A 228,732-nucleotide genomic window follows, 5' to 3' on the forward strand; every position below is an offset into this window, starting at 1 on the left:
CAATATGCCGAGGCCCGCCTCGATGCCGCCGCCATCGTCGATACCGTGCTCACCGCGCTGCGCCATAACAGCACGGCGATCAGCGAGGGTGCCCGCGCGTGAAGGGCTGGCCTGCGGTGATCGTGATCGTCGGGCTGGCGGTGGTGATGCTCGTCGGCCTCAACGTCGGCATGTACCGGCGAATGAGGGCGGCGAGCGCCGCCGGGCATGCGCGCCGCGAGGCCGATGGCGAGACGCCGTCCGGTCACCCGGACAACTGATTTCGTCAGTGGCGCGGCTGACAGCCGCCGCGCTCGGGGGTTGGTAGGCCCAGAAACGAGCGGGCGTCGCCGGGTGAGCGGACATGGCCGTGGCCGTCGCCGCTCGCGGCGATGACCCGCTCGAGCAACTCCTGGCCTTCTGCCCACCAGCCGATGCCGCTGGCAGCGTTGAGATGGCCCTGCGGCCCGACATCGACGAAGTGACTGCCCCAGTTGGCTGCCATGCTGTGCGCCCGATCGATGCTCGCCCAGGGATCATCGCTCGATGCCACCAGGATCGACGGGAAGGGGAGCGGCAGCCGCGGCGCCGGCGCGAAGCTGCGGATCTCGCCGGGTGCGCCCTCCCAATCGACATCCGCCGGCGCAACCAGGAGGGCCCCGGCTACCGGCCAGCCATAGGGTTGCGGCGACAATTGCGCCCACCAGGCGACGGCGAGGCAGCCGAGGCTGTGCGCGGCGAGGATCACCGGCGCCTGCGCCTGGCGAATCGCTTCGTCGAGCTTGGTCACCCAGGCGTTGCGGTGCGGCGTGTTCCACATGCCGAGTTCGACCCGGACCACGTCGGGCCGGCTGCTTTCCCACAGCGTCTGCCAGTGCGACGGCCCGGAGCCGCCGAGCCCGGGCACCGTGAGGATCGTGGGCAGCACCCCGTGGGACGGTGCGAAATGACTCATGTCGCCTCTCCTTGCTCGCGCCATGAGCCGGATGCCGACTCATGGCGAGGGACGTGACAATCGACGCTCTAGGGCGACGCCGATCGGCCACGCCCCCCGACAGCAGAGATAAACCTAGTGGATTGGGGGACAATAGCGCTGCGCCCAATCGAAGGCCGGTTGCGACCGGCGGAAGCGGGGTGACGTGGGCGGCGAATCGCCTATGAGGCGCGGCATGGCCAAACAGCGTGTGGACCAGATGCTCGTGGATCGCGGCCTCGCCGAATCGCGCACCCGTGCCCAGGCGCTGATCATGGCCGGGCTGGTGTTCGCAGGGACCCGCAAGATCGACAAGCCGGGGCAGACGATCGCGCCCGAGGTCGCGCTCGAGGTGCGTGGCCGCGATCATCCTTGGGTATCGCGCGGCGGGATCAAGCTGGCGCACGGCCTTGATCAGGCCGGCTGGGACGTGACGGGCGCGGTCGCGATCGACGTCGGCTCATCGACCGGCGGCTTCACCGACGTGCTGCTCAGCCGCGGCGCCGCGCGCGTCTATGCGGTCGACAGCGGCACCAACCAACTGGCCTGGAAGCTGCGCCAGGATCCGCGCGTGATCGTCCACGAGCAGACCAGCGCGCGGCTGCTCACCGAGTCGCACATTCCCGAGCCGGTCGATCTGATCGTCTGCGACGCGAGCTTCATCGGCGTGGCCAAGGTGCTGGAGCGGCCGCTCAGCTTCGCGCGACCGGGCGCGCGGCTGATGGCGTTGATCAAGCCACAGTTTGAGGCAGGGCGCGAGGAAGTCGGCAAGGGCGGGGTGGTGCGCGATCCTGCCGTGCACCAGCGGGTGTGCGACGCGGTCGTCGCCTGGCTGGAGGGCAGCGGCTGGGCGGTCGCCAGCGTGGTCGCGAGCCCGATCACCGGGCCTGAAGGTAATGTGGAATTTCTGGTCGCTGCAACGCGCAATTGAACCATTTTTGGATCGATCCGCATAACGGATGCTTTACGATCCGTTCACGACACGGCAGAGCGCCCGTATGTGACGGTGAAAAGGGCTTATATGGGTGGGATCGCGTCCAAGGGTCAGTTGCAAATGTCGTTCCTCCGCTGGGCGGCGGTAACGGTACCGTTGGTGTTGCTGCTCGGATTCGCCTCGGGCCGCGCCGTGCCGGCGGGCGACGACAACCCCTGGTATGCCGCGCTCGCCAAACCGGCGCTGACCCCGCCGGGCTGGGCCTTCCCGGTTGCCTGGAGCGCGATCTACATCCTCTCCGGCCTCGCGCTGGCGATGGTGCTCAACGCCCGCGGCGCGAATCGGCGCTGGCTGGGGGCGGCGTTGTTTGCCGCGCAGTTCGTGCTCGCCTTGCTGTGGATGCCGCTGTTCTTCGGCGAGCATCAGGTCGCCGCCTCGTTGCTGGTGATTGCGGGCATGCTGCTCGGCGGCATCGCCACCACGGTGGTGTTCGGTGGCGTGCGCACCGCGGCGGCATGGTTGATGGTGCCCTATCTGGTGTGGATCAGCTTCGCCGGCGTGCTGACCTGGCGGATCGGCCAGCTCAATCCGGACGCGGAAACCCTTGTGCCGGCGGCGCACACCTCCCAAATGCTCTGATACGCACGCACGGCGGCTGGGAAAGATTTACACAATGCAGTCCGACAACCGGATTTTCGACGATCTCGTCAAATTCATGAACGGTGCCGTCGGCACCCTCGCCGGTGCTGGCCGCGAAGCCGAGCAGGGCGCCCGCGCCCGCGCCCGCGAGTGGATCGGTGGGCTCGATTTCGTCAGCCGCGACGAGTTCGAGGTGGTCAAGGCGATGGCCGTTGCCGCACGCGACGAGAATGACGCGCTCAAGGCGCGACTCGATGCGCTGGAAGCGCGCGGCGCCGATTCGGTGCCCACCGCCTGATTTTTCCACAGCTTTCGCGGCTGATCCGTCGACGGACCTGTCCAACGGGGTTGCCGGGGCGTTTTTGCCTCGGCAACCTTGTCGTGCGATAAGGACGTTCCGATGCTCGATCACGCCGATCACGACCAGGAGGCTGCGGCTCCCATCGACATGCTCGAGGCATATTATGCCGCGCATGGCTGGGAACACGAGCGCCACGAAGACGAGATCGTCGTCACCGTCAAAGGCAGCTGGACCACCTACGAGCTGCGCGCCTTGTGGCGCGAGGACGACAGCGTGCTGCAGTTCCTTGCGTTTCCCGATATCAAGGTCACCGACGACCGCCGCGCCGGCGTCTACGAGACAATCGGTCTGGTCAACGAACAGCTGTGGATCGGTCATTTCGAGCTCTGGTCGTCGTCGGGCGTGCTGTTGTACCGGCATGCCGCCATGATCGACGGCGACGAGGAGGGCACGATGTCGCTGGGTGCGGCCGAATTGCTGGTCGAATCGGCGATCGAGGAGTGCGAGCGCTTCTATCCGGTGTTCCAATTCGTGCTGTGGGGCGGGAAGAGCCCCAAGGAGGCGCTGGCGGCAGCGCTGATCGAGACTCAGGGCGAGGCGTAAAAGAGCAGTGACAATGATGGCAGATGGCCCGCTGTGGCTGATCGGCTGCGGCAACATGGGCGGCGCGATGCTGCGCGGCTGGATCGCCGACGGCATGCCGCCTGAGCGCGTCACCGTGATCACCCGCAGCCCCGCGACGCTGCCGCCCGGCGTGCGTAATCTCCATGCCGTACCCGAAGGCGAGCGACCCGAGACGCTGATCCTCGCGGTCAAGCCGCAACAGCTCGATGTGGTCGCGCCGGGGCTCGCCGCGCTGCGGCCGACGCTGCTGGTATCGATCCTCGCTGGCGTTGAGGAAGCGGCGCTGGCGCGGCGCATCCCCGCCGACCATATCGTCCGCGCAATGCCCAATCTGCCCGTCGCGATCGGCAAGGGCGTGACGACGCTGTTCACCAGCAGCCAGGACTCCGCCGCCCGTGCCGCGGTCGAGACGTTGGCGCGCCCGCTCGGGCTGATCGAGTGGATCGAGGCGGAGGCGCAATTCGATGCGGTTACCGCGCTCGCCGGATGCGGACCCGGCTTCGTGTTCCGCTTCATCGATGCGCTCGCCCAGGCGGGTGCGGCGCTGGGGCTGCCCGCCGACCAGGCGGCCCGGCTGGCACGGGCCACCGTCGAGGGCTCGGCGCTGATGGCGGCGGCGGCGGATGTCAGCCCGGCGGTGCTCGCCGATCGCGTCGCCAGCCCCGGCGGGTCGACCCGCGAAGGATTGAACGTGCTCGATCACGATCACGCGCTGGTGCGGCTGCTGGAGGCGACGCTCGCCGCGTCGGCGGCGCGCAACGCCGAAATGGCGCACGCCGCGCGCTAGGCGCGCCGCAGCTACTCAGGCGGCAGCAGGCAGGGACGGGATGGCCGACCCGGCCTGTTGCTCGAGGCCGACCGGCGGCACCTCGAAATAGCCGCGTGCCGCATAGCGCGTGCCGGTCGAGATGCTGGCCGTCCATGTTGCCATCAGCGGAGCGAGCAACAGGCCGAGGGTGACGGGCGTCAGCCACAGACCGGTGACCGGCACCAGCGGCGACAGCACCAGCAGCACGACCCCGGCGACGATATGCCAGCGATAGCGCGGCATCGCCTCCGCGAGCGTCAGCCCGTCGCGGTCGCGGTTCTGCGGATTCCAGCCGGACGGCGCGCCGCGGAAGATGTTGATGAGATCGATCGTCTGGGTGAGCGCGATCGCGGGGGCGACGATGATCGACAGCGGCACCTCCAGCGCCACCGAGCGCAGGATCGCCCGCGCTCCCCCGAAGCCGCGGCGGACGGGGGCGTTGCTCAACGCCCAGATCACGCTCAGCAGCTTGGGCCCGAACAGCAACAGCAGCGTCACTTCCAGCACCTGCATCGAGGTGACGCTGTTCACAGCGTTGAGTTCGCCGCCGAGCGCCTGGATCATGCCGGTGGCGATCAGCACCAGCCACGCCGGCGAGGTCAGGAAGGCTGACGCGCCGATGAACAACTGCATCCTGCTGACCCAGTGGAAGCCCGACGAGCCGAGCAGGCGGAGATGCTGGATATTGCCCTGCGCCCAGCGACGATCGCGCACCGCGAGATCGATCAGCGTCGGGGGATATTCCTCGTAGCTGTCATCGAGCATGATCATGTGCACCGCCCAACCGCGCCGGCGCAGCAGCGCCGCCTCTACCATGTCGTGGCTCATGATCGCGCCGCCGAACGGTGGCGGGCCGGACAGCGCCGGCAGCCCGCACGCCTCGGCGAAGGCGCGGGTGCGGACCAGGGCGTTGTGGCCCCAGAAGGTCGCCTCCGAGCCCGCCCACCAGACCAGCCCGGCGGTGGAGATCGGCCCGTACAGGCGGCTTGCGAACTGCTGCCAGCGCTGGAACAGCGTCGCGCCGCCGATGATCGACGGCACCGTCTGCAGCAGCCCGACCGAGGGATTCTCCTCCATCACCTGCGCGAGCCCGACCATGGTCTCGCCGCCCATCAGGCTGTCGGCATCGAGCATCAGCATGAAATCATAGGCGCCGCCGAACCGTCGGATCCACTCGGCGATGTTGCCGGGCTTGCGCGCGACATTGTCGGTGCGACGGCGATAATAGATCGGCGCGGCGGCACGGGGTGCGAGCGTCGCCCAGGCGGCTTCCTCGGCAGCCCCGGCAGCGGCACCCGAGTCGCTGAGGATGAAGAAGTCGAACTGCTGCGCCGCGCCGGCGTCGGCGATCGCCTGCGCCATCCGCTCGACCCGGCCGTAGACCGCGTCGACATCCTCGTTATGGACGGGAACGAGCACCGCAGTGCGCGAGCCGTGCGCCGTGCGCCGGCTGGGCGCGGGGACGAAGCCGGGGTGAAGCCGCGTCATCAGCAGCACGAAGCCGATCGCAGCGTTGACGAAGCCGAACGCAATCCAGCCGAACAGCGGGAAGAACAGCAGCAACAGGAACACGTCCCAGCCGCCCAGCCCGTCCTGCAGCAGCGAATCCTCCACCGCCGCCGCCGCCGCGGTGGCGAGCAGGCCGGTCAACACCACCAGCAACAGCCGGCGGGCGAGGATGTCGCCCGGCGCGGTCTCGGCGCCCCAGGCGGCGGCGGGAACGGCGAGCGGCGGCGGCCGGCCGTCGAACCGCTGCGCCGGCATCGCCAGCGGCGCTTCCGGAGGGAGCTGCGCCGGCAGGGTCACGCGAAAACCTGGGTCAGCACCGTCTCGCTGAGCGCGGTGGTGCCGCGCTGGAGCACGAGGCGGACATCCGCGGGCGCGGCGCCGCCGCTCGGCGCGATATCCGCCGTGATCCGCCAGCGATTGGGCTGGCCGACCACCGGATAGGCGGCGCTGGCGAGCAGCTTGCCCTGGCCGACGGTGATCTGCGCGGTCACGCCGCTCGAGCGGTCGAGCCCGGCCAGCCCGCTGCCGACGAAGTCGACCACCAGCTTGCGCGCGCCCTTGATCGGCGCCGCACCGGGCGCGCCGGCGGTGCCCTGCCAGCAATCCACCGCATGCGCGCTCGCCGCTACAGACGGATCGGGCGATCCCCATGTCAGCCGATAGTCGTAGGCGAGCCGCTGGCCGGCCTTGGCCGGTGCGGCCGGGTTCCAGAACGCAACGACATTGTCGACCGTCTCGGTCGCAGTGGGAAAGGCATAGAGCATCACCGCGCCTTTGCCCCATTGGCCCTGCGGCTCGACCCACAGGTTGGGGCGGCGATCGTAGAAGGCGCCGTCGTCATGATAGTGATCGAAGGTGCGGTCGCGCTGGAGCAGCCCGAAGCCGCGCGGGTTGTCATCCGAGAAGCTGTCGAGCGTTTCGTGCGGCGGATTGCCGAGCGGGCGCCAGATCCGCTCGCCGCTGCCGGTGAGCAGCGCAAGGCCGTCCGAATCGTGGATTTCCGGCCGCCAGTCCGCCGCTGCCTGGCGGTTGCCCTCGCCATACCAGAACATGCTGGTTGCTGGCGCGATGCCGAGCCGTGCGACGTCGCGGCGCAGGAACAGTACCGACGACACGTCCTGGACGGCGCCCGATGGCCCCAGCCGCGACTGGAAGCGATAGGCGCCGGTAACGCTGGAACCGTCGAGCAGCGCGTAGATGGTATAGGCCTGGTCGCCCGCGCGCTCGATCCAGAATTCGGTGAAGCTTGGAAACTCCTCCTTGTCCGGCACGCCGGTGTCGATCGCGATGCCGCGGGCGGACAGGCCATATTGGTCCTGCGAGCCGGACGAGCGGAAGTAGGAGGCGCCCATATAGGCCAGCCAGTCGCTGGTGCCGCTCGCGCTCATCGCGCGGAAGCCGGCGATCCCCAGCGCCGGTGCATGACCCTTGCTGGTGCGGAACAGATCGGCCGAGAAATCGACAGGCTTGGCCGTGCCGCCGTCCACGACGTTGATCGCCACCGGCATCGGCGCATAGCGGCCGAGCGGGAACAGCCTGATGCCGCCCGCGATCGCGCGGTCGGCACGGTAGGTGATCGCGCCCACCGCGTCATAGTCGATAGCGGCTGCGGCGGCGACCTTGGCGGGCTCGCGATAGGGCTGGCGCGCCAGCTCCTGCGCGCGCCGCTGGACCATGTCCCAGGAGAAGGGCGACGCCTTGGCGCCGCGCTGCGCCAAAGCTGCGCCGGGCATGGCGGCCAGAGCCGAAAACGCCCAGGCTATGTCGCGACGGCTAGGATCGATCATGAGCTCTCACATCGTTGCTGCGACGCAACAATATGCCGGACGACCGAAATGTTCCATCCGCCGCGACGGGGCGACGACGCTGCCCGATAACAGGTGTGCTTGCCATCGCCTGGCACCCGCGGCTAGGCGCTCCGCCACCAGACAGGAGACCAGCATGCGGGCGTTCATCTTTCCCGGCCAGGGAAGCCAGTCGGTCGGCATGGGCAAGGCGCTCGCCGACGCGAGTCCGGTGGCGCGCGAAACCTTTGGCGAGGTGGACGAGGCGCTGGGCCAGCATCTGCTGCGACTGATGGTCGACGGCCCTGCCGACGACCTTACCCTCACCGAGAATGCCCAGCCGGCGATCATGGCCAACGCGATCGCGACGCTGCGCGTGCTCGAGCGCGAGGGCGGGGTGCGGCTCGCCGACAAGTGCGACTATGTCGCCGGCCATTCGCTCGGCGAATATAGCGCACTGTGCGCGGCTGGCGCGTTCGATCTCGCCACCACCGCGCGGCTGCTCAAGCGCCGCGGCCAGGCGATGCAGGCGGCGGTGCCGGTCGGTGAGGGCGCCATGGCGGCGCTGCTCGGTGCCGATCTCGAGAAAGCCCAGACCATCGCCGGTGCCGCGGTCGATTCGATCCTCGCCGAAGGCGGGCCCGAGCTGGTCTGCACGGTCGCCAACGACAATGATCCGAGCCAGGTGGTGATCTCCGGGCACCGGCAGGCGATCGAGCGCGCAATCGACATCGCCAAGTCGCTCGGCGCCAAGCGTGCGGTGCTGCTCCCGGTCTCGGCGCCATTCCACTGCCCGCTGATGCAGGATGCGGCGGATGCGATGGAGACTGCGCTCGCCGACGCGACCGTTGCCGCGCCGCTGGTGCCGGTCTACGCCAACGTCGATGCAGCGCCGATCGCCGACCCCGGCGCGATCCGCGTCGCGCTGGTGCGCCAGGTGACGGGCATGGTCCGCTGGCGGGAATCGGTGCTGGCGATGGCCGAGGCGGGTGTGACCGAGTTCGTGGAGTTCGGCGGCAAGGTGCTCAGCCCCATGGTCAAGCGCATCGTGCCCGACGCGCAGGCGGTGAGCGTGGTGACGATGGACGACATCGAGGATTTGTTGAAGAAGATGTGATGTTCACGCGAAGGCGCGGAGGATGTCGCGCAGAGGCGCGGAGAACGCAGAGGAAGAAGGACCCTTGCGCGATATCGATGTGATCAGCGGTGATGTTGTCGATGTTGCGCTGCGACTGCACCGTGACCTAGGGCCGGGTTTACTTGAGAGCGTCTATGAAGCCGTGCTTGCGGCCCGACTCGTCAACATGGGGTATGCTGTTTCACGGCAACGGTCGGTTGACATCGATTTCGAAGGGGTTCGCGTCGCTGGAGCCTTCAAGATGGATCTTCTTGTCGACGAGAGGCTGGTTGTCGAGATCAAATCTGTAGAGCGCCTGCAGTCCGTTCATGCCAAGCAGTTGCTCACGTATCTTCGGTTGACCAAACAGCCGGTCGGCCTGCTCATCAATTTCGGTGGGGCGACGCTCAAGGAGGGCGTGCGTCGCCTCGTCAACAACCATCAGCCCTCTGCGTCCTCTGCGCCTCTGCGCGAACCGTGATCTTGATTGGAGTTACAATGTTCGATCTCACTGGCATGACCGCCCTCGTTACCGGCGCATCGGGCGGGCTGGGGTCTGCGATTGCGCAGGCGTTGGCGGGGCAGGGCGCGCGGTTGGCGGTGTCCGGGTCCAATGCCGACAAACTGGAAGCCTTTCGCGCCAGCCTCGGCGGCGATCACGTCGCGTTGCCGTGCGACCTGTCGGACGGCGCGGCGGTGGATGCGCTGGTGCCGCAGGCGGTGGCGGCGCTGGGCGGCAAGCTCGACATCCTCGTCAACAACGCCGGCGTCACCCGCGACAATCTTGCGATGCGGATGAAGGACGACGAGTGGGATCAGGTGATCCGCGTCAACCTTGAGGCCGCCTTCCGCCTGATCCGCGCCGCCGCCAAGCCGATGATGAAAGCGCGGTTCGGTCGGGTGATCTCTATCACCTCGGTGGTGGGCCAGACCGGCAACCCGGGACAGGCCAATTATGCCGCCTCCAAGGCAGGCCTGGTCGGCATGTCAAAGGCGCTGGCGCAGGAACTCGCCAGCCGCAACATCACCGTCAATTGCGTCGCCCCGGGCTTCATGCGCTCAGCGATGACCGACGTGCTGCCGGAAGCGCAGAAGGCCGCGCTGCTCACCCGCATTCCGGCGGGCGATCTCGGCAAGGGGGAAGACATCGGTGCTGCCGTCGTCTATCTCGCGAGCAAGGAAGCGGGCTATGTCACCGGCCAGACGCTGCACGTCAACGGCGGCATGGCGATGGTCTGAATCGCGGTTGCGATCGGCTGCGGCGTGCATCACGGCAGGTAAACACCCGCTTGCCACGAAACGGACCCCGTTCTACGGGCGTTCAGGAACCAACGAACACCCCCAACGTGAAGAGGGAATGAAGACATGAGCGAGACCGCCGACCGCGTAAAGAAGATCGTCGTCGAGCATCTCGGCGTCGAAGCCGACAAGGTGACCGAGGACGCGAGCTTCATCGACGACCTGGGTGCCGACAGCCTCGACATCGTCGAGCTCGTCATGGCATTTGAGGAAGAGTTCGGTGTCGAGATTCCCGATGATGCCGCCGAGAAGATCACGACCGTCAAGGACGCGATCACCTATATCGACGAGCACAAGGCTTAAGTTCTGAGGCCCGGCTTGACGCCTGGTCGTGCCCGCTGAGGGCAGGAATTGAACGGCTCCCCGTCCCCGGGCTAAGAGGGCGGGGAGCCGTTTTTCGTCTGGCCGCTGGTGGCCGATCGCTTGATTGGATGGAGTGAAGGGTATGCGGCGCGTTGTCGTAACCGGATTGGGCCTGGTGACCCCGCTTGGCGCGGACGTCGAGACGGCCTGGGCGAACATCATCGCCGCAAAGTCGGGCGCCGGCCCGATCACGCGCTTCGATGCGTCGGACCAGAAGTGCCGGATCGCCTGCGAAGTGAAGCCCGCGGGCCACGCCTATGGCTTCGATCCCAACCTGCGCGTCGACCACAAGGTACAGCGCCAGGTGGATCCCTTCATCGTCTATGGCATCGATGCTGCCGGCCAGGCGATCGAGGATGCCGGCCTGCTCGACATGACCGAGGAACAGCGCTTCCGCGCCGGTTGCTCGATCGGCTCGGGGATCGGCGGGCTGCCCGGTATCGCCAGCGAATCGCTGGTGTGCGAGAACAAGGGTCCGAGCCGCGTCTCGCCGCACTTCGTTCACGGCCGGCTGATCAACCTGATCTCGGGTCAGGTCTCGATCAAATACGGGCTGATGGGCCCGAACCACGCGGTCGTCACCGCCTGCTCGACCGGCGCGCATTCGATCGGCGATGCCGCGCGAATGATTGCAATGGACGATGCCGACGTGATGCTGGCGGGCGGCGCCGAGGGTGCGATCTGCCCGCTGGGTATCGCCGGCTTCGCCCAGGCACGCGCGCTCAGCACCAATTTCAACGACACGCCGGAGAAGGGCAGCCGCCCGTACGACCGCGATCGCGATGGCTTCGTGATGGGCGAGGGCGCTGGCGTCGTGGTGCTCGAGGAATATGAGCATGCCAAGGCACGCGGCGCCAAGATCTATGCCGAGGTGATCGGCTATGGCCTGTCGGGCGACGCCTATCACGTCACCGCGCCGCACCCCGAAGGCTCGGGCGCGTTCCGCTCGATGCAGATGGCGATGAAGAAGTCCGGTCTCGCGCTGGAGGACATCGATTACATCAACGCCCATGGCACCTCGACGCCGCTCGGCGACGAGCTCGAGCTTGGCGCGGTGCGGCGGTTGTTCGGCAGCGCGATCGGCGATCTGTCGATGTCGTCGACCAAGTCGGCGATCGGCCATCTGCTCGGCGGCGCCGGCGCGGTAGAGAGCATCTTCTGCATCCTCGCGCTGCGCGACCAGATCGTGCCGCCGACGCTCAACCTCGACAACCCGAGCGAGAATTGCGCCGGCGTCGATCTGGTGCCGCATGTCGCCAAGAAGCGGCCGGTGCGGGCCATCCTCAACAACAGCTTCGGCTTCGGCGGCACCAACGCCTCGCTGGTGATGAAGTCGGTCTGAGCATCGTCACGACGGGTCATCGGCGCAGACCGAAGGCCCGTCGAATCCAGCTATCGGAACATGCGAACCGCGGGCCCTGCCGGGCCACGGCGTTCGCCGGGGAACAATGATGCGCAAGATCGGCTGTTTCGGTCTCATCCTCGGCCTCGGCGTGGCCGTCGCGCTGTTTCTCGTCGTGCAAGGCTGGAGCGGCGCAGGGCCTGCGCCGCGCACGCTGACGGTGCAGGTGGCCGAGGGCAGCAGCCTCGCCGGCGCGGCACGAGAACTTGAGGCGGCCGGCGCGGTTCGCTCGGCGACTCGCTTCCGCCTGCTCGCGCGGGTGTTCGGCTCAGGCGCGGCGATCAAGGCCGGCGAATATCGCATCCCCGCGCATCTCAGCCAGGCCGACATCCTCAAGATGCTGCAGGGCGGCAAGGTGTTCCAGCGGCTGGTGGTGGTGCCCGAGGGCTATCCGTCGGTGCTGGTCCATGACGCGCTGGCCAAGGCCGACGGACTGACCGGCACGGTGCCGGTGCCCGCCGAAGGATCGATCCTGCCGGACAGCTACGCCTTCCAGCGTGGCGACACCCGCGCCTCGGTAGTCACGCGGATGCAGAAGGCGATGCGCGACTATCTCGCGGCCGCCTGGGCCAAGCGCAAGCCAAGCATCGCGGTGTCGACCCCCGCCCAGGCAATCGTGCTCGCCTCGATCGTCGAAAAGGAAACCGGCAAGCCTTCCGAGCGGCGGATGGTGGCGGCGGTCTATGGTAATCGCCTGCGCATGGGGATGCGGCTGCAGGCCGATCCGACGGTGATCTACCCCATCACCAGGGGCCGTCCGCTCGGCCGCCGCATCCTACGCTCGGAGCTGGAGGCGAAGAGCGGGTACAATACCTATGCGGAAAATGGCCTGCCGGTGGGGCCGATCGCCAACCCGGGACGAGCCTCGATCGACGCGGTGCTCGATCCTGCCAAGTCGTCGGCGCTGTATTTCGTCGCCGACGGCACCGGCGGCCATGTGTTCGCCGACACGCTTGCCGAGCATAATGCCAATGTGCGCAAATGGTATGCGATCAGGCACGCGCGCGGCGAGATGTGACGGCCGCCACCCCAGCTTGCGCTGCGGTGACGGTTGCCAGTGACCCTCGACTTCAGCCCCGCAGCGCGCTCGCCGCGCGGGCCTTGGCCTCCACCTCGGCCATCGTGCCGCCGGTCACCCAGCTGCCGCCGACGCACAGCACCGGCTTGAACGCCAGCCAGTCGGGCGCCGAGGCCTCGGTGATGCCGCCGGTGGGGCAGAAGCGGCACTGGTAAAAGGGCGCGGCGAGCGCCTTCAGCGCCTTCAGTCCGCCCGACGTCTCCGCGGGGAAGAACTTAAAATGGGTGAGGCCGAGATCGAGCCCGCGCATGATGTCGCCCGCAGTGGCGGTGCCGGGAAGATAGGCGACGCCTGCATCGAGGATCGGCCGGGCGAGTCGCTCTGTCAGGCCGGGCGAGACGATGAACTCGACGCCCGCGTCGATCACGTCGCGGGCCTGCGTCTCGTTGACCACGGTGCCGGCGCCGACGATCGCGCCCGGCACCTTCTTCATCTCGGCGATGGCCTCCATCGCGGCGCCGGTGCGCAGCGTCACCTCGAGCACCTTCAGCCCGCCGGCGACCAGCGCCTCGGCAAGCGGCCGCGCGGTGGCGGCATCGTCGATTACCAGCACCGGAATGACGGCGCTGGTCTGCATGATCTGGTCGATTGGGGTCATCGCGAATGCTCCTGGGCAAAGGCGGCCGCGGCGCCGTAGAGGCCGGGCTGCTCATAGGTAATGATCTTGACGGGGATGGTCGTCATCAGGCTCTGGAACCGGCCCTTGGCGACGAAGCGCTGACCAAAGCCCGACTGAACCAGTTTGTCCTTGAGGCGCAGGCCGAGGCCACCGGCGATCACCACCGCAGTGGGGCCATGGACAAGCGCCAAATCGCCCGCGACCGCGCCGAGCGTCAGGCAGAAACGCTCGAGCGCGGCGGTGGCGAGCGGGTTGGTGCCGGACAGCGCCAATTCCCACAGCTTCTTGTCGTCGAGATGGACCACCGGGCGGCCCTCCATCTGCGCGAGCGTCTCGTAGATGTTGACGAGACCAGGCCCGGCGCAGATCCGCTCGGCGGAGACGCGGGTATAGGTCGGACGCAGGCGGCGGATGATCGCATCGTCGATCTCGTCGAGCGGGGCGAAGTCCATGTGCCCGCCCTCGGTGGGGATGACATGGTAATTGCCATGCTCGCGCAGCACCTGGGCGACGCCGAGCCCGGTGCCTGGCCCACAGACGGTGATCGCGCCATGGTCGGGCAGCGGCACGTCGGGGCCGCAGAGATGGACATAGGCCTCTTCGCCGAGCTGGCCGACGGCATGGCCGATCGCACCAAAATCGTTGATCAGCGAGTAGGTGTCGACGTCCAGCCGCTCCTTGATCAGCGGCGGCCGGATGATCCACGGATTATTGGTGAACTTGATAAGCTGGTCGTTGATCGGCGAGGCGACGGCGATGCCGACGCCGCGCGGCAGCGGCCGGCCGGCCTGTTCGCCGAACGCCGACCAGGCGAGCGGGAAGGTGGCATGTTCGGCGACCTTGAGCGTGATCGGCTCGCCAAGCCCAAGCACGCGGCCGCCCTCCACCTCGGCGATCGCGAAGCGTGCGTGGGTGCCGCCGATGTCTACCGCAACGATTTCCATGAACTCTCCTGCTATCGTCTGTGTCGGGCTGCCAGCACCGGCGGCCTAGAGGCCGGCCGCGGCCAGCATGCCAGAGGCGCCCTTTTCGGCTTCGTCGGCGAGCCCCCGGAACATGCCGAACAATTCCCGGCCCATGCCGCTCGCCGGCGCCGGCGTCGGCGCGAGCGGGCGCGCGGCCCATTCGGCCTCGTCAACCAACGCGGTGAGCGTGCCGGCGACCGCATCGACCCGGATCAGATCGCCGTCGCGGATCTTGCCGATCGCACCGCCGCCGAGCGCCTCGGGCGAGCAATGGATCGCGCACGGCACCTTGCCGCTGGCGCCCGACATGCGCCCGTCTGTGACCAGCGCCACCTTGAAGCCGCGATTCTGCAGCACGCCGAGCGGCGGGGTAAGCTTGTGCAGTTCGGGCATGCCGTTGGCGCGCGGGCCCTGGAAGCGGACCACGACGACGACATCGCGCTCGAGCTCGCCCGCCTTGAACGCCTCGATCACGTCGAGCTGGTCGGCAAACACTCGGGCCGGCGCCTCGACCACCCACCGCTCGCGCTCCACCGCGGACACCTTGATGCAGGCGCGGCCGATGTTGCCGGCGAGGATGCGCATGCCGCCGTCCGGCGAGAACGGGGCGGCAGCCGGGCGCAGGATGGTCTCGTCGCCACTGTCGCCGACCGGGCTCCAGCCGAGCGTGTCATTCTCGATGGTCGGCTTGAACGCATAGGCCGAGAGGTCACCGCCGGCGACCGTCGGGATATCGCCGTGGAGCAGGCCCTCGCCGAGCAGCTCGCGGATCACATAGGGCATGCCGCCCGCTGCCTCGAATGCGTTCACGTCGGCCGAGCCGTTGGGGTAGACACGCGCGATCAGCGGCACCGCGCGGCTAAGGCGGTCAAAATCCTCCCAGTCGATGACGATCCCGGCGGCGCGGGCGATGGCGGGGACGTGGAGTAGGTGATTGGTCGAGCCGCCGGTCGCGAGCAGGCCGACCGCGGCGTTGACGATCGCCTTCTCGTCGACGCAATGCCCCAGCGGTCGATAGTCATCGCCGCGCCAGCCGATCCGCGCCAGCCGGTGAACCGCGGCGCGGGTGAGCTCCTGGCGCAGCTTGGTGCCGGGATTGACGAAGGCGGCGCCGGGCATGTGCAGGCCCATCACCTCCATCATCATCTGGTTGGTGTTGGCGGTGCCGTAGAAGGTGCAGGTGCCCTTGGAATGATAGGCCTGGATCTCGGCGTCGAGCAGTTCCTCGCGGTCCGCCTCGCCAACCGCGAAGCGCTCGCGCACCGCGGCCTTGGCCTTGTTGGGAAGGCCGGTGGGCATCGGCCCGCCGGGGATCAGCACCATCGGCAGATGGCCGAAGCGCAGCGCGCCCATCAGCAGGCCGGGAACGATCTTGTCGCAAATGCCGAGCAATGCGGCACCCTCGAAGGTGCCGTGGCTGAGCGCGATCGCGGTGCTGAGCGCGATGGTGTCGCGGCTGAACAGCGACAGCTCCATGCCGGCATAGCCCTGGGTGACGCCGTCGCACATCGCCGGGACGCCGCCCGCGACCTGCGCGGTGGCGCCGACCTCGCGGGCCCAGACCTTCATCAGCTCGGGGTAGCGATAGTAGACGGCATGCGCCGAGAGCATGTCGTTATACGCGGTGACGATGCCGATGTTCATGCCGCCATCGGCCTTCATCGCCTCGCGGTCCTCCTCGGTGCCGGCATATGCATGGGCGAGGTTGGCGCAGCCGAGCTGCGGGCGCCGCGCGCCCTGATCGCGCTCGCGCTCGATCAGCGCCAGATAGGCGGCACGCGAGGCGCGCGAGCGCTCGATGATGCGATCGGTGACGGCAGAGACCTCGGGGTTCATCGAACAGCTTCCATTCGCCCGCGCCAGCGGCGGACCCATCCTTCATCTACCGAGCGGATCCGATCGCAACAGGGCTCGTGCAATCCTCCCCCGGTGCTGGATACGTATTCACGACCCGAAATGGGTCACGGCGCCCAGTGAATATCCACCGGCAGCTCGGCATCGGCAAGCACCCGGCCGATCGGATAGCTCGACGCCGGGCCCTGCTTGATCGCCGCCTCGATCACGTCGCGCTTGCCCTGGCCGGTGACGGCGATCATCAGCGCGCGCGCGGTGACGATGCCCTCGCGGCTCAGCGTGACGCGCGCGACCGGTGCCTCGGGCGGCAGCGGATCGGGCATCACGCCGAGCGCGCGGCGCTCCTTGGGGCCGCTCAGCGCCTCGTCGAAATCGGGACCGGGGAAGATCGAGGCGGTGTGGCCGTCGCCGCCGACGCCGAGCAGGCACAGGTCGAGCGGCCAATGCAGTTCCTGCATCAGCGCATCCGCCGAGCGGCCGGCGGCCTTATAGTCGGCGGTCGCCTGCGGCACGATCGGCATCACCCGCGCGCCCTTGGGCAGGAAGGTCTTGGCGATCATCGTCACGTTGGAGAGCGCGTCGCCGAGCGGCACGATCCGCTCGTCGGTGGGCACGATGGTGACGCGCTTCCAGTCGAGCTTGGCCTTGGCTAGGATGTCGTAGATGGGGATCGGCGTCTTGCCACCCGACAGCGCGATCACCGCCGCGCCGCGCGCGTCGATCGCCGACTCGATGATGAACTGGATGTCGCCGGCGACAGCCGCGGCCATCTCCGCGGCATCGTCATAGTCCCACCATTCGATCTCTTCGCTCATCTCTTGCTCTTTCGTGTCGGGGCATCGCCCCATGCGCGGCACCGGCAGCGCCGCAGCGCGCGCCGGTCACCGCCTCATTGTCCTGCCGTTCCTGCCTAAGCAGGAACACGGAGACGTCAATCGTCCTGCCAGGTCACCCCGTCGCGCTCGGTGAGCGCGATCGCGCTGGACGGACCCCAGCTGCCCGACGGATAGCTCTTGGGCTTGGTGTTGTTGGCGGTCCAGCCCTCGCGGATCGCGTCGATCCAGGTCCATTGCGCCTCCACCTCGTCGCGCCGCACGAACAGCGTCTGGTCGCCCTCGATCAGGTCGAGCAGCAGGCGCTCATAGGCGATACGGCGGCGGCTGCCGGCGAATTCGGCATCCATGCTGAGGTTGAGCGGCACCTCGCGCAGGCGCACGCCCTCGCGATCAAGGCCCGGCTCCTTGGCCATCACCAGCAGCTGGACATATTCCTCGGGCTGCAGGCGGATCACCAGCGTGTTGGGCTGGAGCATCCCGCCGCGCCCGGCGAACATCGAGTGCGGCACCGCCTTGAACTGGATGGCGATCTCCGATCGGCGGGTCGCCATGCGCTTGCCGGTGCGCAGGTAGAAGGGCACGCCCTGCCAGCGCCAATTGTCGATGTGCGCCTTGATCGCGACAAAGGTCTCGGTGGTCGATGGCTTGCCGAGCTCGTCGGTGTAGCTCTTGACGATCTCGCCCTTGACCGCGCCGTCGCCATATTGGCCGGTGACGGTATTGTGCTGCGATTCCTCGGGGGTGATCAGGCGCAGGCTACGGAATACCTTGGCCTTTTCGTCGCGGATCGCGGTGCCGTCGAAACGGGCCGGCGGCTCCATCGCGATCAATGCCGCGAGCTGGAGCATGTGGTTGGCGACCATGTCGCGCAGCGCGCCCGCCGTCTCGTAATAGCCGGCGCGATCCTCGAGGCCGACCGTCTCAGCAATCGTGATCTGGACGTTGTCGATGCCGCGTGCGTTCCATACCGGCTCGAAGAACGAGTTGCCGAAGCGGAGCGCGAGAATGTTCTGGACGGTTTCCTTGCCCAGATAGTGATCGATGCGAAAGGTGCGGTCCTCGGGAAAGGCGACCGCGACTGCGTCGTTGATCTCGCGGCTCGAGGCGAGATCATAGCCGAGCGGCTTTTCAAGGCCGATGCGGACCGTCTCGCCGGCCAGGCCGACCGATTCAAGCCCGGCGATCGCCGCCTCGAACAGCGACGGCGCGGTGGATAGATAGATGGCGAGGCCGCCGGCGACGTCACCGACCTTCTCGGCGAGCGCCGGGAAGGTGTCGCGGTTCGACAGGTCGACCGGCTGGTAGAACACCCGCGCGAGGAAGCCCTCCATCGCGCTCTCGTCCTTGCGGTCGGCAGGGAGGAACTCGTCAAGCGCCTTCTTGGTAAAGTCGCGATAGGCCGCATCGTCGAGGTCCGAGCGCGCCGAGCCGAAGATGGTCAGCCCATCGGGCAGCAATCCGTCGGCATGCAGGCCATAGAGCGAGGGCAGCAGCATGCGCTGCGCGAGATCGCCGGTCGCTCCGAACAGGAGCAGCTTGGCTACCGGGTTACGCTGCATGCGGACTCCTTACAGATTGAGGCCGGCGAGCGGATCGAGCCCGGCCATGAGATTGAGGTTCTGCACAGCGGCGCCACCGGCGCCCTTGCCGAGATTGTCGAGCGTGGCGATCAGCCGCACATGCCCCGTGGTCTCGTTGCCGCAGACGCGCAAGGTCATCCGGTCGGTGCCGGCATTTTCCTCGATCGCGATCACCGACAGGTCACCAGCCGCCACCGTGATCAACGGGCTGTCGGCATAGGCCTCGCGCAACACCGCCTCGAGCGCCGCGGGCGACGGCTTGCCCGGCAGCAGCGCCAGCGGCAGCGGCACCTCGCCGAGCATGCCGCGGTTGGTCCGCGTCACCGATGGCGCGAAAATCGGCGGATGGGCAAGCCCGGCGTGGCCCTGCATCTCCGCGACATGCTTGTGGGCAAGGCCGAGCCCGTACACGCGAAACGCAGTGTCGGCGCCGCCCTCCTCGAACTCGGCGATCATCGCCTTGCCGCCACCCGAATAGCCGGAGGTGGCATTGAAGCTGACCGGCCAGTCGGTCGGAAGCAACCCGGCGACGATCAGCGGGCGGACCAGCGCGAGGAAGGCGGTGGGATAGCAGCCGGGATTGGAGACGCGGGAGGCGGCGGCGATTCGCGCGGCCTGGTCGCGGCCGAGCTCGGGAAAACCATAGATCCAGCCATCGTTGACGCGGTGAGCGGTGGAGGCGTCGATCACCCGTGCACGGTCGTTGTCGATCAGCGCCACTGCCTCGCGCGCCGCGTCGTCGGGCAGGCACAGGATGGCGATGTCACAGTCGTTGAGCGCCTCGCGGCGGGCGGCGGCGTCCTTGCGGCGGTCGTCGGCCAGCGTCACCAGGCTTAGGTCGTCCCGGCCGGCCAGCCGCTCACCGATATCGAGCCCGGTGGTGCCGACCGCGCCGTCGATGAAGACGCTGACGCTCATGCCGCCCGATCCAGCGCGGTGCGGTCGACATAGCCGACCAGCCCCGAGGCCGGGGCGACTCCCCAGGCGTGGTCGCCTGCCAGCTCGAGCACCTCGAAGGCGTCGCCGGGTGCGAGCTGCACCAGCGGCTCGACCTGGCCTCGCGCCGCGAACAGGGTCGTCGCGGTGGAGGCGGTCGCGAGCATCGGCGCTGCATAATGCGGCGCGAACACATGTTCGGCGAGGCGCACGTCCGCTAGGTCGCCGCGAACGGCATGGGTGCGCGGGTCGAGCACCATCGATCGACCGGTCAGCGCGAACGCCTTACGCGACGGCTCTGCTAAGGGCGGGGGCGCCGCCTTCGCCGATGAACTGCCCGAACTCTTCAAGAAACACTGCCCCTTCGGATGTACGCGCGACGAAGATATTGCGCTTGTCGCTGTCGTCGCGCTGGCGGCGCAGATAGCCGAGCGCCCCCAGCCTGTTCAAGGCGCGAGTGACCACCGGTTTCGAGACGTTGAGCGCCCGCGCGAGTCCACGCACGGTGTGCGGGCCGGGGTTAAGATAAACCAAGAGCAACAACGCCATCTGCCTGTTGGTGAGGTCGGGCTCGCCCGACCGCACGTAATCGACCAGCGCCGTCATCCACGTTGAAAGCGATTGAGCGGCTGTTCCCACGTTAAACTTTCCGTTCCTCGTCCTTGATCGGACGCGCGTTATGGGTGTCGTTTCGCTGTCATAACGCCCTGATCACGCGCTGGTTTCGCCAGACATTTAGATATTAACTATCGGATCGCATCACCCTGGCGCCGGGCGTCGCGAGCGGGGCGCTGTTGATCCCCATCGGGGTTGCGCCTATGTGCCCGGCGTCGGGGCATCGGGCGCCGGACAACCGGGATCATCAATGTTCACCTTCCTTCTCGTCGTACATGCCATCATCGCCGCGGCGCTCGTGACGGTGATCCTGATGCAACGGTCGGAAGGCGGCGGGCTTGGCATGGGCGGCAGCCCGTCGGGGCTGATGTCGGCGCGCGGCGCGGCGGATTTCCTCACCCGGGCCACCGGGGTGCTCGCCACCCTGTTCGTGCTGTTCTCGATCGCGCTCGCAGTGCTGGCGGCGACTCACCGCACCCAGGCGATCGACACGTCGCTCGCCCGTAGGGCACCGGCCACGCCGACGCAGGATGCGGTGCCCACTCAGCCGGTCGATGCGCCGGCGACGGTCAACGGCGTGGCCCCGGCCACGGCACCGGCCGACAATTCGGCGGTCCCGCTCGCCCACTGATTACCCTGCGGTTTACCGTATAAATCGCGCGTCGTCTCGACGCGCGCCCTTGTCGTTTGCCCCTTCAACACGCTAGGCGATTCTTCCCATGGCGCGGTATATCTTCATCACCGGCGGCGTGGTCTCGTCGCTCGGTAAAGGCCTCATGGCGGCCTCTCTCGCAGCTCTCCTCCAGGCGCGTGGCTATCGCGTCCGGATCAGGAAGTTCGATCCCTATCTCAACGTCGATCCGGGCACGATGAGCCCGTATCAGCACGGCGAGGTCTATGTGACCGACGACGGCGCCGAGACTGATCTCGACCTTGGCCATTACGAGCGCTTCACCGGCGTCGCCTCGCGACAGTCAGACAACGTCACCTCCGGCCGGATTTACAAGACGATCATCGAGCGCGAACGGCGTGGCGATTACCTCGGCGCGACGGTGCAGGTGATCCCGCACGTCACCGATGCGATCAAGGCCTTCGCCCGCGCCGAGACCGACGACCTCGATTTCGTGCTGTGCGAGATCGGCGGCACCGTCGGCGACATCGAATCGCTGCCGTTCATCGAGGCGATCCGCCAGCTCAAGAACGAGGTCGGCCGCGGCAACGCGATCAGCATCCACGTCACGCTGGTGCCGTACATCGCCGCCGCCGGCGAGCTGAAGACCAAGCCCACCCAGCATTCGGTGCGCGAGCTCGCCGCCTTGGGTGTCCAGCCGGACGTGCTCGTCTGCCGCTGCGAGCACCCGCTGCCGCCGTCGGAGCGCGCCAAGATCGCGTTGTTCTGCAACGTCCCCGAATCGGCGGTGATCCCGGCGCTCGATGCCAAGAGCATCTATGCGGTGCCGATGCAGTATCACGAGGAAGGCCTCGATTCCGAGGTGCTGCGTGCCTTCGGCATCACGCCGTCGTCACCGCCCGATCTCAGCCGCTGGAGCGAGATCACCGATCGCCTGTTCAACCCCGAGGGCGAGGTCACCGTCGGCGTCGTCGGCAAATATGTTGGCCTGCAGGATGCCTACAAGTCGCTCAACGAGGCGCTGGTCCATGGCGGCATCGCCAACCGGGTGAAGGTCAACATCCGCTGGATCGACGCCGAACTGTTCGAGAATGACGACAGCGAGATCGTCGGTCAGCTCGAGCCATGCGACGCGATCCTTGTCCCCGGTGCGTTCGGCGAGCGTGGCGCGGAGGGCAAGATCAAGTCGGTGCGCTTCGCCCGCGAGCGCGAGATTCCCTATTTCGGCATCTGCTTCGGCATGCAGATGGCCTGCGTCGAGGGCGCGCGCGACCTCGCCGGCATCGCTGCCGCGTCATCGACTGAATTCGGCCCGACCGACGAGCCGGTGGTCGGGCTGATCACCGAATGGATGGGCCGCGACGGCCTCGAGCAGCGCGAGGCGCAGGGCGACCTTGGCGGCACCATGCGATTGGGCGCCTATGAGGCCAAGCTCGACGGCAACAGCGTGGTCTCGTCGATCTACGGCGGCACCACCATCCACGAGCGGCATCGTCACCGCTACGAGGTCAACACCCATTACCAAGAAGCGCTCGAGCAGGGCGGCCTGGTGTTTTCCGGCATGTCGCCCGACGGCACCTTGCCCGAGATCGTCGAGCGGCCGGACCACCCGTGGTTCGTCGGCGTCCAGTTCCACCCGGAACTGAAGAGCAAACCGTTCGACCCGCATCCGCTGTTCGCGAGCTTTATCGAAGCCGCGGTGAAGCAGAGCCGGCTGGTCTAGACGATCATCCGTCATCCCGGTGAAGGCTGGGATCTCCTCGTGGCGAGGATCGGACAGGGGCCATACGAGACCCCGGCCTTCGCTGGGGTGACGGATAGAACGGTCGGTTGCCATTGCGCCGCCGCGCCCCGTGCGATACCGCCGATCCCGACGCCGCGTCCGCGCGGGGTCGCACGATCGCGTCGGTGCTCCGCGAGGAGCTTCAAGGGAATGCGGTGCGGGTGGCTTGCCGCCCCAAGCCGCGGCTGTCCCTGCAACTGTAAGCGGTGAGTGCGATGCGCAGCGTGCCCTTCCCCAGCGTGAAGGGTGCAGCCACTGGGCCGGACGCCGAATCGGGCGAGGCCTGGGAAGGCCGTGCCTCGCGCGATGACCCGTGAGCCAGGAGACCTGCCGGCGTTCGGTCGCTCTTGCCCTGGCCCAGGGGGTGGCCGCGGCACGGATCCGTCCGTCTGAGCGACGTTGGAAGCGGCGGGAGCCGCATCGGGGTCGCAAGGGCCGGGCGCACGGGCGTCCGCCGGGTCGAGCACCCTGACCGCCAGCCCATGGCGGCACGCTCCCGCACGACGTTGCTCGATGCCGATGGAGTCGTTCCCCTCATGGCCAATCGCCGCGCGCGGCCGATCACGCGCAAGCTCATCCCCCTCTACGTCTTCCTGATCCTCGCCAATATCGGCGCGTGGATCTGGGCGGCGGCGCTGTTCCACGCCCAGCCGCTGATGCTCGGCACCGCCTTGCTCGCCTGGGGCCTTGGCCTGCGCCACGCGGTCGATGCCGATCACATCGCCGCGATCGACAATGTCACCCGCAAGCTGATGAACGACGGCCAGCGGCCGACCACCGTCGGCTTCTGGTTCGCGCTCGGGCATAGCGCGGTGATCCTGATCGCCTCGGCCGCGATCGCCTTCACCGCCTCGGCACTGTCGGGGTTCGAGGCGCTCAAGGCGAGCGGCGGCATCATCGCGACGATCGTCTCGGCGGTGTTCCTGTTCGCGATCGCGGCGATGAACCTAATCATCCTGCGCTCGGTGTGGCGGACCTTCCACCATGTCCGGCGCGGCGGCGACTATGTCGAGGAGGATCTGGATCTGCTGCTCGGCAACCGCGGCCTGCTCGCTCGACTGTTCCGGCCAATGTTCCGGCTGGTGTCGCGCAGCTGGCACATGGCGCCATTGGGCTTCCTGTTCGGGCTGGGCTTCGACACCGCGACCGAGGTCGCCATTCTCGGCCTGTCGGCGAGCCAGGCGGCGGGCGGCTTCGCGATCGCACCGGTGCTCGTCTTCCCGGCGCTGTTCGCCGCCGGCATGGCGCTGGTCGACACCACCGACGGCATCCTGATGCTCGGCGCCTATCAATGGGCGTTCGTGCATCCGATCCGCAAACTCTATTACAACATCGTCATCACCGCGGTATCGGCGCTGGTCGCGATCCTGATCGGCGGGATCGAGACGCTGGCGCTGGTGGCCGACAAGCTCGGGCTGCACGGCGGTCTGTGGTCGGCCGTGGCCGAGCTCGGCGGCAGCTTCAATCTGATCGGCTTTGCGATCATCGGCCTGTTCGCGCTGTGCTGGGGGCTGAGCTGGGCGGTGTTCCGCTGGAAGCGCTTCGACGAGATCGAGGTCCGCACCGCCGACGTCGTCGCCTGATTACCATTCGATTTCAAGGAGACCCATCGTGGCCCGTATCCCCACTACCGTGATCACCGGCTTCCTCGGCGCCGGCAAGACGACGCTGATCCGCCACCTGCTCCAGAATGCGCAAGGGCGCCGGCTGGCGCTGATCATCAACGAGTTCGGCGACATCGGCGTCGACGCCGATCTGGTGCGCGGCTGCAACGATGCCGCGTGCCCAGAGGAGGACATCGTCGAGCTCGCCAACGGCTGCATCTGCTGCACCGTCGCCGACGATTTCCTGCCGACCATGCAGGCGCTGCTCGACCGGCCCAACCCGCCCGAGCATATCATCATCGAAACCTCGGGCCTGGCATTGCCCAAGCCGCTGGTGAAGGCGTTCGGCTGGCCGGACATCCGCACCCGCGCGACGGTGGACGGCGTGATCGCGCTGATCGATGCCGATGCGGTCGCCGCCGGCCGGTTCGCGCCCGACGAGGCGGCGCTGGCCGCCGCGCGCGCCGCCGACCCGTCGCTCGATCACGACAGCCCGCTCGAGGAATTGTTCGAGGACCAGCTCGCCTGCGCCGACATGGTGGTGCTCAACAAAGCCGATCTGGTCGATGCGGCGACGCTGGCTAGCGTCGAGGCGCGGATCAAGCAGGAGACCCGCGCGGGGGTGAAGATCGTTCACGCCAGCCATGGCGCGGTCGATGTCGGCGCGCTGCTCGGCATCACTGCCGGCGCCGAGGACGATCTCGACGCGCGCCCCTCGCACCACGACAGCGACGAGGAGCATGACCATGACGATTTCGACAGCTTCGTCGTTGAAGGCGGCGACGTCGCCGATGTCGCGGCGCTGGTCACGACGCTGGAGACGGTGATCACGGCGCATGACGTGCTGCGGATCAAGGGCAATGTCGCCGTCGAGGGCCGCCCGGCGCGGCTGGTGATCCAGGCGGTCGGCCCGCGGGTGCAGCAATATTACGACCGGCCGTGGAGCGCATCGACGCGCCGCTCGCAATTGGTGGTGATCGGCCAGAAGGGACTCGACGAGACCGCGATCCGCACCGCCCTCGCGGCAATCCTGGCGCCGGCGCTGGTCGCGGCGCGCTGATGCACCTGCTGTCCGCCACCCCCGGCACGATCGCCAACGGTGACGAGGCGATCGACCTCGCCCAGTCGCCGGGCGACATCGTGCTGCTCACGGTGGCGGACAGCGATCTGGCGTGCTTCGCCCATGCCGCCGAGCAGATCGGCGATGCGGGGCCGAGCGTCCGCATCGCCAATCTGCTCCAGCTCAAGCATCCTTATTCGGTCGATCTCTATGTCGATCGGGTGATCGGCCGCGCTCGCTTCGTCTGCGTCACGCTGATCGGCGGCAAGGGCTATTGGCCTTATGGGATCGACGAGATTGCCCGGGTGGCGCGCGAGCGCGGCATCGCCTTTGCGGCGCTGTCCGACGGCTGCGAGGAAGACCCCGAGCTCGATCGTGCCTCAACCGTAGCGGAGGCTGATCGCAAGCGGCTGAAAGCCTATCTGCGCCAGGGCGGGGTGGGCAATGCCGCCGCTTTCCTGCGCACCGCTGCGCGGCTGATCGGCGAGGACGCAGGGACGCCCGATGAGCCGGTGCCGGTGCCCGATGCCGGGCTGCATGTGACGGGGGTCGAGCAGCCCTCGCTCGACGACGCCCAAGCACGCTGGGTGAGCGGCCGGCCGACCGTGCTGTTCGTTTTCTATCGCGCGCTGCTGATCGCCGGCACGCTCGAGGCGGTGGACGCCGTGATCGCGGCGCTCGACGGGCAGGGGCTCAACGTCGTCGCCGTCCACGTCCGCAGCCTGCGCGAGCCGTTCGCGGTCGAGTGGCTCGGCGGGATGATCGAGGCGATCCAGCCGGACGTGATCGTCAACGCCACCGCCTTTGCCGCCTCGTCGCCCGGCGAGCCGCGCCAACCCGGCGTGCTCGAGCGTGCCGACTGCCCGATCCTGCAGACCATGTTTGCCGGCGTCGAGCAGGCCGCCTGGGAGGCTAGCCCGCGCGGTTTAGGGCCCCGCGATCTCGCCATGCATGTAGCGCTGCCCGAAGTCGACGGCCGGCTGTTTACCCGTGCCATTGCGTTCAAGGCGGCGGCGCGGTTCGATCCGCGCACCGAATGCAGTATCGTCGTGCCGCGGGTCGCACACGGTCGGCTGCACTTCGTCGCCGCGCTCGCCGGCCGCTGGGCCCGGCTGCGGCGCAAGGCGCCGGCCGCGCGGTCGGTGGCGCTGGTGCTCGCCAATTACCCCAACCGCGATGGCCGGATCGGCAACGGCGTCGGTCTCGATACGCCGGCGAGCGCCGCGGCAATCCTCGCCGCACTTGGCGAGGCCGGCTACGATCTGCCCGGCGCGCCTGCCGACGGCGCCGCGCTGATGGCGGTGATGCTCGGCGGCGTCACCAACGCCACAGGCGCAGCGGGCCGCCCGGCGGAAGCCATGCTGTCGCTCGCCGATTATGCCGGCTTCTTCGCCGCGCTGCCGGCCGGCGTCCGCGCCGCGGTGGACGAACGCTGGGGCGCGCCCGGCGACGATCCGTTCGTCCGCGACGGCGCCTTCCGGCTTGCGGTCCATCGCTGGGGCGCAATCGCGGTCGCGGTGCAGCCGGCGCGCGGCTACAATATCGATGCCAAGGCAAGCTATCATGATCCGGCGCTGCCGCCGCCGCATGGCTATCTCGCCTTTCATTTCTGGCTCAACCACGTCTTCGCCGCCGACGCGGTCGTCCATGTCGGCAAGCACGGCAATCTCGAATGGCTGCCGGGCAAGGCGCTGTCGCTGAGCGAGGCGTGCTTCCCCGAGATCTGCGCGGGGCCGGTACCGCAACTCTATCCGTTCATCGTCAACGATCCGGGCGAGGGCACCCAGGCCAAGCGCCGGATTGGGGCGACGATCATCGATCATCTTACCCCGCCGATGACTCGCGCCGAAACCTACGGCCCGCTTAAAGAGCTGGAGGCGCTGGTCGACGAATATTATCTCGCCGCCGGGATGGATCCGCGACGGCTGGAGCATCTGCGCCGCGAGATCCTCCATCTCGCGCGCGGCGCCGGGTTAGACCAGGACGCCGGCATGGTCGGCGACGGCGACGACGCGCTCGGCGCGCTCGACAATTACCTGTGCGAGCTCAAGGAAATGCAGATCCGCGACGGGCTGCACGTGTTCACCCGCTCGCCCGAAGGACGGCTGCGCACCGACCTGCTGGTTGCGCTGGCGCGGACGCCGCGTGGCTATGACCATCCTGGGCAGGGCTCGCTGCTGCGCGCGATGGCCGACGATCTCGCACTGGGCTTCGATCCGCTCGATTGCGTGATGGGCGCGGTATGGGCCGGGCCGCGGCCGGCAGTGTTGGTGGGAGTTTCGGACGAGGTCTGGCGCACGACCGGCGATACGGTCGAGCGGCTCGAACTGCTCGCGGTTGCTCTCCTAACCCGTCATCCCAGCGGAAGCTGGAATCTCCCGGAGGCGGGCGAAACGTGCCGCCCAGCCGCAGGAGACCCCAGCGTCCGCTGGGGTGACGCAGAAGGTGTGGGTGACAGGACTGACGCCGTCCTCCACGCGATCACGACGGACCTCGCCCCCCGGATCGACGCCTGCGGCGACGCCGAGCGTACCGCGTTGCTCGCCGGGCTCGATGGCCGCTTCGTGACCCCTGGCCCCTCGGGGGCGCCGACCCGCGGCCGGCCCGATGTGCTGCCGACCGGGCGCAACTTCTATTCGGTCGACACCCGCGCCGTGCCGACCGCGACCGCCTGGGATCTCGGCTTTCGCTCGGCGCAGTTGCTGGTCGAGGATTATTTCCAGCGCGAGGGCGATTACCCTGCGGCGATGGCGCTGTCTGCCTGGGGCACCGCCAACATGCGCACCGGCGGTGACGACATCGCCCAGGCGCTGGCGCTGATGGGCGCGCGGCCACGGTGGGACTGGGCGTCCGGGCGGGTGATCGGCTTCGAGGTGATGACCGTTACCGAGCTTGGCCGCCCGCGCGTCGACGTCACCTTCCGCGTCTCGGGCTTTTTCCGTGATGCCTTCCCCGAGCAGATCGACCTGATCGATTCCGCGACCCGCGCGATCATGGCGCTCGACGAGGATGCCGCGGAAAATCCTGCGGCGGCGCGCCACCGCACCGAGACCGCGACGCTGATCGATCGGGGCGCCGATCCGGTTCAGGCCGCGCGCCGCGCCGGCGCGCGGGTGTTCGGCTCCAAGCCAGGGGCCTATGGTGCCGGACTGCAGGCGATGATCGACGAGAAACTGTGGCACGATCGCGCCGATCTCGCCGAAGTGTACCTTGATTGGGGCGGCTATGCCTATGGCGCCGGGATCGAGGGCGATGCCGAACGCGATCTGTTCGCGGCGCGGCTTGGCCAGGTCGATGCGGTGGTCCAGAACCAGGACAACCGCGAGCACGACCTGCTCGACAGCGACGATTATTATCAGTTCGAGGGCGGCATCGCCGCGGCGATCGAGCATCTCAAGGGCGCCGCGCCGATCAGCTATCACAACGACCACAGCCGCCCCGAACGGCCGGTGATCCGCACGCTCGACGACGAGATCGGTCGCGTCGTCCGCGCCCGCGTCGTCAATCCCAAATGGATCGCCGGCGTGATGCGCCACGGCTATAAGGGCGCGTTCGAGATCGCCGCGACGGTCGATTATCTGTTCGCCTTCGCCGCCACCACCCATGCGGTCCGCGACCATCATTTCGACGCCGTCCACGCCGCCTTCATCGAGGATGACGTGGTCCGCGCGTTCATGGCCGAGGTCAATCCGGCGGCGCTGCGAGACACCGCCGCGCGCCTCGCCGAAGCGCTGGAGCGCGGCCTGTGGAAACCGACATCGAACAGTGCGGGCATGATGCTCGCCGAACTTCAGGAGCATGCCCCATGTCCATGAGCGACGATACTCCACAACCCGAGGTCCTCACCGGCGATGCCCGGCATGCCGAGAAGATGAAGAAGAAGCAGGCGGCGCATGACAAGATCATGGCCAACAAGACCCAGGAGAAGGGCCTGCTGATCGTCCACACCGGCAAGGGCAAGGGCAAGACCTCCGCCGCACTCGGCATGGTCACCCGCGCGATCGGCCATGGCATGAAGGTGGGCGTCGTCCAGTTCGTCAAGGGCGCCTGGGCGACCGGCGAGAAGGTGGTGTTCGATGCCTTTCCCGATCAAATCGAGTTCAAGGCGATGGGCGAGGGCTTCACCTGGGACACCCAGGATCGCGCCCGCGACATTGCAGTCGCCCGCGAGGCCTGGGAAGAGGTCAAGCGGATGATAGCCGATCCTGCGTACAAGATGGTGCTCGCCGACGAGCTCAACATCGTGCTGCGCTACGATTATCTGCCGCTCGACGAGGTCATGGCGGTCCTGCTCGCCAAGCCGGCGGACAAGCACGTCATCGTAACAGGCCGCAACGCGCCCGAGGCGCTGATCGAAGCGGCGGACCTAGTCACCGAGATGACGCTGATCAAGCATCCGTTCCGCTCGGGCGTGAAGGCGCAGGCGGGCATCGAATATTGAGCCATCCGCCGGTCTTCGATGAGCCGTTCCAGGCGCAGCTGGCGACGCTGTTCGCCTGGCGCCGCGACGTGCGCCACTTCAGGCGCGATCCGCTGCCGGCGGGCGTGATCGATCGGCTGCTGGCGACCGCGGCGCTCGCGCCGTCGGTCGGCAATGCCCAGCCGTGGCGGCTGGTGCGGGTCACCACCCCGGCGCTGCGCGATGCGCTGGCGGCGGCGGTGGACGCGGCGAGCGCGCGCGCGGCGGCGGGCTATGACGCGGAACGGGCGGCCGCCTATCGCGCGCTCAAGCTCCACGGGCTGCGCGAGGCGCCGGAGATCGTCGCGGTGTTCACCGACGAGGCGCCGGCGGCGGGTCATGGCCTCGGCATCGCGACCATGCCCGAAATGCTGCGTTATTCGACCGTAATGGCCATCCATACCCTGTGGTTGGCGGCACGCGCCCAGGGCATCGGCATTGGCTGGGTATCGATCGTCGATCCCACCGCCGTTACTGCGCTGCTCACTGTGCCCGAATGCTGGCGGTTGGTGGCGCTGCTATGCATCGGTTATCCCGACAATTTATCAGAAACGCCCGAGCTTCACCGCCGCGGCTGGCAAGCGCGCGAGGCGCTCGATGTCGTCGAGCGCTAAGGGGCTGCTGATCGCCGCGCCGCGGTCGGGCAGCGGCAAGACGGTGGTAACGATCGCGCTGCAGCGAGCGCTGCGGCGGCGCGGGTTGGTCGTCGCCGGGGCCAAGACCGGACCGGACTATATCGATCCGGCGTTTCACGGTGCCGCCACCAGTCGGCCTTCGGTGAACCTCGATGCCTATGCGATGGAGCCGTCGCTGCTCGCTGCGCTGGCGGCGGGCGCCGGGCAGGGCGCCGACCTGATCGTTGCCGAGGGCGCGATGGGCCTGTTCGACGGTGTCGCGCGCGGGGGCGCCACCGGCGCCAGTGCCGAGGTGGCGCGCGCGCTCGGCTGGCCGGTGGTGCTGGTGCTCGATGCAGCGGGGGCCGCGCAATCGCTTGCTGCGACCGCGCACGGCTTCGCCACCTACCCGGGTGCGCCGCCGATCGCCGGGGTGATCGCCAATCGGGTCGCCAGCCCGCGCCACGGTCGGATGATCGCGGCAGGCTTTGCGGCAATTGGCGTGCCGCTGCTCGGAATGATCCCGACCGATCCGTGCATGGTGCTGCCCTCGCGCCACCTGGGGTTGGTCCAGGCGGTGGAAACCCCGGCGCTCGACGGCGCGATCGAGGCGATGGCGACGCTGGTTGCCACGCATTGCGATCTCGACGCGATCCTTGCGGCCGCACGGCCGACGCAGGTCGCCGCCGGCAGCGCGATCCGCTGGCGGCCCCCCGGTCAGCGGATCGCGATCGCCCGCGACGACGCCTTTACCTTCGTCTACCCGCACCTGCTCGAAGGCTGGCGCGCCGCCGGCGCGAGTGTCGACTTCTTCTCGCCGCTCGCCGACGAGTTGCCACCCGAGGCGTGCGACAGCTGCTGGCTGCCAGGCGGCTATCCCGAGCTGAACGCCGGCCGCCTCGCGGGCAATCGCGGCTTCCTCGATGGCCTGCGCCGCTTCGCCGCGACCCGCCCGGTTCACGGCGAATGCGGTGGCTATATGGTGCTGGGACAAACGCTCACCGATGCCGCGGGTGAGCCCCATGCGATGGCCGGGCTGCTGCCGGTGGAAACCAGCTTCGCGGTGCGCAAGCTCCACCTCGGCTACCGCCAGGCGACGTGGCGCAGCGCCATGCCGTTCGCCGCGGTCGGCAGCACCAGCGTCGGCCATGAATATCATCATGCGACGATCGTCCGCATCGACGGCGAACCGCTGGCCGATGTAGTCGATGGCGAGGGCCAGCCGCTGCCACCCGCGGGCAGCCGGGCAGGGCAGGTCACCGGCACCTTCTTTCACCTGATCCGCTGATGGGGGACTATGGCGTTAACCCAGCTGCTTCGCTGACCCGCTTTCACGGTCGGCAGGCGAAGCGCCGATCAATATGTTTGGGAATGATATGATGAACGACGAGCCGATTTCCGCCGGCCCGGCCTGTCCGGTCCAATCCGCGCAGGACGCCGGATCATGCTGAAGCCCGTCGATGCGGGACCCGCGGTGGTCGCCTGCAACACCTGCCGCTTTACCGCTGATGCGCGCGACGATGCCGAGGGCCGGCGCGGCGGCGCGCGGCTGGTAGCGGCACTCCGTGCGGTGCAGGCGTCCGATCCCGCCTATGGCGCAGTCGCGGTGCAGGAGATGCCATGCCTGTTCGCCTGCGCCGACTTTTGCACGGTCCATCTGCGCGCGCCCGACAAGGTCGGCTACGTGATGGGCCGGTTCGCCCCCGACGAGGACTCGGCGCGCGCGATCCTCGATTATGCGTTGCTCTATGCCGGCAGCGAGATGGGGCAGGTGCCGTTCAAACAATGGCCGGCCGGGGTGAAGGGACATTTCATCACCCGAACGCCGCCGCCAGGGTTCGTGGTCGAATGATCCGCTTCGACAGCCCGGCGGCGGTCGAGGCGGCGCTGGCCGCGCTCTCCGGCATCGACGAAGGCGCACGCGCCGCCGCGGCAGCCCGGCAGGCCGAGCTGACCAAGCCGCCGGGGTCGCTTGGCCGGCTGGAAGACCTTGCTTTGTTCATGGCCGGCTGGCAGCGCCGCGCGCGGCCGCAGCTCGACCGCGGCCGTGCGGTGATCTTCGCCGGCAACCACGGCGTCGCCGCACGCGGGGTGAGCGCCTTCCCGCCGGCGGTCACGGCGGAGATGGTGCGCAATTTCGAGCGCGGCGGGGCTGCGATCAACGCGCTCGCCGGCGCGGCCGGGCTGGAGCTGCGCGTGGTCGCGCTCGAGCTCGATCGGCCGACCGCCGATTTAACGCTCGCGCCGGCGATGACCGAGGCGGAATGCCTCGCCGCGATCAACGCCGGCGCGGAAATGGTCGAGCCGGGGCTCGACCTGCTCGTGCTCGGCGAGATGGGGATCGGCAATTCGACGCCCGCCGCGGCGCTGTGCGCGGCGAGCTTCGGCGGCAACGCGCGTGATTGGGCTGGTCCCGGCACCGGCGTCGTGGGTAATGCCTTCGCCAACAAGGTCGCGGTGATCGACGCGGGACTGGCGCTGCACCATGGCGTGGCCAAGGGCGCGTTCGATACGCTGCGCCGCCTCGGCGGTCGCGAGATCGCCGCGATTGCCGGGGCGGTGCTCGCCGCCCGCCAGGCTGGCGTGCCGGTGATCCTCGACGGCTTCATCTGCTGCTCGGCGGTAGCACCGCTTGCCGCCTCGTCGCCCGCCATCGTGGACCATTGCCTCGCCGGCCATTGCTCGGCCGAGCCCGGTCACCGCCGGCTGCTCGATCGGCTTGGGCTGGCGCCGCTGCTGAGCTTCGACATGCGGCTCGGCGAGGGCAGCGGCGCCGCGCTCGCGGCCGGGATCGTCCGCGCCGCACTCGCAGCGCACAACGGCATGGCGACCTTTGCCGAGGCGGGCGTCTCGACCGCGTGACCGAGCCGGTGACGATCCACCTGATGCGCCACGGGACGCCGGCGCTGACCGGGCGGCTGCTCGGCCATACCGATTGCGGCGTCACCGCTGACGGTATCGCGGAATGCCGGGCGGCGGCCGGCGTGGTCGGTATCGCGGGGATCATCAGCTCCGATCTCCAGCGCGCGGCCGACTGCGCCCGGGCGATCGGCGACGACCGGCAGCTGCCGCACCGGCTTGACCCGCGCTGGCGCGAACTCGATTTCGGGGCCTGGGACGGCCACCGCGCCAGCGAGGTCAACCAGGCCGCGCTGGGCGCCTTCTGGGCCGATCCCGATCGCGACCCGCCCCCCGGCGGCGAGCGCTGGTCGGCGCTCACCACGCGGGTCGGCGCCGCGCTGGCGGCGACCGCGGACGGTACCTTGGTCGTCACCCACGCCGGGGCGATCCGTGCGGCGCTGGCGGTGAGTTGCGGCTTCACACGTGATCAATTGTGGGCGTTTGACCTACCATATGGCTGCCTGGTCTCGCTCCGCCTGTGGCGCGGCGAGGCGCCGGCCGCGCAGATCGTGGCGTTGAGGCCGTGAAGCGGCTGGTCGTCGCGCTGGGCTTCCTCACCCGTTTGCCGCTGCCGCAGGTCGCCGCCGACACCGACGACTTCGCCGCGGCGATCCGCTTCTATCCCCTGGTCGGCCTGGTCATCGGCGTGATCATCGCCGGGGCTGCCTGGCTCGGCGCGTTGATAGATCCCTGGACCAGCGCGCTTGCCGCGCTCGCCGGCTGGGTCGCGATCACCGGCGCGTTGCATCTCGATGGCCTCGCGGATCTCGCCGACGGCCTCGGCGCGGCGCATGGCAACAGGGAGCGGCTGCTCGCGGTCATGGCCGATCCGCATGTCGGCAGCTTCGGAGTAATCGCGCTGGCGCTGCAACTGATCGCCAAATTGGTGCTGCTCCACGCCGCCGCCCCGCTCGGCTGGTGGCCGCTGATGCTGGTGCCGTTCGCCGCGCGGATCGGCCCGCTCGCCTGGTCGGCATGGCTGCCGCCGCTCAAGCCGGGCGGGCTGGCGACGCTGGTCGCTGGCGCGGTCCGCCGCCGCGACCTGATCGGCTGGACGCTGCTCTGCGCGGCCGCCGCTGCGATCGAACCGGCGCTGCTCGCGACACCGGTGCTGATCGGCGGCTGGTGCTGGTGGCTGCGGGCGCGGCTCGGGGGCGTCACCGGCGATGCGCATGGCGCGGGCATCGAATTGGTCGAAACCGGGCTGCTACTCGCGCTGGCGATTGCTGCCCATCGCTGACAGCGCGATCAGGCCATCGACATCGACATGGCGCTCGAGCATGTCGGCGATGCTGTCGAGCGCCGCATCGATCGCGGCGCCGTGATCCGGGCCGCTCGCTCCCGCGCCGATCCGGCCCAGCCACGCCGCGCGCTGGCGGGCGTCGCCGAGCAGGCCATGGACGTAGCTGCCGGTGACCAGCCGGTCGGCGCTGACCGCGCCGTCGGTGCGGCCATCGGCGAACACGGCGGCGGCGCGCGCGGTGTCGGGGCCGGTGGTCAGCCCCATGTGCATCTCATAGCCGCTGAACGGCGCGCCGCCGGCCGTCCCGCTGACTGCGACCAGCGCCTTGCTGCCGGTCAGCACCGTATTGACGGCGAGCAGCCCGAGCCCGGCGACCGTGCCGGCTGGGCCTTCCACCCCTTCGGGATCCGCGAGGGTTTGGCCGAGCATCTGGTAACCGCCGCACAGGCCGAGCACCGGCTTGCCCTGGCGATGGTGTGCGAGCACGTCGATGTCCCAGCCCTGCTTACGGAAGAAGGCGAGGTCGGCGATCGTCGCCTTCGATCCGGCGATCACGATCAGCGCCGTCTCGGCAGGGATAGTCTCGCCCGGCCGCACCATCACCAGTTCCACCGACTGCTCCAGCCGCAACGGATCGAGATCGTCGAAATTGGCAATATGCGCGGTGATCGGGCAGGCGATCACCATGCGTCCTTCGCCGCGGGTGACCGGGCGCTGCAACACCACCGCATCCTCGCTCGGCAGCCGCGCCGCGTCCGTCAGCCACGGCACGACGCCAAAGCCCCGCCAGCCGGTACGCGCCTCGATCGCGCGATAGCCATCGTCGAACAGGGATGGATCGCCGCGAAACTTGTTGACCATGAAGCCATGGATCATCGCCGCGTCTGCCGGATCGATCACCGCTTTGGTGCCGACGAGCGAGGCGATGACGCCACCGCGATCGATGTCGCCGATCAGCACCACCGGCACCCCAGCCGCGCGGGCGAACCCCATGTTGGCGATGTCGCTGGCGCGCAGATTGATTTCGGCGGGCGAGCCCGCTCCTTCGACGACGACGATGTCGGCCTCGGCTTCCAGCCGGCGGTAGCTGGCGAGCACGTCATCGAGCAGCCCTTCGCGGCCGCGGCGCCATTCCGACGCCTTGAGCACGCCGCGTACCTTGCCATGAACCACCAGCTGCGAGCTGCGGTCCCCTTGCGGTTTCAGCAGCACCGGGTTCATGTCGACGCTGGCGGGCACGCGGGCAGCGATCGCCTGGGTCGCCTGGGCGCGGCCGATCTCGCCGCCATCGGCGGTGACGGCGGCGTTGTTGGACATGTTCTGCGGCTTGAACGGGCGTACGTTCAAGCCGCGATTGGCAAGCGCGCGGCACAGGCCGGCGACAAGCACCGACTTGCCGACATCCGAGCCGGTGCCCTGCAGCATCACGCCACCCATGCGATTCCTCCCGCCGCCAGCCACAGCAGTGCGCAGGCGGTGCGGTAGATCCGCAAGGCACGCCGGATATCGCGCGGGCCTGCATCCATCCGGCCGTCGCCGATCCAGGGCTTGTCCATCATCACGCCGTCATAGGCGATCGGGCCGACAAGGCGAACGCCGAGCGCGCCGGCCATCGCCGCCTCGGTCCAGCCGGCATTGGGCGAGGCATGGCGCCGCGCATCGGCCCACATCGTCCGCCAGCCGCCGGCGCCGGCGAGACACAGGATAACCCCGCCGAGCCGAGCGGGCACCCAATTGGCGCCATCGTCGATCCGCGCCGCGGCCCAGCCAAAGGCGCGCCAGCGCGGTTCCTTGTGACCGATCAGGCTGTCGGCGGTGTTGATCGCCTTGTAGGCCCACAGGCCCGGAAGCCCGAGCAGCAGCAGCCAAAACAGGGGCGCGGCAATGCCGTCGCAGAAGCTCTCCGCCAGGCTCTCGATCGCGGCGCGCGACACGCCGGCGCGATCCAGCGTCGCGGTATCGCGGCCGACGATCCAGCCGACCCGCTCGCGCGCGGTGGTGAGATCGTCCTGCTCCAGCGCCGTGGCGACCGGGCGGACGTGATCGTCAAGGCTGCGTTGCGCGAGGCCGGGCGCTGCGAGCAAGGCGACGACGAACCAGCCATGGACGCCGAGCAGCGCGTGCGCGGCCGCCGCCGCCAATCCGGCGAGCGCCGCTGCCCCACCGGCGACGATCGCGATGGTCGCGACGCCGGCGAGGCGGCGCGAGCGATCGGATCGCGCCGGATCGTTCCAGCGCCGCTCGCACCAGCCGATCGCGCGGGCAACACCGCCGACGGGATGGCCGATCCGCGCATAGACCGCCGGCGGCCAGCCAATCGCCGCGTCGAGCGCCAGCGCCACCAAGGCGACGGGCTCAGGAATCGCGCAGCGCCGCGTCGAGCCGGGCGAGCGCAGCCGGGCCGTCGGGCAGCCCGAGCCGCAACCAGCCCGGCGCATAATCGAACCGGCGGGTGAGGATGCCGGCGCTGGCCAGCCGCGTAAACAGCGCCGCGGCATCGTCGGTGGCGATCAGCCGGAACAGGGGGCTGTCGCCGACCGGATCGAACCCATGCGATTGGAGCATTGCGTCCAGCCCCGCAGCAGCGTCGATCAGCCCGGCGCGCGTCGTGGCCGCCCAGGCGCTGTCACGATAGGCAGCGGTGCCGACCGCGATCGCTGTCGCGGAGACCGGCCAGCTGCCAAGCCTTGCCCGAATCGCCTCGACCATTGTCGGGTGCCCGCAGGCGAACCCCAGCCTGACGCCGGCCAGCCCGAAGAACTTGCCGAACGATCGCATCACCACCACCGGCTCGTCGCCGCGCAGATGGGGCAGGATGCTGCAGGCAGGCGCTGCATCGGCGAAGGCCTCGTCGATCACCAGCCAGCCGCCGCGGGCTGTGAGCGTCGGGGCGAGCGCGAGCAGTCGCTCCGGCGCGATGGTTCTGCCGTCGGGGTTGTTGGGGTTGGCGAGCAGGATGGTGCCGCCGGTCTCGGCCGCTGCGTCCAGCTGGGCGGGCGTGATCGCCCGTGCGCCGGCCAAGGCTTCGGCATGGGTCCGGTATCCCGGCGCCACGACGTGATAGGGCGTCGGCAGCCCGGCAGGCGCGAGCAGGCGCAGCCCGATCTCCGATCCCGGCAGCGCCGCGACGACCATGGCGGCGGCGCCGAAGGACGCCGCCGCGGCGCGCTCCAGTGCCGTCAGCTCGTCGGGGCTTGGCAGGCGGCGCAGGTCGATCGCCGCGGTGCCGCCCTGCCAGGGCCAGGGATTGATCCCGGTTGAGAGGTCGAGCCAAGGCAGGGCGGCGTCGGGGAAGCGCCGCGCCGCCTCGTCCAGCCGGCCGCCGTGCACCATCAGCCCGTCCACATCTGCCCCGCTCACCCCTCGACTTCGCATCACCGCGCCTCCATCAGCGCTCGCGCCGCGCCACACAAGGGGAGACGGGATCATGGCCGACGACGACACGCGCACCCTGCTGGTGCTGGGCGGCGCTCGCTCGGGCAAGAGCCGGCATGCCCAGACGATGGCGGAGGCCTGGGCTGCGGATGGCGCGCGGCTGGTGTTCATCGCCACTGCCCAGGCGTTCGACGGCGAGATGAGCGATCGCATCGCGCGTCACCAGGCTGATCGCGACGCGCGCTGGACCACGGTCGAGGCACCGAAGGCGCTGGCCGCGGCGATCCGCAAGGCGGACGGGACGGACGCGGTGCTGCTCGTCGACTGTCTCACGCTCTGGGCCTCGAACCTGCTGCTCGCCGAGGCGGACGACCCTGCGGCCATCGACGATCTCGTCGCCACCATCAGCGCGAGCACCGCGCGGATGGTGCTGGTCGCCAACGAGGTGGGGCTCGGCATCGTTCCCGACAACGCGCTGGCGCGCCGGTTCCGTGACTGGGCGGGGACGATCAACCAGCGCGTTGCGGCGGCGGTCGACCGGGTCGATTTCATCGCCGCCGGGCTGCCGCTGCGGCTGAAATAGAAAAGGCGCCCGGACCCGTCGGTCCGGACGCCCCGCGGCGCCCCTAGGGAGTAGCAAGGGCGCCGAGCTGGTTAGGCCGCCTCGGCCTGATCGGCGGGCTGACCTGAGTTCTGCTCGACTGCGGCGAGCGACGCACCAGTCTTGATCGCAATACTCTTGGGCTTCATCGCCTCGGGCACCTCGCGGACCAGATCAATCACGAGCAGACCATCGTTCAGCCGCGCATCATCGACGAACACGAAGTCGGCGAGTTCGAAGCGGCGCTCGAAGCTGCGGTTGGCGATGCCGACGTGAAGGAAGCTCTGCCCTTGCGCCTTGTCGTCCTTCTTGCCGGCGACGAGCAGCAGGTTCTGCTGCGCGGTGATCTCGATCTCGTCACGGGTAAAGCCCGCCACCGCCAGGGTGATGCGGTAGCGATCTTCGGCTAGACGCTCGAGATTGAAGGGGGGGTAATTCTCCGCCGAGGCGCGCTGCGCATTGGTTTCGAGCATGTCGAACAGGCGATCGAAGCCGATGGTCGAGCGGCGATAGGGAGTAAGGTCGAGTCGCATATCAATTCCTCATCTGAGCGAGTTGATGAATGGCGACGCCCGCTGCTGCGCGGCGCTGCCACGCGGCCCATGGCGGCGCCGCGTGACCGGCATTTGGGGCGTCGCGCGATGGGTTCAAGAGGGGCCAAATCGATGATCGCCACCGCCGGATAGGCCGGCTTCGCGACGCCAAGCTTCTTCTGCATTGATCATCCACCGGTTCGGTGGAGTTTAGGCGGCATAACAGAGGTTCAGGGAGACCCGCATGTCGTTGACGCTCGCTTTGTTGCTTGCCGGCCAGGCCGCGGCCGTGCCGGCCGATCAGACCTTGCCGCCGCCAGCCGCTGCCGACGGATCGGTGCCCGCGACGGGGACAGGCGAGGCAGTGCCCGCAACGCGCGCGGGCGACATCGTCGTCACCGCGCGCCGCCGCGAGGAGCGCGTCCAGGAGGTGCCGATCGCGATGTCGGTGATCGGCGGCGAGGACATCAGCAACACCGGCGCGTTCACCGTCAACCGGCTCCAGCAGCAGCAGCCGTCGCTGCAATTCTATTCGAGCAACCCGCGCAACTCGGCGATCAACATCCGCGGCCTGGGCGCGCCGTTCGGCCTCACCAACGACGGCATCGAGCAGGGCGTCGGCTTCTATGTCGACGGCGTCTATATCGGCCGGATCGGCGCCTCGACCTTCGACTTCGTCGATGTCGACCGGGTCGAGGTGCTGCGCGGGCCGCAGGGCACGCTGTATGGCAAGAACACCACCGCCGGCGCGATCAACATCACCACCCGCGCGCCGAGCTTCGAACCAGAGGCGCGCGTCGAGGTGAGCGGCGGCAATTACGATTTTTTCCAGGCCAAGGGATCGGTGTCCGGGCCGCTCACCGACAAGCTGGCGATCCGCCTGTCGAGCTCGTCGACCTCGCGCAAGGGCACGATCTACGATGTCACCTCGGACGAGAACCTCCACCGCCAGCGCAATCTCGGCCTGCGCGGGCAATTGCTGTGGAAGGCGACCGATGCGCTCGATCTCACCCTGTCGGGCGACTTCAACGTCCAGAACCCCTTGTGCTGCGTCCAATATTACGCCCGGGTCGGCGCCACCCAGCGGCCGTTGGCACGCCAATATGCAGCGCTCGCCGCCGCCTTTGGCTACACGCCACCGAGTACCGATCCGTTCGACCGCGTCACCGATCTCGATGCGGGGATCAACTCGCGCCAGGAGATCGGCGGTGCCTCGCTGGTCGCCAACTGGGATCTCGGCCCGGCGACGCTGACCTCGGTCAGCGCCTGGCGCTACTGGGACTGGCAGCCGCAGAACGACCGCGACTTCATCGGTCTGCCGATCACTACCGTCTCGCAAAATCCCTCGCAGCAAAAGCAGGTGTCGCAGGAGATCCGCCTGGCCTCGAACGGCGCGAACAAGCTCGATTACACCGTCGGCGCCTTCTATTTCCACCAGACCATCGATACCCAGGGGTCGCAGGTCCAGGGTTCGGCGGCGAGCCGCTTCCTGCTGTCGGGCGCCGACGCCCTCAACCCCAACGTGCTCAACGGGCTCACGTCGACCAACACGATCAGCTTCGACAACACCAGCTTCGCGGTGTTCGGCAAGCTCAACTGGGCAGTGACCGACCGGCTGCACCTCCAACCTGGCCTGCGCGTTAATTACGACAAGAAATCCGGCTTCTACGAATCGATCGTCAGCATCCACAACGGCCAGTATGATTTCGTCGCGACCGCGGACAATGTCGCCGCGCTGCTTGCGGCAACGCCGGTCGGCGCCGCACGTACGACCTTCCAGAACCAGATCAACACGCTGGCGCCGCAGCGTTACAGCCCCCGGTTCAGCGACTGGAACGTATCGGGCGACGTCACACTGTCGTACGACCTCACCACCGACATCCACGGCTATGCGACCTACGCGAAAAGCTTCAAGTCGGGCGGGATCAACCTGTCCGGCCTGCCGCTCAACTCCACCAGCACCGGGGTCGATCTTTCCACCCAGACGGTGAAGCCCGAGACGGTCGACAATTTCGAGATCGGGCTGAAAACCCAGTTCCTTGACCGCCGCCTGACCGTCAACGCCGCCGCATTCTGGACCGAGGTCGGCGATTACCAGGCCACGGTGAACAACAACGCGATCAACGTGATCCGCGGCTATCTCGCCAATGCCGACAAGGTCCGCTCGCGCGGGTTCGAATTCGACTCGAACTTCAGGCCGAGCAAGCGGCTCAACCTATACGTCAACGGCGCCTATACCGACGCCACCTATCGCAAGTTCGACAATGCACCCTGTGCGCCCGAGCTGACCGGCGGCACCGCGCTGCCGGTGGTCAACGGCCAGATCGTCGGCACCCCCGCGGCGGCGGGGACGCCCGGCAACAGCCTGCCTTATTGCGACATTTCGGGGCAGCGGCTGCCCGGCATCTCGAAATGGTCGTTCTCCTACGGCGCCGAATATAACGTCCCGGTCGGCAACGCAGGAGCCGAGATCTACATCGGCTATGACGGCAATTACCGCTCGCGCTTCTCGTCCAATCCGTCCCCCTCGGCCTACACCTGGATCGAGGGCTATTCGCTGTCGAACGTGCGCGCCGGCTATCGCAAGGGCGATCTCAACCTGTTCGGCTGGGTGCGTAACGCGTTCGACCAGAATTATTTCGAGTTGCTGTCCACCCAGTCGGGCAGCACCGGCCTGATCGTCGGCCAGCCGGGTGACCCGCGGACCTATGGCTTCACCATTTCTAAGTCGTTCTGAGAGAGGGGGCAGCCTTGCCTTCAACCGATCGTCATCCCAGCGAAAGCTGGGATCTCGTGGTGATGAAGCGGGCCGGAGCCGCCGAAGACCACAGCGTGCGCTGGGGTGACGATTTGGAGGCGCGAAGGATGATTGTCGTTGCAGGTAGGAAGGCGCAGCGCCCTCAACGGCAAACACCCGGACCGTTACCGATCCGGGTGCCTGCGTGACGAGTAAACTCGTCAGCCCCCTTCTTGCCGCCGGCCCGCGCGGTGTCGCAGCGGTAACCCTTGGCAATTTCCCCGAACCACGGCCATTGCCTGTGTCTCAGATGAGTATCTGCTAGGCACGATAGGCCGCCTTGTCACCGGGGATGTCGCAACGGCAAAGCGATTGCCGTCACCCTGTGTCGAATCCGCAACATCCATTTGCGCGCCGCCGCCCGCTCTCCTAGAGCCGGCGCATGATCCTCTCACGCTATGAACGGATGATCGCCCGCCGCTATCTGCTGCCGGGCAAGGGGGAGGCCTTCATCTTCCTGGTCGCCTCCATCTCGCTGGTCGCGGTGATGCTCGGCGTCGCCGCACTCGTCATCGTGATGAGCGTGATGAACGGCTTCCGCGCCGAACTGTTCGACAAGATCGTCGGGCTTAACGGTCATGCCGTGATCCAGGGCGCGAACAATCGCCTGCCGGACTGGCGGGAGATTGTGGCGGAGGCGAAGCGGACGCCGGGGGTGACGTCCGCGGTTCCGCTGATCGAACAGCCGTTGTTCTCGACCTACAATGGCCGTTCCGAGGGCATTCTGGTGCGCGGCATGGCAGTGCCGGATTTCCGCGCCGCGGTGGGCGACAAGCTGGTGATGGGGTCACTGGCGCCGATCACCCCGGGCAGCGGCCGGATCGCGATCGGTTCGCGGCTGGCCGAGGCGCTGGGCGCGCAGGTCGGCAGCGAAATCACGATCATCAACCCGCAGGGCGCCGCCTCGCCGTTCGGCACCGTGCCGCGCTATGTGAGCTACACCGTCTCGGCGATTTTCGAGATCGGCGTCTACGATTATGACAAAGCCTATGTGATCATGCCGATCAAGGATGCGCAGACCCTGCTGTTCCTCGGCGACGCGGTGGCGATGGTCGAGGTGCAGACCAACAATGCCGACAAGGTCCGCCAGATCCTCGCGCCGCTCGGCAACAAGCTCGGCGGCAATGCGATCATCCAGGACTGGCAGCAGATGAACGCGCAATTGTTCGAGGCGCTGGCGGTGGAGCGGGTGGCGATGTTCACCGTGCTGTCGATCATCATCCTCGTCGCGGTGTTCAACATCCTCTCGTCGCTGATCATGCTGGTGCGCGCCAAGACCCGCGACATCGCGATCCTGCGGACGATGGGCGCGACCCGCGGCGGCCTGATGCGGATTTTCATGGTCGTCGGCACCACGATCGGCGCACTCGGCACGGTCGCCGGGCTCGGCCTCGGCTTCCTGTTCCTCTTCTACCGGCAGGGCGTGATCAACATCGTCCAGCTCGTCACCGGCCAGAACCTGTGGGATCCCTCGATCCGCTATCTGACCGAACTGCCCTCCAAGCCCGATCCGGTCGAGATCATCGTCATCACCGCGATGGCGCTGGTCTTCAGCTTCCTCGCCACGCTGTACCCGGCGTGGAAGGCGGCGAGCACCGATCCGGTCCAGGTGCTCCGCTATGAATGACGCCGTCCTCCAGACCCGCGGGCTGACCCGCAACTTCGTCCAGGGCGGCGAGGTGATCCACGTGCTGCGCGGCGTGGACCTCGCGGTCGCGCCGGGAGAGATCGTCGCGCTGGTCGGCCCGTCCGGCTCGGGCAAGTCGACCCTGCTCCAGGCGGTCGGGCTGCTCGAGGGCGGCTTTGAAGGCTCGATCCGGATCGGCGGCGAGGAAGCCGCGAGCCTCAGCGCAAATGGCCGCACGACCATGCGCCGCGACCGCCTGGGGTTCGTCTACCAGTTCCATCACCTGCTCCCCGATTTTAACGCGGTCGAGAACGTCGTGCTGCCGCAGCTCGTCCATGGCGCCGAGCGCAAGCCCGCCGACGAGCGCGCCGCGTCGCTGCTGACGGCGCTCGGCCTCGGCCACCGCCTGACCCATCGCCCGAGCCAGCTGTCGGGTGGCGAGCAGCAGCGCGTCGCCGTCGCCCGGGCGCTGGCCAATCGCCCGGCGCTGGTGCTCGCCGACGAGCCGACCGGCAATCTCGACGAGCATACCGCCGATGTCGTGCTCGCCGAATTTCTCCGGCTGGTCCGCGAGGAAGGTTCGGCGGCGCTGGTCGCGACCCACAACGAGCGGCTGGCGCAGAAGATGGATCGCGTGGTCCGCCTCCATGAAGGCGTGCTGCAGTGAGCTGGGGCGAGACGCCGACGCTGGTCGGTCGTCACGTCACCTTGCGCCCGCTCGATCGCAGCGACGAGGCGGCGCTGGTCGAGGTCGCGCGCGCCGGTAATCTGTGGGACACCTTCTACGCCAATGTCGCCCAGCTCAAGGATTCGCCGCGCTGGATGGATGCGAGCTTCGCCGAGCAGGCGCATGGCCGCGCGCGCTTGTTCGCGGTAGCGGCCCCGGCAGGGCAGGTGGTCGGCACCACCCGGCTGATGCGGATGAACGAGAAGCATCGGCGGCTGGAGATCGGCGGCACCTTCTATGCCAGGACGGTCCAGCGCACCGGGGTCAACACCGAGGCCAAGCTGCTGCTGCTCTCCCATGCCTTCGACCAGCTCGGCTGCCAGTGCGTGCAGATCCGCACCGATTCGCTCAACAAGCGCAGCCAGACCGCGATCGAGCGGCTCGGCGCGCAGCGCGACGGCGTGCTGCGCGGGCACCAGATTGTCGACGGCCGGTTGCGCGACTCGGTGGTGTACAGCATCCTCGATCGCGAATGGCCGGGAGTCCGCCAGAACCTCCAGTTCCTGCTGGCGCGGCACGGATGAGCAGCATCGCCGACATCTCGGTCGCCGCCGCCGACGGCGAGCGGGTGCCGCTGGAGCGCTGGGCAGGGCAGGTGCTGCTGATCGTCAACACCGCGTCGCAATGCGGCTTCACCCCGCAATATGAAGGGCTGGAGGCGCTGCAGCGCCGATTGAGCCCGCGCGGCTTCTCGGTGCTCGCCTTCCCCTGCAACCAGTTTGGCGCGCAGGAGCCCGGCGACGCCGCCGAGATCGCGTCCTTCTGCTCACTGACCTACGATGTCACCTTTCCGCTGTTCGCCAAGGTCGATGTCAACGGTGCCGGGGCCGATCCGCTGTTCGTGCGCCTCAAGGCCGCGGCGCCGGGGCTGCTCGGCAGCAAGGCGATCAAGTGGAACTTCACCAAGTTCCTTGTCGATCGCCAGGGCAGAATCGTTCGCCGCTATGGCCCCGCCACCAAGCCCGAGGCGATCACCCGCGATATCGAGGCGCTGCTCTAGACCGCCAGCTGCTCGCTCGGCGTCAATCCGATGCACGAGGGCATCGCCTTCAAGCGTAGGGGAGGGGCTGCTAACGGCTGCCGCTTTTGCTGAGGGCCACTCAGCTAAAGCTCACCTCGACCGGCTCGGCACCGGGCACTTCGCCGTTCAGCGTCTGGCCGCGCAACACCGGGCCGACCCCGGCCGGGGTCCCGGTGAAGATCAGGTCTCCCGGCGCCAGCGCGACAAAGGTCGACAGCGTGGCGATGATCTCGGCGACGCTCCAGGTCATCTGGTCGAGATCGCCCGACTGGCGCGCCGACCCATCGATGCTCAGCTGGATCGCGCCGGTTTCGGGCGGTGCCCCGCGGGTGATCGCGCCGATCGGGGCGGAGCGGTCGAAGCCCTTGGCGAGATCCCACGGTCGGCCGGCCTTCTTGGCTACCGCCTGGAGATCGCGGCGGGTAAGATCGATTCCTGCGGCATAGCCGTAGATTGCCGCCATGGCGTCGCCAGCGGCAATGTCGCTGCCGCCGGTGCCCAGGGCCACCACCAGCTCGATCTCGTGATGGAGATCCTCGGTCATGGTCGGAAACGGGATCGTCGATCCGCTCTCGACCACCGCATCGGCGGGCTTGGCGAAGAAGAACGGCGGGTTGCGCGTCGGATCGCCGCCCATTTCGCGAGCGTGATCGGCGTAATTCTGGCCGACGCAGAAGATGCGACGGACCGGAAAGCGCTCGTCGCTGCCGGCAACGGCGATGGTGGGGATTGTGACGGTAGGCAGGTCCATGGCGCGGCTCTCAGCCTGCGACCGCAAAGGCGGGCGCGCCGGTGCGGTGATTGAGGGCCGAGACGATCGAGGTGATGCCACCGAGCAGGAAGCTGATGCCGAGGATGAAGCCCGGCAGCGTCAGCGCCGCCCAGGGCAGCGTTGCCAGCACATAGATGGCGAGCAGGATGTTGACGATGCCGAGCGCGATCATCAGCCCGCGGCCGCGGCGGAAGCGCGCGCCGAGCGCGATCTCGAGCACGCCGCGGATGCCCAGCCACACCGCGACCATCAGCGTCAGCGACAGCGCGCCGGCGACCGGCTCGAACGCCATCACGAGGCCAATGACCAAAGACAGGATGCCGAAGCCGATCGCATAGCCGCGGCCCTCATGGTCCTTGCCGACGAAGCCCGCGGTGATCGACACCAGCCCGGCGGCGATGAAGAAGCCGCCGATCACCAGCGTGGCCGTGAGCGTCGCGGCGAACGGCCAGGCGAAGGCAGCGAGGCCGAGCACCACCGACAGGATGCCATAGCCGAGGATCCAGCCCCAGCCGGCGCCCGCCGGCGTCGCGGCAAGGGGATCGAACGTCGTGCGGTCGGTGAAGACCACGCGGTCGGCGGTGGCGGGGCGGGGGTCGGTCATGCACTTACTCCGTTATGCAGGCGGAACGACGTTTTCCACCGCTGGTTCCGCGCGGTCCCTGTTCGAATCAGGCCATCGGGGCTACTATCGGGGGCATGTCGCATTCCGGGTTCGTGCCGCTCCGCATCTTCTCCTCCTACACCATGCTGGACGGCGCCATCGAGCCCAAGGCGATCGCCAAGCAGGCCAAGGCGCTGAAGTTTCCGGCGGCGGCGCTGACCGACCGTAACGGCCTCTATGCCGCAATGGCCTATTCGGACGCCGCCAAGAGTGCGGGCGTCCAGCCGGTGATCGGCACCATGCTATGCGTCGCGCGGCCGGATCAGCCCGAGGGTGTGGCGCCGACGCTCGACTGGATCGCGCTTTATGCGCAGGATACGGTCGGCTACGACAATCTGTGTGCGCTGGTCAGCCTCGCCCATCTTGACCGGCCAATCGAATTGCCCGCGCATGTCGACTTTGCCGCGCTCGAGGGCCGCACCGACGGGCTGATCGCGCTGACCGCCGGTGGCGAAGGCGCGCTCGCCCGCCTGTACCATGAGGACCAGCCCGATCGTGCGGGGCTCTACGCCGACCGACTAGAGGCGCTGTTTCCCGAACGTCTTTATGTCGAGATCGCGCGGCGCGACAACGCGATCGAGGAGGGGGCCGAACAGGCGCTGCTCGATCTCGCTTATGCACGCGACCTGCCGTTGGTCGCGACCAATCCGTGCTGCTTCACCCAGGCTGATTTCAGCGACGCGCACGATGCCATGCTCTGCATTGCCTCTTCCTCCTATGTGCAGAGCGACGATCGCCAGAAGACCTCGCCCGATGCATGGCTGAAGCCGGCGGCGATGATGCGCGAGCTGTTCGCCGACCTGCCAGAGGCAATCGACAACACGCTGGTGGTGGCGCAGCGCTGCGCGGTGATGGCGCCCAAGCGCAAGCCGATCCTGCCGAGCCTCGCCGGCGATCGCGACGGCGAGGCCGAGATGCTGCGCACCGATTCGCGCGCCGGATTGGAGCGCCGGCTCGACTGGATCGCCAAACTGGAAGGCGAGGGCGAGGAGGGGTGGCGCGAAGTCTACCGCCAGCGGCTGGAGTTCGAGATCGACGTCATCGTTCAAATGGGGTTCCCGGGCTACTTCCTGATCGTCGCCGACTTCATCAAATGGGCCAAGGATCACGACATCCCGGTCGGCCCCGGCCGAGGATCGGGTGCGGGCTCGGCGGTTGCCTGGGCGCTGACGATCACCGATCTCGACCCGATCAAGCTCGGCCTGCTGTTCGAGCGCTTCCTCAACCCCGAGCGCGTGTCGATGCCGGATTTCGACATCGACTTCTGCGAAACCCGCCGCGGCGAGGTGATCCGCTACGTCCAGGAGAAATACGGCCGCGACCAAGTCGCGCAGATCATCACCTTCGGTAAGCTGAAGGCGCGCGCGGTGCTCAAGGACACCGGGCGCGTGCTGCAGATGAGCTATGGCCAGGTCGATCGACTCGCCAAGCTGATCCCCAACCACCCCACCGATCCATGGACGCTCGAGCGCACGCTCAACGGCGTCGGTGAGTTCGCGCGCGAGTATAGCAACGACAATGGCGTGCGCCGGCTGGTCGATCTGGCGATGAAGCTGGAGGGGTTGCCGCGGCACTCCTCCACCCATGCCGCCGGCGTGGTGATCGGCGACCGCCCGCTCGCGCAACTGGTGCCGCTGTACCGCGACCCGCGCTCGGACATGCCCGTGACACAGTTCGACATGAAATATGTCGAGGGCGCTGGCCTGGTGAAGTTCGACTTCCTCGGCCTCAAGACCCTGTCCGTGCTCAAGAAGGCGGTGCAATTGCTCGCCAAGCGCGGCGTCGAGGTCGACCTCGATGCGCTCACCTGGGACGACGAGGGCGTCTACAAGCTGCTCCAGAAAGGCGACACGGTTGGCGTGTTCCAGCTCGAATCGGAGGGGATGCGGCGGACGCTGTCCGCGGTGCGGCCGACCAACTTCGGCGACATCATCGCGCTGGTGTCGCTCTACCGCCCGGGGCCGATGGACAACATCCCGAGCTTCGGCCGCCGCAAGCAGGGCCAGGAGGAGATCGTCTACCCGCACGCCGCGCTGGAGCCGATCCTCGCCGAAACCTATGGCATCTTCGTCTACCAGGAACAGGTTATGCAGGCGGCGCAGATCCTCGCCGGCTACAGCCTCGGCGGCGCCGACATGCTCCGCCGCGCGATGGGCAAGAAGGTCAAGGCGGAGATGGACGCCCAGCGCTCGATCTTCGTCGAGGGCTGCGCCAAGACCCACAATATCGGCAAGGCCAAGGCGAACGAGCTGTTCGACTTGATCGACAAGTTCGCCGGCTACGGCTTCAACAAGAGCCATGCCGCGGCCTATGCGCTGCTCGCCTACCAGACCGCCTGGCTGAAGGCGCACCACCCCGCGGAATTCTTTGCGGCATCGATGTGCTACGACATGGCGCAGACCGACAAGCTCTGCATCTTCGTCGACGACATGCGCCGGCTCGGCGTCTCGATCGTCGGCCCCGACATCAACCATAGCGAGGCCGAATTCGACGTCCAGGAAACCGAGGACGGCCTGGCGGTGCGCTTTGCGCTGGCGGCGCTGAAGTCGGTCGGCGAGGGAGCGATGGAGCGGCTGGTCGAGGAGCGGCGCACGCACGGCGCGTTCAAGAGCCTCGACGATCTCGCCACCCGGGTCGACCCGCGGCTGATCAACAAGCGGCAGCTCGAGACCCTTGCTGCCGGCGGCGCGTTCGATTCGCTCGACACCAATCGTGCCGGGATCCATGCCGTCGCCGAGACCGTGCTGGCGGTCGCCGCGCGCACCCATGAGGGCCGCACCAGCGGGCAGGGCGGGCTGTTCGGCACCGAGGATGTCGCCGGCGACACGATCAAGCTGCCCGCCTCGGCGCGGTGGAGCCTCGCCGATCGGATGGAGCAGGAAAAGGAGGCGTTCGGCTTCTATTTCTCGGCGCATCCGGTCGATCGCCACGCCCATCTCGCCAAGATGCACGGCGCGCGGCAATATGTCGCGCTCACCGAGCTCAACATTCCCGAGGACGGCACCCGCGCCGGCGCGACCATGGCGGTACTGGTCGAGGATGCGCGCTGGCGAACCTCGGCACGCGGCAAGCGCTACATGATGGCGACGCTGTCCGATGCTTCGGGACAGTTCGTCGCGACCTGCTTCGACGATGCCGTCGCCGCGGATCTCGAGGATGCGGCGCGAATGGGCGGCTGCGGCCTGGCGACGGTGGAGCTCGATCGCCGGCCGGGCGAGGAGACGCCGCGGGTGTCGGTCAAGCGGCTGCAGCCGTTCGACAGCCTCGCGTCGATCGCGCGGTTCACGGTGGAGGCGACGGTTGCCACGCCGGCCGCGCTGGCGGCGCTGGCGGGGTTGCTGGAGGCGCATCGCGGCGCGCGCGGCGAGGTGCGGGCACGATTGCCGCTGGAGGGCGGCGAGGCGGTAGTGCTGCTCGGCCGCGACTTCCTGCTCGATCTCGAGCTGGTCGGGCAGATCGAAGCGATCCCCGGCATCTCGGCGGTGACGCTCGACCGGGCGACGTCGAAGCTGGCGCTGGTCGGCTAGGCACGCCGACCAGGCACCATGTCGACGAGCTTAGTCGTCGCTCGCCTCGTCGCCTTGCGGGCCGGCATTGTTGCCATAGCCGGCACCGGACGCCGGCTCCTCGGGGGTCGAGGTCGTGGCATCGTCCTTGTCCGCCGCGTCGTCCGGGCCGAGATTGTCCTGATCGGTCATCGTCGTCTCCTGCATCTGGGTGACGGGTCAACGATGGGCGTGGCCGGTGGATCCGGCCCGGGCTAGAACAACTCGCCCTGCGGCCCGCGCGGCGGCCGGAAGAGATCGGTGCGCAGCGGCACCCGCGGCCGATCGAGGCCGTGCTTGCGGCAGGCGATGCGGAACCGGGTGCGCAGCAGCTCCGCCCACGGGCCGCTGCCGCGCATCCGGGTATGGAAGCTGGGATCATTGTCGCGGCCGCCGCGCAACGACTGGATGGTCGCCATCACCTTGCCGGCGCGATCGGGGAAATGCGCGTCGAGCCAGGCGCGGAACAGCGGCGCGACCTCGTGCGGCAGGCGGACGGGGATGAAGAACACGCCCGCCGCCCCCGCCTCGGCCGCCCGCTCGATCAGATGTTCGAGTTCGTGATCGGTGATCCCCGGGATCACCGGGGCGATCGACACATAGGTCGGTACGCCCGCGGCGGCGAGGGTACGCACCGCGGCAAGCCGCCGCTCGGGGGTGGATGCGCGGGGCTCGACGGTGCTCGCGATCCGCGGATCGAGCGAGGTGACCGACATCGCCACCGCGGCCAGACCCTGGGCCGCCATCGGCGCGATCAGATCGAGATCGCGGACCACCCGGTCGGACTTGGTGGTGATGGTGAGGGGATGGCCGGTCTCGGCCAGCACCTCGATGATGCCGCGGGTGATTCGCCACTCCGCCTCGATCGGCTGATACGGATCGGTGTTGGTGCCGAGCGCCATCGGCGCCACCGCATAACCGGGCTTGCCGAGCTCCTCGCGAAGCAGCGCCGCGGCGGTCGGCTTGACGAACAGGCGGCTCTCGAAGTCCAGGCCGGGCGACAGATCGTGGAAGGCATGGCTCGGCCGGGCGAAACAGTAGATGCAGCCATGCTCGCAGCCGCGATAGGGATTGATCGAGCGATCGAAGCCGATGTCGGGCGAGCTGTTGCGCGCGATGATCGTGCGGGGCTGCTCGACCGTCACCACCGTCCGCAGTGGCGGCGGCGCGCCATCGATCGCGTCGCGGTCGTCGAGCCAATCGCCGTCTGCCTCGAACGACAGGTGGTCGAAGCGCGTGCTGCGCACGTTGCCGGTGGCGCCGCGCACCGGCCGGCGTCTGTTGCCCTGGGCCATGCGCACATGCTAGGGGATCAGGCAGAACACATCAAGAACATGGATAAGGAGACTTGGTCATGGCCCGGATCACCTACCTTGAACTGCCGGTGGCGGACACCGCCCGCGCCAAGGCGTTCTACGCCGCGGCGTTCGCCTGGCCGACCACCGACTATGGTCCGACCTATGCCGCCGCGACGACCGGCGGCGCGGACGTCGGCTTCCAGGCCGATCCCGACGAGCGTACCGCAGCGCCGCTCGCGGTGATCGAGGTGGAGGACTTGGACGCCGCACAGACCGCGGTCGAACGGGCCGGAGGGACGATCACCCAACCGGTATTCGCCTTTCCGGGCGGCCGGCGCTTCCACTTTGCCGACCCGGATGGCCACGAGCTAGCGGTGATGCAGCCGGATTTAGCGTAACGGCCGCGGGGCGAGGCGATCAGCGTTCCAGGAGCCGCGGCATCAGCTCGACGAAGTTGCATGGCCGGTGCCGGCTATCGAGTTGGTCCTTGAGGATATCGTCCCAGCCGTCCTTGACGGCGCCGGTCGAGCCGGGGAGCGCGAAGATGTAGGTGCCGCGGGCGACGCAGGCGCAGGCGCGCGATTGCACGGTAGACGTGCCGATCTTGGCATAGCTCAGCCAGCGAAACAGCTCGCCGAAGCCCGGGATCATCTTGTCGGCAACACGCTCGATTGCCTCGGGGGTGACGTCGCGGCCGGTGACGCCGGTGCCACCGGTGGTGATGATGCAATCGATTGTCTCATCGTCGATCCAGCGGTGCAGCTCGGCGACGATGCCGTCGGCGTCGTCGCGCCGGATCGCCCGATCGGCGAGAACATGGCCCGCCTCGCTCAGCCGCGCCACCAGCGTGTCGCCCGAGCGGTCGTCATCGAGACCGCGGGTGTCGGAGACGGTCAGCACCGCGATGCGGACAGGGATGAAGGTGAGGGTAGGGTCAATCGGCATGGCGAGGTCTCACGGAAGCGGTGACGCCGAGGTCATGCCACGTTGGCGCCGCGCCGGCCACGGATAAGCGCCGCCGAGGACCTGCTCGAGATTCCCCAACATGCCTCGTCATGCTGAATTTGGTCCAGGCCCCATCACCAGCGCTTGCCCTTGATGGATGCTGCGGGTGATGGATGCTGAAACGAGTTCGGCATGACGGGTGGAGGGGGAAGGGTCAGTCTTTGCTGACGGTGCTCGATTGCAGGCCGACAGTGCCGTTGACGGCGATCGTGCTGGCACTGGCGGTCGCCGCCGGGCGGGCGTTCATCCGCACCGCGGTGGCGCCCGGCAGGCCGGGGAAGCGCGGCCACATGCCCTGCGCCAGTGCGGCGCGGCTCGGCAGCTTGCGGGCGGTGCCGCGCGCCTCGTACATCCAATAGTTGCGCAGCACCGTGGTGACATAGCCGCGCGTCTCCCAATAAGGAATGCTCTCGATATAGAGCAGCGGGTCGCCGCCATCGCGGACCAGCGCGTTCCATTCGCCGACCGGCTTGGGACCGGCATTATAGGCCGCGATCACCTTGGGGAGCAGCCCGCCGGTAACGCCGGCCATGTCGCGCAGCCGCTCGAGATGACGCTGGCCGATATCCATGTTGACCGACGGCTTGGTCAGCGCCGCCTTGTCGATCGCGGTGCCGCGCTCGCGGGCGAAATCAGTCGCCGCGGCCGGCATGATCTGCATCAGGCCATAAGCGCCGGCGGGGCTCACCACCTTGTTGCGGAAGCCGCTCTCCTCGAGCGTATGGGCATAGACCAGCGCCTTCTCGACCCGCCAGCCGCTGTCGGGCGTCCAATCGGGGGTGGGATAGCGCGCCTCGGCGGTCATGGTGACGCCCTGCGGGCAATTGTGCGCCAGCCACACCGTGGTCGCCGGCAGGCTCAGCGCCTCGGCGATGCGGACGAGACTGCCGAATTCGCGCGGGTCGCCGATCCGCGCCTGCTGGCGGATCACGTCGTCGGCCAGATCAGTTTCGCCGATCTCGGCGAGCGCCGCGGCGACGCGGACGTTGGGGCGCTTGTCGAGCGCCGCCCAGTCGCCGGTGACCAGCGCGTTGAGCGCCGGCCCCTTGTCGGTGATCTGCAGTGCCTGGCGGGCGAGCTGGCCGTAGAAGCTTTCGGAAAATTGTGCTGCGGATTGCAGCCGCGCCTGGACCTTGTCGGGCCGCCCGCACGCCATGTCGGCGCGGCTCGCCCAATACAGCGCGGCGGCGCGCAGGTCGACGTCGCTGGCTCGTCCTGCCACGCCCTCGAACGCGGTCTCGGCCGCGGCGCAGTCGTTCTGCCGCCACGCAGAGAGCGCGCCCATCCAGCGGCCCTGCACCGCCCAGTCGCCCGTACCCTCAGCAGCCTTGGCGGCCATCAGCCGCGTATTGGCGTCGTCGCCGACCAGATAATACATCCAGGCGACCTTCGCCTGCCATTCGGCCTGTGCCTCGGGGGTAAGCCCCTCGGTGCCCTCGAGCAGTGCCTGCGCCTCGTGCGCCATGTCCGCCTTAACGAACGGCTGCATCTTGGTGGCGAGATCAGCGGCGATCTCGTCGCTCTTGGTGGCCTTGGCGCGGACCCGGCGCGGCGCGCCATCCTGCCAGATCAGCCGTTGTGCCATCGGCAGCGGCGCGAGATCGACGGCGCCGCGAGCCTTGGCGAGCCGCGCCAGATCGGCGGCCTCGGGAAGCTCAGGAGCCTCGGCGAGCAGCGCCATCAGCGGCTCGAGTTCCACCTTGGGCGAGCCTTTGGCAGTATACATTTCCGCGCGCGCGATCGCGTGCAGCGGGCCGGGCTTCATCGTCGCGAGCTGGATCTGCGCGTCGGTCCACTTGCCGTCGCGGATTGCCTGGAACACCGCGCGATAGCCGCTGCGCTGGTCAGCATCGAGCTGCGTGGGAAGATGCTCGGCCACCGCCGGCAGCGCGCTGCGGGCATCGCCGGCCGGCGTCGGCGCTGGTTCCGCGGCCGGCACGGGAGCGGCCAGCGCCGAGGCCGGCAGCGCCGCCGACAGTGCGAATATCACCCTGAACATGCGGGTCATAATTCCACCCCCTGGATCAGCAATTGCAAGTCCTTCCAGGCCTCTGCCTTTGCCGCCGGCTTCTCGAGCAAGAAGCGCGGATGATAGCTGGCGACCACCCCTGTCTCTCCGCCCTTGTGGTTAAACTGGTGTAAAGAACCACGGGAGGCCGGCATGTCCATCCCCAGAATGGCACGACTGGCCGCATTGCCCATCAGCAGCACGCGTTGCGGCGCGACCAAACCGATGTGGTGGCGCGAGATGTCGGACAGGCGCTGCTCGACGTCGCCGGGCATTCGCCCCGCCAGTGGCCGCCGCGCGCACACCGCGGCGAGGTGCACAGCGTCGCGGCTGAGCCCGATCGCCGCAAGCATCCGATCAAACAGGCGGCCGACCACGCCGGTCATCAGCAGGCTTTCGGCGCCATCCTCCTTGTCGGGGCAGTCGACCAGCACCATCACCTTGGCATTCGCCGGGCCGGTCGCCGCGATCGAGACGCCGCGCCATGCCGCCTCGGGAGCGTCGGCGGCGATGCGCCAGGCGAGGAAGGTGGCGAGATCGTCCGACATGGCGGCTGCCGGTGCCACCACTGGTTCGGCCGCAGCCGGCGCCAAGGGCTGCTGGGGCACCGGCGCGGCCAGCCAGTCGCGCGGCAGCTCGTCGACCAGCGTGTCGACACCGGCGTCCTGCCACCAGTCGAGCGCACTGGCGGCGCTGCTCATCCAGTCGATATGTTGATCCGCTCCCACCGCTGGCCTTGTTCCCGCAGTTGACGTTTTGGTCAACTTGTCGGATCGCGGGGCAAGACAAGACGTTGCCGCCTCGCGCCCGGACGCTCTTAGACGGCGCAAGGGGGGCGGCAACCCGGGAGACGATGATGAGCGAACGCGAATCCATGCCCTACGATGTGGTCATCGTCGGCGCGGGGCCTGCCGGCCTCGCCGCCGCGATCCGCTTCAAGCAGCTGAGCGCCGAACGCGGTGCGGAGCTGTCGGTATGCGTGCTGGAAAAGGGGTCGGAGGTCGGCGCGCACATCCTGTCGGGTGCGGTGATCGACCCGCGCAGCCTCGACGAACTGCTGCCCGCCTGGCGCGAAACCTGTCCGCTCGCCGAGGTGCCGGTGACCGAGAACCTCCACTGGGTGCTGACCGAGCGGAAGAAGACGGTGCTGCCGCATCTGTGGACACCGCCGTTCCTCCACAACAAGGGCACTTATACCGGCAGCCTCGGCAACCTGTGCCGCTGGCTCGCCGGGCAGGCGGAGGAGCTCGGCGTCGAGATCTTCCCGGGGTTCGCAGCCGCCGAGATCCTGTTCGACGAGGCCGGCGGGGTGAAGGGCGTCGCCACCGGCGACATGGGCGTCGCGCGCAACGGTACCCACAAACCCGACTACCAGCCCGGGCTCGAGCTCCATGCCAAATACACCTTCTTCGCCGAGGGCTGTCGCGGGCATCTCACCAAGGAGGTGATCCGCACCTTCGATCTCGCGCGCGATGCCCAGCCGCAGGTCTACGGGCTCGGCATCAAGGAGCTGTGGGACATCGATCCTGCGCTCCATCAGCCCGGCCGGGTCATCCACACTCAGGGCTGGCCGCTCGGCGACGACGCCAATGGCGGCGGCTGGCTGTACCACCAGGCCAACGGCCAGGTCAGCCTCGGCTTCGTCACCTGGCTGAACTACACCAACCCCTATCTGTCGCCATTCAGCGAGATGCAGAAGTGGAAGACCCATCCCGAGATCGCCGCGCTGCTCAAGGGCGCCAAGCGCGTCTCCTATGGCGCGCGCGCGATCAGTGATGGCGGGCTGCAGTCGATCCCCAAGCTGGTGTTCCCGGGCGGCGCGCTGATCGGCGACAGCGCCGGCTTCCTCAACGTGCCGCGGATCAAGGGCACCCACACCGCGATGAAGAGCGGGATGATGGCGGCCGAGGCGGCGGTGGAGGCGGTCCTGTCGCAGCGGCAGAGCGACGAGCTGGTGGCTTATCCGGAGGCGTTCGATGCGAGCTGGGTGAAAAAAGAGCTGTCGATCGTTCGCAACGTCGTGCCGCTGGTGAAGCGGTTCGGCGACTTCGTCGGCTCCGGGCTGGCCGGCGTCACCATGTGGCTCGAGCATTTCGGCCTCAAGATGCCGTTCACCATGAAGCATCATCCCGATCACGAGAGCCTGTGGCGCAAGGATCTCGCTACGCCGCCGGTCTATCCCAAGCCCGATGGCGTGCTCACCTTCGATCGCCTGTCATCGGTGTTCCTGTCCAATACGAACCACGAGGAAGACCAGCCGGTCCACCTCACCCTCAAGGATGCGTCAATCCCGATCGGCTATGATCTGCCGATGTACGACGAGCCGGCGCAACGCTATTGCCCGGCCGGCGTTTACGAGGTGGTGGGGCAGGACACCGACGAGCCCCGGTTCGTGATCAACGCCCAGAATTGCGTCCACTGCAAGACGTGCGACATCAAGGATCCCACCCAGAACATCAACTGGGTGGTGCCGGAGGGTGGTGGAGGCCCCAATTACCCCAACATGTAAGCTGCTTCTCCTCGCCACCGTGCTGAGCGTCGCGGCGACCCCGGTCGCCGCCGATACGCGGTTGCCCGTACCGGCGGCGCGCGATGGCGTGGCGGCCTATCTCAAGGCGCGCGCCGCCGAGGCCGACGGCGAGATCGACCGCGCCGCCGCCGGCTATGCGGTGGCGCTGGCCGCGGCACCGGGTAATCTGGCTGTGGCCGATCGTGCCTATCGCCAGGCGATGGCGGCGGGGGATCTGCGGCTGGCGGCGCGCGCGGCCGGGATGCTGGCCGGCGAGGCGGAGGCGGCGCCAGACCTGCCGCTGCTCGGCCTCGCCGAGGCGGCCGCGCGCAGCGATGTCGCCGGGGTCGAGGCTGCCACCGCCGGGCTCGACAAGGGCGCGCTGCGAGTGCTGTCGCCATCGTTGCGCGGCTGGATCGCCTTCGCGCGCGGCAGCGATCCACTGGCGCCGCTTGCTGCGGCAGGCAGGGACCCGATCGCCAGCCATGTCGCCGCCGAACAGCGCGGGCTGCTGCTGATCGCCCGCGGTGACGTCACCGGCGGAAGCGCCGCCGTGCTCGCGCAGGCTCGCGGCGCCGAGGGCAACGACCTGCGCGCCGCCGCGGCGCAGCTGCTGTTCGGCGTCGGCGATGCGGCCGAGGCACGCAGCCTGCTCACGCTCGACGACCCTGTGCTGATGGCGATGCGGACCAGCAAGGGGGCCAGGCCGACGCTCGGGTTCGCCGTGTCGCGCCTGTTCGCGAGCCTGGGCGCCGACCTGCTCGACCAGCGCGCGTCGCCGCTGGGGCTCGGCCTCGCGCGCGCGGCGCTGGTCGCCGATCCCGGCAACGATCGTGCGCGGCTGCTGCTCGGCCAGGCACTCGCCCGCGGCGGCGCGACTGAGGCCGCGCTGCGCGTGCTGGCGGGCGTCGCGCCGTCGAGCCCGTTCCAGGCGCCGGCGGTGGCGGGGCGGATCATGATCCTGGTAAATGCGGGCCGCGATGCCGAGGCGCTCGATCTCGCCCGCGCCCGCGCGACCGATCCCGATGGCAGTGCCGACGATTGGCAGCGCTATGCCGATCGGCTGGTCGCGGCGCGCCGTTATGCCGAGGCGGCACCCTGGTATCGCCGCGTGACCGACCAGGTCGAGCCCGGCGGGCAGTGGGCGGCCTTTGTCCAATATGGCGGCGCGCTGGAACAGGCCGGCGACTGGCCCGGCGCGCGGGCCGCGCTGCGTCGCGCGGTGGCGCTCGGGCCATCCCAGCCGCTCGCGCTCAACTATCTCGGCTACGCCTCCGCGACGCGGGGCGAGGACATGGCCGCGGCGACCGCGATGCTCGAGCGTGCCCATGCCCTGTTGCCGGACAATCTGGCGATCGTCGATTCGCTTGGCTGGGTCTACCATCTGGCCGGTGACGACGGCCGGGCGCTGCCGATGATCGAGCGGGCCGCAATCGGCGAACCGGCCGACCCCGAAATCGCCGAGCATCTCGGCGACTTGTATTGGACGCTGGGGCGCCGCTACGAGGCGCGCTATGCCTGGCGCGCCGCCGCGCTCACCGCCGGCCCCGACGACCAACCCCGCCTCACCGCCAGAATAGAGACCGGCCTGCCATCCCATGATCGTTGAAGCTGCCCCCGCGAAGATCAACCTCGCGCTCCACGTCCGCCGCCGCCGCGCCGATGGCTATCACGAGCTCGAGACGCTGTTCGCCTTCGCCCGCGACGGCGACGCGATCACGGTCGAGCTGGCCGAGGCCGATGATTTCGCCATCACCGGCCCGTTCGCCGCCGCGCTCGCCGGGCCGGGCGACAATCTGGTGACGCGTGCCGCGACGCGCTTCGTTGACCGCTTCGGCATCGCCCAGGCGCATCGTATCGTGCTCGACAAGCGCCTGCCGATCGCCTCGGGGATCGGCGGCGGATCCGCGGATGCCGCGGCGACGCTGCGCGCGCTGGCTCGGCTCCACGGCGTCGCGCTCGACGATCCCGGGCTGTTCGCGATCGCCGAGCAGCTCGGCGCCGATGTGCCCGCCTGCCTGGTGGGGCGGACAACGCTGGGGACCGGCAAGGGCGAGACGCTGCAGCCGCTCGACGGGCTGTCGGGCACGCCGCTGCTGCTGATCAACCCGGGCGTGGCGGTGTCGACCGCACCGGTGTTCGCCGGCTGGGACGGGACCGATCGTGGTGGCCTTCCCGACGGCGACCTGCTCGCCCGTGCCCGCGCCGGTCGCAACGATCTCGAGCCGCCGGCGCGGGCGCTGGCGCCGGTGATCGGCGAGGTGCGTGCATTGCTCGATGCCGCGCCGGGGGTGCTGCTCGGGCGGATGTCGGGATCCGGCGCGACCTGTTTCGGGCTGTTCGAGTCCGCGGCGGCCGCCGCTGCCGTGGCTGCGCAGGCCGAGCGGCGCGGCTGGTGGACGCTGGCGACCGCGCTGGCCTGAGCCGTACGCGGATAATCGCCGCGTTCCCCTCTTGTTCCTGCAGAACAAACCATATACATGGTAACCAACGCGTTGCCGTGGGCGCGCGCATGCTCTAGCAGGGGAGGCTCCCAATGGCCGCCAATCTGAAAGTGATCGATAACGGCATGGCAACAGCCAACGCAGACCGCCAGAAGGCGCTAGACGCCGCGCTTGCGCAGATCGACCGCGCCTTCGGCAAGGGCTCGGCGATGAAGCTCGGCGCCAAGGAAACCATGCAGGTCGAGGTGATCTCGTCCGGCTCGCTTGGGCTCGACATCGCGCTCGGGGTCGGCGGTCTGCCGCGCGGCCGCGTGATCGAGGTCTATGGTCCTGAATCGTCGGGCAAGACCACGCTCGCGCTGCATGTCATCGCCGAGGCGCAGAAGGGGGGCGGCACTGCCGCCTTCGTCGACGCCGAGCATGCGCTCGATCCGGTCTATGCCAAGAAGCTCGGGGTCAACATCGACGAGCTGATCGTCTCGCAGCCGGATACCGGCGAGCAGGCGCTCGAGATCGTCGACACGCTGGTCCGCTCCAACGCGATCGACGTGCTGGTGGTCGACTCGGTCGCGGCGCTGGTGCCGCGCGCCGAGATCGAGGGCGAGATGGGCGACAGCCATGTCGGCCTGCAGGCGCGGCTGATGTCGCAGTCGCTGCGCAAGCTCACCGGCTCGATCAGTCGCTCGCGTTGTATGGTGATCTTCATCAACCAGCTGCGCATGAAGATCGGCGTGATGTACGGCAATCCGGAGACGACCACCGGCGGCAACGCGCTGAAATTCTATGCCTCGGTCCGGCTCGACATCCGCCGCACCGGTGCGATCAAGGACCGTGAAGAGGTCACCGGCAACGCCACCCGCGTCAAGGTGGTCAAGAACAAGGTCGCGCCGCCGTTCAAGCAGGTCGAGTTCGATATCATGTATGGCGAGGGCATTTCCAAGATCGGCGAGATTCTTGATCTCGGGGTCAAGGCCGGGCTGGTCGAGAAGTCGGGTGCCTGGTTCAGCTACGACAGCGTTCGCATCGGCCAGGGCCGCGAGAATTCGAAGAACTATCTGCGCGAGCATCCGGAAATGGCCGACAAGCTCGAGCGCGCCATCCGCCAGCGTACCGAGAAGGTTGCCGAGGAGATGATGGTCGGCCCGGACGCCGAGGACGATGTCTGATCGACGCCCATTCGGCGCTGATCCGGCGTGGATCGGTTGAATGGAGCAGGGGGCTCGCCAGCAATGGCGGGCCCTTTTAGCACGAGGCGAGCATCGGGGCGGGATACCGACGTGGCGGGACGCAGAACGCGGGATAAATGATCGGGGCGGGAGAAAAGCTGGCCGCAAGCCGTTGGATGATCAGCGATCCTGCTTGCCGGAGATACCATGCCCCAGCTCTTCATGTTCGCGCTGATCGGATCGGCGATGTTCGCGACCGTCATGACCACCATCGCCGGCGTCGCCACGATCCCGCGCCGCCGTAACGCCCAACGAGGCTGAGTCGGCGCGGTGGTTTGAACGACGACGCGTCTGGTTGTCGGATACACATCGGCAGAACCATCGGACGGCCGGCTGATCATTGATACGCACGAAGCGCCCTCTTCATTGGGGGGCGACTCTGTCGGGCGGGACCTGGGCTGGCCATCCCAGCGGAAGCTGGAAATTCCTGCGACAGAGCATGCGCCAGGGTCTTTGACGACGTGAGCTGGCAACCCGGCATAGTCGCGTGCCGCTGCGGAGGGCGCGCTAAGCACCCAGCTGCCGACCCTGCCAATTCAGCCCTGCGGCTCGATCCGATAATGGATCGGCTTGAACGTGCCGCCATTCGAGTCGGGTGCCGAGCACGCCGTCAGCCCGATGATCAGGTCCATCTCGGCGCGCAGCGAAATGTGGTCGCCGGCGCGGCTGATCGGCGGCAGCACCTTGAGCTTGCCGGTCTCGCCATCGATCGGCACGTTCATGAAGCAGTTGAACGCGGTCGGGATCTGATCCGGGCCGATCCCATAAGGCTCGAGCGCGGCAGCGAGATTGCCGAAGCAGCCGCGGTGCGGCGGCAGGGTCGGGTAGAAATGGTGGAAGGTATCGAACGAACAGGGGGTGAGCAGGAAATCATGCCGGCCGACCGTATCCTCGACGATCTCCAGCATCACCCGCGACCGGTTCGAATACAGCTTGTGCCCGGTGGTGAGGTACAGCGTCTCGGCATAGTCGAGCGTGCGCCCGGAGGAGATCACCTCGCCCTGATCCTCGCCGCTGAACGCGAGCAGATCGGCGACTTGTTCGCCGCGCGGATCGATCACCACCAGCGTCTCACCGCGGCCGAGGCGAAAGGCCGTGCCGCTGCGCTCGGGGATCTCGTGAACCGCGGTCATGCGTCGCCGCTGTAATGGAACGGGCACGCCCAGGCGTCGCCGACCACCCGGCCGCTATATTGGCGTGCTTCGCTCATCTCGCCGTGGCGTGCGAGCATCGGGTTGCGCGACCCGGCGAGCGCCTCGTCGCGCACCATGATCTTCTCGCGCATCGTCTCATATTTGCCCTGCGCCCGCAACTGGGTGAACTGATCGTGCAGGTTGAACACCATTACCGGTGCCTCGAAGCGACGGGCAGGGCGGCTGGCCTTGCCGTGCAGCCCGACCACGAAAAATGCCTCGCCGCCGAACGACAGCGAGAAATGAGGGTTGTCCGGATCGGCGCTGACCTCCTGATCATAGGCTTGCCCGCGCCACACGTCCTTGTCGGAGATCGACTGCACGCGCTGCCACAAGGCGCGCTCGAATGCTTCCTCGCTGAGATCGTCGGGCCCGTCGAAGATCACCGCCAGGCTGCGGAACAAGGCGCGATCCTGGCGATAAGCGGCAGTGAAGTGCAGCAGCCGCTCGTGGATGCGCAGATCGTCCCACGCGCTGTCGATGCTGCGGCAGTTGAGCACCTCAAGCGTGCCCTTCGCCATCGCCGCCTTGGCGCCGACGCAGGGGAAGCTCGCCGCAGCAATACGGTCGAACAGGGCGGAGCGGAGTGGGCTGTCGGCGGTGCTGGACCAGTCGAACATCGGTTTGGCAAGCTTCATCCCCGGCCCAACGCCCATATTGATCTAAAGGTCCGGCACTTAGCGGGTGCTCTCAATCCTGGACGCGGCGCCCGATCCTATATTCGGACGTTGTTGTTGCAACAAGTTGGCCGCATCGACCACAGCACAATTGAGGAGAGCCCATGATCACCGTGCACCATCTGGAGAACAGCCGCTCGCAGCGCGTGCTCTGGCTTCTTGAAGAACTGGGGCTGCCCTATGTCGTCAAGCGCTACGCGCGTAACCGGCAGACGATGCTGGCGCCACGCGAGCTGAAGGCGGTGCATCCGCTCGGCAAGTCGCCGGTGATCGACGACGACGGGTTGGTGATCGCCGAGACCGGCGCGATCGTCGAATATCTCGTCGAAAAGGCCGATGGCCGGCTCGGGCCGCCGCCGCATCGCGCGGCGGCGCTGCTCTATCGCTTCTGGCTCCATTATGCCGAAGGCTCGCTGATGCCGCCGCTGTTCGCCAAGCTGGTGCTGAGCCGGGTGCCGCTATTCGGCAAGGCGGCGCAGAAGAAGATCCAGCCGATGATCGACGTCCATCTCGACTATGTCGAGGCGGAACTGGCGCAGCGTGGCTGGTTCGCCGGCGACGCCATGTCGGCGGCCGATATCATGATGAGCTTTCCGCTCGAAGCGGCGCGCAGCCGGGCAGGACTCGATGCCTCGCGCCCGGCGACGATCGCATGGCTCGACAAGATCCATGCCCGCCCGGCCTATCAGGCCGCGCTCGCCAAGGGCGGGCCCTACGCCTACGCCTGATCGGGTCAGGCGACCTCGGCCAGCTCCGCCTCGGGCGGAATCGGCGCGCGCAGGTCGCCCTCCCATTTCGCCACCACCGAGGCGGCGACCGCATTGCCGAGCACGTTGGTCGCCGATCGGCCCATGTCGAGGAAGTGGTCGACCGCGAGGATCAGCAGCACGCCCGCTTCGGGAATGTTGAACTGCGCGAGCGTCGCGGTGATCACCACCAGGCTGGCCCGCGGCACCCCGGCGATGCCCTTTGACGTAACCATCAGCGTCAGCAGCATTGCGATCTCGGTGCCGAGCGAGAGGTGGATGCCATAAGCCTGCGCGATGAACAGCGACGCGAAGGTCATGTACATCATCGAGCCATCGAGGTTGAACGAATAGCCGAGCGGCAGCACGAAGCTGGCGATCCGCGGCGGCACGCCGAACTTCTCCAGCGCCTCCAGCGTCCGCGGGAAGGCGGCCTCGGACGAGGCGGTGGAGAAGGCGACGAGCGCCGGATCGCGGATATAGCGCACCAGCTGCGCCATCCGCCCGCCAACCACGGCAAAGCCGAGCGCGATCAGCATTGCCCATAGCAGCCCGAGGCCGACGTAGACGCTGAACATGAAATAGCCGAGCCGCAGGATCACGCCCGGGCCCTGCTCGGTCAGCGTCGCCGCCACCGCCGCGAACACCGCGAGCGGCGCGAAGCGCATTACGTAATCGGTGATCTTGAGCATCACCGCGACCAGCGCCTCGGCGGCGCGGACCAGCGGCTGCGCGCGCTCGCCGACCGCCGCCATGGCGACGCCGGCGAATACCGAGAACACCACGATCGGCAGGATCTCGTTGGTCGCCAGCACCTCGAAGATCGATTGCGGCACCACATGCGCGACCCATTTGGCTGGATCGAAGGCGGCGCGATCGATCCCGCTCGCCTCGGTGACCGGCGGCAGCGGCAGATTGAGCCCCACTCCTGGCTGCAGCAGGTGGACCAGGATCAGCCCGAGGGTGAGCGAAAGCAGGCTGGCGCCGATGAACCAGCCAAGCGATTTCAGCCCGACCCGCCCCAGCGCGCCAGTATCGCCCATGTGCGCGATGCCGACCACCAGCGTCGACAGCACCAGCGGCGCGATGATCATCTTGATCAGCCGCAGGAACACCGTGGTGACGATCGACAGCCAGCCGCCGATCGCGGTCAGCCGTTCGGCCGATGCCGCGCTGCCATCGTCGATCCCGGCGTTGATCGCCCAGCCGACCACCAGCCCCGCCACCAGCGCCGCCAGAATGTAATAGGTAAGGCGCTTGCCCATCCGTCGCTCCCGTTCTCGCTTCCAGCGAAGGGGATTGCGAGCCGCGGGTCAAGCGCCGTATCGCTCGCGGCCATGCTCACCCAGTTCAGCCGCCGCTCGATCCTCGCCGCCGCCGCGGCGTTGCCGATCGCCTCCAGCGCCCTCCTCCGCGCCGCCGAACCGGACCTGGCCGGGCTCGCCGACCTCACCATCGGCGTGGTGCCGATCGACGCCGCCGAGCGCGCGCGGCGGTTGTCGCGCGCGCAGGCGCTGATGAAGGCAAACGGTATCGGCGCGCTGGTGATCGAGCCCGGCGCGTCGATGATCTATTTCACCGGGGTGCGCTGGTGGCGCAGCGAACGGCTGACCGCGGCCGTCATCCCCGTCCAGGGGCGGCCGTGCATCGTCACGCCCTTCTTCGAGGAGCCCTCGGTGCACGAGACGCTCGCCGTACCGGCCGAGGTGCGGGTGTGGCAGGAGGATCAGGACCCGCTCGCCGTCGTCGCCGGCTTCCTGCGTGACGCCAAGCTCGGCCGTGGTGCGATCGGCATCGAGGAGACCACGCGTTTCTTCGCCTTCGACGGCCTTGCCCATGCGCTCCCCGACGCCCGGCTGGTATCGGCCAACCCGGCGGTGCGCGGCTGCCGGATGATCAAGACGCCCGCCGAGATCGCGCTGATGCAGAAGGCGACGGAGGTGACGCTCGCCGCCTATCGATTCGTCCACCCGCGCGTCGAGAAGGGCATGACCGGCGACCAGATCGGTGCGCTGATGAACGCCGCCACCCGCAAGCTCGGCGGTAGCCCCGAGTTCGCGCTGGCCTTGATCGGCCCTGCCGCGGCGCTGCCGCACGGCAGCCGCGAGGTCCACCGCATCGCCGATGGCGAGCTGCTGCTGATGGATTGCGGTTGCACGGTGGAGGATTACCAGTCCGACATCTCGCGCACCTGGGTGCACGGCGCCGCGACGACGGCGCAGCGCACGGTGTGGGACCAGGTGGCGCGTGGCCAGCAGATCGCCTTCGCGGCCGCGCGGGTCGGCGCCGCTGCCGGCAGCGTCGACGATGCCGTCCGCGGCTATTATGCCGGGCTCGGCTACGGCCCGGATTACGCACTGCCCGGGCTGTCGCATCGCACCGGCCACGGCATCGGCATGGACGGCCATGAACCGGTCAACCTGGTGCGTGGCGAGGCGACCCTGTTGGCGCCCGGCATGTGCTTTTCCGACGAGCCCGGCCTGTATCTGCCGGGCAAGTTCGGCGTGCGGCTGGAAGATTGCTTTCACATGACTGCCGAGGGCCCGCGCTGGTTCAGCCAGCCGCCGCGGAGCATCGATCGGCCGCTGGGGTGAGGGGCTTACCAGCTGGCCGTCACCCCATCGAAAGCTGCGGCCTCTCGCGGTCCCTGTGCAGCTCTAGCCGCGGAAGATCCCAGATTTCGCTGGGATGACGGATGGGCGTCGGGACCCGGGGGCCGGGCATGATCGACATCACCACTCATCGCTCCCTTGAGCCCGCCCGCCGCCTCGCCTAAGTCGCGCGCATGACCTCGACCAACGACATCCGCCGCGGCTTCCTCGATTATTTCGGATCGGCCGGCCACCAGATCGTCCCCTCGGCGCCGCTGGTACCGCAGAACGACCCGACGCTGATGTTCGTCAACGCCGGGATGGTGCCGTTCAAGAACGTCTTCACCGAGCTGGAATCACGACCCTATTCCACCGCCACCTCGTCGCAGAAATGCGTCCGTGCCGGCGGCAAGCACAACGATCTCGACAATGTCGGCTATACCGCGCGGCACCACACCTTCTTCGAGATGCTCGGCAATTTCTCGTTCGGCGACTATTTCAAGGAACAGGCGATTCTCCACGCCTGGACGCTGCTCACCCGCGAATGGGGGATCGACCCCAACCGGCTGACCGCCACCGTCTACCATACCGACGACGAGGCGTTCGCGCTGTGGCAGAAGATCGCCGGCTTGCCCGATCACCGCATTATCCGCATCCCCACCAAGGATAACTTTTGGGCGATGGGCGACAGCGGTCCGTGCGGACCGTGCTCGGAAATCTTCTTCGACCATGGCGATCACATCCCCGGTGGTCCGCCTGGCAGCCCCGACGAGGACGGCGACCGCTTTGTCGAGATCTGGAATCTCGTGTTCATGCAATATGAGCAGGAAGCCAATGAGATCACCGGCGAGCTGCCCAAGAAGTCGATCGATACCGGCATGGGGCTCGAGCGCATCGCCGCGGTGATGCAGGGCGTCCATGACAATTACGATACCGACACCTTCAAGGCGCTGATCGCTGCCTCGACCGCGCTGACCCACACCCAGGCCGAGGGCGCGCAAAAGGCCAGCCACCGCGTGATCGCCGATCATCTGCGCTCGGCGGGCTTCCTGGTGGCGGACGGCGTGCTGCCCGCCAACGAGGGCCGCGGCTATGTGCTGCGCCGGATCATGCGCCGCGCGATGCGCCACGCGCACCTGCTCGGCGCTAAGGATCCGCTGATGCACCGGCTGGTGCCGGCGCTGGTCGCCGAGATGGGCGCGGCCTATCCCGAGCTGGTCCGCGCCCAGCCACTGATCGAGGCGACGCTGCGCCAGGAGGAGACCCGCTTCCGCCAGACGCTCGACAAGGGCCTCAAGCTGCTCGACGAGGCGACCGCGGGGATGACGCCGGGCTCGACGCTGGCCGGCGAGACCGCGTTCAAGCTCTACGACACCTTCGGCTTCCCCTACGATCTCACCGAGGATGCGCTGCGCGCGCAGAATCTGCAGGTCGATCGCGAGGGCTTCGACGCCGCAATGGCCGAGCAGAAGCGTGCCGCGCGGGCCGCGTGGAAGGGATCGGGCGCCAAGGCGTCCGACGATTTGTGGTTCGACATCGCCGAGGAGAGCGGCTCGACCGAGTTCACCGGCTATGCCGCCGACACCGGCGAGGGCGAGGTCGTCGCGCTGGTCAAGGACGGCGCCCGCGTCATCCAGGCACACACCGGCGACACGGTGTCGATCATCGTCAACCAGACGCCCTTCTATGGCGAAAGCGGCGGCCAGGTCGGCGACACCGGCACCATTACCAACGATGCCGGCCTTCATGCCCAGGTCAGCGAGACCTCCAAGCAGCTTGGCCGGGTGTTCGTGCATCACGCGCTGATCGAGGCCGGCAGCATCAAGGTGGGCGATCCCGTCCGCCTCCAGGTCGATGTCGCCCGTCGCGGCCAGATCCGCGCCAACCATTCTGCGACGCATCTGCTGCACGAGGCGCTGCGCCAGCGGCTCGGCACCCATGTCGCCCAGAAGGGCAGCCTGGTCGCGCCCGAGCGGCTGCGCTTCGACGTCTCGCACCCGGTGGCGATGACCGCGGCCGAGCTCGCCGACGCCGAGGCGGCGGTCAATGCGCAGATCCGCGGCAACGGCACCGTCGTCACCCGGCTGATGACGCCCGATGAGGCGATCGAACAGGGTGCGATGGCGCTGTTCGGCGAGAAATATGGCGACGAGGTCCGCGTCGTCTCGATGGGCACCGACGATGGTGGCGAGACCTATTCGATCGAGCTGTGCGGCGGCACCCATGTTGGCGCGCTCGGCGACATCGGCCTGTTCAAGGTGGTGGGCGAGGGCGCGGTGTCGAGCGGCGTGCGCCGGGTCGAGGCGCTGACCGGCGAGGCGGCCCGCGCCTATCTCACCAGCCGCGACGACAAATTGCGCGAGGCGGCGGCGACGCTGAAATCCTCGCCCGACGAGGTGCCGGCGCGCGTGCTCGCGCTGGTCGAGGATCGCCGCCGGCTCGAGCGCGAGCTGGCCGATGCCAAAAAGGCGCTGGCGCTGGGCGGCGGCGGGCAGGGTGCGTCCGCGGGGCCGGAGGAAGTCGGCGGCGTCGCCTTCATCGGCCAGGTGCTCGACGGCTTCGAGGCCAAGGGCCTGCGCGGCGCGATCGACGACGCCAAGCAGCGGATGGGTTCGGGCGTCGCGGTGATGGTCGCGGTCAACGACGGCCGCGCCTCGGTCGCGGTCGGGGTGACGGACGATCTCACCGGCAGCCGCAACGCGGTCGAGCTGCTGCGGACGGCGGTGGCGGTGCTCGGCGGCCAGGGCGGCGGCGGGCGTCCCGACATGGCGCAGGGTGGCGGGCCCGAGGGCGACAAAGCCGCCGAGGCCGTCGCGGCGGTGCGCGCCGCGCTTGCGGGGTAATCGGCTAGCTGCATCGCGGAACTAGCTGGTTCCCAGCTTTCACTGGGATGACGTGGGGCAGTGCCACGACAGATAAGGCCCACCGTCTCCCGGGAGATGGTGGGCCTTCAGCTTCTCTGCCAACCGCAGTCGCTTACTTGGTCGGCGCGGCACCCGTCTTGGGCATCGCCGCATCGAGATCGGCGGCGGTGACGCTGGTGATCACCTGGCCGCTCGCATTGGCCGAGAAGGCTGCGATCGGGAGCTTCACGTCACCCTTGGCGGTGGTGAGCGTGACATATTGCGCGTCGGCAGCCTTGATCGTGCCGAGCGGCGCACCGGCAATGGTGCTCACGGCCGTGCCGGGAACGAGCTTGGCGTTGACCGCGGCCTTGGCCTGAGCCTGGGCACCCGCAACGGCGGCATCGAGATCCGCCTTGGTCATCGCCATCGCGAAGCCCTTGTCGGTCTTGCCGATCGAGGTCGGCGGCACGGGAACCTTGGCGGTGCCGGTGTTGATCACGATTGCCTGCGGCGTCACGCTGTCCACCGTGCCGAGCGACACGCCCGTGGAGTCGAGAATGGTCGCGCCGACGGTCGGGGTTGCGGCGGCGGTCGTCGGCGCGGCCTGCTGGGCCTGGGCTGCCACAGGAACCAGCATCATCGCGCCGAACGTCAGTGCAAGGGTATGCTTCATGGATCTTTTCTCCCGTCGTTAAGCAAGAGTAACGACACGCGCCGCCAACCGTTCCCGCGCTGCGGTGGGCCGGGCGGCACGCAGGATCAGCCGGTGACCGGCAGCCGCACCCGGCCGTCGTCGAGCCGCTCAAGCGGCCCGTAGGCAATCACCGTTTCCAGCAGCAGCGGGCCGTAGAGATGCGGGAACAGCTGCCCGCCGCGGCTTGGCTCCCATTTCAGCGACTGCCCGAACGAGCCGAGGTCCACCGCCGCGACATGCAGATCGTGCTGGCCGGAGAAATGCTTGTCGACCGTCTCGGTGAGCTGCTCCGCCGTGGAGAGATGAATGTAGCCATCCTCCAGGTCGATCGGCGCGCCAGCGAACGTGCCGACATGCTCCAGCGACGCCATCTGCTCGGCGGTCAGTACCTTATACGCCGTGGTCGGCATCTCGTCGCTCATTCGCCATCCTCCGGGCCTGCAGCCAGATCCTCGCCGATCGTCGCGTCCGGGATCGCGGCGTCGGTGACGGGAGCGGTATCGTCGATCAGCACCGCCTCGGCATCGCCCTCGGTCTCCTCGATCCGTGCTGCCGAGACGACATGCTCGTCCTTGGCAACGTCGAACAGCTTCACGCCCGCCGAGTTGCGGCTGATCACCCGCAGCGACGACAAGGTGGTGCGGATCAGCTTGGCCTGGTCGGTCACCAGCATCAACTGGTGGCCCTTGGCAGCCGGGAAGCTCGCCACCACCGGTCCGTTGCGGGCGATGTTGTCGATGTTGGTGATACCCTGGCCGCCGCGATTGGTGCGGCGATAATCATAGGCCGAGGACAGCTTGCCATAACCATTGGCGCAGACCGTCAGGATGAACTGCTCGCGCGCCATCATGTCGTCGTACATGGCCTGGTCGAGCGTGCGTTCGCCCTCCTTCTCGCCCTTCCAGGGCGCGAAACGCAGATATTGCTCGCGCTGCTCGGCATCAGCCTCGACGCGGTGGAGCACGGAGACCGAGATCACCTCGTCGCCATCCTTCAGCGTGATGCCGCGCACGCCGGTGGAGTTGCGGCTCTGGAACTCGCGAACGTCGTCGGCGGCGAAGCGGATCGCCTTGCCGGTGCGGGTCGCGAGCAGCACATCGTCGCCGGCATCGAGCAGCGCGACGCCGATCAGACGGTCGTCGGCATCCTCGCCGTCAAACTTCATCGCGATCTTGCCGTTGCTCGGCACGTTGGTGAAGGCGTCCATCGAATTGCGCCGCACCGAGCCCTTGGCGGTGCCGAACATCACGTGGAGCTTGCCCCATTCGGCCTCGTCCTCTGGCAGCGGCAGCACGGTGGAGATCGTCTCGCCCGGGCCGAGCGGCAGCAAATTGACCATCGGCCGGCCGCGCGTGGTCGGGCTGCCTTCCGGCAGGCGCCACACCTTCATCCGATACACCTTGCCGAGGGTCGAGAAGAACAGCACCGGCGTGTGCGTCGAGGTGACGAACAGCTCGGTGACGACATCCTCGTCCTTGGTCGCCATGCCGCTGCGACCCTTGCCGCCGCGCGCCTGGGCGCGGAAGGCGTCGAGCGGGGTGCGCTTGATATAGCCCTGGTGCGTCACCGTGACGACCATGTCCTCGCGCTCGATCAAATCCTCGTCGTCGATCCCGGCGGCGAAGGCCGCGATTTCGGTGCGCCGCGGCGTCGCGAAGATCGAGCGGACGTCGATCAGCTCCTCGCGCATCACCGCGTAGAGCTTGGTACGGCTGCCGAGGATCGCGAGCAGCTCGGCAATCGAATCAGCCAGCGTCTTGAGCTCGTCGCCGATCTCGTCGCGGCCCAGCAGCGTGAGGCGATGCAGCCGCAGGTCGAGGATCGCGCGGACCTGGGTCTCGGACAGCTGGTAGGTATCGCCGGTCTGTTCGGTCTCGACCGCCTCGACCAATCGCAGATAGCCTGCGATCTCGGCGATCGGCCATTGCCGCGCGAGCAAGGCCGCGCGCGCCTCGGCAGGCGAGCCCGAGCCGCGGATGATCTTTACCACCTCATCGAGGTTGGTGACCGCGATCACCAGCCCGAGCAAGATGTGCGCGCGGTCGCGGGCCTTGGTCAGCTCGAACTTGGAGCGGCGGGTGATGACCTGCTCGCGGAACTGAACGAAAGCCTGGATGATGTCGCGAAGGTTGAGCGTTTCCGGCCGGCCGCCGCGGATCGCGAGCATGTTGGCGGGGAACGAGCCCTGTGCCGGCGTGTGCCGCCACAGCTGGTTGAGCACCACTTCCGGAGTCGCATCGCGCTTGAGGTCGATCACCACGCGGACGCCCTCGCGGTTCGATTCGTCGCGAATATCGCTGACGCCCTCGATCCGCTTGTCCTTGGCGGCCTCGGCGATCTTCTCGACCAGCGCGTTCTTGCCCTGCTGGTAAGGAATCTCGGTGAGCACGATCGAGCGGCGATCGCCGCGGCCTTCCTCGATCTCGTAGCGCGAGCGGACGATGATCGAACCGCGGCCCGTCTGGTACGCCGACCGCGCGCCGGCCTTGCCGAGGATGATCGCGCCGGTCGGGAAGTCCGGCCCCGGCACGATCTCCATCAGCTCCTCGATCGTGATCGCGCCATTGTCGATATAGGCGAGGCAGGCGTCGACCACTTCGCCGAGATTGTGCGGCGGGATGTTGGTCGCCATGCCGACCGCGATGCCGCCCGCACCGTTGACCAGCAGGTTTGGAAAGCGCGCCGGCAGCACCTGCGGCTCGCGCTCCGAGCCATCGTAATTGGGCTGGAAGTCGACGGTATCCTTGTCGAGATCCTCCATCAGGTAATTGGCCGAACGGGCGAGGCGCGCCTCGGTATAGCGCATCGCGGCGGCGGGATCTGGATCCATCGAGCCGAAGTTGCCCTGGCCGTCGATCAGCGGCAGCCGCATCGCCCAATCCTGGGTCATGCGCGCCAAGGCCTCGTAGATCGAGCTGTCGCCGTGCGGGTGATATTTACCGATCACGTCGCCGACGATGCGCGCCGACTTGCGATAGGGCCGGTTGAAGAAAAAGCCGCTCTCCTGCGCCGAGAAGAGGATGCGCCGGTGCACCGGCTTCAGCCCGTCGCGCACGTCGGGCAGCGCCCGCGACACGATCACGCTCATCGCATAATCGAGATAGCTCGATTTCATCTCATCGACGATGGAGATCGTCGAAATATCGGAGGGTTCGGCGAGGGTCGTCTCGTCGGCCAAGTGTCACGCTTTCGGGTTGTTACAGAAGTTGGTCAGCGGTCTAGGCGCCGCCGACGCGAAAGTCACGCGCGCGTACGCGTGTACGCGCATGCGGGCCAAGGGAGCCGGGCGGCGGCACGCGGCTAGGGAGCGACCTCCTTGCCCTCGAAGTCGATCACCTTGCCGCTGTCGGTGACCTTGAGCTCGTCGATGACGTCGAGCAACTGCGAGGCGGCGCGGTCGGGGGTGAACAAGGTGCCGGCGCGGACATTGGCCTGAAACGGCTTGGACAGCGCGGTGTCGACCGTGCCGGGATGGAGCCCAATCACAATGCCACGGTCGTTGCGCCGCTTGTCCTCGATCGAGAGGGTGCGGATCAGCTGGTTGAGCGCCGCCTTGCCCATCCGATAGCCGTACCAGCCGCCGAGCCGATTGTCCGAGATGCTACCAACCCGCGCCGAGAGGATCGCCAGCACGCTGCGGCCGGTCTTGGGCATCAGCGGCAGGAAGTGCTTGGCGACGAGCGCCGGTCCGATCGCATTCACCGCCAGCGTGCGGGCCAGCCACACCGGATCGAGATCGCGATAGGTCTTTTCCGGTCCTGTCTCGCCGTCATGGAGCAAGCCGGTGGCGACGATCACGAGCGCCGGTGGCGGCCCCGCGGCCACGCGCGCCGCTGCGGCGACGATGCTTGCCTCTTGCTCGAGATCGAGATGGTCCGCGCCGCTCGCCGACCGCGCGAAGCGGTAGACGTGCTCGTAGCTGCCCTCGTCGGCGAGCGCCTCGGCCAGCGCCGCGCCAATTCCGCCGGACGCACCGATCACCACCGCGCTGGTCATCGTACGAACCGCCACTGGTCGGGCGTGCTCGCTGCAGCATCGAAGGCATAGCCATCGCTGTCGAAGCCCTTCATGCCCTCGGCATCGGCGATGCGATGCTCCACCAGCCAGCGCGCCATCATCCCCCGCGCCTTCTTGGCGTGGAAGCTGATGAACCGCTCGCCATCGCGGAAGTCGACCGTGATCACCCGTACGCCGGCAGGCAAGCGATCGGCCACCGCTGCCCAATATTCCTGGCTGGCGAGGTTGAGCACGGTGGCCGAACCCTCCGCCTCGAGGTCGGCGGCGAGCAGCGTGGCGATCCGGCCGCCCCACCAGTCGGTCAGCTTCTTGTGTCGCGGGGCCCAGCGCGTGCCCATCTCGAGCCGATAGGGCCGCATCGCATCCAACGGGCGCAACAGCCCGTAGAGGCCCGACAGCAGCCGGAGATGGTCCTGCGCATAATGGACCGCCGCCTCGTCGAGCGTCGGCGCGTCGAGCCCGGTGTAGACGTCGCCAGCGAAGGCGAACAGCGCCGGGCGGCCCGCCGCGTCGGCGAAGCCGCGGAACCGATCGGCGTTGAGCTTGGCGAGGGCCGGCGAGATGTGCATCAGCTCGGCCAGCCGCTTTTGCGTCAGGTGCGATGCCGCCGCCGCCAGCGTCGCTGCTTCGGTCGCGAAACGCGGGGTGGTCGGTTGAAACGGGGGCAGGGCGCTGTCGTAATCCAGCGTCTTGGCGGGGGAGAGCACGGCGATCATGCCGGCCCGGGTACCCGCCCGCCGCGCGCGGTTCAATCGCCGTTCAACCGTGGTTCAGCGGGCGTTTACGATGCCTGCGACCAGCTTGCATCGCTTGTACCCGGTCCCGTGGACCATTACAGCCACCCCGAACGTTGGGGCAGCAATGCCGCTTGATGGAGACGATATTCGCATGAAGACCCTGTCTAAGCTTGCCCTGGCCGCCGTGCTCGCCACGGGCGCCAGCAGCCTGGCGCTGGTCGCGCCTGTCCAGGCCAAGGACAAGAAGGAGGAAGCCCAGGGCTCCTCGTTCAAGTTGAGCAAGCCCGTCCAGGCGGCGGCGTTCAACGCCCAGGCCGCGATCAAGGCGCACGATTTCGCCACCGCCGAGCCGCTGGTGGCGCAGATCGAAACCACGGGCACCACCGACGACGACAAGTATATCGCCGCGGCGCTGCGCTATGATCTTGAGAACAACAAGCTCGCGGCGCAGCAGCAAGCGAATCCCAATGCGCCGATCGACCAGACGGTGCTGGCCAAGCCGCTCGACGCACTGATCGCTGCCAAGAACACGCCCGCTGCCGATCGTGGCAAGTATCTGTTCGCGCGCGGCAAGCTCGCCGCCAACAGCGGCCAGTATCCGGTCGCCGTGCAATATTACACCCAGGCGAAGCAGGCCGGCTATTCAAGCCCCGACTTCGCGCTGGAGCTTGCCCAGCTCAAGGTTCGCGGCGGCGACATTCAGGGCGGCCTTACCGACCTCGATGCGGCGATGACGGCGCAGCAGCAGGGCGGCACCAAGCCGCCGGAAGAATATTATCGCTATGCGATTGCCACGGCCAACAAGGCCAATCAGGCGCCGATCACGCTCGCCTGGATGAAGAAATATGTCGCCGCTTATCCCACCCAGAAGGTGTGGCGCGACGTCATCCTGCAGTACGCTTTCGCGCAGAACAGCCCGATCAAGCCCGACAAGCTGCAGACAGTGGACCTGTTCCGCCTGATGCGCGCCAGCGGCTCGCTGTCCGATCAGGCGATCTACGAGGAATACGGCTACACCGTGAACAACCTCGGGAATCCGTATGAAGCGCAGGCAGTGCTCAAGGAAGGTCGCGCTTCGGGCAAGATCCCGGCGACCAGCAAGCTGACCACCGACACGCTCGGCCAGGCCGTTACGGCGATCCGCAACGATTCGCTGCCCAAGTCCGAGGCGCAGGCCAAGGCCGCCAAGGACGGCAAGATTTCGGCGCAAACCGCCGATGCCTATCTCGGCCAGGGTAATTACGCCAAGGCCGTGGAACTGTACCGCGCGGCGCTCAGCAAGGGCGGCGTCAATGCCGACGAGGTCAACACCCACCTCGGCATCGCGCTCGCCTACTCGGGTGACAAGGCCGGCGCGACCACCGCGTTTAACGCCGTGACCAGCCAGCCGCGCGCCGGCATCGCCAGCCTGTGGACGACCTGGCTGCAGTCGGGCCCGACCGCGGGTGCTGCTGCCGCCTGAGGCAGTCGGCCACTGATAGAAGAAAGGGGCGGTCCGGCAACGGATCGCCCCTTTTTTGTTGATCTGCAGGGTCGGTTGAAGTCCTCAGTCAGTGAGCAGGGTCGCCAGCGGCTCCCCCCGGCCCGGACTTCAATCCGCGGAAACCGGAATCCCCGACTGCGACTTGGCCGTGCGGATCGTCAGCGACGTCTTCACGCTCGCGACGTTGGGCGCCGGCGTCAGATGGGTGGTGAGGATCTCCTGGAAACTCTTGAGATCGCCCGCGACGATCTTCAGGATGAAGTCGATCTCGCCGTTGAGCATGTGGCATTCGCGGATTTCGGGTATCTCGGCAACATGCGCCTCGAACGCGGCGAGATCGTGCTCGGCCTGGCTGCGCAGCGACACCATCGCGAACACCGTGATCGGAAATCCCAGGCTCGCGGGGTCGAGGTCGGCATGGTAGCCGCGGATCACCCCGGCTTCCTCGAGCGCGCGGACGCGACGCAGGCAGGGCGGCGCGGTCAGCCCGACGCGTTCGGCCAAGTCGACATTGGTCATCCGCCCATCCTGCTGCAGGTGGGAAAGGATCTGCCGATCGATCCTGTCGAGAGCCATTGCGCGAAACACTCCAAATGCGAGCCAAATGTCGCCGGGCGGCTCCTGTAGAGCTAACAAAATTGCGGCGCAACGCAATTGTCCCACATTGCGACGGGGTGATTTGGCAGGTTTCCACAGCGGGCCGGCATCGGTAGGACGTCGACGAGACGCCCCGATCCGGTGGCGTTGCTGCGGGAATTGATGTGCGCTTCGACGATAGCCTCAAGACGGTTCTCTCGGCCGATATGGACAGCGGCTTCGGGGCCCAGAGTGCGTGGCGGCAGCTTGTCGATTTGATGGGCCGTGGTCGCGTGGCGATCGACGAGCCAGGCCTGGCCCGGTTGAGGCTGCTGCGCCAAGCGGTGCCGATCGAGGTGCGCACCGCAAGCGCGCGGGCGCTGGCGTTTGCGTCGCCGCCCGCCGCGCTGGTCGCCCTCTTCGCCGAGGATGTGCTGGGGGTGGCGGCGCCGGTGCTGCGCACCGCGATGCTGCCGGTCGCCGACTGGATTGCGTTGCTGCCGCGGCTGGACGTCCAGGGTCGCGCGCTGCTTCGCCACCGCCGCGATCTGCCCGATGAGGTGATCCGCGGGCTGCAGAGCTTTGGTCCCGCCGATTTCGTGCTGCATTATGACGGCGACGACGATCCCGTGCCGGTCGCTGAGCCGTCAATCGCCACTTCGGTAGAGACGCCGCCCCCCCCGCTGACGGTTGTTGCGCCGGTCGATCCCGCCGCCGACCTTCCCGAGCCGCCTGCCGACACCCCGCGCAGCGACACCCCGTTCCAGTCGCTTGGCGACGTCGCCCGCGGTCTGCCGATGGTCGCCGAGGCGCTGCGGCATGCCGAGCCGCGCAGCGCGCCGAACGGCGGCTTTCAGATCGCCGACGTGGTCGCCCGCATCGATGCATTCCAGCGCCAGCGCGAGGCCGAGCCCGCCGCGGTACCCAGTCTTGATCGCGCCACCGCCTTTCGTTACGAGACCGATGCCACCGGCACTATCCGCTGGGTCGACGGCGTGTCGCGCGCCGCGCTGGTCGGCGCCTCATTCGCGCATGCCGCGCGCCAAGGCGACGTGCGAATGGACGCGTCAATTGCCGGCGCGCTCCGCCAGCGCGCGCGCTTCTCCGGCGCGCGGCTCGATGTCGGCGGCCGATCGGATGCCGCCGGTGCCTGGCGCGTGTCCGGCAGCCCGATGTTCGATCATGCCAGCGGCCGGTTCACCGGTTTCTGCGGCACCGCGCGCCGCCCGCGGGCCGACGAAGATGCAATGCCTGCCGAGCGCAAGGCCGCCTCGGATTCGCTGCGCCAGCTTGTTCACGAGCTGCGCACGCCGACCAACGCCATTGCCGGCTTTGCCGAACTGATCGAGGCGCAGCTGCTCGGTCCGGTCGCGCCGGTCTACCGCGAGCACGCGGTCACCATCCGCGATCAGGCCGCGAGCCTGATCGCCGCGATCGAGGATCTTGACACCGCGGCGCGCATCGAGGGCAAGGCGCTCGAGCTGCGTGCCTCGGTGGTGGTGCTCGGCCCCGTACTCGAGCGCATCGCCGCCGATCTCGCACCGCTCGCCGCACTCCGCCGCGCCCGGATCGTCATCCACGATCTCGGCGACACCAGCGTCGTCACCGACGATCGCGCGATCGAGCGACTGCTGTCGCGCCTGCTGGCGGCACTGATCTCGGCGGCCGGCCCGGGCGAGCTGGTCGACGTCGCCCCCGTGGTCGACGGCGCGGGCCGGCTTGCGCTCACCTTCACCCGCCCGATCGCGCTCGGGGCCGGCGGCGAGGAGGCGTTGCTCAGCATCGATGCGGACGCCGATGCCGAGGGTGAGGGCGCACCGTTGCTCGGCACGGGCTTTGCCCTCAGGCTCGCGCGCAACCTCGCCGCCGAACTGGGCGGCGAGCTGTCATTCGCGGCCGATGTGTTGACACTGCGGCTGCCTGCCGCGCAGGCTGAGGTCATGGGGCAGGCGATCAACTGACGGTGACGGGCGCCGCGGCTTCGCCCTATCGCATGCCCGCGCCTTCGCCGGGCGATCACATCGTCTGGCCCGCGGCGTTCGGCACGCGTTTCCTGGTGTTCGCCGACGTCGAGGAGGAGTTCGACTGGCGCGCGCCGCCGAGCAGGGCCAATTGTGCGACCAGCGCGATGGCGGCCTTCGCTGAAGCGCATCGCCGCTTTGCCGATCACGGCGTCGGGCTGGTCTGCATGGCCGACCATCCGATCGCTACCGATCCCCGCGCCGTCGAGATCCTGCACCGCGTCGTCGAGGATGGTCGCTCGGCGATCGGCACCCAGCTCCACGCCTGGGTAACGCCGCCCTACACGGACCCGCAGCCCGGCGACACCTTCCCCGGCAACCTCCCGCGCGACCTAGAGGCCGCCAAGCTCGACACCATCACCGAGGCGCTCGCCGCCGCCTTCGGCGCCAGACCGCTGATCTATCGTGCTGGACGCTACGGGATCGGGCCCCGAACCGCTCAATTGCTAGCGGCGCGCGGTTATCGGATCGATAGCTCGGTACGCGCCGGCTATGACTATACCGGCGAGGGTGGCCCGGACTTTTCGCGTCTGGACAATCGCGCCTATCGGCTTGGAAACGTAATCGAGCTGCCGCTGAGCACGGTGTTTACAGGCGCGCTCCGGCGCGGCGGGGCGGGGCTGTACCAGGCATTGGGAGGGGTGCCGCGGGGCCGCGGCGCCTTCGCCCGCGCCGGGCTGCTTGTGCGGATCGCGCTCACGCCCGAAGACATGCCGATCAAGGCCGCGCTGCGGGCAGTCCGTGTCGCGGTGGCGGCGGGCGAGCGCTTGCTCACCTTCTCGTTCCACTCGCCCTCGCTCGTGCCCGGGCACACGCCCTATGTCCGACATGCCGACGATTTGAGGGTGTTCTGGCAATGGTGGGAGCAGATGTTCGCCGAGCTCGACCGGCTGGGCGTTCGGCCGACGACGCTCGATGATATCCTGGCCGCAGCGGATCGCCGCCAGGATCGATGATCGTCATCGTGATGGTCGGGGAGACAGGATTCGAACCTGCGACCCCCTGGTCCCAAACCAGGTGCGCTACCAGCCTGCGCCACTCCCCGACAGGGACAGCGCCTTAGCGGCACCGCCGTCATTGATGCAAGCATCATTGTTCCCCGCCGCACTTGCTGGCGTGCATGGCTGCCCCGGCATTCGTCCTCGCGGTCGCCAGTCTGTTACTTGCGAAACGAGCACATGCCGATGTCAGCCGACGAGTAACGCTGCCTGCGACGCCGTCGCTTGCCAGCAGCGGCTGAGTTTAGCCTGGAATATGGTCAGTGGTAACGGATCGGCGCCTGGCCAGCACCGCTAGCGTGACCGGAATAGCGATGAACGACAGCGCAAGGCAGCCCATCAGGATCTCAAGATAGATCATCCAGCACCTCTCCTCGGGGCTCTGGTCCCCGTTGTTATTGGCGAATGATGTCGTCGATTCGGGGCAAGTGCAACTTTTTATTGCAGCATAGCGCTGCTGACGCGTGCGCTCAGCTGGCCTTCATGTTGGTCGAGACATTGTTGAAAGTGGTCTTGAGCTTGTTGCCGAGGCCCTGCATCGCCGCAATCGCCGCAACGGCGATGAGCGCAGCGATCAATCCATATTCGATCGCGGTGGCGGCTCTGCGGCTGCGGGCGAGCTGGTAAAGGATTTGCTGCATGGCAGTATTTGTGCGGCCAGCGGGTAAAGGCTCGGTTAACGCCTTCAGTTCGGACGTAGGGTCGTGCCGGGCTGGTACACAGCAGCCGTCATGCCGCGCGGGGCGGCCTTGCCCGAAACATGCCTGACCGCATAGGTTTAGCCATGATCACGCAAGATCCCGTCGCTTCCGTCGGACAGCCGCTCTCGGCGCTCGGCAGGCTGTGACCGGTGACGAGGCCTTGGCCATCATCGTCGTCGGCGGGTTGCTTGCGCTGCTGATCGCCGGCGTGGTGTTGATGGAGCGCACCGAGCGCCGACGCAGGGCAACATGGGCGCAGCAATATTTCCACGGCGGCGGGCTCATCCGCGCGCTGATGGCGCGCTGGCAGCATCAAGCCAGGTTGACCGACCAGCGCCCGCAGCGCCCGGCCGATGATGGTGACACCGACGCCTGAGGGCGGCACGATCGGGACGTAGCAGGATTTGGTGGGCCCGGCAGGACTCGAACCCGCAACCTAGCCGTTATGAGCGGCCAGCTCTAACCATTGAGCTACAGGCCCCACCGGGTGCCGCGATTAGCGCAACACGAACTTAAAGCAAAACCGCCGCAGGCAACAAGCGGCTGCCATGAAAAAGGGCGCCCCCGAAAGGACGCCCTCATTCTCGATCATCATGATCAGCGCACCGGGCGAAGCGCCCGATGCCGGCTGATTACATGTTGTCGGCCTTCTCGTCAGCGGCGTCACGGACGTTGTCCGCAGCGGCGTTGGTGTTGTCGGCAGCATTCTCGAGCACGGCGGCAGTCGACGCGTTCGAGGTGTTGTCGGCAAGCGCGTCGAGGTTGTCGGCCTGCAGCTCCATGTTGTCCGCCAGCTGGTCGGCGTTGTTCTCAACAGCAGCAGCCTCAGGCGACTTCGAGCACGCAGCGACGGACATCAGGCCGGCGGCAGCGAGAACGAAAGCGATCTTCTTCATTCGATTGCTCCCAAGCAAAACAAATCATCGCGGCCGACCCGATTGCCGTCGCGAAGCAGCCCAAATAGCGCACGCTTCCCCTCGGTCAATCGACAAATTCATCGCGCTGCCATGTTTATGGCGAAAGTGCCTTATTTGCGCGGTGTTACCGGACCCAGCTCCTCGGGGGCATTTGCCGCGATCGCGAGCATGGTCGTCCAGGCAGCAACGTTCTGGCGCAGCTGGGCGGGGTCGATCCGGTCGAGCGTGTCGTCGGGCGTGTGGTGCGTGTCGAAGTAGCGGGTGCCGTCCTGGTTGAGGTCGATCGCGGGGACGCCGAGCGCCAGCGTCGGCCCGACATCGGTGCCGTCGCCGCCGACCCCGTTACCGCGGGTAATGCCGAGCGGCGCGAGCGCCGCCGCCAAGCGGTCGCCGACTACGGCGGCGGTGGCGGCCAAATTGGTCTCGAACCGCCAGACCCGGTCGGCGCCGAAGTCGCTTTCCGCCGCCAGCGCGTGGCGTTCGCTTCCGTGAACGCGAGCATATTCCTTGCCGCCGAAGCCGCCGGGCTCCTCGGCGCCGAACCAGACGACGCGGATCGTCCGCCGCGGCCGCGGCCCGTCGAGCAGGCGCTTGGCCGCGGCGGCGGTGATGGCGACGCCCGAGGCATCGTCGATCGCGCCGGTGGCGAGATCCCAGCTGTCGAGATGACCGCCGACCAGCACCACGCCGGCCTTGGCGTCGCTGCCCGGCACCTCGGCAATGACATTGCCCGATTCGCCATTGCCGGCGAAACGCGGTGTCAGCGTCAGCTTGAGGGTGATTCGCTTGCCGCGCGTCGCCATCCGCTCGAGCAATTCGGCGTCGCTCACCGACAGTGCTGCCGCCGGGATCGGGGCAGTGCCAACGGGCCAATCGGTGACCCCGGTGTGCGGGTTGCGATGATGATCGGTGCCGATCGAGCGGATCAGCACCGCGAGCGCGCCCTTGCTCGCCGCCACCGAGGGGCCGACGAAACGCGCGACGCCATAGCTGCCGTAGCTCGAGCCGTCCTGCGTCGGCGCCATCGCATTGCCGATATAGGCGATTTTGCCAGCCAGGCTGCCCGCGGGCGCGGCCTCCAGCTCGGCATAGGTGTTGAACAGGACTAGTGGCGCGGTGACCCCTGCCGCCGGGGTCGCGCCGGAGTTGCCGAGCGCGACCAGCTTTAGCTTTTGCGGGAACGGGGCGACCACCTCCGCGGTCTCCTCGCCGCGCACCCACACCGGCATCCGGTAGGTCTCGATGTGGACGTTCTTGAAATCCAGCGCCTTGAGCTTGACCACCGCCCAGCTGCGCGCGCGCGCCTCGGCGTCGGTGGCGGCGAGCCGCTGGCCGATCTCGGTGGTGAGCCCCTCGACGATGTCATAGGCGACGTCATCAGTGAGCGCCGCATCGCGCAGCTTCGCCACGGCAGGATCGACGGCCGCCGCCGCGGCGGGGCGCGCGTGCTGCGCCAGCGCCGGGGTGGAGCCGGCAAGCGCCAGCAGGGCGAGAGTGGCACGCTTCATGATGATGTCCCCTGTTCGATCGGTCAGCCTCGATCCGTTCGCTGCCGGTGTGGAATATGTCCTCGGCCGGGGCAAGCAGCGCATTTGCGCATGGAGCGGGCGCCCGCTACATGCGATGCCAATCCCGCTAGCGATCATTCAGGAGCCGTCGGCATATGGCCGTCCAGTATACCTACGTCATGAAGGGTCTGACCAAGACCTTCCCCGGCGCCAATAAGCCCGTCCTCAACAACATCCACCTGCAGTTCATTCCGTCGGCCAAGATCGCGATCATCGGCCCCAACGGCTCGGGCAAGTCGACGCTGATGAAGGTGATGGCGGGGATTGACCCCGATTTTACCGGCGAGGCCTGGGCCGCGGAAGGCGTCCGCGTCGGCTATCTGGCGCAGGAGCCGCAGCTCGATCCGAGCAAGGACGTGATGGGCAACGTCAAGGACGGCGTGCGCCCGATCGCCGACCTGGTTGATCGCTTCAACGCGATCTCGGCCGAGATGGGCGATCCGCAGGACGACACCGACTTCGACAAGCTGATGGAGGAGATGGGCAATCTCCAGGCCAAGATCGACGCGGTCGACGGCTGGGCGCTCGACAGCCAGCTCGAACAGGCGATGGAAGCGCTGCGCTGCCCGCCAGGCGACGCCGATGTGTCGAAGCTGTCGGGCGGCGAGAAGCGCCGCGTCGCCTTGTGCAAGCTGCTGCTTGAGAAGCCCGATATTCTGCTGCTCGACGAGCCGACCAACCACCTCGACGCCGAGAGCGTCGCCTGGCTCGAGAACTACCTCAAGGAATATGCCGGCAACGTCATCCTCGTCACCCACGATCGCTACTTCCTCGACAATGTGGTCAATTGGGTGCTCGAGCTCGATCGCGGCCGTTACTACACCTATGAAAGCAACTATTCGGGCTATCTCGAGAAGAAGGCCAAGCGGCTCGAGCAGGAGGAGCGCGACGAGGCCGGCAAGCAGCGTGCGATCGCCGACGAGCTCGCCTGGATGCGCCAGACCCCCAAGGCCCGCCAGACCAAGTCCAAGGCGCGTATCCGCGCGTTCGACGAGCTCATGGAAAAGCAGGAAAGCCGCGTCGCCGGCAAGGCTGCGATCCTCATCCAATTGCCCTCGCGGCTCGGTGGCAAGGTCATCGAGGCTAAGGGCCTGACCAAATCCTATGGCGACAAGTTGCTGTTCGACGGCCTCGATTTCACCCTGCCGCCGGGTGGCATCGTCGGCGTGATCGGCCCCAACGGCGCCGGCAAATCGACGCTGTTCAAGCTCATCACCGGCCAGGAACAGCCCGACGAGGGTACGATCGAGGTCGGCTCGACGGTCAAGCTCGGCTATGTCGATCAGTCACGCGACGATCTCGATCCCAACAAGAATGTCTGGCAGGAGATCTCCGACGAGCTCGAGATCTTCCGGTTCGGCAAGCAGGAGATGGGCACGCGCGCCTATGTGGGCGCGTTCAACTTCCGCGGCGCCGACCAGCAGAAGAAGGTCGGCCAGCTGTCGGGCGGCGAGCGCAACCGCGTCCACATGGCCAAGATGCTGAAGGAGGGTGGCAACGTTCTGCTGCTCGACGAGCCGACCAACGATCTCGACGTCGAGACGCTGCGCGCGCTCGAGGAGGCGCTGGAGACCTTCGCCGGCTGCGCGGTGGTGATCAGCCACGATCGCTTCTTCCTTGACCGTCTCTGCACGCATATCCTCGCCTTCGAGGGTGACAGCCATGTCGAGTGGTTCGAGGGCAATTACGAAAGCTACGAGGAAGACAAGCGGCGCCGCATGGGCGATGCCGCTGATCGCCCGACCCGGCTGGCCTACAAGAAGCTGACGCGCTGATCGGTCAATAAGAAAGCTTGGGATACCAGTCCTGATGCCGGCCTCGCGGGGTCAGGTCGAGGAGGTTCCACAAGGGGGCGAGGTCGGGCGCACCGCGCGGGTCCTGGCCGGGATCGGCGGTGACGCCCGACATCTCGCCCGCCCAGTGGAGCCGGATGCCCGTGTCGTCGCGGGTGAAGACCAGCAGCGCTGGCCATTCATCGCCGTCGGGTGCCAGCGCCCTGACATCGCGCGGGAAGGCGTCGTCGGTTTCGTATAGCCTGAGGTGCCGCCAGCCGCGTTCGGCCTTGAAGGCGATCTGCCTGGCGATCGGCGATCGTCCGATCACCGCCAGCGCGACCTGCTGCTCGAGATCCGCGGCATTGCCATCGAGCGGCCCCAGAAGGTTGGTGCACATCGGGCACGGGCGCGTCCGTGCCGGGCCAAACATCCAGCAATAGACGATCAGCGTATCGTGAGGGCCGAACAGATCGGGCAGCGTGCGTGATGCACCGGTCTCGTCGACAAAGACGCAACTGGTGGGAATCGGCGGACCGGGCGGCAGCGCCCGCCGCAACGCGGCGACGCGTTCAAGGTGCCGCCGCAGCTCGATCTCCTCAGCGAGCAGGGCCTCGCGCGCGGCGCCGTAGGTTGCGGTTTCGCCAGGCCAGGCCAGGCGCGCTTGCGCAGCAAGATCGGCGGCAGGGGCGAGCGGATCAGCGGACATGCGATCGTGCATCGGCATTCTCCCAGGCTCGGGGATGGCCAGACGCGTCCCCCAGGTGGACTACCTCTCGGCCTTCAGCCTATCGCAGATCACCCCCGCTGGCTAGCGCACCCGCTTGACGAACAGCCGGCCACCCTCGCGCCGCTCGACCTGAAAATTGGGCACCGCCTCGATCAGGTCGGACAAGCGGCTGTAGCCGTAATTGCGCGCGTCGAAGCTCGAGCGATTGCCCGCGAGCTGGCCCATCGCGGTGAGGCTGACGAAGCCGCGTTCGTCGCGTTTCACCGAATCATAGGCGTCGATCAGCAGCTTGAGCAGCTCGTTGTCTACCGCCAGCTTGGGCCGCGGCTTCAGACCGCCCGAGATCGCCGGCGGCAGCGCCTGCTCGAGCGGCACGTCCTCGTTGATCACCACGGGCGGCGGCGCGATCGGCACCGGCGCAGCGGGCGTCGCCGGCGTGGCCGGAGAACGCTCGCGGAGCATCACATCGACATCGATGAACCGTGTGCACGCGCGCTTGAACGCTTCGGGAGTCTTGGCGCCGCCAAAGCCGTAAACCGGGTGCCCATCCTGGCGAAGCCGCATCGCCAGCGGCATAAAATCGCTGTCCGACGACATGATCCCGAAGCCGTCGACCCGGCCGCGGAACAGCAGGTCCATCGCATCGATCGTCATCTTCATGTCGGTGGCGTTCTTGCCCTTGGTGAGGTCGAACTGCTGCTGCGGCTCGATGCCATGCTTCACCGTCATGTCGCGCCAGCCCTTGAGGCCGGGCTTGGTCCAATTGCCATAGACCCGGCGGACGTTGACGCTGCCGAGTTCGGCGAGCACCGTCAGCACCGGGTCGATGGCATGCCAGGAGGCGTTGTCGGCGTCGATCAGCAGGGCGACATTGCGAGTGGGTTCATCGGTCATCCCGCAACCGTCGCTGCCGGCTGCCGCCCGGTCAACCGCTATTGGCGGTTGGGGCCGCGATCGCTCGCCCGGGCCTGGTTGTTGGCGATGTCGTCGCTCTTGGTGGCGCGGGTGTGTGCCTCGGGATCGTCGACCGCGCGCGCGAGGTCGTCCTGGGTCGCGATGTCCTGGGCGAGGCTGCCGCCGGCGGTGCCGACCGTCCCGCCCGAGCCTTCGGCGACTGCGGCATCGATGATCGCGCTGTCGTCATGATCGCGCGCGGCGGTGGTGCGGGGGTTCTCGGCCATGGTCATTCTCCTTGTCGGCGATCAACGGATCGGCCGCCGCGGCCGTTCCTCATCCCGTCGGATAAGCGATGGCGATCACCTCATACTCCCGCTCGCCCGCCGGCAGCGTCACCCGCCTGAGATCGCCCACTGCCGCGCCGCGCAGCGCGCGGGCGAGGGGGGCGTTCCAGCCGATCCTGCCGGCGCCCGCATCGGCCTCGTCGTCGCCGACCAGCGTCAGCACCCGCTCCTGATCGTCCTCGTCGGCGATCGTGACGATGGCGCCGAACCAGGCGCGGCTGCGATCCTCCTGCTGCGTGGGATCGACCACCTTGGCCGCCTTCATCCGTCGCGACAGCCAGCCGAGCCGACGATCGATCTCCCGCAGCCGCTTGCGGCCGTAGATGTAGTCGCCATTCTCCGAGCGATCGCCATTGCCCGCGGCCCAGGCGATGGTCTCGACCAGCGCCGGCCGCTCGGTGCCGAACAGTTGCTCATATTCGGCGCGCAGCACGCCATAGCCGGCGGGGGTGATGTAGTTCGGGCGGTCCATCGCCGCGTGTCTAGGCGAGGATCGATACGCCGTCATCCCGGGCTCTCAGGCAGGACCCGATGTCACCCCGGCCGGTTCTTGCCAAGGTACCAGCTGAGGTTGGCCGGCCCGCGGCTCTTCGCCCGCGCCGGATTGATCAGGTCATAGACCACAGCATTCTCGGTAACGCGCTGCACATAGTTGCGCGTTTCCGACAGCGGGATCGCCTCGATCCAGTCGACCATGTCGACGGCGCCGGTGCGCGGATCGCCATTGGCGGTGAGCCATTTGTTCACATTGCCCGGGCCGGCATTGTAGGCGGCGATTGCCAGCGGATAGCTGCCGTAGAGGCCGAAGATGCGCTTGAAGTAGCTCGAGCCGAGCATCATCGACAGCCCGGGATCGGTGGTCAGCGCCGCCTGGTCGTAGGCTAGGCCGATCTTGCTCGATTGCTCGCGCGCGGTGCCCGGCATCAGCTGCATCAGCCCGCGCGCGCCGGCATGGCTGACCGCGGTCTTGTCAAACTGGCTTTCCTGGCGGGCGATGGCATGGATGATCGTCCAGCTGTCCTCATAGCCTGCCGGTACCGTCACCGTCGGGAAGCCCGCGGCGGAATAGTCGCTGAGCCCGTTCTGCATCGCGCTGCGCCCGACCATCACGCCGAGGTCCGGGCGGTTGATCGTGCGCGACAGCTCGGCGGCGAGCAGATGATCCGTCGGGCTTTCGGCATCGGCGGCGATCTGGCGGACAAAGGCGGTCTGGTCCTGCCAGTCGGCGATCTGGCCGAGGAACTTCGCCGCGCGCACCGTCTCGCGATTGTCGAACGCCTGGCGAACGGCGGGCGCGATCGCCGGCGCACCGATCGCCGGCGGTGCCACCAGCGGCTTGCCCGTCCGCTCGAGGGCAAGCTGGCCATAATATTGATCGCGATAGCCGCCCGCCTGCGCGTAGAAGGCCGCTGCCTCGACGCTCTTGCCCGCGGCCTCGGCGGCGCGACCCGCCCAGTAGAAGCCCTTGGCGCGGGTCTGCGGCGCCATGCTGCCGCGCCCGTAGCGATCGTACATCACCATCGCATCGGCGGGACGTCCGAGCTGCTTCATCGCCACCTGGCCGGCAAGCCACACCAGGCTGGTGTAATCGTCGCGCTCGCCATAGGGCTTCTTGGAGACGTCGGTGCCGAGCGGATAGGCGTCGTCCACCTGCCGGGCGATGTCATAGGCGAGCTGATACTGATGATCGGCGTTGGCGGCGCGGGCGTTGGTGAGCAGCACCTCATACCATTCCTCGACATTGCCGGGGCGGCCCGCAAGCGTGCGCGGACGGGCGAGCCAGCTGCGCGCGCTGGGGCTCGCGCCCGAGTTGCGCAGCCAGGTCGCGCGATCGGCGATATAGCCCGGATCGGTGGCGAACTGATCCTGGGTGGTCATCGCCAGGTCCGCGGCATTGGCGGCATTGGTGCGGAAAGCCAGCCGTGCCGCGAAAACCGGCCTTCGTGCCGCGCTGGTGAAGCCGATCTGGCGCGCCGCGACCCCGGTGGATCCCTGCCACAGCAACGCATCCATCCGCGCGTCGTGATCGTCGGGGGTCAGCGCACCGGCGAAGCCGCCGAGGATGGTGCTCTCGTCGGTTGCGGCGAGCCCGCCCTTGCGCCAGGCCGCGCGTGCCGCGGCGGCGGCCTCGCCCGACCGGCCGATCGCGGCCAGTGCCCGCGCTTGCGCCACCAGCCCGCTCGCCGATTGCGGCGGGAAGCGGGCAAAGAAGGCGAGTACGCTTGTCGGATTGGCGACGCCGGCCTGGCGCTCGGCGGCGCGGCGATTGGCGGCTTCGCCGGGCCAGCCCGGATGCGCCATCAGGAAACCGGCATAGCTCTCGAACGGCATCGCGTCGGTCTGCTGGATCGCCTTCCACTGCGCGATCGTCGCCGCGATCGCGCCGTCCTGCGGAGTCTGCGGCGATTGCGGCCCCATGTTGGCCATTTGCGTGCGCAGCTGGTCGAGCTGGTCCTGGCCTGAGGCGGCCAGCGCCACCCCGGCAAGGGCGGCGACGAGGATCCCGGTGCGGAGCGTGGATGCGTGCATGTGGACAGGATACGGCTTGCGACCTTACATGTCCTGAACAAAACACTGTCACCGGCGCAGCAGGAGCGCATCTCACCCCATGTTTTCCGGATCGATCCCGGCGCTCGTCACGCCCTTCGCCGCCGATGGCGCCTTTGATGAACCCGCTTATCGCGATCTGATCGAATGGCAGATCGCCGAAGGCTCGTCGGCGCTGGTGCCGTGCGGCACCACCGGCGAGGCGGCGACGCTCAGCGCCGACGAACATTTCGGCATTGTGGCGGTCTGCGTCGACCAGGCGCGCGGCCGCGTGCCGGTGATCGCCGGCGCCGGCTCCAACGACACCCAGGTCGCCGCCGCCAACATCGCGCGCGCCAAACAGGTCGGTGCTGATGCCGCGCTGATGGTGCCGCCTTATTACAACCGGCCAAGCCAGGAGGGAATCTACCGGCACTTCGCCGCGCTGGCCACCACGGCCGACCTGCCGATCGTGCTCTACAACGTGCCCGCGCGCACCGTCACCGATATCCAGCCAGCCACGCTGGTGCGGATTGTCACCGAATTTCCCGCGGTGTTCGTCGCGGTCAAGGACGCGAGCGGCGTGATGACCCGCGTGTCGCAGCATCGTGCCGGCTGCGGCGACAGCTTCGTCCAGCTGTCGGGCAATGACGACATGGCGCTGGCGTTCAACGCCATGGGGGGCAGGGGCTGTATCTCGGTGTCCGCCAATATCGCACCGCGGCTCTGCGCCGACTTCCAGGCGGCGTGTCAGGCGGGCGACTATGCCGCGGCGCTGGCGCTGCAGGACCGGCTCTATCCGCTCCACGACGCCTTGTTCACCGATGCCTCGCCCGGCCCGGTCAAATACGCGATGACCCGGGTGCGGCCCGGCTTCCCCGCCGGCATCCGCCTGCCGATGACCTGGCCGTCCGAGGCCTCGCGGACGGCCGTCGACGCGGCGCTGGTTCACGCCGGCCTGGTTTAACGGCAATGACAGGGGAAGCGGCGAAGATCACGACCGCGCCTTCTTCCCCTCGGCCACCCAAGTCCCTACATCGCGAGGCTCATGCCACGCCCCAAGCCCCCTACCTTCGAGAAAACGAAGATCGTCGCCGAGAACCGCAAGGCCCGGTTCGAGTACAGCATCGACACGGTCTATGAGGCGGGGATCGCGCTCGTCGGCACCGAGGTGAAGAGCCTGCGCTTCGGCGAGGGCTCGATCGCGGAAAGCTATGCCGAGGTGCGCGACGGCAAGATATGGCTGGTCAATTCCAACGTACCCGAATTCAGCCACGGCAACCGCTTCAACCATGAGGCCAAGCGCCCGCGTCAACTGCTCCTTCACGAGCGCGAGATAAACAAGCTCCACGGCGCGGTGGCGCGCGAGGGCATGACCCTGGTGCCGCTCAGCGTCTATTTCAACTCGCGCGGGCGCGCCAAGGTGGAGCTGGCATTGGCCAAGGGCAGGAAGACCCACGACAAACGCGAGGCGATCAAGGAACGCGACTGGAAGCGCGACGCCGCGCGCATCATGCGCGACCGCGGCTGATGGCGCCCCCTCCCGGCGCCGGTCCGGCACCGGGTGCCTGGCAGCGGCTCGCCGCCTGGAGCCGCCGCAACCTGCCAACCCGCGATTCGATGGAACGCAGCCGGCTGCTGCGCCCCGTGGCGCACCGCGTGCTCGCGCCCGAACTGTGGCGCTTCACCCGCCGCTCGGTGCCGCGCGGCGTCGCCCTCGGCATGGTCACCGGCATCCTGTTTCCGGTCGCGCAGATCGCGGTGTCGGCGCTGCTCGCGCTGCCTCTCCGCGCCAACGTGCCGACCGCGGCGCTGACCACCTTCATCACCAATCCCTTCACGACGCCGTTCATCTGGGCATTCGCTTATTGGATCGGCAAGCTGACGCTGAGGCTTGATCATGTCGTGCCTGGCGATCCGGTGCGCGATGCAGCGCAGTCGGGATGGCTGCAGTGGCTGATGTCCGATGCGGCACCGGCGGTCGCCGTCGGGCTGCTGATCGTCTCGGCGGTGATGGCCGTCGTCGGCTATGCCGCGAGCGCGCTCGGCTGGCGGCTATGGATCGCGCGCAAATGGCGTAACCGTCGGAATACCAACGACAACTGATCGAGATTTCTGGTCGTTGAACTGAATTGACGAGGCGTATCAGTCGAGTACAACACGCCCATAAGGTTCAACGATCAATCGGGGGTACTTCCATGCGTCATCACATCCTGGTCGGGCTGTTGCTCGCCACGGCCGCAAGCGGCGCGCTTTACGCCCAGACGTCCGCCACGACGCCGGCGACCGCCGCGCCCGTCGCCGGCAAGCCGCAGCTCGGCGACTTTGGCGTCGATCTCACCGCAATGGATCGCAAGATCGCGCCGGGCGATGATTTCTACAATTACGTCAACGGCGCCTGGATGGCGCGTACCCAGATCCCGGCTGACCGGTCGAGCTGGGGCGGCTTCGCGGTGCTCGCCGAGCTGTCGAGCGCACGCACGCGCGAGGTGATCGAGACGGCGGCGGCGAGCGGCGGCACGCCGGGCAGCGTCGCCGACAAGATCGGCACCGCTTATTCCTCGTTCATGGATGCGCCTGCGATCGAGGCGAGGGGCGCTGCCCCGCTCAAGCCCTATCTCGACAAGATCGCCGCGATCCGCACCCAGACCGATCTCGCCCGCGCCTTTGCCGATGCCAGCATCCATGGCGAAGACATGCCGATCGGCGCCGCGGTGCAGCAGGATCTCAAGAACAACACCGTCTATGCCGTCTATATCGGGCAGGGCGGGCTCGGCTTGCCGGACCGCGACTATTACCTCAGGGACGATCCCAAGTTCGCCGAGGCGCGAACCAAATACGTCACCTACATCGCCGACATGATGAAGCTCGCCGGCCAGCCCGACCCGCAAGGATCGGCGCAGCGCATCTACGATCTCGAGAAGCAGATCGCCCAGGTTCACTGGGAGCGCGCCGAGCTGCGCCAGGTGGAGAAGGGCTACAATCCGGTGATGGTCGCGGATCTGGCCACCACGATGCCGGGCTTCGACTGGAAGACCATGCTCGATGCGCAGGGGGTCGGCAGCCAGACGCGGGTGATCGTCGGCCAGCCGTCGGCGCTCACCGGTACCGCCAAGATCGTCGGCGCCACGCCGATCGCGACCTGGAAGGAATATCTCGCCTTCCACAAGATCAGCGATGCCGCGCCGATGCTGTCGAGCGCGTTCGTCAACCGCCAGTTCGCCTTCTACGGCACCACGCTCAACGGCACGCCCCAGCTGCGCGAGCGCTGGAAGCGCGGCGTCGGCTTCGTCAACGGCAGCCTCGGCGAGGCGGTCGGCCAGCTCTACGTCGCCAAATACTTCCCGCCGGAGGCCAAGGCGAAGGCCGACGAGCTGGTCCGCAACCTGATTGCGGCGATGGACACGCGGCTGTCGAACCTCACCTGGATGGCACCCGAGACCAAGGTCAAGGCGCGCGCCAAGCTCGCCGCCTTTACGCCCAAGATCGGCTATCCCAGCAAGTGGCGCGACTATTCGACGCTGCAGATCGTCAAGGGCGACGTGCTCGGCAACGCCGATCGGGCCGCCGAGTTCGAGTACAAGCGCCAGCTCGACAAGATCGGCAAGCCGGTCGATCGCAGCGAGTGGTTCATGACCCCGCAGACGGTGAATGCCTACGCCAATCCGCTGATGAACGAGGTGGTGTTCCCGGCGGCGATCCTGCAGCCTCCGTTCTTCGACCCCAATGCCGATCCGGCAGTGAACTATGGCGCGATCGGCGCGGTGATCGGGCATGAGCTCAGCCATCACTTCGACGATCAGGGCCGCAAGTTCGATCCCAACGGCAATTTCGCCGACTGGTGGACGCCCGAGGACGTCAAGCGCTTCACCGCGCTCACCGACAAGGTCGTCGCGCAATATGGCGCCTACGAGCCGATCCCCGGCGGTCATGTCAACGGCAAGCTGACGCTCGGCGAGAACATGGCCGATCTCGCCGGCATCAACGTCGCCTATGATGCCTACAAGATCTCGCTGAAGGGCAAGCCGGCGCGCACGATCGAAGGCTTCACCGGCGATCAGCGGTTCTTCCTCGGCTTCGGCCAGGTGTGGCAGACCAAGGCGCGCGAGGAATCGATCCGCAACCAGATCACCACCGACCCACACACGCCGGGCCAGTGGCGGGCCTATGTGGTGCGCAATCTCGATGCCTGGTATGCCGCCGACAACGTCAAGCCGGGCCAGAAATACTATCTGGCACCCGCCGACCGCATCAAGATCTGGTAATCGCTTCGGCCGCCCGCGGATCGCTCCGCCGGGCGGCCTTTTTCTGTTTCCTTCGGAGTATCGCATGAAGAAGTTCATTCTCGCGGGGCTGCTCGGCGCGTCGGCGATCGCCGGCATCGTTCACGCCCAGACTGCCACCAGGCCCGAATATGGCACCTTCGGCTTCGACGAGGCCGGCATGGACAAGAGCATCGCACCGGGCGACGATTTCTACGGCTTCGCCAACGGCCAGTGGGCCAAGAGCACGCCGATCCCCGCCGACAAGTCCAACTATGGCTCGTTCAACATTCTCGATGATCGCGCCCGCGAACAGACCCGCGGCATCCTCGAGCAGGCCAAGGCCGACCCTGCGTCGAAGATCGGCCGCGCCTATGCGACCTATCTCGATACTGCGACGATCGACGCCAAAGGCCTCGCCCCGATCAAGCCGTGGCTCGCCGAGATCAAGGCGTCGACCAAGGCCAGTTACGCCACCTTGCTCGGCAAGGCGCAGCGCAACGGCGTCGGCGGGCCGTTCGGCCTCGGCGTCGGCCAAGACGACAAGCAGCCCGAGGTGTATGCGCTAAGCCTCTACCAGAGCGGGTTGGGCCTGCCCGATCGCGATTATTACCTCAGTGCCGACGCCAAGCTCGCCCAGGCCAAGACCGCCTACCAGGCGCATATCGCCAAGATGTTCACCCTCGCCGGCGAGCCCAATGCGGACGCCCGGGCCAAGGCGATCGTCGAGTTCGAGACGCAGATCGCCCAGGCGAGCTGGACCCGCACCGAGAGCCGCGACGCCGACAAGACCTACAACAAGATGAGCGTCGCCGATCTTGTCCGCAGCGCGCCGGGGTTCGACTTCGCCGCGCTGTTCAAGGCCAATGGCACCGCGGTCGACAGCCTGATCGTCGCGCAGCCGAGCGCCGTCGCCGGCATCGCCAAGGTGGTCGCTGCGGCGCCGATCGGCGTGCTCCAGGACCAGCTGCTGCTGCGCTCGCTGGACGGCTTCGCCGACGTGCTGCCCCACGCCTTCGACGAGGAGAGCTTCGCCTTCAACGGCACCATCCTGTCGGGCACGCCCGAGCAGGAAGTGCGCTGGAAGCGTGCGGTGGATTACACCGTGAACAGCATCGACGACGAGGTCAGCAAGCTTTACGTCGCCAAATACTTCCCGCCCGAGACCAAGGCGGCCGCCGATGCGCTGGTCAAGAACATCATCGCCGCGATGGGTGAGCGGATCGATCACCTTGACTGGATGAGCGCCGAAACCAAGGTCAAGGCGCATGCCAAGCTCGCGGCGTTCACCCCCAAGATCGGCTATCCGAGCCAGTGGAAGGATTATTCCAACCTCACCGTCACCGCAGGCGACGCATTCGGCAACAACCTGCGCGCCAACCAGTGGAGCCACGATTACAACGTCGGCCATCTCGGCAAGCCGCTGCAGCGCTGGGAATGGGGCATGACCCCGATGACGATCAACGCCTATGCCAACCCTGGCATGGTCGAAATCGTGTTCCCGGCCGCGATCCTGCAGCCGCCGTTCTTCGATCCCAAGGCGGATCCGGCGATCAACTATGGCGGCATCGGCGCGGTGATCGGCCACGAGCTGTCGCATCATTTCGACGATCAGGGTCGTAAATATGATGCCAGCGGCAAGCTCACCGACTGGTGGACCCCCGCCGACGTCGCCGCCTTCACCAAGCGCACCGACCAGCTGGTGGCGGAGTACAACACCTATCAGCCGCTCCCCGGCATGCACGTCAACGGCGGCCTGACGCTGGGCGAGAACACCGCCGATCTCGCCGGGCTGACGGTCGCCTATGACGCCTATCACAAGGCGCTCGGCGGCAAGACCGCGCCGGTGATCGACGGCTTCTCGGGCGACCAGCGCTTCTATCTCGGCTGGGCGCAGGTCTGGCGGCGCAGCTACCGCGAGGCGAACCTGCGCCAGCGCCTGCTGACCGATCCGCACTCGCCCTCCGAGCAGCGCGCCTGGGTCGTGCGCAACCTCGATCCCTGGTATGCCGCCTACAAGCCAAAGCCCGGCGGCAAGATCGTGCTCGCGCCCGACCAGCGCGTGCGGATCTGGTGATGGCAGCGCCCCTTCCGCCGCAGGGCGGGAGGGGCAGCGTTGCTTTGGTACAGGTCGAGCGCAGCCGACCCATCGTGCGGTGCCGCTTGAGCTTACAAGGCCCGAGGGCCGCTCCTCACTCCGTCATCCCAGCGCAAGCTGGGATCTCTTGGAAGAGCGCCGGACAGGAGCCGCAAAAAGATTCCAGCCGTCGCTCGGATGACAATGGAGCAACGAGCTTCCGGACGCCAACCGCTCGCTTCCCGCTGCGTTCGCTTCTAACGCGTCGAAGATGCCTATGGCACGGCGCTCTCCTCACCCCCGATCACCCCGTGGCCAACACCCCTCCACGCACAATAGCTTGACGCCACCGCCTCGCTGATCCGAAGACGATTGGCATGGCTTCGCTCCCGGTGTCCCGCGCTTTAGCGCCCCGGCCCGCCGCCGCGCTGGTTGCGGCCGGCGCGACGCTGGCGGCTGCGTTGCTCGTGTTCCTCCTTGCCGGCAGTGCCGCGTTTGCCGCGGGTTTTCTCGCGACTGGGATGATCGTCATTGGCGCGGCAATCGTATGGCGCATGCTCGCGCCCGCTTCGGTCAACCAGCCCGGCGGCGTCGACTGGGATTTCACCCGGGCGATCGTCCAGGCGAGTGGCGACGCCGTGGCGATCACCGATCGCGCCGGCCGGCTGGTTTGCGCCAACGATCCCTATGAGATCCTGTTCGGCAGCTTCGCCACCCCGCCTGGCCTGCCGCTCGATGGCGAGGGGCCTGCCTCGCTCGCGATCGCCGGCCGCACCGCGTGGCGCGACGGCGAGGCGCAGTTGCGCCACCTGTCCACCAGCGGCGTCAAGCTGTCGGTCCATGTCGTGCGCGCGGGAGACGAGGCGGACATGCTCGTCTGGCGCTTCACCGTGCTCCACGAGGAAGATCTCGCCGCCAGCACCGAACAATTGATCGTGGGCCCTGCCGGCGACCGGCTCGGCGGTGCCGGGGTGATGGCGGCGCTGATCGGGGCCGACGGCCGGATCCGCGCCGCCAACCGCGTGCTGGCGATGCGCGCGCATGGTGGCCAGGGCGCGATCGAGGGCCGCGATTTCGCGCGGCTGCTGATCACCGACAGCCGCGCGCTGGTCCGTTTCGAGCGCGAGGGGCTCGACGGCACACCGCTGCGCGTGCTGCAGATACCGTTCCTCGATGGCGACGACGCGCCCGTGCTCGTCATCCTGCTCGACGACGAGGATACCGCGCCGGCGATCGGCGCCAGCGCCTCGGCCCACGTCCGCAGCCTCGTCAGCCTGATGCCGTTTGGCATGGCGCTGGTCGATCGCGAGGGCCGCTTCCTGCAGATGAACGATTCGTTCGTCCGCGCCGCCGGGGTCGATGCCCATAGTCCGCCGCTCTACCCGGGCGATCTGGTGGTGCGCGAGGACAAGGGCGCGGTCGCCGATGCGATCCGCCGCTTCGCCGGTGGCGCGACCCATTCCAGCGACATGGCCGTCCGCCTCAAGGGCCATCCGGAGGAGCCGGTGGTGCTGACCATCGCCGGCGCCCGCGGCCTCGGCGATGCCTCGGTGCTGCTCAGCCTCAAGGACAATTCGGAGGAATCGCGGCTGAAGCGCGAAGTGGCGCAGGCCACCAAGATGCAGGCGGTCGGCCAGCTTGCCGGCGGCGTCGCGCACGATTTCAACAACATCCTCACCGCGATCATCGGCCATTGCGACCTGATGATGATGCGCCATTCGCCCGGCGACAGCGATTATGACGACATCCAGCAGATCCGCACCAACTCTAATCGCGCGGCGAGCCTCACCCGCCAGTTGCTCGCCTTCTCCCGCCAGCAGACGCTCCACCCGCAGATCCTGCAGCTGCCCGACGTCGTCGCCGAGGTGTCGAGCCTGCTCCGCCGGCTGATGGGCGAGACGGTGCGGCTCGACGTCCACCACGGCCGCGGCCTCGGCGCGGTGCGCGCCGATCCGGGGCAGCTCGAGCAGGTCGTCGTCAATCTCGCGGTCAACGCCCGCGACGCGATGGTCGCGCACAACCCGCAGGGTGGCGGCACGCTGACCATCCAGACCAAGGGCGTCACCGCCGCCGAGGTTCGCGCCATGGCCTCCGACATCCTGCCGGTCGCCGATTATACGGCGCTGATCGTCTCCGACACCGGCGGCGGCATCCCGCCCGAGATCCTGCCCAAGATCTTCGAGCCCTTCTTCACCACCAAGGAGGTCGGCAAGGGCACGGGGCTTGGCCTCTCGACCGTCTACGGTATCGTCAAGCAGTCGGGCGGCTGGATCTTCGCGGATTCGGAGCCGGGGCAGGGGGCGACCTTCAGCATGTACCTGCCGGTCCATGCCGCCGGCATGGCGCCGCGGGTGGCGCCACCGCGGGCCGCGGCCAAGCCGGTGGAGATGTGGGGCACCGGCACCATCCTGCTCGTTGAGGACGAGGACATGGTCCGCGCCGTCGCCGAGCGCGCGCTGACGCGTCAGGGCTATACCGTGCTCACCGCCGAGAATGGCGACGCCGCGCTTGCCTGCCTCGAGGCCCAGGGCCGGCCGGATCTGCTGATCAGCGACGTGGTGATGCCAATCATGGACGGGCCGACCATGGTCCGCGCCGCGCGCGAGCGTTACCCCGATCTGCCGATCATCTTCATGTCTGGCTATGCCGAGGAGCAATTGCGCAAGTCGATCGACCTCGACAATGTCGCCTTTCTGCCCAAGCCCTTCTCGGTCCAGCAGCTCGCCGAGGCCGCCCGCGATGTGCTGGCCGGCCGCTGAACCCTGCCGTGAACAAAAGGTAACCACACGTTAACCAACAAGGTGTTGGCACTGGACATATTTCGTGGATAAGGGCGCCGCTATGCCTTTGCCAACCCGTATCCTCATCGTCGAAGACGAACCCCTGATCGCGATGATGCTGGAGGATTTCCTCGAGGTGCTGGACAAGCAGGCGGTCGGCACCGTCGACACGGTCGCAGCCGCGCTCGAGCGGATCGAGCAGGGCGGGATTGATGCCGCGATCCTCGACGTCAATCTGCGCGGCGGCGAGAAGAGCACGCCGATCGCCGAGGCGCTGGCGTCGCGCGACATTCCCTTCGTGTTCGCGACCGGCGGCAGCGACGACAGCGTTGACGCACAGTTCCGTGGCCGCCCGGTACTCCAGAAGCCGTTCACCATGGACGGCGTCGCCAAGGCGCTCGATAGCTTGCTGTAATCCGTCACCCCGGCGAAAGCTGGGGTCTCCCGCGGTGTCATCCCAGAGATCATCGCCAAAGATCCCGGCGTTTGCCGGAATGACGGCGGGTGGTCGGTCGTGGTGTACAAGCTGGGCCACAAATTCGCCGCAACAGACTTGCGTCTCAAGCCTCCCCAACGCAATAGCCTGTCGCCATGACCCAGTTTGACAAGTCCCGCCTGCCGAGCCGCCATGTCTCGGTGGGGCCAGAGCGTGCCCCGCACCGATCCTATTATTATGCCATGGGCATTGCCGAGGAGGACATCCAGAAGCCCTTCGTCGCGCTCGCCTCGGCCGGCAACAATTCGGCGCCGTGCAACACCACGCTCGATGCCCAGGCCGATGCCGCTCAGGCCGGCGTGATCGCCGGCGGCGGCCTGCCGCGCCGGTTCAACACCATCACCGTCACCGACGGCATCGCCATGGGCCACCAGGGCATGAAGGCATCGCTGGTCAGCCGCGAGGTGATCGCCGATTCGGTTGAACTCTCGGTCCGTGGCCATTGCTATGACGCGCTGGTCGGCTTCGCCGGCTGCGACAAGTCGCTGCCTGGCATGATGATGGCGATGCTCCGCCTCAACGTGCCCTCGATCTTCGTCTATGGTGGCTCGATCCTGCCCGGCCGCTTCCAGAACCGCGACGTCACCGTCGTCGACGTGTTCGAGGTGGTCGGCAAATACGCCGCCGGGGCCTGCCCGCTGTCGGAAGTGCATGAACTCGAGAAGGTCGCCTGTCCCGGTCACGGCGCCTGCGGTGGCCAGTTCACCGCCAACACCATGGCCTGCGTCGGCGAGGCGATCGGCTTGTCGCTGCCCAACAGCAATATGGTGCCCGCACCCTATACCACCCGCGAGCAGATCGCGGTTGCCGCCGGCGCGCAGGTGATGGACGTTATCGCCCGCAATTTGCGCCCGCGCGACATCTGCACCCGCGCCGCCTTCATCAACGCCGCCCGCGTCGTCGCCGCCACCGGCGGCTCGACCAACGCCGCGCTGCATCTGCCGGCGATGGCCAATGAGGCGGGGATCGACTTCGATCTGTTCGACGTCGCCGAGGCGTTCAAGTCGACGCCCTATATCGCCGATCTCAAGCCCGGCGGCCGCTATGTCGCCAAGGACATGTATGAGGCCGGCGGGGTCTACATGCTGATGAAGACCATGCTCGCAGGCGGGTTGCTCGACGGCGACTGCCTGACCGTGACCGGCAAGACGCTCGGCGAGAACATCGACCAGGTTACCTGGAATCCCGACCAGAAGGTGATCTACGACGTCGCCACCCCATTGTCGCCGACCGGCGGCGTCGTTGGCCTGCGTGGCAGCCTCGCCCCCGATGGCGCGATCGTGAAGGTCGCCGGCATGCACCGCCTGCAGTTCGAGGGGCCGGCGCGCTGCTTCGACTGCGAGGAAGATGCCTTTGCGGCCGTTGAGGCGCGCTCGATCCGCGAGGGCGAGGTGCTGGTGATCCGCTACGAAGGGCCGAAGGGCGGACCGGGCATGCGCGAGATGCTGTCCACCACCGCGGCGCTCTATGGCCTTGGCATGGGCGAGAGCGTCGCGCTGATCACCGATGGACGCTTCTCGGGCGGCACCCGCGGTTTCTGCATCGGCCATGTCGGCCCCGAGGCCGCCGAGGGCGGTCCGATCGCGCTGATCGAGGATGGCGACACCATCCGCATCGATGCCGAGGCTGGGACCATCGATCTCGTCGTCGCCGACGATGTCGTCGCCGCACGCAAGGCGGCGTGGACGGCGCGGGTGAACGATTATGGCTCGGGCGCCTTGTGGCGCTATGCGCAGAATGTCGGCCCCGCTTATAAGGGTGCCGTCACTCACCCGGGAGCGCGCGCCGAAACCCATGTCTACGCGGATATCTGACCGGCGCACCGTCGCCCTCCTGATGCCGGGGCTGGTGCTCGCCGCCTGCTCCGGCGCGCCGCAGCAGACCGGCAACAGCCAGGCACTGGCGCAGCGCACGACGGACCAGCGCCACCCCGCAGAGGATGACGCCCGCATCCTCTGCGCCCGTGGCGCGGCGCCGCTCGCGCGCCTCTGCACGATCGACCAGACGCAGACCAGCCGCGGCCTGGTCCTTACCCTGCGCGCCGAGGACGGCGGCTTCCATCGCCTGCTCGTCACCCGCGACGGCCGCGGCGTCGTCGCCGCCGATGGCGCCGAGCCCGCCACGGTCACCGTCCGCGGCGCCGACGGCATCGACGTCGCGATCGGCGCCGATCGCTACCAGCTGCCGGCGACGGTCAAGCGATGATCCTGCTCGCCGGCCAGCCGATCCTCACCGCGGCCGAGATGCGCGCCGCCGAGGCCGCGAGCGGCATCGCCGTCGACGCGCTGATGGCCCGCGCCGGCGCGGCGATCGCCGACGCCGTTCGCCGCCTTGCCGCCGGCGCCGAGGTGCTGATGCTGTGCGGCCCGGGCAACAACGGTGGCGATGGCTATGTTGCCGCGACCCGCTTGGCCGCAGCCGGCGTCGCCGTGCGCGTCGCCGCAGCGGCGCCGCCCCGCAGCGCTGCGGCGGAGCAGGCGCGCGCCGGCTGGACCGGTCCCGTCGAGGCCATCGCCGACGCCGCACCCGCTCCGGTGCTGGTCGACGCGCTGTTCGGCACCGGCCTTGCCCGCCCGCTTGATGACGCGCTCGCCGCCGACCTCCGCCGTCTCGCCGCCGCCGCAAAGCTGGTGATCGCGGTCGACCTGCCGAGCGGCGTGGCGACCGACGATGGTGCGCTGCTCGGCGAACCTCCCAGCTGCCACGTTACGCTGGCGCTCGGCGCGGCGAAGCCCGCTCACCTGCTCCAGCCCGCCGCGCGGTATGCCGGCGCGATCCGCCTGCTCGACATCGGCGTCTCGGCGAAAGCGGCAGCCAAGGTCATCGCCCCGCCATCGCTGGAACAGCCGGGGCCGGACTCGCACAAATACAGCCGCGGCATGGTCGCGGTGGTGCCGGGCAGCATGGCCGGCGCCGGCGAGATGGCGGCAATCGCGTCGCTGCGGGCCGGCGCGGGCTATGCGCTGCTGCTCACCGACACACCCGGCGCGCCGCATGCGATTGTGCGCAAGGCGTTCAACGCCGACGCGCTCGCCAACGACAAGATCGGCGCCGTCGTGATCGGCCCCGGTCTCGGCCGCGACGACGAGGCTGCCCGCCGCGTCGATGCCGCCATCGCCGGCGGCAGGCCGCTGGTGATCGACGGCGACGCGCTGCACATCGTGGACATCGCGCGGATGAGCGGCCACAGCGCCGCGATGATCCTTACCCCCCATGGTGGCGAGTTCGCCGCATTGTTCGGCACGCCGACCACCGACAAGATCACCGCCACCCGCGCTGCCGCCAAGGCCGCCAACGCCGTCGTCATCCACAAGGGCGCCGACACCGTGATCGCCGCACCCGACGGCCGCGTCACCGTTGCCGGCGACGCCAATGACTGGCTCTCCACCGCCGGCAGCGGCGACGTCCTCGCCGGCACCACCGGTGCGATGCTCGCCGTCGGCGGCGATCCCTTCGCCGCGGCAGAGGCGGCGGTGTGGCTCCATGCCGAGGCCGCGCGGCGCAGCGGCGCCGCCTTCCTCGCCGACGATCTGGTCGAGGCGCTGACGCCCGCCCGCGCGTCGCTGTGAGCACGATCATTCGTGTCGCCGCGCGGGGCGACGGCATCACCGCCGATGGCCGCCACGCCGCTTTTTCGGCACCGGGCGACACCCTGACCGAGGAGGGCGCGGTCATCCCCGGCCCGCACCACCAGCTGCCGCCATGCCGCCACTTCCCCACCTGCGGCGGCTGCCAGCTCCAGCATCTCGACGACGAGAGCTACGCCGCCTTCGTCACTGATCGCATCGCGTCTGCACTCGACGCCCAGGGGCTGGCGGCGCCGCTGCGTTCACCGCTGGTGTCGCCGCCGCGCACCCGCCGCCGCGCGACGCTTCACGCCGAAGCCAAGGGCGGCCGCATCCTGCTCGGCTTCTCCGAAGCGCAGAGCCACGCCATCGTCGACATCGTCGAATGCCATATCCTCAGCCCCGAGCTGTTCGCACTGGTCGCGCCGCTGCGCGCGCTGCTTCAGCGGCTTGGCTTCCGTCGTCGCGCCGACATCCACCTGACCCTCGCCGATCAGGGCGCCGACGTGCTCGTCAACGGCCTCAAGGCGGACGGGCTCGAGGCCGCCGAGGCGATCACCGCCTTTTGCAAGCGGCACGGTGTAGCCCGGTTTGCGATCGACGACGGTCTGGGCTCCGAGACGCGCTGGGAGCCGCAGGGCGCGACCATCACGCTGGGCGGCGTGCCCGTCGCGCTGCCGCATGCAGCCTTCCTCCAGGCCACCGCGGAGGGCGAGGCGGCTCTGGTGGCGTCGATGCGGGAGGCGACCGCCGGTGCGGCGACCGTCGCCGATCTGTTTGCCGGCCTCGGCACCTTCGCGCTGGCGCTGCCGACCCGCGTCTACGCCGCCGAGGGCGCGCGCGACGCGATCCTGTCGCTGAAAGCCGCCGCCGCGCTCGCCCAGAAGCCGGTGTTCACCGAGCATCGCGATCTCTATCGCCGGCCGCTGACGGTCGGCGAGCTAGACCGGTTCGGCGCGGTGGTGATCGATCCGCCACGCGCGGGCGCGCGCGACCAGGTCGAGGCGCTGGCCAAGACCCAGTCGCCGATCATCGGCTATGTTTCGTGCAACCCGAGCAGCTTCGCCCGCGATGCCAAGATGCTGGTCGACGGCGGCTGGCGGCTCGACTGGGTCCAGCCGGTCGGCCAGTTCCGCTGGTCGACCCATGTCGAGCTGGCGGCGCGGTTCAGCCGCTGACCGGGCGAATTATAGAGCACCGTCACCCCAGCGAAAGCTGGGGTCTCAAGCGGCTCCTTCCATGCACCACGCGCAAGATCCCAGCTTTCGCTAGGATGACGTATTGGCTCCACGCTCAGCCAAACAGGATCGCCACAGCCTCGTTCCACAAGGCTGGCGAGGCCGCCGCGATCATGCCCCGCCGCAGGTCGCCGACCACATAAGGCTCGCCGTCCGGCCGCTTGACCACGCCGCCCGCCTCATGGACGAACAAGGCGCCGGCAGCATGATCCCACGGCAGGGTGCGCTGGAACAGCACGATGTCATTCTGCCCGAGCACCACGCGTGGATATTGCTCGGCGGCGCAGCGCGGGTTGGGCGCGCACGCTAGCCGCCCTTCGCACCGCCGCTCCATCGCCGCGATCGCGTCGTCGCTCATGAAATAGGTCGCCAGCGCCGCGATCGGCAGCGGTGCGCCGCTCGGCCGGGCGTTCACCCGTTTGCCGTCGATGAACGCACCGTCGCCGAGCGTCGCATGGCACAGCCGGCCGGTCACCGGGTCGAGGATCCACCCGGCCTGGGTGATGCCCTCCTCGACCAGTGCGATCATGATCCCGAACGGCGTGCGGCCGTGCGCATAATTGTTGGTGCCGTCGATCGGATCGACGATCCACACCCGCCCGCGGGTGATACCATCAAGCAGCGTCGGGTCTGCCGCGGTCGCCTCCTCGCCGATCACGCGCGTGTCGGGATCGATCCCGATCAGCCCCGCGGTCAGCCGTTGCTCGCTCTCGCGATCGGCGACGGTGACCAGATCGTCCGGCGCCTTCTCTTCGATGTCGCTCGCAGCGAGGTTGCGGAACGACGGCAGCACGACCTCGTCCGCCACCTGGCGCATCAGCGCCACGACCGCCGCATGGTGACGATGGGCCATCAGCTGCGATAGTCCGCATTGATCGAGATATAGCCGTGGGTCAGGTCGCAGGTCCACACCGTGGCCTGTCCATCGCCGAGGCCGAGATCGACGCCGATCTCCACCTCATGGCCCTTGAGGTGTGCGGTCACCGGCGCCTCGTCATAACCCTCGACCACCAGCCCCTCGCGCGCCACCTCGGTGATGCCGAAGCGGATCGAGAGCTGGTCGCGCTCGGCGGGCTCGCCAGCCTTGCCCACTGCCATCACCACCCGGCCCCAATTTGCGTCCTCGCCGGCAATCGCGGTCTTTACCAGCGGCGAATTGGCGATGCTCATCGCGATCCTGTGCGCGCTGCGATCGCTTTCCGCGCCCGTCACGGCGATCTCGATCAGCTTGGTCGCGCCCTCGCCGTCGCGCACCACCAACAGCGCCAGCTGGTGGCACAGATCGGCAAGCGCCGCAGCAAAGGCATCGGCGCCCGGGCTGTCGCTGCCGGCGATCGGTGCATTGCCAGCAGCGCCGGTCGCAAAAGCCAGCACCGTGTCGCTGGTCGATGTATCGCCATCAACCGTGATGCACGAGAAGGTCGTCGCATTAGCCGCCGCCAGCGCGCCCTGCAGGAAGCCGGGCTCGACCGCGGCGTCGGTGAACACATAGCCGAGCATCGTCGCCATGTCGGGTGCAATCATCCCCGAACCTTTGATGATCCCGACCAGCGTCACGGTGCGGCCGTCGACCACTGCCGTCGTTACCGCGCCCTTGGCATAGGTATCGGTGGTGCCGATCGTCTCGGCCGCCGCCTGCCAGCTGCACGGCGCCGCCGCAAAGGCGGCGTCGAGCCCGGCTTCGGCCTTGTCGATCGGCAGCGGCACGCCGATCACCCCGGTAGAGGAGACGAACACGTCGGACGGCTGGCAGCCGAGCTGCTGCGCCGTGCGTGCCGCGATCGCCTCCACGGCGGCGCGGCCGCGCGCACCGGTAAAGGCATTGGCATTGCCCGCGTTCACCACCAGCGCGCGCGCGGTGCCCAGCGTCAGCGCCTTGCGGCACCATTCCACCTCGGGCGAGGGGCATTTGCTCTGGGTCAGCACGCCGGCGACGGTGGTCCCCTCGGCGAGCTCGACGAAGGTTAGGTCGCAACGATCCCACGCCTTGTAGCGCGCGCGGGCGACATACGGCGTCACCCCGGCGATCGAGGGCAGGTCGGGGAAGCGCGCGGGCGCGAGCGGGGAGGGGGTGGACATGGGGATGCGCTACAGAAGCGGCCGCGGCGCATCAACGGCATTGGCGTGACACTGTGCGCGCGTAATGCTGGATTTATCCTGCCGCGCCCCCTATCGAGCGGCAGGATGGCCTGAAAAGCCGATCGGGGACCTTGCTTGAACCTGCTGTTGCTTCTCTCCGCGTTGCTCTCCGCCCTTACCGGGGCGGGATCGGTGGCGCGCGGGCCGGCGGCGGCGCATGCGGTCAGCGCCGCGGCGGTTTGCGTTCAGGCGGCCAAAGCGGTCCAGGTCGCCAGCCGGCCGGTGCAGCCGCTGGCAACGCTCGGTGCCGTTGCCGGGTCGGCAGTGGCGGCCCAGGCGCTGGTGCTGGTCGCCGCTCACCCGCTTTATGCGAGCCGCCGGCGCGTTTAGCGCCAGGCGCTTCTTCTTCCGGACTGCGGTCCGCGTTGCGTCGGCGGTCGCCGACCCCATCTTCAGATCACTTGCAGCAGCGCGCCCAACGACGGTGCGCGCGCGCCTCATTTTCAGGAACATGCCCATGCTCGGCGGCTTTGCCAAATCGCTGTTCGGTTCGTCCAACGACCGCTACGTCAAGTCCCTCAATCCGATTCTCGCCAAGATCCAGGGCTTCGAGCCGGCGCTCCAGGCGATGAGTAACGAGCAGCTCGCCAACCAGACCGCGGTGTTCCGCGAGCGGCTGGCGAACGGCACCAAGATCGACGATCTCCTTCCCGAGGCGTTTGCCACGGTGCGCGAGGCCGGCGTGCGCGTGCTCGGGATGCGCCACTTCGACGTGCAGATGATTGGCGGCATCGTCCTCCACCGCGGCGAGATCGCCGAGATGCGCACCGGCGAGGGCAAGACGCTGGTGGCGACGCTCGCCACCTATCTCAATGCGCTGCCGGGCGACGGCGTCCACGTCATCACCGTCAACGACTATCTCGCCGCGCGCGACGCCGAGTGGATGGGCCAGATCTACCGCTTCCTCGGCCTCACCGTTGGCGTGATCATCCCCAACCTCACCGACGAGCAGCGCCGTGCAGCCTATGCCGCGGACATCACCTACGGCACCAACAACGAGTTCGGCTTCGACTATCTGCGCGACAACATGAAGTATGAGCGCGCTTCGATGGTCCAGCGCGCCTTCGCCATGGCGATCGTCGACGAGGTCGATTCGGTGCTCATCGACGAGGCGCGCACGCCGCTGATCATCTCGGGGCCGACCGACGACAAGTCGGACCTCTATCTCGGGGTTGACGCGATCGTGAAGCAGCTCGCCGACGAGGATTACGAGAAGGACGAGAAGCAGAAGTCGATCATCCTCACCGAGGACGGCACCGAGCGCGCCGAGCGGCTGCTCGAGGCGGCCGGGCTGCTGCAGGGTGCCAATCTCTACGATTTCGAGAACACCCAGGTGGTCCACCACCTCAACCAGGCGCTGCGCGCCAACATGATGTTCAAGCGTAACACCGATTACATCGTCAAGGACGGCAAGGTCGTCATCATCGACGAGTTCACCGGCCGGATGATGGACGGGCGTCGCTGGTCGGACGGCCTGCACCAGGCGGTCGAGGCCAAGGAGGGGGTGACGATCGAGCCCGAGAACCAGACCATGGCCTCGATCACCTTCCAGAACTATTTCCGCATGTACCCCAAGCTGTCGGGGATGACCGGCACCGCCGCCACCGAGGCCGCGGAATTCTTCGACATCTACAAGATGAACGTCGTCACCATCCCGACCAACGTCACCGTCAAGCGGGTCGACGAGGAGGACGAGTTCTACAAGGACACGCAGGACAAGTTCCGCGCCATCGCCAAGCGCATCCGCACCCATGCCGAGCAGGGACAGCCGGTGCTGGTCGGCACCGTGTCGATCGAAAAGTCGGAGCTGCTCTCGGAGTTCCTCCAGCAGGAGGGCGTCGACCACAAGGTGCTCAACGCCAAGTTCCACGAGATGGAGGCGCACATCGTCGCGCAGGCCGGTCGCAAGTCGGCGGTGACGATCGCGACCAACATGGCCGGCCGCGGCACCGACATCAAGCTCGGCGGTAACCTCGAGTTCCGCATGCTCGACGAGCATCCCGAGCTGGTCGAGGGCACGCCGGACTATGAGGAAAAGGCCGCGCTGATCCGTGACGAGATCGAGGTCGAGAAGCAGGAAGTGCTCGCCGCCGGCGGGCTGTTCGTGCTCGGCACCGAGCGCCACGAGAGCCGCCGCATCGACAACCAGCTGCGCGGCCGTTCGGGTCGCCAGGGCGATCCCGGCCTGTCGCGCTTCTACCTCAGCCTCGACGACGATCTGCTGCGCATCTTCGGGCCGGACACGCTGTTCGCCAAGATGATGCGCAACAACATCGAGGATGGCGAGGCGATCGGCTCCAAGTGGCTCAGCAAGGCGATCGAGACCGCGCAGCGCAAGGTGGAGGCGCGCAACTACGACATCCGCAAGCAGGTCGTCGAATATGATGATGTGATGAACGACCAGCGCAAGGTGATCTACGAGCAGCGCGCTGACATCATGGATGCCGATGCGGTCGGCGACGTGGTCAGCGACATGCGTGCCGAGACAGTCAACGTCATCGTCGGCGAGGCCTGCCCGCCCAACTCCTACCCCGAGCAATGGGATGTCGCGGCAATGAAGGAGCAGCTCACCGAGGTGCTCGGCCTCGAGCTGCCGGTCGACGACTGGCTCACCGAGGAGTCGATCGATCCCGAGGTGGTCGAGGAGCGGGTCCGCGAGCAGGCCGACGCGCTGATCGCCACCAAGTCCGCCGAGCTCGAGCCCGAGACCTGGACGCAGGTGGAGAAGTCGATCCTGCTCCAGAACCTCGACCACCACTGGAAGGAGCATCTCGCCACGCTCGATGCGCTGCGCCAGGTCGTCCATCTGCGCGCCTATGCGCAGAAGACGCCGATCAACGAGTATAAGCAGGAGGCGTTCTCGCTGTTTCAGCGCATGCTCGATTCGATCCGGATCGACGTCACCAAGACCATAGCGCATGCGCAATTCTCGATGCAGGCGGCGCCCGAACTGCCCGAGCTGCCGGACTTCATCACCACCCATTTCGACCCGTTCACCGGCGACGACGATTCGGCGGACATCGATGCCGGCACCATGGGCCGCATCACCACCCAGCTGCCGCCGATGCAGATCATCCGCCCCGAGGAACCAGACCTCGGCGACAATCCCGAGCATTGGGAAGGCCGGGTCAATCGCAACGCGCCATGCCCGTGCGGCTCGGGGCGCAAGTACAAGCACTGCCATGGCGCGGTGACGGCCTGAGCCGAGGCAGCAAAAAAGGGGCCGGATCGCGCGCTGCGATCCGGCCCCTTTTTTTGTCTGTCATCCAGCAACCGCCCGGGTGTGAGGCGGCGGCGCTGTGCCGCCGCCTCAAGGTCCGTGTTACTTCGGCAGCACCACGCTCGGCCCGATGCTGTCGACCACCGCGCGGGCGTTGAACGCGCGCAGATTGTCCTTGGGAATCGGGCCCTTGCGCATCACGATCTCTGCGCTTGCCTCGTAGCGGTCGATGGTGCGGATATCGAAATCGTCGCCCCATGGGCCAAAGCCGCCGCCGAAGCCGCCGCCAAAACCGGGTCCCCAGCTGCGCCAGCCGAAGCCACGGCCGTAATAGCGCCACGACGGGCCCCAATAGCCACCGAAGCCGCCATAGCCCCACGGCCCGCCGAGACCCGGCGTGCTGTAGGTGCGCGACTGCAGATCGGTGTCGCGATTGGCCATCAGGAAGTAATCGTTGCCGCTCTGCAGCGTCAGCTCGGCCGAGCGGAACAGCAGGTAGCGCTCCACCGTGTCACGCGAAGTGACGCTGTTGCCGGCAAAGGTCACCAGGTAGCGGCCCGGCTCGACCTGGCGCTCGCTGTAGCCGGTGCGATTGAAGCCCTGCCCGGTGGCGGGGCGGTACGTCGTCTCGGTCGCGCAACCGGCGACCATCAGGGTGCTCGCGGCCAGCGCCGCAATCACAGCCTTTCGGCCAAGATCCATCATCTGTCCTGTCTCCATTCGCGGCGAATGCGGCGAACTGAGCCGCTTGTACCGTTGAACAGTGGAACGAGCGATGAACAAGTTGGCTCCGTGACCAACTTGTCACGAACGCGTTCCTCCCGCCGTCAGCGGCGTCCGCTCATTTCCGCCCCCGCCTGCGCGTCGAACCGCACGTTGACCAGCACCGCCAGCAGCGAGATCGCAGTCACCGCCCAGAATGCCGCCGAGAAGTCGGCAAAGGCCGGCACGGTCCGGCCCGCCAAGCTCATTGACGCATGCAGCGCGGTCGCGCCGATGCAGATGCCGAGCGACAGCATCAGCTGCTGGAAGGTCGAATAGAAACTGGTGGCGACGCTCATCCGCTCCTTGCCGATCTCGTCATAGGCGATGGTGTTGTAGGCGGTGAACTGGAACGACATCAGGAAGCCCGAGACCACCATAACCGCGAACACGGCGGGCAGCGGCCAGCCGGGGCGGAACAGCCCGCAGCAGGCATAAGCGGCGGTGCCGAGCAGTCCCATCACCACCAGGCTGTTGCGGAAGCCGAACCGGCGCAGGATCCGCCGCGCCATGCCCTTCATCCCGAACGAGCCGATCGCGGTGCCGACCGTCATCAGCCCGCTGTGCGCGGCGCTGAGGCCGAAGCCCAATTGCATCATCAGCGGCAGCAGAAAGGGCTGCGCGCCCTGGGTGATGCGGGTCAGCGAGCCGCCGATCACCGACAGGCTGAACGAGGGCACCCGCATCAGCGATACGTCGAGGATCGGATGCGCCGAGCGCTTGGCGTGGCGCAGGTAGAGCGCGCCCACCAGCGCCCCGCCGCCGATCAGCGCTGCTGCCAACCCGCCCTCGCCGGAGCGGCTCGCCATCTCGAAGCCCGACAGCAGGCCGCCGAGCGCCACGCCCGACAGCAGGAACCCCGGCAGGTCGAACGGATGGACGACATCCTCGCGGATGTCGGCGATGAACCGGCCGACCAGCACGATGCCGGCGAGCCCGATCGGCAGGTTGAGCCAGAAGATCCAGCGCCAGTCGAGATAGGTGACGATGAACCCGCCGACTGGCGGGCCGACGATCGGCCCGATTAGCGCCGGCATGATCAGCCACGACATCGCCGAGACCATGTCGCGTTTCGCGACCGAGCGCAGCAGCACCAGCCGCCCGACCGGCATCATCATCGCGCCGCCGATGCCCTGCACGAAGCGTGCGAGCACCATCAGCGGCAGCGTCGGTGCGAGGCCACAGGCGAGCGAGCCGAGCATGAACAAGGCGATCGCGGCGCGGAACACCGGCCGCGCGCCGAACCGGTCCGCCATCGTGCCCGAGGCCGGGATGAAGATCGCGAGCGCGAGCAGATAGGAGGTGAGCGCGATGCTCATCTCGGGCGCGCGCACGCCGAAATCGCGCGCCATCGTCGGCAGCGCGGTGGCGAGCACGGTGGCGTCGAGATTTTCCATGAACATCGCGCAGGCGATGATCAGCGCGACGGTGCGATAATTGGCGCCAGGCGCCGGCTCGTCGGGATGGTCGGTGGTCTGCGCGATGTCGTTGCCCGCCGGCACGATGCCGTCGCGCACCTCGGCGTTGACCGAGGCGATCCCCCGCCGCCTCGGCCGCAGCAGGATGCGGGGGTCGAGGGCGGCGGGAAGATGGAATTGCATGGGAGCGTGTTCGACTTTCGTGGCGGGTCTCAGACCCCTCCCGTGCCGCATCCCGTCTGCCGCAGGCGTCCGACGCCCGCTATATAGGTGTGATTGGCTGACATTTCGACCCTTGCTCCGCCACGTCGGCGCGATGGCCGCGTGGCGGAGCAAGTGTTGACTGGTCGATCAGAAGCGCATGTGAGCGCCGGCCGAGAACACGAACGCATGCGCGTCTTCGAGCGTGCCGTTGGTCCGCACCACCGTCTGCGCCGCGGTGCCGACATAAGCGGCGCTCAGGCGATCGATCGAGGCATTGTCGAAGTCGATGTAATTGGCGGCAAGATCGATGCCGATGTGGCTGGTGAGATCGAAGGTGCCGCCGACCGCGTAGTTCCAGCGATTGGCATCGGGCACGCGCGCATCGCGCAGGCCATTCTGCGTCGGGGTGGTGGCATGCTGCACGCCGGTGCGCAGCGTCACCCGCGGCGACACGGCATAGTCGAGACCACCGGCGAGGCTCCAGCTGTCGCGATAATTCTCGGGCAGCGCGGTGTTGAGCGGCGCGCCGAGCTGGATCGCCTCGAACTTGCTCCAGTTATAGCGCACCGCCTGGGCGTTGAGCGTCAGCGCGTTGGTCGCCTTGATGCGGCCGGCGACGATGGTCTGCGCGGGCGTGTAGAAGCTCGCCTCGATGCCCGACAATGTGGTGTTCTGGCCCGCCAGCGGGCCGAGCAGCCCGGCGATGGTGAGGTCGCCCTTCAGCGTGTGCTCGATGCGCGACTTGTAGCTGACGCCGACCGTCGCCCAGCTGTTGTGCATCTGCATGCCCGCGGTCCAGCCGAGATCCCAGCCGTCGCCTTCCAGCTTCTGGCTGCCGTCGGGCAGCAGCGGGCTGAGGTTGGGCAGGGCGTTGCCGAGGCTGGCATAGACATGCTCGACATTGGCGCCGCCGCCGACGCGCAGCCAGTCGGTCACCGCGACGGCGATCGAGGGCTGGATGTCGATGGTCTGCAGCTTGGTGCGATCGGCGCTGTAGCGCGCCCAGCTGTTCGCCTCATAGTCGGTGGTGAAGCTGTACGGCGAGGTCACCGCCAGGCCGACCGCGACGCGGTCGCCGAACGGCACCGCGATCGCGCCCGAGGGCAGCACGCCGTTGTTGATCGGGTTCTTCGACACGGCGTTGCCGCCGACCGCTGCCGCTGCCTGGCCCGGGCGCGCGATCACCGTGCCATTGTCCACCACCTTGCCGCGCGGCAGGATCGCCGATGCGTTGATCGCCGCCTCGGCGTGATCCATGCCGGCGATCGCCGCGGGGTTCCACCACAGCGACTGCGGGCCGGTATCGGCGCCTTCACCCGAGAAGGCACGGCCGGCACCGCGCGCCGACTGCTCCTGCAGGTAGAAGGCCTGGGCATGAGCGACGCCGGCAAAGGCGAACGAGCCGATGAGGGCGGAAGCGAGCAGCGGGGCCTTGGTGCGGAAAGACATGAAGGATCGTCCTGACGATTGAAGGAATGGAAAAGGGCGCGCGCGCCTCAGCGCACGCGGGTCCAGGTCTGGGTCTTGCAGAGCGGGAAGAACACGCAGCCGCGGATCTTGAGATGATCGCTGTCGATCGGCGTCACCTTGGCGGTGTAGGTCTTGCCGTCATCGGCATTGTAGATCTTGCCGCCGGTCCACTCGCCGTTGCCCGCGGTGAAGCCGCTGATGATCATCAGACCCTTGAGCGGCCGGTTGCGCAGGCTCGGCTCGGCGTTCTTGATGTCCTTGAGCCCCGGATTGGTGCGCAGCAGCTCGGAGGTGACGAGGCGGCCGCAGATCGACGGGCCGCAGCGCTGGATCTCGACCACGCCGTTGCGGGTCTCGGTCTTCCAGGTGCCGATCGCGGTGTCGTTAGACGGGGCAGGGGCGGGGGCGAGGCCCGCCAGCAAGGCGCCCAGCAGCAACAGGGACATATACGCTCCTCTCCACTATGCCCGCCGTCCGTGACGGGCGAGTTGGTTATCGTGGCGCCGCATTCGTGCGGTCACCGATTATCATTGTTACGTCAGCCTGGCGCCGTAAGGGCGAACCACTTGCCGTATACGTAAGTAGTTCGCCCCTACTTGGCCGGGCTGTGGTGTCAACCCCTCCGTCGTCCCGGGCTCGGCCCAGGATGACGATCAGAATGCCTCGATCGGCAGCGCCATGGTCGATCGCTTGCCCGACTTGATCGCCAGGAACGCCGCGGTCGCCTGAGGCAGCACGCGATCGAAGAAAAAGCCGGCAGTGGCGAGCTTGGCTTTGTAGAAATCCGCCTCGGTGTCGCCGCTGGCGAGCTTAGCGGTGGCGATCCGCGCCGCCTTGAGGAAGCAATAACCCATCCCGACCAGCCCCATCAGCCGCAGATAGTCGGTCGCCGCGGCACCGGCCTCCTCGGGATCCTTCATGCCCTTCTGCGCGATCATGCCGGTCGACAGCTGCAGCGCGCCGAACGCCTGCTGCAGCCCGCCGGTGAAGGCGCCCAGTGCCTTGTCCTGCATCACCGCCGGATCACCGGTCATCTCCTCGACCAGGTTGGACACCGCATGGAAGAACGGCCGGAGCTGGCGGCCCATGTGCGCGGGCATCTTGCGCCCGACCAGGTCGAGCGCCTGGATGCCGTTGGTGCCCTCGTAGATCTGGGTGATGCGTGCATCGCGCACGAACTGCTCCACCCCGGACTCGCGGATATAGCCATGGCCGCCGTGGACCTGGACGCCGTGGTTCGCCGCCTCGAAGGCGAGATCGGTGAACAGCGCCTTCACCACCGGCGTGACGAGCGCGACGAAGTCCGCGGCGCGCGCCTTGAGCTCGGGATCGTCGGCGTGCTTCTCGGCATCGAGCGCCAACGCCGCCCATTGGCCGAGCGCGCGGCAGCCTTCGGCATAGACGCGCATCGTCATCAGGCTGCGCCGCACGTCGGGATGGACGATGATCGGGTCGGCGGCGAGCTCGGGGCGGGCGGCCCCGCCGAGCGCACGGCCCTGGAGGCGGTCCTTGGCGTAGGCGACCGCCGATTGATAGGCGATCTCGTTGATGCCGAGGCCCTGGATGCCGACCGACACCCGCTCGGTGTTCATCATCGTGAACATCGCGGCGAGGCCCTTGCCCGCCTCGCCGACCAGCCAGCCGCGCGAGCCCTCGAACACCATCTGGCAGGTCGCCGAGCCCTTGAGCCCCATCTTGTGCTCGAGCCCGGCGACCGAGACGCCGTTCGACGCGCCGACCGAGCCATCGTCGTTGGACAGATATTTCGGCACCACGAACAGGCTGATCCCGCGTACGCCCTTGGCCGCGTCGGGTAGCCGCGCGAGCACCAGGTGGATGACGTTGTCGGTGAGATCATGGTCGCCCGACGAGATGAAGATCTTGGCGCCGTCGACCAGGTAGCTGCCGTCGTCCTGCGGCACCGCCTTGGTGCGCAGCAGGCCAAGATCGGTGCCGCAATGCGATTCGGTGAGGCACATCGTCCCCGCCCATTCGCCGCTCACCATCTTGGGCAGATAGGCCTGCTTGATGTCTTCGGAGGCATGGCCCTCGATCGCCGTCGTCGCGCCATGGGTAAGGCCGGGGTAGAGGCTGAACGACAGATTGGTCGCGCAGATCATCTCCTCGACCAGCTTGTTGACCGTCTCGGGCAGGCCTTGACCACCCCATTCCGGTGGCGAGGCGAGTGCCGCCCAGCCGCCCTCGCGAAACTGGTCATAGGCGGCCTTGAAGCCCGTTGGCGTGCGCACCACGCCATTCTCGAGGGTGCAGCCCTCCAGATCGCCGCTGGCGTTGAGCGGCAGCAGGATATCCTGCGCCATCCGCGCGGCTTCCTCGAGCACCGCGTCGAGCAGGTCGGGGGTGAACTCGGCATGCGCGGGCAGGCCGGCGAACTGGTCGTCCGCGAACAGTTCGTGGAGCACGAAGCGCATGTCGCGCAAAGGGGCGGTATAGACTTGCATCTCAGTCAGTCCTCGTATGCGGTCGCCCGACCACCGTTCGCCCTGAGCCTGTCGAAGGGCATGAGACTCATCGTGCTTCGACGGGCTGAGCACGAACGGATGGGGAGGCGGGTCCGATCAGTTCCGAAGCGGCTTGCCGGTCTCGAGCATATGCTCGACCCGCGCCTGGGTGCGGCTGTCCTTGACCGACGCCATGAACGCCTGCCGCTCGAGCTTGAGCAGCTGGTCCTCGGTGACGGTGTCGACCAGATCGGCCTCGCCCCCGGTCAGCACCTGCGCCAGCCGCTCGGCGACCACTTCGTCGTAAGCGGTGGCGATGCCCTTCTTGCGGAAGTCGCGTACCACCCCGGCGATGCCGACGCGGCCGCTCTCGCCCGGCAGGCGGAAGGTCGGCTTTTCGGGCGCCGCATAGCCGTCGACCAACGACAATGCCTTGGCCTTGGCGTCCGCGAGCAGCCGGTCGCGGTTCATGGTGATGCCGTCGGCAGGGCGCAGGAAGCCCATCTCCTTGGCCTCGGCGGCGGATTTGCTGACCTGCGCGGTCGAGATCAGCTCGAACGCCTTGGCCACCGCCGGCATCGGCCCCTTGGGCATCAGCGGCGACTTGACGAAGCGGTCGATCATCTCGCCATGGCCGCCCCAGCCGGGCACCAGCCCGACGCCGGCCTCGACCAGCCCGATGTAGCTTTCGGCATGCGCCTGGATCGCATCGGCATGGAGCAGGATCTCGCACCCTCCGCCCAGCGCCATCCCCGCCGGCGCCGCGACCACCGGGAAAGGCGCGTACTTCAGCGCTTTATAGGCCGCCTGGCCACCCGCGATCAGCTTGTCGACCTCGCCCCAGGCGGCGATGTTGACCGCAAACATGGCGAGCCCGAGGTTGGCGCCCGCCGAAAAGTTCGAGCCCTCGTTATAGACCACCAGCGCCTTATACTGCGCCTTCACCAGCGGGATCGCCTTCTGGATCAGCTGGATGACAGCCTCGTCGAGCGCGTTCATCTTGGCGGTGAATTCCAGCGCGACGACACCGTCGCCGACATCCCATAGCGCCGCCGAGCCGTTCTTGAGCAGCGGCTCCGCCCCGCGCTTAATGTCCTCGAGCAGCACCACGCCGGCGCTGCGCACCACGTCGCGATACTCGCCGTCGAGCCCGAGGAACTGGCGCTTGCCACTCTCGATCCGGTAGAACGGCCGCTCACCCGCGGTTGCCAGGATCGCCGGCACCGCGCGTCCCTCGGCCGCGAGCCGCCCGGCGAGCTTGCCCGGCCCCAATTGGTCGATCAGCTCGAACGGCCCGAACTTCCAGTTATAGCCAAGCTTCATCGCGTCATCGATCGCGACGACATCGTCCGCCGCCTCGCCGACCAGCATCGCCGCATAGCTGAGCACCTTGCCGAGGATCTCCCAGGCATAGGCGCCGGTCTTGCCCGGCGCGGCGACCAGCGCGGCGAGGTTCTTCTCGGCGGCCGACGCGAGCCGCTCGGGCTTCTTCTCGGGACGATACTCGCCGGTGGCGAGGTCGAGCGACAGCTTGGTCTTGCTGCCATCGGCGCCCCGATCGAGTCGGTAGAAGCCGCCCTTGCCCTTGCGGCCGGTGAAGCCCTCGGCGATCATCCGATCGACCAGCGGCAGCGGCCGCACCGTCTCGAAATAGGGGTCGCCCTGCGGCAGGGTGGAGGACAGGCTCTTGGCGAGCAGCGGCATCAGATCGACGCCGACCAGGTCGATCAGCCCGAAGATTCCGGTCTTGGGCACGCCCATCGGCCGGCCGCCGATCTGGTCGGCCTCCTCGATCGTCAGCCCCTGATCAATCGCCGCGTTGATCGCAACCGCCAGCCAATAGGTGCCGATCCGGTTGGCGATGAAGCCTGGCGTGTCCTTGGCGCGGACGATACGCTTGCCCATGAACCGGTCGACGAAATCCTCGACCCGCTCGGCCACCGCCGCATCGGTGTGCGCGCCACGGACGATCTCGATCAGCCGCATGTAGCGCGGCGGATTGAAGAAATGGGTGATCAGGAAATCGGCCTTGAACTGGTCCGATCGCCCTTCCACCAGATGACCCAGGGGGATCGTCGAGGTGTTCGAGGACACCGCGGTGCCCGGCCGCTTGAGCGCCTCGAGCTTGGCGTAGAGCGCCTGCTTGATGTCGAGCCGCTCGACGATCGCCTCGACGATCCAGTCGCATTCAGCAACGCGCGCCAGATGGTCGTCGATGTTGCCGGTCTCGACCAGCTTCGCCGCGCCTTTGGACATGAACGGCGCCGGCTGGGTCTTGAGCATCTTGGCGACCGCACCCTTGGCCACCGCGTCGCGATCGTCACCCTCCTTGGCGACGATATCGAGCAGCAGCACCGGGATGCCGGCATTGGCGACCTGCGCGGCGATGCCGGCGCCCATCACGCCGGCCCCGATCACGCACACCTTTTTGATGGGATCGCTCATGTTATGCGCGCTCCAGCACCGTGGCGATGCCCTGGCCGCCACCGATGCACTGCGTGGCGAGCGCATAGCGGCCGCCCTCGCGCTCGAGCAGCGCCGCCGCCTTGCCGACGATCCGCGCACCGGTGGCGCCGAGCGGATGGCCGATCGCGATCGCGCCGCCGTCGATGTTGATCGTCTCGTCCTTGAGGCCGAGGTCGCGGATGCAGGCAATCGCCTGGCTCGCGAACGCCTCGTTGATCTCGACCACGTCGAGATCGGCTACCGTCAGCCCGGCGCGCTCGAGCGCCTTCTTCGACGCGCTGATCGGCCCGAGGCCCATCGTCTCGGGCTCGATTCCCGAGATGCCGATCGACTTGATCCGGGCAAGGATGGTGAGGCCGTGCTTCACCGCAAAATCCTCGGAGGTCACCAGCACCGCCGATGCGCCGTCGGTCAGCGGCGACGAGGTGCCCGCGGTCACCGACCCGTCGAGGCTGAACGCCGGCTTCAACGCGCCGAGCGCCTCGACATTGGTGTCGGGGCGGATCGTGCCATCCTGAATGACGGTGCCGGTCTTGGTGGTGATCGGTACGATCTCGTCGGTCAGCCGGCCCAACTCGCGCGCGGCGGCGGCCTTCTGCTGACTCTTTACCGCGAACGCATCCTGTTCGCCGCGGGTGATCTGATATTTGGTCGCGACATTCTCGGCGGTGTCGCCCATGCCCATATAGGCGCCGGCATTCTTCTTCGCGAGCACCGGGCTGGGCAGGGGATTGTAGCCGCCCATCGGCACCCGGCTCATCGATTCGAGACCGGCGCAGATGAACGCCTCGCCGGCGCCGAGCTGGATCTGGCCCATCGCGATGTGGATCGCGCTCATCGACGAGCCGCAGAAGCGGTTCACCGTCATGCCGCCCACCGACAGCGGCAGGTCGGCGAGCAGGCCGATCATCCGCGCGACGTTGAGGCCCTGTTCGCCCTCGGGAAAGGCGCAGCCGAGGATGATGTCCTCGATCGCCGCCGGATCCACCTTGGTCTTGTCGAGCAGCCCGCGAATCACCTGCGCGGCGAGATCGTCGGGGCGGACCCGGGCGAGATCGCCCTTGCCCGCAAGGTGGAAGGGCGAGCGGGCGTAGCCGGCGATGACGACGTTGGTCATGAAATCCTCTCTCAACTGACCGCCCGTGACCACTAGGCCTTGCGGGCTACCGTATAGGTGCGATAGTTTCCCAATACGTCAAGGCCGGGCCGCCGACAATATGCCCGGTGATAATGGAGAGGATCGAGCATGATCGGCAACCGTCATGGGTGACCAGCGTCCGGCGATGGATGACGCCGCACCGGCCGGCACCAGCCCCACCTTCACGGTGGAAAACCTCACGAATTTAGCGGTCGATGCGGCCACCGACGCTACGGCACCGCTGGCGATCAAGGTCGGCGTGCCCTTGCCGTCGCGGCCGCGGTTGCTCGGCGATCTGCTCGCCGACTCGGTGAGCAGGTTCGCCGATCGCCCCGCGATCGACTTCATGGGCAGCATCACCAGCTATGGCCAATTGGGCGAGGCGGTCCTCCATGCCACCCGCGGGCTGCAGGATCTCGGCGTCAAGCCGGGCACCCGCGTCGCGCTATGCCTGCCCAACACGCCTTATTATCCGATCGCCTATTTCGCGACGCTCGCGGCGGGCGGCATCGTCGTCAACGTCAACCCGCTCTATGTCGAGCGTGAACTCAACCATCTGCTCGCCGACTCGGGCGCCGAGATCATCCTCACCTGCGACATCGCCGAGATCCACGCCCGCGTGGTCAAGGCCGCGGCAGATAATGGCTTGCGCCATGTCGTTACTTGCCCAATCGCCGATGTGTTGCCGCCGCTCAAGCGCTTCGCCTATCGCATCGTCAAGCGCCGCGAGATTGCGCATCCGCCGCGCGACGCGGTGCATCTGCCCTTCACCGCCTTGCTCGCCAATGACGGCAAGCCTGCGCCGGTCACGGTCGCGCCCGACGATGTCGCCGTGCTTCAATATACCGGCGGCACCACCGGGCTGCCCAAGGCGGCGATGCTCAGCCACGCCAATCTTGTCGCCAACACTGATGCGATGGTGATTCATGTCGGTGGCGAGAGCGACGAGCAGGATCGCGTGCTCGGTGTGCTGCCGCTGTTCCACGTCTTCGCGCTCACCAACGTGCTCAATTTCGCAATGCGCACCGGCGCCGAGATGATCCTGCTGCCGCGCTTCGATCTCAAGCAGCTGCTCGCCACGCTGAAGCGTACCCGGCCGACCTATTTCCCCGCGGTGCCGACCATCTACAATGCGCTGAACGGCGTCGCCGAGAAGCAGACGCTCGATCTCTCCTCGATCAAGGTGTGCATTTCGGGCGGCGCACCGCTGCCGCAGGAGGTCCGCCAAGCGTTCGAGACCTTTACTGGCGCCAAGCTGGTCGAGGGCTATGGCCTGTCGGAAGCTTCGCCAATCATCACCTGCAACCCGTTCGAGGGGATCAACAAGAAGGGCTCGGCCGGGCTGCCGTTCCCCGGCACCACCATCGAGATCCGCGATCGCGAGGATCCCACCCGGATCATGCCCGCCGGCGAGAAGGGCGAGATCTGCGCGCGCGGCCCCCAGGTGATGCAGGGCTATTGGCTGAAGCCCGACGAGACCGATGCGGCATTTGTCGATGGCGCGCTGCGCACCGGCGATGTCGGCTATCTCGACGCCGACGGCTATCTGTTCCTGGTCGACCGGATCAAGGACATGATCCTGTGCGGTGGCTACAACGTCTATCCGCGGATCATCGAGGAAGCGCTGTACGAGCACCCGGCGGTGGTCGAGGTGGTGGTGATCGGTGTGCCCGACAAATATCGGGGGCAAAGCCCCAAGGCGTTCGTCACCTTGTCGTCGCCCGATGCCGCCACGCCCGACAGCCTGCGTGACTTCCTCCGCGACAAGATCAGCAAGATCGAGCTTCCGCGCGAGATCGAGATCCGCGACAGCCTGCCCAAGACGTTGATCGGCAAGCTGTCCAAGAAGGAGCTGGTCGAGGAAGAACTCGCCAAGGCGGCGTCATAAACGGCGTGGGGGAAGGGCAGGCTATGGACGAGGGCGCCGATCTGAAGGGCATCCAGGAGGTCGCCGATTTTCTCGGCGTCACGCCGCGGACGCTGCGCTTCTACGAGGACAAGGGGCTGATCGAGCCGTGCCGGATCGGCACCACGCGGGTGTATCGCCGCCGCGAGGTCGCGCGCATGCAGCTCATCCTGCGCGGCAAGCGGCTCGGCTTTTCGCTCAAGGACATCGAGGAGTTCCTCGACCTCTACGATGCCGATCCGCAGCACCTCGAACAGATGCGCGCGCTCGCCGCGCGCTGCCGCGAGCGCATCGTCGAGTTCGAGCAGCACCGCATCGCGCTCGACCAGACCATCGCCGAGCTCGCCAAGATCGAAGCCGAGGCGCTGGAGCGTGTCCGTTCCGATGGCCACGCGGCGAGGAAGGCGGCGAGCGGCTGACCGGTCCGCCGCCACACTCGTCATCCTCAACTCGTTTCAGCATCCATGGCCCGTCACTGCCGGCAAGCGCGGGCGATGTGCAGGCCCTGGATGCTGAAACAAGTTCAGCAGGACGGGCAGAGAGGCTAGGCTCCCGCGATTGATCACGATGGCGAAAGCTTCACGATGCGTACGCGCCTCAGCATCTGCGCCCGCAAACAGCGCTATGCGACCGCGGCGGATGCGCTGATCGTCGCCCGCGCGGCCGCTTATCCGCTGCGCCCCTACCGATGCGACCGCTGCCAACGCTTCCATCTCACCAGCCGCACCAAGGGCAAGCGCCCGCCGCAGCCGAGCTAGCCGGCCAGGTCCGTCGCTTGCCCCCTCCGTTCCGCTCGAGCGACGTCGAGAAACCGGGCCGGTGTCGGACTGGGTCTATCAACGGTGCCTGAACGGCCGGACAGGCGAGCGTTCACCAATCCCCGCTCGCTTGACGACCTTCGGCCCACATCCTAGCTGAACGGCCATGGCCGTTCTCCCCATCGTCGAAGTCCCCGACGCGCGTCTTCGTGTCGTCTCCAAGCCCGTCGAGGCCGTCACCGACGCCACGCGTGCGATCGTCGCCGACATGATCGACACCATGTACGACGCCCATGGCATCGGCCTCGCTGCGATCCAGGTCGGCATCGATCAGCGCATCCTCGTGATCGATCTGCAGGAAGAGCAGGGCGAGGACGAAAAGCCGATCCGCGACCCCCACGCTTATATCAATCCCGAGATCCTCGAGCTCAGCGACGAGACCTCCACCTACAATGAAGGCTGCCTGTCGATCCCCGAGCAATATGCCGAGGTATCACGGCCCGCCCGCTGCCGCGTGAAGTGGCTGGACGAGCAGGGCGAGGCGCACGAGCGCGAACTCGACGGCCTGCTCGCAACCTGCATGCAGCACGAGATCGACCATCTCAACGGCGTTCTGTTCATCGATCACGTCAGCCGGTTGAAGCGCGACATGCTGCTGAAGAAGCTCGCAAAAACCCGCAAAGCCGGGTGATCGGGGGCGGCCGCGCGCCCCTTGAACACCGTCAGCCAATAAATTCCGTCACCCCAGCGAAGGCCAGGGTCTCCTCGAGGCCAGGCACATCGCCGTCCCAGGGAGATGCCAGCCTCTGCTGGTATGATGACGAGGGGCGACGCCCACCGCTAAGCCCGCGGCGCCACCCCCAAATTCCCCCTGTCCTACACACCACGTTCGATCTATGTTCCTCACCGCCGGTGGCAGGACTCCGCCTCGGCCGGCGCCGTGCACCAAGTGCGATATGCGCGAAGTTAGACAAGTTTGGGGATTGAAGTGGGCCAGTTGATCATCGTCGCCATCCTCGCCGCGGTCGCCGGCCTGCTGGTCGGCTGGCTGCTCGCCAGCCGCCGCAACGGCACGCTCGCCGCCGATCTCGCGGTCGCCCAAACCCGCGCCGGCGACGCCGATCTCGCCCGTCAGGCCCGTGACGCGGTGGAGCGCGAACGCAACGAGGCAATGCGCGAGGTCGCGAGCCTGCGCGCCCAGAATGCCGAGCGCGCCCAGGTCGCCGATCGGCTGCGCGTCGATCTCGACGCCACCCGCGCCGATCGCGACGCGCTGCGCACCGATTACGCGACGCTCAAGGCGCAGGGCGAGGCGTTCGAGGCGCGGCTGATCGAGCTGCGCGAGGCCAAGGAGGTGATGGCCGCGCAATTTGGCGACGTCGCCAACAAGTTGTTGAGCGATGCGCAAAAGGCGTTCCTCGAGCGCGCCGATGCCCGCTTCAAGCAATCCGAGGAGCTCGCCGGCCAGAACCTCAAGTCGATGCTCCAGCCGGTCAACGATCGCCTGCTCCGCTACGAAGAAGGCGTCGCCAAGGTCGAGGCCGAGCGGCGCGATGCGTTCGGCGACCTCAAGGGCCAGATCGAGCAGATGCGGCTCGGCCAGGAGCGGGTATCGGGCGAGGCCGCCAAGCTGGTCAACGCGCTACGCAACGCCCCCAAGGCACGCGGCCGCTGGGGCGAGCAGCAGCTGCGCAACGTGCTCGAGACCTGCGGGCTTGCCGAGCACACCGATTTCGCGATGGAGGTCAGCGTCTCGGACGGCGAGGGTGGTCGCCTGCGCCCCGACGCGATCGTTCGCGTCCCCGGCGGCAAGTCGCTGATCATCGACGCCAAGGTCTCGCTCAACGCCTATCAGGACGCGTTCGGCGCGGTCGACGACAGCGAGCGGCTCGCCGGGCTGGTCGCCCATGCCGCCTCGATGCGCGCGCACGTCAACGGCCTCGGCAATAAGAGCTACTGGCAGCAGTTCGAGGATTCGCCCGAATATGTCGTGATGTTCGTTCCCGGCGAGCATTTCCTCTCCGCCGCGCTCGAACATGATCCGACGCTGTGGGACTTCGCGTTCGACAAGCGCGTGCTGCTCGCGACACCGACCAACCTCATCGCCATCGCCCGCACCGTCTCGGCGGTATGGCGCCAGGAGAAGCTCGCCAAGGAGGCGCGCGAGATCGGCACGCTTGGCAAGGAGCTGTACCAGCGGCTGGTGGTGATGGGCGGCCATGTCGCGCGGCTCGGCAAGAACCTCGATACCGCGATGGGGGCCTACAACTCGTTCGTCGGCAGCCTCGAAAGCCAGGTGCTCACCAGCGCCAAGCGGTTTGAGGCGCTCAACATCGATACCGGCGGCAAGTCGATCGAGCCGCTGCCGCTCGGCGAACAGGCGGTCCGTCCGCTCACCAAGCTCGAGGTGCTGCCCGACGCCGCGGCGTGACGGTCAGCCGCGCTGCTGCGCGAGCACCTCATAGGCCATCACCGCGGTCGCAACCGCCGCATTGAGGCTGTCGGCCTTGCCGTGCATCGGGATCTTGACCAGGAGGTCGCAGGCATCGGCATAGTCCGCGGGCATGCCCTGCGCCTCGTTGCCGGTGAGGAGGAAGGTCGGCGCGGCATAGCGGGCGGTGCGATAGTCGTGGCTGGTGTCGAGGCTCAGCCCCACCAGCTGCCCCGGCCCCTCGCGCAGCCAGCCGAGGAACGCCTCCCAGCCGCTGCGCACCACCGGCACGGTGAACAACGCCCCCATGCTCGCGCGCACCGCCTCGACCGAGAAATGATCGACCGATTCGCCGATCAGGATCAGCCCGCCCGCGCCGACCGCATCGCCGGTGCGCAGGATGGTGCCGAGATTGCCCGGGTCGCGCAGCCGCTCGGCAACCAGCCAGATGCCGGCACTGTGCCGGTCGAGGTCGGCGAGGGTGACCTCAAACTCGTCGAACACGCCGACTACCGCCTGCGGATTGTCCTTGCCCGACAGCTTGGAGAGGATGTCCGGTGTGGTCTGGATCGACTGGCCGCCATTGGCCTCGACATCGATCGACAGCGCATGGACCAGCGGATGGTCGGCGCTCGCCGCGGCGTAGAACAGGGTGCGGGGCAGGCGGCCGGTGTCGTGCGCCTCGGTGAGGATCCGCAGCCCCTCGGCGAGGAACTGCCGCGCCTCGCGACGGTGGCGCTTGTCGCGCAGGTCGCGGACGTGCTTGACGAGCGGATTTGAAAAGGCGGTGATCTCACGGGGCATCGCTTGCCCCTAGCCAAGTGGCGCCGAGAGCGGAAGGCAGGGCGGCAGACGCCGGATCAATCCTCGCCGAACTTGGCCTCGACCAGCTCGCACAACGCCCCCACCGCCGTCTCGGCGCCGTCGCCCGTCGCGCTGATCGTGATCTCGTCGCCCATCGCCGCTCCGAGCATCATCAGCCCCATGATCGAGGTGCCGGTGACCGCGCCGTCATCCTTGCTCACCTTGACCTCGACCGGCTGGGTGGAGGCGAGGGTGACGAACTTGGCGCTGGCACGCGCGTGCAACCCGCGCTTGTTGGTAATCAGCACCCGCCGCGTGACGTCGCTCACGCCGCCGCCTCGCCGAGCACTTCCGACGCCACCGAAATGTATTTGCGTCCCGCTTCACGAGCCGCGGCGACCGCGTCGACCACCTTCATCGACTTGCGCGCCGAGCCGAGCCGGATCAGCATCGGCAGGTTCATCCCCGCGATCACCTCGACTTGGCCACGCTGCATCAGCGAGATGGCGAGGTTTGACGGGGTGCCGCCGAACAGGTCGGTGAGCACGATCACCCCACGCCCCGCGTCGACCGAGGCGATTGCCGCGGCGATGTCTGCGCGGCGCTCTTCCATGTCGTCGTCGGGGCCGATCGAGATCGTCGCGACCCGCTCCTGCGGGCCGACGACATGGATCATCGCGGTGACGAACTCTTCGGCGAGCCGCCCATGCGTCACCAGAACAAGACCAATCATGTCAGACGCTGTTTCACTCATTTGCTGGCCGGCGACCCCTCGAGCGAGTCTTGCGGTGCGGCCCCCAGGTCGCGGTGGTTGATCGTGGGCGAAAATCCCGCCGCGCGCAACCGGCTGGCGATGCGCTCGGCGACATGGACCGAGCGGTGTCTCCCTCCGGTACAGCCGATCGCCACGGTAACGTACGATTTTCCCTCGGCGCGGTAGCGCGGAAGCAGCAACTCTAGCAGCCCCTCGATCTGCTGCATCGCCGCCTCATAGGCGGGATCGGCCTGCACATAAGCGGCGACATCGGCGTCGAGCCCGGTGCCGGGGCGCAGCGCCGGATCCCAGTGTGGATTGCGCAGGAAGCGCATGTCGAAGACCAAGTCGGCGTTGCGTGGCAGACCGCGCGAAAAGCCGAACGACGTCACCGACAGGACGGGCCCGTCCTCTGCATTGCTTGCAAAGGTCGACCGGATCTGCTGCGCGAGCGAATTGGCGGTAAGATCGGTGGTGTCGATCAACCGGTTCGACCAGTCGCGCAACGGGCGCAGCAGCTCGCGTTCGCGGGCGATGCCGTCGCTCGCCGGACGATCGGGCGCCAGCGGGTGGCGCCGGCGCGTCTCGGAATAGCGTCGCTCGAGCTCACTGCCCGCGCAATCGAGGAAGAGCATGCCGATGTCGAGGCGGTGGCCATCGCGTAGCGCGCGGATCCGCTCGACGATCTTGGCTGGATCGAAGTCGCGGGTGCGCGCGCCGATCCCCAGCGCCAGCGGTTGCGACGCGTCACCGCCGCCCTCGCTCGGTGGCGCATCGAGCAGCCGGTTGAGCAGCATCAGCGGCAGGTTGTCGACCACCTCCCAACCGAGATCCTCCAGCGTCTTGAGCACCGTCGACTTGCCGGCGCCGGACATGCCGGTGACGAGCAGGATGTCCTTGTTGCGGGTCATGCCGGCGTTGCTTCGGGCTGGCGCAATGCCCATTCGATCTTGATCGGGGTGGAGGCCTCGAACGGCGGGAAGCCGATCTCGCGCATCGCGATGCCGGCGATCCGCCGGCTGCGCCGCTCGGGCATGCGGATGATTTCGCCGCCGAGGCGGACGAGCAGCGCGACCGGCACGTCCTCGACATAGGGCATGGTGACGATGCCGATCCCGCGCACCTCGATCTGCCCACGGATAGTGCCCGGTGCGCGCGCGATCAGGCCATCGCCGCTGCGCACCAGCAGGGTGTAATCGTCGCTGATCAGCACCGCGCCGCGATCGATCAGCCGCAGGCCGAGATCGGATTTGCCGATGCCGGAGGGGCCTTCGAGCAGCACCGCCTGGCCGGCGATCGCGACGCTGGTGGCGTGCAGGGTTTCGGAGGAGATGATTGCCATAAGTCCCCGGTTCAATGCCCTTGCGCAAGCGGCAGGCGAATGACGAACCGGGCCCCCGCCAATCGGTCCTCGCGCGATTCGACGGCGATGGCGCCCTGATGCGCCTCGACGATGGTTCGCGCAATGGCCAGGCCGAGCCCGGAATGCTGACCGAATGCCTCGCTCGATGGCCGCACCGACTGGAAGCGCTGGAAGATCGCCTCGCGTGCGTCCTCGGGCACGCCGGGCCCCTCGTCCTCCACCCGCACCACCAGCTCGCCCTGGGCTCGCGTCGCCGCGATCGCGATCAGCCCGCCGTCGGGCGAGAAGGAGAGGGCGTTGTCGATCAGATTGTCGAACACCCGCTCCAGACGCGCGCCTTCGCCCTGGACGATGAACGGGCCCTCGCCATGATCAAAGCGCAGCCGCACCTCGCGCTCGACGCCGCGCTGCACGCGCTGCTCGACAAGACCGGCAACCAGCTGAACGACATCGACCGGCTCGAACTTGGCGCGGCTGAGCTGCGCGTCGAGCCGCGAGGCTTCGGAAATGTCGGTGATCAGCCGATCGAGCCGATGGACGTCATCGCGCACCACCTCGAGCAATTGCGCCTGCAACCCCGGGTCCTTGACCCGCCCGAGTCCCTCGACGGCGGAGCGCAGCGAGGCGAGAGGGTTCTTCATCTCATGGGTGACATCGGCGGCGAACGCCTCGGTGGCATCGATCCGCGCGCGCAGCGCAAGACTCATGTCGGACAGCGCACGCGCCAGCGAGCCGATCTCGTCACGCCGTGACGGCAGCCGCGGCACCACCACTTCGCGTGCGCGACCGAGCCGTACCCGCACCGCCGCGCGCGCCAGTCGCCTGAGCGGGCGCACGATGGTGCGAGCCAGGAACAGCGACAGCAACACCGACACCACCGTCACCAGCAACAGCACCAGGCTGAGCCGGAACCGCTCGATCCGCACCGTCTGGGTGATGTCGCGCGCGTTGGTGGTGGTCATCACCACGGCGTTGCCCGGCAGCGGCGCCGCGGCGGTGATCACCGGCGTGCGGTCCGGCGCGCGCCACACGCTTGTAACGACGACATGGCGGTCTCGCGCGGTCTCGACATCGGGCCAGTGCCGGCCGTCGCGGCGCTCACGATAGAGCGGCGCGCGGGCTGCGCCGACGATGGTGTCGATCCCGGCATCGAGGAAGCGCGCGGCGCTCTGGTCCCACCCCTGCTTGTCGGGATCGAGCAGCTGGAAGTTACGTATCCCGAGGGTCCGGCTGTCGACCAGCGCACGGCCGCCGGTATCGAAGACGCGGATCCGCGCGCCGGTGTCGTCGGCCAGCCGCAGGATCAGCGCCGCGCGCTGCTTGGGGCCGACCATAGCCAGTGATTCGCCGATCAGCCGCGCCTCGCGCGACGCCTGGGTGATCCGCCCGTCGACGATCCGGCTGCGGTAGGAATCGAGATAGAAGAAGCCGCCGGCTAGCAGCAGCAGGGCGAAGATGTTGACCGCGAGAATGCGCCGGGTGAGCGAGATCTGCCCCGACCAGCGCAGGGCGAGATCGCGACCGTCGCCCTCCCGCGGCTCATTCCTCGGAGAAGCGATATCCGGCGCCATACAATGTTTCGATCGCGTCGAACTCGGGATCGACCTGGCGGAACTTGCGCCTTAGCCGCTTGATGTGGCTGTCGATGGTCCGGTCGTCGACATAAATGTCATCCTGATAGGCCGCGTCCATCAGCTGGTTGCGGGTCTTCACGATGCCGGGACGTTGCGCCAGCGTCTCGAGGATCAGGAATTCGGTGACGGTGAGCGTCACCGGCTCGCCCGCCCAGGCGCTGCGATGGCGGGCCGGGTCCATCGTCAGCCGGCCGCGGGTGAGCGGACCGGCGCTCTCGGTCTCGGCGTCGCCGGTGGCGTGGACCAGCTCGGTGCGGCGCAGGATCGCCTTGATCCGCGCGATCAGCAGCCGCTGGCTGAACGGCTTGGCGATATAATCGTCCGCGCCCATCGCCAGCCCGAGCGCCTCGTCGAGCTCGTCGTCCTTGCTGGTGAGGAAGATCACCGGGATCTGGCTTTTTTCGCGCAGCCGGCGCAGCAGCTCGAGGCCATCCATCCGTGGCATCTTGATGTCGAAAATCGCGAGATCGGGTGGGTTGTCGGTCAGCGCCTTCAGCGCGGTCTCGCCATCCGAATAGACGCGGGTCGCAAACCCTTCGGTCTGGAGCGCGATCGAGACCGAGGTGAGGATGTTGCGGTCATCGTCGACCAGCGCGATCGTCGCCGTCATGCAGGAGAAAGCCTGGCCACCATGGTCCGTCGGTAGGGCAAAGCAGCGTCAGGCTCAACTGTCGGGCGCGTCGTGTGGCGGGACCGGTTCGACCAGCAGCACGCCACCCTCGACCGCGGCAATGCGCACACGCTCGCCGACCACGGCATCGCGGCCGCGCGCCGGCCAGCTGCCATCGCCCACGCGCACCCGGCCGCTGCCGCCCTCGATACCGGTTTCGACCACCACGACATCGCCGATCAGCCGCGCCGCGCGATCGTTGAGCCGGGCGTCGCTGCTCGGCACCGGATAGTCGAGGTACCAGCGCCGCCCGATCAGCACCGTCACCACGCTCCACACCGCGAAGCTCGCGAGCTGCGCAGCGGGCGGCAGCGCGGGGAGGGCGAGCAGCGCCACGCCGGTGATTGCCGCGGCGATCGCGAGGAAGATCGCGAACACGCCGGGGATCAGCAGCTCGGCGATGCCGAGCAGCAGCGCGGCGATCAGCCACGCGCCCGCCAGGCCGCCGATCGTCTCCAGCGTCACGGCTGCGGCAGCTCGAACGGCCCCCGTTTCGCCTCTGGCTTGGCGGGCGCGGGCGTATCGCTCTTGCCGAGCGCTTCCTTGGCGAGCTCGCCGATCCCGCCGAGCGTACCGATCAGCTGTGTCGCTTCGACCGGGAACAGAATGGTCTTGGCGTTGGGGCTGGTTGCGAACTTGCCGACCGCCTCGACATATTTCTGGGCGATGAAATAGTTGATCGCCTGGATGCCGCCATTGGCGATCGCGTCGGAGACGACGCGGGTCGCCTTCGCCTCGGCCTCCGCGGCGCGCTCGCGGGCTTCCGAATCGCGATAGGCCGATTCGCGACGTCCTTCCGCCTCGAGGATCCGCGCCTGCTTCTGCCCCTCGGCGCGCAGGATCTCGCCGGCGCGCGCGCCCTCGGCGTCAAGGATGTTGGCGCGCTTCTCGCGCTCGGCCTTCATCTGCCGGCCCATCGCGTTGACGATGTCGGCAGGCGGGCGGATGTCCTTGATCTCGACCCGGGTGATCTTGACGCCCCAGGGCGTGGTCGCATGATCCACCACCGAGAGCAGCCGCGCGTTGATCTCGTCGCGCTTGGACAGCGTCTCGTCGAGGTCCATCGACCCCATCACCGTGCGCAAATTGGTGGTGGTGAGCTGGAGCAGCGCCACATAGAGATCCGACACCTCATAGGCGGCCTTGGGCGCATCAAGCACCTGGAAGAACACCACGCCGTCGGTGGAGATCATCGCATTGTCCTTGGTGATGATCTCCTGGCCGGGGATATCGATCACCTGCTCCATCATGTTCACCTTGCGGCCGACCCGGTAGAAGAACGCCGGGTAGAAGTTGAACCCCGGTGCCGCTGTCGCGGTGTAGCGGCCGAAATGCTCGATCGTATATTGATAGCCTTGGCGAACGATCTTGATGCTGGTCATCAGATAGAAGAGCACCAGCGCAAGCGCGATGGCGGCAATGGTGATACCCATGATTCCTCCCCAGCCGCCCGAGTCCCCGGGGCGGCCCTGCGGCGGAGCATAGAAGCAGTTTGGCACGGCTGAAATGGTCGATCACGGCGCGGCGCATCCCCATGCCTGCGGTCCGAGCACGGCGTCTAAGTGCTGGCACGCAGCCTCGCGCCGGGGCATGCCGGGGCCATGGCCATTCCCCGCATCCTGTTCGGCAACCATCCCACCCAGATGCCGGCGATCGCCCGCTATCTCGATCACGAGCGGTTCGAAGCGAGCTTCGCGCCATTCGATGCGGTCGACCTTGCCTGGTTCGACCTCGTCGTGCCGCTGCGCGTCGCCCAGATCGAGCCGGCTCGCCCCGCCGCTGCGCTCGGCCGGGCCGTGCTGCCGACGCCGGCGCTGGTCGCATTGTGCGACGACAAGCTCGCGCTCAACCACTGGCTGATCGAGCGGGGCTTCGACAGCCTCGTCCCCGAGCTGCTGGGCCCAGCGCCTGACGTCTTTCCCTACATCCGCAAGACCCGGCAGGGCGATTTCGGCTTCGGCTGCCGGATGATCCGCGGCCCGGGCGAGGACGACGGCCTCGACGATCCCGACGTGTTCCGTCAGCGCGCGGTGGAAGGCCCGCTCGAATATGTCCTCCACCTGCTCCGCGTGAACGGCCGCATCCGCTTCTATGTCGCTTATTGCTACGACATGGCCCAGCCGCTCGCCGTCCGCGGCCATGCCGATGCTGCGGCGACGATTACCCCCGCGGACCCGGGCGCTGCCTATGACGCCTGCGTTGCGGTGCTCGAGGCGACGGGCTTCGAGGGAACCTGCTGCTTCAACTACAAATTGGAAGACGGCGCGGTCCGGCTGCTCGAGATCAACCCGCGGTTCGGCGGGTCGCTGGTGGGCGAGGTGACGGCCTATGTTGCAGCGCACCTGGAGGCGCTCGGCACCCCCTAGCTAATTGGGCCCTACGCGTTTACATGGCCCGCCACTTCTTCCCTTCCCGCAAGGATTGGCATCTTGGATATCCGGCTCGGCCTCACCTTCGACGACGTCCTGCTCGTGCCGGGTGAATCCGACATCGTGCCGAGCATGGCCGACACCCGCACCCGCGTAACCAAGGGGATCGCGCTCAACATCCCGGTGCTGTCATCGGCGATGGACACGGTGACCGAGTCGCAGATGGCCATCGTCATGGCCCAGCTCGGCGGCATCGGCGTGCTTCATCGCAACCTCACGGTCGAGGAACAGGTCGCCGCGGTACGCCAGGTCAAGCGCTTCGAATCGGGCATGGTCGTCAACCCGATCACCATCGCGCCATCGGCGACGCTCGCCGAAGCGCAGGCGCTGATGGCGGCCAACCGCATCAGCGGCATCCCGGTGGTCGAGGCCGACGGCAAGCTGGTCGGCATCCTCACCAACCGCGACGTCCGCTTCGCCGGCAACCCGCGTCAGCCGGTCGCCGAGCTGATGACCCGCGACAATCTCGCCACCGTCTCCACCGACGTCGGTCAGGAGGAGGCGCGCCGCCTGCTCCACCAGCGCCGCATCGAGAAGCTGCTGGTGGTCGACGACGCGTATCGCTGCGTCGGCCTGATCACCGTCAAGGACATCGAGAAGGCGGTGATGTACCCCGAGGCGACCAAGGATGCCGCCGGTCGCCTGCGCGTCGCCGCCGCGACCACGGTGGGCGACAAGGGCTTCGAACGCACCGAGGCGCTGGTCGACGCCGAATGCGATCTGATCGTGATCGACACTGCCCATGGCCACAATCGCGACGTCGCTCGCGCCGTCGAGCGGGTCAAGAAGCTCAGCAATTCGGTCCAGGTGGTCGCGGGCAATGTCGCCACCGGCGAGGCCACGAAGGCGCTGATCGGTGCCGGGGCAGACGGCATCAAGGTCGGCATCGGCCCGGGGTCGATCTGCACCACCCGCGTCGTCGCCGGCGTCGGCGTGCCGCAGCTCACCGCGGTGATGGATTGCGCCGAGGAAGGCCACAAGGCCGGCGTGCCGGTGATCGCCGATGGCGGTCTGCGCACCTCTGGCGATCTCGCCAAGGCGCTCGCCGCCGGCGCCTCCACCTGCATGATCGGCTCGCTGCTTGCCGGCACCGAGGAAGCGCCGGGTGATACGTTCCTCTACCAGGGCCGCGCTTACAAATCGTACCGCGGCATGGGCTCGGTCGGCGCGATGGGCCGCGGCTCGGCCGATCGCTACTTCCAGGGCGACATCAAGGATCAGCTCAAGTTGGTGCCCGAGGGCATCGAGGGCCAGGTCGCGTTCAAGGGCCCGGCCAAGGACGTCATCCACCAGCTGGTCGGCGGCATCAAGGCGGCGATGGGCTATACCGGCGCCGGCACCATCGACGACCTCCGCCATCGCGCGCGCTTCGTCCAGATCACCGGCGCGGGGCTGAAGGAAAGCCACGTCCATGACGTGACGATCACCCGCGAAGCGCCCAACTACCCGACCCGCTGACCATCTTTTCCCCTCCCCGCCGGGGAGGGGCCGGGGGAGAGGGGCAGTCGCTGAACCCCGTCTCCTCTCACCAGAGCGACGGAGAACTCGCCCATGACCCCCGCCGCCCGTACCGAAGCCGCCATTGAACTGCTCGACCAGATCATCGTCGCCGCGCGCGATGGCGGTGCCGCCGCCGACACGCTGGTGAGCCGCTATTTCGGCACCCGGCGCTACGCCGGCTCCAAGGACCGCCGTGCCGTGCGCGACCTGGTCTATGCAGCGATCCGCATCGCCGGCGACATCCCCGCGAGCGGGCGTGCCGCGATGCTGTCGCTCGCCGACCGTGATCCCGCGGTCGCCGCGACCTTCGACGGCTCGGCGCATGGCCCGGCGCCGATCGATACAGCGGAGACCCGTGCCACCAGCGGGGTTGCGCCTGCCTGGCTCGAACAGGCGCTGATCGCGTCGGGCGTGCCGAGCGCGGATCACGCGGCGCTGATCGACCGCGCGCCGCTCGACGTGCGGCTCAACCGGCTCAAGGGCGTGGCGTCGCCGATCGCTGGCGAGCCGATCGCGGGGCTTCCCGATGCGCTGCGGCTTCCCTCCGGCACCAATGTCGAGCCATTCGCCGGTACCCTCGAGGTGCAGGATGCGGGCAGCCAGATCGTTTCGATGGCCGCCGAGGCCCGCCCCGGCTTGCTCGTCGTCGACCTTTGCGCAGGCGCCGGCGGCAAGACGCTGGCGCTCGCCGCCGCGATGGCCAATCAGGGACGCATCATCGCCGCCGATATCGATCGGGCCCGCCTCCAGCGCCTCCCGCCGCGCGCGGACAAAGCCGGGGTGACGATCGTCGAGACCCGCCTGCTCGACGCCAAGCGCGAGGGCGAGATGCTGAGCGACCTTGATGGCAGCGCCAACACGGTGCTGATCGACGCGCCCTGTTCAGGCACCGGCACCTGGCGCCGCAACCCCGAGGCGCGCTGGCGACTCACCCCCGATCGCCTCGAGCGGCTCGTCGCCAGCCAGCGCAACGTCCTCGCCATAGGCGCACCGCTGGTGCGGCCGGGCGGCGCGCTGGTCTATATCGTCTGCTCGCTGCTCGATGCCGAGGGCGCCGATCAGGTCGACGCCTTCATCGCTGACCATCCGGGCTGGACCGCCGAGACACCCGCGCTGCCGGCCGGGCGCGCGCGTCGCACCGGCATTCGGCTCGATCCAGCGCATGACGGCACCGACGGCTTTTTTGTCGCGCGGCTCCGGGCGCCCTGCTAATCGCCGATGGTGCCGTCGTCGGAGACCTTCATGCGCGTTACGTCCGTTGCCCTTGCTGCCGCGCTGACCCTGGTTTGCGTCTCGACTTCGCTCAACGCGCAGCGCGCCGACGACCAGATCGACGCGCGCTCGCTGCAGCTGCTGGCGCAAGGCCGCGCGGCGCAGGCGGCGGGCAATCTGGATGGCGCCACCGATCTGCTCGAGACCGCGGTCGCGGTCGATCCGCGCAACCGTCAGGCCTATGTGGTGCTCGCCGAGGTGGCGGAAACCCGCGGCCTGCCGGGCAAGGCGATCCGCCTCTATCGTGAAGCGCTGGCGCTCGAGCCCAACGACATCGCCGCGCTGCAGGGGCAGGGCGAGGCGCTGGTCGCGAAGGGCGCGGTGATCCTCGCCAAGGGCAATCTCGCCAAGATCCGCACCCTGTGCAAGACCAGCTGCCCGGCGGCGACCCAGCTCGCCGCGGCGATCGACAAGGGCCCGCCGATCACCACCGCCCAGGTGAACAGCAAAACGGCTAAGGCGCCGGAATAGCCCGGGCGACGGCGACGAATTCGGCGACGCTCAGCGTCTCGGCGCGGCGGCTCGAATCGATGCCAAGCGTGTCGAGCGCCGCCAGCGCACCGGGCACCGACTTGAGGCTCTGGCGCAGCATCTTGCGTCGCTGGCCGAAGGCGGCGGCGGTGACCCGCTCGAGCAGCGCGACCGCGACGCCCTCGGGCGCCTCCGCTGGCTCGATGTGCACCACCGCCGACATCACCTTGGGCGGCGGGGTGAACGCGGATCGGTGCACCGGCATCGCGATCCGCGCGCTCGAGCGCCACTGGGCGAGCACCGCCAGCCGGCCATAGGCATCGCCATTGGCGCTCGCGACGATCCGCTCGGCAACTTCCTTCTGGAACATCAGCGTCAGCGATTGCCACCACGGCTGCCAGCCACCGGTCAGCCAGCCGACCAGCAGCGCGGTGCCGACGTTATAGGGCAGGTTGGAAACGATATGCGGCCGGCCGGCGAACAGGGCAGGGGCATCCACCTCCAGCGCGTCGCCCTCGATCAGCGTCAGCTTGCCGGGATAATGCGCGCCGAGCTCCTCGAGCGCGGGAATACAGCGCCGGTCGCGCTCGATCGCGGTGACCTTCGCGCCGGCGGCGAGCAAGGCCCGGGTCAGCCCGCCGGGGCCGGGGCCGACTTCCAGCACCTCGGCGTCGTCGAGATCGCCCGGCACCGCCGCGATCCGCGCGAGCAGCTGGCCGTCGAACAGGAAGTTCTGCCCCAGCGCCTTGCTGGCCGAAAGGCCGTAGCGGGCGATCACGTCGCGCAGCGGCGGAAGCGGGGCTGGCGACGCGCCCTGCGGCGCCGTGTCGGTCACAATCCGGCCTTGGCCCGCCGCTCGGCAGCCTGGCCGGCCATGGCGATCGCCGCGATCATCGCGCCGGGATGCGCCTGATCGGTGCCGGCAATCCCGAAGGCGGTGCCGTGATCGGGCGAGGTGCGCACGATCGGCAGGCCGAGCGTGATGTTGACGCCCTCGTCGAAATGCAGCGTCTTCAATGGTACCAGTGCCTGGTCGTGATAGCAGCACAGCACCGCATCATATTGCTTGCGCGCGCGGGCATGGAACAGCGTGTCGGCAGCAAGGGGCCCGATCGCGTCGATGCCCTCGGCGCGGAGCAGCGCGATCGCCGGTTCGAGAATGTCGATCTCCTCGCGCCCGATCGCGCCGCCCTCGCCGGCATGCGGGTTGAGACCGGCGAAGGCGAGGCGCGGTGCCTCGATCCCGAAGTTGCGGGTGAGGCCACGCGCGGTCGCGCGCCCTTTGGCGACGACCAGCTCAACCGTCAGCAGCGAGGATACGAGACCAAGCGGCACATGGGTGGTGATCGGCACCACCCTGAGCGACGGCCCGGCGAGCATCATCACCGCATTGGCGCCGGCGATCCCGCAGCGTTCAGCGACGAATTCGGTCTGACCCGGGTGGGTGAAGCCGATCGCATAGAGCTGCGCCTTGGATACCGGCCCGGTGACCAGCGCCCGCGCCGCGCCCGATTTTACCAGCCCGACGGCCAGCTCGAGCGAATGAAGCGCACAGCGTGCCCCCTCGGCATCGGGGCTGCCAGGAACGATCTCGCCGGCATCCTCGACCGTGAGCACCGGCAGCGCGGTGTCGAACACCCGCATCGCCTCGTCGAGTCCGCTCACCGGCTGCACCGGGCCGGACCATACCCGCAGGATCGCCCGGTGATCCCCCACCGCGACGAACGGCGGCAGCGAATGTAGTCCGCGCACGCCCCAGGCCTTGGCGATGATCTCGGGGCCGATGCCCGCAGGATCCCCCATCGATACCGCGAGCGGGGCGATCGTCCCCGTCATCTCAGCGATACTCGATCACCGCATCGCGGCGCAGATCGCGCAGCTTGCTCTGCGCACGCAGGTTGACGCGCTGCTGCTCGAGCTGGCCCTGGATCTGGTCGGCACGCGGCAGCGCGCTCGCCTGCGGATCGTCGCGGCCGCACAGCACCAGCGCGCGAATGCCTTCCTGTGGCGAGCCGAATGGCGGCGTCGACTGGCCGATCTGCAGCTTCAGCATGATTTCCTGGAGCGGCGCCGGCAGGTCGCGGACCCGCACCGAATCATTGTCCACGACCTCGGCGTTGATCGTCGAGGCGACCTTTTCCACAGTGCCGCAGCCCTGGATGGCCGAGGCGGTCTTGGCGAATTCGGCCGCGCGTGCCTGAGCCTGCGCCTGGGTGGTGCCGGCCGGGAAGCGAACGGTGATCTGCTTCAAGCTGAGCCGCGCGTCGCGCGGATCGGCGCTGCCGACGGTGCGCTTGTCGGTGAGATAGAGGATCGAATAGCCGCCGGGCGTCTCGATCGGGCCGGCGACCTGGCCGACCTGCATCTGCGTCGCTGCGTCGGAGAGCTGCTGCGGCAGCGTCGCCAGCCTGATCCAGCCAAGATCGCCGCCGACGCCGCGGGTCGACGCCTCGGAGAAGCTGCGCGCGAAATATTCGAACGGCTGCTGGCCCTTCTGGATCTCGCCAATGATCTGCTTGGCGTTGGCGAGCACCTGCGGCCGGTTGGCGTCGTTGGCGCCGAGGTAGATTTCCTTGAGATTATACTCGTCGGTACCCTTGGCGGCCTGGAGGCGATCGATGATCGACTTCACTTCCTCGTCGCCGACGTTGACGAACGGTTCCACCCGCTTGCGCAGGTAGCGCTGCCAGGCGAGCTCGCCCTCGATCTGGCGCTTGAGCGAGCGCTCGGACGAGCCGCTGGCGCGCAGGAACTTGGTCATGTCGGGCAGCGAGCGGTTGAAGTTCTTGGCGATCCGCGCGTAGCTTTGGTTGATCTCGTCGGGCGTGATCGTGATCTCGGCCGATTTGGCTTCCTGGATCTGCAATGTCTCGTCGATCAGCTGGCGCAGCACCTGCATCTTCAGCCGGTCGCGCTCCTCGTTGGTCAGCGTCGCGTTATTGGCCGCCGCGATCAGCGCCACGCGCTGGTCGACATCGGTGCCGGTGATCACGGTGTCGTTGACCACCGCGGTCGGCTTGCGGACGTTGGGGTCGAGCTTGCCGAAGATCTGGAGGTTGGCGGGAATGTCGAGGTTGGTGTCGGGAACGCTCTGGTCCGGCACCGTCTGCGCGACGGCGCCGCCGCCCAGCGCCGCCAGCGCTACCCACCCCATCACGCGGCCCAGCCGGGCTGCCGGTCGAATACGATGCGTCACGTTTTTCCGTTACCCCAAATCGCGCCAGCGCGCAGGCCGGGCGGATTGCCCCAGATTAGCTGAACCACAGCTGAGTTGCGCTAGCGCTTAGCGGCCGAGATTGGTCAAGGCCAGCGTCAACAGGAAGCTGTTGCCTGCCTTGGCGTCGCCGGTGTTGCGATAGTCGCGGCGCCAGGTGAGCCCTAGCCGCAGGCAATCGTCTTCATATTGCACGCCGAGCCGATGCCGCACCGGATCGAAGCCGTCGGCGAGCGACAGCGGGTCCTCGGCCTTGTCGGTGAGGTCGATCACCGTCGAGCCGAATACCGACCAGAAACGCGCGAACTGCGCGCGCCCGGCGAGCCGCACCTCCTCGCTGTCCTGCAGATCCTCGACCTGCGGCAGGATGTTGCGGTTGAGCCGCAGATAGCCGACCAGCGCATAGGTGCTGCGCGATCCCAGGGTGAGGTCCACCTCGTTGCGGCGCACCGCCAGGCTGTCCTTGTCGAGCCGGAAGCGGCCGGTGAACGAGACGAAGTCGCGGAAGCGGATATCGGCACGGCCGACGATGTCGGAGAAGCGGTCGCTGAGCCCCGTGCCATCAGGTAGGATGGTTGGCCGGGTGGACAGGCGATAGCTCTGGCCGATCACCGTGTCGACGCTGATCCCCGGCAAGTTGGCGGCCCATTCGGCGCCATAGGTAACACGCGAGCTGTCCTCGAACCGGTCGTAGCCGGCGAAGCGATTGAGCGCGAACAGGTTGGAATCGTCGAGATCCACCGCGCGTGAATCCTCGTTTGGCACGTCGAGGTTGGCGATCTTGGGCGAGGCGACAAACTGAACCCGCGGCGTGAAGCGCTGGGTGCCGCCGAGGAACTCGCCGACGAACGGCCATTTGACGTCCATCGACAGCGCGCCGATCGCGCGTTGTTCGAAGCCCTCGTTGCCGCGATAGCTCACCACGTCGGTCGCGAGTGTGTCATGGGTGTTGTAGAGATCGCCGCGCGCGTAAGCGGTAAAGGTCACCTCCTGGCCCCATTTGGTCAGGCGGCGGAGGTCCCATTCGAATTCGGCAAAGGCGCGCTGGGTGTCCTGGCCGTCGATGCGGGTGAGCGCCAGCGTGTTGAGCTGGATCTGCGCGACGCCGCCGAGCCAGGGATCGGTGAACCGTCGCCGATAATCCATCTCCGGGATGGCGATCGGCTGCGCCTTCTGGCTGTCGTTGACCCGCAGCGTCTGCACATACCAGCCGGTCAGCGAGAAATAGCTGTCGGTGTCGATATGCTCGAGGCTGGCGGTGCTGCGCAGCCGGTCGTCGCGCGAGATGTCGTAGCGGCGCAGGAAGGTGCGGTCGGTGGCGATCCGCAGCGAGCCGCTGATGCTCCAGCCCGGCGTCAGCTGATAGCGGACGATGCCGTCGATGTAGCCGCGAAACGCGCGCTCGGTATCGGTGTCGGTGCTGTTGAGATCGTCGCTGCGCCGGCTGTCGGTGGCATAAGCGGTGATGCGGAAGGCGCCGGTGTCGTCGAGCTGCTCATATTGCGCCTGCATCAGCGGCAGCACCGCGCTAAACAGGTGCGGGGTGAGCGTCAGGCCTTTGTCCGGCGCCAGCCGAATATAGTAAGGCGTCACCAGCTCCAGCCCGTTGACGCGGTCGTAGCGGATATTGGGGCTGAGCAGGCCGCTTTCGGCGCTGCCGCCCACCGGGTGCGAGAAGCTCGGCAGCGGCAGGGTCGGCAGCCCGAACAGGTGGAACCGGCCACCGCCATAATACATCCGCTGCTTGTCGGGCCGGTAGGTGATCCGCACCGCCGTGATCTTCCACGACGGCTCCTTGGGGCAGCCGGACGAGCCCTGCACCGCGCACGGCGTGTAAGCGGCGTCGGTCAACTCCAGCGTGCCGTCGGTGTCGCGCGTGCCCTTCTCGGCCGCGAGCCGGCCGCCCTGTTCGAGCACCACCAGCATGTTCTCGACCACGCCATCCTTGAGCGAATCGGTAAGATTAATGGTGTCGCCATAAGCGACGTCGCCGGCCGGGTTGGTCACCGCGATGTTGCCGGTCGCGACGACCTTCCCGGTCTTGCGGTTCCACACCACCTTGTCGGCTCGCAGTCGGTCGCCTTGGCGGAACATCCGCACCTCGCCGGTCGCGGTGACGATGTCGGCGTCGGTATCATAGTCCAGGCTGTCGGCGCTGAAGCGGATCTGCTCACTGTTCTCGGGCGCCACCGCCGCATCGGGCGTGGCCGCGGCTAGCGCGGGATCGGACACGGGCGGGGGCGGCGTGGCGCGATCCTGCAGGTCCTGCGCGGCCGCCGGCGCGGCGATCAACGCGAGGGGCAGGGCGAGCGGCAGGGCGCAGCCGGCCAGAAGGTCGAAACGCAGCACGATTGTCAGAACCACCTTTAAGCGCATGACCCCGGCACCGCCCTGAACGGCACCCCATTGTGCGCCTATCGCACCACCCGCGCGCGGCTGCAATCACCGCGCGGTGCGATGCGACGTTTCCGGCTGCGCATCGTTATGGCTGCACTGTGTTTTTTCTCTGTCCTTTGCACGTTCCCGCCGCTGCCGTAGAGCGGCGCGTTCGTGCCCGCTCGCAAGGTTGCTGATCCATGGATATCCGTTTCGTCCCCGCCGTCGCCCCCGCAGCCCCGATCGTCGCGCTCGCGGTGGAGAAGGACGCCGGTCGCACGAGCTGGGCCGGGCTGGAGGAAGACGCCCAGGCGCTCGCCACCGCCGCCGCCCGAGCTCAGCGCTTCGAGGGCGAGGCAGGATCGCTCGTCGAGCTGTTCGTCCAAACTGGCGGCGCCACCCGCCAGTTGTTGCTGCTGGGCGTCGGCGCCGGCAGCGAGGTCGATTGGGAAAAGGCAGGCGGCGCGTTGACCGCCAAGCTGCTCACCTCGGGCGCGACCGAGGTCGTTGCTGATGTCGCCGCCGCCAAGCCGTCGGCCAAGGCCGCCGCGCGCTTTGCCGGTGCCGCGGCGCAGCGCGCGTGGCGCTACGACATCTATCGCACCAAGCTGCCCGAAAAGCAGAAGCCGACGCTCGGCGTGATCTCGATCGCCGGCGCGCCGGAGGGCAGCGATGCTGCCTGGGTAGCGCAGGATGCGATCACCCGTGGTCTGGCGCTGACCCGCACGCTGGTCGCGGCGCCGCCCAACATCCTTTACCCTGAGAGCTTCGTCGAATGGGTCCGCCGCGATGTCGAGGGGCTCGGGCTTGAGATCACCGTGCTCGACGAGGCGGCGATGCGCGAGCTCGGCATGGGGTCGCTGCTCGGCGTCAGCCAGGGCAGCCCGCGCGAGGCGCGCTTGCTCGCGCTGCGCTGGAACGGGGCGGGGGCGGGCGATCCCGCGGTTGCCTTCGTCGGCAAGGGCGTCACCTTTGATACCGGCGGCATCTCGCTGAAGCCCGGGCCCGGCATGGAAGACATGAAGTGGGACATGGGCGGTGCCGGCGCCGTCGCGGGGGCGATGAAGGCGCTCGCCGCGCGCAAGGCCAAGGTCAATGTCGTCGGAGTCTGCGGGCTGGTCGAGAACATGCCCGACGGCAACGCCCAGCGCCCTGGCGATGTCGTCACCTCCATGTCCGGCCAGACGATCGAGATCCTCAACACCGACGCCGAGGGCCGGCTGGTGCTCGCCGACGCAATTACCTGGACGCAGCGGACCTTCAAGCCGCAGGTGGTGGTCGATCTCGCCACGCTTACCGGCGCGATGATCGTCAGCCTCGGCCATGAATATGGCGGCGTCTTCGCCAACGACGATGGACTCGCCGACAAGCTGCTCGCCGCCGGGCTGGCGACGGGGGACAAATTGTGGCGCTTCCCGCTGTCCGACGCCTACAACAAGATGATCGATTCGCCGATCGCCGACATGAAGAACATCGGCCCGCGCGGCGCCGGCTCCATCACCGCGGCGCAGTTCATCCAACGCTTCGTCGACGAGGGCGTCAAATGGGCGCACCTCGACATCGCCGGCATGGTCTGGTCCGACAAGGCCGGCGCCACCCATGACAAGGGCGCGACCGGCTATGGCGTGCGCCTGCTCGATCGCTTCATCGCCGACAATTTCGAGGGCTGAGCCCCCAGCCGTTATCCCGGCTTTCGCCGGAATGACGAACATGGGCGAGGGACGATACGAGGCAGGCGATGCAGGTCGACTTCTACCATCTCACCGTCACCCCGCTGGAGCGCGCGCTGCCGCAGATCGCTGCCAAGGTGGTGGATACCGGCAACCGCCTGCTGATCGTCAGCGCGCGCGACGATCAACGCGCCGCGCTCGATCGGCTGCTCTGGACCTATCAGGCGGACAGCTTCCTGCCCCATGCGCAGCAGGGCGCCAGCGACGATGCCGCGCAGCCGATCCTGTTGTCGCCTGACATCGGTCCGGCCAACGCTGCCCGCCACGTCGCGCTGGTCGACGGCGCCTGGCGCGACGAGGCGCTCGGCTTCGAGCGCGCCTTCCATTTCTTCGAGGACGAGCACATCGAGCAGGCGCGCCACGCCTGGCGCGCGCTCGGCGGGCACGGCGGCGTCGAGCGCCGCTACTGGAAACAGGGCGACGACGGTCGCTGGGAAAAGGCCGCCTAATCGGCGACCATTGGCCGCCACCATGGCGTCGTCCCTCGCGGCCGGGAGCCGCGATGTTGCATTGCCCGCCCCCCGCGACTAGGGCGGCGCCACTTCGTTACAGCCCATAATACAGGAGCCCGTGACCATCATGGCCGCGAACCGTACCTTCTCGATCATCAAGCCCGATGCCACCCGCCGCAACCTCACCGGTGCGGTCACCAAGATGCTCGAGGACGCCGGCCTTCGCGTCGTCGCGTCCAAGCGTATCCAGATGACCCGCGAGCAGGCCGAGGGCTTCTACGCCGTCCATCGCGAGCGTCCGTTCTTCAATGATCTGGTCTCGTTCATGATCTCTGGCCCGGTCGTGGTCCAGGTGCTCGAGGGCGAGAATGCGATGCAGCGCAATCGCGACATCATGGGCGCCACCAACCCCGCCAATGCCGACGCCGGCACGATCCGCAAGGAAATCGCCGAGTCGATCGAGGCTAATTCGGTCCATGGCTCGGACTCGGACGAGAATGCCGCGATCGAAATCGCCTATTTCTTCAAGCCCGACGAGATCGTCGGCTGATGATCGAGTGGCGGCTGCGGCGTGCGTCCCCCGAGGACGCACCCGCGGTCGCGCTGGTCGCGGGGGCAAGCTTCCTCGAGGCCTTTGCCGGCGTGCTCGCCGGCGCCGATATCCTCGCCCATCTCGCGCGCAACAGCTCGATCGAGCGTTTTGCCACCTGGGCGCACGATCCGCTGAGCGTCGTCACCCTCGCCGAGCATCCCGCCGGCGCCGCCCCGGTCGGCTATACCGTGCTCACCGCGCCAGACCTGCCGATCGCCGCTGCGCCCGGCGACATCGAGCTGCGCCGCATCTACACGCTCCAGCTTGCCCATGGCACCGGTCTCGGCCCGGCACTGATGGCCCGCGCGGTCGCCGATGCCGGCGCTGCGGGTTACCGCCGCCTGCTGCTCGGCGTCTATGCCGGCAACGCGCGGGCCCGCGCCTTCTACGAGCGCCAGGGCTTTGCGGTCGCCGGCACCCGCAAATATCGCGTCGGCGAGACGCTGCACGACGATATGATCTACGCGCGGCCGCTGTAGCGCGTTCAGCGCGTCGGCTTTTCCTTTGCCCAGGCCGCTTCGAGCGCCGTTGGCGTGCCGTCACGCTGGCGCAACCGCAGCCCCTCGAGCTTGAACGAACGCCCGAGCAGGCGCCGGCCCTCGGTCTTCCACACCACGTCCTGGATCGAGGTCGCGGTCCGCGCGCTGTCGCCGACCCAATAGCGCACCGTCACCAGCACCGGCAGCCGGCCGGTGCGATCGTCGGCGCCGCCGTCGGTGAGCTTGAGCATCGCCGACTTGAACCAGCTTGAGTCGATCGCCGCATCCGCCGGGCTCTGCGGCGACACGCCGAGCGCCTGCGGGAAGGCGACGGTGACGTCGGATAGGTCGTGGCGGGCGTCATGCAGCGTGATCCGCTCACCGCCGGCCTCGACCGTCCCGGTGAGATCCACCCGCGCCTTGTCGCGCGCCTCGCTGGTCGCGGTGGCGACGCGCTCGGCCTGATCGGCGCGGCGGTCGGCCCAGTTGGAATAAAGCGTCAGCGCAGCGATCACCACGCCCGCCACCGCGACCACCTCGGCGAGCGTCACCCACCGCCGGCGGGTGCGCGCCTGATCCGCGGTCTCGGTCATCGCCCGCCCGCCTCGAGCAGCGCCTCGGGCGCCGCCAGTTCCCAGCCGCGCGCGATCCGGTCCTCGATCAGCGTCCAGTCGGCATCGTCGCCGAGCTCGATCGCCTGGTCGCCATCGTCGCCGAGCACCAGCAGCTGCGTGTCCGCGAGCTGCGCGAAGCGGGTGCCCGCCACGAAGAAGCCGGGGCCGTCGGCTGATGCGCGCTCCTCGGTGTCGGGAAGCAGCAGCGCGATGGCGCGGACGCGGGACAGCGGATCGGTCATCGGCGGACGAACTCCTTGAGCACGCGAGGGTAGAGCAGATGTTCCTGGTCGAGCACCCGCGCGGCGAGCGCGTCGGGCGTGTCGCCGGGCAGGATCGGCACCTCGGCCTGGCCGAGCACCACGCCGCCGTCGAGCTCCTCGGTGACGACATGGACCGAGCAGCCGGCAATCGCATCGCCGGCCGCGATCGCCCGGGCATGGGTGTCGAGCCCCTTATACTTGGGCAGCAGCGAGGGGTGGATGTTGACAATCCGGTCGCGCCAGCGGGCGACGAATTCGTCGGACAGCAGGCGCATGTAACCCGCCAGGGCGATCACCTCGACGCCGGCCTCGCGCAACGCGGTGTCGATCGCTTCCTCGTACACCGGCTTGCCGATCCCCTTGGGCGAGAGCGCAAAGGTGGCAAGGCCGTGCGCGCGAGCCCAGGCCAGGCCGGGCGCGTCGGGCTGGTCGGAGGCGACCAGCCCGATGGGAATGCCGGCCTCGGCCAACGCCTTCATGTTCGAGCCGCGGCCCGAGATCAGCACGCCGACCCGCTTGGTGGCCTCGGTGGCCGTGGCGGCCGTCTCAGCCATGATGGGTCGCGGTCCAGTCGGCGCGCGCGCTCCAGGTCTCGGTCGAGCCGCTGACGGTGCAGCCCCGCGCGCCGGCCTCGATCCGCCCGATCGCGAACACCGTCTCGCCCGCCGCGGTCAGTGCGTCGGTGACTGCTTCCGCCTGGTCGGCCGCGACCACCACCGCCATGCCGATCCCGCAGTTGAAGGTCCGCGCCATCTCCTCGGGCTCGATCCCGCCCTGCGCCTGGAGGAATGCCATCAGCCGCGGCTGCTCCCAGGCGTCGGCATCCACCACCGCGTGCGTCTCGTCGGGCAACACGCGGGGGATGTTCTCGAGCAACCCGCCGCCGGTGATGTGCGCCAGCCCCTTGATCGCGCGCTCGCGCAGCAGCGGCAGCAGGCTGGCGACATAGATCCGCGTCGGCGCCATCAGGATATCGATCAGCAGCCGATCCGAATCGAACAGGGCAGGGCGGTCGAGCTTCCAGGCCTTGTCCGCGGCAAGCCGGCGGACCAGCGAAAAACCGTTCGAATGGACGCCGGACGAGGCGAGGCCGAGGACGACGTCGCCGGCCGCGATCGTCTGCCCGGTCAGCACCTTGTCGCGCTCCACCGCACCGACGCAGAAGCCGGCCAGGTCATAGTCGCCATCGGCATACATGCCGGGCATCTCCGCGGTCTCGCCGCCGATCAGCGCGCAGCCGGCCTGCTTGCAGCCTTCCGCGATCGAGGCGACGACCCGCTCCGCGATCCCGCTCTCGAGCTTGCCGGTCGCGTAATAATCCAGGAAGAACAACGGCTCGGCACCCTGGACGATCAGGTCGTTGGCGCACATCGCAACAAGGTCGACGCCGACACCCTCGTGCCGGTCCCAGTCGATCGCGAGCTTCAGCTTGGTGCCGACGCCGTCGTTCGCCGCCACCAGCAGCGGATCGACAAAGCCCGCTGCCTTGAGATCGAAGAAGCCGCCGAAGCCGCCGAGATCGGCATCCGCCCCGGCACGGCGGGTCGCCTTGGCGAGCGGTCCGATGGCACGGACGAGGGCATTGCCGGCGGCGATGGACACCCCTGCATCGGCATAGGTGTAGGGCGCGTTGCGACGATCGTTGGTCATGGTCGAGCCTGCTAGACATATCGCGCTTGGATTTCCACGCCTGCTTCGCCAAAAGGCCTGACGATGCGTCTCCGTACCCTGTCCACCTCGCTCGCGCTCGCCGCGCTGCTGCTCGGCGCCGGCGCGATCGCCCAGATGGAGGGCGGCCGTGGCGTCGCGCCCGTCGACAGCGGTAGCAGCTACGAAGTCACCGGAGTCACCGTCGATGTCGCCGGCAAGACCGCCGAGGCCGCGCGGCTCGGGGGCTGGCGGGTCGCCCAGCGCAAGGCGTGGGTCCAGCTCTCCAATCGTCTTGGCGGCGGGGGTGGCCTGGTATCCGATGGTACGCTCGACCAGCTCGTCTCCGGCATCGTCGTCGAGAATGAGCAGATCGGTCCCAATCGCTACATCGCCCGGCTCGGGGTGCTGTTCAATCGCGCCCGCGCCGCCTCGCTGCTCGGCATCAGCGCCTATTCGGATCGCTCGCGGCCGATGCTGCTGGTGCCGCTCCAGGTGTCGGCCGGGGTCGAGACGGTGTTCGAGCAGCGCAGCGAGTGGCAGGAGGCCTGGGCACGCTACCGCACCGGCAACAGCAGCGTCGACTATGTCCGTCCGTCCGGCAACGGTGCCGATTCGCTGCTGCTCAACGCCGGCCAGATCGCGCGGCCGGGGCGCGGCTGGTGGCGCACGATCATCGATCAATATGGCGCCGCGGACATCCTGATCCCGGTGGTGCGGCTCTATCGCACCTATCCCGGCGGTCCGGTCATCGGCGTGTTCCAGGCCCGTCACGGGCCTGACAATGAACTGGTCGGCAGCTTCACCCTGCGCGTCAACAATGCCGCCGGTCTGCCCAAGCTGCTCGATACCGGGGTCGCCCGGATGGACGCCCTGTTCGAGCAGGCGCTGCGCAGCGGCGTGCTCGGGGTCGATCCCACGCTGTCGCCGCCGCCGCCGCCCGAGCCGGTGGTCGACGACACCGCGCCCGATCTGGGTAACGACAGCCTCACCGACATCGTCGGCGATCTGTCCGGCGCTGCCGTCGGCATCCCGATTACGGTCCAGTTCGACACGCCGAGCGCCGCGACCGTCGCTAATACCGAAGGTCTGGTGCGCGGCATCGCCGGCGTCCGCACCGCCTCCACCACCAGCCTCGCCCTCGGCGGCGTCTCGTTGATGCGGGTCACCTTCGATGGCGACCCGGCGGTGCTCAAGGCGGCATTGGAGGCGCGCGGCTATCAGGTACTCGGCACGGGGCAGACGCTGCGCATCCGCCGTGCACCGCAGCTGCTGCCGCCCAACATCCCGGCCGACGCCCAGCCCGCAGGATGAGCCAGCTCGCGCTCCCGCTCGGCTGGCCGGCGGACCCTCGCGACGAGGCCTTCCTGATCACCCCGTCCAACGCCCGCGCCGCCCATACGCTGGAGCATTGGGCGACGTGGCCGGTGATGGCCGCCGTGCTCACCGGCCCGCGCAAGTCGGGGCGCAGCCTGCTCGCGCGTATCTTCGCCGCCAAAAGTGGCGGCACCATCATCGACGATGCCGAGCGCGTGCCCGAGCAGCAGCTGTTCCATGCCTGGAACCAGGCGCAGGCCGAGCATCGGCCGCTGGTGATCGTCGCCGATGCGTTGCCGCCTGCCTGGGGCGTCAAGCTGCCCGATCTGCGCTCGCGGCTGGCCGCCAGCCCGCACGCCGCGATCACCGCGCCCGACGACGAGTTGATGCACGCGCTGTTCGGCCAGCTCTTCCTGCGCCGCGGGCTCGACGCCCGGCCGGATCTGGTCGACTGGCTGACCCTGCGCGTCGAACGGAGCCACATCGCCATTCAGCGGGTGGTTGATGCGCTTGATCAGGCGGTGCTGGAGAGCCGCAAGCGCCTGTCGATACCGCTCGCGCGGACCGTGCTGGCGGAGGCAGGGATCGTCATGCAATCGCAATCGTTGTTTCCTACGACCGATTTATGACACGCCCAGCTCACCTCGCCCATCTGCCCGACGCCGATGATGATCCCTTCGTTCCCGAGGTGAACGATCGCTATTTCAATCGCGAACTGTCATGGCTGGCGTTCAACCGCCGGGTGCTAGAGGAAGCCTGCAACAAGGCGCACCCGCTGCTCGAACGGCTTCGCTTCCTGTCGATCTCGGGGTCCAACCTCGATGAATTCTTCATGGTCCGCGTCGCCGGCCTGAAGGGCCAGCAGCTCAAGGATGTCGACCGCCGCTCCGCCGACGGGCTCACCGCCACCCAGCAGCTCGGCGCGATCATCACCGAGGCCGATTCGCTGATGGCGAGCCAGCAGCATGTCTGGGGCGATCTGCGCACCTTGCTCGACGACGCCAATTTGCGCGTGCTCCGCCGCGACGAGGTCGATTCCGAGGCGGCGGCTTGGCTCGAAAACCATTTCCGCGAGCAGATCTTCCCGATCCTCACCCCACAGGCGCTCGATCCGGCGCATCCCTTCCCGTTCATCCCCAACAAGGGGCTGTCCGTGATCTTCGATCTGGTCCGCGACAACGACAAGGAGCCGGTGCGCGAACTGGTCATGCTGCCGGCCAGCGCCTCGCGCTTCATCCGCTTGCCGGGTGATAGCGGCCGCTACGTCTCGATCGAGGCGGTGGTGAAGCGCTTCGCGCCGGTGCTGTTCCCGGGTTATACGATGAACGGCGCCGCCGCCTTCCGGGTGCTGCGCGACAGCGACATCGAGATCGACGAAGAGGCGGAGGATCTCGTCCGCTACTTCGCCAATGCCATTAAGCGCCGCCGCCGCGGCCGCGTGATCCGGCTCGAGCTCGAGACCGGCATGCCCGACAATCTAGCCGAGGTGTTGCGCGAGGCGCTCGGCGGCAGCGAGGCGATCATCACCGAGAGCGGCAATCTGCTCGGCATCGGTGATCTCGAGGCCATAGTCGACGAGGATCGGCCCGACCTAAAATTCCCGCCGTTCACGCCGCGCTTCCCCGAGCGCATTCGTGAATTCGCCGGCGACTGCTTCGCGGCGATCCGCGCCAAGGACATCGTCGTCCATCATCCGTACGAGACGTTCGACGTCGTGCTCGCCTTTCTCAAGCAGGCCGCCGCCGACCCGGACGTGATCGCGATCAAGCAGACGCTGTACCGCGCCGGCAAGCAGCCCGCGGTGATCAACGCGCTGATTGCCGCCGCCGAATCCGGCAAGTCGGTCACCGCGGTGGTGGAGCTGCGCGCGCGGTTTGACGAGGAACAGAACATCATGTGGGCGAGCGCGCTCGAGCGCGCCGGCGTCCAGGTGGTCTACGGGTTCCTTGAATGGAAGACCCACGCCAAGGTGTCGATGGTGGTGCGCCGCGAGGGCGGCCAGTTCCGCACCTACTGCCATTTCGGCACCGGCAATTATCATCCTGTCACCGCGCGGATCTACACCGATCTGTCCTTCTTCACCGCCGATGCCCGCATCGGCCGCGATGCTGCGCAGATGTTCAACTATGTCACCGGCTATGTCGAGCCGACCGACATCGCCAAGGTCAGCCTGTCGCCGCGCGACCTGCGCCAGCGCCTGCTCGAGATGATCGATGGCGAGATCGGCCATGCCCAGGCGGGGCGCGCCGGCGCGGTCTGGGCCAAGATGAATTCGCTGGTCGATCCCGAGATCATCGACAAGCTCTACGAGGCGAGCGACGCGGGGGTGGAGATCGAGCTGATCATCCGCGGCATCTGCTGCCTGCGCCCCGGCGTTCCCGGCCTGTCGGAAAACATCCGCGTCAAGTCGGTGATCGGTCGCTTCCTCGAGCACAGCCGCATCTTCTGCTTCGGCAACGGCGCGGCGCTGCCCAACGACGGCGCCCGGGTGTTCATCTCCTCGGCCGATTGGATGCCGCGCAACTTCGATCGCCGGGTTGAATATATGGTGCCGCTGGAAAATCCGACGGTCCATGATCAGGTGCTCGACCAGGTGATGGTCGCCAATCTGATCGACAATGAGCAGAGCTGGGAGCTGGAGTCGGACGGCCGCTACGTCCGCGAGGAGCCGGGCGAGAAGCCGTTTAATCTCCACCGCTACTTCATGATCAATCCCTCGCTGTCGGGTCGCGGTGCGTCGCTCGGCGCGAGCACCGCGGTGCCGACTTTGTCGCTGAGGCGGCGGCGATAGCGGGGGGTGACCGGCGGGTCGGCGCTTGTCCTCCCCGCCCGCGTGCCGCAGGGAGGCGGCCTTTCGACCCCTCGTGCCCCGGTGATTGCTGAAAAGATGGCCACGCTCTTCCGCAAACGACCACCGCAGGCCGCCGCGCAGCCCCGCACCGGGATCATCGACATCGGTTCCAATTCGGTGCGGCTGGTGATCTATGAGGGCCACCCGCGGCTGCCGGCGATGCTGCTCAACGAGAAGGTCATGGCCGGACTCGGTCGCGGGCTGGCGACGACGGGCGCGATGACTCCCGCGTCGATGCGCCTCGCCCAGGGGGCGCTGGCCCGGTTTGCCGCGATTGGCCGCGAGATGGGCGCCAGCCTGCGCACCGTCGCCACCGCCGCGGTGCGCGATGCCTCCAACGGCCCGGCGTTCATCGCCGCTGCCACGGCGCTGGGGCTCACCGTCGAGGTGCTCAGCGGCGAGCAGGAGGCGACCGCGTCGGGCCTCGGCGTGCTCTCCGCCATTCCCGATGCCGATGGCATCGTCGGCGACCTCGGCGGCGGCAGCCTCGAGCTGGTGCGCGTCGTCGCCGGCACCGTCACCGATCGCATCTCCTTCCCGCTCGGCGTGTTGCGCATCGCTGCGCTGCGCGCCAACCGCGGCCCCGGCTTCGAGCGACTGATCGTGCGACTGCTCGGCGAAGCGGGCTGGACCGGGCGGGGCAAGGGCCTGCCGCTGTACATGGTCGGCGGCTCGTGGCGCGCGCTCGCCCGGCTGGACATGAGCCTCACCGGTTATCCGCTGCCGATCATCCACGGCTATGCCTTGAGCCCTGCGACCGTCGCCCGGCTCGGTCGCAGCATCTCGCATCTGTCCAAGCCAAGGCTGCGCGCGGTGCCCGGCATGTCCGCCGCGCGCGCCGCCGCGATCGGCGACGCCACCGCGCTGCTCGGCGTGGTGATGCGCGAGCTCGGCAGCAGCAACGCGATCGCCTCCACTTACGGCCTGCGCGAGGGTCTGCTCTATGGCACGCTCGATGCCGAGACCCGCGCGCTCGATCCGCTCATTGTCGGCGTCCGCGAGGAGGCGCGGCTGCTCAGCCGCTTTCCCGATTCCGGCGATATGCTCGATGGCTGGATCGCGCCGCTGTTCGCCGACCCGGACGAGACCGCGCGGCTGCGCCTCGCCGCCTGCCTGCTCGCCGACGCCGGCTGGCGCGCCAACCCCGAGTTCCGCGACGAACAGGCGGTGGAGGCGGCATTGCACGGCAATTGGGTGGCGATCGACGGCGCCGGCCGGGCGATGGTCGCGCAGGCGCTCCACACCAGCCTCACCGGCAGCAGTACCGCCCACCCGCTGCTGCCGACCCTGCTCGCCGAGCCGCAGCTCCAGGCGGCGAGCATCTGGGGGCTGGCGATGCGCTTTGGCCAGCGCTTCAGCGCCGGGCTCAGCAGCCCGCTGCAGCGTTCGTCACTGGTGCTGTCGGACCGCAGCGTCACGCTGCGCCTGCCCGACGAGGACCGCGGCCTCTATGCCGAAGCGGTCGAGCGGCGCCACGCCGCGCTCGCCGCGGCGCTCAAGCGCCGCCCGGCGGTGGAGATCAGCCGCAGCTGACCCGCGTCACCCGGTGGTCGGCGCCGGTCACGATGTTGAGCCGGTCGGTGCGATAATCCATCGTCATCACGCTGTCGGGACCAAGCCGGCGCAGGCTGCGGGCGCCGCTGCGCTTGAGCGCTGTCGCGAACAATGCCTCATCCGCGGTCTGCCCGACCAACCCCTGGAGCCCGGCAGCATCGCACTGTGCGACGGCGGCCGGCGGCGCCACCACCGCGGCAGGCTGCGGCGCGCAGCCGACCAGCGCCACCAGCGGCAGCAGCCGCCAGCTCATGCGCCGTCCTCGGTGCGCGTCATCTTGAGCTTGCCGCCCTGAACCGCGAAGCCGAGCCGCCCCTCGACGAGATCGAGCGCGTCGCGACCGAACTGGTCGAACCGCCAGCCCTCGAGCATCGGCAGCCCGGTGCGGACCCCGGACGCGAGCGCCTCCAGCTCGTCGGCGCGCGCGAGCAGCTTGGAGGCGACATCGATGTCGCGGCTGCGGATCTTGAGCAGCAGCTTGAGCAGGTCGGCGACCAGCGAGCCATCCTTGCCGAGCCCCGGCTTGCGGTCGTCGCGCGGCGGCAGCTCGTCGCCCTCGAGTGGCGGCGCATTCTCCAGCGCCGCCATCAGCCGGCCGCCGATGTCGTTGCTCGCCCAGGTCGCCGAGAGGCCGCGGACCTTGGCGAGGTCGGCCTGCTTGCGCGGCGGGTGGCCGGCGAGATCGCCCAGCGTCTCGTCCTTGACGATGCGGCCGCGCGGCAGGTCCTTGGCCTGCGCCTCCAGTTCACGCCAGCGGGCGAGCGCCTTTAGCCGGCCGAGCACGTCGGGCTTGCGCCCCGAGATGCGCACCCGCTTCCAGGCGAGATCGGGATCGTTGGCGTAATTGGCCTTGTCGCCGAGCCGCTCCATCTCCTGGTTGAGCCAGGCACCGCGCCCGGTCTTGCGCAGCCGCTCGAGCATCTTGGGAAAGATCACCGCGAGGTGGGTGACGTCGCCGATCGCATATTCGATCTGGCGCTCGTCGAGCGGGCGGCGCGCCCAGTCGGTAAACCGCGCGCCCTTGTCGACCGCGATGCCGAGCCAGCTGTCGACCAGATTGGAATAGCCGATCTGCTCTCCCTGGCCGAGCGCCATCGCCGCCACCTGGGTGTCGAACAGCGGGTGAGGGGTCTTGCCGGTGAGATTGTAGATGATCTCGATGTCCTGCCCGCCGGCGTGGAACACCTTGAGCACGTCCTCGTTGTCGGTGAGCAGGTCGAGCAGCGGCTGCATGTCCAGCCCCGGCGCCATCGGGTCGATCGCCGCCGCCTCGTTCACGTCCGCGATCTGGATCAGGCACAGTTCGGGGTAATAAGTGCTCTCGCGCATGAACTCGGTGTCGACCGTGATGAAGTCGGCCTGGGCCAGGCGGGTACACAGATTGGCGAGCGAAGCGCTGTCGGTAATCAACGGGTGGATATGCATCCGATCGCCCATAGCGCGCTCGCGCGGGTTGACAAAGCGGGGATGGAACAGGGTAGGGCGCACCTCATCCTTTTAGCCGTTCCCCGGCGAAGGCCGGAGCCCAGGGTCTCAGAGCCAGCCGCTTGAGATCCCAGGCCCCGGCCTCCGCCGGGGAACGCGTATGCGAGACAAACCACATGCACGCCTATCGCTCCCACACTTGCGCCGCGCTCGACGCCTCGGCGGTCGGCGACACCGTCCGCCTGTCCGGCTGGGTGCATCGCAAGCGCGATCACGGCGGCGTGCTCTTCATCGATCTGCGCGATCATTATGGCATCACCCAGATCGTCGCCGACAGCGACTCGGCCGCGCTGCCGGTGCTCGAGGCGATCCGCGCCGAGTCGGTGATCACCATCGACGGCGTGGTGAAGGCGCGCGGCGAGGGCACCGCCAACCCCAACCTCGCCACCGGCGAGATCGAGGTGTTCGCGCAGAGCGTCACCGTCCAGTCCGCCGCCAACGAGCTGCCGATGCCGGTCGCCGGCGACAATGAATATCCCGAGGACATCCGCCTGCGCTATCGCTTCGTCGATCTGCGCCGCGAGCGGATCCACGCCAACATCATGCTGCGCAGCAACGTCATCGCCTCGCTGCGCCAGCGGATGAACGCGCAAGGGTTCACCGAATTCCAGACGCCGATCCTCACCGCGTCCAGCCCCGAGGGCGCGCGCGACTATCTCGTTCCGAGCCGAGTCCACCCGGGCAAGTTCTACGCGCTTCCCCAGGCGCCGCAGATGTTCAAGCAGCTGCTGATGGTCGCGGGTTTCGATCGCTACTTCCAGATCGCGCCCTGCTTCCGCGACGAGGACGCTCGCGCCGATCGCTCGCCCGGCGAATTCTACCAGCTCGATTTCGAGATGAGCTTCGTCACCCAGGAAGACGTGTTCCAGGCGATCGAGCCGGTGCTCCACGGCCTGTTCGAGCAGTTCGCCGACTGGCAGGGCAAGGGCCGCCAGGTTTCGGCGCTGCCGTTCCGCCGCATTCCCTATCGGGAATCGATGCTGAAGTACGGCAACGACAAGCCGGACCTGCGCAACCCGATCCTGATCAGCGACGTCTCCGATCACTTCACCGGTTCCGGCTTCGGCCGCTTCGCCTCGATCGTCGAGGCCGGCGACGTCGTCCGCGCCATCCCCGCGCCCAACACCGCCGACAAGAGCCGCAAGTTTTTCGACGACATGAACGGCTGGGCACAGTCCGAGGGCTTTGCCGGGCTCGGCTATGCCACCCGCAAGGGCGGCGAATGGGGTGGCCCAATTGCCAAGAACCATGGCGAGGACGGCATGGCCAGGCTCGCCGAGACGCTCGGCCTCGGCCCGGACGACGGCATCTTCTTCGCCGCCGGCAAGGAAGGCCAGGCCGCCAAACTCGCCGGGCTCGCTCGCACCCGCGTCGGCGAAAGCCTCGGGCTGATCGATCCCAAGCGCTTCGAATTCTGCTGGATCGTCGATTTCCCGATGTTCGAATATGACGAGGACGCCAAGAAGGTCGACTTCAGCCACAATCCCTTCTCGATGCCCCAGGGTGAGATGGAGGCGCTCGAGACCAAGGACCCGCTCGACATCCTCGCCTATCAGTATGACATCGTCTGCAACGGCATCGAGCTGAGCTCGGGCGCGATCCGGAACCACAAGCCCGAGATCATGTACAAGGCGTTCGAGATCGCTGGCTATAGCCAGGCCGATGTGGACCAGAACTTCTCGGGGATGATCAACGCCTTCAAGTGCGGCGCACCGCCGCACGGCGGCTCGGCGCCGGGCATCGACCGGATGGTGATGCTGCTCGCCGACGAGCCCAACATTCGCGAGGTGATAACCTTCCCGATGACCCAAAAGGCCGAGGATCTGATGATGGGCGCGCCCAATTTCGCGACGCCCAAGCAGCTCAAGGAACTAAACCTGCGCTCGACCGCCGAGGTGAAGAAGGACGTCGACAAGGCAGTGGCCCCCAGCGCCGGCTGAGCAGGGCGCCCTACCGTACAGCAGTCATCCTGAACTCGTTTCAGGATCCATGGCCGACCCTCCGCCCCGGGCGAAGCCGGTTAGGGCTGCTGACACGTTCAGGATGAAGGGCGGCAGGAGAGAACCCGATCCCTCCTCACGCGTTGGCCTGATGTCCATCCGTCAGGAGCCCCGATGATCGACCTCAGCGAGTATGAAGCCGGCAAGCCCTACAAGGCCCGCTACAAGCACGATCTCGCGCATCTCCAGGCGCATCTCGAGCAGATCCTGGTCGCGCACATCATCCACGGCCGACGCGCCGTGGTGATGTTCGAGGGGTGGGACGCCGCCGGCAAGGGCGGCATCATCCAGCGGCTTACCGCCGAATGGGACCCGCGCCATTATGAGGTCTATCCGATCTCGGCGCCGTCGGCGGAGGAAAAGGCTCACGACTTCCTGTGGCGATTTCGCAACCGCCTGCCCGAACCGGGCAACGTCACCGTGTTCGACCGCAGCTGGTATGGCCGCGTGCTGGTCGAGCGGGTCGAGGGCTATGCGCGCGAGGACGAGTGGCGGCGCGGCTATGACGAGATCAACGCCTTCGAGGCAGGGCTGGTCGAAGAGGGCATCACGCTGGTCAAGGTGTTCGTCCACATCGGCCAGGGCGAGCAGGACAAGCGCCTGCTGTCACGCCTGCAGGATCCGTGGAAGCGCTGGAAGACCGGCGCCGACGATTACCGCAACCGCGCCCGCCGCGCCGAGTATCTCGCCGCGATGCTCGACATGTTCGCCCGCACCGACACCGGTGGCGCGCCCTGGATCGTGATCGACGGCAACGACAAGAAAGCCGCACGCATCGCGGCGTTGAAGGCGATCACCAAGCAGCTCGAAGCCAACGTCGACATGACCCCGCCGCCGCTCGATCCCGAGCTGGCGCGGATCGCGCATGAGGCACTGAGTGTGGAAGTCTAGCCACCCTAACACGTCACCCCAGCGAAAGCTGGGTTCTACCGCGGCTCCATCGGACCCCGCCACCACGAGATCCCAGCTTCCGCTGGGATGACGGAGTGCTCAGGCCGGCGCAAACGCCCCATCGTCGCCCATCACGTGCAGCACCCCGTCGGCGATCGCGAAATAGGCGCCGTGGATCCGCAGCGATCCCGCCGCCGCGCGCTCCGCGACAAACGGGAAGGTCAGCAGGTTGGCGATCGACACCCGTACCGTCTCCAGCTCGAGTGCGCGGATCGCGGCCGGTCCCTCGCCATGCTCGGCGACGATCCGTGCCCGGGCCTCGTCGAGCAGGTCGATCCAGTGCGCGATGAACCCGCCGGCGCCGGGCGCGGCGCCGTCGAACCGCTGGGTCAGCGAGGCGTGCACGCCGCCGCACGAGCCATGGCCGAGCACCACGATTTCGGGCACCTCCAGTTGCGTCACCGCAAACTCCACCGCCGCCGAAACGCCGTGGCGGCCGCCGCCGGTCTCATAGGGCGGCACGAGGTTGGCGACGTTGCGCACCGCGAAGATCTCGCCGGGCGAGGTGTCGAACACCTGCGCCGGGTCCACCCGGCTGTCCGAGCAGGCGATGATCAGCACCTTGGGGCTCTGGCCCTCCTTCAATTCGGCCCAGCGATCGCGCTGCGTCGCCCAGCCGGTGGTGCGAAAGCGGCGATAGCCGTCGATGAGGTTGGAGAAATCAGCCACGTTCAAGCTCCTGGTTGTCGGTCGCCCGTCCCGGGTAGAAGAAACATTAGGGTGCCGACAAGACCGGCAGCAGGTTGTGGGCGAGGGCCCGGCTCGCTATCTCGCGGGGCATGAACGAGATGACTCCGCTACGGGTCCGCAAGCCCGACTGGATCCGCGTCAAGGCGCCGACCTCCGCCGGCTTCGCCGCGACCCGCGAACTGATGCGCTCGAAAAGCCTCACCACGGTGTGCGAGGAGGCGGCGTGCCCCAATATCGGCGAATGCTGGTCGAAGAAGCACGCCACGGTGATGATCCTCGGCGATACCTGCACGCGGGCCTGCGCCTTCTGCAACGTCAAGACCGGCATGCCGCGCGCGGTCGATCCGATGGAGCCCAACAACGTCGCCGAGGCGGCGGCGCAGATGGGGCTCGAGCATATCGTCGTCACCTCGGTCGATCGAGACGATCTGCCGGATGGCGGCGCCAAGCAGTTCGTCAAGGTCATTGAGGCGATCCGCCGCGCCAACCCGCGCACCACCATCGAGATCCTCACCCCCGATTTTCGCAACAAGCATGAGGCCGCTGTCGAGGCGATCGTCGCGGCGCGGCCTGACGTCTACAACCACAATCTCGAGACGGTGCCGCGGCTCTACCCGACGATCCGCCCCGGCGCGCGTTACTATGCCTCGCTGCGGCTGCTCGAGAGCGTCAAGAAGCTTGATCCGTCGATCTTCACCAAGTCGGGCGTGATGCTGGGTCTCGGCGAGGAGCGGCTCGAGATCCATCAGGTGATGGACGACATGCGCTCGGCCGACATCGATTTCCTCACCATGGGCCAGTATCTCCAGCCCACTCCGCGTCACGCCAAGGTCGCCGAGTTCGTGACGCCCAAGGCGTTCGACGCCTATGCCAGCATCGCCCGCGCCAAGGGCTTCCTGCTCGTCGCCTCCTCGCCGCTGACCCGCTCGAGCTACCATGCCGGCGACGATTTCGCGAAGATGCGCGCCGCGCGCGACGCCAAGCTCGCGCCGAGGCTGGTCGGTGCCTAAGCACAGCGAGACGCGCCATCTGCCCTACACGCCGGAGCAGATGTTCGATCTGGTCGCCGATGTCTCGCGCTACGCCGAGTTCCTGCCCTGGGTGTCGGCGATGCGGGTGCGGCGTGATTCGGCGACGGCGACGACCGCGGACATGATCGTCGGCTTCAAGGGCCTGCGCGAGACCTTCACCTCCGAGGTGAGGAAGGAGCGCCCCGGCCACATCCACGTCGAATATATCGATGGGCCGCTCAAGTACCTCCACAACGACTGGCACTTCCGCCCCGAGGGAGACGGGGGCTGCGCGGTCGACTTCGCGGTGGATTTCGCGTTCAAGAACCGGGTGTTCGAAATGCTCGCCGGCCAGGTGTTCGGCGCCGCGCTGCGTAAGATGATCGGCGCGTTCGAAAACCGTGCCGCCGAGCTTTACGGCAGCAGCAGCTCGAGCGCGACCAGCGCCGCCTGAAGCCTGATCCCGCCGCGGCCGAGATCGCCGAAGTCGCGGCGATCGGCATGAACGTCGGATGGGTCGCCGCCCTTGGTGGCGCAGGCGAACACCACGGTGCCGACCGGCTTCTTCACCGTGCCGCCGCCGGGCCCGGCGACGCCGGTGATCGCCACCGCGACATCGGCATGGCTGTTGGCGAGCGCGCCCTGCGCCATGCTCCACGCGGTCGCGATCGATACCGCGCCGAAGGTCTCGAGCACGTCGGTGCTGACCTTGAGCAGGTCGGTCTTGGCGCGGTTCGAATAAGTCACGAACGACGCGCCGAACACGTCGGACGAACCGGGGATCTCGGTCAGCGCCGCGGCGACCAGCCCGCCGGTGCAGCTCTCGGCGACGCTGATGGTGCGGCCGGCGGCGCGATTGGCTTCGATCACGCGTCGCGCGGCGGCGAGCAGTTCGTCGGGCAGCAGAAAGTCCATGTCAGCGCGGCTCCTCGGCACACAGCGGCAGGTCGGGCACCGCGACGTTCTTGCCCTTGGCCTTCTCGGTCTTAAGATAGTGCAACGTCGTCACGATCACGCCCGCCATATTCTGCGGCGGCAGCGGCGCGAGCAGGGTGAGCAGGTGATCGATCGTGCCGCAATCCTTGGGCGCGATCCGCCCGACCAGCAGCGGCGCCAGCGCCGCGGTGAGCAGCGGCCGTGCGTAGTCGGAGCCGAGCAGCAGGTCGATCGCCGGGTCCGAGAGCTTGACGATCGCCGCGCGCGCGCCGGGCCAGGCGCGGTCCGCCGCGGCCTGGTATTTGTCGAGGAACGGCCCGCCGGTCTGCCGCACCAGGCTCGCCGCCGGCAACCGGGCGGCGCAGACGATCCCGGCGCCTCGGACGATGTCCGGCATCGCCACCAGCGCGATCGACTCGGCGTCGGTCTCGGTCAGGCAGCGGGTCTGCGCCATCGCCGGCGCGCTGGTCAGCGCCGCCGCCAGCGCGACCGCAACCAGCGCCCTCATCGCGGCGCCCGCGGCACGCTGACGGTCGCCGCCGCTTGGGTGGCGATGCCCTCCTCACGCCCGGTAAAACCGAGCTTCTCGGTGGTGGTCGCCTTGATGCTGACCCGATCAAGGCTGAGCCCGAGCAGCTCGCCGATCCGCGCCTGCATCGCCGCACGGTGCGGCCCGATCTTGGGCGCCTCGCACATGATCGTCACGTCGACGAAGTCGATCCGGCCGCCCTTGGCGGCGATCAGCGACGCGGCATGCTGGAGGAACTGGCCCGATTCGGCGCCGCGCCACTGCGGGTCGCTCGGCGGAAAGTGCGTGCCGATATCGCCCGCCGCGATCGTGCCGAGCAGCGCATCGGTCAGCGCATGGAGCACCACATCGGCGTCGCTATGGCCGGACAGGCCCTTGTCGTGCGGGATCAGCACCCCGCCGAGCCACAATTCCTCGCCGGCCTCGAGCCGGTGGACGTCGAACCCGGTCGCCATCCGCGGCTCGAGCGCAAGGCGCGCCTCGGCGGTGGCGAAATCGTCGGGATGGGTGATCTTGTCGAGCATCGGATCGCCCTGCACCAGGATGACGCTGCCGCCAAGCCGGCGCACCATCTGCGCGTCGTCGGTCGCCTCGTCGCCAATAGGCCAGGCGGCGTGCGCCGCGCGCAGTGCCTGGGTGCGGAAGCCCTGCGGGGTCTGCACCCGTGCGAGGCCGTCGCGCGACACCACCGCGCCGTCGCGCACCAGCGTGTCGGCGACCGGTAGCACCGGATAGGCGCCATCGGCATCGTCGAGCGCCGCCAGCACCCGGTCGATCACCACCGCCGGCAGCAACGGTCGCGCCGCATCGTGGATCAGCACGCGCGCGGCGTCGATCACGGCGAGCCCGTTCGCCACCGACTCGCGCCGGCTGGCGCCGCCGGCGACGGTGCGCACCGAGCCCAGCGCCGCCGCGGCCTCGGCCTCGGCGCCGGGCGCGATCACCACCACCACCTCGTCGATCCCGGGATGCGCCGCCAACGCCTGATAGGCGTGCGCGACCATCGCCCGGCCGCCGAGCAGCGCATATTGCTTGGCCACCGGCCCGCCTGCGCGGGTGCCGGATCCAGCCGCGACGATCAGCGCGACGGTACGGGGTCTGTCAGTCATCCGCGCCGCCTAGCGCTGCGGCGGGCGCTTATCCAGCCTGCACAAACCCCTAACCTTGCCTCCACCTCCGCAACCCGGTAAGGCTCTGCCCAATTTTCAGGCAGATCGATGCGCACCCTCGCTCCCATTCACGTCGGCCCCGTGCGGATCGACAGCCCCGTCGTGCTGGCGCCGATGACCGGCGTCACCGACATGCCGTTCCGCACCCTGGTGCGCCGCTATGGCTCAGGCCTCAACGTCACCGAGATGATCGCCAGCCAGGCGGCGATCCGCGAGACCCGCCAGTCGATCCAGAAGGCGGCGTGGCACCTGTCCGAAGAACCGGTGTCGATGCAGCTCGTCGGCTGCACGCCCTATGAGATGGCGGAAGCTGCCAAGCTCGCCGAAGACCGCGGCGCCGCGATCATCGACATCAACATGGGCTGCCCGGTCCGCAAGGTCACCAACGGCGACGCCGGCTCGGCGCTGATGCGCGATCTCGGCCTCGCCGCCGAGCTGGTCACCGCGATCGTCAAGGCGGTGAAGGCGCCGGTCACGCTCAAGATGCGGATGGGCTGGTGCCATGACAGCCTCAACGCGCCCGAGCTCGCACGCATCGCCGAGGATCTCGGGGTCAAGCTGATCACCGTCCACGGCCGCACCCGCAACCAGATGTACAAGGGCTCGGCCGACTGGGCGTTCATCCGCCGGGTCAAGGAAGCGGTGACCATCCCGGTGATTGCCAATGGCGACATCTGCTCCATCGAGGATGCCGAGGCCGCGCTCGACCAGTCGGGCGCCGACGGCATCATGATCGGTCGCGGCGCCTATGGCCGGCCGTGGCTGCTCGGCCAGCTGATGGAATGGTTCGCCACCGGCACCCGTCGTCCCGATCCGTCGCTCGACGAGCAATATCAGGTCATCGCCGAACATTATGAGGCGATGCTCGAGCATTACGGCCCGGTCACCGGGGTCAACATGGCGCGCAAGCACATCGGCTGGTACACCAAGGGGCTGAACGGCTCGGCCGAGTTCCGCAACACGGTGAACCAGGAGGCGGACGCGACCCGCGTCAAGGCGATGCTCGCCGAATTCTACGCGCCCCACCGCCAGCTCCAGGCAGCCTGAGCCGCGCATGGCAGGCCGCCCCGGCTTTGCCGAGCTGTTCGCCGCTCTGCCGGTCGCGGTGCTGGTGGTCGATCCGGACGAGCGCATCGCCCATGCCAATGCGCTTGCCGAGCAGCTGCTCAACCTCTCCGAACGGGTGATGACCGGCCAGCCGCTCGCCGCCATCCTGCCGCCACCAGGGGAGGGCGACGATCGTCCCGATGGCCATGGCGTCGCCGTCTACGATACCGAGATCACCACCCCGCGTGGCAAGATCCGCGTTGATTTCGTCGAGGCGCTGGTTGCCGATCATCCCGGCTGGCGGCTGATCACGCTCCACACCTCGGCGAGCACCCGCGGCCTCGGTCATTCCGCCGACCGCACCGCCAGCGCCCGTGCCGCGACCGGCGCCGCGGCGATGCTCGCGCATGAGGTCAAGAACCCGCTGTCGGGGATCCGCGGCGCCGCGCAGTTGATCGGCGCCGGCGAGCTCACCACGCTGATCGTCACCGAGGTCGATCGCATCGCCGCGCTGATCGATCGGATGCAGGATTTCAGCGACACCCGGCCGCTGCCGCTCGCGCCCGAGAACATCTATCCGCTGCTCGGCCACGCCCGCAGCCTCGCGCTCGCCGGCTTCGCCCGCGGCATCACCATCGAGGAGCGGTTCGATCCCTCGCTGCCGCCGGCGCTGATCAACCGCGACGCCTTGCTCCAGATCGTCATCAACCTGCTCAAGAACGCCCGCGAGGCGATCGGCGACGAGCGCCAGCCGCGCATCCACATCACCACCGCCTATCGCCACGGCATGGCGGTGAGCGCCGCGCCCGGCCGCCCGCGGGTGCCGCTGCCGATCGAGATCTGCGTCGCCGACAATGGCCCGGGCGCGCCGGCGGACATCGCCGAGCATCTGTTCGAACCGTTCGTCTCCGGCCGCCGCGAGGGGCAGGGGCTCGGCCTCGCGCTGGTCGACAAGTTGATGCGCGACATGGGCGGCATCGTCCAATACGCCCGCGAAGGAACGCCGGAAATGACCATTCTCCGCCTGCTGCTGCCCCGCGCCACCACCGCGCCGGTCACCACTGTACGGGGCAACGCCGCATGAGCCGGGTGCTGGTGGTCGATGACGACGCCGCGATCCGCACCGTCGTCGCCCAGGCGCTGCGCCGCGCCGGTCACGACGTCAGCACCGCCGAGACTCTGGCGCAGCTCGATCGCGCGCTCGCCACCCGCGTGCCGGACGTGCTGATCACCGATGTCGTCCTGCCCGATGGCGACGGCATCGACCGCATCGCCGAGGTCGGCACCCGGCTGCCGCAGCTGCCGATCATCATCCTCTCGGCGCAGAACACGCTGACCACCGCGGTGCGCGCCACCGAGGTCGGCGCCTATGAATATCTCCCCAAGCCGTTCGATCTCGACGATCTCACCCGCGCCGTCGCCGGCGCGCTGGCGCGCGGCGCGGTGATGCCGCAGCCGGAGGCGGGGGAGGACCCCACCTTGCCGCTGATCGGGCGCTCGCCGGCGATGCAGGATGTCTATCGCGTGATCGCGCGGGTGATCTCCAACGATCTCACCGTGCTGATCTCGGGCGAATCGGGCACCGGCAAGGAACTGGTGGCGCGCGCCATCCATGATCTCGGGCCGCGCCGCGATGCCCCCTTCATCGCGCTCAACATGGCCGCGATCCCGCGCGAGCTGATCGAGGCCGAGCTGTTCGGCCATGAGCGCGGCGCCTTCACCGGCGCGCAGACGCGCAACGCCGGCCGGTTCGAGCAGGCGGCGGGCGGCACCCTGTTCCTCGACGAGATCGGCGACATGCCGATGGAGGCGCAGACGCGATTGCTGCGCGTGCTCCAGTCGGGCGAATTCACCAGCGTCGGTGGCGCTCGCGCGATGCGCGCCGACGTCCGCATCGTCGCCGCCACCAACCGCGATCTCGCCGCGCAGGTCGCCGGCGGCCAGTTTCGCGAGGATCTGTTCTACCGGCTCAACGTCGTGCCGATCGCGCTGCCGTCACTGCGCGATCGCCGCCAGGACATCCCGCTGCTCGCCCGCCACTTCCTCGATCAGGCTGGCGCGCAGGGGCTACCGAGCCGGCGGCTGTCCGATGACGCCATGGCGGCGCTGTCTGCGCATGACTGGCCTGGCAACGTCCGCGAGCTTGAAAACCTGATGCGCCGCCTTGCGGTGCTTGCCCGCGACACCTGGGTGGAGGCGCCGGTGATCCGCGCCCTGCTTGGCGCGCCGACGGCAACGGCAGAGGCGAGCGATCCCGGGATTGCCGACGCCGTTCGCCATCTGATCGAACGCATCGCGCGCGAGCGGCCCGACGCGCTCGACGACGGCTCGCTTTACGACCGGGTGATCGGCGAGGTCGAGCGCCCGCTGATCGAGGCGATGCTCGCCCGCCACGGCAACAACCAGCTGCGCGCGGCGCGGGCGATGGGGATCAACCGCAACACGCTGCGCAAGCGCCTCGATACGCTCGGCATCCCGGTGCGCGGCGACGATGCGGGTGAGGAGATGCCCGATCTGGGATGATTACCGCGCATTATGTGGTTTCCGTGCAACAACCATTGTTGTATTGTAGGCACGATGATGGCGTCGGCGAGGCCCGCTCTGAACCCTGAACCACCGGTCAGCCGGTTCCGCATCACGCCTGCGGCAGAGGCGATTGTGGTCGTGCTTACCCTTGGGATGGCGCTGGTGACCTACGTCGCGGTCAACGGGAGCGGCGTCAATCGACCCTTGTTGCCACCGCCCATCGTGGCACTGCTGCTGATCGCGAATTTGGTGCCAGGCATTGGCCTGCTGATGCTCGTTGGGCGCCGGGTGGCTCTCAAGCGAGCCGCCAAGGCCGGCCTGGGGCAAGGTGGCATTCTTCACGTGCGGCTGGTTGCGACCTTCTCGCTGGTCGCTGCGGTGCCTATGTTGCTCGTTACCATCTTTGCCTCGCTCCTTTTCCAATATGGCGTCGGCTTTTGGTTCTCAGGGCAGGCGCGCGGACTGCTGGATGATAGTCGCACATTAGCTGTGGCTTCGTTCAACGACGCTGTTCGATCTGTAGACAAAGAGAATGTCGCCATGGCGGTCGACGTCTACAAAATGCTGATCGAGAACGGCTGGTCGACGGACGATCCCCGGTTCACCAAGATTTTTAGCCAGGATGTATTCCAGCGCAGCCTCGCGCAATCAGTGATCTTCTCGGTCGGCAAGGATGGCGAGCCGCATGGCTTGGTGATCTTCGACGTCTACAACAATAATCTGCTAGGGCAGGTCGATCACAAGGCAATCGCGCGCCTGAATGCGGGCGTTGCCAGCGTTGCCAGCATCACGCCGACCAGCACTCAGTCGATCACCAGGGTGCCACAGACCGATCTATACCTATTCTCCACCCGGATCGTTGGCACAAGAGAGCTGATGGAACGGATGAAGAAGGTGCGGGGAGTCCTCACGGATTACCGTGCATTGGAAAAACGATCCCGAACGCTGCAGTTGCTGTTCAACATTTCGTTGCTTGCCATCGCGTTGTTAGTGATCGGCATCACGATCGCCATCGCGTTGCGTGTTGCCGATAGGCTCGTGGTGCCGGTCGGAGAGCTGGTGGGCGCCGCGAAGCGGATCGCCAGCGGCGATTTGTCCGCGCGCGTGCCCGATGCTCAGACGCGCGACGAAGTCGGCACACTGGCGACAGCCTTCAATCAGATGACCGACCGGCTGGAGCAGCAGAACAACGAGCTGCTCACTGCCAACAACCAGCTCGACAACCGTCGTGCGCTGATCGAGGCGGTGATGGCCGGTGTCTCGGCCGGGGTGATCTCGCTCGACGATCTCGGCACGGTACGCATCGCCAATCGTTCGGCCAACGAGTTGATTGGCAGCGGCGAGGAAAGCCTGGTCGGCCGCACGCTCGCCTCCGTCGCCCCCGAGCTCAGCGATCTGGTTGCCAGCCGCGAACGCGAGGCGATCATCCAGGTCGCCCATGGCGCGGACATGCGCACGCTCGCGGTGCGGATCGCGCATACCGACGCCGGCCCGATCCTCACCTTCGACGACATCACCCAGCAGGTGCTCGATCAGCGCCGCGCCGCCTGGTCTGATGTCGCGCGACGGATCGCGCACGAGATCAAGAATCCGCTCACCCCGATCCAGCTCGCCGCCGAGCGGCTGCAGCGCCGTTACGGCAGCAAGATCGATCCCGACGATGTCACCTTCGGCCGCCTCACCGAGACGATCATTCGCCAGGTCGGCGATCTGCGCCGGATGGTGGATGAATTCTCCTCCTTCGCGCGCATGCCCAAGCCGGTGTTCCGCGAGGAATCGCTGGTCGACATCGCCCGCCAGACGCTGTTCCTCCACGAGGTCGCGCACCCCGGGATCAGCTTCACGCTCGAGCATGAGCCGGCGCAGGTGGCCATGGTCTGTGATCGCCGCCAGCTTGGCCAGGCTTTCACCAACATTGTGAAGAACGCGGTGGAAGCCATTGAAACCAAGGGCGAAGCCAATGGTTCGGTGACAATGCGTTTGCGCGAAGTTAGCGAACTTATCAGCGTCGAGGTGGCGGATACCGGGATCGGTCTGCCGCCCGAGCGCGACCGCATCGTCGAGCCCTATATGACCACCCGGGCTCGTGGCACCGGGCTCGGCCTCGCGATCGTCACCAAGATCATCGAGGAGCATCACGGCACCATCGCCTTCGCCGACCGCGACGGCGGCGGCACGGTGGTGCGGATGAGCTTCGATGCCGCCGCGCTCGCCGCCAGCGACGCCGGCGGCAACGCCCCTGACGCCGCGGCCGACAGCCCCCTTGCCGCCCTCACACGCAATCGGAATTGAACAGATGGCGCTCGACATCCTCGTCGTCGACGACGAACAAGACATTCGCGAGCTGGTTGCCGGGGTCCTCGAGGACGAGGGCTATGAGAGCCGGTCCGCAGGTGACAGCGATGCCGCGCTCGAGGCGATCGCCACCCGCCGGCCGAGCCTCGTGCTGCTCGACGTGTGGCTGCAGGGCTCGCGGCTCGACGGGCTCGATCTGCTCGACGAGATCAAGCGTCGCGATCCCTCGCTGCCGGTGCTGGTCATCTCCGGCCATGGCAATCTCGACACCGCCGTCGCCGCGATCCGCCGCGGCGCCGCCGACTTCATCGAGAAGCCGTTCGAAGCCGAGCGGCTGCTGCTGCTCGTCGCCCGCGCCACCGAGACCGACCGGCTCCGCCAGGAGCTCGCCTCGCTGCGCGTCTCGGCGGGGCGCGAAAGCGACCTCACCGGCAGCTCCGCCGCGATCAACGGCGTCCGCGCCACCCTCAAGCGCGTCGCCGCCACCGGCAGCCGGGTGCTGATCATGGGCGCCGCCGGCGTCGGCAAGGAAGTCGCCGCGCGCCTGCTGCACGGCTGGAGCAACCGCAGCCAGGCGCCATTCGTGATCGTCAGCGCCGCGCGCATGACCCCCGAGCGGGTCGAGGAGGAACTGTTCGGGGTGGAGGAAGGGGGCGATCTCGTCCGTCCCGGGCTGCTCGAGCAGGCACATGGCGGCACGCTGTTTCTCGACGAGATCGCCGACATGCCGGTCGCCACCCAGGCGCGCATCCTGCGCGTCCTCACCGATCAGAGCTTCACCCGCATCGGCGGCACCCGTGTGGTCAAGGTCGACGTCCGCGTCGTCTCCGCCACCTCGCGCGACCTCACCCTCGAGATCGCCGAAGGCCGCTTCCGCGAAGACCTTTACTACCGGCTCAACGTCGTCCCGGTGCCGATCCCGCCGCTGTCCGATCGCCGCGAGGACATCCCGCCGCTGGTGGAGCATTTCATGGCGCATTACGCCAACGAGCGTCGGGTGCCGACCCCGGAGATCGCCGCCGATGCGATGGTCGCGCTGCAATCCTACGACTGGCCCGGCAACGTCCGCCAGCTCCGCAACGTCGTCGAGCGCACGATCATCCTCGCGCCGGGGGACCGGATCGGGCGGATCGATCTCGATCTGCTTCCAGCCGAGGTGCTCGGCGACCAGGGCGATCTCGGCGGTGCCGGCACCGGCACGATCATGGGCTCGCCGTTGCGCGAAGCGCGCGAGACGTTCGAGCGCGAGTATCTGCGCGTCCAGATCCGCCGCTTTTCCGGCAACATCAGCCGCACCGCGAGCTTCATCGGCATGGAGCGCTCGGCGCTGCACCGGAAGCTGAAATTACTCGGCATCACGGACATGCGAGAGGATTGATCCGGCCCGATTCGCGTCAGGCCGGCGCCGCCCGACCTTGCCGGACGGGTGACGACTCCATAGATTAACGATCCGCTGCCCGCGTGGGCGGCATCCGACGCTGGGAAACGGCGCATCAGCGGGCCCAAGGTCCCGCCAAGAACCGAAAGAAGACAGACAAATGGCCGACAAGCCCGGCTCGCTGCAGGACCTGTTCCTCAACGCCCTCCGCCGCTCCAAGACCCCCGTGACCATGTTCCTGGTCAAGGGCGTCAAACTCCAGGGCATTGTCACCTGGTTTGACAATTTCTCCGTGCTGCTGCGCCGCGACGGCCAATCGCAGCTGATCTACAAGCATGCCATTTCCACGATCATGCCCTCGGGCCCGATCGACGTCGCCAGCATCGTCGACGGCGTCAACGATGCCCAGCGCAAGCAGCCGCTGCTCCAGGAGATCTTCCTCAACGCGGTGCGCAAGTCCGAAGACCCGGTCACCATGTTCCTGATCAACGGCGTCATGCTGCAGGGCCAGATCGCCGGATTCGACCTGTTCTGCATGCTGCTCCAGCGCGAGGGCATGGCGCAGCTCGTCTACAAGCATGCGGTGTCGACGATCCAGCCGTCGCGCCCGCTCAACCTCGCCGACGAAGGTGAAGACGACGCGTGAGCACAGGCTTCAACCGCGACCGTGACGAATTCACCCGGGGAGGGCGCGCGCTGGTCGTGCTCCCCGACCAGGGTGATGCCCATCGCGATGCCGAGGCGCGGCTGGCAGAGACCGCCGGCCTCGCCGCGGCGATCGGGCTGGTGGTCGCCGACAAGCTAGCTTTCCGCGTCCGCGCGCCCAAGCCGGCGACGCTGATCGGCAGCGGCCAGGTGGAGCAACTCGCCACCCACGTTCGCCTGGAAGAGGCGGAGGTGGTGGTGTTCGACGCCAACCTCACTCCCGTCCAGCAGCGCAACCTCGAAACCGCGCTCGAGGCCAAGGTGATCGATCGCACCGGGCTGATCCTCGAGATCTTCGGCGAGCGCGCCGCGACCGCCGAGGGGCGGCTCCAGGTCGAGCTCGCCCATCTCGATTACCAGGCCGGCCGGCTGGTGCGCAGCTGGACCCATCTCGAGCGCCAGCGCGGTGGCTTCGGTTTCCTCGGCGGCCCGGGCGAAACCCAGATCGAAGCCGATCGCCGCCTGATCCGCGATCGCATGGCCCGCCTGCGCCGCGAGCTCGAACAGGTCAGCCGCACCCGCGGCCTCCATCGCGAGCGGCGCCAACGCGCGCCGTGGCCGGTGATCGCGCTGGTCGGCTACACCAACGCTGGCAAGTCGACGCTGTTCAACCGCCTCACCGGCGCGCATGTCATGGCGGAGAACCTGCTGTTCGCGACGCTCGATCCGACGCTGCGGCAGATCAGCCTGCCCGGCATCGACAAGGCGATCCTCTCCGACACCGTCGGCTTTGTCTCCGATCTGCCCACCCAGCTAGTCGCGGCGTTCAAGGCGACGCTCGAGGAGGTGGTCTCGGCCGATCTCCTGATCCACGTTCGCGACATCGCCCATCCCGACACCGAGGCGCAGCGCAGCGATGTCGAGGCGGTGCTCACCGAGATCGGCGTCTCGAGCACCACGCCGCGGTTCGAGGCGTGGAACAAGCTCGATCTGCTCGATGGCGAGCGCCACGAGGATGCCACCGTCGATGCCGGCCGACGCGACGATGTTGTCGCGATCTCGGCGCTGACCGGCGAGGGCGTCGATGCGCTGATCGAACAAGTCGCTGCCAAGCTTACAGCGGCGCATCGCCGCTACTGGATTACGCTCGATGCCGGCGATGGCGCCGGCGCGGCCTGGCTCCACGCCCATGGCGAGGTGCTCGGCCACAGCGACGACGGCCTCGAAAGCCAATATGAAGTGCGCCTCGCCGAGCGCGACTATGAACGCTTCCTCCAGCGGTAACCCGGCCGCTTGCGCTGCTAACCGCCTGTGATATCCTCGCCTTCTAACCTCGTCAGAAGGGTGAAGGAGAGGTGTCATGGACCGGATCGATGCGAGCCTGTGTCGCTGTAACGTCGGCATCCTGTGTTGCGCCAGCAGCGCCGCGATCGGTATTTGCGCGTTAAGCCTGCTGCTGCTGGGCTAGCCAGCGCGACGCTCAGCTGCCGACCAGTTCCTCGCGGCCGACTTGCTCTGCCAGCGCCGCCTCAACCCGCGGCAGGATGCGCGCCGCGACATGGGCGATACCCGCGGCATTGGGGTGGAAGCCATCCGCCAGCACAAAGCCCTGTCGTCCGGCGACGCCGTCAAGGAAGAATGGGTCCAACGCGACCGCGTGCCGGGCCGTGAGGGTCGGGTATATCGCGTTGAACCGCCGCGCACGGTCGCCGAGGATCGCCGGCGCCTGTATCCCGGCGAGCAGCACCGGGATCCGGCAGTCGTGCAGCATCGCGAGGATCGCATCGAGATGGTCGGCCGTGCGCGCGGGATCGACGCCGCGGATGAAGTCGTTGGCACCAAGCTCGACGATCGCGAGATTGGGCGTCCGTGGCAGCGCCGCGAGCACGCGCGGCAGGCGCGCCAGGCCGCCGCTCGTCGTGTCGCCTGATACCCCGGCATTGTGAACGGTCGCCCCGGCAAACTTCGCCTGCAATCTGCGCTCGAGCACGGCGGGAAAGGCATCGTCGCGGCGTAGGCCGTAGCCCGCGGTGAGGCTGTCGCCAAACGCCAGGATGAACGCGTTGGCGGGCGCAGGGGAATGGTCGTGCTGGATCATCTAGTGAATGCGATATGTGGATCCGCCGCGGCAATTCCAACCGCAGTCCGACGCGGCACGTGATCGTCTGCCGCAGGGACCCTCAGGCCGCCGGGGTCGTTACCCGTGGATGACCGCTTCCTCGCACCCGCTCCGCCTCGGCTTCCCCGTCAAGGTGATGGGCAAGCCCGGCTTCAAGAGCAACGACACGCGCCGCTGGCAAAGCGAGCCACACCTCAAGACCTCGTTGGAAGAGGTCGACAAGATCCTGGATTATCTGAAATCCGTCGATCTCGACATGTACCGGCTCTCATCCGATCTGGCCCCCTACGCGACCCATCCTGACCTGCCGCAATTTCACTCGATGGTCGCCGATAGCGACAGCGAGCTTGCCGCCTTCGGTGCCAAGGCGCGCGATTATGGCATCCGCCTGTCGTTCCACCCCTCGCAATATGTGCTGCTCAACAGCCCCAATCCCGAACTCACCGCACGCAGCATCTCGGATCTCGCCAGCCAGGCCGAGATGCTCGACCGGATGGGGCTCGATGCCGAGGCGGTGATGGTGACCCATGTCGGCGGGGTCTATGACGATCACGAGGCGAGCCGCGCGCGGTGGATCGAGGGCTGGAACAAATGCCCCGAGCATGTCCGGCGGCGGCTGGTGCTCGAGAATGACGACATCCGCTTCTCCGCCGCCGATGCCTTGTGGATCCATGAGCGCACGGGCGTGCGGCTGATCTTCGACTATCAGCACTTCTGGTGCCTCAACCCCGAGCGGCTCGACATGCGCGCGACGCTGGAGAAGTTCCTCGCCAGCTGGCCCGCCGGGGTCCGCCCCAAGATCCATTTTTCCTCGCCACGCACCGAGATGCGCGAGCTCAAGCAGAAGGTAACCGCGAAGGACCGCGAGAATGCCGCCGCCGGCAAGGCACCACGCAAGGGCACCGTCACCAAGGCGCCGGTCAAGGCCAATGCCCGGGTCAAGACCGTGCTCCGCCCGCCGATCTGGACCGGCCACGCCGATTTCACCAATCCATTCGAATTCGCCACGTTCATGCGGATGGCCGAGGGGCTGGAGTTTGACGTGATGATGGAAGGCAAGGCCAAGGACGTGAGCCTGCTCAAGCTCCGACCCGACCTCCTCCGCTTCGCCCCGGACGTGGCGGCGCGGTTCGGGATCGTGCCCGACGACGCCGAGGCGCTGGCGCGCGACGAGGCGTCATTGGAGCAGGGCGTCGGGGTGGACGAGGCGCCGGATGTCGATGAGGGCGCCGAGACGCTGGCGGCGGAGTAGGCGGGGACCGGACAGCAGGTAACCAGGGCATTTCCAAGATACACACCAGCGAAGGCTGGGGTCTCTCGCGGCTCTCGTCCTGCTCTCTGCCATGAGACACCCGCTTCCGCTGGGGTGACGCGCTTTGTGCACGAAGGACTGCTCGTTTGCGCTCAGCGCCGGGCTCGATTCCAAACCGCAATGTCAGCCACCGTGCTCCTGCCTCTGCAGCAACACGGCAGTCGAACTCACGCCACCCGGTTCGCCACCAGATCATCCACCACCGCCGGATCGGCGAGCGTTGACGTATCTCCCAGGCTGCTCACATCGCCCTCGGCGATCTTGCGCAGGATCCGTCGCATGATCTTGCCCGATCGCGTCTTGGGTAGCGCGGGCGCGAACTGCAGCTTGTCGGGCGCGGCGATCGGTCCGATCTCGTGGCGCACCCATTGCACCAACGCCGCGCGCAATTCATCGCTCGGCGCCTGATCGGCGTTGAGCGTTACATAGGCATAGATGCCCTGGCCCTTAACATCATGCGGCATGCCCACCACCGCGGCCTCAGCGACCGCTTCGTGGAGCACCAGCGCGCTCTCGACCTCGGCCGTGCCCATCCGGTGGCCGGAGACGTTGATCACGTCGTCGACCCGCCCGGTAATCCAATAATAGCCATCCTCGTCGCGCCGGCAGCCGTCGCCGGTGAAATACTTGCCGGGATAGGTGGTGAAATAAGCCTGGAAGAAACGGTCCTGGTCGCCCCACACGCCGCGCATCTGCCCCGGCCAGCTCTGCGTGATGCACAGATTGCCCTGCGCGACGCCGACCAGCGGCGATCCCTTGTCGTCGACGAGCTGCGGCGCCACCCCGGGGAGCGGCTTGGCGGCCGATCCCGGCTTCATCGCCACCGCGCCGGGCAGGGGGGCGATCATGATCCCGCCGGTTTCGGTCTGCCACCAGGCATCGACGATAGGCGCGCGTCCCTCGCCGACGACGTCGTGGAACCAGCGCCACGCCTCGGGATTGATCGGCTCGCCAACCGACCCCAACAGCTTCAGCGAGCTACGGCTGGTGCGGGTCACGAAGCCGTCGCCGTCCTTCATCAGCGCACGCAGCACGGTGGGCGCGGTGAACAGCGTGTGGACGTTGTGGCGATCGACGACCTGCCAGATCCGGCTCGCATCCGGCCAGTTCGGCAGCCCCTCGTACATCAGCGTCGTCGCGCCATTGGCGAGCGGGCCGTAGAGAATGTAGGTATGCCCGGTGACCCAGCCGATATCGGCGGCGCACCAGAACACCGTCCCAGGCTTATAGTCGAACGCGATTCTGTGGGTGAAGCTCGCCCACAGCAGATAGCCGCCGGTCGTGTGGAGCACGCCTTTGGGCTTGCCGGTCGACCCCGAGGTGTAGAGGATGAACAACGGATCCTCGGCGTTCATCGGCTCGGCCGGGCAATCGGCTTCGGCGTCGAGCGCGAGCTGGTGGTACCAGACGTCGCGGGGGCCCATCGCGATCTCGGCGCCGGTTGCCTTGACGACGATCACCCGCTCCAGCGTCGGCGCGCGCGCGGCGGCTTCGTCGACACAGGCCTTGAGCTTGATGCGCTTGCCGCCGCGGCGGCCTTCGTCGGCGGTGATCACCAGCTTCGAGCCGCAATCCTCGATCCGTCCGGCGAGCGCATCGGCGGAGAAGCCGCCGAACACCACCGAATGGATCGCGCCGATCCGCGCGCAGGCGAGCACCGCATAGGCGGTCTCGAGGATCATCGGCATGTAGAGGGTGACGCGATCGCCCTTGGCGACGCCCTGGCCGCGCAGCACGCTGGCGAAGCGGCACACTTCGGCGTGCAACTCGCGATAGGTCACCCGCTTGGGGTCCTCGCCGGGCTCGTCGGGCTCGTCGGGCTCCCAGATGATCGCGATCGCGTCGCCATGCTTGTCGAGATGCCGGTCGACGCAATTGGCCGCAGCGTTGAGCACGCCATCGGCGAACCAGTTGATATGGAAATCGTCCTTGGCGAACGACCAGTCGCCCGCGATCGTCGGCTGCGTGATCCAGTCGAGCCGCTTGCTGGCTTGGTCGAGCCAGAAGCCGCCGGGATTGCTGGCAGCGGCCTCGTAGAGTTCTTCGTATTTCTGCTTGTCGAGGCTGGCGTTGGTCCAGTCGCCGGAAACGGGGTAGAGTTCTGGATCGGTCATGCTGGATCCCGGGAAGGGTGGCAGAGAGAGGCGGGGGCTCGCCTTGGGGTGTAACGCTAGGCGGATGGATCCGGGTTCGCTAGTGGCGACCGCCTCGTCGCTCGCGCCGAACGATCAGCCGAGATCGCGCAGCCGGCGGACCCGGCGGATCCGTGGTTCACGCTCAAGCTTCGCCTCGGCGCGGATCGACTGGCGCAGCTCGTCGCGTTTTTCATGGATCGAGGCGATCACCGGACCCATTGCGACGCCGAGATCCACCAGCACCGCCTCGGACAGCTGCAGCGAGCTTTCCAGTGTCTCGGGCACCGCATCGGTCACCCCGGCGCGATAGAGTTCGGCGGCATGGCCCGGATCGCGGGCGCGGGCGATGATCGGCAGCTCGGGGGCGAGCGCGCGCACCGCCCGGGCGAGGCGCACCGTCAGCACCGGGTCGTCCATGGTCAGGATCAGCGCGCGGGCGTTGGGCAGGTCGAGCCGCGTCACCAGCTCGCCGCGCGCGATGTCGCCGAACAGCACCGGATAGCCCTGGCGCTTTGCCTCCATCACCGTGTCGATATCCGCCTCGACGGCGATATACGGCTGCTTATGCACCGCCAGCAGGTCCGCGACCATCCGGCCGACGCGGCCGAAGCCGATCACCACCGCGCCATGGCCGGCGTCGGGCACCGGCGCCGTGGTGTCGCCCTCGCTCGCTGCCTCAATCCGCCGCGACACCAATTGCCCGGCCTTCGCGAGCAATGGCGTGATCGTCAGGCCTATGGCGGTCACCGTCTGCCAGAACGAGGCGGTGGAAGGCAGGATCAGCTGCGCCTGCGCGGCGGTGGCGAGCACGATCAGCGTGGTCTCGGACGGGCTGCCCATCAGCAGGCCGGTTTCCGCCGCGGGACCGCGCCGGGTCTGCGCCACCCGCAGCAGCAGATAGGTCACCACTGCCTTGACCAGCACCACGCCCGACACGGCGAGGAGAAGGTCGCGCCAATTGGCGAAGATCAGCCGCAGGTCGAGGCTCATCCCCACCGTGATCAGGAACACGCCGAGCGCCAGACCCTTGAACGGCGCGGTCATCACCTCGACCTCGCTGTGGTAATCGGTCTCGGCGATCAGCAGCCCGGCGAGCAGCGCGCCGACGATCGGCGACAGGCCGGCCGCGGTGGTGGCGACGCTGGCGACGATCACCACCAGCAGCGACGCGGCAAGGAACAGTTCGGGGCTCTTGGTCCGCGCCGCCTGCGCGAACAATCGCGGCAGCACGATCCGCCCGCCGACATACATGGCGATCACCGTGAGGATGCCGCGCAGCGCCACGCCCGCGATCCCGCTCCATCCCGCCGCCGCGGTCGGTGCCATCGCGCCAAGCGCGAAGATAATCGGCACCAGGGCGAGATCCTCGAACAATAGCATCGAAAAAGCGCCGCGGCCGACCGGGCTGGTCGTTCCCACCAGCGGCAGCACCAGCGCTGTGGATGACAGCGACAGCGCGAGGCCGAGCCCGGCCGCGCCTGCCCAGGGCTGGCCGAGCAGGTGCAGCGCGATCGTGATCAGCGCCGCCGAGCCGAGCAGCTCGGCGGGCCCGGTGCCGAACACCTGCCCCCTGAGCGACCACAGGCGCTTGAACGAGAGCTCGAGTCCGATCGAGAACAGCAGCAGCACGATGCCGAATTCGGCGAACGGCTCGATCGCATGAGGGTCGGAGATGGTGACGTAATAGAGCCACGGCGCATAACCGGTCAGCGCGCCAAGTCCCGCCGGCCCGACCAGTATGCCAACCAGGATGAAGCCGATTACTGGGCTCACCCGGAACCGCGCGAATGCCGGTATTACCAGCCCCGCCGCACCCAGGATCACCAGCGTGTCGCTGAAGCCCGCATTGTCCAATCCCATCGCCATCGGCGCACTTAAGCGGATCGGCGCGGCTTTGTCAGGCGACCGGCGCAACAAAAAGCCCGGCACCTCGCGTGAGATGCCGGGCTTGGTGTCCGTTCAGGCCGGAGCGCTTACGCCCAATTGGCCATCTTGGCTTCGAGGTTGGCGCGAACCTGTTCGAAGAACTGCTCGGTGGTCATCCACGGCTGGTCCGGCCCGATCAGGATCGCGAGATCCTTGGTCATGTGGCCGTTCTCGACGGTCTCGATGCAGACCCGCTCCAGCGTCTCGGCGAACTTGGTGACCTCGGGTGTGTCGTCGAACTTGCCGCGATACTTGAGGCCCCCGGTCCAGGCGAAGATCGAGGCGATCGGGTTGGTCGAGGTCGCCTTGCCCTGCTGATGCTGGCGATAGTGACGCGTAACCGTGCCGTGCGCCGCCTCGGCCTCGACGGTCTTGCCGTCCGGGGTGAGCAGCACCGAGGTCATCAGCCCGAGCGAGCCGAACCCTTGCGCGACCTGGTCCGACTGGACGTCGCCGTCATAGTTCTTGCACGCCCACACGAACTCGCCGTTCCACTTCAGCGCCGACGCGACCATGTCGTCGATCAGGCGGTGCTCGTAGACAATGCCCGCTTCCTTGAACTTGTCCTTGAACTCGGCCTCGAACACCTCCTGGAACAGGTCCTTGAAGCGGCCGTCATAGGCCTTGAGGATGGTATTCTTGGTGGACAGGTACACCGGCCACTTGAGGTTGAGGCCATAATGCATCGAGGCGCGGGCGAAATCGCGGATCGAATCGTCGAGGTTGTACATCGCCATGGCGACGCCGGCGGTCGGGAACTGGAACACCTCGCGGTCGATCACTTGGCCGTCGTCACCCTCGAACACCAGGCGCAGCTTGCCGGCGCCGGGGACGAGGAAGTCGGTGGCGCGATACTGATCGCCGAACGCGTGGCGGCCGACCACGATCGGGTGGGTCCAGCCCGGGATCAGGCGGGGCACGTTCTTGATTACGATCGGCTCGCGGAAGATGGTCCCGCCGAGGATGTTGCGGATCGTGCCGTTGGGGCTCTTCCACATCTTGTGGAGCTTGAACTCCTCGACGCGCGCCTCGTCGGGCGTGATCGTGGCGCACTTCACCGCGACGCCATGCTTCTGGGTCGCCTTGGCGGCATCCACCGTCACCTGATCCTCTGTCGCGTCGCGATTTTCGACGCTGAGGTCGTAATAATCGAGCTCGACGTCGAGATAGGGCTTGATCAGGCGCTCGCGGATCCATTCCCAGATGATCCGCGTCATCTCGTCGCCATCGATCTCCACGATGGGGTTTTTCACCTGAATCTTGGCCATGTCATCTTCCTGTCAGACGGGGATTTGGGCCTGCGTCTAGGCACAAGCGGGCAGGGGATCAACCATCGCCGACCCACCCGCCGCGACGGAACCGCCGCGGCTTCTTTCTTCGTCATGCTGAACTCGTTTCAGCATCCATGACCCAAGCAGCGCCACCGGCCTGCGGGCAGTTCAGGGCATGGATCCTGAAACAAGTTCTGGATGATGGAGAGGGGGAGTGGGGCGGGATGTATCCAGGCTAGCCGTCCTGCCGCCGGCACAGGTCACCGCGGGCACCTGCGGTCGCTACCGGCGTTGTGTTGCACGAACAGCACGGTTACACCCCTGGTCATGTCATCGTTGGAAAAGCCCCCCGTCACCACGACCACGGTCAAGTGGCGCTTCCCCTCCGTCCATCCCGAAGGGCACAAATATGCGGCGATCGCGCTCGGCATCACCCTGATCGCCACCGTGATCACCAAGGTGCTGTTCTGGCCGCTGCTCGCGGTGGTGATCTGGGTGCTCACTTTCTTCCGCGACCCGATCCGCACCACGCCGACTGGCGATGGCCTGATCATCGCCCCGGCCGACGGCCTGGTGACGATGATCCAGCGGGTGCCGGTGCCGCGCGAACTGGTGGCTGAACTCGGCGAGGCGCCGCTCACCCGCGTCTCGATCTTCATGTCGGTGTTCGACGTTCACATCAACCGCACCCCGATCGCCGGCACCATCCGCCAGGTCGTCTACATCTCGGGCAAGTTCCTCAACGCCGATCTCGACAAGGCGAGCGACGAGAATGAACGCCAGCATATCGTCGTCGAGAGCCGCGACGGGCGGCGGATCGGCTTCACCCAGATTGCCGGGCTGGTCGCCCGCCGCATCGTGCCGTTCGTCAAGCCGGGCGACATGGTCGCGACCGGCCAGCGCATCGGACTGATCCGCTTCGGCAGCCGCGTCGACGTGTTCCTGCCCGACGACATCACCCCCCAGGTCACCCTCGGCCAGCGCTCGATCGCCGGCGAGACGGTGATCGGCCGCGTCGGCGGGCAGCCGGTGATCGGCGTGTCGCAATGATCCCACCGATCGTCCGCCCGGCGCGTCGGCTGAGGCGGGTGCCGCAAGGCCTGCCGCTGCGCGCGGTGGCGCCCAATGCGGTCACGGCGCTGGCGCTCTGTTCCGGGCTAAGCGGCGTCCGCTTCGCGATCGCCGGCGAGTGGCAGAGCGCGGTGGCGATGATCATGATCGCCGGCGTGCTCGACGGCATCGACGGTCGCATCGCCCGCCTGCTCCATGGCGAGAGCCGGTTCGGCGCCGAGCTCGATTCGCTGTCCGACGCCATCTCGTTCGGCGTTGCACCGGCGCTGATCATGTATCTGTGGTCGCTCGCGGCGCTGCCGCGGATCGGCTGGATGTGCAGCCTGCTGCTCGCGGTATTCTGCGCGCTGCGCCTCGCCCGCTTCAACGCGCGGATCGACACCACCGATCAGCCGCACAAGTCGGCCGGCTTCAACACCGGCGTGCCGGCGCCGGCGGGGGCGGGCCTTGCCTTGTTGCCGATGATCCTGTGGTTCTGGACGGACCAACCGCTGTTCGCTTCACCCTATCTGGTCGCACCCTGGGTAGCCGGGGTGGCGCTGCTGATGGTGTCGAGCGTTGCGACCTTCTCGTGGAGTTCGCTGCGCCTGCGCCGCACGATCCGCTTCGAGGCTATCGCCGGCGTGGTGTTGCTGGGGGCGGCGCTGGTGTCGGCGCCTTGGCAGACGCTCAGCGCGGTCTGCCTCGCCTATCTGCTCACGCTGCCATTCAGCATCGCGAGCTACGGTCGGGTCAAGCGGCGCGCAACTGCCGAGCGACTGCGGGAACCGATGCCGGAACGGGAGCCGACGCCCAGCGCCTGACCGCGATGCGGCGTTCGGCGGTGGCGAGCGTCGCCAGCGGTGTAAACGATGGTTCGACATGGCCCATGGCAAGGCGTGCCACGCGACGCCATTGTGGCCCCACCGTCACCGCCATCACGCCTGTGGCAGCCGTGAAGGCGCCGGAGAAAACCAGAATGCTCAGCATCGGAACCATGATCGCATCTCCTGGGCGTTAACCATGACGCCCCTGTAGATAACTGGGAAACCCGTTTTTTGTCAGAGAGTTCCAGCCGGATCGGGAAAACTGTCACCGTTGGGCAAAGTTTCTCGTTAACTTGGACTAATTTCCAGCCTTCGCTCCCTGTCTGGACGCCTTATGTTCCGCTTGTGTTCCTCTGTCAAGCAGGATGGAACTCGTTTCGGCGAGCTTAGCTGCAGCATGGTTGATTTTGAGCGTCGGTCCGGCTAATGGGCGCGCCTCAACCCCGCATGGGAAGCATCATAGCCCGGTGCGTGGCGTCGCAAGACGCTCCGTCATCCGCTTCCCAGAGGCATTAACCGGAAGGAATTATCCTATGGCGGCACCCGTCGTCACCATGCAGCAGCTCATCGAGACTGGTGCGCACTTCGGCCACCAGACCCACCGCTGGAACCCGAAGATGAAGCCTTACATCTTCGGCGATCGCAACGGCGTCCACATCCTGGATCTGTCGCAGACCGTGCCGCTCTTCGCCCGCGCGCTCGAGTTCGTCTCGTCGGCCGTCGCTGGCGGTGGCAAGGTGCTGTTCGTCGGCACCAAGCGCCAGGCGCAGGAAGCCGTGGCCGATGCCGCGCGCCGCTCGGGCCAGCATTTCGTCAACCATCGCTGGCTGGGCGGCATGCTCACCAATTGGAAGACCATCTCCAACTCGATCAAGCGCCTCAAGACGCTCGAGGAGCAGCTGTCGGGCGACACCGTCGGCCTGACCAAGAAGGAAGTCCTTCAGCTCACCCGCGAGAAGGACAAGCTCGAGATGTCCTTGGGTGGCATCCGCGACATGGGCGGCATCCCGGACGTGATGTTCGTGATCGACGCCAACAAGGAAGAGCTGGCGATCAAGGAAGCCAACACCCTCGGTATCCCGGTCGTCGCGATCCTCGATTCGAACGTGTCGCCGGACGGCATCGCCTTCCCGGTGCCGGCTAACGACGACGCCAGCCGCGCCATCCGCCTGTATTGCGAGGCGATCGCGATCGCCGCGACCCGTGGCGGCCAGGAGCAGCAGTCGCGTCGCGGCATCGACCTCGGCGCGCAGGACGTCGCTCCCACCGAGGAAGCGCTGACCGTCGAGACTCCGGCTGCCCAGCCCGACGACGTCGCCGCCACCCCGACCGAGGGTGCTGCAACCGAGGCAGAGCGCCAGATCGACGCGTAACGACGCCTAACTTCGACACGCCTTTTCACCGTTCGTGCTGAGCTTGTCGAAGCACTGTCTTTTTCCTGACGCAGGAAGAGGGCAGCCCTTCGACAGGCTCGGGGCGAACGGTTTGTTTTGACAGGTTTCGAGCCTTGCGGGCTCAATAGAAGGATCACGAACATGGCCGATATCACGGCAGCAATGGTCAAGGATCTGCGCGAGAAGAGCGGCGCAGGCATGATGGATTGCAAGAAGGCGCTCAACGAGACCGCCGGCGACATGGACGCCGCGCTCGATTGGCTGCGCACCAAGGGTCTCGCCGCCGCGCAGAAGAAGTCTAGCCGCACCGCGGCCGAGGGCCTGGTCGGTGTCGCGACGTCGGGCACCAAGGGCGCCGCGGTCGAGGTCAATTCCGAGACCGATTTCGTCGCCAAGAACGATCAGTTCCAGGCGTTCGTTCGCGAAGTGACCCAGATCGCGCTCGCCACCGGCGACGATATTGAGGCGCTCAAGGCTGAGGCGATGCCGTCGGGCACCACCGTCGCCGAGGTACTGACCAACAACATCGCCACCATCGGCGAGAACCAGTCGCTGCGTCGCGCCAAGCGCCTCGAAGTGACCAAGGGCGCGGTCGTGTCCTACGTCCACAACCAGGCGTCGGCCGGTCTTGGCAAGATCGGCGTGCTCGTCGCGCTCGAATCGGACGCGGCTGACGATGTCCTCCAGGGGCTCGGCAAGCAGCTCGCGATGCACATTGCCGCCGCCTTCCCGAAAGCGCTTAACGAGGAAGATCTCGACGAGGGCGAGATCGAGCGCGAGCGCGCGATCGCAGCCGAGAAGGCAGGCGAGTCGGGCAAGCCCGCCGATATCATCGCCAAGATGGTCGAAGGCTCGATCGCCAAGTTCCGCAAGGAGCATGCGCTGGTCAGCCAGCTGTTCGTGATGGACGGCAAGACCAAGATCAGCGACGTCGTTGCCAAGGCGGGCAAGGATGCGGGCACCACCATCGTGCTCAAGGACTATGTCCGCTTCCAGCTCGGCGAGGGCATCGAGAAGGAAACGTCGGACTTCGCCGCCGAAGTCGCCGCCGCCTCGGGCGTGCCGCAGCAGCCGCAGGGCTGAGGCTGTCGGGGAAGGGCGCTCGCTCTTCCCCGACGCTCCAGGTGCCGGTCACGATGCAGAGGGAGCCGGCGCAATCCGGCTCCCTTTTTCCTGTGCGTCACCCCAGCTTCACGAGCGCGCCCCAGCTTTCACGTTTCGTCATCCCGTTTTCCCACGGGTCATTCCAGCGAAAGCTGGGATCTCTTTGAGGCCAGGTGGAAGAGCTGCCAGAGGCCCCGACGGTCGCTGGAGTGAGATAGATCCGCGGCGCCAATCCGTGCCCCGAAAACGCTCGGTCGCCAGGTCGTCTCACGGAAACAGCGTTCCGCCGCCCGACGTCCGGCGGTCGGCAGTGCATGGCGGGCCATCGTCATGGCCTACCGTGCAGAACCCAACAATTTTCCATGCACCGCCCACCGAACAAGTCCGCCCGAACTTGCCCCCCCGGCGCCCCACGCCTAAGGTCCGCGCCACTTTCCCTTACCGTTAGGATCCCATGACGCCCCCGCGCTTCAAACGAATTCTGCTGAAACTCTCGGGCGAAGTGCTGATGGGCGAGGGCGGTCTCGCCATCGATCCCGTCGTCACCGCGCGCGTCGCCGGCGAGATCGCTGACGCCCGCGCCAAGGGTTATGAGCTGTGCATCGTCGTTGGTGGCGGCAACATTTTCCGGGGCCTGTCCGCCGCGGCCAAGGGTATCGAGCGCGCCACCGCCGATTACATGGGCATGCTGGCGACGGTGATGAACGCGCTCGCGGTGCAGAATGCGCTCGAGCAGATCGGCATCGATACCCGCGTCCAGTCGGCGATCCCGATGCAGTCGGTGTGCGAGCCGTTCATCCGTCGCCGTGCCGAGCGCCACCTCGAGAAGGGCCGCGTGGTGATCTTCGCCGCCGGCGTCGGCAGCCCGTTCTTCACCACCGATTCGGGCGCGGCGCTGCGCGCGGCCGAGATGAAGTGCGACGCGCTGTTCAAGGGTACCTCGGTGGACGGTGTCTATGATGCCGATCCCAAGAAGGTCGCCACCGCGCGCCGCTACGAGACGGTGAGCTACAGCCGCGTCCTCTCCGACAATCTCAAGGTGATGGACGCGAGCGCGATCGCGCTGTGCCGCGACAACAACATCCCGATCGTCGTGTTCAACATCCGCGAGCACGGCAATCTAGCCGCGGTACTCGCCGGCGACGGCGTGTCGACCGTGGTCCAGGCCGAGGAGGCGCCGGTGGCGCAGAATCGTCGCATCACCGATGGCGACCTGCCCGCCGACGTTCATGTCGACGCCAATGGCGAGCATACCACGGCGCAGCAGGAAGAGATCATTCGCGCGACCGAGCAGATCCTTGGTATGGCGCCCGGAGCGCTGAGCGCGCAACTGGCCGCATCGCGCGCCAACAATGTTGAGAAGGAAGACTGATGGCTGCCTATGACAAGGCCGATCTCGAGCGCCGCATGGCCGGTGCCGTTGAATCGCTGAAGCACGATCTGGGTGGTCTGCGCACCGGCCGCGCGTCGACCGCGCTGCTCGATCCGGTCACGGTCGAGGTCTATGGCAGCCACATGCCGCTCAACCAGGTCGCGACCGTCTCGGTGCCCGAGCCGCGGATGCTGTCGGTCCAGGTGTGGGACAAGACCAACGTCGGCCCGGTCGAAAAGGCGATCCGCTCCGCCGGTCTCGGCCTCAACCCGATCAACGACGGGCTGACGCTGCGCCTGCCGATCCCCGATCTCACCGAGGAGCGCCGCAAGGAACTCGCCAAGCTCGCCAATCAATATGCCGAGAAGGCGCGGATCGCGGTGCGCAACGTGCGTCGCGACGGCATGGACAGCCTCAAGACCGACGAGAAGAAGGGCGTGTTCAGCGAGGACGAGCGCAAGCGCCACGAGACCGAGGTGCAGAAGCTCACCGACGCGACGATCGTCGATCTCGATGCCGCCGCCGCCGCCAAGGAAAAGGAAATCCTGGGCAAGTGACCGTCGCCGTTCGCGTCTCGATGGCCCGCGGGCGGCCGGCGTGAGCACCGCGCCCGTTCTCGCGGCGGTGCCGGCGCCGGCCACGGTGCCACGCCACGTCGCGATCATCATGGATGGCAACGGCCGCTGGGCCAAGCAGCGCCACCTGCCGCGTTTTGCCGGGCACAAGGCCGGGGTCGACGCGGTCCGCCGCGTCACCCGTGCCGCGCGCGCGATGGGCATCGAGGCGCTGACCCTCTACGCTTTCTCCTCGGAAAACTGGCGCCGCCCGGAGGAGGAGGTCAGCGATCTGATGGGGCTGCTGCGGCTGTTCATCCGCAGCGACATCGACGAACTCGCGCGCGAGAACGTCCGCCTGCGCGTGATCGGCGACTATCGCCGGTTCGCGCCCGATCTGGTCGCGATGGTCGATGGCGCGATCGCCCGCACTCAGGACAACACCGGGCCGATCCTCGCGATCGCGCTCAACTACGGCTCGCAGGCCGAGCTGGTCGCCGCTGCGCGCGCGCTCGCCGAGCGGGTCCAGGCCGGCGCGCTCGAGCCTGCCGCGATCACCGCCGAGGCAATCGAGGCCGAGCTCGACACCGCGGCGCTGCCGCCGCTCGATCTGGTGATCCGCACCTCGGGCGAGCATCGCCTGTCCAATTTCCTGCTCTGGCAGGCGGCCTATGCCGAACTGCTGTTCGTCGACACGCTGTGGCCCGATTTCACCGCCGACAGCCTTGCCGAGGCGGTCGCCGCGTTCGGCCGGCGCCAGCGGCGCTACGGCGGCCTGTGAGCGCCCACCGGTGAGCGAGCCTGCGTCGGCCAAGCGGCCGCCCGAACTGCTGGTCCGCGCCGTTTCCGGGCTCGGCATGATCGCGGTGGCGCTGGTCGCGTTGGCGCTCGGCGGGGTGTTCTTCTGGCTGCTCGCGGTCGCCGCCGGGCTGTTCATGATGGCCGAGTGGAGCGATCTCCACGCCGCGCCGCCCCGGCTCAAGCGTATTGCCCAATTCACCCTGTCGGTGCCGCTCGCGATCATGTGCCCGATCGCCGCCGGCCCCAATTTCTTCGCGCTCGGCCTCATCGCCGGCGCCTTCTTCTTCACCGCGATCGTCAGCCGCCGCGGCGATCTCGCCCGCGGCATCCTCTACGTCGGCCTGCCGGTGTTCGCGCTGCTGCTGATCCGCCACCAACCCGACGGCATCGTCTATGCCGCCTGGACGCTGGCGCTGGTATGGGCGACCGATATCGGCGCCTATTTCGCCGGTCGCGCGATCGGCGGGCCCAAGCTCGCGCCACGGATCAGCCCGGCCAAGACCTGGGCGGGGCTGATCGGCGGCATGGTGCTCGCCACGCTGCTCGCGCTGGCGATGCATTACGCCTATCTGCTGCCGCTCCGCCTCATCCTTGCGACGCCGCTGCTCGCGGTGCTCGCGCAGCTGGGCGACCTCTACGAAAGCCATCTCAAGCGCCGCGCCGGGGTCAAAGACAGCGGCTCGGTGATCCCCGGCCATGGCGGCGTGCTCGACCGGCTCGACGGACTGGTGCCGGTGGCGCCGGTCGCCGCCTTGCTGATCGTGTTGCCGGCCTTGCTCGCCCAGCCTCTCTAAAGCATCAGATCTCATGAAAACCGTCACCATCCTCGGCGCGACCGGTTCGGTCGGCACCTCGACGCTCGATCTTGTCGAGCGCGAGCCCGAGCGCTTCCGCGTGCAGGCGCTGACCGCGAACTGCGACGTCGCCGGCCTCGCCGCCGCGGCGATCCGCACCCGCGCCGAGACCGCGGTGGTCGCCGACGAATCCTGCCTTGCCGATCTCAAGGACGCGCTCGCCGGCACCGGCATCGCCGCCGCGGGCGGGGCCCAGGCGATATGCGACGCCGCGGCCTCGGGCGCCGACTGGACGATGGGTGCGATCGTGGGTTGCGCCGGCCTCAAGCCGACCATGGCGGCGATCGAGGCGGGCGGTACGGTGGTGCTCGCCAACAAGGAGCCATTGGTCTCCGCCGGCGACATCATCCTCGCCGCCGCGGCGCAAAGCGGGGCGACGCTGCTCCCGGCCGATTCCGAGCATAATGCGATCTTCCAATGCTTCGATTTCGCCGCCCCCGAAAGCGTCCGCCGGATCATCCTCACCGCCAGCGGCGGGCCGTTCCGCGACTGGTCGCTCGAGCAGATGGCTACCGTCACGGTCGAGCAGGCGGTTGCCCACCCCAATTGGTCGATGGGCGCCAAGATTTCGGTCGACAGCGCGACGATGATGAACAAGGGCCTCGAGCTGATCGAGGCCGCGCGGCTGTTCCCGGTCCGCGAGGAGCAGATCGAGGTGGTGATGCACCGCCAGTCGGTGATCCACTCGATGGTCGATTACATCGACGGCTCGATGCTCGCCCAGCTCGGGCCGTCAGATATGCGCGTGCCGATCGCGCACACGCTCGCTTGGCCGCAGCGGATGGCGACGCCGATGGCGCCGCTCGACCTCGTCGCGCTCGGCCGGCTCGACTTCGAGGCGTGTGACCCGGTCCGCTTCCCGGGATTGCAGCTCGCCCGCGAGGCGCTCGTTGCGGGCGGCGCCCGCCCCGCGATCCTCAACGCCGCCAATGAGATAGCGGTCGCCGCCTTTCTTGCGCGACGCATCGGCTTCCTCGAAATTGCCGCAATCGTCGCCGATACGCTGGGGTCATACGATCCGCCCGCGCCCGGCGATCTCGATGCGGTGCTCGCGATCGATGCCGAAGCGCGCTATCTGGCGGAGGCCCGCATCGCGGGCAAGGCGAGGAAGGACAGCGTTTGATCCAGTCTCCGGGTGTCCTGATGACCGTGATCGCCTTTCTCGGCGCGATCGGTCCGCTCGTCTTCATCCACGAGATGGGTCATTACCTCGCCGGCCGACTGTTCGGGGTCAAGGCGGAGGCCTTTTCGATCGGCTTCGGCCGCGAGATCGCCGGCTTCACGGATCGCCGCGGCACGCGCTGGAAGTTTGGCTGGCTGCCGTTAGGCGGCTACGTCCGCTTCGCCGGCGACATGAACCCGGCGAGCCAGCCCGATGCCGCCTGGCTGTCGCTGCCCGCCGCCGAGCGCCAGCGCACCTTCCAGGCCAAGCCGCTGTGGCAACGCGCGATCATCGTTGGTGCCGGCCCGTTCGTGAACTTGGTGCTGGCGATCCTGATCCTTGCCGGCTTCGCTTATGGCTATGGCGTCGACGCCACGCCAGCGGTGGTCGGCACGGTGGTCGAGGGCAGCCCCGCCGCCAAGGCCGGGATCCGCGAGGGCGATCGCATCGTCTCGATCGGCGGGACGGCGATGGAGAATTTCTCCGACATCGCCAAATACGCGCTGATTCGCCCCGGCGAGCAGACCGATGTGCAGCTGGTCCGCGCCGGTCGCCCGGCTGACGTGACACTGGCGATCGGCGTCGTCCATCAGCGCGATCGCTTCGGCAACGACTATCGCATCGGCCGGCTGGGCATCGGGAGCGGCGCACCGGTGCTGGCGCCGGTCGGCGCGCTCGCGGCGATCCCCGCCGGCGTCAAGATGACCGGCGACATCATCGGCGGCACCTTGCAGACGCTCGGCCAGATCATCTCCGGCCGCCGCTCTATGGACGAACTCGGCGGACCGATCCGCATCGCCAAGGTGTCGGGCGAGCAGCTCGCGCTCGGCTGGTCGGCATTCGTCTGGCTGATCGCGATGCTGTCGATCAATCTGGGGTTCATCAATCTGCTGCCAGTACCGATGCTCGATGGCGGCCACCTGTTCTTCTACGCGATCGAGGCAATCCGCCGCCGGCCGCTCGAACCCAGCGTGCAGGAATGGGCGTTCCGCGGCGGCCTCGCCGCGGTGCTCGCGCTGATGCTGATCGTGACCTTTAATGATTTGAGCGCCGTCGGCCTGTGGCAGCGTCTCGCCGGCTTGATCGGCTGACGTGGTTAGGGCAGGGCGCTAAATCAAGACCTGCGGGTCTTGCGTATTTTCGGGGTGGGTTGAGTGACAGCGATGAAGAGTTCCAAGTTCGTCCGTGCGGGCGCGGTGCTGCTGACCGGCACCGTACTGTCGGGCGTACCTGCGATGGCCCAGACCGCCCCGGCGCCTGCGCCGGCGCCCACGCCCGCCGCGGCACCCGCCGGTCGTCCGGCGGCAACGCCCGCGGCGCCCGGAGCACCCGGCGCGCAGGTCACTGCGCCGGCTGGCGTCACCCCGGTCGCCCCCGCAGTCATACGCACCATCAAGACGTTGCGCGTCGAGGGTGCCCAGCGCATCGAGCCCGAGACGGTGCTCTCCTACACCAAGCTGCGCGTCGGCATTTCCTATACGCCCGAAACCCTCGATCAGGCGCTCAAGGACCTGCAGGCGAGCGATCTGTTCGTCGAATTCTCGATCGCCGGTGTTGAAACGGGCGACATCGTGGTTCGGATCCGTGAAAATCCGATCATCAACCGCGTCATCCTCGAGGGCAACAAGGCGCTCAAGACCGACAAGATCACCAAGGAGATCAAGCTCGCCCCGCGGCAGATCTTCACCCGCACCGCGGTCCGCCAGGATGTCACGCGGATCATCGAGCTGTATCGCCGCCAGGGTCGCTTCGCCGCCGTGGTCAGCCCCAAGATGGTCAGCCTCGATCAGAACCGCGTCGACGTGGTGTTCGAGATCACCGAGGGCCCCAAGTCCAAGGTCCGCCAGATCAACATCATCGGCAACGAGGTGTTTTCCGACGATACCCTGCGCGGCCAGATGGCGACCAAGCAGTCGCGCTGGTTCCGCCTGCTCTCGTCGAACACCTCGTACGATCAGGATCGCCTGAACTACGATCAGCAGAAGATGCGGCAATATTATCTGACGGAAGGCTATGCGGATTTCCGCGTCACCTCCGCGGTGGCCGAGCTGACGCCGGACAAGAGCGACTTCATCATCACTTACGTGGTGGAAGAGGGTAAGCGCTACAAGTTCGGCGACGTCACCGTCGACAGCGAGATCCGCGACTTCGACAACAAGAAGCTCGCCGCCAGCCTGCCGATCAAGAAGGGCGACTGGTACAACGCCAAGCAGGTCGAGGATTCGATCGACCATCTCAGTGAGGCTGCCGGCCTGTTCGGCTACGCCTTCACCGACGTAAATCCCGATTACAACCGCGACGCCGACACGCTGACGATGGGGATCAACTTCCACATCGCGCAGGCGCAGCGCACCTATGTCGAGCGGATCGACATCAACGGCAACACCCAGACGCAGGACAAGGTGGTGCGTCGTGAAATCCGCTTGGCGGAGGGCGACGCCTTCAACAGCTTCCAGGTCAAGCGGTCGCAGGATCGCATCAATTCGCTGGGCTATTTCCAGGACAAGATGGAGATCAAGCAGAATCCGGGCTCGCAGCCTGACCGGATCGTGCTCGACACCACGCTTGAAGAGAAGTCCACCGGCGAGCTGCAGCTCTCGGTCGGCTATTCCAGCCTCGAGCAGTTCATCATCCAGGCCAACATCACTCAGCGCAATTTTCGCGGCAAGGGCCAGGAGCTGCGTGCCGGCGTCAACTATTCGAGCTATTCCAAGTCGATCGAGCTGGGCTTCACCGAGCCCTATCTGTTCGACAAGAACGTCGCGGTCGGTGTCGATCTGTTCCGCCGCGACTATAACTCGTTCAACTATGTCGGCGACGATCGCCAGACCACCTACTCGCAGGTGTCCACCGGCTTCCAGGTCCGTGCCGGCGTGCCGCTCACCGAATATTGGTCGCTGTCGGGCCGCTATGGCCTGTCCTACGACAAGGTCGGGCTTGATCAGGCGACCTATTTCACCGACGGTGTCTGCGATCCGCTCAAGGCCGGCCGCTATCTCTGCGAGGCGATCGGCAATCGCTGGACCTCGTCGGTCGGCTACTCGCTGATCTATGACAGCCTCAACAGCCGCCTGCGCCCGACCGCCGGTTCGCGCGTGTCGTTCAGCCAGGATTTCGCCGGTCTCGGTGGCGACGTGAAGTATATCCGCACCCGCGCCGAAGGGTCCAAATTCTGGGGCATCGGCGGTGGCTTCGTCGCCTCGCTGGTCGGCGAGGGCGGCTATATCAAGTCGCTCGAGGGCAGTCGCGGCGAAGGCATCGACAGCGTTCGCATCACCGATCGCTTCTATCTCGGCATGCCGCAGTTCCGCGGCTTCGACATCCGCGGCATCGGCCCGCGCGTGAAGCGGATCCCTTATACCACCAACGATGCCGGTCAGCAGGTGCTGGTCACCGACAAGGATTCGATCACCGACGATGCGCTCGGCGGCAACGCTTATTACCTGGCGCGTGCCGAGCTCGAGATTCCCTTGGGCGCCGGTGCCCGCGAGCTCGGGCTGCGGCCGTCGATCTACGTTCAGGCGGGCAGCTTGTTCAGCCTGACCAAGCCGCTGCCGACCACCAAGTTCCCGACCATCACCGATGCCGCCGGCAACGTCACCGTGCTGCCGATTTCCAGCCAGGTGTATGACAGCGCGGGCCGGCCATTGTATCTGGTGTCGTCCACCGACACGACCAACGCCGGCGCGTACACCACCTGCGCGATCGGCTATTCCTCGGTCGCGGGCGGCGCCTGCACCGGCAGCTCGACCAACACGCTGTACCAGACCTCGATTTCGCCGTTCAACGAGGTATATTACGGCAGCAGCGCGCTGCCGCGCGTGACCATCGGCATCGGCGTCAACTGGAACTCGCCATTTGGTCCGCTGCGCATCGATCTGGCCAAGGCCTTGATCTCGCAGGCCGGCGACGACCCCAAGCTCATCACCTTCAACGTAGGGACGCAGTTCTAATGAAGACCATCATCAAGACTTCGCTGGCGGCACTCGCCGGCGCCTCGGTCGCACTGCTCGGCACTGCCGCTGCCGCCCAGACCGGCGGTATCGCCACCGCCCAGCCGGATGCGGCAATCCTGTCGGCCAAGGCGTTCGCCGCCGCCAACCAGACGATCTCCACCCAGTTCAAGACCCAGCTCGATCAGGCCAACACCCAGCAGACCGCGCTGCGCAACCAGATCCGCACCATCCTCGACACCAACAAGGATGGCCAAGTCTCGCAGGCCGAGCTCCAGGCCGGCCAGGCCCAGGGCAGCGCGCTCGGCAATCAGGTTCGTGCCGCCGAGACCAAGGCGCAGCCTGCGATCGACGCGCTTAATGCGCCGGCGCTGAAGGCCCAGGCCTATGCGCTCGAGCAGATCGCCCAGAAGTATGATCCCGCGCTCCAGGCGGTGGTCGCGGCGAAGAAGATCAACCTCGTGCTCGCGCCCAACGCCGTGCAATATGCGCCGGCCGCGACCGACGTGACCCGTGACGTGATCGCCGAGATCGACCGCTCGACGCCGACCGTGACCACCACCGCGCCGGCCAACTGGCAGCCGAGCCAGGATACCGTGCAGCTGCTCCAGCAGTATCGCCAGCTGGTCTATGTCAACGAAATGCGTCGTCAGCAGGCTGGTCCGGCCGGTGCGGCTCCGGCTGCCACGGGCACCGCGGCGCCGGCGAGCCCGCGCAACGCGCCAACGGGCCGTTGAGCGACACGGCGGTGACGCAAGCCACCGACAAGCCCGTCATGACCGCGCTCGATATCGGGCGGGTCATGGCGGCGCTGCCGCATCGTTATCCGATGCTGCTCGTCGACCGTGTCGAGGAACTCGTTCCCGACCGGTCGATCGCGGCGATCAAGGCGGTGACGATCAACGAGCAGTTCTTCCAGGGGCATTTCCCCGGCCGACCGATCATGCCGGGCGTGCTGATCGTCGAGGCGTTGGCCCAGGCCGCGGGGATCCTCGCGGTCGAAAGCCTCGGCCTCGCCGGGTCGGGCAAGCTCGTCTACTTTATGGCAATCGACGGCGCCAAGTTCAGGAAGCCGGTCGAGCCGGGCGTGCTGCTGCGGCTCGAGGTCGAGTTCGTGCAGAAGCGCTCGAGCGTCTGCAAGTTCTCGGGCGTTGCGAAAATCGATGGCCAAGTGGTTGCCGAAGCTAACTTTACCGCGATGATCGCCGATCCGCCCAAGGCCTGAGCCATGGCGCCTATGCGCGACCTTAGCGAAGTTATCTTGAAGTTCGGGGCGCGATCCGCTAGGGGCGCGCCTCTTTTCCAGGGCTGGTCGGAACCAGCCATTGCCGGAGCATAGACGATGAAGGCCGATACCCATCCCGACTATCACACCATTAAGGTCCAGATGACCGATGGCACTGTGTTCGAGACCCGCTCCACCTGGGGCAAGGAAGGCGACACGATGACCCTCGACATCGACCCGCTGGCGCATCCCGCCTGGACCGGTGGTCGCGGCACGATGCTCGATACCGGCGGCCAGGTCGCCCGCTTCAACAAACGCTTCGGTGGTGGTCTCACCCTCCGCAAGAGCTGATGCTTTCGGCCGGTCTCGCGCCAAGTCGAGGCCGGCCGCTTGACGCGGCGTTAACTACCGGATTTTACACCGGTCCCATGTTCGCCGCGGAATTCGAACCTGCCGAGATAGACGAGCAGCGCCACATGCCGCGCGCGCCGGTGTCGCTCGATGCCGAGATCGGCAAGGCCGGTCGATCGCTGTGCCGGGTGGTGGACGTCTCGATCCACGGCGCCCGCCTCCAGACCTATGTCGAGCTCACCAAGGGCAGCGTTATCTGGCTGACCCTGCCGGGCGCCGATCCCATCGCCGCCGATGTGATGTGGGCCGACGACTTCGCGGCCGGCTGCCGCTTCCACCGCCCGCTGCCGATGGAGCTGTTCGACCAGCTGGTCGCGCTCAACCGCTGACCATGGCGCACCACAAGCTCACCCTGCCGACCAAGACCTGCGCCGCCTGTGCGCGCCCGTTCGCCTGGCGCAAGAAGTGGGCGCGCGATTGGGACAACGTCAAATATTGCTCGGACCGGTGCCGTGCCCAGGGCGACAAGCCCTAGCCCAAGCGGTTGGCGGAGAGGGTGGGATTCGAACCCACGGTAAGCTTGCACCTACGGCGGTTTTCAAGACCGCTGCCTTAAACCACTCGGCCACCTCTCCGCGCTGCGCTCCCGATAGTCGCACCGCGCCGTCACGTGCAAGAGCCGGGACGATAAGGGGTTCACCGCCCGGGCTCGCTGTGGCAGTTTTGCAGCATGTGGGGCAACAGAGTATCAGTGTGGCTGCGGCGCGGCGCCTTGGGTGTCATCGCCGCGACGTCCTGCATCGCGCCAGCCGCAGCGCAGGACGAGCAGGGCTTCCAGGCCTATTTGCCCATGCTGCGCCAGCAGGCGCTGACGGCCGGCGTCACCCAGGGCACGATCGATGCGGTGTTCCCGACGCTGACGCTCAGCGACCGCACCATCCAGCTCGATCGCGCTCAACCGGGCAATCCCGGCAGCACCGCAACACCGCCGTTCGCGCCCTACAAGACCGCCCATGTCGATGGCGCGCGTATCGCGCGCGGTCGCGACACCTTTCTGGCCCAACGCGCCCGCCTCAGCCGCGTCGAGCAGCAGACCGGCGTGCCGGAGTCGATCATGGTCGCGATCTGGGGCCATGAAACCAATTACGGCACCTATACCGGCAGCTTCGATCTGCTGCGCAGTCTGGCCAGCCTTGCCTATGAAGGGCGCCGACGGGAGCTGTTCGCGGGCGAGTTCATCGCCGGGCTCAAGATGCTCGATCGCGGCGTCTCGCGCGAGCAGCTGAAAGGGAGCTGGGCTGGTGCCACCGGCAACCCGCAATTCCTTCCCTCGGTGTACCTCCGGATCGCCCGTGACGGCGATGGCGATGGCAAGGCCGATATCTGGAACAGCCCCGCAGACACGCTCGCCTCGATCGGCAACTATTTCGCCGACGCGGGTTGGCGACGGGGGCAACCCTGGGGTCTCGCCGTCAGCGTGCCACTGACGCTGAACCGCGCGGATCTCACCAATCGCCTGGTCTCGCCGCGCTGCCCGCGCGTGTTCGAGCGCCACAGCCGCTGGCGGACAATCGCCGAATGGCGCGCGCTTGGGCTGACGCCGCAGGCACGCGGCTGGCCAGCCGACGACGTGCTCGCGACGCTGATCGAGCCCGACGGCCCCGGCGCCACCGCCTATCTGCTGACCGGCAACTACCGCGTCATCCTCGATTACAATTGCTCCAACTTCTACGCCTTGTCGGTCGGGTTACTTGCCGATGCAGTCGGAGGATGAGCGCGACTAGCCGGTGCGATCTTGATCGCGCCGCCTGCACCGCGATACAAAGATGGCAGGGGCGATAACGCCCGCGTGACGTCGCTTCACCGCGCCGTTATGGCGACGTCCAGAGCCTGCCTTCCAGTCCAGATCCGGTGTGCGGATCGCGTTTTCCTTCCAAGTCGGACCACCCATCCATGAACAAGCTGATCGCCGCCCCGCTCGCTGTCTCCCTCGTGGTAGGGTCGTTCGCCGTCCCCGGCATGGCGGCCGCGCCGCAATTCCAGGGTACCGCGCCGATCGCCTTTATGGAGGATCTGTCGTCGGGTGCGGTGCTGTACAATCGCGATGCCGATCGGCGGATGCCGCCGGCCTCGATGGCGAAGATGATGACCGTTTATGTCGCCTTCGAGATGGTCAAGAAGGGCGAACTCAAGCTCGACCAGACCTTCACCGTCCGTCCCGAGACCTGGCAGAAGTGGCATGGTCCGCAGGCCGGCTCGACGATGTTCCTCTCGCCCAACGAGAATGTCAGCGTCGAGAACCTGCTCAAGGGCATCGTCACCTTGTCGGGCAACGATGCCTGCGTCGTGCTCGCCGAGGGCATTTCGGGTACCGAACAGACCTTCACCGATCGCATGAACGACGCCGCCAAGCGGCTCGGCCTCAGCAACAGCCATTTCGGCACCGCCAACGGCTGGCCGGACAATGGCGTGACCTATGTCACCGCGCGTGACCTCGCGCATCTCGCCTCGGCGACGATCAAGGACTTCCCGGATCTCTATAAGCGCTTCTATTCGCTGCCCAGCTTCACCTGGGGCAAGACCCTGGGCGCCGGCAGCGACATTACCCAGGCCAACCGCGATCCGCTGCTGGGCCGCGTCGCCGGCGCCGATGGACTCAAGACGGGTCACACCGACGAGGCCGGCTACGGCTTTACCGGCTCGGCCCAGCAGAATGGTCGTCGCCTGGTAATGGTGGTCGCCGGGCTGACCAGCTCGACCGGCCGAGCCGAGGAATCGGTGCGCTTCATGGAATGGGGCTTCCGAGCCTGGCAGGCCAAGCCCGTCGTCGCCAAGGGCAAGCAGGTCGGCACCGCCGAGGTGCAGATGGGCAGTTCGAGCAGCGTCGGCTTGGTCGCCCCCGAACAGCTCACCGTCGCGCTGCCGGCAGGTGCGGTGCCGCAAATGGCAGGCAAGATCGTCTACGAAGGGCCGATCAAGGCACCGATCAAGGCAGGCCAGCACGTCGCCGATCTGGTCATCACCTCGGCAGGGCTGCCCGAGCAGCATCTGCCGCTGGTCGCCGCCGAGGATGTCGGCGAGGCAGGGTTCTTCGGGCGCGCCTGGGCCGGCTTGAAGTCGCTGTTCGGTTGATCGGGGCGCGGGTGATCGGGTGACCTTGTTCGGCAACACTGCCGCGCACGCCGCCTTCGCCGCGGCGATGCGCGGGGGGACGCTCCACCACGCCTGGCTGCTGGTCGGTCCCGAAGGCGTGGGCAAGGCGAGCTTTGCCAGGATGGCAGCACAGCGCCTGCTTGCCGAGGCAGCCGGCGCGGCCAACCTTCCGGACGGCTTCACGGTGCCCGAGGGCGTGCAGGCCCGCGCACTGATGGAGGCTGGGTCGCATCCTGATTTCCGGCTGCTCACCCGCCTGGCCAAGGATCCCGACAAGCCAGACCAGGATATCGCCCGCAGTATCAGCATCGCGCAGGTCCGCTCGCTCCAGCCGATGTTCGCGACCCGCCCGTCTATGGGACCGAGGCGAATCGTGCTGATCGATGCGGTCGACGATCTCGAGCGCAACGGTGCCAACGCGCTACTCAAGAACCTGGAGGAGCCGCCGGCGGGTACCGTCTTCCTGCTGATCAGCCACGCGCCGGGGCGACTACTTCCGACGATCCGATCGCGGTGCCGGCTGCTTCGGTTCGGCTCTCTCAACCATGACGACATGGCAGCAGCGCTGCGCCAGCGCCTACCCGACGCCGCCGAGGACGACATCGCCGCCCTGGTTCGCACCGGCGACGGCGCGCCGGGGCGGGCGCTTCGCTACGCGGGGCTTGATGTCGCCGGCCTCGATGCCGCGATCGGCGCGATTGCCGAGACCGGCGATCCCGACAACAGTCGCCGGACGCGGCTCGCGAGGACGTTGGCGGGCAAGGCCAATGCCGATCGGTATGCGCTGTTCTTGGAGCGGGCAGCGACAATGATCGCCCGCGAGGCGCGCGCGCGGTCGGGCGTGCGGCTCAAGGCGGCGATCGATGCCCAGGCCGCCGCACGCGATCTGGCCGGCGCGGCGCTCGGCCTGTCGCTCGATCCGCAGGCGACGGTGTTCGAGATGAGCGGGATTCTCGCCGCGCTGCACTGAGGCAACGCAGCGGCTTCACCTGCCTCGGGGGATGCTCTAGGAGCCGCGGCATGGCCGAACCCTTCTACATCACCACTGCCATCAGCTACCCCAATGGCCGCCCGCACATCGGCCATGCCTATGAAGCGATCGCCGCCGACGCGATTGCGCGCTTCCAGCGGCAGGCGGGGCGCGATGTGCGCTTCCAGACCGGCACCGACGAACATGGTCTCAAGATGGTCCAGACCGCGCGCGATCGCGGCGTCGCGGTCGCCGATCTCGCTACCGAGATGTCGTCAATGTTCAAGGCTATGTGCGACCGGCTGTCGATCTCCTACGATCGCTTCATCCGCACCACCGACGCCGATCATTATCGCGCCAGCCAAGCGATCTGGCAGGCCATGGAAGCCAATGGCGACCTGTATCTCAGCCGTTACGAGGGCTGGTATTCGGTGCGGGACGAGGCCTTCTACGATGAGAAGGAACTAAGCGGGGAGGGCGATGCCCGGCTATCGCCGCAGGGCACGCCGGTGGAGTGGACCGCCGAGGAGAGCTGGTTCTTCCGCCTGTCCAAATACCAGCAGCCGCTGCTCGATCTCTACGCTGCCGAGCCCGACTTCGTCCGTCCCGATGGTCGCCGCAACGAGATAGTCCGCTTCGTCGAGGGCGGCCTGTCGGACTTGTCGGTGTCGCGGACCAGCTTCGACTGGGGCGTGCCGGTGCCGGGCAGTGATGGCCATGTCATGTACGTGTGGGTCGACGCGCTGACCAACTATCTGACTGGTGCGGGCTATCCGGACAAGGGCGACGAATGGCGCTACTGGCCGGCCGATCTGCACCTGATCGGCAAGGACATCGTGCGTTTCCACGCGGTCTATTGGCCGGCGTTTCTGATGTCGGCGGGGATTGCGCTGCCCAAGAGCGTGTTTGGTCACGGTTTCCTGCTCCACCGCGGCGAGAAGATGTCCAAATCGCTCGGCAACGTGGTCGACCCGGGCGAGTTGGCCGATGCCTTCGGCGTCGACGCGCTGCGCTACTTCTTGCTCCGCGACGTCAGCTTCGGCCAGGATGGCAGCTATTCGGCCGAGGCGATCGTCACCCGCGTCAATGCCGAACTCGCCAACAGCTTTGGCAACCTCGCCCAGCGCACCTTGTCGTTCATCGCCAAGAACCTCGATGGCGCCTTCCCTGATGCCGGCCGTAGCGATCCGGCGGATGCGATGCTGATCGAGGAGATCGTCGTCGCCTGCGCGGCGCTCAAGGCCGGCTTCACCGACCTGCTGCTGTCGCAGGGGATCGAGGCCTGGATGCGCGGGGTATTCGCCTGCAACCAGTATATCGACGTCCAGGCGCCCTGGGCGCTGCGCAAGACCGATCCGGCGCGGATGCACGCGGTGCTGGGGACGCTGGTGCGCGCGATCAGGATGTTGGCGATCGCGATCCTGCCGGTGGTGCCTGGCGGGGCCGCGCGCGTGCTTGACCAGATCGGCGCCGACGAGCGCGATCATGCCGCGGTCGACGACGATGGCTGGTATGCCCGCAAGGCGGGGGAGGGCTTCCGCATCCTCGCGCCGACCCCCGCCTTCCCGCGGCTCGAGCTGCCGGTCGAAGCGGCGTGATGTTCGCCGACAGCCATTGCCACCTCAACTACAAGGGCCTGGTCGACGACCAGGCGGCGGTGCTCGATCGCGCTCGCGCGCGCGGGGTAGGGGCCATGCTCAACATCTCGACCCGCGAAAGCGAGTGGGATGCGGTGATCGCGACCGCCGAGCGCGAGCCCGACGTCTGGGCGTCGGTGGGGATCCATCCTCATGACGCGGATCACCACCCGCACATCGACACCGCTGCGTTGGTCGCGCGTGCCGCGCACCCGCGGGTGGTCGCGATCGGCGAGAGTGGGCTCGACTATCATTATGACCATTCGGATCGGACGCGGCAGCAAGCCAGCTTTCGCGCCCATATTGGCGCCGCCCGCGCCGCTAACTTGCCTATCATCGTACATACGCGCGATGCCGAGGAGGATACGCTGGCAATCATGCGCGAGGAGATGGAGGAGGGGGCCTACACCGGCGTCATCCACTGTTTCACCGCGAGCGGAGCCTTTGCTGATCAGGCACTTGCGCTCGGTCTCTACATCTCCATCTCAGGCATCGTGACCTTCAAGAACGCGCTCGAGTTGCAAGCCGTGGCCGCGCGATTGCCCGCGGAGCGGCTGCTGATCGAGACCGATGCGCCGTTTCTCGCGCCTATCCCGCATCGCGGCAAGCCGGGCGAGCCTGCCTTCGTCGCCGATACCGCGGCGTTTCTCGCCAAGCTGCGGGATGAAACGACCGACGATCTCGCCGCAACGACTGCCGCCAACTTCTTCGCCTTGTTCGGGAAAACCAAGGCTTGAGGATCCGCATCCTCGGCTCGGGCACGTCATCCGGCGTGCCACGAATCGGCAACGACTGGGGCGCGTGCGACCCCGCCGAGCCGCGCAACCGCCGCACCCGCGCCTCCATCCTGATCGAGCATGACGGCGTGCGCGTGCTGGTCGACACCAGCCCCGACATGCGCGAGCAATTGCTTGCCGCCGAGGTGGGCGCGGTGGACGCGATCATCTGGACCCACGACCATGCCGATCATTGCCACGGCATCGACGACGTCCGCCAGATCTTCCACGCGCTTGGCCGGCCGGTGCTCGGCTATGCCCGCGCGCCGACGCTGCAGGCGCTGCGCGAGCGCTTCACCTATGTGTTCGCCGGACGGCAGGGCTATCCGCCCACCGTCGACGGCGCCGAGCTGCCGGACCGGCTGACGATCGGCGGGATCACCATCTCGGTGGTCGACCAGCCGCATGGCAAGATCTTCTCGGCAGGCTTGCGGATCGAGGCAGGGGGCGCGGTGGCAGGCTATGCCACTGACTTCCACGAGTTGACCCCGGCGATGCGGGAAATCTACCAGGGCCTCGACCTGTGGATCGTCGACGCACTGCGTTATGCGCCGCATCCAACCCATCCCGATGTGCCGCAGGTACTCGGCTGGATCGAGGCGCTCGCACCGACCCGCGCCGCCTTTATCCACATGGACCACAGCATGGATTACGCGACGGTCGCGGCGGCGCTGCCGGCAGGCGTCGAGCCCGGCTATGATGGGCAAGAATTCCGGCTATGAACCCGGATCTCGGCGCCAACGCGTTGCTGTACGCGCTGCTGCTGATCCTGCCGCTGTCGGCGCTGATCGCGCGCCGCGTGCCCGTGGTGCGCACGCTGGTGATGCTGGTTACCTGGGGCGCCATCTTCGCCTTGCTGTTCGTGGTGCTCAGCCAGCGTGAGAAGTTCGACCCGTATCTGCAACGGATCGCCAGCTTTCTCAAGCTAGACGACCAGCAGGTCGTCGGCCGCGAAACGCGGATCCGGATGGCTGGCGATGGCCATTTCTGGGCCCGGGTGACGATCGGCGGCGTGCAGCGGCGGATGCTGGTGGACAGTGGCGCGACGATCACGGCGCTCTCGTCCCAGACCGCGACGGCTGCCGGGCTGGACGCAACCGACAGCATGTTCCCAATGGTGCTCAATACCGCCAATGGACCGATCACCGCCAAGACCGCCACCGTCGAGGAGATCCGGCTCGGCGACGTCGTTGCGCGCGATCTTGGCGTTGTCGTATCGCCGGCCTTCGGTGACACCGACGTACTGGGCATGAACTTCCTGTCCAAGCTCAAATCGTGGCGGGTGGAAGGGCGAACGTTGATCTTGGAACCGCACCACCCTCATAGTTTTACATAATGTATATTATCGTACTTGGCGATGAGGCTTTTTCGAAGGGGTTGTTGTGATGATCGATCGGCTGGTGGCGATCATGGCGCGGCTGCGTGATCCAGTGCGTGGATGCGAATGGGATGTCGCGCAGACCTGGGCAACGATCGCCCCCTACACGATCGAGGAAGCCTATGAGGTGGCAGATGCGATCGAGCGCAACGACCCTGCCGATCTCAAGGACGAGCTGGGTGACCTGCTGCTCCAGGTGGTATTCCACAGCCGGATCGCCGAGGAAGCCGGCGCCTTCACCCTCGCCGATGTGGTCACCACCGTCAGCGACAAGATGGAACGCCGGCATCCTCATATCTTCGGCGATGCCACCACCAACCCAGGTTGGGAGACCATCAAGGCGGCAGAGCGCGCCGGCAAGGCTAGCGATTCCAGCGCATTAGCAGGTGTCGCTGGAGGTTTGCCAGCGCTGCTGCGTGCGGTGAAGCTGCAGCAGCGCGCCGCGCGGGTCGGGTTCGACTGGCCCGATGCGACAGGCTCGCGTGCGAAGATCGACGAAGAGCTGGCCGAGGTGGCGAGCGCCCCGCCCCAAGCAGTGGAGGAAGAAGTCGGCGACCTGCTGTTCGCGGTGGTCAATTGGGCACGCCACCTCGGGATCGACCCGGAAGCGGCCCTGCGTGCCGGCAATGCCAAATTCGAGCGGCGCTTCCGCGGCATGGAGGCGATCGCCGGCGACGCGTTCGAAGGCCTCGATCTCGACAGCAAGGAAGCATTGTGGGCAGAGGTTAAAAGCAGAGGCTGACAGCCTCACGACTTATCTGTAGGGTTTGCCACGGCTTTTCTAGCGTTGCCGTTCGCGAGCGGTCATATGTAGACTGACGGTATTGCGGCCCACATCGGCTGTTGCGGCGTGTAGATCCTTCGCCCTACCGCGCCTCTTCGCGTTCCACGGCGGCCATCATCTTTGTCAGAATCCCGTCCATCTGCTCGCGCTCGGCCGGATCGAGATCGCCGAACACACCGTCGATCAGCTCGCGGCGGAGCGGCTCGGTCGCCTCTATGACGCGCCTGCCCTGATGGGTGACCGACACCTGCTTGACCCGACGATCATGCGCATCGGGCATGCGCGTGACCAAACCGTCGCGTTCGAGGCCGTCGATCGCCTCGGTGACGGTGCGCGGCGCAAAGCCGAAGAAGTCGGCAATGTCGGCAGCGCGCGCTGGGCCGTGCTTGCTCACGTAAAGCAACATCTTGGTGCGCGACAGCGAAGCCCCCTCCTCCGCCATCCGTTTGTCGAGGAGGCGGTGGAGGCGCAGAAACAGCCTGAAGAAGCTGCCGGCAAGGCTCTCACAGTCGGTCATGTTATGAGGACCCTCATTAAATGGTCTTGCGCATTGCTGCAAGTGCGAATATTGCGGCATCTTCCCTTCGTTCGACGACGAGACAGATCCGCATGGCCGACCATGATCAGCACGACAGCGCCTCCCGCGATCGGGCGCCTGACCATCGGGATGGCGAGCAGCACGAGGCAGCCGCTCGCCATGAGAGTGATGACGCTCGGCCGGACGAGGGCGACGCGCAGGACGATGACAAGAAGTCAGCCAAGCCCTCGCCGCTAAAGAACCCGCGTGTGCGCATCGTGCTGTTGCTGGTGCTCGCGCTGATCGTGATCGGCGGCGTGCTGTGGTTCCTGCGCTATCAGAGCGTCGGCAAGTACATGCAGGGCACGGATGATGCCTATATCCAGGCCGATGCCGTTACCGTGTCGCCCAAGGTGTCGGGCTACGTCGACCAGGTGCTGGTAGCCGACAACCAGCAGGTCAAGGCCGGCCAGCCGCTGATCCAGATCGATCCGCGCGATTATCGCGCGCAGACCGCGCAGGTCGAGGCGCAGATCGACGTGGCGCGCGCCAATGCCGCGGGCGTGCGCGCGCAGATCGGTGAACAGCAGGCCGCGGTGGCGCGGGCGCAGTCCGATCTCAGCGCGGCCGAGACGGATGCCGCTTATGCCCGATCGGAAGTGGCTCGCTACACCCCCCTCGCCGCCACCGGTGCCGAAAGCCGCGAGAAGCTGTCGCAGCTCCAGAACCAGGCGCGCCAGTCCGCCGCCCAGGTCGCCAGCGCGCGCGCCGCGCTGCTCAGCGCCCAGCGCAAAATCGGCACGCTCAACACCCAGGTGAAGCAGGCGCTCGCGCAGGGCGAAGCCAGCCGCGCGCAGCTCGATGCCGCCAACGTGAACCTCGGCTCGACGTTGATCCGCGCCAGCGTCGACGGGCGGATTGGCGACAAGACGGTGCGCGTCGGCCAATATGTCCAGTCGGGCACCCGGATGATGTCGATCGTCCCGGTGCAGCAGCTTTATATCGAAGCAAATTTCAAGGAAACGCAGCTCGGGTTGATGCGGATCGGCCAGCCGGTGACGCTCGAGGTCGATGCGCTGCCGGGAGTCGAGATCCATGGCCGCGTCCAAAGCCTGTCGCCGGGCACCGGCGCGCAATTCTCGCTGCTGCCGCCGCAGAACGCGACGGGCAATTTCACCAAGATCGTCCAGCGCGTGCCGGTGCGGATCGCAATTGACGCCGGCCCGGCGACGCGGCAGCTGCTGCTGCCGGGGATGTCGGTGGACGTGACGGTGGATACCCGCTCGGCCAAGGGCGACAAGGAGCGGATCCGCAAGGAGCAGGAGCAGCATAACGATCGCCGCGAGCAGGCCCAGGAGCAGCGCCAGCAGGCCCAAGGAGCCGGCAACCAGTGAGCAGCGCCGCGCCGGCCGCGCCCGAGCGCGCCGATCTGGGGGCCTGGCTGGCCGTCGCTGCCGGCAGCCTCGGGGCGCTGATGGCGACGCTCGATATCTCGATCGTCAACTCGGCGCTGCCGACCATCCAGGGCGAGATCGGCGCCAGCGGCACCGAGGGCACCTGGATCGCGACCTCCTATCTGGTCGCCGAGATCATCATTATCCCGCTCTCGGCGTGGCTGGAGCGGGTGCTCGGCCTGCGCACTTTCCTGCTCATCGCCTCGGTGCTGTTTACCGCCTTTTCGGTGGTGTGCGGCCTGTCGACGACGCTGACGATGATGATCATCGGCCGCGCCGGCCAGGGCATCACCGGCGGCGCGCTGATCCCGACGGCGATGACGATCATCGCCACCCGGCTGCCGCGATCGCAGCAGCCGATCGGCACCGCGCTGTTCGGCGTCACCGCGATCCTCGGGCCGGTGCTCGGGCCGCTGATCGGCGGCTGGCTGACCGAGAACATTTCCTGGCATTATGCCTTCTTCCTCAACATCCCCGTCGGCGCGCTGCTGCTGGTGCTGCTGCTGGTCGGGCTGCCGCATCAGAAGGCGCATCTGCGCGATCTGCTGCAGGCGGACTGGCTTGGCATCGTCGGGCTGGCGCTGGGGCTCGGCGGCATGACCGTGGTGCTCGAGGAGGGGCAGCGCGAGCAATGGTTCCAGTCGTCGCTGATCATCCAGCTGACGGTGGTGACGGTGGTCGGCTACGTCCTGCTGCTGGCGGGCCAGCTGTTCGCGGCCAAGCCGGTGATCAAGCTGCGGCTGCTGCTCGACCGGCAGTTCGGCAGCGTCGCGATCATGGGGCTGGTGCTCGGCATGGTGCTGTACGGCAGCAGCTATGTGATCCCGCAGTTCCTCGCCGCAATCGCCGATTACAACGCGCTGCAATCAGGCAAGGTGGTGTTGCTGAGCGGCATCCCCAGCCTGCTGATGATGCCATTCGTGCCGGTGCTGATCCGCTATGTCGATATCCGCCTCGCGGTGGCGATGGGCTTGTCGCTGATGGCGCTGAGCTGCTGGACCGATACCGTGCTCACCGCGCAGTCGGTAGGCAGCGCATTCACCGATTCGCAGCTGCTGCGCGGGGTCGGCACCATCCTCGGCTTTGTGTTCCTCAACCAGGCGGCGATCGCCTCGGTCAAGCCCGAGGAAGCGGGCGATGCTGCCGGGTTGTTCAGCGCCGCGCGCAACATCGGCGGGTCGCTGGTACTGGCAGGGATCGCGACGATCCAGGACCAGCGCAGCTACCTGCACAGCCGACGGCTCGACGACCTGCTCAACAGCAATTCGGTGGCGCTGCAGGATTATCTCGCCACGGTGACGCGCAGCGTCGGCGATCCTGCGGCGGCGGTGCAGCAGATCGGCCAGACGGTCGCGCGCGAGGCGCTGGTGATGACCTATAACGACCTGTTCTGGCTGCTCTCGGTGGGCATCCTGCTCGTCACCCCCCTCGTCCTGTTCCTTCGCCCGCTGCCCCACGGCAAGCCTGCGGCGGCGATGCATTGAGGCTGTCCATGCGCTCCTTCCCCCTCCCCCTCCTGGTGTCGGCGCTGGCGCTGGCGGGCTGCACCGTCGGCCCCAACTATGCCGGACCCACCAAGACCGCGTCGGATCCGGCGATCCGCCCGCGCTTCGTCCGCGCTGATACCGCGGTGACGGCCGCCGCGCCGGGTGTCGCTGCCTGGTGGACGACGCTCAACGATCCGCTGCTCACCGCGCTCGAGACCCGCGCGATGGCGGCCAACCCGAACATCGCGGTCGCGCAGGCGCGGCTCCGCCAGGCGCGCGGCGCGCTGCGGCTGGAGCGTGCCAACAGCGCCCCCAATGCCAGCGCAAGTGCGACCTATCTGCATGCGCAGGTGCCAGGCATCGATCTCGGCAGCCTCGGCGGCGGCGGGAGCGGCGATGCCGGCACCGGTGCCGGGCAAGGCACCAGCAGCAGCGACGAGATCAGCTCGCTCAACTTCTACAATGTCGGCTTCGATGCGACCTGGGAAATCGACCTGTTCGGCGGTCGTCGCCGCAGCGTCGAGGCGGCGCGGGCACAGCTCGGCGCGGCCGAGGCCAATGTCGCCGATGCGCAGGTCAGCCTCTCCGCCGATGTCGCCCAGGCCTATGTCAATCTGCGCGACGCGCAGCGGCGGATCGTGCTGTCACGCCAGTCGGCAGCGATGCAGCAGCGGATGCTCGATCTCACTCAGCAGCGGTTCGACCGCGGTGCCGCCTCGGCGCTCGACGTCGAGCGGCTGCGCGGCCAGGTGGAAACCACCAATGCGCAGGTGGTGCCGCTCGCCGCCGAGGTGGAGAGCTATCTCAACGCGCTGGCGGTGCTGACCGGCGCCGAGCCTGGCGCGCTCGATGCGATGCTGACCCCGCTCGCGCCGGTGCCGTTGCCGCCCGCCGCGGTGGCGGTCGGCGACCCGGCGGCCTTGCTGCAACGCCGCCCGGACATCCGCGCCGCCGAGCGCCAGCTCGCGGGCCGGACCGCGCAGATCGGCGTTGCCGAGGCGGCGCGCTTCCCCAAGCTCACGCTGATGGGCCTGGTCGGGCTCGGCGGCACCAGCCTTTCCGACCTCACCGATCTCGGCAATCTGACCGCGCTCGCGGCGCCGATGCTGCAATGGAACTTCCTCGACTTCGGCCGCGCGGGCGCGCGGGTGACGCAGGCCAAGGGTCAGCGCGACGAGGCGGAGGCGAACTACCGCGGGGCGGTGCTGCGCGCGCTCCAGGATGCCGAGGATTCGCTGTCGCGCTTCGGCCATCGCCGCGAGACGGTCGCCAGCCTGGTCCGCACCAAGGCGTCGGCCGATCGCGCCGCGGCGCTGATGCAGCAGCGCTTCCAGGCGGGTACCGCGACGCTGATCGACACGGTCGACGCCGAGCGCCAGCGCGTCGCCGCCGAACAGAATCTGTCGCAGGGGACCGCCGGGCTCACCGGCGACTATGTCTCGCTGCAAAAGGCGCTGGGACTCGGCTGGACCTCATCCCGGTCCTGACCCGATGACTGGCTGATCATCGGCGCGGCGCTTTCCGGCGTGTCGGTGTTGCGCCGTTAACCGGCGGCTGGCTAAGGCGGCGTGATGATGGATCCAGCGCAGCAGACTGGTCACGACCGGCGGGCGACCGATGGCGGCGATCATGGCGTGTCGGTCCCGCAGCGCTATCTGGCGTTGCTTGCCGATGTCGCGGAACGGCTGCTCGCCGCGGGCAGCGCCGCAGGAATGGTCGACGAGCTGTTCACGCTGATCCGCACCGAGCTGCGGCTCGACGTGTTCTTCAACTACCGCCTGCACGATGACAGACTGATCCTCGAGGCGCATGGCGGGCTGACCGATGCCCAGGCGGCGGATGGCGGCGAGCTGGCGATTGGCCAGGCGATCTGCGGCACCGTCGCGCGCGAGCGCCGGCCGCGTCACGCCACCAGCCTGCAACGCTCCGAGGATCCGATGGTGGCGTTCGTCAAGAACGTCGGGCTCGACGCTTATGCCTGCACGCCGCTGGTCCATGGCGACGTGCTGCTCGGCACCCTCGGCTTCGGCCGGCGCTGGGCTGATTGCTTCACGGCCGACGAATTGAGCTTCCTGCATACCGTCTGCCATTATGTCGCGCTCGCCAAATACCGGCTGCGGGTGGAGGAACAGCTGCGGCTGGCGGTGACGTCGCGCGAGCGGCTGCTCGCCGAGCTCAACCATCGCGTGCGCAACGCGTTGCAGGTAGCGGTAGGACTGGTCGCCATGGAGCTGGCGGCCCATCCCGACCCCAGCGAAGGCGCGGCGCTGAAGGCGGCCGCCGACCGGCTGCAGGTGCTCGCCATCGCGCATCGACCGCTCTACGCCACCGGATCGCCCGATACCGTCGACGTCGCCGCGCTGCTCGCCAGCGTGGTCGAGGAAGCCTCAACCGGCGTGTCGCTTGCCGCCGTCTCGGTGACGCGCCCGCTGCAGGTGGAGGCAGCGGTGGCGTTCGCGCTGCTCGTCCACACGCTGCTCGACGGCCGGGCCAACGATGCACCGGTGCGGTTGACGGCGGACACCGTGATCGATGATGGCGGACGCCAGCGTCTCGCCTTGTTGTTCAGCGGCCGCTTGCGCGATAGGAGCCGGGCGCCGACCGCCAGCCAGCGGCTGGTACGCGCCCTCGCCCACCAGCTACGCGCGACCTTCGACGATCGTCCCTCCGGCCTGATGTTGTCTCTGCCTTATGCTCTCTCCGACTGACTTCCGCGACGCTGCTGCGGACGCCCCTACGCTCAAACTGCTGGTCGTCGAGGACGAAGCCCTGGTGGCGATGCTGATCGAGGATGCACTGACGCTGCATGGCCACAGCGTGATCGGAATCGCGGATACGTTGGCCGACGCGCTGGCGCTCGCCGATGCGGAGACACCCGACATGGCGTTGTGCGACGTTAAGCTCGCGCTGGGCGATGATGGCATCGCGGTGGCCGATGCGCTGGCGGCACGCGGCATCCCTTGCATCTTCCTCAGCGGCAATTGCCCGCCGTCGGCGAGCAACAAGCTGATCATTGGCTGCATCGCCAAGCCATTCCACAACGCCAGCCTCGGCGATGCCGTGAACGCCGCATATGAGTGCGCCAAGGGAAAGGCGCCGGCCTCGATGCCGTCGATCCTCAACCTGTATTGAGCCAGGCTCGCCAGCCGCGGCTTGGCAAAAATGTCGATTACGCACGGCGCTGCCGCTACTTGCGAATAGATAGATAGCTAACTATCTAGCGGGCGTGACTCACCCCGCCACTCTTCAACGCGATTTCGGCGCACGGCTGGTGCCGCTTGCCCGCCTGTATCGCCGCTATCTTGATCGCGGCCTTGCCGACCTGTCGCTGTCGCATTCCACCGCGCTGGCGGTGATGGTGCTGGGCCGGATGGGCGACGGCGTACGTCAGGGGGCGCTTGCCGACGAACTCGGCGTCGAAGGCCCCACGGTGGTGCCGCTGCTCGATCACATGGAGCGCGCCGGCCTGGTCGAGCGCCGCGTGGATGCCAGCGACAAGCGGGCCCGGTCGCTGCACCTGACGGACGCAGGTCGCGCGCTCGCCCGCCAGGCGGAGGAACGCTCGGTCACGATCCGCAGCGCGGTGTTTGATGCCGTGCCCGATGCCGATCTGGCGACCGCGTTGCGCGTGCTCGATCAGGTGCGCGCCGCCTTGTCCGCTTCCAGTAACGAGGAGGCGGCATGATGGCCGGCTCCGGATTTCGCGAGTGGATCTTCTCGTGGAACTGCTTCATCGCCGCGATGCTGGCGCTGTTCATTTCCTTTTCGATCGGTCTCGAGCGACCGTTCTGGGCGATGACCACCGTCTACATCACCAGTCAGCCGCTGAGCGGGGCGGTTCGTTCCAAGGCCGTGTTCAGGCTGATCGGCACGATCGTTGGCGGCGCCGCGACGGTGGCGATGGTGCCGGTGCTGTCCAATGCCCCGATCCTGCTGTCGCTGGCGCTCGCTTTGTGGGTGGCCGGTTGCCAGTTCATCTCGTTGCTCGATCGCACGCCGCGTTCCTATCTGTTCATGCTTGCCGGCTATACGGCGGCGCTGATCGGCTTTCCCTCGGTCGCGCACCCCGAGCTGATCTTCGACACCGCGGTGCTGCGGGTGCAGGAGATCGGCCTAGGCGTGATCTGCGCCGCGCTGGTCCACTCACTTATTTTTCCGCGCAGCGTCAGCGCAGCGATCGGGCTGCGCGTCGCCACGCTGATGCGCGAAGCCGATGCCTGGATCGCCGATGTGCTCGGCGCCGAGGCACAAGGCCGCACCGATGGCGAGCGCCGCCGTTTGGCCGCCGACGTGACCGAGCTCCATGCTCTCTCCGTTCACCTGCCGTTCGACACCGCGCGGATCCGCCCGACCCGCGCCGTGCTGGCGACGCTGCAGGACCGGCTGGTGTTGCTGCTGCCGCTGGTGTCGGCGGTGGAAGACCGGCTGCGGACGCTGTCCACGCTGCGTTACGACGTCGCCGCGATCGTGGTTGATATCCGGGCCTGGGTGATCGATCGTGATGGCCCAGCCGATCCCGAGCGGGCAGCGGCGCTGGCGGTACGCTGCCAGCAGGTGGCGGCGGCGACGCCCGCGCACGACTGGGACGGGTTGCTGACGCTCAATCTGTGCGCGCGTCTCGGCGAGCTGGTCGACGCGCTGGCGATGACGCGTGATCTTGCGGCGCGGGTAATCGATCCGGCGCACGTCCGCCGCGATGCGGCGCCGTTCGTCACGTCGCGGGGGCGGCGTCTCCACCGCGACTATGCGGTGGCGGCCCTGTCAGCGACGGCAACGATGGTCGCGCTGCTCGGCTGCTGCACCTTCTGGATCGCCACCGGCTGGCCCGAAGGCGCTACCGCGACAATGATCTCGGCGGTGATCTGCTGCTTCTTCGCAACGATGGACGATCCGGTGCCGGCACAGCGCAGCTTCCTGCTGTGGACCGCTGTCGCGGTGCCGATCACCGCGGTCTATCTGTTCGCCATCCTGCCGATGGTACACAATTTCGAAACGCTGACGCTGGTGCTGGCCCCGGCGCTGCTGGTGCTGGGTGTGCTGATGGCGCTGCCGCACTGGTATGGCAAAATGATGCCGCTGATGATCGGCTTCGGCGGCGGCCTGGCGCTGACCAACAGCTTTTCCGCCGAAGCGGCGGGCTTCATCAACAGCAACGTCGCGCTGCTGATCGGCACCGCCGCAGCGATCTTCGCGACCCGGCTGATGCGGGTGATCGGCGCCGGCACTGCGATCCGCCGGTTGCGTCGCGCCGGGTGGCGTGATCTCGGCGCACTCGCCGGCCATGCCGCGCCGGCGCTGCGCGCCGCGTGGAACAGCCGCATGCTCGATCGGGTCGGGCTGCTCGCCGCGCGCATCGGCGATCAGGAGCAGCAGCCCAGCAATGGCGAGGACGCCGACCCTGCCACCGCGGCCTTGCGCGAGCTGCGGATCGGCGCCGGGCTGATCCAGCTTGACGAGGTCGGCACCGCCCCAGAGGTGCGCAGCGCAGTCGGCGCGCACTATCGCGCCCGGGTGAAAGGGCGCGAGGAGCAACCCGCCCCTGCCCTGCTCGCGCAGATCGACGGTGCGATCAGCGACGGCTTTGCGGTGGCCGATGACGACCAACGCCAGCGAACCTTGTCGGCGCTCACCGCGCTGCGGCGCAACTTCTTCCCGGCGGCGGCGCCCTGGGTACCAGACAGGATCGCCGCATGACCGGCGAGATCAACCTCGGTGGCGTCTATGTCCACCCGCTGCTGATCGCGGCGATGCTCGCGTTCATCCTCGCCGAGCTGATCGGCTGGGGGCTGTCGCGGACCGGCTTCTACCGGCTGGTGTGGCATCGCGGACTGTTCGACGTGGCGATGACCGTCATCCTCTGGGCCGCACTGGCGGCATTCCTTACCGGCGGCAGCCTGTCTGCCGCCCTGATCGGCTGAAGGCACATGAAGAAGACCCTGATCCTGCGCGTCGTGGTGACACTGGCGGTAGTCGTCGTCGCGCTGCTCGCCGCGCAGCGGCTGTGGCAGCATTACGAGGTGGAGCCGTGGACCCGTGACGGGCGGGTGCGCGCCGATATCGTGCAGGTCGCGCCCGATGTGTCGGGTTTGGTGACGCAGGTGCTGGTCCGCGACAATCAGCCGGTGTCGGTGGGCACGCCCTTGTTCATCGTCGACCGGCCACGTTACCAGCTTGCGGTGTCGCAGGCGACGGCGGCGGTTGCTTCGGCACGGGTGCAATTGCTCCAGGCGCGGCGCGAATCGGGGCGCAATCGCCAGCTTGGCGATCTTGTCGCTGGCGAGGTGCGCGAACAGGGTGATGCCCGGGTTGCCCAGCTGGGGGCGGCGCTCGATCAAGCCGAGGTGACGCTCGCCACCGCGCGGCTCAACCTTGCCCGAACCGCGGTCAAGGCGAGCGTCGCCGGTACCGTCTCCAACCTCGACCTGCGCCCCGGCGATTACGCGACCGCCGGTCATCCCGAGTTCGCGATCATCGACTCGGGCTCGATTCACATCATCGGCTATTTCGAGGAGACCAAGCTGCCCCGTGTCCATGTCGGCGATCCGGTGGTGGCGCGGCTGATGGGTGACGATCGGGTGATCACCGGCCACGTCCAGAGCATCGCCGGCGGCATCGAGGATCGTGATCGCAGCGCGGGCGCCAATCTGCTCGCCAACGTCAACCCGACCTTCAGCTGGGTGCGGCTGGCACAGCGAATCCCGGTGCGGATCGCGATCGACCGCCTGCCCGCGCAGCTCGATCTGGTGGTCGGCCGCACCGCGACGGTCGAGGTCCAGCCGCGCGTGGCACCCGCAGCCCGCACGACCCCCGCCCCGCCGGTCGCCCATGCACAAGCGCAGGAACCTCACGCATGACCCGCTCGCTCGCGCGCTTCGTTACCCTGCTGGGCTGCGCCACTGCCATCGCGGGCTGCACCACGGTGGGTCCCAACTATCATCGCCCGAGCGACGCCGTGATCGAGAAGCCGACGGCGCAGGGCGCCTTCGTCGGCGGCGGCGAACGCGCCTATGCGCTAGCCCCGGTGCCCGATCACTGGTGGCACCTGTACAACGACCCGCAGCTCGACCGGCTGGTGGACGAGGCGCTGACCGCCAACACCGATCTGCGTATCGCGACCGCCAATATCGCGCGCGCGCAGGCGTCGCTCGATCTTGCCGAGGACAATCGCCGCCCGCAGTTCGGGATCACCGCCGCGCCTGGCTATGCGCAGCGGTCGGCCGAAGAGGAGCTCCTACCGGGTGCGGCGCTGCCGAGTGCGTTCGTCTATGCCGCCAGCGGTTCGGTTTCCTACCAGGTCGATCTGGTCGGCCAGGTGCGGCGCGCGATCGAAGCGGCGGATGCCGATGTCGCCGCTACGCAAGCGGCGCGTGACAGCGTCCGCATCACTGTCGCCGCCGATACCACGCGTGCCTATCTCGATGCCTGTTCGGCAGGTCGCGAGATTGGCGTGGCCCAGCGCGCGCTCGATCTGCAGAGCCGCACCACCGCGCTCACCCAGCGGCTGGTGCGCGGCGGCCGCGGCATCTCGCTCGATGCGACGCGGTCGCAGGCGCAGGAATCACAGGTCCGCGCGACCATGCCGGCGTTGCGCGCGGCCAAGCAGCTTGCCCTCTACCGACTGGCGACGCTCACCGGGCGGCCGCCGGCCGAGTTCGACCGCTCGGTGGCGGCCTGTACCGCCGAGCCGCATCTGACTCAGGCGATCCCGATCGGCGACGGCGCCGCGCTGCTCAAGCGCCGGCCCGATGTGCGGCGCGCCGAGCTAGAGCTGCATGCCGCCACCGCGCGGATCGGCGTTGCCACCGCCGCGCTCTACCCGCAGGTGTCGCTCGGCGCCTCGGTAGGCTCGGTCGGACTGGCCGATCGGGTGCTGGGCGGCGACACCTTCAAATTCTCGCTCGGCCCGTTGATCCACTGGGATTTCCCCAATCGCGGCCGGGTGCGGGCGCGGATCGCGGCAAGCCAGGCCGAGGCAGACGCCGATTACGCGCGGTTCGATGGCGTGGTGCTCGGCGCGCTGCGCGAGACCGAAAGTGCGCTCACCGTCTATGCGCGCGATCTCGACCGGACGGCGGACCTGCGCGCCGAGCGCGGCCAGGCGGCCAAGGCCGCGGCCGATGCCGAGACGCTGTTCCGCGCCGGCCGCACCAGCTTCCTCCCGGTGCTCGATGCGCAGCGCACGCTGATCGGGGCGGATCAGATGCTGGCGGCGCAGCAGACCCGGCTCGCCGCCGACCAGGTGCAGTTGTTCCTCGCGCTCGGCGGCGGCTGGCAGGCGTAAGCGGGCTGCGGTCAGCCGACCGGGCGGCGCGCGCGCAGCGCTTGGGCGAGCGTGCCTTCGTCAAGATAATCCAGCTCGCCGCCGACCGGCAGGCCGTGGGCGAGCTGGGTGACGCGAACCGGGAAGCGCTCGATCCGCTCGGCGACGTAATGCGCGGTGGTCTGGCCTTCGAGCGTCGCGTTCATCGCCAGCACCACCTCGTCGATCCCGCCGACCTCGATGCGGCGGACCAGCGTGTCGATCGACAGATCCTCGGGCCGCACGCCCTCCAGCGCTGACAGGCGGCCGCCGAGCACGTGGAAGCGGCCGGGGAACAGCCGCGAGCGCTCCAGCGCCCACAGATCGGCAACCTCCTCGACCACGCATAGCGCCCGCGCATCCCGGCGCGGATCGGCGCAAATCGCGCAAGGGTTGGCGGTGTCGACATTGCCACACACGCTGCAGGTCTCGAGCCGTTCGTCGACCGCTTCGAGCGCCGCACGCAACGGCCCGAGCGCCGCCTCGCGCTTCTTGAGCAGGTGGAGCACGGCACGCCGCGCCGAGCGGGGCCCGAGGCCCGGCAGTCGCGCCAGCGCCTGGGTGAGGGTTTCGATTTCGGGAGACGCCATCACGCGAACAGATAGGGGGTTGCGCCGCCCGCCGCCAGCGCGTTGAAGCACGGGCCATGCGGATCATCTTCATGGGCACCCCCGCGTTCGCGGTCCCGACGCTCGACGCGCTCGTCACAGCCGGCCACCAACTGGTCGCCGCGTACAGCCAGCCGCCGCGGCCCGGCGGGCGCCGCGGGCGCGAGCTGGTCGCCTCCCCCGTCCAGCAGCGTGCCGAGCAGCTCGGCGTGCCGGTACGTACCCCGGTGAGCCTGCGCGGCGCGGACGACCAGGCCGCCTTTGCGGCACTAGGCGCCGACGTCGCGGTGGTTGCGGCCTATGGCCTGATCCTCCCCAAGCCGGTGCTCGCGGCGCCGACGCATGGCTGCCTCAACGTCCATGGCTCGCTGCTGCCGCGGTGGCGCGGCGCCGCGCCGGTGCAGCGCGCGATCCTCGCGGGCGACGCCGAGACGGGGGTCGGCATCATGCAGATGGAGGCGGGGCTGGATACCGGGCCGGTACGCCGCGAGGGCCGCACCCCGATCGACGGCAAGACCGCCGGTGAGCTCACCGACGAGCTGGCGGCGCTCGGTGCACGGCTGATGGTCGAGGTGCTGGCCGATCTCGCGGGCAACCCGCCGGTCGCGCAGCCAGACGAGGGCGTGACCTACGCCAGCAAGATCGACAAGGCCGAGGCGCGGCTCGATTTCACCGGCTCGGCGGTGGCGGCCGAGCGTCAGGTGCGCGCGTTCAACCCGGCGCCCGGCGCGTTCTTCGAGGTTGGCGGCGAGCGGGTGAAGGTACTGGCGGCACAGGTGCTGCCCTTCACCTTCTTCGGCGCCGGCGAGACGGTCGACGACCAATTGACCATCGCCTGCGGCGACGGCGCGATCCGCCCGACGATCGTCCAGCGCGCCGGTCGCGGGGTGAGCACCACGGCCGAGCTGCTGCGCGGCTTCCCCATCCCCACGGGAACCCAGCTTTGACGCGGTTCGCGCTGACGGTGGAGTTCGATGGCCGGCCATTCATGGGCTGGCAGCGCCAGAAGCACGGGCCGAGCGTCCAGGGCGCGATCGAGGCCGCGGCGCAGGCGATCACCGGCGAGGAGGTCGCGGTACATGCCGCCGGCCGGACCGACGCCGGGGTGCACGGGCTGGCGATGCGCGCGCATTGCGATGTCATCAAGCCGATCGCACCATTTCGGCTGATGGAGGCGCTCAACGCCCGGCTGCGGCCGGCGCCGGTGGCGATCACCGCCTGCACGCTCGTCGCCGACGACTGGCATGCACGCTTTTCCTGCGTCGGCCGCGCCTACGAATATCGCATCGTCACCCGCCGGGCGCCGCTGACCTGGGAGCGTGGGCTGGCGTGGCAGGTGCCGCAGCCGCTCGATGCGGCGGCGATGCACGAGGCGGCGCAGCAACTGGTCGGCCGGCATGATTTCACCACCTTCCGCTCGGCGCATTGCCAGGCCGACAGCCCGGTGCGGACGCTGGACCGGCTCGACGTCGAGCGATCGGGCGAGCGGATCGCGATCCACGCCGCGGCGCGGTCGTTTCTGCACCATCAGGTGCGATCGATGGTGGGCTGCCTGGCGATGGTCGGCCTCAGCCGGTGGTCGCGCGACGATCTGGGCGCGGCGCTGGCGGCACGGGATCGCGCCCGCCTCGGGCTCAACGCACCGCCCGACGGGCTGTTCTTCGTGCACGCTGTGTATCTGGACGAGGGCTGATCGGCTGATCTACCCTCGTCCGCAACGGTCCCGGCGCAATGCCGGGGCCCTGGTGTTTAGGCGAGCTCGCCTTCGAGCCAGGCCTTGATCCGGCCCTTGGGCTCGGCGCCGACCTTGGTCGCAGCCGGTGCACCGCCCTTGAACAGGATCATCGTCGGGATGCCGCGTACGCCATAGCGGCCGGGCGCATCGGGATTTTCGTCTATGTTGATCTTGGCGATCGTGACCTGCTCGCCAAGCTCCTCCGAGATTTCCTCGAGGCTCGGCCCGATCATCTTGCACGGGCCGCACCATTCCGCCCAGAAGTCGACCAGCACCGGGCCATCGGCCTTGAGCACGTCGGTATCGAAGCTGGCGTCGGTGATCTTCTTGGTAGGCATAATGAACTCCTTGTCTCGGCCTATCTAGGATGCCGGTGCGGCTGGCTCAACGGCCATCGCCCTAGCTTTGCTCCCTCGGCTGCAAGCCGGGCTTGTGGGCGGCGAGCAGCGCGGGCGACAGCTCGAACAAGCGCGGCCCGCTGGTGTAGAGCAATGCCGCCTCGATCCGCCGGCCGGGGAAGATCACACCAAGCGCGATCGCATAGGCAGCCATCTGGCCCAGATGGTAGGAGGGGATCTCGCCCTCGTCGGTCGGCGGGCGCCGCGCCGTCTTGAAGTCGACGATCCTAATCCGGTCGGGCGCGATCAGCAGCCGATCCACCGTACCCGACACGACCAGCCCGCCCTCGATCGCCGCAGTGATCGGTGCTTCCGCCAACGCATGCGACCCGAACAGCTCGGCCAACGCCGGATCGTCGAGCACGGCGAGCACATCCGCCAGCAGCCGGGCGCGATGCGCAGGATCGGCTACGCCGCCTGCTCCCGCCAGCCAGCGATCGGCCGCCGCCGCACGGTCGCCCGGGTGCACCGGCGGCAGCCGCTCGAACAAGGCGTGGAGCAGCCGGCCGCGCTCGGCAGCGGCGCGCATTGCCGGGCTTGGCGGTGGATCGCTGACCTCGTCGTCACCGAGCGACGATGGCGCAAGCGGGCGCGACGGCCGCGCTTCCTTGGGCGCCTGCTCGAGCGCCCACGCCGGCAACGGCTCCTCGGCAGGCGCCCTCCCCTGCGGCACCGGCTTGGCCTTGACCGGCTCCTGCGGCACGGTGCCGACGAATCGGCGCGAGCCGTCTTCCGCCGCGACGCCCAAGGCGGTCAGCGCGCGATCGGCGGCGGCATACCAGCTCATCGTTGGCGGCACGCCCTTGGCACGCGGGCCGAGCGCGCCGCCGATCACCAGCCGCTCCTCGGCGCGGGTGGCAGCGACGTAAAACAGCCGCCAATGCTCCTCCAACTCGCGGTGCTCGATCGCGGTGATCGCCGCATCGAGCGGCCCACCGCGTTCCGCCGAGCGCGGGCGGAACACGGGAATGGCGGCGGCACCGGGCTCGGGCGCCCATTTGACCAACGCCCGCGGCGCGGCGGTGGGATCGACGGTGGCGTCGGCCAGGATCACCAGCGGCGCCTGCAGGCCCTTGGCGCCATGCGCGGTCATTACCCGCACCGCATCGAGCGGCGCCGAGGGATCGCGGACGATCTCGACATCGCCGCGATCGAACCAGTCGAGGAACCGCTGCAGCGACGGGGTAGAGGTGGTCTCGAACGCCAGCGCGGCGTTGAGCAGTTCCTCGATCGGGTCGCGCGCCTCGGCGCCGAGCCGGCGGATCAGTTTGCGGCGGCCATCGAGCGAACCGGAGAGCAGCTCCTCGAGGAACTGATAGGGCGTGGCGAAATCGGCGCGCCCGAGCATCATCCGCAACGGCGCTAGCCGCGCCTCGCTCAGCGTGGTGCCGAGGTGCCGCCACAGGCTGCCCGACGGGCGCGGTGCGGCCTGCATCAGTTCGTCCTGGCTCCAGCCAATCAGCGGCGACACCAGCAGCGCGGCGAGCGACAGATCGTCGTCGGGTTGGAGCACGAAGCGGATCGCCGCGAGCAGATCCTGCACGGCGAGCGGCGCGTTGAGTCGCAGCCGGTCGACCCCGGCCACCGACACGCCCTCGGCATAGAGGCGCGCGACGATCAGCGAGGCAAGATCGCCGCGGCGCTTGACCAGGATCATCACGTCCTCGGGCCGCAGCGAACGCCCCTTGCTCTCGAGCATCAGCCCGTCGGCCAGCCAGTCCCGCACCGCGCGCGCCACCCGCGTTGCCTGTTCGCGGACGGTATCGTCGATCCAGCTCTCCTCGTCCTCGTCCGCGCCGCCGGCCACGACGGGTGGCCACAGCTCGACGACACCAGGGCCCTTGACCTCGCTCGCATGGGTCTCGACCTCGCCGGCGATGCCGAGCCCCGGCTCGCCGATCGCGCCGATCGCGGCATCGACGAATTCGAGCACGGTGCGGGTTGAGCGGAACGAATGGGTGAGCGACAGTTGCTCGAACGGCAGGCCGCGCTCATGCTCGGGCCATTGGTCGTCGCCCTCCACCTCGGCGGCGCGGCTACGGAAATGGCCCTCGGCCCAGCGGAAGTTGATCGGATCGGTGCCCTGGAAGCCGAAGATCGCCTGCTTGAAGTCACCGACGGTGAACAGCGTCCGCGTCGACGGCGCATAGATGCCGCGGCCGACGAAGAACTCGCCGGCCAGCGCGGTAACGATCTTCCATTGGCTGAGATTGGTATCCTGCGCCTCGTCGATCAGCACATGCTCGGTCGCTTGGTCGAGCTTGTAGCGGACCCACTCGCCGATGCCCGGCTGCTCGAGCAGCGCCACGGTGACCGCGATCAGATCGTCGAAGTCGACCGCACCGGTGCGGCGCTTGGCGGCAGCGTAAGCGCGGGCATAATCGCGGCCGACCTCCAGCGCGTCGGCGAGCAGATCGGCATAAGCGGCGCGCTGGGTGAGCGAGAGCAACGCCAGGCACTGGTTGCCGAGCTCGGCGGCGAGGTCCTCATAGTCGGGCTCGTGGTCGAGCTGCTTCTTGGCGACCTTGCGCGGTTCGCCCTTGCCGGTGAACACCGCGTCACGCAAATCTTTGAGCGTCATCGCTCGCGAGTCCGGCGCCGCGGCGAGCCAGGTTTCGAGCTTGGTGGCATGGCCGAGCCCGGTCGCCGTCGCCCAGGCGCGATTGGCGGCGGCAAGGCGGCCGATCACGTCCGCGTCGATCTCGTCGCACCCGGCGGCGATCGCCTCGCCGATGTCGCCCTGCGGCAGATCGAGCGTGCGCCGGAGCCAGGGCTGGATGCCCGAGGGTAGCGCATCCAAGGCCGTTAGCGACCGCGCGCAGGCGAGCAGGAAGTCTTCCGCCCCGCCCTCGCCCATCCGCAGGCTGAGCGCCCCGATCGTTTCGATCGGGCGCTCGCGGCCCTGACGCTCGGCATCGGCGAGCATCCCCGCCAGCGTCTCGCGGGCGAGCACTGCTTCTTCACGCGGCTCGAGCGGCCGGAAGCCCGGGGTGAGGCCCGCTTCCACCGGGAAGGCTGCGAGCAGGCTCTGGCAGAACCCGTGGATGGTCTGGATGCGCAGGCCCCCGCCGGGCGCATCGAGCACTCCGGCAAACAGCGTGCGTGCCCGCGCCTGCATCGCTGGCGTGGCGCGTTCGCCAAGCGCCTCGAGATCGGCAGCAAGCTGCGGCCCCGGCATCCGTACCCAGGCGGCAAGCCGGTTGCTGATCCGCTGCGCCATCTCCGCGGCACCGGCCTTGGTAAAGGTCAGGCAGAGGATCGCGCCCGGATCGACGCCGCGCAGCAGCAGGCGGAACACGCGCGCGGCGAGCACCTGGGTCTTGCCGGTGCCCGCCGAGGCGGACAGCCAGACGTGCGCCTGTGGGTTGCTGGCGGCGGCCTGATTGCCCTTCAGCCGCGGCAGGGTGCCGAGCGCGTCACTCACGGCCATACCATTCGTCGCGACGCATCAGCTGGTCATACTCGGCATAAGGGGCATATTCGGGGACGAGCTTGGCGGTGAACGGCTCGGCGCCGGTGAGCCATTTGCCGACCGCATCGACGAAATTGGCCATGGCGATGGTGGTGAACTCGGCGGTGACGATCCGGTCGCGCTTGCCGTCGGGATCGACCGGTGTCGCGACATAGCCGAAGGCGTCGCGGTTCTTGCCGAGCGACCAATATTCGAATGCCTGCGCCTTGCCGTGCAGCCCCTCGAACCCACCGCGTTCGGCAATCGCGCCGAGCAGGCCGAGCTGGAGGCTGTAGCCGGCGCGGACCGCCGCGGTGGAGGGCGGCTTGCCGGTTTTATAGTCGACGATGGCGAGGCTGCCGTCGGCGAGTCGGTCGACCCGGTCGTAACGCCCGGTCAGGGTGATGCCGGCGACGGTGATGCTGCCCTTGCCCTCGGCACTGGCGACGATGCGGTCCGTCTCGGCTTGCGCGCCGACCTGGCCGGCGATCCAGTCGATCGCCTCCATCAGCCGCGGCCGCCACAAGGCGCGCATCATCGGGTGGGTGCGCTCGTCGTCGAGCATGGCGATGGCGCGGCCGTGGAGCGCATCCACCGCACAGGCGTCGAGCTTCCACCATTGTTCGAGGATGTCGTGAACCGCGGTGCCGCGCCACGCCGCCGACGGATCGGCGTCGACCGGGTCGAGCGGCATCAGCCCGAGCACGCGGCGGGCGTAGAAGGAATAGGGATCGGCCTTGAGGCGATCGATCTCGGTGACCGAGATCGCCTTGGGCCGCTGTTCGGCGGCGAGCATCGGCGCGGGGCGGGGCGCCGGCGCATAGTCATGCGGCTGGTCGAGCGCGTGCGACCAGCGTTCGAGGGCGCTGGCCCGGACGAAGCGGTCGCCGGCCATCGCCTGCAGCCGCAGCCACAGGCGCGAGGCCAGCGCCGGCGACGCGGCATCGCGGCGCGCGCGCGTGACCAGCACCTGGGGAGCGCCGAGCGCCTGGCCGAAGTCGTGAGCGGCGACACCGACGCCGCGCTCCAGCCCAGGCAATCCTAGTGTCGCGCGGATCTTGGGCGCGAGCCACGGATCGGGCGCAGGCTTGCCCGGCCAGACGCCTTCGTTGAGGCCGCCGAGCACCATCAGGTCGGCGGTCTGCAACCGCGCCTCGATCGCGCCGTAGATCGCAAGCCGCGGATGCGAGCCGGGCGGCGGCCGCACCGCGACTTCGTCGAGCAGCCCGCGCAGCAACGGCGCGAGCCCGTCGGGATCGATGAACGGCGGACCGTTGCCGGCTTCGGCTTCGAGGTCGGCGAGAAATTCGGCGGCGGCACGACCGGCCGGCCCGGCCCACAGTTCGTCGCCGCACAGGGCCTGCGCGGTGGTGCGCAGCACCTCGACCAGCGCCGCTGTCGGCTGGCGACCGATGTCGACCGCAAGCTCGATCGGGCGCAGCAGACCGGCGACATCCAGCCACCAGTCGCCGGGCGTGCCGCGCTTCTCGGACAGATGCGCGGTGATCCCGTCGAGCCCGGCGGCAGGACGGGGCCCGCGCAGCCTGCGATCGAGGGAGCGCGCGCCATCAAGCCACGACAGGCGCTCGTCGCCGCTGCGCACCAGCGGGTGCTTGACGAGCGCGAGCAGCGCCATCGGCGCGAACCGCTGCGCCGCCGCCTCGGCGAGCGCGAGCAGCAGCGTGCCCGGCGGCAGGATCGACAGCGGCCGCCCCGCGGTATCGTCGATCTGGATGTTCCAGCGCTTGAGATGGGTCGCGACGCGGCGCGCGAGCGCCCGATCGGGCGTGACCAGCGCCGCAGTCCGCCCCGCTTCCTCAAGCGCCCCCCGCAACGCCAGCGCGATCGTCTGCGCTTCCTCAGCGGGCGTTGCGAGTTCGGCGGCGCTGACCCCGACCAGGCGGCGGTCCTCGGCAGCGAGATCTGTCCATTTGCCGGTGAAGGCGGCAGGAGCGAGCGCGTTGGCAATGGCGCGCCCACGCGCCGCGCCGCCATCGGGACCGCCGCCATCGCGCCAGCGCGCCACCTCGCCGCGGCCGACGCCCATCCGGTCGAGCAGCAGCTTGAGGTGGAATTGAGGATGGGTTTCGATCGATCGGCGGACGACCCCGGTGACGGGATCCGGCCGGTGTGGCCCGAGCGCCTCCCACTCCTCGTCAGGCAGCGCGAGATCAAGCCCGGCGAACACGGTCATGCCACCCGGCGCCTCGGCGACGCAGCGCATCAGCCGGGTCACCGCAGGCGCCGGATCGGTGATGCCGGCTGCGCAGAGGAAGCCGGTGGGCGGCGTCTCGCGCCAGCGCGCGACCAATCGATCGAGCAGGATCCTTCGGCGGGTCGCCGCATCGATCAGGCCCAGCCGTGCGAGTTCGGCCGGCCAGCGCTCGATGACGATGCCGAAGGTAGCAAGCGCGCGCTGCCAATGCTCGGTCAGCTCGGGCGCGAGATCGATGTCGCGGAGTCGCTCGGGCGCGATCTCCTCGACCAGCAACTGATCGAGCGTGCCGCACAATTCGCCGGCGAGCCGCACCGCCTCGGCGGTATCGATCGGGCTGCCGCTGCGCTGGCGTTCCTCGAATACCAGCCGTGCAAGGATCATCCGCCGCTGCATCGGAGCGACCGCAGGCGGTGGCGGATCATCGTCGGCGGGATCAAGGGCGATGCCGACCGCCTCGCCGAGATCCGGGCTCCCGAGCGCAATCAGCCGGGGCAGCAGCAGCCCGCCGCCGCTGGCGCGCACGAACGCATCGGTGATCGCGCGCACGGCGCGGTTGTTGGGGAGCAGCACCATGCCCCGGGCGAGCGCCAGCGGGTCAGATCCTGCCCGGCGCATCAGCCCGGCGACGAGCGCGTCGGCAAAGGCGCGGTGCGAGGGAATGGTGAACAGCTGAGGCTTGGCGGCCTCAGCCATCAGCGATCATCGCCTCGGTCTTGGGAATGGCGGCAGGCGTGCCGACATCGAACCACAGGCCCTGGTGGACCTGCGCGTAGGCACGGCCCACGGCGATCGCGCGATCCCAGAACAAATTGGTCGAGAACGGCCCCTCGGGCCAGGCCGCGATGATCCGCGGGTGGATGATCTGGATCCCGGTGTAGACAAATGGCGCGGTGCGGCCGGGCTTGCGGCGGCTGGTGATCCGCCCGTCGGCGGCGACGTTGAAATCACCCTGCCCCTTGTGGTTGTTGGCGCGGGCATAGGGCACCACCAGCAGCAGCGCGTCCATCGCCGCATCGTCCCAGCGCGAGGCGAGCAGCTTGATCGCGTCGACCGGGCCATCCAGCCAGAGATTGTCGCTGTTGACCACCAGCACCGGCTCGCCGCCGAGCAGGCCGCGGGCCTGGACCAGCCCGCCGCCGGTTTCCATCAGCTGCGGGCGCTCGTCGGAGATCACCACCTCGATGCCATCATCGCGATTGCTGACATGCGCGGCCAGCGTGTCGGCAAGGTAATGGACGTTGACCACGGCGCGCTTGATCCCCGCCGCTGCGAGGCGATCGAACACATGGTCGATCAGCGGCTTGCCCGCGACCTCTACCAGCGGCTTTGGGCGGCTCGCGGTCAGCGGCCGCATCCGCTTGCCAAGACCGGCCGCCATCACCATCGCGGTGGTCGGCACCAGCCCACCCGGATCCGGGCGCAGGCTACGCTGCTGGCTCATCGCGCCAACACCAGCGGGTCGCCCCGCCGATCGGCGGGGATGTTGGCAGCGAACCAGGCGGCGACCGGCGCCAGTACCGGCTCGGCGAGGTCGCGCTCCAGATAGGCCCAGACCCGCGGGCACAAGGCCGCATAGCGCGCCTTGCCGTCGCGCCGCCACAGCCGGGTAAAGATACCGATGACCTTGGCGTTCCGCTGTGCACCGAGCACATGATAGGCCTGCATGAACGCCGCCTCCGCGCCGGTCGCAGCCCGATAGCGGGCGAGCATTTTCTCCTCCACCGCGGGCGCGACGTCACGACGCGCATCCTGGAGCAGCGAGACGAGATCATAGGCAGGGTGGCCGGCGAGCGCGTCCTGGAAGTCGAGCAGCCCCAGCCGCCGGTCGGGGCCAACCAGCATCAAGTTCTCGGCATGATAGTCGCGCAGCACGGTAACGGGCTCGGCGGTTAGCGCGTGGTCGAACACGGCGTCCCAAGCATCGCGATAACCATCGAGATCGGGCACGATGCCCACCGCATCGCAATACCAATCGACGAACAGCGTCACTTCTCGGTGCAGCACGGCGCGATCGTAGGGCTGCAGTGCGCCCGCGGGCTGCTTGGCCAAGGCCACGAGCAGGTCGACTGCGGGTGCGTAAAGGGAGAGCTCGGACGACGGCTCGGCATCGGCCGCCTCGCACAGGCGATCGTCGCCGAAATCCTCGATCAGCACGAGGCCCTGCTCGAGATCGGCGGCATAGATGGTCGGCGCGGCAAAGCCATGGTCGTTTAGCCACTCGGCGATGGCGATAAACGGTCGCGGATCCTCATGCGGCGGCGGAGCGTCCATCAGGATGGCGCTGCGATCCCCCGCGTGCACCCGGAAATACCGGCGGAACGAGGCATCGCCAGCGAGTGGCCGGATCTCCCCGCCCCAGCCGTGCGCATCGAGAAAGGCGGCAGCGCCGGCGGGCGGGATCATATCGGCCATCGCGGCTTCCATGACGCGGGGACCTGCGCTGTCAAGATTCGTGCGCCGTCTTGAGCAGTCTCCAGGTGCAGCGCCAACGCGTCCGGCCACCAACCGGGCGCCCGCTCGGGCCATTCGATCACGATCAGCGAATCGGAGCGTGCATCGTCGAGACCGAGCTCGTCGATTTCGCCGGGATCCTCGATCCGATACAGATCGACATGCAGCACCGGCAGCCGGGTCTCGGGTGGCGCATAAGATTGGACGATCGCGAAACTCGGGCTTGGCGCCTCGCCGATCAGCCCCAGGCTGGCGAGCAGCCCGCGCGCGATCGTGGTCTTGCCCGCGCCAAGGTCGCCACTGAGGGTGATGACATCACCCGGGCGCACCAGGGACGCCAGCCCCGCCCCGAACGCCTCGGTCGCTTGGCTATCGGCCAAGCGGGTCATCGACGCGGCAGCTCGATGGTGACCAAGGTGCCCTCTCCTGGTTCGGAGACGAGATCGATGCTGCCGCCGTGCGCCTCGACGAACTGCTTGGCGAGCGGCAGGCCGAGCCCGAGCGCCCGTTCGCCGGTCGGCTGCATGCCTGGCGCTGCGAATCGGTCGAACGCGCTGGCGACAGTGGCCGTGTCCATCCCGAAGCCATCATCCGACACCACGATTCGCGCCGCGGTGGCGCTGCCGTCGGCGTGGAGCAGCACGCGGCCGCCCTCGGTTGTCCCGGCAATGGCGTGGCGGAGCAGATGCTCGATCACCTCGCGCAGCCGCCGCGGATCACCGGTTACCCGACCCACCGAGCGGGATATCTCCAGCGCGAGATCGAGCTTCCGGCGCTTGATCGCCGGCATCAGCGTGTCAGCCGCCGCCCGCGCAATGGCGGCAAGATCGACATCCTCGCGCTCGATGTCGGCGCTGTCGCCGCCGCGGGTGAGATCCAGCACATCGTCGACGAGCAGTCCTAGCCGCTCCACCGAGTCGAGGATCGCTTCCACATAGCCTTCCGCCGCGGTGGAGAGCTTACCGGCGTAGCCGCCATGCAGCATCTCGGCGAAGCCGCTGATCGAGGTTAGCGGCGTGCGCAGTTCGTAGCTCATGTTGGCGACAAACTGCGTCTTGACCTTGTCTGCCGCCTCAAGCGCATCGGCGCGATCGCGCAGCGCCTGTTCGGCGCGCCGGCTATCGGTGATGTCGAGCATGGTCAGCAGCGCATTGCCATCGGGCAGCGGCACCGCGGCAAACTCGAAGTGGCGCCCATCGGCGAAGGCGACCCGCCCGGTGCGCTGCTGGCGCTCGGCAGTGGCGGACTTGACCAGCTCAGGGATCAGCACCGCGCGATTGGGGGTGGCAAGCTTCGCGGCCGCCGCTTCGGCAAAGGTATCGACGCGCGGATGGGCAGCGAGGAATTCCTCTTCAAAGCCCCACAGCGCGCGCATCCGGTTGTTCCACAATTGTAGCTTGCCGTCGGTGGCGAACACCGCAAGCGCCTCGAACAGATTGTCGAAGGTCGCGGTACGGACGCGCAGCAGCGTATCGCGGGCACTGGCGAGCTGGACCTGCTCGGTCCGATCCTCGAAGATGAGGAGCAGCCCGCCGTCAGGCAGCGGCTGAGCGACCACACGCAGATGGGTGCCGCCGGTGAGGTGCCAATTCTCTTCGGTGGCGCCGTCGCCTGGCACGAACCATTCGCGGCGCTCGGCCTTCCAGCCGGGGAAGTCGCGCACCTCGGGCAGCCGATTGGCTTCGCGCATTCGCTCGAGCACGCGATCGAATTCAGGGCGATCCGCCAGCCATTCGGCGCGCATGGCGAACATGCGGCGGAACGGCTGGTTGCAGAACACCAATGACCGGTCCGCGCCGAATTGCGCGACCCCGGCGGAGAGGCGATCGAGCATCGCGCGCTGCGCCTCGGCAAAGCGCTTGGCGCCCGCGCGCGATTGTTCGAGATCCTCGATGTCCACGGCAAAGCCCGCAACACCGCCATTGGGCAGCGGCACGTCATGCACCTCGAGCGAGCGCCGCTCGCCGCTGATGGTGGCAGGAACGATGTCCTGATGCGGGCGGCCGGTGGCGCGGGCCTCGGCGGCTCCGGTTTGCGGCCCGCCGCGCGCCGAGCCCTCGACCAGTTCCACCCCGCGCGCGATCACCTCGGCAGCGCTGCCGCCCTCGACCGCGATCACATAGGCCGAATTGACCATCGACAGCTTGAGGTCGGCGCCGCGGTACCACATCGGCAACGGTGCCGCCTCGATCAGCCCGGTTAGCGCGTCGAAGGCTGCGGCGAGGCGCGACGCTTCGCCGCTCAGCCGGGCGATTTCCGCCTCGGTGTCGGTGGCGTCGAACGCCCAGAGGATGACGGCGCCGGTGGCGCCCAGTTCGCCCGGCGCGCGACTGCCGCGCACGGTGATCGCGCGACCCGAGCCCTGCGGATGGAGCGCGCGGGTAAAGCTACGCCCAGCGCGCTGGGCGGCGAGCACGTCCGCACCGAGCGCCGCGGCCTCGTCGCTGCTGAGGCCGACGTCGTCGCCGACGAGATCGACCATGAAGCGCGGCGCCACCGCGAGGCCGAGCCAGTCGACCATCCGCGCCGGCACCTCGATACGGCCGTCGGCACGGACCAGCATGGCAAGGGCGGGTGCGGCGCTGCGCAGCGCTTCGGCTTCGCGACTGCCGGCGGTAAGCAGCTGGGCCTGACCGCGCAGCCGCCAGCCGGTGAACAACGCCATGCCGGCGCCAGCGATCAACAGCGCCATCACCGCGCCGCATCCAACCGCTGCCATCACCGAAAGCTGGATCAACGATTACCCCTCTGGCGCCCGCGCATGAGCCGCCAAGCACCTCTATTGCAACGCTGCGCGGGGCGAAAGCAACGGCCGCGAGTGTGGGCCACAGCAAAAGGGCGGAGCCGAAGCCCCGCCCTTCATCAGTTCGGCCGGTCCTGCCGCTTAGTAGCGGTAGTGATCCGGCTTGAACGGGCCTTCCACCGGCACGCCGATGTAGCCCGCCTGCTTGGCGGTCAGCTTCGACAGCTTGACGCCGAGCTTCTCGAGGTGGAGCGCGGCGACCTTCTCGTCGAGATGCTTGGGGAGCACATAGACTTCGTTCTTGTAGTTCTCGCCCTTGGTGAAGAGCTCGATCTGCGCCAGCGTCTGGTTGGTAAACGACGCCGACATCACGAACGAGGGATGCCCGGTCGCGCAGCCGAGGTTCACCAGGCGGCCCTTGGCAAGGATGATGATCTGCTTGCCGTCGGGGAACTTCACCAGATCGGTACCCGGCTTCACTTCGTCCCACTCGTAGTTGGAGAGGGCGGCGATCTGGATCTCGCTGTCGAAGTGACCGATGTTGCAGACGATCGCCATCGGCTTCATCGCCTTCATGTGATCGGCGGTGATGACGTCGGCGTTGCCGGTGGCGGTGCAGAAGATGTCGGCGCGCTGGACGGCCTCGTCCATCGTCACGACCTCAAAGCCCTCCATCGCCGCCTGCAGCGCGCAGATCGGGTCGATCTCGGTGACGAGGACGCGGGCGCCGCCGTTGCGGAGCGACTGCGCCGAGCCCTTGCCGACGTCACCGAAGCCGGCGACTGCGGCAACCTTGCCGGCGAGCATCACGTCGGTGGCGCGACGGATCGCGTCGACCAGCGATTCCTTGCAGCCATAGAGGTTGTCGAACTTCGACTTGGTCACCGAGTCGTTGACGTTGATCGCCGGGAACGGCAGCTCGCCCTTCTTGGCGATCTCGTACAGGCGGTGGACGCCGGTGGTGGTCTCTTCCGAGACGCCCTTGAGGTTCTTGACCGTCTCGGTGAGGTAGCCCGGGAACTTGGCGACGAACGCCTTTACCGAGCGCTGGAACTCGACTTCCTCGTCATTCTCCGGCTCGCCGAACGACGCACCGGCTTCGAGCTTGGCGCCCCACAGCGCGAACATGGTGGCGTCGCCGCCGTCGTCGAGGATGATGTTGGCGGTCTGCCCGGTGGTGCCGGCGCCCCAGTTGAAGATGTCGCCGACATAGTCCCAGTAATCGGCCAGCGTCTCGCCCTTGACGGCGAACACCGGGATGCCGGCGGCCGCGATGGCGGCGGCGGCGTGATCCTGGGTGGAGAAGATGTTGCAGGTGGCCCAGCGGACTTCGGCGCCGAGCGCGACCAGCGTCTCGATCAGCACCGCGGTCTGGATCGTCATGTGCAGCGAGCCGGTGATGCGCGCGCCCTTCAAGGGCTGCGACGCGCCGAACTCGTCGCGCAGCGCCATCAGGCCGGGCATCTCGGTCTCGGCAATGTCGATCTCCTTGCGGCCGAAGGCGGCAAGGCTGATGTCCTTGATGACGTAGTCATGCTGGTCGGCTGCGAGCACGGTGGCCACGGGAATTCTCCTCAATCTTCGCTAACATCGCGCATATCGACATGCGCGCAAGCCGCCCAAGTAGCGACCCGCCCGCCCCAAATCAAATATAAAGATATCTTTATATCATGCCTCAGGCGGTGCCGGTGGCGGCGACCAGCAGCCGCGGGTCGATCCCGGCATCGGCAAAGGCTGCGGCCCAGCGCTCGGGCGCCGGGACGTCGAACAGCAGTCGCTCGTCGCCGGGCAGGTTGAACCAGCCCGGCCTGGCGAGCTCGCCATCGAGCTGACCCTCGCCCCAGCCGGCATAGCCGAGCGCGACCACATAGCGGCCCGGCCCCTTGCCCTCGGCGATCGCGCGCAGCACGTCGACGGTGCTCGACAAGGCCCACCGCCCGCCGACGTCGATCGTGTCCTGCCCGCCCCAATCGAGCGTGTGGACGACGAAGCCGCGGCGCGGCTCGACCGGGCCGCCGAAGTGGATCGGCGCATCGGGAGCGACGCCATGGTCAATCTCGAACTGATCGAGCAGATCGTGGAGCCCGAGCCCGTCGATCACCGCGCCAAGGCCGATGCCGATCGCGCCCTCGGCATCGTGCGCGCACATCGCGATCACCGCGCGCTCGAAGTGCGGATCGGTCATCGCCGGCATGGCGAGGAGGAATTGGCCGGACAAATAAACGGGTTGGATCATGATGACCCACCATAGGCGCGGTCCACCCGCGCCACCATGCTTGAATTCGCCGCCCGCCTCGCCGAGGAAGACCCCGCCCGCCAGCTTCGGCGGACAGGAGATGGATGATGACGATCAGCGTCGGCGACCGACTGCCCACCGCAACCCTGGTCAAGGTGACCGCCGACGGTCCCGACCAAGTCAGCACCGACGATTTCTTCGCCGGCCGCACGGTCGCGCTGTTCGCCGTCCCCGGCGCCTTCACCCCGACCTGCTCGGCGCGCCACCTGCCGGGCTTCATCGACAAGGCCGACGAGCTCAAGGCCAAGGGCGTCGACGAGATCGCCTGCACCTCGGTCAATGATGCATTCGTGATGGGCGCCTGGGCGAAGTCCGCCGAGGCGCAGGGCATCACCATGCTCGCCGACGGCAACGGCGCCTTCGCCGAGGCACTCGGGCTGACCATGGATGGCAGCAAATACGGCATGGGCACGCGTAGCCAGCGCTATGCGATGCTGGTCAAGGACGGGGTGGTGAAACAGCTCAACGTCGAAGAGGGTGGCGAATTCAGGGTCAGCTCGGCGGAGTATCTGCTCGGGGAGATGTGACGCTAGCTTGCCCCGCTGTCATGCTGAGCTTGGTTCAGCATCCATGGCCTGCACTGCCCGCTAGCTCGTGGCGACTGGTGGGCCATGGATGCTGAAACGAGTTCAGGATGACGGGAGTGGTTCGGCGCGAGGCCGCGGCCGCCGCCGTCTTGCCTCTGTCACCCGGCCCGCGTAACAATCCCGGATGTCAACTGCATCCCAGATCGTCTCCGACCTCGACCGGCTGTATCGCGCCTCGGTCGACCGCCTTCAGGCCGCGCTCACCGCCTATCTTCGCGATGGCACCCCGCCCGCTGCCGAAGCG

The 228,732-nt window shown here is 67.9% G+C and carries 209 protein-coding genes, 3 tRNA genes, 1 pseudogene and 1 riboswitch (1 of these 214 only partly in view); of the genes and pseudogenes, 124 read left to right on the top strand and 89 right to left on the bottom strand.

The features are described 5' to 3' along the window. Positions 1–98 precede the first annotated feature (98 nt). Positions 99–260, top strand: coding sequence for a hypothetical protein (locus tag AC07M8_RS10360; RefSeq protein WP_495174277.1), 162 nt, complete (start codon positions 99–101; stop codon positions 258–260). Positions 261–265: 5 nt separating this feature from the next. On the opposite strand, the gene AC07M8_RS10365 is transcribed toward AC07M8_RS10360, so the two are convergent. Beyond that, a complete protein-coding gene (locus tag AC07M8_RS10365) occupies positions 266–934 on the bottom strand; it encodes an RBBP9/YdeN family alpha/beta hydrolase (protein ID WP_495174278.1) in 669 nt (222 codons plus the stop codon). Between the two features lie 214 nt (positions 935–1,148). Between AC07M8_RS10365 and AC07M8_RS10370 the strand changes: the two genes are divergently transcribed. The 5 genes from AC07M8_RS10370 to proC all read left to right on the top strand — a co-directional run bounded on the left by AC07M8_RS10370 (position 1,149) and on the right by proC (position 4,237). Next, positions 1,149–1,883: a TlyA family RNA methyltransferase gene (locus tag AC07M8_RS10370; RefSeq protein WP_495174279.1), complete on the top strand. Its 735-nt coding sequence runs from the start codon at positions 1,149–1,151 to the stop codon at positions 1,881–1,883. A 123-nt stretch (positions 1,884–2,006) separates the two neighbouring features. Beyond that, on the top strand, positions 2,007–2,525 hold the full coding sequence (locus AC07M8_RS10375) for a TspO/MBR family protein (protein ID WP_495174280.1): 519 nt from the start codon (positions 2,007–2,009) through the stop codon (positions 2,523–2,525). A gap of 34 nt (positions 2,526–2,559) precedes the next feature. Then, entirely contained in the window at positions 2,560–2,823 is a 264-nt protein-coding gene (locus tag AC07M8_RS10380) for an accessory factor UbiK family protein (protein WP_495174281.1), read from the top strand. Positions 2,824–2,925: 102 nt separating this feature from the next. Further along, the gene (locus AC07M8_RS10385; protein WP_495174282.1) at positions 2,926–3,429 is read left to right on the top strand and encodes a type III secretion system chaperone family protein; all 504 of its coding nucleotides are present in this window, start codon (positions 2,926–2,928) and stop codon (positions 3,427–3,429) included. A gap of 16 nt (positions 3,430–3,445) precedes the next feature. Then, complete coding sequence (gene proC / locus AC07M8_RS10390; protein WP_495174690.1) at positions 3,446–4,237, top strand: pyrroline-5-carboxylate reductase; 792 nt, start codon at positions 3,446–3,448, stop codon at positions 4,235–4,237. A 15-nt stretch (positions 4,238–4,252) separates the two neighbouring features. Here proC and mdoH read toward each other — a convergent pair whose 3' ends face one another. Both mdoH and AC07M8_RS10400 read right to left on the bottom strand, forming a co-directional pair. Further along, complete coding sequence (gene mdoH / locus AC07M8_RS10395; RefSeq protein WP_495174283.1) at positions 4,253–6,064, bottom strand: glucans biosynthesis glucosyltransferase MdoH; 1,812 nt, start codon at positions 6,062–6,064, stop codon at positions 4,253–4,255. Then, positions 6,061–7,500 (bottom strand): OpgD/OpgG family glucan biosynthesis protein, encoded by a 1,440-nt coding sequence (locus tag AC07M8_RS10400; protein ID WP_495174284.1) that lies wholly within the window; start codon positions 7,498–7,500, stop codon positions 6,061–6,063. Before AC07M8_RS10400 ends, mdoH begins: the two co-directional genes overlap by 4 nt. A gap of 208 nt (positions 7,501–7,708) precedes the next feature. Between AC07M8_RS10400 and fabD the strand changes: the two genes are divergently transcribed. From fabD to mltG, 6 genes are all read left to right on the top strand, one after another. Continuing rightward, a complete protein-coding gene (fabD, locus tag AC07M8_RS10405; RefSeq protein WP_495174285.1) occupies positions 7,709–8,668 on the top strand; it encodes an ACP S-malonyltransferase in 960 nt (319 codons plus the stop codon). Positions 8,669–8,732: 64 nt separating this feature from the next. Continuing rightward, on the top strand, positions 8,733–9,149 hold the full coding sequence (locus tag AC07M8_RS10410) for a GxxExxY protein (RefSeq protein ID WP_495174286.1): 417 nt from the start codon (positions 8,733–8,735) through the stop codon (positions 9,147–9,149). Positions 9,150–9,166: 17 nt separating this feature from the next. Then, positions 9,167–9,907 (top strand): 3-oxoacyl-[acyl-carrier-protein] reductase, encoded by a 741-nt coding sequence (gene fabG, locus AC07M8_RS10415; protein WP_495174287.1) that lies wholly within the window; start codon positions 9,167–9,169, stop codon positions 9,905–9,907. Between the two features lie 126 nt (positions 9,908–10,033). Further along, on the top strand, positions 10,034–10,270 hold the full coding sequence (locus AC07M8_RS10420; protein WP_017979028.1) for an acyl carrier protein: 237 nt from the start codon (positions 10,034–10,036) through the stop codon (positions 10,268–10,270). A gap of 142 nt (positions 10,271–10,412) precedes the next feature. Continuing rightward, a complete protein-coding gene (gene fabF / locus AC07M8_RS10425) occupies positions 10,413–11,672 on the top strand; it encodes a beta-ketoacyl-ACP synthase II (protein WP_495174288.1) in 1,260 nt (419 codons plus the stop codon). A 109-nt stretch (positions 11,673–11,781) separates the two neighbouring features. After that, positions 11,782–12,750, top strand: coding sequence for an endolytic transglycosylase MltG (gene mltG, locus AC07M8_RS10430; RefSeq protein WP_495174691.1), 969 nt, complete (start codon positions 11,782–11,784; stop codon positions 12,748–12,750). 52 nt (positions 12,751–12,802) lie between these two features. Here mltG and eda read toward each other — a convergent pair whose 3' ends face one another. The 8 genes from eda to AC07M8_RS10470 form a co-directional block, all read right to left on the bottom strand. Beyond that, positions 12,803–13,408, bottom strand: coding sequence for a bifunctional 4-hydroxy-2-oxoglutarate aldolase/2-dehydro-3-deoxy-phosphogluconate aldolase (gene eda / locus AC07M8_RS10435; protein ID WP_495174289.1), 606 nt, complete (start codon positions 13,406–13,408; stop codon positions 12,803–12,805). After that, positions 13,405–14,373, bottom strand: coding sequence for a glucokinase (locus AC07M8_RS10440; protein ID WP_495174290.1), 969 nt, complete (start codon positions 14,371–14,373; stop codon positions 13,405–13,407). Before AC07M8_RS10440 ends, eda begins: the two co-directional genes overlap by 4 nt. Before the next feature lie 45 nt (positions 14,374–14,418). Further along, complete coding sequence (edd, locus tag AC07M8_RS10445; protein WP_495174291.1) at positions 14,419–16,230, bottom strand: phosphogluconate dehydratase; 1,812 nt, start codon at positions 16,228–16,230, stop codon at positions 14,419–14,421. Positions 16,231–16,355: 125 nt separating this feature from the next. Continuing rightward, a complete protein-coding gene (gene pgl / locus AC07M8_RS10450; RefSeq protein ID WP_495174292.1) occupies positions 16,356–17,063 on the bottom strand; it encodes a 6-phosphogluconolactonase in 708 nt (235 codons plus the stop codon). A 116-nt stretch (positions 17,064–17,179) separates the two neighbouring features. After that, a complete protein-coding gene (gene zwf, locus AC07M8_RS10455; RefSeq protein ID WP_495174293.1) occupies positions 17,180–18,643 on the bottom strand; it encodes a glucose-6-phosphate dehydrogenase in 1,464 nt (487 codons plus the stop codon). Positions 18,644–18,652: 9 nt separating this feature from the next. Further along, positions 18,653–19,582, bottom strand: coding sequence for an N-acetyl-gamma-glutamyl-phosphate reductase (gene argC, locus AC07M8_RS10460; RefSeq protein WP_495174294.1), 930 nt, complete (start codon positions 19,580–19,582; stop codon positions 18,653–18,655). After that, a complete protein-coding gene (locus AC07M8_RS10465) occupies positions 19,579–19,860 on the bottom strand; it encodes an SH3 domain-containing protein (protein WP_495174295.1) in 282 nt (93 codons plus the stop codon). The genes argC and AC07M8_RS10465 overlap by 4 nt, the downstream gene beginning before the upstream one ends. Positions 19,861–19,885: 25 nt before the next feature. Beyond that, on the bottom strand, positions 19,886–20,206 hold the full coding sequence (locus tag AC07M8_RS10470) for a MarR family transcriptional regulator (RefSeq protein ID WP_267392877.1): 321 nt from the start codon (positions 20,204–20,206) through the stop codon (positions 19,886–19,888). A gap of 259 nt (positions 20,207–20,465) precedes the next feature. Here AC07M8_RS10470 and secG point away from each other — a divergent pair, with 259 nt between their 5' ends. The 12 genes from secG (at position 20,466) to cobS (ending at position 34,507) form a co-directional block, all read left to right on the top strand. After that, positions 20,466–20,846 (top strand): preprotein translocase subunit SecG, encoded by a 381-nt coding sequence (gene secG, locus AC07M8_RS10475; protein WP_267392878.1) that lies wholly within the window; start codon positions 20,466–20,468, stop codon positions 20,844–20,846. An 88-nt stretch (positions 20,847–20,934) separates the two neighbouring features. Further along, positions 20,935–22,569 (top strand): CTP synthase, encoded by a 1,635-nt coding sequence (pyrG, locus tag AC07M8_RS10480; RefSeq protein WP_267392879.1) that lies wholly within the window; start codon positions 20,935–20,937, stop codon positions 22,567–22,569. Positions 22,570–22,737: 168 nt separating this feature from the next. Further along, positions 22,738–22,978, top strand: a riboswitch (cobalamin riboswitch). A gap of 187 nt (positions 22,979–23,165) precedes the next feature. After that, positions 23,166–24,212, top strand: a complete 1,047-nt coding sequence (locus tag AC07M8_RS10485; RefSeq protein WP_495174692.1) for a HoxN/HupN/NixA family nickel/cobalt transporter — start codon at positions 23,166–23,168, stop codon at positions 24,210–24,212. Between the two features lie 28 nt (positions 24,213–24,240). Next, positions 24,241–25,293, top strand: a complete 1,053-nt coding sequence (gene cobW, locus AC07M8_RS10490; RefSeq protein WP_495174296.1) for a cobalamin biosynthesis protein CobW — start codon at positions 24,241–24,243, stop codon at positions 25,291–25,293. Then, a complete protein-coding gene (gene cobN, locus AC07M8_RS10495) occupies positions 25,293–29,108 on the top strand; it encodes a cobaltochelatase subunit CobN (RefSeq protein ID WP_495174297.1) in 3,816 nt (1,271 codons plus the stop codon). The genes cobW and cobN overlap by 1 nt, the downstream gene beginning before the upstream one ends. After that, positions 29,105–29,734 carry a cob(I)yrinic acid a,c-diamide adenosyltransferase gene (gene cobO, locus AC07M8_RS10500; RefSeq protein WP_495174298.1) on the top strand — a complete coding sequence of 210 codons (630 nt, stop codon included), beginning with the start codon at positions 29,105–29,107 and terminating at the stop codon, positions 29,732–29,734. Before cobN ends, cobO begins: the two co-directional genes overlap by 4 nt. Continuing rightward, positions 29,728–30,366: a 5,6-dimethylbenzimidazole synthase gene (gene bluB, locus AC07M8_RS10505; RefSeq protein ID WP_495174693.1), complete on the top strand. Its 639-nt coding sequence runs from the start codon at positions 29,728–29,730 to the stop codon at positions 30,364–30,366. Before cobO ends, bluB begins: the two co-directional genes overlap by 7 nt. Continuing rightward, positions 30,350–31,654, top strand: coding sequence for a cobyrinic acid a,c-diamide synthase CobB (locus AC07M8_RS10510; RefSeq protein WP_495174299.1), 1,305 nt, complete (start codon positions 30,350–30,352; stop codon positions 31,652–31,654). Before bluB ends, AC07M8_RS10510 begins: the two co-directional genes overlap by 17 nt. A 156-nt stretch (positions 31,655–31,810) precedes the next feature. Beyond that, on the top strand, positions 31,811–32,218 hold the full coding sequence (locus tag AC07M8_RS10515) for a DUF1636 domain-containing protein (protein ID WP_495174300.1): 408 nt from the start codon (positions 31,811–31,813) through the stop codon (positions 32,216–32,218). Further along, positions 32,215–33,228: a nicotinate-nucleotide--dimethylbenzimidazole phosphoribosyltransferase gene (cobT, locus tag AC07M8_RS10520; protein ID WP_495174301.1), complete on the top strand. Its 1,014-nt coding sequence runs from the start codon at positions 32,215–32,217 to the stop codon at positions 33,226–33,228. Before AC07M8_RS10515 ends, cobT begins: the two co-directional genes overlap by 4 nt. A gap of 8 nt (positions 33,229–33,236) precedes the next feature. Then, entirely contained in the window at positions 33,237–33,794 is a 558-nt protein-coding gene (locus AC07M8_RS10525; RefSeq protein ID WP_495174302.1) for a histidine phosphatase family protein, read from the top strand. Continuing rightward, positions 33,791–34,507: an adenosylcobinamide-GDP ribazoletransferase gene (gene cobS, locus AC07M8_RS10530; protein WP_495174303.1), complete on the top strand. Its 717-nt coding sequence runs from the start codon at positions 33,791–33,793 to the stop codon at positions 34,505–34,507. The genes AC07M8_RS10525 and cobS overlap by 4 nt, the downstream gene beginning before the upstream one ends. On the opposite strand, the gene AC07M8_RS10535 is transcribed toward cobS, so the two are convergent. Genes AC07M8_RS10535 through AC07M8_RS10545 form a run of 3 tightly spaced genes read right to left on the bottom strand, consistent with a single transcriptional unit; the run spans position 34,475 to position 37,885 of the window. Continuing rightward, the gene (locus tag AC07M8_RS10535) at positions 34,475–35,947 is read right to left on the bottom strand and encodes a cobyric acid synthase (RefSeq protein ID WP_495174304.1); all 1,473 of its coding nucleotides are present in this window, start codon (positions 35,945–35,947) and stop codon (positions 34,475–34,477) included. The genes cobS and AC07M8_RS10535 overlap by 33 nt on opposite strands. Then, positions 35,935–36,873 (bottom strand): adenosylcobinamide-phosphate synthase CbiB, encoded by a 939-nt coding sequence (gene cbiB / locus AC07M8_RS10540; protein WP_495174694.1) that lies wholly within the window; start codon positions 36,871–36,873, stop codon positions 35,935–35,937. Before cbiB ends, AC07M8_RS10535 begins: the two co-directional genes overlap by 13 nt. Continuing rightward, entirely contained in the window at positions 36,866–37,885 is a 1,020-nt protein-coding gene (locus AC07M8_RS10545) for a threonine-phosphate decarboxylase (RefSeq protein ID WP_495174695.1), read from the bottom strand. Before AC07M8_RS10545 ends, cbiB begins: the two co-directional genes overlap by 8 nt. Before the next feature lie 52 nt (positions 37,886–37,937). On the opposite strand from AC07M8_RS10545, the gene cobU reads away from it, so the two are divergent. After that, positions 37,938–38,468 (top strand): bifunctional adenosylcobinamide kinase/adenosylcobinamide-phosphate guanylyltransferase, encoded by a 531-nt coding sequence (gene cobU, locus AC07M8_RS10550; RefSeq protein ID WP_495174305.1) that lies wholly within the window; start codon positions 37,938–37,940, stop codon positions 38,466–38,468. Between the two features lie 71 nt (positions 38,469–38,539). Here cobU and AC07M8_RS10555 read toward each other — a convergent pair whose 3' ends face one another. Then, positions 38,540–39,019: an Hsp20 family protein gene (locus AC07M8_RS10555; RefSeq protein ID WP_495174306.1), complete on the bottom strand. Its 480-nt coding sequence runs from the start codon at positions 39,017–39,019 to the stop codon at positions 38,540–38,542. Positions 39,020–39,263: 244 nt separating this feature from the next. Here AC07M8_RS10555 and AC07M8_RS10560 point away from each other — a divergent pair, with 244 nt between their 5' ends. The 5 genes from AC07M8_RS10560 to AC07M8_RS10580 all read left to right on the top strand — a co-directional run bounded on the left by AC07M8_RS10560 (position 39,264) and on the right by AC07M8_RS10580 (position 45,170). Continuing rightward, complete coding sequence (locus AC07M8_RS10560) at positions 39,264–41,756, top strand: TonB-dependent receptor (RefSeq protein ID WP_495174307.1); 2,493 nt, start codon at positions 39,264–39,266, stop codon at positions 41,754–41,756. Between the two features lie 442 nt (positions 41,757–42,198). After that, on the top strand, positions 42,199–43,443 hold the full coding sequence (locus AC07M8_RS10565) for a lipoprotein-releasing ABC transporter permease subunit (RefSeq protein ID WP_495174308.1): 1,245 nt from the start codon (positions 42,199–42,201) through the stop codon (positions 43,441–43,443). Beyond that, positions 43,436–44,110, top strand: coding sequence for an ABC transporter ATP-binding protein (locus AC07M8_RS10570; protein WP_495174309.1), 675 nt, complete (start codon positions 43,436–43,438; stop codon positions 44,108–44,110). Before AC07M8_RS10565 ends, AC07M8_RS10570 begins: the two co-directional genes overlap by 8 nt. Further along, on the top strand, positions 44,107–44,694 hold the full coding sequence (locus AC07M8_RS10575; protein WP_495174310.1) for a GNAT family N-acetyltransferase: 588 nt from the start codon (positions 44,107–44,109) through the stop codon (positions 44,692–44,694). The genes AC07M8_RS10570 and AC07M8_RS10575 overlap by 4 nt, the downstream gene beginning before the upstream one ends. Further along, a complete protein-coding gene (locus tag AC07M8_RS10580; protein WP_495174311.1) occupies positions 44,691–45,170 on the top strand; it encodes a glutathione peroxidase in 480 nt (159 codons plus the stop codon). The genes AC07M8_RS10575 and AC07M8_RS10580 overlap by 4 nt, the downstream gene beginning before the upstream one ends. A gap of 100 nt (positions 45,171–45,270) precedes the next feature. Here AC07M8_RS10580 and AC07M8_RS10585 read toward each other — a convergent pair whose 3' ends face one another. Further along, entirely contained in the window at positions 45,271–45,942 is a 672-nt protein-coding gene (locus AC07M8_RS10585; RefSeq protein WP_495174312.1) for a fumarylacetoacetate hydrolase family protein, read from the bottom strand. A 10-nt stretch (positions 45,943–45,952) separates the two neighbouring features. Next, positions 45,953–46,567, bottom strand: coding sequence for an HdeD family acid-resistance protein (locus AC07M8_RS10590; RefSeq protein ID WP_495174313.1), 615 nt, complete (start codon positions 46,565–46,567; stop codon positions 45,953–45,955). A 95-nt stretch (positions 46,568–46,662) separates the two neighbouring features. Here AC07M8_RS10590 and dnaE point away from each other — a divergent pair, with 95 nt between their 5' ends. After that, a complete protein-coding gene (gene dnaE, locus AC07M8_RS10595) occupies positions 46,663–50,154 on the top strand; it encodes a DNA polymerase III subunit alpha (RefSeq protein WP_495174314.1) in 3,492 nt (1,163 codons plus the stop codon). A gap of 30 nt (positions 50,155–50,184) precedes the next feature. Here dnaE and AC07M8_RS10600 read toward each other — a convergent pair whose 3' ends face one another. Both AC07M8_RS10600 and AC07M8_RS10605 read right to left on the bottom strand, forming a co-directional pair. After that, entirely contained in the window at positions 50,185–50,325 is a 141-nt protein-coding gene (locus AC07M8_RS10600) for a hypothetical protein (RefSeq protein ID WP_495174315.1), read from the bottom strand. A 62-nt stretch (positions 50,326–50,387) separates the two neighbouring features. Continuing rightward, entirely contained in the window at positions 50,388–51,467 is a 1,080-nt protein-coding gene (locus AC07M8_RS10605; RefSeq protein WP_495174316.1) for a PA0069 family radical SAM protein, read from the bottom strand. A gap of 59 nt (positions 51,468–51,526) precedes the next feature. On the opposite strand from AC07M8_RS10605, the gene AC07M8_RS10610 reads away from it, so the two are divergent. Beyond that, positions 51,527–51,868: a VOC family protein gene (locus AC07M8_RS10610; RefSeq protein WP_495174317.1), complete on the top strand. Its 342-nt coding sequence runs from the start codon at positions 51,527–51,529 to the stop codon at positions 51,866–51,868. Between the two features lie 19 nt (positions 51,869–51,887). Here AC07M8_RS10610 and moaB read toward each other — a convergent pair whose 3' ends face one another. The 3 genes from moaB to AC07M8_RS10625 form a co-directional block, all read right to left on the bottom strand. Further along, the gene (gene moaB / locus AC07M8_RS10615) at positions 51,888–52,415 is read right to left on the bottom strand and encodes a molybdenum cofactor biosynthesis protein B (RefSeq protein WP_495174318.1); all 528 of its coding nucleotides are present in this window, start codon (positions 52,413–52,415) and stop codon (positions 51,888–51,890) included. A 214-nt stretch (positions 52,416–52,629) separates the two neighbouring features. Further along, positions 52,630–54,474: a lytic transglycosylase domain-containing protein gene (locus AC07M8_RS10620; RefSeq protein ID WP_495174319.1), complete on the bottom strand. Its 1,845-nt coding sequence runs from the start codon at positions 54,472–54,474 to the stop codon at positions 52,630–52,632. A 5-nt stretch (positions 54,475–54,479) separates the two neighbouring features. Then, positions 54,480–55,211 (bottom strand): uracil-DNA glycosylase, encoded by a 732-nt coding sequence (locus AC07M8_RS10625; protein ID WP_495174320.1) that lies wholly within the window; start codon positions 55,209–55,211, stop codon positions 54,480–54,482. A gap of 128 nt (positions 55,212–55,339) precedes the next feature. Between AC07M8_RS10625 and AC07M8_RS10630 the strand changes: the two genes are divergently transcribed. The 4 genes from AC07M8_RS10630 to recA all read left to right on the top strand — a co-directional run bounded on the left by AC07M8_RS10630 (position 55,340) and on the right by recA (position 60,602). Then, a complete protein-coding gene (locus tag AC07M8_RS10630; protein WP_495174321.1) occupies positions 55,340–56,992 on the top strand; it encodes an electron transfer flavoprotein-ubiquinone oxidoreductase in 1,653 nt (550 codons plus the stop codon). Between the two features lie 19 nt (positions 56,993–57,011). After that, positions 57,012–58,601, top strand: a complete 1,590-nt coding sequence (locus AC07M8_RS10635; RefSeq protein WP_495174322.1) for a tetratricopeptide repeat protein — start codon at positions 57,012–57,014, stop codon at positions 58,599–58,601. After that, on the top strand, positions 58,591–59,415 hold the full coding sequence (locus tag AC07M8_RS10640) for a 4-(cytidine 5'-diphospho)-2-C-methyl-D-erythritol kinase (RefSeq protein WP_495174323.1): 825 nt from the start codon (positions 58,591–58,593) through the stop codon (positions 59,413–59,415). The genes AC07M8_RS10635 and AC07M8_RS10640 overlap by 11 nt, the downstream gene beginning before the upstream one ends. 113 nt (positions 59,416–59,528) lie before the next feature. After that, on the top strand, positions 59,529–60,602 hold the full coding sequence (gene recA, locus AC07M8_RS10645) for a recombinase RecA (protein ID WP_276046377.1): 1,074 nt from the start codon (positions 59,529–59,531) through the stop codon (positions 60,600–60,602). 596 nt (positions 60,603–61,198) lie between these two features. Here recA and AC07M8_RS10650 read toward each other — a convergent pair. Beyond that, positions 61,199–61,795 (bottom strand): DUF1989 domain-containing protein, encoded by a 597-nt coding sequence (locus tag AC07M8_RS10650; protein ID WP_495174324.1) that lies wholly within the window; start codon positions 61,793–61,795, stop codon positions 61,199–61,201. Beyond that, positions 61,792–62,475 (bottom strand): guanitoxin biosynthesis heme-dependent pre-guanitoxin N-hydroxylase GntA, encoded by a 684-nt coding sequence (gntA, locus tag AC07M8_RS10655; RefSeq protein WP_495174325.1) that lies wholly within the window; start codon positions 62,473–62,475, stop codon positions 61,792–61,794. Before gntA ends, AC07M8_RS10650 begins: the two co-directional genes overlap by 4 nt. A gap of 161 nt (positions 62,476–62,636) precedes the next feature. Here gntA and AC07M8_RS10660 point away from each other — a divergent pair, with 161 nt between their 5' ends. Then, positions 62,637–63,260: a glutathione S-transferase family protein gene (locus AC07M8_RS10660; protein WP_495174326.1), complete on the top strand. Its 624-nt coding sequence runs from the start codon at positions 62,637–62,639 to the stop codon at positions 63,258–63,260. Positions 63,261–63,265: 5 nt separating this feature from the next. Here AC07M8_RS10660 and AC07M8_RS10665 read toward each other — a convergent pair whose 3' ends face one another. Beyond that, complete coding sequence (locus AC07M8_RS10665; RefSeq protein ID WP_495174327.1) at positions 63,266–64,543, bottom strand: dicarboxylate/amino acid:cation symporter; 1,278 nt, start codon at positions 64,541–64,543, stop codon at positions 63,266–63,268. 72 nt (positions 64,544–64,615) lie between these two features. Between AC07M8_RS10665 and AC07M8_RS10670 the strand changes: the two genes are divergently transcribed. Both AC07M8_RS10670 and alaS read left to right on the top strand, forming a co-directional pair. Next, positions 64,616–65,872: a M24 family metallopeptidase gene (locus AC07M8_RS10670; protein WP_495174328.1), complete on the top strand. Its 1,257-nt coding sequence runs from the start codon at positions 64,616–64,618 to the stop codon at positions 65,870–65,872. A 191-nt stretch (positions 65,873–66,063) separates the two neighbouring features. Next, positions 66,064–68,712 carry an alanine--tRNA ligase gene (gene alaS, locus AC07M8_RS10675; RefSeq protein ID WP_495174329.1) on the top strand — a complete coding sequence of 883 codons (2,649 nt, stop codon included), beginning with the start codon at positions 66,064–66,066 and terminating at the stop codon, positions 68,710–68,712. A gap of 133 nt (positions 68,713–68,845) precedes the next feature. Here the strand turns inward: alaS and AC07M8_RS10680 are convergent, their stop codons facing one another. The 5 genes from AC07M8_RS10680 to yaaA form a co-directional block, all read right to left on the bottom strand. Continuing rightward, entirely contained in the window at positions 68,846–69,388 is a 543-nt protein-coding gene (locus AC07M8_RS10680; RefSeq protein ID WP_495174330.1) for a hypothetical protein, read from the bottom strand. Positions 69,389–69,474: 86 nt separating this feature from the next. After that, entirely contained in the window at positions 69,475–69,831 is a 357-nt protein-coding gene (locus AC07M8_RS10685; protein WP_495174331.1) for a DUF952 domain-containing protein, read from the bottom strand. Continuing rightward, a complete protein-coding gene (gyrA, locus tag AC07M8_RS10690) occupies positions 69,828–72,587 on the bottom strand; it encodes a DNA gyrase subunit A (protein WP_495174332.1) in 2,760 nt (919 codons plus the stop codon). The genes AC07M8_RS10685 and gyrA overlap by 4 nt, the downstream gene beginning before the upstream one ends. A gap of 122 nt (positions 72,588–72,709) precedes the next feature. Then, positions 72,710–73,405 (bottom strand): SDR family NAD(P)-dependent oxidoreductase, encoded by a 696-nt coding sequence (locus tag AC07M8_RS10695; protein WP_495174333.1) that lies wholly within the window; start codon positions 73,403–73,405, stop codon positions 72,710–72,712. After that, positions 73,402–74,142: a peroxide stress protein YaaA gene (yaaA, locus tag AC07M8_RS10700; protein ID WP_495174334.1), complete on the bottom strand. Its 741-nt coding sequence runs from the start codon at positions 74,140–74,142 to the stop codon at positions 73,402–73,404. The genes AC07M8_RS10695 and yaaA overlap by 4 nt, the downstream gene beginning before the upstream one ends. Before the next feature lie 172 nt (positions 74,143–74,314). Between yaaA and AC07M8_RS10705 the strand changes: the two genes are divergently transcribed. Further along, positions 74,315–75,625 (top strand): hypothetical protein, encoded by a 1,311-nt coding sequence (locus tag AC07M8_RS10705; RefSeq protein WP_495174335.1) that lies wholly within the window; start codon positions 74,315–74,317, stop codon positions 75,623–75,625. 129 nt (positions 75,626–75,754) lie between these two features. Here AC07M8_RS10705 and AC07M8_RS10710 read toward each other — a convergent pair whose 3' ends face one another. Beyond that, the gene (locus AC07M8_RS10710; protein WP_267392955.1) at positions 75,755–76,222 is read right to left on the bottom strand and encodes an Lrp/AsnC family transcriptional regulator; all 468 of its coding nucleotides are present in this window, start codon (positions 76,220–76,222) and stop codon (positions 75,755–75,757) included. Between the two features lie 185 nt (positions 76,223–76,407). On the opposite strand from AC07M8_RS10710, the gene AC07M8_RS10715 reads away from it, so the two are divergent. Then, complete coding sequence (locus AC07M8_RS10715; protein ID WP_495174336.1) at positions 76,408–78,183, top strand: histidine kinase dimerization/phospho-acceptor domain-containing protein; 1,776 nt, start codon at positions 76,408–76,410, stop codon at positions 78,181–78,183. Positions 78,184–78,215: 32 nt separating this feature from the next. After that, a complete protein-coding gene (locus AC07M8_RS10720; protein ID WP_495174337.1) occupies positions 78,216–79,199 on the top strand; it encodes a polysaccharide deacetylase family protein in 984 nt (327 codons plus the stop codon). A 12-nt stretch (positions 79,200–79,211) separates the two neighbouring features. Here the strand turns inward: AC07M8_RS10720 and AC07M8_RS10725 are convergent. Both AC07M8_RS10725 and AC07M8_RS10730 read right to left on the bottom strand, forming a co-directional pair. After that, positions 79,212–79,288: transfer RNA gene (locus AC07M8_RS10725), tRNA-Pro, on the bottom strand. Between the two features lie 423 nt (positions 79,289–79,711). Continuing rightward, positions 79,712–79,882 carry a Flp family type IVb pilin gene (locus tag AC07M8_RS10730; protein WP_495174338.1) on the bottom strand — a complete coding sequence of 57 codons (171 nt, stop codon included), beginning with the start codon at positions 79,880–79,882 and terminating at the stop codon, positions 79,712–79,714. Positions 79,883–80,102: 220 nt separating this feature from the next. Between AC07M8_RS10730 and AC07M8_RS10735 the strand changes: the two genes are divergently transcribed. Next, on the top strand, positions 80,103–80,318 hold the full coding sequence (locus tag AC07M8_RS10735) for a hypothetical protein (RefSeq protein WP_495174339.1): 216 nt from the start codon (positions 80,103–80,105) through the stop codon (positions 80,316–80,318). A gap of 29 nt (positions 80,319–80,347) precedes the next feature. On the opposite strand, the gene AC07M8_RS10740 is transcribed toward AC07M8_RS10735, so the two are convergent. The 3 genes from AC07M8_RS10740 to AC07M8_RS10750 form a co-directional block, all read right to left on the bottom strand. Continuing rightward, positions 80,348–80,423 (bottom strand) — tRNA-Ile (locus AC07M8_RS10740). A 151-nt stretch (positions 80,424–80,574) separates the two neighbouring features. Then, a complete protein-coding gene (locus tag AC07M8_RS10745; RefSeq protein ID WP_267392961.1) occupies positions 80,575–80,838 on the bottom strand; it encodes a hypothetical protein in 264 nt (87 codons plus the stop codon). Positions 80,839–80,969: 131 nt separating this feature from the next. Then, positions 80,970–82,367, bottom strand: coding sequence for a M20/M25/M40 family metallo-hydrolase (locus AC07M8_RS10750; protein ID WP_495174340.1), 1,398 nt, complete (start codon positions 82,365–82,367; stop codon positions 80,970–80,972). Between the two features lie 155 nt (positions 82,368–82,522). On the opposite strand from AC07M8_RS10750, the gene ettA reads away from it, so the two are divergent. After that, a complete protein-coding gene (ettA, locus tag AC07M8_RS10755; RefSeq protein ID WP_495174341.1) occupies positions 82,523–84,202 on the top strand; it encodes an energy-dependent translational throttle protein EttA in 1,680 nt (559 codons plus the stop codon). 4 nt (positions 84,203–84,206) lie between these two features. Here ettA and AC07M8_RS10760 read toward each other — a convergent pair whose 3' ends face one another. The 5 genes from AC07M8_RS10760 to AC07M8_RS10780 all read right to left on the bottom strand — a co-directional run bounded on the left by AC07M8_RS10760 (position 84,207) and on the right by AC07M8_RS10780 (position 88,699). After that, a complete protein-coding gene (locus tag AC07M8_RS10760; RefSeq protein WP_495174342.1) occupies positions 84,207–84,908 on the bottom strand; it encodes a DUF899 family protein in 702 nt (233 codons plus the stop codon). A 102-nt stretch (positions 84,909–85,010) separates the two neighbouring features. Beyond that, positions 85,011–85,823 carry an NYN domain-containing protein gene (locus AC07M8_RS10765; RefSeq protein ID WP_495174343.1) on the bottom strand — a complete coding sequence of 271 codons (813 nt, stop codon included), beginning with the start codon at positions 85,821–85,823 and terminating at the stop codon, positions 85,011–85,013. Between the two features lie 38 nt (positions 85,824–85,861). Further along, positions 85,862–86,110 carry a hypothetical protein gene (locus AC07M8_RS10770; protein WP_495174344.1) on the bottom strand — a complete coding sequence of 83 codons (249 nt, stop codon included), beginning with the start codon at positions 86,108–86,110 and terminating at the stop codon, positions 85,862–85,864. Between the two features lie 49 nt (positions 86,111–86,159). Next, positions 86,160–86,642, bottom strand: coding sequence for a GreA/GreB family elongation factor (locus AC07M8_RS10775; protein ID WP_495174345.1), 483 nt, complete (start codon positions 86,640–86,642; stop codon positions 86,160–86,162). 62 nt (positions 86,643–86,704) lie between these two features. Next, positions 86,705–88,699: a lytic transglycosylase domain-containing protein gene (locus tag AC07M8_RS10780; protein ID WP_495174346.1), complete on the bottom strand. Its 1,995-nt coding sequence runs from the start codon at positions 88,697–88,699 to the stop codon at positions 86,705–86,707. Positions 88,700–88,778: 79 nt separating this feature from the next. On the opposite strand from AC07M8_RS10780, the gene dapA reads away from it, so the two are divergent. The 11 genes from dapA to AC07M8_RS10835 all read left to right on the top strand — a co-directional run bounded on the left by dapA (position 88,779) and on the right by AC07M8_RS10835 (position 103,055). Then, positions 88,779–89,663: a 4-hydroxy-tetrahydrodipicolinate synthase gene (dapA, locus tag AC07M8_RS10785; RefSeq protein WP_495174347.1), complete on the top strand. Its 885-nt coding sequence runs from the start codon at positions 88,779–88,781 to the stop codon at positions 89,661–89,663. An 81-nt stretch (positions 89,664–89,744) separates the two neighbouring features. Then, on the top strand, positions 89,745–90,227 hold the full coding sequence (gene smpB, locus AC07M8_RS10790; protein WP_495174348.1) for an SsrA-binding protein SmpB: 483 nt from the start codon (positions 89,745–89,747) through the stop codon (positions 90,225–90,227). Next, positions 90,227–90,802: a DUF2062 domain-containing protein gene (locus tag AC07M8_RS10795; protein WP_495174349.1), complete on the top strand. Its 576-nt coding sequence runs from the start codon at positions 90,227–90,229 to the stop codon at positions 90,800–90,802. The genes smpB and AC07M8_RS10795 overlap by 1 nt, the downstream gene beginning before the upstream one ends. Positions 90,803–90,894: 92 nt before the next feature. Further along, positions 90,895–92,961, top strand: a complete 2,067-nt coding sequence (locus tag AC07M8_RS10800; RefSeq protein WP_495174350.1) for a M13 family metallopeptidase — start codon at positions 90,895–90,897, stop codon at positions 92,959–92,961. Between the two features lie 64 nt (positions 92,962–93,025). Beyond that, positions 93,026–95,035, top strand: a complete 2,010-nt coding sequence (locus tag AC07M8_RS10805) for a M13 family metallopeptidase (protein WP_495174351.1) — start codon at positions 93,026–93,028, stop codon at positions 95,033–95,035. A gap of 377 nt (positions 95,036–95,412) precedes the next feature. Beyond that, positions 95,413–97,794: a hybrid sensor histidine kinase/response regulator gene (locus AC07M8_RS10810; protein ID WP_495174352.1), complete on the top strand. Its 2,382-nt coding sequence runs from the start codon at positions 95,413–95,415 to the stop codon at positions 97,792–97,794. Between the two features lie 82 nt (positions 97,795–97,876). Beyond that, positions 97,877–98,230 carry a response regulator gene (locus AC07M8_RS10815; RefSeq protein WP_267392983.1) on the top strand — a complete coding sequence of 118 codons (354 nt, stop codon included), beginning with the start codon at positions 97,877–97,879 and terminating at the stop codon, positions 98,228–98,230. A 176-nt stretch (positions 98,231–98,406) separates the two neighbouring features. Next, positions 98,407–100,125 carry a dihydroxy-acid dehydratase gene (gene ilvD / locus AC07M8_RS10820; RefSeq protein WP_495174353.1) on the top strand — a complete coding sequence of 573 codons (1,719 nt, stop codon included), beginning with the start codon at positions 98,407–98,409 and terminating at the stop codon, positions 100,123–100,125. Beyond that, positions 100,106–100,516 (top strand): invasion associated locus B family protein, encoded by a 411-nt coding sequence (locus AC07M8_RS10825; protein WP_495174354.1) that lies wholly within the window; start codon positions 100,106–100,108, stop codon positions 100,514–100,516. Before ilvD ends, AC07M8_RS10825 begins: the two co-directional genes overlap by 20 nt. Continuing rightward, positions 100,513–101,880 carry an NAD(P)H-hydrate dehydratase gene (locus tag AC07M8_RS10830; protein ID WP_495174355.1) on the top strand — a complete coding sequence of 456 codons (1,368 nt, stop codon included), beginning with the start codon at positions 100,513–100,515 and terminating at the stop codon, positions 101,878–101,880. Before AC07M8_RS10825 ends, AC07M8_RS10830 begins: the two co-directional genes overlap by 4 nt. Next, on the top strand, positions 101,877–103,055 hold the full coding sequence (locus AC07M8_RS10835) for a class I SAM-dependent RNA methyltransferase (protein WP_495174356.1): 1,179 nt from the start codon (positions 101,877–101,879) through the stop codon (positions 103,053–103,055). The genes AC07M8_RS10830 and AC07M8_RS10835 overlap by 4 nt, the downstream gene beginning before the upstream one ends. A 115-nt stretch (positions 103,056–103,170) precedes the next feature. On the opposite strand, the gene AC07M8_RS10840 is transcribed toward AC07M8_RS10835, so the two are convergent. Together AC07M8_RS10840 and argJ are read right to left on the bottom strand one after the other, a co-directional pair. After that, positions 103,171–103,968 (bottom strand): inositol monophosphatase family protein, encoded by a 798-nt coding sequence (locus AC07M8_RS10840; RefSeq protein WP_495174357.1) that lies wholly within the window; start codon positions 103,966–103,968, stop codon positions 103,171–103,173. Then, on the bottom strand, positions 103,968–105,194 hold the full coding sequence (argJ, locus tag AC07M8_RS10845) for a bifunctional glutamate N-acetyltransferase/amino-acid acetyltransferase ArgJ (RefSeq protein WP_495174358.1): 1,227 nt from the start codon (positions 105,192–105,194) through the stop codon (positions 103,968–103,970). The genes AC07M8_RS10840 and argJ overlap by 1 nt, the downstream gene beginning before the upstream one ends. A gap of 135 nt (positions 105,195–105,329) precedes the next feature. On the opposite strand from argJ, the gene AC07M8_RS10850 reads away from it, so the two are divergent. Together AC07M8_RS10850 and secA are read left to right on the top strand one after the other, a co-directional pair. Next, entirely contained in the window at positions 105,330–105,584 is a 255-nt protein-coding gene (locus tag AC07M8_RS10850; protein WP_495174359.1) for a hypothetical protein, read from the top strand. A 127-nt stretch (positions 105,585–105,711) separates the two neighbouring features. Then, the gene (gene secA, locus AC07M8_RS10855) at positions 105,712–108,456 is read left to right on the top strand and encodes a preprotein translocase subunit SecA (protein WP_495174360.1); all 2,745 of its coding nucleotides are present in this window, start codon (positions 105,712–105,714) and stop codon (positions 108,454–108,456) included. A 120-nt stretch (positions 108,457–108,576) separates the two neighbouring features. Here the strand turns inward: secA and AC07M8_RS10860 are convergent, their stop codons facing one another. From AC07M8_RS10860 to AC07M8_RS10890, 7 genes are all read right to left on the bottom strand, one after another. After that, complete coding sequence (locus AC07M8_RS10860) at positions 108,577–109,179, bottom strand: CC0125/CC1285 family lipoprotein (protein ID WP_495174361.1); 603 nt, start codon at positions 109,177–109,179, stop codon at positions 108,577–108,579. Positions 109,180–109,301: 122 nt separating this feature from the next. Next, on the bottom strand, positions 109,302–110,837 hold the full coding sequence (locus tag AC07M8_RS10865) for an MFS transporter (RefSeq protein WP_495174362.1): 1,536 nt from the start codon (positions 110,835–110,837) through the stop codon (positions 109,302–109,304). A 168-nt stretch (positions 110,838–111,005) separates the two neighbouring features. Next, positions 111,006–112,307: an OmpP1/FadL family transporter gene (locus AC07M8_RS10870; protein ID WP_495174363.1), complete on the bottom strand. Its 1,302-nt coding sequence runs from the start codon at positions 112,305–112,307 to the stop codon at positions 111,006–111,008. A 47-nt stretch (positions 112,308–112,354) separates the two neighbouring features. Beyond that, complete coding sequence (locus AC07M8_RS10875) at positions 112,355–112,774, bottom strand: DUF2147 domain-containing protein (RefSeq protein WP_495174364.1); 420 nt, start codon at positions 112,772–112,774, stop codon at positions 112,355–112,357. Between the two features lie 207 nt (positions 112,775–112,981). Further along, complete coding sequence (locus tag AC07M8_RS10880; RefSeq protein ID WP_495174365.1) at positions 112,982–114,790, bottom strand: acyl-CoA dehydrogenase C-terminal domain-containing protein; 1,809 nt, start codon at positions 114,788–114,790, stop codon at positions 112,982–112,984. A gap of 117 nt (positions 114,791–114,907) precedes the next feature. Continuing rightward, positions 114,908–117,235 carry a 3-hydroxyacyl-CoA dehydrogenase/enoyl-CoA hydratase family protein gene (locus AC07M8_RS10885; protein ID WP_495174366.1) on the bottom strand — a complete coding sequence of 776 codons (2,328 nt, stop codon included), beginning with the start codon at positions 117,233–117,235 and terminating at the stop codon, positions 114,908–114,910. A gap of 1 nt (position 117,236) precedes the next feature. Then, positions 117,237–118,373: a thiolase family protein gene (locus AC07M8_RS10890; RefSeq protein ID WP_495174367.1), complete on the bottom strand. Its 1,137-nt coding sequence runs from the start codon at positions 118,371–118,373 to the stop codon at positions 117,237–117,239. Positions 118,374–118,518: 145 nt separating this feature from the next. On the opposite strand from AC07M8_RS10890, the gene AC07M8_RS10895 reads away from it, so the two are divergent. From AC07M8_RS10895 to AC07M8_RS10915, 5 genes are all read left to right on the top strand, one after another. Further along, positions 118,519–120,282, top strand: a complete 1,764-nt coding sequence (locus AC07M8_RS10895; RefSeq protein WP_495174368.1) for a long-chain-fatty-acid--CoA ligase — start codon at positions 118,519–118,521, stop codon at positions 120,280–120,282. A gap of 23 nt (positions 120,283–120,305) precedes the next feature. Then, positions 120,306–120,719: a MerR family transcriptional regulator gene (locus AC07M8_RS10900; protein WP_495174369.1), complete on the top strand. Its 414-nt coding sequence runs from the start codon at positions 120,306–120,308 to the stop codon at positions 120,717–120,719. Positions 120,720–120,884: 165 nt separating this feature from the next. Next, positions 120,885–121,058: a hypothetical protein gene (locus AC07M8_RS10905; protein WP_495174370.1), complete on the top strand. Its 174-nt coding sequence runs from the start codon at positions 120,885–120,887 to the stop codon at positions 121,056–121,058. A gap of 166 nt (positions 121,059–121,224) precedes the next feature. Then, the gene (gene def, locus AC07M8_RS10910) at positions 121,225–121,749 is read left to right on the top strand and encodes a peptide deformylase (protein ID WP_495174371.1); all 525 of its coding nucleotides are present in this window, start codon (positions 121,225–121,227) and stop codon (positions 121,747–121,749) included. Between the two features lie 297 nt (positions 121,750–122,046). After that, positions 122,047–123,489 carry a DNA recombination protein RmuC gene (locus AC07M8_RS10915; RefSeq protein WP_495174372.1) on the top strand — a complete coding sequence of 481 codons (1,443 nt, stop codon included), beginning with the start codon at positions 122,047–122,049 and terminating at the stop codon, positions 123,487–123,489. Positions 123,490–123,492: 3 nt separating this feature from the next. Here AC07M8_RS10915 and AC07M8_RS10920 read toward each other — a convergent pair whose 3' ends face one another. From AC07M8_RS10920 to AC07M8_RS10960, 9 genes are read right to left on the bottom strand one after another with little or no spacing between them, the layout of a single operon-like run. Next, a complete protein-coding gene (locus AC07M8_RS10920) occupies positions 123,493–124,293 on the bottom strand; it encodes a TrmH family RNA methyltransferase (RefSeq protein WP_495174373.1) in 801 nt (266 codons plus the stop codon). A gap of 56 nt (positions 124,294–124,349) precedes the next feature. Continuing rightward, entirely contained in the window at positions 124,350–124,622 is a 273-nt protein-coding gene (locus AC07M8_RS10925) for an HPr family phosphocarrier protein (protein WP_495174374.1), read from the bottom strand. Further along, on the bottom strand, positions 124,619–125,026 hold the full coding sequence (locus AC07M8_RS10930; protein WP_495174375.1) for a PTS sugar transporter subunit IIA: 408 nt from the start codon (positions 125,024–125,026) through the stop codon (positions 124,619–124,621). The genes AC07M8_RS10925 and AC07M8_RS10930 overlap by 4 nt, the downstream gene beginning before the upstream one ends. Positions 125,027–125,043: 17 nt before the next feature. Further along, positions 125,044–125,958 (bottom strand): RNase adapter RapZ, encoded by a 915-nt coding sequence (gene rapZ / locus AC07M8_RS10935; RefSeq protein WP_495174376.1) that lies wholly within the window; start codon positions 125,956–125,958, stop codon positions 125,044–125,046. Then, on the bottom strand, positions 125,955–126,389 hold the full coding sequence (locus AC07M8_RS10940) for an HPr kinase/phosphorylase (RefSeq protein ID WP_495174377.1): 435 nt from the start codon (positions 126,387–126,389) through the stop codon (positions 125,955–125,957). The genes rapZ and AC07M8_RS10940 overlap by 4 nt, the downstream gene beginning before the upstream one ends. Positions 126,390–126,400: 11 nt before the next feature. Then, positions 126,401–127,981, bottom strand: a complete 1,581-nt coding sequence (locus AC07M8_RS10945; RefSeq protein WP_495174378.1) for a sensor histidine kinase — start codon at positions 127,979–127,981, stop codon at positions 126,401–126,403. Beyond that, the gene (locus AC07M8_RS10950; RefSeq protein ID WP_267393029.1) at positions 127,950–128,654 is read right to left on the bottom strand and encodes a response regulator transcription factor; all 705 of its coding nucleotides are present in this window, start codon (positions 128,652–128,654) and stop codon (positions 127,950–127,952) included. Before AC07M8_RS10950 ends, AC07M8_RS10945 begins: the two co-directional genes overlap by 32 nt. A gap of 54 nt (positions 128,655–128,708) precedes the next feature. Continuing rightward, the gene (locus AC07M8_RS10955; protein ID WP_495174379.1) at positions 128,709–129,179 is read right to left on the bottom strand and encodes an NfeD family protein; all 471 of its coding nucleotides are present in this window, start codon (positions 129,177–129,179) and stop codon (positions 128,709–128,711) included. After that, a complete protein-coding gene (locus AC07M8_RS10960; protein ID WP_495174380.1) occupies positions 129,176–130,147 on the bottom strand; it encodes an SPFH domain-containing protein in 972 nt (323 codons plus the stop codon). Before AC07M8_RS10960 ends, AC07M8_RS10955 begins: the two co-directional genes overlap by 4 nt. A gap of 168 nt (positions 130,148–130,315) precedes the next feature. Between AC07M8_RS10960 and AC07M8_RS10965 the strand changes: the two genes are divergently transcribed. From AC07M8_RS10965 to AC07M8_RS10980, 4 genes are all read left to right on the top strand, one after another. Then, the gene (locus AC07M8_RS10965; protein ID WP_495174381.1) at positions 130,316–131,080 is read left to right on the top strand and encodes an ATP-grasp domain-containing protein; all 765 of its coding nucleotides are present in this window, start codon (positions 130,316–130,318) and stop codon (positions 131,078–131,080) included. A 63-nt stretch (positions 131,081–131,143) separates the two neighbouring features. Beyond that, entirely contained in the window at positions 131,144–132,601 is a 1,458-nt protein-coding gene (gene guaB, locus AC07M8_RS10970; protein ID WP_495174382.1) for an IMP dehydrogenase, read from the top strand. A gap of 93 nt (positions 132,602–132,694) precedes the next feature. Further along, positions 132,695–133,855 (top strand): RsmB/NOP family class I SAM-dependent RNA methyltransferase, encoded by a 1,161-nt coding sequence (locus AC07M8_RS10975; RefSeq protein WP_495174383.1) that lies wholly within the window; start codon positions 132,695–132,697, stop codon positions 133,853–133,855. A gap of 30 nt (positions 133,856–133,885) precedes the next feature. After that, the gene (locus tag AC07M8_RS10980) at positions 133,886–134,386 is read left to right on the top strand and encodes a tetratricopeptide repeat protein (protein WP_495174384.1); all 501 of its coding nucleotides are present in this window, start codon (positions 133,886–133,888) and stop codon (positions 134,384–134,386) included. Here the strand turns inward: AC07M8_RS10980 and rsmA are convergent. The 4 genes from rsmA to AC07M8_RS11000 all read right to left on the bottom strand — a co-directional run bounded on the left by rsmA (position 134,370) and on the right by AC07M8_RS11000 (position 139,949). Further along, complete coding sequence (gene rsmA / locus AC07M8_RS10985; RefSeq protein ID WP_495174385.1) at positions 134,370–135,221, bottom strand: 16S rRNA (adenine(1518)-N(6)/adenine(1519)-N(6))-dimethyltransferase RsmA; 852 nt, start codon at positions 135,219–135,221, stop codon at positions 134,370–134,372. The two genes, AC07M8_RS10980 and rsmA, sit on opposite strands and share 17 nt — an antisense overlap. Beyond that, a complete protein-coding gene (pdxA, locus tag AC07M8_RS10990) occupies positions 135,218–136,222 on the bottom strand; it encodes a 4-hydroxythreonine-4-phosphate dehydrogenase PdxA (protein ID WP_495174386.1) in 1,005 nt (334 codons plus the stop codon). The genes rsmA and pdxA overlap by 4 nt, the downstream gene beginning before the upstream one ends. Before the next feature lies 1 nt (position 136,223). Continuing rightward, on the bottom strand, positions 136,224–137,582 hold the full coding sequence (locus tag AC07M8_RS10995) for a peptidylprolyl isomerase (protein WP_495174387.1): 1,359 nt from the start codon (positions 137,580–137,582) through the stop codon (positions 136,224–136,226). A gap of 87 nt (positions 137,583–137,669) precedes the next feature. Then, on the bottom strand, positions 137,670–139,949 hold the full coding sequence (locus AC07M8_RS11000) for an LPS-assembly protein LptD (protein WP_495174388.1): 2,280 nt from the start codon (positions 139,947–139,949) through the stop codon (positions 137,670–137,672). 227 nt (positions 139,950–140,176) lie between these two features. Here AC07M8_RS11000 and AC07M8_RS11005 point away from each other — a divergent pair, with 227 nt between their 5' ends. The 4 genes from AC07M8_RS11005 (at position 140,177) to AC07M8_RS11020 (ending at position 143,229) form a co-directional block, all read left to right on the top strand. Further along, positions 140,177–141,646 (top strand): leucyl aminopeptidase, encoded by a 1,470-nt coding sequence (locus AC07M8_RS11005; RefSeq protein WP_495174389.1) that lies wholly within the window; start codon positions 140,177–140,179, stop codon positions 141,644–141,646. Positions 141,647–141,714: 68 nt separating this feature from the next. Beyond that, positions 141,715–142,155, top strand: a complete 441-nt coding sequence (locus AC07M8_RS11010) for a DNA polymerase III subunit chi (protein ID WP_495174390.1) — start codon at positions 141,715–141,717, stop codon at positions 142,153–142,155. Positions 142,156–142,285: 130 nt separating this feature from the next. After that, positions 142,286–142,708: a nucleoside-diphosphate kinase gene (ndk, locus tag AC07M8_RS11015; RefSeq protein WP_495174696.1), complete on the top strand. Its 423-nt coding sequence runs from the start codon at positions 142,286–142,288 to the stop codon at positions 142,706–142,708. After that, positions 142,708–143,229, top strand: a complete 522-nt coding sequence (locus AC07M8_RS11020; protein ID WP_495174391.1) for a GNAT family N-acetyltransferase — start codon at positions 142,708–142,710, stop codon at positions 143,227–143,229. Before ndk ends, AC07M8_RS11020 begins: the two co-directional genes overlap by 1 nt. A 5-nt stretch (positions 143,230–143,234) precedes the next feature. Here AC07M8_RS11020 and AC07M8_RS11025 read toward each other — a convergent pair whose 3' ends face one another. The 4 genes from AC07M8_RS11025 to purM are packed head-to-tail and all read right to left on the bottom strand — an operon-like array spanning position 143,235 to position 145,756. Continuing rightward, complete coding sequence (locus AC07M8_RS11025) at positions 143,235–143,822, bottom strand: hypothetical protein (RefSeq protein ID WP_495174392.1); 588 nt, start codon at positions 143,820–143,822, stop codon at positions 143,235–143,237. Further along, a complete protein-coding gene (locus AC07M8_RS11030; RefSeq protein ID WP_495174393.1) occupies positions 143,819–144,085 on the bottom strand; it encodes an MmcQ/YjbR family DNA-binding protein in 267 nt (88 codons plus the stop codon). Before AC07M8_RS11030 ends, AC07M8_RS11025 begins: the two co-directional genes overlap by 4 nt. Then, entirely contained in the window at positions 144,082–144,660 is a 579-nt protein-coding gene (gene purN, locus AC07M8_RS11035) for a phosphoribosylglycinamide formyltransferase (protein ID WP_495174394.1), read from the bottom strand. The genes AC07M8_RS11030 and purN overlap by 4 nt, the downstream gene beginning before the upstream one ends. Continuing rightward, positions 144,653–145,756: a phosphoribosylformylglycinamidine cyclo-ligase gene (purM, locus tag AC07M8_RS11040; RefSeq protein WP_495174395.1), complete on the bottom strand. Its 1,104-nt coding sequence runs from the start codon at positions 145,754–145,756 to the stop codon at positions 144,653–144,655. Before purM ends, purN begins: the two co-directional genes overlap by 8 nt. Before the next feature lie 63 nt (positions 145,757–145,819). Between purM and AC07M8_RS11045 the strand changes: the two genes are divergently transcribed. The 4 genes from AC07M8_RS11045 to AC07M8_RS11060 all read left to right on the top strand — a co-directional run bounded on the left by AC07M8_RS11045 (position 145,820) and on the right by AC07M8_RS11060 (position 151,454). Then, the gene (locus AC07M8_RS11045; RefSeq protein WP_495174396.1) at positions 145,820–147,067 is read left to right on the top strand and encodes a heavy-metal-associated domain-containing protein; all 1,248 of its coding nucleotides are present in this window, start codon (positions 145,820–145,822) and stop codon (positions 147,065–147,067) included. Beyond that, positions 147,064–147,699: an HdaA/DnaA family protein gene (locus AC07M8_RS11050; RefSeq protein WP_495174397.1), complete on the top strand. Its 636-nt coding sequence runs from the start codon at positions 147,064–147,066 to the stop codon at positions 147,697–147,699. Before AC07M8_RS11045 ends, AC07M8_RS11050 begins: the two co-directional genes overlap by 4 nt. Continuing rightward, complete coding sequence (locus AC07M8_RS11055; protein WP_495174398.1) at positions 147,696–149,861, top strand: RNA degradosome polyphosphate kinase; 2,166 nt, start codon at positions 147,696–147,698, stop codon at positions 149,859–149,861. The genes AC07M8_RS11050 and AC07M8_RS11055 overlap by 4 nt, the downstream gene beginning before the upstream one ends. A 96-nt stretch (positions 149,862–149,957) precedes the next feature. Next, entirely contained in the window at positions 149,958–151,454 is a 1,497-nt protein-coding gene (locus AC07M8_RS11060; protein ID WP_495174399.1) for a Ppx/GppA phosphatase family protein, read from the top strand. On the opposite strand, the gene AC07M8_RS11065 is transcribed toward AC07M8_RS11060, so the two are convergent. Together AC07M8_RS11065 and rnd are read right to left on the bottom strand one after the other, a co-directional pair. Next, the gene (locus AC07M8_RS11065; protein WP_495174400.1) at positions 151,441–151,728 is read right to left on the bottom strand and encodes an I78 family peptidase inhibitor; all 288 of its coding nucleotides are present in this window, start codon (positions 151,726–151,728) and stop codon (positions 151,441–151,443) included. The two genes, AC07M8_RS11060 and AC07M8_RS11065, sit on opposite strands and share 14 nt — an antisense overlap. Further along, positions 151,725–152,900 carry a ribonuclease D gene (gene rnd / locus AC07M8_RS11070; RefSeq protein WP_495174401.1) on the bottom strand — a complete coding sequence of 392 codons (1,176 nt, stop codon included), beginning with the start codon at positions 152,898–152,900 and terminating at the stop codon, positions 151,725–151,727. The genes AC07M8_RS11065 and rnd overlap by 4 nt, the downstream gene beginning before the upstream one ends. A 176-nt stretch (positions 152,901–153,076) precedes the next feature. Here rnd and aspS point away from each other — a divergent pair, with 176 nt between their 5' ends. Both aspS and AC07M8_RS11080 read left to right on the top strand, forming a co-directional pair. Beyond that, positions 153,077–154,900, top strand: a complete 1,824-nt coding sequence (aspS, locus tag AC07M8_RS11075; RefSeq protein ID WP_495174402.1) for an aspartate--tRNA ligase — start codon at positions 153,077–153,079, stop codon at positions 154,898–154,900. Between the two features lie 174 nt (positions 154,901–155,074). After that, positions 155,075–155,851, top strand: coding sequence for a polyphosphate kinase 2 family protein (locus tag AC07M8_RS11080; RefSeq protein ID WP_495174403.1), 777 nt, complete (start codon positions 155,075–155,077; stop codon positions 155,849–155,851). A 99-nt stretch (positions 155,852–155,950) separates the two neighbouring features. Here AC07M8_RS11080 and AC07M8_RS11085 read toward each other — a convergent pair whose 3' ends face one another. Further along, on the bottom strand, positions 155,951–156,580 hold the full coding sequence (locus AC07M8_RS11085; protein ID WP_495174404.1) for a carbonic anhydrase: 630 nt from the start codon (positions 156,578–156,580) through the stop codon (positions 155,951–155,953). 110 nt (positions 156,581–156,690) lie between these two features. Between AC07M8_RS11085 and lipA the strand changes: the two genes are divergently transcribed. Together lipA and AC07M8_RS11095 are read left to right on the top strand one after the other, a co-directional pair. Next, positions 156,691–157,611 (top strand): lipoyl synthase, encoded by a 921-nt coding sequence (gene lipA, locus AC07M8_RS11090; RefSeq protein ID WP_267393078.1) that lies wholly within the window; start codon positions 156,691–156,693, stop codon positions 157,609–157,611. Beyond that, positions 157,604–158,065: a type II toxin-antitoxin system RatA family toxin gene (locus AC07M8_RS11095; RefSeq protein ID WP_495174405.1), complete on the top strand. Its 462-nt coding sequence runs from the start codon at positions 157,604–157,606 to the stop codon at positions 158,063–158,065. Before lipA ends, AC07M8_RS11095 begins: the two co-directional genes overlap by 8 nt. On the opposite strand, the gene AC07M8_RS11100 is transcribed toward AC07M8_RS11095, so the two are convergent. Genes AC07M8_RS11100 through AC07M8_RS11110 form a run of 3 tightly spaced genes read right to left on the bottom strand, consistent with a single transcriptional unit; the run spans position 158,026 to position 160,185 of the window. Next, positions 158,026–158,526: a CinA family protein gene (locus AC07M8_RS11100; RefSeq protein ID WP_495174406.1), complete on the bottom strand. Its 501-nt coding sequence runs from the start codon at positions 158,524–158,526 to the stop codon at positions 158,026–158,028. The genes AC07M8_RS11095 and AC07M8_RS11100 overlap by 40 nt on opposite strands. A 1-nt stretch (position 158,527) precedes the next feature. Continuing rightward, the gene (locus tag AC07M8_RS11105; RefSeq protein ID WP_495174407.1) at positions 158,528–159,055 is read right to left on the bottom strand and encodes a hypothetical protein; all 528 of its coding nucleotides are present in this window, start codon (positions 159,053–159,055) and stop codon (positions 158,528–158,530) included. Continuing rightward, positions 159,052–160,185, bottom strand: coding sequence for a bifunctional 2-C-methyl-D-erythritol 4-phosphate cytidylyltransferase/2-C-methyl-D-erythritol 2,4-cyclodiphosphate synthase (locus AC07M8_RS11110; RefSeq protein ID WP_495174408.1), 1,134 nt, complete (start codon positions 160,183–160,185; stop codon positions 159,052–159,054). The genes AC07M8_RS11105 and AC07M8_RS11110 overlap by 4 nt, the downstream gene beginning before the upstream one ends. Before the next feature lie 108 nt (positions 160,186–160,293). Between AC07M8_RS11110 and dusB the strand changes: the two genes are divergently transcribed. The 7 genes from dusB to hflX all read left to right on the top strand — a co-directional run bounded on the left by dusB (position 160,294) and on the right by hflX (position 169,420). Further along, positions 160,294–161,292 carry a tRNA dihydrouridine synthase DusB gene (gene dusB, locus AC07M8_RS11115; RefSeq protein WP_495174409.1) on the top strand — a complete coding sequence of 333 codons (999 nt, stop codon included), beginning with the start codon at positions 160,294–160,296 and terminating at the stop codon, positions 161,290–161,292. A 7-nt stretch (positions 161,293–161,299) separates the two neighbouring features. Next, entirely contained in the window at positions 161,300–162,376 is a 1,077-nt protein-coding gene (locus AC07M8_RS11120; RefSeq protein ID WP_495174410.1) for a two-component system sensor histidine kinase NtrB, read from the top strand. Next, on the top strand, positions 162,373–163,815 hold the full coding sequence (ntrC, locus tag AC07M8_RS11125) for a nitrogen regulation protein NR(I) (RefSeq protein WP_495174411.1): 1,443 nt from the start codon (positions 162,373–162,375) through the stop codon (positions 163,813–163,815). The genes AC07M8_RS11120 and ntrC overlap by 4 nt, the downstream gene beginning before the upstream one ends. Before the next feature lie 57 nt (positions 163,816–163,872). Next, positions 163,873–166,110: a sensor histidine kinase NtrY-like gene (locus AC07M8_RS11130; RefSeq protein WP_495174697.1), complete on the top strand. Its 2,238-nt coding sequence runs from the start codon at positions 163,873–163,875 to the stop codon at positions 166,108–166,110. A gap of 4 nt (positions 166,111–166,114) precedes the next feature. Further along, entirely contained in the window at positions 166,115–167,491 is a 1,377-nt protein-coding gene (gene ntrX / locus AC07M8_RS11135; protein ID WP_495174412.1) for a nitrogen assimilation response regulator NtrX, read from the top strand. 100 nt (positions 167,492–167,591) lie between these two features. Further along, on the top strand, positions 167,592–168,137 hold the full coding sequence (hfq, locus tag AC07M8_RS11140; RefSeq protein ID WP_495174698.1) for an RNA chaperone Hfq: 546 nt from the start codon (positions 167,592–167,594) through the stop codon (positions 168,135–168,137). Beyond that, the gene (gene hflX / locus AC07M8_RS11145) at positions 168,134–169,420 is read left to right on the top strand and encodes a GTPase HflX (RefSeq protein ID WP_495174413.1); all 1,287 of its coding nucleotides are present in this window, start codon (positions 168,134–168,136) and stop codon (positions 169,418–169,420) included. The genes hfq and hflX overlap by 4 nt, the downstream gene beginning before the upstream one ends. 196 nt (positions 169,421–169,616) lie before the next feature. On the opposite strand, the gene AC07M8_RS11150 is transcribed toward hflX, so the two are convergent. Continuing rightward, the gene (locus AC07M8_RS11150; RefSeq protein WP_495174414.1) at positions 169,617–170,234 is read right to left on the bottom strand and encodes an arylesterase; all 618 of its coding nucleotides are present in this window, start codon (positions 170,232–170,234) and stop codon (positions 169,617–169,619) included. A gap of 109 nt (positions 170,235–170,343) precedes the next feature. Here AC07M8_RS11150 and uvsE point away from each other — a divergent pair, with 109 nt between their 5' ends. Next, the gene (gene uvsE / locus AC07M8_RS11155) at positions 170,344–171,507 is read left to right on the top strand and encodes a UV DNA damage repair endonuclease UvsE (RefSeq protein ID WP_495174415.1); all 1,164 of its coding nucleotides are present in this window, start codon (positions 170,344–170,346) and stop codon (positions 171,505–171,507) included. Positions 171,508–171,734: 227 nt separating this feature from the next. Here uvsE and acs read toward each other — a convergent pair whose 3' ends face one another. The 3 genes from acs to AC07M8_RS11170 all read right to left on the bottom strand — a co-directional run bounded on the left by acs (position 171,735) and on the right by AC07M8_RS11170 (position 176,896). Further along, positions 171,735–173,681 (bottom strand): acetate--CoA ligase, encoded by a 1,947-nt coding sequence (gene acs, locus AC07M8_RS11160; protein ID WP_495174416.1) that lies wholly within the window; start codon positions 173,679–173,681, stop codon positions 171,735–171,737. Between the two features lie 114 nt (positions 173,682–173,795). Then, entirely contained in the window at positions 173,796–175,568 is a 1,773-nt protein-coding gene (locus tag AC07M8_RS11165; RefSeq protein ID WP_495174417.1) for a cation:proton antiporter domain-containing protein, read from the bottom strand. 107 nt (positions 175,569–175,675) lie between these two features. Next, positions 175,676–176,896 (bottom strand): NADP-dependent isocitrate dehydrogenase, encoded by a 1,221-nt coding sequence (locus AC07M8_RS11170; RefSeq protein WP_267393106.1) that lies wholly within the window; start codon positions 176,894–176,896, stop codon positions 175,676–175,678. A gap of 330 nt (positions 176,897–177,226) precedes the next feature. Here AC07M8_RS11170 and AC07M8_RS11175 point away from each other — a divergent pair, with 330 nt between their 5' ends. The 16 genes and pseudogenes from AC07M8_RS11175 (at position 177,227) to AC07M8_RS11250 (ending at position 192,081) form a co-directional block, all read left to right on the top strand. Then, positions 177,227–177,949 carry a phosphatidylserine decarboxylase gene (locus AC07M8_RS11175; RefSeq protein WP_495174418.1) on the top strand — a complete coding sequence of 241 codons (723 nt, stop codon included), beginning with the start codon at positions 177,227–177,229 and terminating at the stop codon, positions 177,947–177,949. Then, a complete protein-coding gene (locus tag AC07M8_RS11180; protein WP_495174419.1) occupies positions 177,946–178,773 on the top strand; it encodes a CDP-alcohol phosphatidyltransferase family protein in 828 nt (275 codons plus the stop codon). The genes AC07M8_RS11175 and AC07M8_RS11180 overlap by 4 nt, the downstream gene beginning before the upstream one ends. A gap of 536 nt (positions 178,774–179,309) precedes the next feature. Further along, entirely contained in the window at positions 179,310–180,149 is an 840-nt protein-coding gene (rpsB, locus tag AC07M8_RS11185; protein WP_495174420.1) for a 30S ribosomal protein S2, read from the top strand. Positions 180,150–180,311: 162 nt separating this feature from the next. Continuing rightward, positions 180,312–181,253 carry a translation elongation factor Ts gene (tsf, locus tag AC07M8_RS11190; RefSeq protein ID WP_495174421.1) on the top strand — a complete coding sequence of 314 codons (942 nt, stop codon included), beginning with the start codon at positions 180,312–180,314 and terminating at the stop codon, positions 181,251–181,253. Between the two features lie 475 nt (positions 181,254–181,728). Further along, positions 181,729–182,445 (top strand): annotated as a pseudogene (gene pyrH, locus AC07M8_RS11195) (UMP kinase); the annotation flags it as partial. A gap of 200 nt (positions 182,446–182,645) precedes the next feature. Then, positions 182,646–183,203, top strand: a complete 558-nt coding sequence (gene frr / locus AC07M8_RS11200; RefSeq protein ID WP_267393117.1) for a ribosome recycling factor — start codon at positions 182,646–182,648, stop codon at positions 183,201–183,203. A gap of 40 nt (positions 183,204–183,243) precedes the next feature. Continuing rightward, positions 183,244–183,981 carry an isoprenyl transferase gene (locus AC07M8_RS11205; RefSeq protein ID WP_495174422.1) on the top strand — a complete coding sequence of 246 codons (738 nt, stop codon included), beginning with the start codon at positions 183,244–183,246 and terminating at the stop codon, positions 183,979–183,981. Positions 183,982–183,991: 10 nt separating this feature from the next. After that, positions 183,992–184,795 (top strand): phosphatidate cytidylyltransferase, encoded by an 804-nt coding sequence (locus tag AC07M8_RS11210; RefSeq protein WP_495174423.1) that lies wholly within the window; start codon positions 183,992–183,994, stop codon positions 184,793–184,795. A gap of 13 nt (positions 184,796–184,808) precedes the next feature. Next, positions 184,809–185,978 (top strand): 1-deoxy-D-xylulose-5-phosphate reductoisomerase, encoded by a 1,170-nt coding sequence (locus AC07M8_RS11215; RefSeq protein ID WP_495174424.1) that lies wholly within the window; start codon positions 184,809–184,811, stop codon positions 185,976–185,978. Positions 185,979–185,998: 20 nt separating this feature from the next. Then, a complete protein-coding gene (rseP, locus tag AC07M8_RS11220; protein ID WP_495174425.1) occupies positions 185,999–187,108 on the top strand; it encodes an RIP metalloprotease RseP in 1,110 nt (369 codons plus the stop codon). A 72-nt stretch (positions 187,109–187,180) separates the two neighbouring features. Next, a complete protein-coding gene (bamA, locus tag AC07M8_RS11225; protein WP_495174426.1) occupies positions 187,181–189,970 on the top strand; it encodes an outer membrane protein assembly factor BamA in 2,790 nt (929 codons plus the stop codon). After that, positions 189,970–190,707 (top strand): OmpH/Skp family outer membrane protein, encoded by a 738-nt coding sequence (locus AC07M8_RS11230; protein ID WP_495174427.1) that lies wholly within the window; start codon positions 189,970–189,972, stop codon positions 190,705–190,707. Before bamA ends, AC07M8_RS11230 begins: the two co-directional genes overlap by 1 nt. Before the next feature lie 38 nt (positions 190,708–190,745). Then, positions 190,746–191,195, top strand: coding sequence for a 3-hydroxyacyl-ACP dehydratase FabZ (gene fabZ / locus AC07M8_RS11235; protein WP_267393582.1), 450 nt, complete (start codon positions 190,746–190,748; stop codon positions 191,193–191,195). A gap of 117 nt (positions 191,196–191,312) precedes the next feature. Continuing rightward, positions 191,313–191,546: a 50S ribosomal protein L31 gene (gene rpmE, locus AC07M8_RS11240; protein ID WP_267393132.1), complete on the top strand. Its 234-nt coding sequence runs from the start codon at positions 191,313–191,315 to the stop codon at positions 191,544–191,546. A gap of 77 nt (positions 191,547–191,623) precedes the next feature. Next, positions 191,624–191,935: a PilZ domain-containing protein gene (locus tag AC07M8_RS11245; protein WP_267393134.1), complete on the top strand. Its 312-nt coding sequence runs from the start codon at positions 191,624–191,626 to the stop codon at positions 191,933–191,935. Positions 191,936–191,937: 2 nt separating this feature from the next. After that, positions 191,938–192,081 (top strand): DUF2256 domain-containing protein, encoded by a 144-nt coding sequence (locus AC07M8_RS11250; RefSeq protein ID WP_267393136.1) that lies wholly within the window; start codon positions 191,938–191,940, stop codon positions 192,079–192,081. Between the two features lie 10 nt (positions 192,082–192,091). On the opposite strand, the gene AC07M8_RS11255 is transcribed toward AC07M8_RS11250, so the two are convergent. Further along, positions 192,092–192,181 (bottom strand) — tRNA-Ser (locus AC07M8_RS11255). Between the two features lie 95 nt (positions 192,182–192,276). On the opposite strand from AC07M8_RS11255, the gene AC07M8_RS11260 reads away from it, so the two are divergent. From AC07M8_RS11260 to mazG, 8 genes are all read left to right on the top strand, one after another. Next, on the top strand, positions 192,277–193,320 hold the full coding sequence (locus AC07M8_RS11260) for a lytic murein transglycosylase (protein WP_495174428.1): 1,044 nt from the start codon (positions 192,277–192,279) through the stop codon (positions 193,318–193,320). Positions 193,321–193,499: 179 nt separating this feature from the next. Beyond that, on the top strand, positions 193,500–194,678 hold the full coding sequence (locus AC07M8_RS11265) for a D-alanyl-D-alanine carboxypeptidase family protein (protein WP_495174429.1): 1,179 nt from the start codon (positions 193,500–193,502) through the stop codon (positions 194,676–194,678). A 19-nt stretch (positions 194,679–194,697) separates the two neighbouring features. Further along, entirely contained in the window at positions 194,698–195,669 is a 972-nt protein-coding gene (locus AC07M8_RS11270; RefSeq protein WP_495174430.1) for a DNA polymerase III delta subunit-related protein, read from the top strand. Between the two features lie 50 nt (positions 195,670–195,719). Continuing rightward, positions 195,720–197,267 carry a methionine--tRNA ligase gene (metG, locus tag AC07M8_RS11275; protein WP_495174431.1) on the top strand — a complete coding sequence of 516 codons (1,548 nt, stop codon included), beginning with the start codon at positions 195,720–195,722 and terminating at the stop codon, positions 197,265–197,267. Continuing rightward, positions 197,267–198,043 carry a TatD family hydrolase gene (locus tag AC07M8_RS11280; protein ID WP_495174432.1) on the top strand — a complete coding sequence of 259 codons (777 nt, stop codon included), beginning with the start codon at positions 197,267–197,269 and terminating at the stop codon, positions 198,041–198,043. Before metG ends, AC07M8_RS11280 begins: the two co-directional genes overlap by 1 nt. Continuing rightward, a complete protein-coding gene (locus AC07M8_RS11285) occupies positions 198,040–198,804 on the top strand; it encodes an MBL fold metallo-hydrolase (protein ID WP_495174433.1) in 765 nt (254 codons plus the stop codon). The genes AC07M8_RS11280 and AC07M8_RS11285 overlap by 4 nt, the downstream gene beginning before the upstream one ends. After that, positions 198,801–199,418 carry a retropepsin-like aspartic protease family protein gene (locus AC07M8_RS11290; protein ID WP_495174434.1) on the top strand — a complete coding sequence of 206 codons (618 nt, stop codon included), beginning with the start codon at positions 198,801–198,803 and terminating at the stop codon, positions 199,416–199,418. The genes AC07M8_RS11285 and AC07M8_RS11290 overlap by 4 nt, the downstream gene beginning before the upstream one ends. Before the next feature lie 49 nt (positions 199,419–199,467). Further along, entirely contained in the window at positions 199,468–200,202 is a 735-nt protein-coding gene (gene mazG, locus AC07M8_RS11295; protein ID WP_495174435.1) for a nucleoside triphosphate pyrophosphohydrolase, read from the top strand. Positions 200,203–200,326: 124 nt separating this feature from the next. On the opposite strand, the gene AC07M8_RS11300 is transcribed toward mazG, so the two are convergent. Continuing rightward, positions 200,327–200,821: a MarR family winged helix-turn-helix transcriptional regulator gene (locus AC07M8_RS11300; protein ID WP_495174436.1), complete on the bottom strand. Its 495-nt coding sequence runs from the start codon at positions 200,819–200,821 to the stop codon at positions 200,327–200,329. A gap of 32 nt (positions 200,822–200,853) precedes the next feature. Here AC07M8_RS11300 and AC07M8_RS11305 point away from each other — a divergent pair, with 32 nt between their 5' ends. From AC07M8_RS11305 to AC07M8_RS11350, 10 genes are all read left to right on the top strand, one after another. Beyond that, a complete protein-coding gene (locus AC07M8_RS11305) occupies positions 200,854–202,155 on the top strand; it encodes an HlyD family secretion protein (RefSeq protein ID WP_495174437.1) in 1,302 nt (433 codons plus the stop codon). Next, entirely contained in the window at positions 202,152–203,699 is a 1,548-nt protein-coding gene (locus AC07M8_RS11310; RefSeq protein ID WP_495174438.1) for an MDR family MFS transporter, read from the top strand. The genes AC07M8_RS11305 and AC07M8_RS11310 overlap by 4 nt, the downstream gene beginning before the upstream one ends. An 8-nt stretch (positions 203,700–203,707) precedes the next feature. After that, the gene (locus AC07M8_RS11315) at positions 203,708–205,189 is read left to right on the top strand and encodes an efflux transporter outer membrane subunit (protein ID WP_495174439.1); all 1,482 of its coding nucleotides are present in this window, start codon (positions 203,708–203,710) and stop codon (positions 205,187–205,189) included. Between the two features lie 84 nt (positions 205,190–205,273). Continuing rightward, positions 205,274–206,410: a histidine kinase dimerization/phosphoacceptor domain -containing protein gene (locus AC07M8_RS11320; RefSeq protein WP_495174440.1), complete on the top strand. Its 1,137-nt coding sequence runs from the start codon at positions 205,274–205,276 to the stop codon at positions 206,408–206,410. Continuing rightward, the gene (locus AC07M8_RS11325; RefSeq protein ID WP_495174441.1) at positions 206,394–206,834 is read left to right on the top strand and encodes a response regulator; all 441 of its coding nucleotides are present in this window, start codon (positions 206,394–206,396) and stop codon (positions 206,832–206,834) included. Before AC07M8_RS11320 ends, AC07M8_RS11325 begins: the two co-directional genes overlap by 17 nt. Positions 206,835–206,928: 94 nt before the next feature. Next, entirely contained in the window at positions 206,929–207,387 is a 459-nt protein-coding gene (locus AC07M8_RS11330) for a MarR family winged helix-turn-helix transcriptional regulator (protein WP_495174442.1), read from the top strand. Next, positions 207,384–209,396 carry an FUSC family protein gene (locus AC07M8_RS11335; protein WP_495174443.1) on the top strand — a complete coding sequence of 671 codons (2,013 nt, stop codon included), beginning with the start codon at positions 207,384–207,386 and terminating at the stop codon, positions 209,394–209,396. Before AC07M8_RS11330 ends, AC07M8_RS11335 begins: the two co-directional genes overlap by 4 nt. After that, positions 209,393–209,620, top strand: coding sequence for a DUF1656 domain-containing protein (locus tag AC07M8_RS11340; protein WP_495174444.1), 228 nt, complete (start codon positions 209,393–209,395; stop codon positions 209,618–209,620). Before AC07M8_RS11335 ends, AC07M8_RS11340 begins: the two co-directional genes overlap by 4 nt. A gap of 6 nt (positions 209,621–209,626) precedes the next feature. Next, positions 209,627–210,556, top strand: a complete 930-nt coding sequence (locus AC07M8_RS11345) for an efflux RND transporter periplasmic adaptor subunit (protein WP_495174445.1) — start codon at positions 209,627–209,629, stop codon at positions 210,554–210,556. Further along, positions 210,553–211,983, top strand: a complete 1,431-nt coding sequence (locus tag AC07M8_RS11350; RefSeq protein ID WP_495174446.1) for an efflux transporter outer membrane subunit — start codon at positions 210,553–210,555, stop codon at positions 211,981–211,983. Before AC07M8_RS11345 ends, AC07M8_RS11350 begins: the two co-directional genes overlap by 4 nt. Before the next feature lie 11 nt (positions 211,984–211,994). On the opposite strand, the gene recR is transcribed toward AC07M8_RS11350, so the two are convergent. Continuing rightward, positions 211,995–212,591 (bottom strand): recombination mediator RecR, encoded by a 597-nt coding sequence (gene recR / locus AC07M8_RS11355; RefSeq protein WP_267393170.1) that lies wholly within the window; start codon positions 212,589–212,591, stop codon positions 211,995–211,997. Between the two features lie 56 nt (positions 212,592–212,647). Between recR and fmt the strand changes: the two genes are divergently transcribed. Next, complete coding sequence (gene fmt, locus AC07M8_RS11360) at positions 212,648–213,556, top strand: methionyl-tRNA formyltransferase (protein WP_495174447.1); 909 nt, start codon at positions 212,648–212,650, stop codon at positions 213,554–213,556. Beyond that, a complete protein-coding gene (gene truA, locus AC07M8_RS11365; RefSeq protein ID WP_495174448.1) occupies positions 213,553–214,302 on the top strand; it encodes a tRNA pseudouridine(38-40) synthase TruA in 750 nt (249 codons plus the stop codon). Before fmt ends, truA begins: the two co-directional genes overlap by 4 nt. 56 nt (positions 214,303–214,358) lie before the next feature. On the opposite strand, the gene trxA is transcribed toward truA, so the two are convergent. The 9 genes from trxA to AC07M8_RS11410 all read right to left on the bottom strand — a co-directional run bounded on the left by trxA (position 214,359) and on the right by AC07M8_RS11410 (position 227,841). After that, positions 214,359–214,682: a thioredoxin TrxA gene (trxA, locus tag AC07M8_RS11370; protein ID WP_495174449.1), complete on the bottom strand. Its 324-nt coding sequence runs from the start codon at positions 214,680–214,682 to the stop codon at positions 214,359–214,361. Positions 214,683–214,743: 61 nt separating this feature from the next. Next, entirely contained in the window at positions 214,744–218,172 is a 3,429-nt protein-coding gene (addA, locus tag AC07M8_RS11375) for a double-strand break repair helicase AddA (protein WP_495174450.1), read from the bottom strand. Beyond that, positions 218,159–221,104 carry a double-strand break repair protein AddB gene (addB, locus tag AC07M8_RS11380; RefSeq protein WP_495174451.1) on the bottom strand — a complete coding sequence of 982 codons (2,946 nt, stop codon included), beginning with the start codon at positions 221,102–221,104 and terminating at the stop codon, positions 218,159–218,161. The genes addA and addB overlap by 14 nt, the downstream gene beginning before the upstream one ends. After that, the gene (locus AC07M8_RS11385) at positions 221,097–221,852 is read right to left on the bottom strand and encodes a nucleotidyltransferase family protein (RefSeq protein WP_495174452.1); all 756 of its coding nucleotides are present in this window, start codon (positions 221,850–221,852) and stop codon (positions 221,097–221,099) included. The genes addB and AC07M8_RS11385 overlap by 8 nt, the downstream gene beginning before the upstream one ends. Next, positions 221,849–222,814: an aminoglycoside phosphotransferase family protein gene (locus AC07M8_RS11390; protein ID WP_495174699.1), complete on the bottom strand. Its 966-nt coding sequence runs from the start codon at positions 222,812–222,814 to the stop codon at positions 221,849–221,851. The genes AC07M8_RS11385 and AC07M8_RS11390 overlap by 4 nt, the downstream gene beginning before the upstream one ends. Further along, the gene (gene tsaE / locus AC07M8_RS11395; RefSeq protein ID WP_495174453.1) at positions 222,811–223,251 is read right to left on the bottom strand and encodes a tRNA (adenosine(37)-N6)-threonylcarbamoyltransferase complex ATPase subunit type 1 TsaE; all 441 of its coding nucleotides are present in this window, start codon (positions 223,249–223,251) and stop codon (positions 222,811–222,813) included. The genes AC07M8_RS11390 and tsaE overlap by 4 nt, the downstream gene beginning before the upstream one ends. Beyond that, positions 223,248–225,581: a sensor histidine kinase gene (locus AC07M8_RS11400; protein ID WP_495174454.1), complete on the bottom strand. Its 2,334-nt coding sequence runs from the start codon at positions 225,579–225,581 to the stop codon at positions 223,248–223,250. Before AC07M8_RS11400 ends, tsaE begins: the two co-directional genes overlap by 4 nt. 165 nt (positions 225,582–225,746) lie before the next feature. After that, positions 225,747–227,159, bottom strand: coding sequence for an adenosylhomocysteinase (gene ahcY / locus AC07M8_RS11405; protein ID WP_495174700.1), 1,413 nt, complete (start codon positions 227,157–227,159; stop codon positions 225,747–225,749). A gap of 121 nt (positions 227,160–227,280) precedes the next feature. Continuing rightward, positions 227,281–227,841, bottom strand: coding sequence for a YqgE/AlgH family protein (locus tag AC07M8_RS11410; RefSeq protein WP_495174455.1), 561 nt, complete (start codon positions 227,839–227,841; stop codon positions 227,281–227,283). Positions 227,842–227,948: 107 nt separating this feature from the next. On the opposite strand from AC07M8_RS11410, the gene AC07M8_RS11415 reads away from it, so the two are divergent. Beyond that, positions 227,949–228,428, top strand: a complete 480-nt coding sequence (locus AC07M8_RS11415) for a peroxiredoxin (RefSeq protein ID WP_495174456.1) — start codon at positions 227,949–227,951, stop codon at positions 228,426–228,428. 184 nt (positions 228,429–228,612) lie between these two features. Next, a protein-coding gene (locus AC07M8_RS11420; RefSeq protein WP_495174457.1) for an AMP nucleosidase crosses the window boundary here: on the top strand, positions 228,613–228,732 show its beginning. It continues 1,332 nt past the right edge of the window; only the first 120 of its 1,452 coding nucleotides appear in the window; it begins with the start codon at positions 228,613–228,615; its stop codon lies off the right edge, out of view.

Source organism: Sphingomonas sp. GW821-FHT09E03 (assembly GCF_059416225.1).

Coding starts and splice junctions, on each gene's coding strand:
- AC07M8_RS10365 (WP_495174278.1), bottom strand. CDS start 934: ATGAGTCATTTCGCACCGTCCCACGGGGTGCTGCCCACGATCCTCACG.
- AC07M8_RS10370 (WP_495174279.1), top strand. CDS start 1,149: ATGGCCAAACAGCGTGTGGACCAGATGCTCGTGGATCGCGGCCTCGCC.
- AC07M8_RS10375 (WP_495174280.1), top strand. CDS start 2,007: ATGTCGTTCCTCCGCTGGGCGGCGGTAACGGTACCGTTGGTGTTGCTG.
- AC07M8_RS10380 (WP_495174281.1), top strand. CDS start 2,560: ATGCAGTCCGACAACCGGATTTTCGACGATCTCGTCAAATTCATGAAC.
- AC07M8_RS10385 (WP_495174282.1), top strand. CDS start 2,926: ATGCTCGATCACGCCGATCACGACCAGGAGGCTGCGGCTCCCATCGAC.
- proC (WP_495174690.1), top strand. CDS start 3,446: ATGGCAGATGGCCCGCTGTGGCTGATCGGCTGCGGCAACATGGGCGGC.
- AC07M8_RS10400 (WP_495174284.1), bottom strand. CDS start 7,500: ATGCCCGGCGCAGCTTTGGCGCAGCGCGGCGCCAAGGCGTCGCCCTTC.
- fabD (WP_495174285.1), top strand. CDS start 7,709: ATGCGGGCGTTCATCTTTCCCGGCCAGGGAAGCCAGTCGGTCGGCATG.
- fabG (WP_495174287.1), top strand. CDS start 9,167: ATGTTCGATCTCACTGGCATGACCGCCCTCGTTACCGGCGCATCGGGC.
- AC07M8_RS10420 (WP_017979028.1), top strand. CDS start 10,034: ATGAGCGAGACCGCCGACCGCGTAAAGAAGATCGTCGTCGAGCATCTC.
- fabF (WP_495174288.1), top strand. CDS start 10,413: ATGCGGCGCGTTGTCGTAACCGGATTGGGCCTGGTGACCCCGCTTGGC.
- mltG (WP_495174691.1), top strand. CDS start 11,782: ATGCGCAAGATCGGCTGTTTCGGTCTCATCCTCGGCCTCGGCGTGGCC.
- eda (WP_495174289.1), bottom strand. CDS start 13,408: ATGACCCCAATCGACCAGATCATGCAGACCAGCGCCGTCATTCCGGTG.
- AC07M8_RS10440 (WP_495174290.1), bottom strand. CDS start 14,373: ATGGAAATCGTTGCGGTAGACATCGGCGGCACCCACGCACGCTTCGCG.
- edd (WP_495174291.1), bottom strand. CDS start 16,230: ATGAACCCCGAGGTCTCTGCCGTCACCGATCGCATCATCGAGCGCTCG.
- pgl (WP_495174292.1), bottom strand. CDS start 17,063: ATGAGCGAAGAGATCGAATGGTGGGACTATGACGATGCCGCGGAGATG.
- zwf (WP_495174293.1), bottom strand. CDS start 18,643: ATGCAGCGTAACCCGGTAGCCAAGCTGCTCCTGTTCGGAGCGACCGGC.
- argC (WP_495174294.1), bottom strand. CDS start 19,582: ATGAGCGTCAGCGTCTTCATCGACGGCGCGGTCGGCACCACCGGGCTC.
- AC07M8_RS10465 (WP_495174295.1), bottom strand. CDS start 19,860: ATGGTGCTCGACCCGCGCACCCATGCCGTTCGCGGCGACCTAGCGGAC.
- AC07M8_RS10470 (WP_267392877.1), bottom strand. CDS start 20,206: ATGACGGCGCTGGTCGATTACGTGCGGTCGGGCGAGCCCGACCTCACC.
- secG (WP_267392878.1), top strand. CDS start 20,466: ATGTTCACCTTCCTTCTCGTCGTACATGCCATCATCGCCGCGGCGCTC.
- pyrG (WP_267392879.1), top strand. CDS start 20,935: ATGGCGCGGTATATCTTCATCACCGGCGGCGTGGTCTCGTCGCTCGGT.
- AC07M8_RS10485 (WP_495174692.1), top strand. CDS start 23,166: ATGGCCAATCGCCGCGCGCGGCCGATCACGCGCAAGCTCATCCCCCTC.
- cobN (WP_495174297.1), top strand. CDS start 25,293: ATGCACCTGCTGTCCGCCACCCCCGGCACGATCGCCAACGGTGACGAG.
- cobO (WP_495174298.1), top strand. CDS start 29,105: ATGAGCGACGATACTCCACAACCCGAGGTCCTCACCGGCGATGCCCGG.
- AC07M8_RS10510 (WP_495174299.1), top strand. CDS start 30,350: ATGTCGTCGAGCGCTAAGGGGCTGCTGATCGCCGCGCCGCGGTCGGGC.
- AC07M8_RS10515 (WP_495174300.1), top strand. CDS start 31,811: ATGCTGAAGCCCGTCGATGCGGGACCCGCGGTGGTCGCCTGCAACACC.
- cobT (WP_495174301.1), top strand. CDS start 32,215: ATGATCCGCTTCGACAGCCCGGCGGCGGTCGAGGCGGCGCTGGCCGCG.
- AC07M8_RS10535 (WP_495174304.1), bottom strand. CDS start 35,947: ATGGGTGGCGTGATGCTGCAGGGCACCGGCTCGGATGTCGGCAAGTCG.
- AC07M8_RS10545 (WP_495174695.1), bottom strand. CDS start 37,885: ATGCGAAGTCGAGGGGTGAGCGGGGCAGATGTGGACGGGCTGATGGTG.
- cobU (WP_495174305.1), top strand. CDS start 37,938: ATGGCCGACGACGACACGCGCACCCTGCTGGTGCTGGGCGGCGCTCGC.
- AC07M8_RS10555 (WP_495174306.1), bottom strand. CDS start 39,019: ATGCGACTCGACCTTACTCCCTATCGCCGCTCGACCATCGGCTTCGAT.
- AC07M8_RS10560 (WP_495174307.1), top strand. CDS start 39,264: ATGTCGTTGACGCTCGCTTTGTTGCTTGCCGGCCAGGCCGCGGCCGTG.
- AC07M8_RS10565 (WP_495174308.1), top strand. CDS start 42,199: ATGATCCTCTCACGCTATGAACGGATGATCGCCCGCCGCTATCTGCTG.
- AC07M8_RS10570 (WP_495174309.1), top strand. CDS start 43,436: ATGAATGACGCCGTCCTCCAGACCCGCGGGCTGACCCGCAACTTCGTC.
- AC07M8_RS10580 (WP_495174311.1), top strand. CDS start 44,691: ATGAGCAGCATCGCCGACATCTCGGTCGCCGCCGCCGACGGCGAGCGG.
- AC07M8_RS10585 (WP_495174312.1), bottom strand. CDS start 45,942: ATGGACCTGCCTACCGTCACAATCCCCACCATCGCCGTTGCCGGCAGC.
- AC07M8_RS10590 (WP_495174313.1), bottom strand. CDS start 46,567: ATGACCGACCCCCGCCCCGCCACCGCCGACCGCGTGGTCTTCACCGAC.
- dnaE (WP_495174314.1), top strand. CDS start 46,663: ATGTCGCATTCCGGGTTCGTGCCGCTCCGCATCTTCTCCTCCTACACC.
- AC07M8_RS10600 (WP_495174315.1), bottom strand. CDS start 50,325: ATGACCGATCAGGACAATCTCGGCCCGGACGACGCGGCGGACAAGGAC.
- AC07M8_RS10605 (WP_495174316.1), bottom strand. CDS start 51,467: ATGGCCCAGGGCAACAGACGCCGGCCGGTGCGCGGCGCCACCGGCAAC.
- AC07M8_RS10610 (WP_495174317.1), top strand. CDS start 51,527: ATGGCCCGGATCACCTACCTTGAACTGCCGGTGGCGGACACCGCCCGC.
- moaB (WP_495174318.1), bottom strand. CDS start 52,415: ATGCCGATTGACCCTACCCTCACCTTCATCCCTGTCCGCATCGCGGTG.
- AC07M8_RS10620 (WP_495174319.1), bottom strand. CDS start 54,474: ATGTTCAGGGTGATATTCGCACTGTCGGCGGCGCTGCCGGCCTCGGCG.
- AC07M8_RS10630 (WP_495174321.1), top strand. CDS start 55,340: ATGAGCGAACGCGAATCCATGCCCTACGATGTGGTCATCGTCGGCGCG.
- AC07M8_RS10640 (WP_495174323.1), top strand. CDS start 58,591: ATGATCGTTGAAGCTGCCCCCGCGAAGATCAACCTCGCGCTCCACGTC.
- recA (WP_276046377.1), top strand. CDS start 59,529: ATGGCCGCCAATCTGAAAGTGATCGATAACGGCATGGCAACAGCCAAC.
- AC07M8_RS10650 (WP_495174324.1), bottom strand. CDS start 61,795: ATGACCGCGGTTCACGAGATCCCCGAGCGCAGCGGCACGGCCTTTCGC.
- gntA (WP_495174325.1), bottom strand. CDS start 62,475: ATGTTCGACTGGTCCAGCACCGCCGACAGCCCACTCCGCTCCGCCCTG.
- AC07M8_RS10660 (WP_495174326.1), top strand. CDS start 62,637: ATGATCACCGTGCACCATCTGGAGAACAGCCGCTCGCAGCGCGTGCTC.
- AC07M8_RS10665 (WP_495174327.1), bottom strand. CDS start 64,543: ATGGGCAAGCGCCTTACCTATTACATTCTGGCGGCGCTGGTGGCGGGG.
- AC07M8_RS10670 (WP_495174328.1), top strand. CDS start 64,616: ATGCTCACCCAGTTCAGCCGCCGCTCGATCCTCGCCGCCGCCGCGGCG.
- alaS (WP_495174329.1), top strand. CDS start 66,064: ATGACCTCGACCAACGACATCCGCCGCGGCTTCCTCGATTATTTCGGA.
- AC07M8_RS10680 (WP_495174330.1), bottom strand. CDS start 69,388: ATGAAGCATACCCTTGCACTGACGTTCGGCGCGATGATGCTGGTTCCT.
- AC07M8_RS10685 (WP_495174331.1), bottom strand. CDS start 69,831: ATGAGCGACGAGATGCCGACCACGGCGTATAAGGTACTGACCGCCGAG.
- AC07M8_RS10695 (WP_495174333.1), bottom strand. CDS start 73,405: ATGACCAGCGCGGTGGTGATCGGTGCGTCCGGCGGAATTGGCGCGGCG.
- yaaA (WP_495174334.1), bottom strand. CDS start 74,142: ATGATCGCCGTGCTCTCCCCCGCCAAGACGCTGGATTACGACAGCGCC.
- AC07M8_RS10705 (WP_495174335.1), top strand. CDS start 74,315: ATGAAGACCCTGTCTAAGCTTGCCCTGGCCGCCGTGCTCGCCACGGGC.
- AC07M8_RS10710 (WP_267392955.1), bottom strand. CDS start 76,222: ATGGCTCTCGACAGGATCGATCGGCAGATCCTTTCCCACCTGCAGCAG.
- AC07M8_RS10720 (WP_495174337.1), top strand. CDS start 78,216: ATGCCCGCGCCTTCGCCGGGCGATCACATCGTCTGGCCCGCGGCGTTC.
- AC07M8_RS10730 (WP_495174338.1), bottom strand. CDS start 79,882: ATGCAGCAAATCCTTTACCAGCTCGCCCGCAGCCGCAGAGCCGCCACC.
- AC07M8_RS10745 (WP_267392961.1), bottom strand. CDS start 80,838: ATGAAGAAGATCGCTTTCGTTCTCGCTGCCGCCGGCCTGATGTCCGTC.
- AC07M8_RS10750 (WP_495174340.1), bottom strand. CDS start 82,367: ATGAAGCGTGCCACTCTCGCCCTGCTGGCGCTTGCCGGCTCCACCCCG.
- ettA (WP_495174341.1), top strand. CDS start 82,523: ATGGCCGTCCAGTATACCTACGTCATGAAGGGTCTGACCAAGACCTTC.
- AC07M8_RS10760 (WP_495174342.1), bottom strand. CDS start 84,908: ATGTCCGCTGATCCGCTCGCCCCTGCCGCCGATCTTGCTGCGCAAGCG.
- AC07M8_RS10765 (WP_495174343.1), bottom strand. CDS start 85,823: ATGACCGATGAACCCACTCGCAATGTCGCCCTGCTGATCGACGCCGAC.
- AC07M8_RS10770 (WP_495174344.1), bottom strand. CDS start 86,110: ATGGCCGAGAACCCCCGCACCACCGCCGCGCGCGATCATGACGACAGC.
- AC07M8_RS10775 (WP_495174345.1), bottom strand. CDS start 86,642: ATGGACCGCCCGAACTACATCACCCCCGCCGGCTATGGCGTGCTGCGC.
- AC07M8_RS10780 (WP_495174346.1), bottom strand. CDS start 88,699: ATGCACGCATCCACGCTCCGCACCGGGATCCTCGTCGCCGCCCTTGCC.
- dapA (WP_495174347.1), top strand. CDS start 88,779: ATGTTTTCCGGATCGATCCCGGCGCTCGTCACGCCCTTCGCCGCCGAT.
- smpB (WP_495174348.1), top strand. CDS start 89,745: ATGCCACGCCCCAAGCCCCCTACCTTCGAGAAAACGAAGATCGTCGCC.
- AC07M8_RS10795 (WP_495174349.1), top strand. CDS start 90,227: ATGGCGCCCCCTCCCGGCGCCGGTCCGGCACCGGGTGCCTGGCAGCGG.
- AC07M8_RS10800 (WP_495174350.1), top strand. CDS start 90,895: ATGCGTCATCACATCCTGGTCGGGCTGTTGCTCGCCACGGCCGCAAGC.
- AC07M8_RS10805 (WP_495174351.1), top strand. CDS start 93,026: ATGAAGAAGTTCATTCTCGCGGGGCTGCTCGGCGCGTCGGCGATCGCC.
- AC07M8_RS10810 (WP_495174352.1), top strand. CDS start 95,413: ATGGCTTCGCTCCCGGTGTCCCGCGCTTTAGCGCCCCGGCCCGCCGCC.
- AC07M8_RS10815 (WP_267392983.1), top strand. CDS start 97,877: ATGCCTTTGCCAACCCGTATCCTCATCGTCGAAGACGAACCCCTGATC.
- ilvD (WP_495174353.1), top strand. CDS start 98,407: ATGACCCAGTTTGACAAGTCCCGCCTGCCGAGCCGCCATGTCTCGGTG.
- AC07M8_RS10825 (WP_495174354.1), top strand. CDS start 100,106: ATGTCTACGCGGATATCTGACCGGCGCACCGTCGCCCTCCTGATGCCG.
- AC07M8_RS10830 (WP_495174355.1), top strand. CDS start 100,513: ATGATCCTGCTCGCCGGCCAGCCGATCCTCACCGCGGCCGAGATGCGC.
- AC07M8_RS10840 (WP_495174357.1), bottom strand. CDS start 103,968: ATGGCCCATCGTCACCATGCGGCGGTCGTGGCGCTGATGCGCCAGGTG.
- argJ (WP_495174358.1), bottom strand. CDS start 105,194: ATGTCCACCCCCTCCCCGCTCGCGCCCGCGCGCTTCCCCGACCTGCCC.
- secA (WP_495174360.1), top strand. CDS start 105,712: ATGCTCGGCGGCTTTGCCAAATCGCTGTTCGGTTCGTCCAACGACCGC.
- AC07M8_RS10860 (WP_495174361.1), bottom strand. CDS start 109,179: ATGATGGATCTTGGCCGAAAGGCTGTGATTGCGGCGCTGGCCGCGAGC.
- AC07M8_RS10865 (WP_495174362.1), bottom strand. CDS start 110,837: ATGCAATTCCATCTTCCCGCCGCCCTCGACCCCCGCATCCTGCTGCGG.
- AC07M8_RS10870 (WP_495174363.1), bottom strand. CDS start 112,307: ATGTCTTTCCGCACCAAGGCCCCGCTGCTCGCTTCCGCCCTCATCGGC.
- AC07M8_RS10875 (WP_495174364.1), bottom strand. CDS start 112,774: ATGTCCCTGTTGCTGCTGGGCGCCTTGCTGGCGGGCCTCGCCCCCGCC.
- AC07M8_RS10880 (WP_495174365.1), bottom strand. CDS start 114,790: ATGCAAGTCTATACCGCCCCTTTGCGCGACATGCGCTTCGTGCTCCAC.
- AC07M8_RS10885 (WP_495174366.1), bottom strand. CDS start 117,235: ATGAGCGATCCCATCAAAAAGGTGTGCGTGATCGGGGCCGGCGTGATG.
- AC07M8_RS10890 (WP_495174367.1), bottom strand. CDS start 118,373: ATGACCAACGTCGTCATCGCCGGCTACGCCCGCTCGCCCTTCCACCTT.
- AC07M8_RS10895 (WP_495174368.1), top strand. CDS start 118,519: ATGGGTGACCAGCGTCCGGCGATGGATGACGCCGCACCGGCCGGCACC.
- AC07M8_RS10900 (WP_495174369.1), top strand. CDS start 120,306: ATGGACGAGGGCGCCGATCTGAAGGGCATCCAGGAGGTCGCCGATTTT.
- AC07M8_RS10905 (WP_495174370.1), top strand. CDS start 120,885: ATGCGTACGCGCCTCAGCATCTGCGCCCGCAAACAGCGCTATGCGACC.
- def (WP_495174371.1), top strand. CDS start 121,225: ATGGCCGTTCTCCCCATCGTCGAAGTCCCCGACGCGCGTCTTCGTGTC.
- AC07M8_RS10920 (WP_495174373.1), bottom strand. CDS start 124,293: ATGCCCCGTGAGATCACCGCCTTTTCAAATCCGCTCGTCAAGCACGTC.
- AC07M8_RS10930 (WP_495174375.1), bottom strand. CDS start 125,026: ATGATTGGTCTTGTTCTGGTGACGCATGGGCGGCTCGCCGAAGAGTTC.
- rapZ (WP_495174376.1), bottom strand. CDS start 125,958: ATGACCCGCAACAAGGACATCCTGCTCGTCACCGGCATGTCCGGCGCC.
- AC07M8_RS10940 (WP_495174377.1), bottom strand. CDS start 126,389: ATGGCAATCATCTCCTCCGAAACCCTGCACGCCACCAGCGTCGCGATC.
- AC07M8_RS10945 (WP_495174378.1), bottom strand. CDS start 127,981: ATGGCGCCGGATATCGCTTCTCCGAGGAATGAGCCGCGGGAGGGCGAC.
- AC07M8_RS10950 (WP_267393029.1), bottom strand. CDS start 128,654: ATGACGGCGACGATCGCGCTGGTCGACGATGACCGCAACATCCTCACC.
- AC07M8_RS10960 (WP_495174380.1), bottom strand. CDS start 130,147: ATGGGTATCACCATTGCCGCCATCGCGCTTGCGCTGGTGCTCTTCTAT.
- AC07M8_RS10965 (WP_495174381.1), top strand. CDS start 130,316: ATGGCCATTCCCCGCATCCTGTTCGGCAACCATCCCACCCAGATGCCG.
- AC07M8_RS10975 (WP_495174383.1), top strand. CDS start 132,695: ATGACCCCCGCCGCCCGTACCGAAGCCGCCATTGAACTGCTCGACCAG.
- AC07M8_RS10980 (WP_495174384.1), top strand. CDS start 133,886: ATGCGCGTTACGTCCGTTGCCCTTGCTGCCGCGCTGACCCTGGTTTGC.
- pdxA (WP_495174386.1), bottom strand. CDS start 136,222: ATGACGGGGACGATCGCCCCGCTCGCGGTATCGATGGGGGATCCTGCG.
- AC07M8_RS11005 (WP_495174389.1), top strand. CDS start 140,177: ATGGATATCCGTTTCGTCCCCGCCGTCGCCCCCGCAGCCCCGATCGTC.
- AC07M8_RS11010 (WP_495174390.1), top strand. CDS start 141,715: ATGCAGGTCGACTTCTACCATCTCACCGTCACCCCGCTGGAGCGCGCG.
- ndk (WP_495174696.1), top strand. CDS start 142,286: ATGGCCGCGAACCGTACCTTCTCGATCATCAAGCCCGATGCCACCCGC.
- AC07M8_RS11020 (WP_495174391.1), top strand. CDS start 142,708: ATGATCGAGTGGCGGCTGCGGCGTGCGTCCCCCGAGGACGCACCCGCG.
- AC07M8_RS11025 (WP_495174392.1), bottom strand. CDS start 143,822: ATGACCGAGACCGCGGATCAGGCGCGCACCCGCCGGCGGTGGGTGACG.
- AC07M8_RS11030 (WP_495174393.1), bottom strand. CDS start 144,085: ATGACCGATCCGCTGTCCCGCGTCCGCGCCATCGCGCTGCTGCTTCCC.
- purN (WP_495174394.1), bottom strand. CDS start 144,660: ATGGCTGAGACGGCCGCCACGGCCACCGAGGCCACCAAGCGGGTCGGC.
- purM (WP_495174395.1), bottom strand. CDS start 145,756: ATGACCAACGATCGTCGCAACGCGCCCTACACCTATGCCGATGCAGGG.
- AC07M8_RS11045 (WP_495174396.1), top strand. CDS start 145,820: ATGCGTCTCCGTACCCTGTCCACCTCGCTCGCGCTCGCCGCGCTGCTG.
- AC07M8_RS11050 (WP_495174397.1), top strand. CDS start 147,064: ATGAGCCAGCTCGCGCTCCCGCTCGGCTGGCCGGCGGACCCTCGCGAC.
- AC07M8_RS11055 (WP_495174398.1), top strand. CDS start 147,696: ATGACACGCCCAGCTCACCTCGCCCATCTGCCCGACGCCGATGATGAT.
- AC07M8_RS11060 (WP_495174399.1), top strand. CDS start 149,958: ATGGCCACGCTCTTCCGCAAACGACCACCGCAGGCCGCCGCGCAGCCC.
- AC07M8_RS11065 (WP_495174400.1), bottom strand. CDS start 151,728: ATGAGCTGGCGGCTGCTGCCGCTGGTGGCGCTGGTCGGCTGCGCGCCG.
- rnd (WP_495174401.1), bottom strand. CDS start 152,900: ATGCATATCCACCCGTTGATTACCGACAGCGCTTCGCTCGCCAATCTG.
- aspS (WP_495174402.1), top strand. CDS start 153,077: ATGCACGCCTATCGCTCCCACACTTGCGCCGCGCTCGACGCCTCGGCG.
- AC07M8_RS11080 (WP_495174403.1), top strand. CDS start 155,075: ATGATCGACCTCAGCGAGTATGAAGCCGGCAAGCCCTACAAGGCCCGC.
- lipA (WP_267393078.1), top strand. CDS start 156,691: ATGAACGAGATGACTCCGCTACGGGTCCGCAAGCCCGACTGGATCCGC.
- AC07M8_RS11100 (WP_495174406.1), bottom strand. CDS start 158,526: ATGGACTTTCTGCTGCCCGACGAACTGCTCGCCGCCGCGCGACGCGTG.
- AC07M8_RS11105 (WP_495174407.1), bottom strand. CDS start 159,055: ATGAGGGCGCTGGTTGCGGTCGCGCTGGCGGCGGCGCTGACCAGCGCG.
- AC07M8_RS11110 (WP_495174408.1), bottom strand. CDS start 160,185: ATGACTGACAGACCCCGTACCGTCGCGCTGATCGTCGCGGCTGGATCC.
- dusB (WP_495174409.1), top strand. CDS start 160,294: ATGCGCACCCTCGCTCCCATTCACGTCGGCCCCGTGCGGATCGACAGC.
- AC07M8_RS11120 (WP_495174410.1), top strand. CDS start 161,300: ATGGCAGGCCGCCCCGGCTTTGCCGAGCTGTTCGCCGCTCTGCCGGTC.
- ntrC (WP_495174411.1), top strand. CDS start 162,373: ATGAGCCGGGTGCTGGTGGTCGATGACGACGCCGCGATCCGCACCGTC.
- AC07M8_RS11130 (WP_495174697.1), top strand. CDS start 163,873: ATGGCGTCGGCGAGGCCCGCTCTGAACCCTGAACCACCGGTCAGCCGG.
- ntrX (WP_495174412.1), top strand. CDS start 166,115: ATGGCGCTCGACATCCTCGTCGTCGACGACGAACAAGACATTCGCGAG.
- AC07M8_RS11150 (WP_495174414.1), bottom strand. CDS start 170,234: ATGATCCAGCACGACCATTCCCCTGCGCCCGCCAACGCGTTCATCCTG.
- uvsE (WP_495174415.1), top strand. CDS start 170,344: ATGACCGCTTCCTCGCACCCGCTCCGCCTCGGCTTCCCCGTCAAGGTG.
- acs (WP_495174416.1), bottom strand. CDS start 173,681: ATGACCGATCCAGAACTCTACCCCGTTTCCGGCGACTGGACCAACGCC.
- AC07M8_RS11165 (WP_495174417.1), bottom strand. CDS start 175,568: ATGGCGATGGGATTGGACAATGCGGGCTTCAGCGACACGCTGGTGATC.
- AC07M8_RS11170 (WP_267393106.1), bottom strand. CDS start 176,896: ATGGCCAAGATTCAGGTGAAAAACCCCATCGTGGAGATCGATGGCGAC.
- AC07M8_RS11175 (WP_495174418.1), top strand. CDS start 177,227: ATGTCATCGTTGGAAAAGCCCCCCGTCACCACGACCACGGTCAAGTGG.
- AC07M8_RS11180 (WP_495174419.1), top strand. CDS start 177,946: ATGATCCCACCGATCGTCCGCCCGGCGCGTCGGCTGAGGCGGGTGCCG.
- rpsB (WP_495174420.1), top strand. CDS start 179,310: ATGGCGGCACCCGTCGTCACCATGCAGCAGCTCATCGAGACTGGTGCG.
- tsf (WP_495174421.1), top strand. CDS start 180,312: ATGGCCGATATCACGGCAGCAATGGTCAAGGATCTGCGCGAGAAGAGC.
- frr (WP_267393117.1), top strand. CDS start 182,646: ATGGCTGCCTATGACAAGGCCGATCTCGAGCGCCGCATGGCCGGTGCC.
- AC07M8_RS11215 (WP_495174424.1), top strand. CDS start 184,809: ATGAAAACCGTCACCATCCTCGGCGCGACCGGTTCGGTCGGCACCTCG.
- rseP (WP_495174425.1), top strand. CDS start 185,999: ATGACCGTGATCGCCTTTCTCGGCGCGATCGGTCCGCTCGTCTTCATC.
- bamA (WP_495174426.1), top strand. CDS start 187,181: ATGAAGAGTTCCAAGTTCGTCCGTGCGGGCGCGGTGCTGCTGACCGGC.
- AC07M8_RS11230 (WP_495174427.1), top strand. CDS start 189,970: ATGAAGACCATCATCAAGACTTCGCTGGCGGCACTCGCCGGCGCCTCG.
- fabZ (WP_267393582.1), top strand. CDS start 190,746: ATGACCGCGCTCGATATCGGGCGGGTCATGGCGGCGCTGCCGCATCGT.
- rpmE (WP_267393132.1), top strand. CDS start 191,313: ATGAAGGCCGATACCCATCCCGACTATCACACCATTAAGGTCCAGATG.
- AC07M8_RS11245 (WP_267393134.1), top strand. CDS start 191,624: ATGTTCGCCGCGGAATTCGAACCTGCCGAGATAGACGAGCAGCGCCAC.
- AC07M8_RS11250 (WP_267393136.1), top strand. CDS start 191,938: ATGGCGCACCACAAGCTCACCCTGCCGACCAAGACCTGCGCCGCCTGT.
- AC07M8_RS11260 (WP_495174428.1), top strand. CDS start 192,277: ATGTGGGGCAACAGAGTATCAGTGTGGCTGCGGCGCGGCGCCTTGGGT.
- AC07M8_RS11265 (WP_495174429.1), top strand. CDS start 193,500: ATGAACAAGCTGATCGCCGCCCCGCTCGCTGTCTCCCTCGTGGTAGGG.
- metG (WP_495174431.1), top strand. CDS start 195,720: ATGGCCGAACCCTTCTACATCACCACTGCCATCAGCTACCCCAATGGC.
- AC07M8_RS11280 (WP_495174432.1), top strand. CDS start 197,267: ATGTTCGCCGACAGCCATTGCCACCTCAACTACAAGGGCCTGGTCGAC.
- AC07M8_RS11290 (WP_495174434.1), top strand. CDS start 198,801: ATGAACCCGGATCTCGGCGCCAACGCGTTGCTGTACGCGCTGCTGCTG.
- mazG (WP_495174435.1), top strand. CDS start 199,468: ATGATCGATCGGCTGGTGGCGATCATGGCGCGGCTGCGTGATCCAGTG.
- AC07M8_RS11300 (WP_495174436.1), bottom strand. CDS start 200,821: ATGCCGCAATATTCGCACTTGCAGCAATGCGCAAGACCATTTAATGAG.
- AC07M8_RS11305 (WP_495174437.1), top strand. CDS start 200,854: ATGGCCGACCATGATCAGCACGACAGCGCCTCCCGCGATCGGGCGCCT.
- AC07M8_RS11315 (WP_495174439.1), top strand. CDS start 203,708: ATGCGCTCCTTCCCCCTCCCCCTCCTGGTGTCGGCGCTGGCGCTGGCG.
- AC07M8_RS11320 (WP_495174440.1), top strand. CDS start 205,274: ATGATGGATCCAGCGCAGCAGACTGGTCACGACCGGCGGGCGACCGAT.
- AC07M8_RS11325 (WP_495174441.1), top strand. CDS start 206,394: ATGCTCTCTCCGACTGACTTCCGCGACGCTGCTGCGGACGCCCCTACG.
- AC07M8_RS11335 (WP_495174443.1), top strand. CDS start 207,384: ATGATGGCCGGCTCCGGATTTCGCGAGTGGATCTTCTCGTGGAACTGC.
- AC07M8_RS11340 (WP_495174444.1), top strand. CDS start 209,393: ATGACCGGCGAGATCAACCTCGGTGGCGTCTATGTCCACCCGCTGCTG.
- AC07M8_RS11345 (WP_495174445.1), top strand. CDS start 209,627: ATGAAGAAGACCCTGATCCTGCGCGTCGTGGTGACACTGGCGGTAGTC.
- AC07M8_RS11350 (WP_495174446.1), top strand. CDS start 210,553: ATGACCCGCTCGCTCGCGCGCTTCGTTACCCTGCTGGGCTGCGCCACT.
- recR (WP_267393170.1), bottom strand. CDS start 212,591: ATGGCGTCTCCCGAAATCGAAACCCTCACCCAGGCGCTGGCGCGACTG.
- fmt (WP_495174447.1), top strand. CDS start 212,648: ATGCGGATCATCTTCATGGGCACCCCCGCGTTCGCGGTCCCGACGCTC.
- trxA (WP_495174449.1), bottom strand. CDS start 214,682: ATGCCTACCAAGAAGATCACCGACGCCAGCTTCGATACCGACGTGCTC.
- addA (WP_495174450.1), bottom strand. CDS start 218,172: ATGGCCGTGAGTGACGCGCTCGGCACCCTGCCGCGGCTGAAGGGCAAT.
- addB (WP_495174451.1), bottom strand. CDS start 221,104: ATGGCTGAGGCCGCCAAGCCTCAGCTGTTCACCATTCCCTCGCACCGC.
- AC07M8_RS11385 (WP_495174452.1), bottom strand. CDS start 221,852: ATGAGCCAGCAGCGTAGCCTGCGCCCGGATCCGGGTGGGCTGGTGCCG.
- AC07M8_RS11390 (WP_495174699.1), bottom strand. CDS start 222,814: ATGATCCCGCCCGCCGGCGCTGCCGCCTTTCTCGATGCGCACGGCTGG.
- tsaE (WP_495174453.1), bottom strand. CDS start 223,251: ATGACCCGCTTGGCCGATAGCCAAGCGACCGAGGCGTTCGGGGCGGGG.
- AC07M8_RS11400 (WP_495174454.1), bottom strand. CDS start 225,581: ATGGCAGCGGTTGGATGCGGCGCGGTGATGGCGCTGTTGATCGCTGGC.
- AC07M8_RS11410 (WP_495174455.1), bottom strand. CDS start 227,841: ATGATCCAACCCGTTTATTTGTCCGGCCAATTCCTCCTCGCCATGCCG.
- AC07M8_RS11415 (WP_495174456.1), top strand. CDS start 227,949: ATGACGATCAGCGTCGGCGACCGACTGCCCACCGCAACCCTGGTCAAG.